The sequence below is a fragment of the Saccharibacillus sacchari DSM 19268 genome (assembly GCF_000585395.1).
GTDB lineage: Bacteria > Bacillota > Bacilli > Paenibacillales > Paenibacillaceae > Saccharibacillus > Saccharibacillus sacchari.
The window spans coordinates 5,667,190-5,887,530 of record NZ_KK073875.1; the positions used below are offsets into that span (position 1 = coordinate 5,667,190).

The 220,341-nt window shown below is 53.3% G+C and carries 187 protein-coding genes, 16 tRNA genes, 1 pseudogene, 1 riboswitch and 1 other annotated feature (1 of these 206 only partly in view); of the genes and pseudogenes, 53 read left to right on the forward strand and 151 right to left on the reverse strand.

The window, feature by feature from the left end; all coding sequences use genetic code 11:
- The 10 genes from SACSAC_RS24625 to SACSAC_RS24675 all read right to left on the reverse strand — a co-directional run.
- Positions 1-70, reverse strand: the beginning of a protein-coding gene (locus SACSAC_RS24625) for a carbohydrate ABC transporter permease (RefSeq protein ID WP_051507393.1). 770 nt of this gene lie to the left of the window's left edge; the window shows 70 of its 840 coding nt (coding positions 1-70); it begins with the start codon at positions 68-70; the stop codon falls past the left edge of the window.
- Between the two features lie 3 nt (positions 71-73).
- Positions 74-961 (reverse strand): carbohydrate ABC transporter permease, encoded by an 888-nt coding sequence (locus SACSAC_RS24630; protein ID WP_037291081.1) that lies wholly within the window; start codon positions 959-961, stop codon positions 74-76.
- Positions 962-1,031: 70 nt separating this feature from the next.
- Positions 1,032-2,294, reverse strand: a complete 1,263-nt coding sequence (locus tag SACSAC_RS24635) for an ABC transporter substrate-binding protein (RefSeq protein ID WP_051507394.1) — start codon at positions 2,292-2,294, stop codon at positions 1,032-1,034.
- Between the two features lie 648 nt (positions 2,295-2,942).
- A complete protein-coding gene (locus SACSAC_RS24640) occupies positions 2,943-3,980 on the reverse strand; it encodes a LacI family DNA-binding transcriptional regulator (protein WP_037291082.1) in 1,038 nt (345 codons plus the stop codon).
- A 117-nt stretch (positions 3,981-4,097) separates the two neighbouring features.
- Entirely contained in the window at positions 4,098-5,066 is a 969-nt protein-coding gene (locus SACSAC_RS24645) for an oxidoreductase (protein WP_037291084.1), read from the reverse strand.
- Between the two features lie 850 nt (positions 5,067-5,916).
- Positions 5,917-6,189, reverse strand: a complete 273-nt coding sequence (locus tag SACSAC_RS24655) for a hypothetical protein (protein WP_037291086.1) — start codon at positions 6,187-6,189, stop codon at positions 5,917-5,919.
- 16 nt (positions 6,190-6,205) lie between these two features.
- Positions 6,206-6,745 carry a hypothetical protein gene (locus SACSAC_RS24660; protein WP_037291087.1) on the reverse strand — a complete coding sequence of 180 codons (540 nt, stop codon included), beginning with the start codon at positions 6,743-6,745 and terminating at the stop codon, positions 6,206-6,208.
- 106 nt (positions 6,746-6,851) lie between these two features.
- Positions 6,852-7,130, reverse strand: a complete 279-nt coding sequence (locus tag SACSAC_RS24665; protein ID WP_156951094.1) for a hypothetical protein — start codon at positions 7,128-7,130, stop codon at positions 6,852-6,854.
- A gap of 132 nt (positions 7,131-7,262) precedes the next feature.
- Positions 7,263-11,720 carry a 2-hydroxyacyl-CoA dehydratase gene (locus tag SACSAC_RS24670; RefSeq protein WP_084778346.1) on the reverse strand — a complete coding sequence of 1,486 codons (4,458 nt, stop codon included), beginning with the start codon at positions 11,718-11,720 and terminating at the stop codon, positions 7,263-7,265.
- Between the two features lie 54 nt (positions 11,721-11,774).
- Positions 11,775-12,530 carry a TetR/AcrR family transcriptional regulator gene (locus tag SACSAC_RS24675; RefSeq protein ID WP_037291090.1) on the reverse strand — a complete coding sequence of 252 codons (756 nt, stop codon included), beginning with the start codon at positions 12,528-12,530 and terminating at the stop codon, positions 11,775-11,777.
- A 291-nt stretch (positions 12,531-12,821) separates the two neighbouring features.
- On the opposite strand from SACSAC_RS24675, the gene SACSAC_RS24680 reads away from it, so the two are divergent.
- The 4 genes from SACSAC_RS24680 (at position 12,822) to SACSAC_RS24695 (ending at position 18,645) form a co-directional block, all read left to right on the forward strand.
- Positions 12,822-14,441, forward strand: a complete 1,620-nt coding sequence (locus SACSAC_RS24680) for a serine hydrolase domain-containing protein (RefSeq protein WP_051507395.1) — start codon at positions 12,822-12,824, stop codon at positions 14,439-14,441.
- Positions 14,442-14,748: 307 nt separating this feature from the next.
- Positions 14,749-15,579, forward strand: a complete 831-nt coding sequence (gene licT, locus SACSAC_RS24685) for a BglG family transcription antiterminator LicT (RefSeq protein ID WP_037291091.1) — start codon at positions 14,749-14,751, stop codon at positions 15,577-15,579.
- 175 nt (positions 15,580-15,754) lie between these two features.
- Entirely contained in the window at positions 15,755-17,695 is a 1,941-nt protein-coding gene (locus SACSAC_RS24690) for a beta-glucoside-specific PTS transporter subunit IIABC (protein ID WP_037291092.1), read from the forward strand.
- Between the two features lie 473 nt (positions 17,696-18,168).
- Positions 18,169-18,645: a hypothetical protein gene (locus tag SACSAC_RS24695; protein ID WP_037291093.1), complete on the forward strand. Its 477-nt coding sequence runs from the start codon at positions 18,169-18,171 to the stop codon at positions 18,643-18,645.
- A 70-nt stretch (positions 18,646-18,715) separates the two neighbouring features.
- Here SACSAC_RS24695 and SACSAC_RS24700 read toward each other — a convergent pair whose 3' ends face one another.
- Together SACSAC_RS24700 and SACSAC_RS24705 are read right to left on the reverse strand one after the other, a co-directional pair.
- Entirely contained in the window at positions 18,716-19,189 is a 474-nt protein-coding gene (locus SACSAC_RS24700) for a copper amine oxidase N-terminal domain-containing protein (protein WP_037291094.1), read from the reverse strand.
- Positions 19,190-19,397: 208 nt separating this feature from the next.
- Positions 19,398-20,468: a LacI family DNA-binding transcriptional regulator gene (locus SACSAC_RS24705; protein ID WP_037291096.1), complete on the reverse strand. Its 1,071-nt coding sequence runs from the start codon at positions 20,466-20,468 to the stop codon at positions 19,398-19,400.
- A gap of 129 nt (positions 20,469-20,597) precedes the next feature.
- Here SACSAC_RS24705 and SACSAC_RS24710 point away from each other — a divergent pair, with 129 nt between their 5' ends.
- The 4 genes from SACSAC_RS24710 (at position 20,598) to SACSAC_RS24725 (ending at position 27,039) form a co-directional block, all read left to right on the forward strand.
- Positions 20,598-21,500: an ROK family protein gene (locus SACSAC_RS24710; protein ID WP_037291097.1), complete on the forward strand. Its 903-nt coding sequence runs from the start codon at positions 20,598-20,600 to the stop codon at positions 21,498-21,500.
- Between the two features lie 119 nt (positions 21,501-21,619).
- Complete coding sequence (locus tag SACSAC_RS24715; RefSeq protein ID WP_037291099.1) at positions 21,620-23,239, forward strand: hypothetical protein; 1,620 nt, start codon at positions 21,620-21,622, stop codon at positions 23,237-23,239.
- Positions 23,240-23,319: 80 nt separating this feature from the next.
- Entirely contained in the window at positions 23,320-24,279 is a 960-nt protein-coding gene (gene manA / locus SACSAC_RS24720) for a mannose-6-phosphate isomerase, class I (RefSeq protein WP_037291100.1), read from the forward strand.
- Positions 24,280-24,684: 405 nt separating this feature from the next.
- Entirely contained in the window at positions 24,685-27,039 is a 2,355-nt protein-coding gene (locus SACSAC_RS24725; RefSeq protein ID WP_245608696.1) for a M13-type metalloendopeptidase, read from the forward strand.
- 325 nt (positions 27,040-27,364) lie between these two features.
- On the opposite strand, the gene SACSAC_RS24730 is transcribed toward SACSAC_RS24725, so the two are convergent.
- Positions 27,365-28,000 (reverse strand): nitroreductase family protein, encoded by a 636-nt coding sequence (locus SACSAC_RS24730; protein ID WP_037291101.1) that lies wholly within the window; start codon positions 27,998-28,000, stop codon positions 27,365-27,367.
- 517 nt (positions 28,001-28,517) lie between these two features.
- On the opposite strand from SACSAC_RS24730, the gene SACSAC_RS24735 reads away from it, so the two are divergent.
- A complete protein-coding gene (locus tag SACSAC_RS24735; RefSeq protein ID WP_037291102.1) occupies positions 28,518-28,886 on the forward strand; it encodes a MerR family transcriptional regulator in 369 nt (122 codons plus the stop codon).
- A 90-nt stretch (positions 28,887-28,976) separates the two neighbouring features.
- On the opposite strand, the gene SACSAC_RS24740 is transcribed toward SACSAC_RS24735, so the two are convergent.
- The 8 genes from SACSAC_RS24740 to SACSAC_RS24775 form a co-directional block, all read right to left on the reverse strand.
- Positions 28,977-30,902, reverse strand: coding sequence for a transglycosylase domain-containing protein (locus tag SACSAC_RS24740; protein WP_037293715.1), 1,926 nt, complete (start codon positions 30,900-30,902; stop codon positions 28,977-28,979).
- A gap of 11 nt (positions 30,903-30,913) precedes the next feature.
- Entirely contained in the window at positions 30,914-31,450 is a 537-nt protein-coding gene (locus SACSAC_RS24745) for a hypothetical protein (protein ID WP_037291103.1), read from the reverse strand.
- Between the two features lie 196 nt (positions 31,451-31,646).
- Positions 31,647-32,708 (reverse strand): sensor histidine kinase, encoded by a 1,062-nt coding sequence (locus tag SACSAC_RS24750; RefSeq protein ID WP_245608697.1) that lies wholly within the window; start codon positions 32,706-32,708, stop codon positions 31,647-31,649.
- A 72-nt stretch (positions 32,709-32,780) separates the two neighbouring features.
- Positions 32,781-33,482 carry a response regulator transcription factor gene (locus SACSAC_RS24755; RefSeq protein ID WP_037291104.1) on the reverse strand — a complete coding sequence of 234 codons (702 nt, stop codon included), beginning with the start codon at positions 33,480-33,482 and terminating at the stop codon, positions 32,781-32,783.
- 230 nt (positions 33,483-33,712) lie between these two features.
- A complete protein-coding gene (locus tag SACSAC_RS24760) occupies positions 33,713-34,465 on the reverse strand; it encodes an SDR family NAD(P)-dependent oxidoreductase (protein ID WP_037291105.1) in 753 nt (250 codons plus the stop codon).
- Between the two features lie 68 nt (positions 34,466-34,533).
- On the reverse strand, positions 34,534-35,523 hold the full coding sequence (locus SACSAC_RS24765) for a Rossmann-fold NAD(P)-binding domain-containing protein (RefSeq protein WP_037291106.1): 990 nt from the start codon (positions 35,521-35,523) through the stop codon (positions 34,534-34,536).
- A gap of 28 nt (positions 35,524-35,551) precedes the next feature.
- On the reverse strand, positions 35,552-36,205 hold the full coding sequence (locus SACSAC_RS24770; protein ID WP_037291107.1) for a ThuA domain-containing protein: 654 nt from the start codon (positions 36,203-36,205) through the stop codon (positions 35,552-35,554).
- A 163-nt stretch (positions 36,206-36,368) separates the two neighbouring features.
- Positions 36,369-37,202, reverse strand: a complete 834-nt coding sequence (locus SACSAC_RS24775; protein WP_037291109.1) for a helix-turn-helix domain-containing protein — start codon at positions 37,200-37,202, stop codon at positions 36,369-36,371.
- A 142-nt stretch (positions 37,203-37,344) separates the two neighbouring features.
- Here SACSAC_RS24775 and SACSAC_RS24780 point away from each other — a divergent pair, with 142 nt between their 5' ends.
- Together SACSAC_RS24780 and SACSAC_RS24785 are read left to right on the forward strand one after the other, a co-directional pair.
- Complete coding sequence (locus SACSAC_RS24780; RefSeq protein ID WP_037291110.1) at positions 37,345-38,802, forward strand: alpha-L-fucosidase; 1,458 nt, start codon at positions 37,345-37,347, stop codon at positions 38,800-38,802.
- Between the two features lie 92 nt (positions 38,803-38,894).
- Positions 38,895-39,383, forward strand: a complete 489-nt coding sequence (locus SACSAC_RS24785; protein WP_037291111.1) for a hypothetical protein — start codon at positions 38,895-38,897, stop codon at positions 39,381-39,383.
- A gap of 135 nt (positions 39,384-39,518) precedes the next feature.
- Here the strand turns inward: SACSAC_RS24785 and SACSAC_RS24790 are convergent, their stop codons facing one another.
- The 12 genes from SACSAC_RS24790 to SACSAC_RS24845 all read right to left on the reverse strand — a co-directional run bounded on the left by SACSAC_RS24790 (position 39,519) and on the right by SACSAC_RS24845 (position 55,947).
- Positions 39,519-40,940: an MATE family efflux transporter gene (locus SACSAC_RS24790; protein WP_037291112.1), complete on the reverse strand. Its 1,422-nt coding sequence runs from the start codon at positions 40,938-40,940 to the stop codon at positions 39,519-39,521.
- Between the two features lie 152 nt (positions 40,941-41,092).
- Positions 41,093-42,112 carry a GGDEF domain-containing protein gene (locus SACSAC_RS24795; protein WP_051507397.1) on the reverse strand — a complete coding sequence of 340 codons (1,020 nt, stop codon included), beginning with the start codon at positions 42,110-42,112 and terminating at the stop codon, positions 41,093-41,095.
- Positions 42,113-42,295: 183 nt separating this feature from the next.
- Entirely contained in the window at positions 42,296-42,817 is a 522-nt protein-coding gene (locus SACSAC_RS24800) for a GNAT family N-acetyltransferase (protein WP_037291113.1), read from the reverse strand.
- Between the two features lie 657 nt (positions 42,818-43,474).
- A complete protein-coding gene (locus tag SACSAC_RS24805) occupies positions 43,475-45,916 on the reverse strand; it encodes a glycogen/starch/alpha-glucan phosphorylase (RefSeq protein WP_037291114.1) in 2,442 nt (813 codons plus the stop codon).
- 578 nt (positions 45,917-46,494) lie between these two features.
- On the reverse strand, positions 46,495-47,598 hold the full coding sequence (gene glgD / locus SACSAC_RS24810) for a glucose-1-phosphate adenylyltransferase subunit GlgD (RefSeq protein ID WP_037291115.1): 1,104 nt from the start codon (positions 47,596-47,598) through the stop codon (positions 46,495-46,497).
- Between the two features lie 301 nt (positions 47,599-47,899).
- Positions 47,900-49,042, reverse strand: a complete 1,143-nt coding sequence (locus SACSAC_RS24815) for a glucose-1-phosphate adenylyltransferase (protein ID WP_037291116.1) — start codon at positions 49,040-49,042, stop codon at positions 47,900-47,902.
- A 426-nt stretch (positions 49,043-49,468) separates the two neighbouring features.
- Positions 49,469-50,275 (reverse strand): energy-coupling factor transporter transmembrane component T family protein, encoded by an 807-nt coding sequence (locus SACSAC_RS24820; RefSeq protein WP_037291117.1) that lies wholly within the window; start codon positions 50,273-50,275, stop codon positions 49,469-49,471.
- A complete protein-coding gene (locus SACSAC_RS24825) occupies positions 50,259-51,944 on the reverse strand; it encodes an ABC transporter ATP-binding protein (protein ID WP_245608698.1) in 1,686 nt (561 codons plus the stop codon). Before SACSAC_RS24825 ends, SACSAC_RS24820 begins: the two co-directional genes overlap by 17 nt.
- The gene (locus SACSAC_RS24830; protein WP_037291118.1) at positions 51,925-52,536 is read right to left on the reverse strand and encodes an ECF transporter S component; all 612 of its coding nucleotides are present in this window, start codon (positions 52,534-52,536) and stop codon (positions 51,925-51,927) included. Before SACSAC_RS24830 ends, SACSAC_RS24825 begins: the two co-directional genes overlap by 20 nt.
- Before the next feature lie 357 nt (positions 52,537-52,893).
- Complete coding sequence (locus SACSAC_RS24835) at positions 52,894-53,871, reverse strand: SDR family NAD(P)-dependent oxidoreductase (RefSeq protein WP_051507399.1); 978 nt, start codon at positions 53,869-53,871, stop codon at positions 52,894-52,896.
- Between the two features lie 528 nt (positions 53,872-54,399).
- A complete protein-coding gene (locus tag SACSAC_RS24840) occupies positions 54,400-55,185 on the reverse strand; it encodes a helix-turn-helix domain-containing protein (RefSeq protein ID WP_037291119.1) in 786 nt (261 codons plus the stop codon).
- Between the two features lie 72 nt (positions 55,186-55,257).
- Positions 55,258-55,947, reverse strand: coding sequence for a MarR family winged helix-turn-helix transcriptional regulator (locus SACSAC_RS24845; RefSeq protein ID WP_156951096.1), 690 nt, complete (start codon positions 55,945-55,947; stop codon positions 55,258-55,260).
- 153 nt (positions 55,948-56,100) lie between these two features.
- On the opposite strand from SACSAC_RS24845, the gene SACSAC_RS24850 reads away from it, so the two are divergent.
- From SACSAC_RS24850 to SACSAC_RS24860, 3 genes are all read left to right on the forward strand, one after another.
- Complete coding sequence (locus tag SACSAC_RS24850) at positions 56,101-56,538, forward strand: GNAT family N-acetyltransferase (protein WP_037291120.1); 438 nt, start codon at positions 56,101-56,103, stop codon at positions 56,536-56,538.
- Positions 56,539-57,004: 466 nt separating this feature from the next.
- Positions 57,005-57,997 carry an N-acetylglucosamine kinase gene (locus tag SACSAC_RS24855; protein ID WP_051507400.1) on the forward strand — a complete coding sequence of 331 codons (993 nt, stop codon included), beginning with the start codon at positions 57,005-57,007 and terminating at the stop codon, positions 57,995-57,997.
- A gap of 214 nt (positions 57,998-58,211) precedes the next feature.
- Complete coding sequence (locus SACSAC_RS24860) at positions 58,212-60,587, forward strand: outer membrane protein assembly factor BamB family protein (protein WP_037291121.1); 2,376 nt, start codon at positions 58,212-58,214, stop codon at positions 60,585-60,587.
- 203 nt (positions 60,588-60,790) lie between these two features.
- Here the strand turns inward: SACSAC_RS24860 and SACSAC_RS24865 are convergent, their stop codons facing one another.
- Entirely contained in the window at positions 60,791-61,657 is an 867-nt protein-coding gene (locus SACSAC_RS24865) for an MBL fold metallo-hydrolase (protein WP_037291122.1), read from the reverse strand.
- Positions 61,658-61,867: 210 nt separating this feature from the next.
- Between SACSAC_RS24865 and SACSAC_RS24870 the strand changes: the two genes are divergently transcribed.
- From SACSAC_RS24870 to SACSAC_RS24880, 3 genes are all read left to right on the forward strand, one after another.
- Complete coding sequence (locus SACSAC_RS24870; protein ID WP_037291123.1) at positions 61,868-63,088, forward strand: PQQ-dependent sugar dehydrogenase; 1,221 nt, start codon at positions 61,868-61,870, stop codon at positions 63,086-63,088.
- A gap of 87 nt (positions 63,089-63,175) precedes the next feature.
- Positions 63,176-64,387, forward strand: coding sequence for a PQQ-dependent sugar dehydrogenase (locus SACSAC_RS24875; RefSeq protein ID WP_245608699.1), 1,212 nt, complete (start codon positions 63,176-63,178; stop codon positions 64,385-64,387).
- A gap of 575 nt (positions 64,388-64,962) precedes the next feature.
- Entirely contained in the window at positions 64,963-66,078 is a 1,116-nt protein-coding gene (locus SACSAC_RS24880; RefSeq protein WP_051507575.1) for an undecaprenyldiphospho-muramoylpentapeptide beta-N-acetylglucosaminyltransferase, read from the forward strand.
- Positions 66,079-66,594: 516 nt separating this feature from the next.
- Here SACSAC_RS24880 and SACSAC_RS24885 read toward each other — a convergent pair.
- Genes SACSAC_RS24885 through SACSAC_RS27430 form a run of 3 tightly spaced genes read right to left on the reverse strand, consistent with a single transcriptional unit; the run spans position 66,595 to position 68,584 of the window.
- Positions 66,595-67,563: an ADP-ribosylglycohydrolase family protein gene (locus tag SACSAC_RS24885; protein ID WP_156951098.1), complete on the reverse strand. Its 969-nt coding sequence runs from the start codon at positions 67,561-67,563 to the stop codon at positions 66,595-66,597.
- Between the two features lie 43 nt (positions 67,564-67,606).
- Positions 67,607-68,089, reverse strand: coding sequence for a YfbM family protein (locus tag SACSAC_RS24890; protein WP_037291125.1), 483 nt, complete (start codon positions 68,087-68,089; stop codon positions 67,607-67,609).
- Between the two features lie 21 nt (positions 68,090-68,110).
- The gene (locus tag SACSAC_RS27430) at positions 68,111-68,584 is read right to left on the reverse strand and encodes a YfbM family protein (RefSeq protein WP_169833799.1); all 474 of its coding nucleotides are present in this window, start codon (positions 68,582-68,584) and stop codon (positions 68,111-68,113) included.
- A gap of 443 nt (positions 68,585-69,027) precedes the next feature.
- Here SACSAC_RS27430 and SACSAC_RS24900 point away from each other — a divergent pair, with 443 nt between their 5' ends.
- The gene (locus tag SACSAC_RS24900) at positions 69,028-70,338 is read left to right on the forward strand and encodes an aminotransferase class I/II-fold pyridoxal phosphate-dependent enzyme (protein WP_037291126.1); all 1,311 of its coding nucleotides are present in this window, start codon (positions 69,028-69,030) and stop codon (positions 70,336-70,338) included.
- 139 nt (positions 70,339-70,477) lie between these two features.
- Here the strand turns inward: SACSAC_RS24900 and SACSAC_RS24905 are convergent, their stop codons facing one another.
- Entirely contained in the window at positions 70,478-71,089 is a 612-nt protein-coding gene (locus SACSAC_RS24905) for a TetR/AcrR family transcriptional regulator (RefSeq protein ID WP_037291127.1), read from the reverse strand.
- A gap of 140 nt (positions 71,090-71,229) precedes the next feature.
- On the opposite strand from SACSAC_RS24905, the gene SACSAC_RS24910 reads away from it, so the two are divergent.
- Positions 71,230-72,393, forward strand: coding sequence for an MFS transporter (locus SACSAC_RS24910; protein ID WP_051507402.1), 1,164 nt, complete (start codon positions 71,230-71,232; stop codon positions 72,391-72,393).
- Between the two features lie 132 nt (positions 72,394-72,525).
- On the opposite strand, the gene SACSAC_RS24915 is transcribed toward SACSAC_RS24910, so the two are convergent.
- The 7 genes from SACSAC_RS24915 to SACSAC_RS24945 form a co-directional block, all read right to left on the reverse strand.
- Positions 72,526-73,932 carry an ABC transporter permease gene (locus SACSAC_RS24915; protein ID WP_051507403.1) on the reverse strand — a complete coding sequence of 469 codons (1,407 nt, stop codon included), beginning with the start codon at positions 73,930-73,932 and terminating at the stop codon, positions 72,526-72,528.
- Positions 73,929-74,690, reverse strand: coding sequence for an ABC transporter ATP-binding protein (locus SACSAC_RS24920; protein ID WP_037291129.1), 762 nt, complete (start codon positions 74,688-74,690; stop codon positions 73,929-73,931). Before SACSAC_RS24920 ends, SACSAC_RS24915 begins: the two co-directional genes overlap by 4 nt.
- A 163-nt stretch (positions 74,691-74,853) precedes the next feature.
- Positions 74,854-76,296, reverse strand: coding sequence for a DEAD/DEAH box helicase (locus SACSAC_RS24925; RefSeq protein ID WP_037291130.1), 1,443 nt, complete (start codon positions 76,294-76,296; stop codon positions 74,854-74,856).
- A 537-nt stretch (positions 76,297-76,833) separates the two neighbouring features.
- Complete coding sequence (locus SACSAC_RS24930) at positions 76,834-77,253, reverse strand: universal stress protein (protein WP_037291131.1); 420 nt, start codon at positions 77,251-77,253, stop codon at positions 76,834-76,836.
- A gap of 33 nt (positions 77,254-77,286) precedes the next feature.
- Complete coding sequence (locus tag SACSAC_RS24935; protein ID WP_037291132.1) at positions 77,287-78,522, reverse strand: MFS transporter; 1,236 nt, start codon at positions 78,520-78,522, stop codon at positions 77,287-77,289.
- The gene (locus SACSAC_RS24940; RefSeq protein WP_245608700.1) at positions 78,519-78,983 is read right to left on the reverse strand and encodes a MerR family transcriptional regulator; all 465 of its coding nucleotides are present in this window, start codon (positions 78,981-78,983) and stop codon (positions 78,519-78,521) included. Before SACSAC_RS24940 ends, SACSAC_RS24935 begins: the two co-directional genes overlap by 4 nt.
- Positions 78,984-79,165: 182 nt before the next feature.
- Entirely contained in the window at positions 79,166-79,462 is a 297-nt protein-coding gene (locus SACSAC_RS24945) for a hypothetical protein (RefSeq protein WP_037291133.1), read from the reverse strand.
- 270 nt (positions 79,463-79,732) lie between these two features.
- On the opposite strand from SACSAC_RS24945, the gene SACSAC_RS24950 reads away from it, so the two are divergent.
- Complete coding sequence (locus SACSAC_RS24950; protein WP_037291134.1) at positions 79,733-80,332, forward strand: DedA family protein; 600 nt, start codon at positions 79,733-79,735, stop codon at positions 80,330-80,332.
- A 375-nt stretch (positions 80,333-80,707) separates the two neighbouring features.
- On the opposite strand, the gene SACSAC_RS24955 is transcribed toward SACSAC_RS24950, so the two are convergent.
- A complete protein-coding gene (locus SACSAC_RS24955; RefSeq protein WP_037291135.1) occupies positions 80,708-81,484 on the reverse strand; it encodes an SDR family NAD(P)-dependent oxidoreductase in 777 nt (258 codons plus the stop codon).
- Between the two features lie 51 nt (positions 81,485-81,535).
- Positions 81,536-81,994, reverse strand: a complete 459-nt coding sequence (locus tag SACSAC_RS24960) for a chemotaxis protein CheX (RefSeq protein ID WP_037291136.1) — start codon at positions 81,992-81,994, stop codon at positions 81,536-81,538.
- Positions 81,995-82,529: 535 nt separating this feature from the next.
- Here SACSAC_RS24960 and SACSAC_RS24965 point away from each other — a divergent pair.
- The 7 genes from SACSAC_RS24965 to SACSAC_RS24995 all read left to right on the forward strand — a co-directional run bounded on the left by SACSAC_RS24965 (position 82,530) and on the right by SACSAC_RS24995 (position 91,605).
- Positions 82,530-83,432, forward strand: coding sequence for a LysR family transcriptional regulator (locus SACSAC_RS24965; RefSeq protein ID WP_037291137.1), 903 nt, complete (start codon positions 82,530-82,532; stop codon positions 83,430-83,432).
- A 38-nt stretch (positions 83,433-83,470) separates the two neighbouring features.
- Positions 83,471-84,280, forward strand: a complete 810-nt coding sequence (locus SACSAC_RS24970; protein ID WP_037291138.1) for a histidinol-phosphatase — start codon at positions 83,471-83,473, stop codon at positions 84,278-84,280.
- 205 nt (positions 84,281-84,485) lie between these two features.
- A complete protein-coding gene (locus SACSAC_RS24975) occupies positions 84,486-86,279 on the forward strand; it encodes a sensor histidine kinase (RefSeq protein WP_051507404.1) in 1,794 nt (597 codons plus the stop codon).
- Positions 86,254-87,702: a response regulator gene (locus SACSAC_RS24980; RefSeq protein ID WP_037291139.1), complete on the forward strand. Its 1,449-nt coding sequence runs from the start codon at positions 86,254-86,256 to the stop codon at positions 87,700-87,702. Before SACSAC_RS24975 ends, SACSAC_RS24980 begins: the two co-directional genes overlap by 26 nt.
- A 153-nt stretch (positions 87,703-87,855) precedes the next feature.
- Complete coding sequence (locus SACSAC_RS24985) at positions 87,856-89,568, forward strand: extracellular solute-binding protein (protein ID WP_037291140.1); 1,713 nt, start codon at positions 87,856-87,858, stop codon at positions 89,566-89,568.
- 228 nt (positions 89,569-89,796) lie between these two features.
- Complete coding sequence (locus SACSAC_RS24990) at positions 89,797-90,687, forward strand: ABC transporter permease (protein ID WP_037291141.1); 891 nt, start codon at positions 89,797-89,799, stop codon at positions 90,685-90,687.
- Positions 90,688-90,714: 27 nt separating this feature from the next.
- Positions 90,715-91,605 carry a carbohydrate ABC transporter permease gene (locus tag SACSAC_RS24995; protein ID WP_037291142.1) on the forward strand — a complete coding sequence of 297 codons (891 nt, stop codon included), beginning with the start codon at positions 90,715-90,717 and terminating at the stop codon, positions 91,603-91,605.
- An 885-nt stretch (positions 91,606-92,490) separates the two neighbouring features.
- Here the strand turns inward: SACSAC_RS24995 and SACSAC_RS27435 are convergent.
- From SACSAC_RS27435 to SACSAC_RS25030, 7 genes are all read right to left on the reverse strand, one after another.
- Positions 92,491-93,084: a GNAT family N-acetyltransferase gene (locus SACSAC_RS27435; protein WP_051507405.1), complete on the reverse strand. Its 594-nt coding sequence runs from the start codon at positions 93,082-93,084 to the stop codon at positions 92,491-92,493.
- Between the two features lie 28 nt (positions 93,085-93,112).
- Positions 93,113-93,919 (reverse strand): AAC(3) family N-acetyltransferase, encoded by an 807-nt coding sequence (locus tag SACSAC_RS25005; RefSeq protein WP_037291143.1) that lies wholly within the window; start codon positions 93,917-93,919, stop codon positions 93,113-93,115.
- Between the two features lie 255 nt (positions 93,920-94,174).
- Positions 94,175-94,960 (reverse strand): succinate dehydrogenase iron-sulfur subunit, encoded by a 786-nt coding sequence (sdhB, locus tag SACSAC_RS25010; RefSeq protein ID WP_037291144.1) that lies wholly within the window; start codon positions 94,958-94,960, stop codon positions 94,175-94,177.
- A gap of 599 nt (positions 94,961-95,559) precedes the next feature.
- The gene (gene sdhA, locus SACSAC_RS25015) at positions 95,560-97,302 is read right to left on the reverse strand and encodes a succinate dehydrogenase flavoprotein subunit (protein WP_037291145.1); all 1,743 of its coding nucleotides are present in this window, start codon (positions 97,300-97,302) and stop codon (positions 95,560-95,562) included.
- A gap of 17 nt (positions 97,303-97,319) precedes the next feature.
- Positions 97,320-97,991 carry a succinate dehydrogenase cytochrome b558 subunit gene (locus SACSAC_RS25020; RefSeq protein ID WP_037291146.1) on the reverse strand — a complete coding sequence of 224 codons (672 nt, stop codon included), beginning with the start codon at positions 97,989-97,991 and terminating at the stop codon, positions 97,320-97,322.
- A gap of 640 nt (positions 97,992-98,631) precedes the next feature.
- Positions 98,632-99,303 (reverse strand): potassium channel family protein, encoded by a 672-nt coding sequence (locus tag SACSAC_RS25025; protein WP_037291147.1) that lies wholly within the window; start codon positions 99,301-99,303, stop codon positions 98,632-98,634.
- Between the two features lie 15 nt (positions 99,304-99,318).
- Positions 99,319-100,659 carry a TrkH family potassium uptake protein gene (locus SACSAC_RS25030; RefSeq protein ID WP_037291148.1) on the reverse strand — a complete coding sequence of 447 codons (1,341 nt, stop codon included), beginning with the start codon at positions 100,657-100,659 and terminating at the stop codon, positions 99,319-99,321.
- 294 nt (positions 100,660-100,953) lie between these two features.
- Between SACSAC_RS25030 and SACSAC_RS25035 the strand changes: the two genes are divergently transcribed.
- Positions 100,954-103,032 carry a CPBP family intramembrane glutamic endopeptidase gene (locus tag SACSAC_RS25035; protein WP_051507406.1) on the forward strand — a complete coding sequence of 693 codons (2,079 nt, stop codon included), beginning with the start codon at positions 100,954-100,956 and terminating at the stop codon, positions 103,030-103,032.
- Positions 103,033-103,195: 163 nt separating this feature from the next.
- Here the strand turns inward: SACSAC_RS25035 and SACSAC_RS25040 are convergent, their stop codons facing one another.
- The 12 genes from SACSAC_RS25040 to SACSAC_RS25095 all read right to left on the reverse strand — a co-directional run bounded on the left by SACSAC_RS25040 (position 103,196) and on the right by SACSAC_RS25095 (position 116,218).
- Positions 103,196-103,651, reverse strand: coding sequence for a hypothetical protein (locus SACSAC_RS25040; RefSeq protein WP_037291149.1), 456 nt, complete (start codon positions 103,649-103,651; stop codon positions 103,196-103,198).
- Positions 103,652-103,766: 115 nt separating this feature from the next.
- Positions 103,767-104,165 (reverse strand): monovalent cation/H(+) antiporter subunit G, encoded by a 399-nt coding sequence (gene mnhG, locus SACSAC_RS25045; RefSeq protein ID WP_037291150.1) that lies wholly within the window; start codon positions 104,163-104,165, stop codon positions 103,767-103,769.
- Positions 104,149-104,433 carry a Na(+)/H(+) antiporter subunit F1 gene (locus tag SACSAC_RS25050; protein WP_037291151.1) on the reverse strand — a complete coding sequence of 95 codons (285 nt, stop codon included), beginning with the start codon at positions 104,431-104,433 and terminating at the stop codon, positions 104,149-104,151. The genes mnhG and SACSAC_RS25050 overlap by 17 nt, the downstream gene beginning before the upstream one ends.
- Positions 104,430-104,909: a Na+/H+ antiporter subunit E gene (locus tag SACSAC_RS25055; protein WP_037291152.1), complete on the reverse strand. Its 480-nt coding sequence runs from the start codon at positions 104,907-104,909 to the stop codon at positions 104,430-104,432. The genes SACSAC_RS25050 and SACSAC_RS25055 overlap by 4 nt, the downstream gene beginning before the upstream one ends.
- A 6-nt stretch (positions 104,910-104,915) precedes the next feature.
- Positions 104,916-106,454 carry a Na+/H+ antiporter subunit D gene (locus tag SACSAC_RS25060; protein WP_037291153.1) on the reverse strand — a complete coding sequence of 513 codons (1,539 nt, stop codon included), beginning with the start codon at positions 106,452-106,454 and terminating at the stop codon, positions 104,916-104,918.
- A complete protein-coding gene (locus SACSAC_RS25065; protein WP_037291154.1) occupies positions 106,451-106,798 on the reverse strand; it encodes a Na(+)/H(+) antiporter subunit C in 348 nt (115 codons plus the stop codon). The genes SACSAC_RS25060 and SACSAC_RS25065 overlap by 4 nt, the downstream gene beginning before the upstream one ends.
- Position 106,799: 1 nt before the next feature.
- Positions 106,800-109,664 carry a Na+/H+ antiporter subunit A gene (locus SACSAC_RS25070; RefSeq protein WP_084778359.1) on the reverse strand — a complete coding sequence of 955 codons (2,865 nt, stop codon included), beginning with the start codon at positions 109,662-109,664 and terminating at the stop codon, positions 106,800-106,802.
- A 34-nt stretch (positions 109,665-109,698) separates the two neighbouring features.
- Entirely contained in the window at positions 109,699-110,352 is a 654-nt protein-coding gene (locus SACSAC_RS25075; RefSeq protein ID WP_037291156.1) for an adenine nucleotide alpha hydrolase family protein, read from the reverse strand.
- A gap of 291 nt (positions 110,353-110,643) precedes the next feature.
- Positions 110,644-112,740: an excinuclease ABC subunit UvrC gene (gene uvrC, locus SACSAC_RS25080; protein ID WP_037291157.1), complete on the reverse strand. Its 2,097-nt coding sequence runs from the start codon at positions 112,738-112,740 to the stop codon at positions 110,644-110,646.
- A gap of 432 nt (positions 112,741-113,172) precedes the next feature.
- Positions 113,173-113,493, reverse strand: a complete 321-nt coding sequence (gene trxA / locus SACSAC_RS25085; RefSeq protein ID WP_037291158.1) for a thioredoxin — start codon at positions 113,491-113,493, stop codon at positions 113,173-113,175.
- Positions 113,494-113,706: 213 nt separating this feature from the next.
- Positions 113,707-114,654 (reverse strand): primosomal protein DnaI, encoded by a 948-nt coding sequence (dnaI, locus tag SACSAC_RS25090; RefSeq protein WP_037291160.1) that lies wholly within the window; start codon positions 114,652-114,654, stop codon positions 113,707-113,709.
- Between the two features lie 55 nt (positions 114,655-114,709).
- The gene (locus SACSAC_RS25095) at positions 114,710-116,218 is read right to left on the reverse strand and encodes a replication initiation and membrane attachment family protein (RefSeq protein WP_037291161.1); all 1,509 of its coding nucleotides are present in this window, start codon (positions 116,216-116,218) and stop codon (positions 114,710-114,712) included.
- Between the two features lie 407 nt (positions 116,219-116,625).
- On the opposite strand from SACSAC_RS25095, the gene hemQ reads away from it, so the two are divergent.
- Positions 116,626-117,372: a hydrogen peroxide-dependent heme synthase gene (hemQ, locus tag SACSAC_RS25100; protein WP_037291162.1), complete on the forward strand. Its 747-nt coding sequence runs from the start codon at positions 116,626-116,628 to the stop codon at positions 117,370-117,372.
- A gap of 669 nt (positions 117,373-118,041) precedes the next feature.
- Here hemQ and SACSAC_RS25110 read toward each other — a convergent pair.
- The 3 genes from SACSAC_RS25110 to SACSAC_RS25120 form a co-directional block, all read right to left on the reverse strand.
- Entirely contained in the window at positions 118,042-119,295 is a 1,254-nt protein-coding gene (locus tag SACSAC_RS25110) for a HAMP domain-containing sensor histidine kinase (protein ID WP_051507407.1), read from the reverse strand.
- Positions 119,283-119,957 carry a response regulator transcription factor gene (locus SACSAC_RS25115; RefSeq protein ID WP_037291165.1) on the reverse strand — a complete coding sequence of 225 codons (675 nt, stop codon included), beginning with the start codon at positions 119,955-119,957 and terminating at the stop codon, positions 119,283-119,285. The genes SACSAC_RS25110 and SACSAC_RS25115 overlap by 13 nt, the downstream gene beginning before the upstream one ends.
- Before the next feature lie 221 nt (positions 119,958-120,178).
- Positions 120,179-121,369 (reverse strand): NAD(P)/FAD-dependent oxidoreductase, encoded by a 1,191-nt coding sequence (locus tag SACSAC_RS25120; protein ID WP_037291166.1) that lies wholly within the window; start codon positions 121,367-121,369, stop codon positions 120,179-120,181.
- Between the two features lie 429 nt (positions 121,370-121,798).
- On the opposite strand from SACSAC_RS25120, the gene SACSAC_RS25125 reads away from it, so the two are divergent.
- The 8 genes from SACSAC_RS25125 (at position 121,799) to SACSAC_RS25160 (ending at position 128,722) form a co-directional block, all read left to right on the forward strand.
- Positions 121,799-122,830 carry an NAD(P)/FAD-dependent oxidoreductase gene (locus tag SACSAC_RS25125; RefSeq protein ID WP_051507408.1) on the forward strand — a complete coding sequence of 344 codons (1,032 nt, stop codon included), beginning with the start codon at positions 121,799-121,801 and terminating at the stop codon, positions 122,828-122,830.
- Positions 122,831-123,304: 474 nt separating this feature from the next.
- A complete protein-coding gene (locus SACSAC_RS25130; RefSeq protein WP_037291168.1) occupies positions 123,305-123,505 on the forward strand; it encodes a hypothetical protein in 201 nt (66 codons plus the stop codon).
- Between the two features lie 24 nt (positions 123,506-123,529).
- A complete protein-coding gene (locus SACSAC_RS25135) occupies positions 123,530-124,231 on the forward strand; it encodes a TraX family protein (RefSeq protein WP_051507409.1) in 702 nt (233 codons plus the stop codon).
- A gap of 90 nt (positions 124,232-124,321) precedes the next feature.
- Complete coding sequence (locus tag SACSAC_RS25140) at positions 124,322-124,642, forward strand: hypothetical protein (protein ID WP_051507410.1); 321 nt, start codon at positions 124,322-124,324, stop codon at positions 124,640-124,642.
- 356 nt (positions 124,643-124,998) lie between these two features.
- Positions 124,999-126,036, forward strand: a complete 1,038-nt coding sequence (locus SACSAC_RS25145) for an ABC transporter substrate-binding protein (RefSeq protein ID WP_037291170.1) — start codon at positions 124,999-125,001, stop codon at positions 126,034-126,036.
- Between the two features lie 274 nt (positions 126,037-126,310).
- Positions 126,311-127,234, forward strand: coding sequence for an ABC transporter permease (locus tag SACSAC_RS25150; protein WP_037291173.1), 924 nt, complete (start codon positions 126,311-126,313; stop codon positions 127,232-127,234).
- Entirely contained in the window at positions 127,234-128,028 is a 795-nt protein-coding gene (locus SACSAC_RS25155; RefSeq protein ID WP_037291176.1) for an ABC transporter ATP-binding protein, read from the forward strand. The genes SACSAC_RS25150 and SACSAC_RS25155 overlap by 1 nt, the downstream gene beginning before the upstream one ends.
- A gap of 187 nt (positions 128,029-128,215) precedes the next feature.
- Complete coding sequence (locus SACSAC_RS25160) at positions 128,216-128,722, forward strand: type III toxin-antitoxin system ToxN/AbiQ family toxin (protein ID WP_037291179.1); 507 nt, start codon at positions 128,216-128,218, stop codon at positions 128,720-128,722.
- Between the two features lie 380 nt (positions 128,723-129,102).
- Here the strand turns inward: SACSAC_RS25160 and hprK are convergent, their stop codons facing one another.
- Both hprK and SACSAC_RS25170 read right to left on the reverse strand, forming a co-directional pair.
- Positions 129,103-130,020, reverse strand: a complete 918-nt coding sequence (gene hprK / locus SACSAC_RS25165) for an HPr(Ser) kinase/phosphatase (protein ID WP_037291180.1) — start codon at positions 130,018-130,020, stop codon at positions 129,103-129,105.
- Between the two features lie 235 nt (positions 130,021-130,255).
- Positions 130,256-130,618, reverse strand: a complete 363-nt coding sequence (locus tag SACSAC_RS25170; protein ID WP_037291182.1) for a HesB/IscA family protein — start codon at positions 130,616-130,618, stop codon at positions 130,256-130,258.
- 423 nt (positions 130,619-131,041) lie between these two features.
- Here SACSAC_RS25170 and mqnE point away from each other — a divergent pair, with 423 nt between their 5' ends.
- The gene (gene mqnE, locus SACSAC_RS25175; protein WP_037291184.1) at positions 131,042-132,148 is read left to right on the forward strand and encodes an aminofutalosine synthase MqnE; all 1,107 of its coding nucleotides are present in this window, start codon (positions 131,042-131,044) and stop codon (positions 132,146-132,148) included.
- 161 nt (positions 132,149-132,309) lie between these two features.
- On the forward strand, positions 132,310-133,374 hold the full coding sequence (locus SACSAC_RS25180; protein WP_037291187.1) for an NAD(P)/FAD-dependent oxidoreductase: 1,065 nt from the start codon (positions 132,310-132,312) through the stop codon (positions 133,372-133,374).
- Positions 133,375-133,786: 412 nt separating this feature from the next.
- Here SACSAC_RS25180 and SACSAC_RS25185 read toward each other — a convergent pair whose 3' ends face one another.
- The 6 genes from SACSAC_RS25185 to SACSAC_RS25210 form a co-directional block, all read right to left on the reverse strand.
- Positions 133,787-134,635, reverse strand: coding sequence for a PRD domain-containing protein (locus SACSAC_RS25185; RefSeq protein WP_084778362.1), 849 nt, complete (start codon positions 134,633-134,635; stop codon positions 133,787-133,789).
- Between the two features lie 42 nt (positions 134,636-134,677).
- Complete coding sequence (locus SACSAC_RS25190; protein ID WP_037291189.1) at positions 134,678-136,141, reverse strand: glycoside hydrolase family 1 protein; 1,464 nt, start codon at positions 136,139-136,141, stop codon at positions 134,678-134,680.
- A 24-nt stretch (positions 136,142-136,165) separates the two neighbouring features.
- A complete protein-coding gene (locus tag SACSAC_RS25195; protein ID WP_037291191.1) occupies positions 136,166-138,091 on the reverse strand; it encodes a beta-glucoside-specific PTS transporter subunit IIABC in 1,926 nt (641 codons plus the stop codon).
- A gap of 196 nt (positions 138,092-138,287) precedes the next feature.
- On the reverse strand, positions 138,288-139,013 hold the full coding sequence (locus SACSAC_RS25200; protein WP_037291192.1) for a phosphatase PAP2 family protein: 726 nt from the start codon (positions 139,011-139,013) through the stop codon (positions 138,288-138,290).
- Complete coding sequence (locus SACSAC_RS25205; RefSeq protein ID WP_037291194.1) at positions 139,010-139,612, reverse strand: sigma-70 family RNA polymerase sigma factor; 603 nt, start codon at positions 139,610-139,612, stop codon at positions 139,010-139,012. Before SACSAC_RS25205 ends, SACSAC_RS25200 begins: the two co-directional genes overlap by 4 nt.
- A gap of 182 nt (positions 139,613-139,794) precedes the next feature.
- Positions 139,795-140,052, reverse strand: coding sequence for a YuzB family protein (locus SACSAC_RS25210; RefSeq protein ID WP_037291195.1), 258 nt, complete (start codon positions 140,050-140,052; stop codon positions 139,795-139,797).
- A 204-nt stretch (positions 140,053-140,256) separates the two neighbouring features.
- Between SACSAC_RS25210 and SACSAC_RS25215 the strand changes: the two genes are divergently transcribed.
- The 4 genes from SACSAC_RS25215 (at position 140,257) to SACSAC_RS25230 (ending at position 142,427) form a co-directional block, all read left to right on the forward strand.
- Complete coding sequence (locus tag SACSAC_RS25215) at positions 140,257-140,502, forward strand: NifU family protein (RefSeq protein WP_037291198.1); 246 nt, start codon at positions 140,257-140,259, stop codon at positions 140,500-140,502.
- A 110-nt stretch (positions 140,503-140,612) separates the two neighbouring features.
- The gene (locus SACSAC_RS25220; protein WP_245608701.1) at positions 140,613-141,248 is read left to right on the forward strand and encodes a TetR/AcrR family transcriptional regulator; all 636 of its coding nucleotides are present in this window, start codon (positions 140,613-140,615) and stop codon (positions 141,246-141,248) included.
- Positions 141,229-141,735 (forward strand): flavoprotein, encoded by a 507-nt coding sequence (locus tag SACSAC_RS25225; protein ID WP_037291202.1) that lies wholly within the window; start codon positions 141,229-141,231, stop codon positions 141,733-141,735. Before SACSAC_RS25220 ends, SACSAC_RS25225 begins: the two co-directional genes overlap by 20 nt.
- Positions 141,732-142,427, forward strand: a complete 696-nt coding sequence (locus SACSAC_RS25230) for an NADPH-dependent FMN reductase family protein (RefSeq protein WP_037291203.1) — start codon at positions 141,732-141,734, stop codon at positions 142,425-142,427. The genes SACSAC_RS25225 and SACSAC_RS25230 overlap by 4 nt, the downstream gene beginning before the upstream one ends.
- 99 nt (positions 142,428-142,526) lie before the next feature.
- On the opposite strand, the gene SACSAC_RS25235 is transcribed toward SACSAC_RS25230, so the two are convergent.
- From SACSAC_RS25235 to SACSAC_RS25320, 18 genes are all read right to left on the reverse strand, one after another.
- Complete coding sequence (locus SACSAC_RS25235; protein WP_037291205.1) at positions 142,527-143,390, reverse strand: MetQ/NlpA family ABC transporter substrate-binding protein; 864 nt, start codon at positions 143,388-143,390, stop codon at positions 142,527-142,529.
- Positions 143,391-143,511: 121 nt separating this feature from the next.
- The gene (locus SACSAC_RS25240) at positions 143,512-144,183 is read right to left on the reverse strand and encodes a methionine ABC transporter permease (RefSeq protein ID WP_037291206.1); all 672 of its coding nucleotides are present in this window, start codon (positions 144,181-144,183) and stop codon (positions 143,512-143,514) included.
- A complete protein-coding gene (locus tag SACSAC_RS25245) occupies positions 144,180-145,199 on the reverse strand; it encodes a methionine ABC transporter ATP-binding protein (protein ID WP_037291208.1) in 1,020 nt (339 codons plus the stop codon). The genes SACSAC_RS25240 and SACSAC_RS25245 overlap by 4 nt, the downstream gene beginning before the upstream one ends.
- A gap of 217 nt (positions 145,200-145,416) precedes the next feature.
- Positions 145,417-145,557, reverse strand: a riboswitch (SAM riboswitch).
- A 340-nt stretch (positions 145,558-145,897) separates the two neighbouring features.
- The gene (locus SACSAC_RS25250; RefSeq protein ID WP_037293757.1) at positions 145,898-146,803 is read right to left on the reverse strand and encodes a COX15/CtaA family protein; all 906 of its coding nucleotides are present in this window, start codon (positions 146,801-146,803) and stop codon (positions 145,898-145,900) included.
- Between the two features lie 355 nt (positions 146,804-147,158).
- Positions 147,159-147,509: a thioredoxin family protein gene (locus SACSAC_RS25255; protein ID WP_037291210.1), complete on the reverse strand. Its 351-nt coding sequence runs from the start codon at positions 147,507-147,509 to the stop codon at positions 147,159-147,161.
- 52 nt (positions 147,510-147,561) lie between these two features.
- Positions 147,562-149,598, reverse strand: coding sequence for a methyl-accepting chemotaxis protein (locus tag SACSAC_RS25260; RefSeq protein WP_037291211.1), 2,037 nt, complete (start codon positions 149,596-149,598; stop codon positions 147,562-147,564).
- A gap of 364 nt (positions 149,599-149,962) precedes the next feature.
- Positions 149,963-151,585, reverse strand: coding sequence for a putative polysaccharide biosynthesis protein (locus tag SACSAC_RS25265; RefSeq protein ID WP_037291213.1), 1,623 nt, complete (start codon positions 151,583-151,585; stop codon positions 149,963-149,965).
- A 45-nt stretch (positions 151,586-151,630) separates the two neighbouring features.
- Entirely contained in the window at positions 151,631-152,110 is a 480-nt protein-coding gene (locus SACSAC_RS25270; RefSeq protein ID WP_037293759.1) for a DUF456 domain-containing protein, read from the reverse strand.
- Positions 152,111-152,159: 49 nt separating this feature from the next.
- The gene (locus SACSAC_RS25275) at positions 152,160-152,990 is read right to left on the reverse strand and encodes a Cof-type HAD-IIB family hydrolase (RefSeq protein WP_037291214.1); all 831 of its coding nucleotides are present in this window, start codon (positions 152,988-152,990) and stop codon (positions 152,160-152,162) included.
- A gap of 165 nt (positions 152,991-153,155) precedes the next feature.
- The gene (locus SACSAC_RS25280) at positions 153,156-154,130 is read right to left on the reverse strand and encodes a Gfo/Idh/MocA family protein (protein WP_037293761.1); all 975 of its coding nucleotides are present in this window, start codon (positions 154,128-154,130) and stop codon (positions 153,156-153,158) included.
- Between the two features lie 682 nt (positions 154,131-154,812).
- On the reverse strand, positions 154,813-155,691 hold the full coding sequence (locus SACSAC_RS25285; RefSeq protein WP_037291215.1) for a metal ABC transporter permease: 879 nt from the start codon (positions 155,689-155,691) through the stop codon (positions 154,813-154,815).
- The gene (locus tag SACSAC_RS25290) at positions 155,688-156,632 is read right to left on the reverse strand and encodes a metal ABC transporter permease (RefSeq protein ID WP_037291219.1); all 945 of its coding nucleotides are present in this window, start codon (positions 156,630-156,632) and stop codon (positions 155,688-155,690) included. Before SACSAC_RS25290 ends, SACSAC_RS25285 begins: the two co-directional genes overlap by 4 nt.
- A gap of 64 nt (positions 156,633-156,696) precedes the next feature.
- Positions 156,697-157,470, reverse strand: a complete 774-nt coding sequence (locus SACSAC_RS25295) for a metal ABC transporter ATP-binding protein (RefSeq protein ID WP_037291221.1) — start codon at positions 157,468-157,470, stop codon at positions 156,697-156,699.
- Between the two features lie 33 nt (positions 157,471-157,503).
- On the reverse strand, positions 157,504-158,454 hold the full coding sequence (locus tag SACSAC_RS25300; RefSeq protein ID WP_037291223.1) for a metal ABC transporter solute-binding protein, Zn/Mn family: 951 nt from the start codon (positions 158,452-158,454) through the stop codon (positions 157,504-157,506).
- Positions 158,455-158,663: 209 nt separating this feature from the next.
- The gene (locus tag SACSAC_RS25305) at positions 158,664-160,709 is read right to left on the reverse strand and encodes a peptidoglycan D,D-transpeptidase FtsI family protein (RefSeq protein ID WP_037291225.1); all 2,046 of its coding nucleotides are present in this window, start codon (positions 160,707-160,709) and stop codon (positions 158,664-158,666) included.
- Between the two features lie 149 nt (positions 160,710-160,858).
- A complete protein-coding gene (locus tag SACSAC_RS25310; RefSeq protein WP_037291227.1) occupies positions 160,859-162,940 on the reverse strand; it encodes a peptidoglycan D,D-transpeptidase FtsI family protein in 2,082 nt (693 codons plus the stop codon).
- Positions 162,941-162,982: 42 nt separating this feature from the next.
- Positions 162,983-164,110, reverse strand: a complete 1,128-nt coding sequence (locus SACSAC_RS25315) for a transglutaminase domain-containing protein (protein WP_037291230.1) — start codon at positions 164,108-164,110, stop codon at positions 162,983-162,985.
- Positions 164,111-164,183: 73 nt separating this feature from the next.
- Positions 164,184-164,660 carry an ATPase gene (locus tag SACSAC_RS25320; protein ID WP_245608702.1) on the reverse strand — a complete coding sequence of 159 codons (477 nt, stop codon included), beginning with the start codon at positions 164,658-164,660 and terminating at the stop codon, positions 164,184-164,186.
- Positions 164,661-164,830: 170 nt separating this feature from the next.
- On the opposite strand from SACSAC_RS25320, the pseudogene SACSAC_RS25325 reads away from it, so the two are divergent.
- Positions 164,831-165,160, forward strand: a pseudogene (locus SACSAC_RS25325) (toprim domain-containing protein); the annotation flags it as partial.
- 193 nt (positions 165,161-165,353) lie between these two features.
- On the opposite strand, the gene cyoE reads toward SACSAC_RS25325, so the two are convergent.
- Positions 165,354-166,289, reverse strand: coding sequence for a heme o synthase (gene cyoE / locus SACSAC_RS25330; protein WP_425414840.1), 936 nt, complete (start codon positions 166,287-166,289; stop codon positions 165,354-165,356).
- A 310-nt stretch (positions 166,290-166,599) separates the two neighbouring features.
- On the opposite strand from cyoE, the gene SACSAC_RS25335 reads away from it, so the two are divergent.
- Entirely contained in the window at positions 166,600-166,797 is a 198-nt protein-coding gene (locus SACSAC_RS25335; protein ID WP_037291238.1) for a hypothetical protein, read from the forward strand.
- Positions 166,798-166,928: 131 nt separating this feature from the next.
- Here SACSAC_RS25335 and trpS read toward each other — a convergent pair whose 3' ends face one another.
- The 3 genes from trpS to SACSAC_RS25350 form a co-directional block, all read right to left on the reverse strand.
- Positions 166,929-167,915 (reverse strand): tryptophan--tRNA ligase, encoded by a 987-nt coding sequence (gene trpS / locus SACSAC_RS25340; RefSeq protein ID WP_037293765.1) that lies wholly within the window; start codon positions 167,913-167,915, stop codon positions 166,929-166,931.
- A gap of 70 nt (positions 167,916-167,985) precedes the next feature.
- Positions 167,986-168,225 (reverse strand) — a binding site (T-box leader).
- Positions 168,226-168,404: 179 nt separating this feature from the next.
- Complete coding sequence (locus tag SACSAC_RS25345) at positions 168,405-168,812, reverse strand: hypothetical protein (protein WP_037291241.1); 408 nt, start codon at positions 168,810-168,812, stop codon at positions 168,405-168,407.
- Positions 168,813-169,111: 299 nt separating this feature from the next.
- A complete protein-coding gene (locus SACSAC_RS25350) occupies positions 169,112-170,914 on the reverse strand; it encodes a M3 family oligoendopeptidase (RefSeq protein ID WP_037291243.1) in 1,803 nt (600 codons plus the stop codon).
- Between the two features lie 159 nt (positions 170,915-171,073).
- Here SACSAC_RS25350 and SACSAC_RS25355 point away from each other — a divergent pair, with 159 nt between their 5' ends.
- Together SACSAC_RS25355 and SACSAC_RS25360 are read left to right on the forward strand one after the other, a co-directional pair.
- Complete coding sequence (locus tag SACSAC_RS25355) at positions 171,074-171,259, forward strand: YycC family protein (RefSeq protein WP_037291248.1); 186 nt, start codon at positions 171,074-171,076, stop codon at positions 171,257-171,259.
- 3 nt (positions 171,260-171,262) lie between these two features.
- Positions 171,263-171,493 (forward strand): hypothetical protein, encoded by a 231-nt coding sequence (locus tag SACSAC_RS25360; RefSeq protein WP_037291250.1) that lies wholly within the window; start codon positions 171,263-171,265, stop codon positions 171,491-171,493.
- Positions 171,494-171,959: 466 nt separating this feature from the next.
- Here SACSAC_RS25360 and SACSAC_RS25365 read toward each other — a convergent pair whose 3' ends face one another.
- The 10 genes from SACSAC_RS25365 to SACSAC_RS25410 all read right to left on the reverse strand — a co-directional run bounded on the left by SACSAC_RS25365 (position 171,960) and on the right by SACSAC_RS25410 (position 182,761).
- Entirely contained in the window at positions 171,960-173,279 is a 1,320-nt protein-coding gene (locus tag SACSAC_RS25365) for a 6-phospho-beta-glucosidase (RefSeq protein ID WP_037291252.1), read from the reverse strand.
- A complete protein-coding gene (locus SACSAC_RS25370; protein ID WP_037291255.1) occupies positions 173,276-174,253 on the reverse strand; it encodes an N-acetylglucosamine kinase in 978 nt (325 codons plus the stop codon). Before SACSAC_RS25370 ends, SACSAC_RS25365 begins: the two co-directional genes overlap by 4 nt.
- Before the next feature lie 135 nt (positions 174,254-174,388).
- Positions 174,389-176,053 (reverse strand): extracellular solute-binding protein, encoded by a 1,665-nt coding sequence (locus SACSAC_RS25375; protein WP_051507412.1) that lies wholly within the window; start codon positions 176,051-176,053, stop codon positions 174,389-174,391.
- Between the two features lie 22 nt (positions 176,054-176,075).
- Positions 176,076-176,969, reverse strand: a complete 894-nt coding sequence (locus SACSAC_RS25380; protein WP_037291261.1) for a carbohydrate ABC transporter permease — start codon at positions 176,967-176,969, stop codon at positions 176,076-176,078.
- Between the two features lie 49 nt (positions 176,970-177,018).
- Complete coding sequence (locus SACSAC_RS25385; RefSeq protein WP_037291263.1) at positions 177,019-177,975, reverse strand: ABC transporter permease; 957 nt, start codon at positions 177,973-177,975, stop codon at positions 177,019-177,021.
- 90 nt (positions 177,976-178,065) lie between these two features.
- Positions 178,066-179,007 carry an AraC family transcriptional regulator gene (locus tag SACSAC_RS25390; protein ID WP_051507413.1) on the reverse strand — a complete coding sequence of 314 codons (942 nt, stop codon included), beginning with the start codon at positions 179,005-179,007 and terminating at the stop codon, positions 178,066-178,068.
- A gap of 759 nt (positions 179,008-179,766) precedes the next feature.
- A complete protein-coding gene (locus tag SACSAC_RS25395; RefSeq protein ID WP_211251379.1) occupies positions 179,767-180,639 on the reverse strand; it encodes an IS3 family transposase in 873 nt (290 codons plus the stop codon).
- The gene (locus SACSAC_RS28325; protein WP_037291266.1) at positions 180,636-180,938 is read right to left on the reverse strand and encodes a transposase; all 303 of its coding nucleotides are present in this window, start codon (positions 180,936-180,938) and stop codon (positions 180,636-180,638) included. Before SACSAC_RS28325 ends, SACSAC_RS25395 begins: the two co-directional genes overlap by 4 nt.
- A 619-nt stretch (positions 180,939-181,557) precedes the next feature.
- Positions 181,558-182,259 carry a DUF2225 domain-containing protein gene (locus SACSAC_RS25405; protein ID WP_037291268.1) on the reverse strand — a complete coding sequence of 234 codons (702 nt, stop codon included), beginning with the start codon at positions 182,257-182,259 and terminating at the stop codon, positions 181,558-181,560.
- A gap of 124 nt (positions 182,260-182,383) precedes the next feature.
- A complete protein-coding gene (locus SACSAC_RS25410; protein ID WP_037293768.1) occupies positions 182,384-182,761 on the reverse strand; it encodes a globin domain-containing protein in 378 nt (125 codons plus the stop codon).
- Positions 182,762-183,343: 582 nt separating this feature from the next.
- On the opposite strand from SACSAC_RS25410, the gene SACSAC_RS25415 reads away from it, so the two are divergent.
- Entirely contained in the window at positions 183,344-184,144 is an 801-nt protein-coding gene (locus SACSAC_RS25415) for an NAD kinase (protein ID WP_037291271.1), read from the forward strand.
- Between the two features lie 331 nt (positions 184,145-184,475).
- Here SACSAC_RS25415 and SACSAC_RS27440 read toward each other — a convergent pair whose 3' ends face one another.
- Both SACSAC_RS27440 and SACSAC_RS25430 read right to left on the reverse strand, forming a co-directional pair.
- A complete protein-coding gene (locus tag SACSAC_RS27440) occupies positions 184,476-185,363 on the reverse strand; it encodes a YutD family protein (protein WP_245608703.1) in 888 nt (295 codons plus the stop codon).
- A 176-nt stretch (positions 185,364-185,539) separates the two neighbouring features.
- Positions 185,540-186,400: a helix-turn-helix transcriptional regulator gene (locus tag SACSAC_RS25430; RefSeq protein ID WP_037291275.1), complete on the reverse strand. Its 861-nt coding sequence runs from the start codon at positions 186,398-186,400 to the stop codon at positions 185,540-185,542.
- A 313-nt stretch (positions 186,401-186,713) separates the two neighbouring features.
- On the opposite strand from SACSAC_RS25430, the gene SACSAC_RS25435 reads away from it, so the two are divergent.
- The 3 genes from SACSAC_RS25435 to SACSAC_RS25445 are packed head-to-tail and all read left to right on the forward strand — an operon-like array spanning position 186,714 to position 189,614.
- Positions 186,714-187,775, forward strand: coding sequence for a Gfo/Idh/MocA family protein (locus SACSAC_RS25435; RefSeq protein WP_037293773.1), 1,062 nt, complete (start codon positions 186,714-186,716; stop codon positions 187,773-187,775).
- Between the two features lie 23 nt (positions 187,776-187,798).
- The gene (locus tag SACSAC_RS25440; protein ID WP_037291276.1) at positions 187,799-188,695 is read left to right on the forward strand and encodes a sugar phosphate isomerase/epimerase family protein; all 897 of its coding nucleotides are present in this window, start codon (positions 187,799-187,801) and stop codon (positions 188,693-188,695) included.
- A 52-nt stretch (positions 188,696-188,747) separates the two neighbouring features.
- Positions 188,748-189,614, forward strand: coding sequence for a sugar phosphate isomerase/epimerase family protein (locus SACSAC_RS25445; protein WP_037291277.1), 867 nt, complete (start codon positions 188,748-188,750; stop codon positions 189,612-189,614).
- An 81-nt stretch (positions 189,615-189,695) separates the two neighbouring features.
- On the opposite strand, the gene SACSAC_RS25450 is transcribed toward SACSAC_RS25445, so the two are convergent.
- From SACSAC_RS25450 to SACSAC_RS25515, 14 genes are all read right to left on the reverse strand, one after another.
- Positions 189,696-190,496, reverse strand: a complete 801-nt coding sequence (locus SACSAC_RS25450; RefSeq protein ID WP_037291281.1) for a TrmH family RNA methyltransferase — start codon at positions 190,494-190,496, stop codon at positions 189,696-189,698.
- 360 nt (positions 190,497-190,856) lie between these two features.
- On the reverse strand, positions 190,857-191,531 hold the full coding sequence (locus SACSAC_RS25455) for a potassium channel family protein (protein WP_037291283.1): 675 nt from the start codon (positions 191,529-191,531) through the stop codon (positions 190,857-190,859).
- Between the two features lie 23 nt (positions 191,532-191,554).
- Positions 191,555-193,138 (reverse strand): peptide chain release factor 3, encoded by a 1,584-nt coding sequence (locus tag SACSAC_RS25460; RefSeq protein ID WP_037291285.1) that lies wholly within the window; start codon positions 193,136-193,138, stop codon positions 191,555-191,557.
- Positions 193,139-193,265: 127 nt separating this feature from the next.
- Positions 193,266-193,673: a MerR family transcriptional regulator gene (locus tag SACSAC_RS25465; protein WP_037291287.1), complete on the reverse strand. Its 408-nt coding sequence runs from the start codon at positions 193,671-193,673 to the stop codon at positions 193,266-193,268.
- A 33-nt stretch (positions 193,674-193,706) separates the two neighbouring features.
- Entirely contained in the window at positions 193,707-195,017 is a 1,311-nt protein-coding gene (locus tag SACSAC_RS25470; protein WP_051507415.1) for an alpha/beta hydrolase family protein, read from the reverse strand.
- Between the two features lie 174 nt (positions 195,018-195,191).
- On the reverse strand, positions 195,192-196,748 hold the full coding sequence (gene zwf / locus SACSAC_RS25475; RefSeq protein ID WP_037291289.1) for a glucose-6-phosphate dehydrogenase: 1,557 nt from the start codon (positions 196,746-196,748) through the stop codon (positions 195,192-195,194).
- Positions 196,749-196,996: 248 nt separating this feature from the next.
- Positions 196,997-198,772 (reverse strand): sugar-binding protein, encoded by a 1,776-nt coding sequence (locus tag SACSAC_RS25480; protein ID WP_037291291.1) that lies wholly within the window; start codon positions 198,770-198,772, stop codon positions 196,997-196,999.
- 212 nt (positions 198,773-198,984) lie between these two features.
- Positions 198,985-199,635 carry a response regulator gene (locus tag SACSAC_RS25485; protein WP_037291293.1) on the reverse strand — a complete coding sequence of 217 codons (651 nt, stop codon included), beginning with the start codon at positions 199,633-199,635 and terminating at the stop codon, positions 198,985-198,987.
- Between the two features lie 2 nt (positions 199,636-199,637).
- Positions 199,638-200,705, reverse strand: a complete 1,068-nt coding sequence (locus SACSAC_RS25490; RefSeq protein ID WP_037291296.1) for a histidine kinase — start codon at positions 200,703-200,705, stop codon at positions 199,638-199,640.
- 140 nt (positions 200,706-200,845) lie between these two features.
- The gene (liaF, locus tag SACSAC_RS25495; protein ID WP_037291297.1) at positions 200,846-201,493 is read right to left on the reverse strand and encodes a cell wall-active antibiotics response protein LiaF; all 648 of its coding nucleotides are present in this window, start codon (positions 201,491-201,493) and stop codon (positions 200,846-200,848) included.
- 165 nt (positions 201,494-201,658) lie between these two features.
- A complete protein-coding gene (locus SACSAC_RS25500) occupies positions 201,659-202,381 on the reverse strand; it encodes a PspA/IM30 family protein (RefSeq protein ID WP_037291299.1) in 723 nt (240 codons plus the stop codon).
- Position 202,382: 1 nt separating this feature from the next.
- Positions 202,383-202,913, reverse strand: a complete 531-nt coding sequence (locus SACSAC_RS25505) for a PspC domain-containing protein (RefSeq protein WP_037291302.1) — start codon at positions 202,911-202,913, stop codon at positions 202,383-202,385.
- A gap of 6 nt (positions 202,914-202,919) precedes the next feature.
- Positions 202,920-203,591 carry a PspA/IM30 family protein gene (locus SACSAC_RS25510; protein WP_037291305.1) on the reverse strand — a complete coding sequence of 224 codons (672 nt, stop codon included), beginning with the start codon at positions 203,589-203,591 and terminating at the stop codon, positions 202,920-202,922.
- Positions 203,592-203,668: 77 nt separating this feature from the next.
- The gene (locus tag SACSAC_RS25515; protein ID WP_037291307.1) at positions 203,669-203,983 is read right to left on the reverse strand and encodes a hypothetical protein; all 315 of its coding nucleotides are present in this window, start codon (positions 203,981-203,983) and stop codon (positions 203,669-203,671) included.
- A gap of 633 nt (positions 203,984-204,616) precedes the next feature.
- Between SACSAC_RS25515 and mprF the strand changes: the two genes are divergently transcribed.
- Positions 204,617-207,448, forward strand: a complete 2,832-nt coding sequence (mprF, locus tag SACSAC_RS25520) for a bifunctional lysylphosphatidylglycerol flippase/synthetase MprF (protein ID WP_051507416.1) — start codon at positions 204,617-204,619, stop codon at positions 207,446-207,448.
- Between the two features lie 280 nt (positions 207,449-207,728).
- Here mprF and SACSAC_RS25530 read toward each other — a convergent pair whose 3' ends face one another.
- The 4 genes from SACSAC_RS25530 to SACSAC_RS25545 form a co-directional block, all read right to left on the reverse strand.
- Positions 207,729-208,775: a Gfo/Idh/MocA family protein gene (locus SACSAC_RS25530; protein WP_037293779.1), complete on the reverse strand. Its 1,047-nt coding sequence runs from the start codon at positions 208,773-208,775 to the stop codon at positions 207,729-207,731.
- A gap of 125 nt (positions 208,776-208,900) precedes the next feature.
- Positions 208,901-210,016: a Gfo/Idh/MocA family protein gene (locus SACSAC_RS25535; RefSeq protein ID WP_037291312.1), complete on the reverse strand. Its 1,116-nt coding sequence runs from the start codon at positions 210,014-210,016 to the stop codon at positions 208,901-208,903.
- A gap of 79 nt (positions 210,017-210,095) precedes the next feature.
- Positions 210,096-210,875: a sugar phosphate isomerase/epimerase family protein gene (locus tag SACSAC_RS25540; protein ID WP_037291314.1), complete on the reverse strand. Its 780-nt coding sequence runs from the start codon at positions 210,873-210,875 to the stop codon at positions 210,096-210,098.
- Positions 210,876-210,946: 71 nt separating this feature from the next.
- Positions 210,947-212,134 (reverse strand): Gfo/Idh/MocA family protein, encoded by a 1,188-nt coding sequence (locus tag SACSAC_RS25545; protein ID WP_037291316.1) that lies wholly within the window; start codon positions 212,132-212,134, stop codon positions 210,947-210,949.
- Positions 212,135-212,309: 175 nt separating this feature from the next.
- On the opposite strand from SACSAC_RS25545, the gene SACSAC_RS25550 reads away from it, so the two are divergent.
- Positions 212,310-213,212, forward strand: coding sequence for a helix-turn-helix domain-containing protein (locus SACSAC_RS25550; protein ID WP_084778364.1), 903 nt, complete (start codon positions 212,310-212,312; stop codon positions 213,210-213,212).
- Positions 213,213-213,370: 158 nt separating this feature from the next.
- Here the strand turns inward: SACSAC_RS25550 and SACSAC_RS25555 are convergent, their stop codons facing one another.
- The 22 genes from SACSAC_RS25555 to SACSAC_RS25660 form a co-directional block, all read right to left on the reverse strand.
- Complete coding sequence (locus tag SACSAC_RS25555) at positions 213,371-214,234, reverse strand: SDR family oxidoreductase (RefSeq protein ID WP_037291317.1); 864 nt, start codon at positions 214,232-214,234, stop codon at positions 213,371-213,373.
- A gap of 21 nt (positions 214,235-214,255) precedes the next feature.
- Positions 214,256-215,317 (reverse strand): mannonate dehydratase, encoded by a 1,062-nt coding sequence (locus SACSAC_RS25560; RefSeq protein WP_037291319.1) that lies wholly within the window; start codon positions 215,315-215,317, stop codon positions 214,256-214,258.
- A 76-nt stretch (positions 215,318-215,393) separates the two neighbouring features.
- Complete coding sequence (locus tag SACSAC_RS25565) at positions 215,394-216,704, reverse strand: alpha/beta hydrolase family protein (protein WP_037291322.1); 1,311 nt, start codon at positions 216,702-216,704, stop codon at positions 215,394-215,396.
- Positions 216,705-216,841: 137 nt separating this feature from the next.
- Entirely contained in the window at positions 216,842-217,270 is a 429-nt protein-coding gene (locus tag SACSAC_RS25570) for a DUF3021 family protein (RefSeq protein WP_037291324.1), read from the reverse strand.
- Positions 217,271-217,284: 14 nt separating this feature from the next.
- Entirely contained in the window at positions 217,285-217,731 is a 447-nt protein-coding gene (locus tag SACSAC_RS25575; protein ID WP_245608704.1) for a LytTR family DNA-binding domain-containing protein, read from the reverse strand.
- A 22-nt stretch (positions 217,732-217,753) separates the two neighbouring features.
- The gene (locus SACSAC_RS25580) at positions 217,754-218,416 is read right to left on the reverse strand and encodes a GntR family transcriptional regulator (protein WP_037291327.1); all 663 of its coding nucleotides are present in this window, start codon (positions 218,414-218,416) and stop codon (positions 217,754-217,756) included.
- Positions 218,417-218,529: 113 nt separating this feature from the next.
- Positions 218,530-218,610, reverse strand: a tRNA-Leu gene (locus SACSAC_RS25585).
- 16 nt (positions 218,611-218,626) lie between these two features.
- Positions 218,627-218,703, reverse strand: a tRNA-Arg gene (locus SACSAC_RS25590).
- Positions 218,704-218,733: 30 nt separating this feature from the next.
- Positions 218,734-218,807: transfer RNA gene (locus SACSAC_RS25595), tRNA-Cys, on the reverse strand.
- Between the two features lie 10 nt (positions 218,808-218,817).
- Positions 218,818-218,892, reverse strand: a tRNA-Gly gene (locus SACSAC_RS25600).
- A gap of 19 nt (positions 218,893-218,911) precedes the next feature.
- A tRNA-Gln gene (locus SACSAC_RS25605) sits at positions 218,912-218,986 on the reverse strand.
- 10 nt (positions 218,987-218,996) lie between these two features.
- Positions 218,997-219,069: transfer RNA gene (locus tag SACSAC_RS25610), tRNA-His, on the reverse strand.
- A gap of 41 nt (positions 219,070-219,110) precedes the next feature.
- Positions 219,111-219,184, reverse strand: a tRNA-Trp gene (locus SACSAC_RS25615).
- A 5-nt stretch (positions 219,185-219,189) separates the two neighbouring features.
- A tRNA-Tyr gene (locus tag SACSAC_RS25620) sits at positions 219,190-219,274 on the reverse strand.
- Between the two features lie 12 nt (positions 219,275-219,286).
- Positions 219,287-219,362, reverse strand: a tRNA-Thr gene (locus SACSAC_RS25625).
- A gap of 36 nt (positions 219,363-219,398) precedes the next feature.
- Positions 219,399-219,474, reverse strand: a tRNA-Phe gene (locus SACSAC_RS25630).
- A 52-nt stretch (positions 219,475-219,526) separates the two neighbouring features.
- Positions 219,527-219,602 (reverse strand) — tRNA-Asp (locus tag SACSAC_RS25635).
- 19 nt (positions 219,603-219,621) lie between these two features.
- Positions 219,622-219,695, reverse strand: a tRNA-Met gene (locus SACSAC_RS25640).
- Positions 219,696-219,713: 18 nt separating this feature from the next.
- Positions 219,714-219,789, reverse strand: a tRNA-Val gene (locus SACSAC_RS25645).
- A gap of 84 nt (positions 219,790-219,873) precedes the next feature.
- Positions 219,874-219,945 (reverse strand) — tRNA-Glu (locus tag SACSAC_RS25650).
- Between the two features lie 16 nt (positions 219,946-219,961).
- Positions 219,962-220,052: transfer RNA gene (locus SACSAC_RS25655), tRNA-Ser, on the reverse strand.
- Positions 220,053-220,056: 4 nt separating this feature from the next.
- Positions 220,057-220,132, reverse strand: a tRNA-Asn gene (locus SACSAC_RS25660).
- Positions 220,133-220,341 lie beyond the last annotated feature (209 nt).

The window sequence follows — 220,341 nt, forward strand, 5'->3', positions numbered from 1 at the left end:
ACGCGGCGACAAGCAGCACGTATTTGACCGCTTGGATCGGATCGATCTTCTTTTTGGCGGCGGCATTCATCGGTCAATCCCTCCCTTTGCGTCCCAGCGCGGCGTTTTGCCCCAGCAGGATCAGTACGGTCAAAAGCAGCAGCACGACGCTCATCGCGGAAGCCAGTCCGTAGTTGTTGAATTGGAACGCGGTCTCCGTCGTTTTGAGCAGGAAGGTCTCGCTCGCGCCTGCCGGTCCGCCTTTGGTCAGAACGAAAGGCAGGTCGAATACCGCAAGCGCCCCGCTCAGCGTCAGGAACATATTGAGTTGGATGATGCGCGACAGGCTCGGCAGCGTCAAATGCCAAAGCGACTGGAAGCGGTTCGCGCCGTCGATCCGCGCCGCTTCGTACATGTCGGACGGCAGCGATTGGAGCGCGCCCAGGTAGATGATCATCGTATAGCCGAGATACCGCCATACGCTAACCCCGGCCAATGCCCAGTTGACGATGGCGGCATTGCCGAGCCAGCTTTGCTGAAGGCTTTCCAGTCCGATTGCGCCGAGCAGCGCGTTAAGCGATCCGCCCGTCGTGTCGAATACGTACTGGAACATGAATGCCACGGCGACGCCGTTCATGATATACGGGATAAAAAGCAGCACGCGGAACGCGTTGCGGCCTTTGAGTGTCGAGTTCAAAATAACGGCAAACCCGATCGCGACGATATTTTGCAAAATGCCGCCGACCGCGTAAGGAATCTGATGCAGGAATACGCCGAACAGATCGGGGTTGGTGAACACTTCCCTGTAATTGTCCAAGCCGAGAAAAGACATCCCCGAACCGAGACCGTCCCAGTCGGTAAAGCTCAAGTACACCAGCCTGGCGGCCGGATAATAGGTGAACATGCCGAGCAGCGTTAGCGGAACCAACAAGAACAAGGCCAGCACTATTTTTTTCTGAGCCGGATAAGACAGGCCGCCCATCGTTTTCACTCCTTATTTTTCGCATGCGTCATGCGGCTTGGCCGGGTTCGGACAAGCCGCGCGCCGCCGTTTATTTCGCGACTTCGGCTTTCGCTTTGGCCCACATCTTGTTGTACTTGTCGAACGTCTCCTGCGGATTGTCCGCCAGCACGAACTCCTGAACGATCGCTTCTTTCACGATCTGCGCTTTGTTCACGATCGCCAATGCTTCGGCCGTATCGACTTTGCCTTCCAGATAGGTCGGCTTGTAGCTGTCGAACTCTTCCATCTGGACGATCCGCGCTTTGCCGTCTTTGAGGATCGGCAGCATGTCGGCATCGGCGCCGGATTCTTCGATCATCCATTTGACGAATGCTTTGGCGGTCGCGAGATGCTCGCTGTTTTTGTTGACGCCGTAAGCGCCCGACGCCGGACTCAGCACGACGTTGCGGCTGCCCGCTTCGTTGTCGTAAGGGAACGGGAAAAAGCCAATGTCTTCGGAAGCCATGCCGCCGCCGATCAGCTGCGGGATGATCCATTCGCCCAGATAAAACATGGCGAATTTGCCCGAAGCGACGTCTTTTTTGGACTGTTCCCAATTCGTCGAGTTGATGTCCGCTTCCAGGTATCCTTTTTCGTGCATCGTCCGCAAAATGTTCATCGATTGCCCGTAAGGACCGTCCAGCGTATACGGAGCATCCGTATTTACGCGTTCGTTGGACAGGTCGACGTTGCCGGACATGGCGACCGGCGTCTCGGCCGCAAACGGGTATACCGGCCATTGGTCTTTGAAGTTGGAGGCCAGAGGAACGATGCCGGCTGCTTTCAGCTTTTCGCTCGCCGCATAAAATTCGTCCAGCGTGGTCGGCACCTTGTCGATGCCTGCTTTTTCGAACGCCTGCTTGTTGTAGACAACGCCGACCACGTCGACGCCCGAAGGCATGCCGTACAAGACGCCGCCGTCCGATTTGTAGTCCGGGAAGCGGATGCTGTCGGTCAAGCCGAGATCGTCGAGCGGCGCGTAATAATTCGGCAGTTCGGTGTTGGCAATCGTCGGGATATTCATGACGTCGGGGAAATCGCCCGAGGACAGCCGCATTTTCGCCGTTTTGTCATAATCGATCGTCGCTTCGAATTCCACGTGGGCGTCCGGGTATTTTTCGTTGAACCGCTTGGCATAATCGTCGTAAACGTTACCGATCAGATCGGTACGGTTAGTCAAATACGTGATCGTTCCGCTGATCGAGTCTTCGCCGCCTCCGTCGGAAGCCGCCGGTTGATTTTGACCGCCGCATCCGGCCGTCGAAACAGCCAGTACCCCCGCTATCGCTCCGAGCATCCACTTTCTGTTCATTTCTGTTCCTCCCGTGTATGAGATCGCTTTCAACAAAACATTAACATACACTTAAACTTATTTCAACTATTTTAAATAAGTTTAAGAAACAAAGAATTTATTGGGAGAAGGGAGTGCGAGTTGGCTGCGGAAGAAATTCGTTCAAGACGCTGTCTCACCCGGAAAGTTGAATTGGATTTGAATAAGGAATCTTTCCGGGTTCAAAGGCGTCAACATAAAACTTAATGTTACCTCAGGTTTTGTTCAAGACGCTGTCTCACCCGGAAAGTTGAATTGGATTTGAATAAGGAATCTTTCCGGGTTCAAAGGCGTCTGGAACTGAATTTCTCCCTCCGCTGTGCTCTTTTTACGATGTGAGTTCTTTTTTTAACAACAAAAAGAAGCTCTCTATGTAAGAGAGCTTCAAAGTGTCGAGAAAGTCCAACGTAACTGGAAGCGAGAAGGCGTAGAGAAAAATTCAGTGCAGAAACGGCAGTGATCGCCTTTGAAATCGGAAAAATTCCACTAAAATTTAATCCTTTTTCCGATTTCAACACGCGACCTGAAGCATTTCGAAGAAATGCACTTCGGAAGCATATGCTGGCAATTTCTCTCGGAGTCTTCTCGTTTCCTGCGCCTACGTTTCCTTCTCGGCAACTTGTACGAACGCTAAATCGTTTTGACCGAAGAACGTTCGATCAACGTCGTGGCGAGAAGAACCTGCTCGGCGGCGCCCGAAGGTTGGCGAAGGCGGCGAATCAGCAGTTCGGCGGCGCGGATGCCGATACGTTCTTTCGGAACGCGTACCGTCGTAAGGGCCGGCTGCATGTAACCGGACAACGACAGGTCGTCAAAACCGATGACCGAGATATCGTCCGGACAGTTCAGGCCGTATTCCCTAAGCTGACGGATGGCTTCCAGCGCCAGCATGTCGTTAGCGCAGAACAGGGCGTCGACGGCTTCGCTTTGCAGCGCAAGCTTCAATCGGTCCGCAAATTCGGGAGACGTGTAATTGCCTTTGCCGCTTACGCCGATGCCGCGAATTTCCGATAACGCCGCGTTTTCTCCGGTGCGCGCATTGAAATCGGCCACGCCCTCGGCGAAGCCTCGCGCTCTTTCGCGAAAGCTCCAGGCCGTTTCCGGATCGCCGACGAAAGCCAGCTTGCGATGGCCTGCGGCAAGCAGCGCTTCGGCCGCGGAGTAAGCGCCGGCGTAATTGTTGGCGAGCACATGATCGAACGGCGGGTTCGGCAGGCTGGAATCGACCAGCACTGTGGGGAAAGACCTCGCGGACAACGCCGATACGTATGCTTCCGGCATGTGTCCCATGAGCAGCGCGCCGTCGGCTTTCCCGTCGACGATGCTGGAAGGAAGCGATTCCTCGGGTGCCAGTCCGATATCGATGCCCGACAAAATCATGCTGTAGCCGTGGTCCGATAACGCTTTGTCGATGCCGCGAATGACTTTGCCCCAATATTCGATGTCGCTCAAATAAGCTTGCGGCATCAATACGGCGATGTTGCCCGTTTTGGAGAACGCGGTCGCTTTTTTCAACTTTTCGATCCGGTAGCCCATCTCGCCCGCTGTTCGCCAGATCGTTTCGCGGGTCTGGTCGTTAACGGCAGGATCGTTGGAGAGCGCTTTGGAGACGAGCGCTTTGGAGACGCCTACCTGATCCGCGATCATTTGCAACGTGATTTTTTTCAAAGGTCTTAACTCCTCGTGATTTCGTCGTATGTCTATCATACCGAGGATTTCAACTTTTTTCAACAAAAACAAAAACCGGTTTCGAATAGAGAAAATCTTTAGGTGATCAAGAAGTTTTTACATCCGAATACCCAATTTCGACCAGTCTTCCTGTTCGTCCCGTTGGACATGGAAGTTATACGTCACGCCCGTCAATTCCTCCGATACGCGCCACAGCTTCGCCATCGTCTCTTCGTTCATCTTATGATCGACGGACAGATCAAAGCCCGGATAACCTTTGCGGCCGCCTTTGCCCGTCGGTCCGATATATTCGCCGCCGTATAGACCCGGATCGGTTGCCGCGTACAAGGTCGGCAGTGCGCCCATTGCGGCGGATTGGCTCATGAGTCCCCATAGGAAGGATACGGCGCGTCCCGCCTGTTTGCCGGAGCCGCGCGAGATCAGGTTCGTATTCGATACGCCGGGATGGCAAGCTACGCTGATTGTGCTCGCTCCGATCGCGGATAAGTGCTTTTGAAGCTCGCGGGCAAACAACAGGTTGGCTAGCTTGCTTTGACCGTAGAATTTCATGGCGCTGTAGCCGAGCCGGCCGTCCAGATTGTTGAAATAGATATATCCGCTCTTGGCCGCGATGCTGCTCAACGTCACAATACGGGATTGCGGCGTTTTGAGCAGCAGAGGCAGCAATCGTCCCGTCAGCGCGAAGTGTCCCAAGTGGTTGCTGCCGAACTGAAGCTCGAAACCGTCTTTGGTTTTGCCGAAAGGAGGAATCATCACGCCCGCGTTGTTCACCAAAATATGCAGCGCATCGTACTTGGCGATAAAGCGCGCGGCGAATCCTTCGATGCTGGACAGGTCGGCCAGATCGAGACGCATGACTTCGACGCTCGCCTGCGGGAACTTTTTGAGCAAACCGCCTGCCGCCTGATGCCCTTTTTCCAGATTGCGCACGGCCAGGATGATCTCCGCGCCTTTCTCGGCGAATCCGTAGGCCGTCTCCAGCCCCAGTCCGCCGCTTCCTCCTGTAATCACAACCCGTTTACCGTTCATGTCGGGCATATCATTGATCGTCCATTGTCCGTTCATCTATATTTCCTCCCTAATCGAGCGATTTCGTCTATGTACTCAGTGTGCCTGAATCCGAGACGTTTTTCAAATTTGCTGTCTTTCTTCCAGTCATTGAAAAGAGGCGCCACCGCGGAGGGCCCCAATGCTGGCCTCGAAAGTCACTTTGACGTGGGAAACGAGAAGACTGCGAGAAAAATTCGTTCAAGACACTGTTTCACTCGGAAAGTAGTACCTTGACCGCTTAAGATGTTAGGTTACGCCCTTCGAAAACCCGCTTGAAGCATGCGGGTTTCCGATGAACGTAAACCTTAGATTTGATGCGGTCAAGGTAGTAGATTGGATTTAAATTAAGGAATCTTTCCGAGTTTAAAGGCATCTCTCACTGAATTTCTCTCTCCGTCTTCTCGCTTCCAGCTACGTCTGACTTTCTCGATGCATTGAGGCACTTCCGCTGAGGAACGCCTCTATTAACGACTGTCTCACTTTAATATGGGTTTAGGAAAGAAGTAATAAAATCCCTAGCGACAATGATATAAACAAAAGGAAAAATCCGAGTGCGCGAAAAGCTTGGGATTGAAATCTGGCCGGTTCGGACAGTTCGCCGCCGGCCGGATCTCTCAGCGGATGAAGCAATCGGTCGGGACGTGCAATCACCAGTGGACACAGCAGCAAAAAAACTCCGATCAGCCAAAACACTTGTGTCGCCTCCTCGGGTACCGGATTCGGACGGCGCGTCCGCATTGCGTACCCATCATATACCCGGAAAAGAGAGTGCAGTAACGACTTGTCCATATCACGAACAGAGTCGGAGCCGAAAGCAAGGCTGCGCCCGCCCGATTGAAGTCTGACAAGCGGCTCGCTTCGGTTTTCACGAATTGCTCTTCTGCGGAGATTCTTCTGCCGAGGCTTCCAACCTTTTCAATCGTTCCTCTTGCTTGCGCATCAAACCGTTCAATTCCTGAAGCTGGCGGTCAAGAAGTTCAAAGCGGTCGTTTTGCTTGCGGTCCATATGGTTGAGCTGCGTGAGCACCAACCGGTCAAGCCGGCTTTCCACGATCGAAGAAACGATCGCGTACACGATACCGGCCAAGATCGCCAACATAAGCAAAATAAATCCGAGCGCCCAAATCCAATCGATCATAAGACTTCCTCCTTTTTCAATAGAATCCTTCCAGATCGGTTTTGACGGCGCGCCGAATAGGATCATCGCGATCCGTTTCGATGCTTTGTCCGGTACGCGCGTCGCTTACTCTCAAGCAGATTGCGCATTCTTTGACGAGAATTTCGATATCGGAATCGGCTTTTTTCCATACCCAATAAATCAACTCCCCCTGACAAAAGTCGCAAGATTCCTCGTAATCCCGACTGAAAAAGAGCAAGTTGTTAAATATTGCGGATAATCCGCCGAAAAAAGAACCGCATCCTTTTTTATCGTAACGCTCCTCTTTTAATCGTGCCCAAGAGCTTACGGCGTCCTTGTACATGCTTTCCGAAATCACGAGCTCTTCGTCGCTGTAGATATAAGGCTCCAGCCATTCCCAGCCTTGCGGATTGATGTTTTTGCCGTAACGCCAAATCTCGGGCATGACCTCGCGCATGGACCGCACGATTTTTGACGGGTCCGGCACTTGGTCGGACGCGAACATCGAATGATCCAATTTTTCGATTAACCGATTCATGGACGTATAAATGCTCATCCGGACAGCCTCCGTCTCTTTGATCAACCTACCTCTAATTTACCCTGTATATAACAAAATCCCGCATACCCAACCGGTATACGGGATTTGATCGATACGGCGGGCATTAAGAACGATCCCGCTCCGCGCGAAGCATCATTTCGTTCTGCTCGCGAAGCAGCTGGTTTTGCTGTTGAAAATGGGCATCCAGCGCGCTGAAACGATCGGCTTGCCGGTTCTCCAACTCATTCAGATCCCGACGCAGCGCATAAATTTCGTCGGTAATATTGGATTTGTTGATAGCGCCTTTAATGATGAAATAATAGATGACATAGGGAACAACGATCGCAGCAATCGATAAGATTACGCCGATCAAGCCCGCTCCGTACATAAAATCGATATTCAATGCTTTCCCTCCCCTGCTCGCTTCGTCGATCCCCGACATGCGGGATGCGAGTCTCTTCCTAAATAACAACGTTCAGAACGAACAAAAAGTTGGCTTTTCGGGATAAATTCGATCTTTTTGTACCGTACCGGGTCAATCGCTGCCCGCCGCCTCAACCGTCGAAGGCGCAGCTTCCGGGTTTCGCCGCAGTTCGACCGCAGCGAAACGTTCCGGCACGTCGGCCGTTATCGCAGGCAACGCGACTTTCTCGCCCTCCTGCTGCTGGCGCAGCGTCCGCATGGCGGTTGACAGCATCAGCTTGATTCGGTTGAGTTGATTGACTTCGGTCGCACTCGGATCATAATCCACCGCTGCCAGATTGGCCGACGGATGGAGTTTTTTGACAGACTTGAACACGCCGCGTCCCGTGATATGGTTCGGCAGGCAGGCGAAGGGTTGCAGGCAGACGACGTTGTTCACGCCGCTCTCCAGCAGTTCCAACATCTCGGCCGCGAGCAGCCAACCTTCTCCGCATTGGCTGCCGAGCGAAACGATGCTGCCGGCTTTCTCGGCCAATTCGTCGATCCGCAGCGGCTCGGAGAATCGCTCGCTCGCGCTCAGCGCGGCGCGCATCGGGCGACGGTACCATTCGATCACGCCGGTAAATGCCATACCCGTGAATCGTTTGCCGAGCGGCGCGCCCAAATTCCGCAAATTGAAGCCGCTGTCGTTGAAGCAGTACAGGAAAAAGTCCATAAAGTCGGGCAGAACGGCTTCAGCGCCTTCTTTTTCCAATAACCCAACCAGATCTCCGTTGGCTCCCGGATGGAACTTCAGCAGAATCTCGCCGACTACGCCGACCCGGGGTTTGCGCAGATCCAACAGCGGCAAACGATCAAAATCTTGCACGATGGCATGCGTGTTCGTGCGAAAAGTTCGCAGCGAGCCGCTTCGGATCGAAGCTTTGCACGGGGATATCCACGATTCGTATAAGCGATTAGCCGCTCCGACGTCAGCTTCATACGGGCGCGTACGATATAGAAGACGCATAAGCAGATCACCATACAGAATGGCAATCAATGCTTTGTTCAGCAGCCCCGGCGTTATTTTAAAACCCGGCTGTTCGGCTGTCGGCGATGTGCCGAGCGCAATGACAGGCACGTTCGGGAAACCGGCATCTCGCAATGCTTTACGGATAAAGCCGATATAGTTCGTCGCCCGGCATCCGCCGCCCGTCTGCGTGATCAACACGGACGTCTGCTCGGGGTCGTAGCGTCCGGATTTTAACGCGGCGACCAACTGCCCCGTCACGATGATCGACGGGAAGCAGGCGTCGTTGTTGACATGGCGCAGTCCCGTGCCGATCTCTTCTCCGCCCGCTTCGCGCAGTATTTCGAGCTTGTACCCCGAAGCGTTGAACGCTTCTTCCAACAAATCGAAGTGCATCGGCGACATTTGCGGCGCAAGAATCGTATGCTTGTGTCGCATAGCCGCCGTGAAAGCCGGAGGCTGCGAAGCGGCATTGACATTGCGGTTGCCGGAGCGCGCTGCGGGTATGGAGGGATTCGATGAAGCATCGGCACCGGCAGCCGCAATTGGACGTTGCCCGCCCGCGCTTTCCAGCGATGCCCACGGAGCCGGAATTGCGGCGCTGCGTTCGCGCTGCTCCAGCACCGCCGCCTTCAACGAACGCAAGCGGATACGCGCCGCGCCCAGATTCGAGCCTTCGTCAATTTTCAACTGCGTATACAACCTTCCGTTGTTTTGCAGCAACTCGCTAACCTGGTCGCCCGTCACCGAATCCAGTCCGCAGCCAAATGAATTAAGCTGCACCAACTCCAGGCAATCATATTTGGCTACGGCGTCGGCAGCTTTGTACAGCCGCGAATGATACATCCATTGATCGACGAACGTAAGCGGCCGATCCGGTTCGCCCAGATGGGCGACCGAATCTTCGGTCAGCACCGCCATGCCGAGACTGGCGATCAGATCCGGGATACCGTGATGAATCTCGGGGTCGAGATGATAAGGACGCCCGGCCAGCACGACGCCTACTCCGCCCTCGGCCTGAAGACGGGCAATCGTCTGCTCGCCTTTGGCCCGAATATCGGCCTGTACGCGGCGCTCCTCCAATCTTGCTTCGGCTACCGCATCCTTGATCTCTGCAAGCGAAAGACCGAATTCTTTCAATTCCTCGTATAATCGTTGCGCCAACTTCTTGGTATCGTCAAACGGCAGGTACGGCGCCATATAGCGAACACCGGACAATGAATCGACATTGCTGCCTAGCACCTGCGGATAACCGGACACCACCGGACAGTTGAAGCAATCGTCTGCCTTCTTCGTTTCGCTGCGTTCGCGCGGAAGCGAAGGATAGAAAATAAAGTTCACGCCGCGCCGGACCAAACTTTCCGCGTGACCATGTGCCAGCTTTGCCGGATAGCAGGCGGTATCGGACGGAATGCTTTCCAGGCCGCGTTGGTATATTTTTTTGGACGAACGCGGAGACAGCTCTACCCGGAATTGAAGCCGCGTGAAGAACGTGAACCAAAACGGATAATTTTCGTATAAATTCAGCACGCGCGGAATGCCGACCCGACCTCGCGGCGCCTGCTCCATCGGCAGCGGCTTGTAGCCGAACAATCGCTCCAGCTTATAGTCGAACAGATTCGGGATGCCTTCCGGGTTCTTCTCTCCGCCCGCGCCGCGTTCGCAGCGGTTGCCCGTAATGTATTCGCGGCCGTCGCCGAATCGGTTGACGGTCAGCATGCAGTTGTTCCCGCATAATCCGCAGCGGCGCATGGAAGACTCCGACTGGAAGACATCCAGCGCTGCCAGATCGGCGATTCCGCTGCGCATCAGCTCCGCCCCGCGTTCTCGCGCGATCAAAGCCGAGCCGAACGCGCCCATCAGACCCGCAATATCCGGTCGCACGACCTCCCGGCCCACTTCGCGTTCAAAAGCACGCAATACCGCATCATTATGGAAGGTCCCGCCCTGAACGACGATATGCTCGCCCAAATCCTGCGGCCCCCGAATTTTGATCACTTTATACAACGCGTTTTTGACGACCGAACCGGACAACCCTGCCGAGATTTCGCCCAGTGTCGCGCCTTCTTTTTGCGCTTGTTTCACCCGCGAGTTCATAAATACCGTGCAGCGCGAACCGAGATCCAGCGGCCGTTTGGCTAGCAATGCCGCTTCCGCAAAATCCCGCACGTTCATTTTCAAGGATTCCGCAAAGGTCTCGATAAACGAACCGCATCCCGACGAACAAGCTTCATTCAGCAAAATGCTATCGATCGCCCCGTCCTTGACGCGCAAGCATTTCATATCCTGCCCGCCGATGTCCAGAATAAAGTCTGCGCCCGGCAGGAAATGATCCGCCGCCTTATAATGCGCTACCGTCTCGATCTCGCCAAAGTCCGCTCCCAACGCCGACTTGATCAAGCCTTCGCCGTACCCGGTCGCTCCCGTTCCGGCAATGACCGCTCCTGCCGGCATTTTCCCGTATAACGTCCGCAGCGCTTCAATCACCGATTGCAAAGGACGACCGCCGTTCGCTCCGTAATGCTCATGCAACAACCGTCCTTCTTCGTCGATCAAAGCCAGCTTCGTCGTCGTCGAACCGGCATCAATTCCCAAATAACAGCGGCCGCGCGCTTCCGACAACGCCGCCCGCTTGATCCGATTGCTTGCATGACGGGCGCGAAAAGCTTCCAACTGCTCCGCGTCTGCAAACAACGGGTCTAACCGCTCGGTATTTTCTTCGGCAGCGGTCGCAAGAGCAGGCAAACGCTGCGCCAATGCATCGAACGCAATCGCAGCTTCCCGCTTCGCCGCGACCGCCGCACCTTTTGCCACGAACAATTCCGGCCGTTCCGGCAGCACGATCTCATCGGGCGTTACGCCGAGCGTCTTCACGAAGCGCGTCCGCAGCTCATCCAGATAATGCAGCGGCCCACCCAGAAACGCGATATGTCCGGTAATCTTTTTGCCGCAAGCCAGTCCGCCGATCGTCTGGTTGACGACCGCCTGCAACACGGACGCCGCGATGTCTTCGAGCGCCGCCCCTTCGTTCAGCAGCGGCTGCACGTCCGTTTTCGCGAATACGCCGCAGCGGGACGCGATTTCGTACATCGTGCGGCTGCCTTTGGCAAGCTCGTTCAATCCCGCGGCATCCGTCTGCATCAATGCCGCGATCTGGTCGATGAACGCTCCCGTACCGCCCGCGCACGAACCGTTCATGCGTTGATCGACCGTATTTTCGAAAAAGGTGATTTTGGAGTCCTCGCCGCCCAGCTCGATCGCCACGTCCGTATGCGGAATAAAACGTTCCACCGCTTCCGCCCCGGCCGCGACTTCCTGAATAAAAGGCAGCTCCAACCATTTCGAGATCGCGATCCCGCCCGATCCGGTGACGCTGATTCGGCATTTCGCCACAAGCGATCCGCTGCCGCCGTATAACGAACACGCCTCCTCCAGCACCCGGCGCACCGTTCCGCGAATATCCGAATAATGACGCTCATACCGGCCATGCAGCAGTTCGAATTGTTCATCAAGTACCGCCAGCTTAACCGTCGTGGAACCGACATCCAGTCCGATCAACATGTCGCGTTCATCCTTTCCCCTCTGTCTGTTAGTGTGGAGACGTTACTATGGGTATTACTGCGCATCCGTAGGATTGCCTTCTCTCGGAATCAGGCCGTTAAACAAGATGTCCAGCATCAGATCCACTTCCCGCTCGTCGTTCCAGTCTCCCTCGGGTGCCAGCAAGGAACGAATTGTGGCATAAGCGCTCAACACCGGAACTATAACGCGCATGACGGTCGGAATCGGCAGATCGCGAATCTCTCCGCTATCGACGCCCGACTCGATGGAAGCGGAGATGATCGGAGCCAACTGATCCATCCACAGCCCCGTCACCGCATCCCGGTATTCGTCGCGAATCAGCAGTTCTTGCAGCGTCAGCTTGAGCATATCCGGGTTCTCCCTGGCAAAATGAACCCGTTCCAGCGCTGCGGCATGCATACGCGCCTTCAACGTGCTCGGCATGTGCTGCAAGGAAATGGCCTTTTCGTTAGCGGCGCCTATCCGGTGATCCGCACGCGGCCACTCATCTGGAATTGCTTGTTCGTGACTTTCTTCACAAGAAATTTTAACAAGAGGGTCCAAAATATCGAGCAGCGTCGGATGGATCGCCTCGACGAAGAGCTGTTCTTTATTTTTGAAACGCTGAAATAGAGTCTTCTCCGATACCCCAGCCGTACGGGCAATCTCCAGCGTTTTCGCTCCCTGAAAGCCATGTCTGGCAAATACCTCTTTCGCCGCATCCAAAATCCTTCGATCGGTTCCTGTCGGTTTTCTAGTCTCCTGCTGCTCCAAAGGCGCATTCAATCGTTCTTTTAGCGGATAGGTCATCATAGATCCCCTTTCGCTTTTTGTTTGCTCGTAAACAACGCCTTACTCGTGTTTATTTTAGCGCGCTCGGGGAGGTTCGAGTAAGTAAGTGGTTACTTTACTTCTTGACAATTTAGTGTCTTTTGGAAAATGAAGGATGCGCAAAGCGAGCACGAACCTATCCGCAGGTCCAGGTCAGGGGTTGGCGCAAGACCGATCTGAATTTCAGGCCATCGGCCGATTTGAAGTTTGTAGGCGTTCGTTACAATGGGGACAGCCTTTATAAAACCGTGATTGAAAGGATGTTTAACCATGAATATTGCCAAAAGGATGAAAGCCGCGTTGGCTGGAATATTGCTGGGTTCGTTTATCGGCGTGCCCGTTGCTTCTGCTGCTTCGGTCACTCCTAAAGCGGAGGACTCTGCGGTTATTGCGGCCTGGACCCCCGAGCAAATCGATACGTATGCCGAAGCCGCGATGGAACGCCTGCATATTCCAGGCCTCGCTGTCGGTATCGTGCATGACGGAGAGATTGCTTATATGCAAGGCTACGGCAGCGCGGGTCCAGGTGCTGGTCCCATGACGCCCCAGACGCCGCTGGTGATCGGATCGCTCACGAAATCTTTTACGGCGCTTGCGATCATGCAATTGGTCGAAGCGGGCAAAGTCCAACTTGATGCACCCGTTACCGATTACCTTCCCGACTTCACTCTTGCGGACGGCAATGCCTCCAACAAGATCACCGTAGCCGACCTGTTGCACCAAACGAGCGGCCTATCCACGTATGACGGCATTGCCTTTTTAGCACAGGGAGATACGACGTTGATGCAGCATATCCGCAATCTGAAAAATGTCTCCCCCACAGAATCTGCCGGTGCGGTTTATCAGTATTCCAACTTGAACTACAATATCCTCGGCGCGATTGTCCAGCAAGTCTCGGGAGAAGCTTACGGGAACTATATGGATGAACAAATTTTGCAGCCGCTTGGCATGAGCAACAGCTTCGGATCGCCCGAACGGGCTAATGTCGCCTTATCCGAAAATTCCGATCTGCGTCCCCCTTCCGGCCATCAGCTGCTGTTCGGGCTCTCCGTGCCTACGCGATTGATGCAGCATTCGGCCACGACGCCGTCAGGCTATCTGGTCTCGAACGCCGAAGACATGTCCAAGTATCTGATGATGCAAATGAACGACGGCACGGCCGATAACGTGCGGCTGCTGTCTGCGGAAGGCATCCGGCGCATGCACGAACAAGGAGCGGACATGAGAGACGGCTCTTTTTACGGGATGGGCTGGATCAATAACGGCGACTATCTCTGGCATAACGGATCGACGGAAAATACGTATACCGAAATGCGCATTCACGACGACTACGGCATGTTCGTTCTGGCCAACAGCTCCGATCCGTTGATCGTCAGCTACGCCGGAATTTTGCCCGGCATCGACGATATCGTGCACGGCCGGACCCCTTCGTTGGAAAGCCTGCCCGATTTTTTCAAGCTGTACGCGATCGCGGACGGCATCGTTGTCGCGGTGATTTTGCTGTTCTTGTTCTCGGTGCGCAGCTTGTTCCGTTGGCGCAAAGCATTCCGTCCCGTTGCCTGGAAAACCACGCTGAATATCGTTCTGCTGCTCGTTTGCAACGTCGCGTTCCCGCTGGCGATCCTGCATTTCGTTTCCGGACTCGCGCCGTGGAACATGGTCGTCACCTGGGCTCCCGGCATCGGTTGGGGACTGACGGTTCTGCCGTGGCTGCTTTTTGTTACCGGAGGCCTGAAGTTGATTCTGATGATTGCAGCCGCAATTGCGGCAAAAAGAACCGAGCAAGCATCGAATACCTCCAAGCCAGCATTTGCGGAGACGAATACACAAGCGAGAAGTGCCTTTGTTTCCGGGAAGGAAAATTCGTTTAGCGGAGAAAATGCACATTAAAGGCGAACGACGCTTCATCCGCTGGATGATCTGCACCGCTGTTACGAAAAGCCCCCGCCTCATACAAAAGCGATCGAAATCCGATCGCTTTTGTTCGTTTTCCAGACCTGTCATCTTTTTTTGAAAGCGTACGCTTTTCCCCTTGCCAACTATTGAAAACGGTGTTATTGTGGTTGTGGGATTGTTACTGAAAAGGCAAAACCCAAAACATGTGCCTAACGTGTTTTGGGTTTTGCCTTTTTATATACATTGTGCACAATGGTGTAATCCTTTACGAAGCAGCTTCGATAAACAAGAGGTGAACGCAATGCAAATTCTGAGGGTGCTCAACAACAACGTCATCACGTCGCTGGACGAGAACGGAACGGAAATCGTCGTGATGGGCCGAGGACTCGCCTTTCAAAAAAAGCCGGGAGATGAAGTCGAGACGGACAAGATCGAGAAGATCTTCCGTCCGGAAAGCAACGATTCATCCCGGAAGCTCAAGGAACTCTTGGAACAGATTCCGATGGAATACGTTCAGCTAACCGAGGATATCCGCAAGCTGGCAGCCCTTATGCTGGATAAGGAATTCGGGGACACGATCTATCTCTCCCTGACGGACCATATTCACTTTGCGGTAGAGCGCCATCAGCGCGGACTCGATATCAAGAACGGTTTGCTTCTTGAGGTCAAGAGCCTGTACAAAGCCGAATATCAGGTCGGACGCTCCGCTCTTAATCTGATCAAAGACCGTCTGGGCGTCGAACTGCCGGACGACGAAGCCGGATTCATCGCGCTTCATCTGGTCAACGCGCAGCTCGGCGAAGAAATGCCCGTCCTGATGGACATCACCAAGATCATCCAGGATATTCTCGATCTTGTGCGCAAATATTTCGGGCTGAAGTATAACGAAGATTCGATCAGCTACTATCGCTTCGTGACCCATCTGAAATTCTTCGCGCAGCGGCTGATCAGCGGCGACCATTCCGGCAATAACTACGACAGCCTATACGAAATCGTGAAGGAAAATTGTCCGGAAGCCTACCCTTGCACGGAGTTGATCGAGGCGTATATCGCCGAACATTACGATTACCGATTGAACAAGGAAGAAATGCTGTATCTCACGATTCATATCGACCGTATCGCCAAATCTTAAACCAACCGGGATTGTTACTGCAAAGGCAAAACCCGGGTCGTCACCGATCGTCAGCCGGCTTTTTGCCGTACCTGCGTTGGGGCGCCCGGGTTTTTCGTTTTGTCCGGGGTAACGCTGGCAGCGTCTACCCCGCCCCTGTACCATTCATTTTCCACATCAGAAAGGAAGGCTGAACATGAGCAAGCACGAGCAAACAGCCAAATCCGTCCTCGAAAAAATCGGCGGAGAATCCAACGTCAAAACAATGACCCACTGCATGACGCGCCTGCGTTTCGAACTGCGCGACAACGACAAAGCCGACCGCGCGGCACTGGAAAATACGCCGGGCGTTATGGGTACCAACATCGCAGGCACGCAGTTCCAGGTCATCATCGGCAACGATGTACCGAAAGTATACGAGCAAATCAACAAAATCGGCGCATTCGGCGGCGGCGGAGCCGCTCAAGACGACGACGTGCCTAAAAAGAAAAGCAATCCGTTCTCGGCCTTGCTGGACATCATCTCCGGAATCTTCACGCCGCTGCTGCCCGCTCTTGCCGGCGCAGGTATGATCAAAGCGCTGTTGTCCGTATCCGACGCGTTCGGATGGATGGCAGCCGACGGCAGCACGTACCAAATCCTGAAAGTAATCGGTGACGGTACATTCTTCTTCTTGCCGATCCTGATCGCGTTCAGCGCGGCGAAGAAGTTCGGCAGCAGTATGTTCTTAGCGGCTGCGATAGCCGGCGCCGTCCTTCACCCGGAACTGACGGCCCTGTTCGGCAGCGGCGGAGATCTGAACTTCCTCGGATTACCCGTTACCGTCGTGACGTATTCATCGTCCGTTATTCCGATTCTGCTCGCAATCTGGGCATCTTCTTATGTCGAGAAATTCTTGGATAAAGTCATTCCGAGCGCACTGAAGTTACTGTTCGTTCCGATGCTTACCCTGCTGGTTATCGTACCGGCAACCTTGATCGCTTTCGGTCCTGTCGGCAGCATCATCGGCGAAGGTCTGGCTGGCGGCATCACTTGGTTGCTTGATAACACGGGCATCTTCGGCGGTCTGGTTCTCGGTGGTACCATGTCGCTGATCATCATGACAGGTATGCACTGGGCACTCGTTCCAATCGCGATTCTCTCGCTGGCCGAACAAAATTTCGACTACATCTTGCCTATCATGTTCGCGGCCAACCTGGGTCAAGCAGGCGCTACATTCGGCGTATTCCTGCGCTCCCGCAACCCGCAATTCAAGGCTCTGTCGCTGTCGACCAGCTTCTCGGCCATGATGGGTATCACGGAACCTGCGATGTACGGCGTTAACATGCGCCTGAAAAAACCTTTCGTTTCCGGCCTGATCGGCGGCGCGGCAGGCGGCGCGATCTACGGACTGTTCCACGTTAAGATTTATGTAATGGCAGGCGGCGCAGGTCTTCCGGGTATTCCGGCCATGATCGGTCCAACCTTCGTTTACGGCATGATCGGTATGGCTGTAGCCTTCGCCGTTGGTGCTGCCGTTACTTTCGTAATGGGCTTCAAAGATATAGCGGTCCCTGCATCCGAAACAGCCGCAGCAGCGGATGCTGTCGCTCCAGCTGCATCCGCAGAAGCTGCTCCTGTAGCAGCCGTAACGCCTGCAATCGTTGAAATTCGTAACACTGAACTGTCCAGCCCACTGACAGGTACGGTTAAAGCTCTGGCTGACGTGGACGACGCTACATTCGCCGGCGAATACATGGGCAAAGGTATTGCCGTTGTTCCTAGCGCAGGCGTCGTTACAGCTCCGGCTGACGGCATCGTGAACTCCCTGGCCGTAACCAAGCACGCCGTAGGCATGCAAACGGCAGACGGTACGGAACTTCTGATCCACATCGGTCTGAACACCGTTCGTCTGAAAGGCCAACATTTCAACGTCCTCGTTGAAGAAGGACAAGCCGTAACCGCAGGTCAACCGCTGATTACCTTCAACATGAACGCCATTCGCGCGGCAGGTTACGACCTGACCACGCCGATGATCGTGACCAACACGAAGGAATTCGAAGGCTTCACGGCACTGCACAGCAGCTCGATCGAAGCGGGTCAACCGCTTCTGAAGCTTGATGTCGCGACTCCGAAGCTTGAAGCGCTGGGCGACTGATCTTGCACGGTAAGATGATTTGATTTTATTCATACTCCTGATTTTTCTCCCGAATCGCCGGGGAACAATCAGGAGTTTTTATTTGTGCGGCTTTTTCCGATGCGGTTCGGACCGCATTGGACTGCATTAGGATTCCGTCCAGCCTGACTTTTGCGTCTAACGGATCGCATATCCTTTACAAGCCCGAATGAACGGCTTTTACGACTTTAACGGATTGTATATCCTTTAGCCGTTTTTTAGGGCTTTTTTTCCGTGCAAAACCCGCCTATTTTCATTCTAAGCGCTACCTGGTTCCGTTAGAATTTTCAAATCGCTTAAATTATGCGCTAAGCGTCGTCTCGATCCGTTAAAATTTTTCCGACGTGCTATCGGTTTCGCAAACCGAAATCCGTTTATCCAAAACTCCTTTCGTTCTGCATGCGTCTATTCAGGTGAAATGCAGCATACGGATCAACGGGAAGGAGTCCTCTGTCATGAACGGAAATCTCGATCGTGTACGTCGCAAGGAAATAGCCGATCTGGATCGCACGGCCTTCAAACGAATCCTGCTCGCCGCAGCTTCTTACATCGGCGGAGTGTTGGCTGTTGGCTGGGTCTCAAGCGGGCAAGAGGAATTCGATTGGGCATTCGCATGGATGAGCGGCTTGATTCCTTTCGGATTTTTAGCACTGCCTTTATACCACGTCGTTTGGGCGATCTGTTCCAGAGTCATCTCCCGTCTGTTGAAAAGTATCGCGCTTGCCGCGGCATGCATGCTTATCGGCCTGCTTCCCGCATTCGCGTCTCTGAAGATTTGGGGAGATCCTTTTTCTTTGATTCCGGATGCAGTGATGGGACGGACTTACTTGATGCAATTCGCCGTCTCCGGCATGATTTTCGGAATCGGGGCCGCTCTATGGAACGACAACCATAACAAGAAGACGAAAAAAGACCGCTCTCCGCGCCCCTAAGGGCAGCGGAAAGCGGTCTTTTCGGTTCGCGTTCACGATTTTCGTTCGCGCTGCCCGATCTTTTCTCGCCTTACTTGATCGAATCGCCGACCCACAGCGTTTCGTTGGCTTTATCCCATTTGATGGATTCGCCTACGCCGCGGACGATGATGCCGACCGGAACGCGCAGCACGCCGCGTTTGAACGTCGGCGAGCCTTGCAGCTTCACTTCTTTGCCGTTCACCCACGCGATGTTGCTGTCGGCCATCACTTTGACTACGTTGTCGCCGCGCGTGTACGTGTACGTCTTGGTCTTTTGATCCCACGAGATCATCAAACCGTCGATGTCGAGCTGCTTGATGACGTCAGCCGTCGCATACAGCGTGCTCTTGATAAAGAACGGGTACGCGCTTGGCGTTACCAGACCGTCGTTGCCGTAGATCATCGCGGCAGGTTCGGATGCCGGAGTCATCGTCGCTGCGGGAGTCGTGGCCGGAGCGGCTTGAGCGGCGGATGCGCCCAGAACGGCGGAGCCGAGCAGCGAAGCAATCAGGATTTTTTTCATGGGAAAAGTCCTCCTCTATAAATGCGATTATTAAGATGCGGTGGAAAAACACCCTACCCTTATATATAAACCTTTCCTCGCATGATTTAGTTGCAGTTCTGACACTACACGGGAAAATTTTTGTAAGCAGAGGGCTGAGCGGCTCGGCATGAAGCGCCTTTTTTGGATCGCGACCGCAAATTATCCTTGATTTTGCGGCTCAAGTCGGTCAAACCGTAAAATTGCGCACGTCGATGCCGGCTTCATTCGATACAGGGATCAGCTGCCCTGCCGTCGTCCATCTCACCGCGTGCCGCTTCTCGCCGTAACCGTCCAGCAGCAGCCGAACCGCCGACCTGCACATTCGTTTTTTGTCCGCGCGAATCGTGACGTACAGGCCGGAATCCGGGGCGCAGGCCTGCTCCAATCCGTCGAATCCGGCCACCTTAATCTGCTCCGGTACCGATATGCCGATCGCGCGCAGTCTTCGGATCAGCAGCAGAGCGATCCGATCGTTGCCGCAGAAAAAGGCGGTCGGCAGCGCATCCGTCGCGACGAGCCTTGCCAAAAAGGCACCGATTTGCTGTTCGTTTTTCACCTCGTCAAAATCATCGGCCTCCAACAGAGTGATTCGCTCCTCGATCGGCAGCCCCGCTTCACGCATCGCCCGCCAATACCCGAACCACCGCTCTTCATGGCTCGTCGTCAGATTGGCCGGACCGATAAACCCGATCTTCCGATGCCCGCGTTCGATCAACAGCCGCACCACCGATTCGGCGCCCTCCGTGTTGGCCGAAACGGCAGCGGCGCAGTTCATGTCCCGATAATACGAATCCAGCATGACCAGCGGCACGCCCGTTTCCCAAACCATATGCGCATACGGCTTGGCGATGATCCCGAACAAAATGATTCCGATATGCTCCAGCTCTCCGTATAAGCTCGGAAGTTCCAGGCGTTCTTCCATTCGGCGGTCAATCCGAACGATTACCGCGCTGCAGCCGTGCGCACGAACCGTTTCCTCCAGAATCCACAGCATATCATGGAAAAAACGAAAATGTTCGCTATCCTCATGGCTGACGACCCGTTCCGGCACGAGCAGTAAAATGTTCCGGCTCGACGCTTCCGGCTTGGCCGCGGCACCCGGAGGAACGTACCCCATCTCCTCCGCTTTATGTCGGACGATCAACCGCACTTGCTCGCTGACGCCGCTTTTTCCCGACAAAGCCAACGATACCGCATTTTTCGAAATCCCCAGCTGATCCGCGATATCCTGCATGGACACTTTTTTCGGTCTGGCCATCCTTTTCCTCCTTGAATGAAAACGCTATTCGCCCGCGCTGAATTATGCTATGCTGGTTCCATGTTACTTTACAGAAATTAATTTCGTCAAGTTTTGTCAAGTTAAAGCGTATAATCGAGGAGGACTATCATGATCGCTATCGGAATCGACATCGGCGGTACCAAGATCGCTATCGGACTCGTAGACGAGACCGGAACCGTTCTGGCGCAGCAATCGTTGAAAACAGACCCTGCCAAAACCCCTTCGCAGCTGATCGAGGAAACCGCTCAGGCCGTTAACGGCCTGTTGGAGCAGCAGAACATTGCTCCGGCAGACGTCAAAGGCATCGGCGTCGGTGCACCGGGACCGCTCGACGCCAAAAACGGACGTCTGGACAGCCCGCCCAACCTGCCTTCCTGGCACGGCTTCGGCGTCGTCGACGAGCTTCGCAAACACTTCGGCGCATGGCCGATCCATTTTCAGAATGATGCGACGGCAGCGACTTTGGCCGAAAAATGGCTGGGCGCGGCGCAAGAAGCGGACAACTTTATTTTCATCACCGTGAGCACGGGAATCGGCGCCGGCATCTACATGCACGGGCGACTGATTACGGGCGCATCCGGCAACGCGGGCGACGTCGGCTTCATCATGGTCGAGCCGGGCGCGGCGGGAACCGAAGGGTATTGGGAGCAGATCGCTTCCGGCACGGCAATCGCGCGCCAGGCTTCCGAGCTGCTGGGACGTCCGGTCGGCACGAAAGAAGCGTTCGACCTGGCCGCGGACGGCGATGCCCAAATGCGCGAACTGATCGATGTCACCTACAAGCGTCTCGGCATGGGCTGCGTTTCGCTGATCAACACGCTCGATCCCGAGCTGCTCGTGATCGGCGGCGGCGTATCGCAGATCGGCGAGCCGTTGTTCGACGCGATTCGCGGCTACGTCTCGCAGCACGCGCTCAGCCCGTCAGGCCGCCGCACGGCGATCGTTCCGGCAGCGTTGAGCCAAAATGCCGGATTGATCGGCGCGGCGTCGTTGGTGCATCAGGCGTACTGATTTTCAACTTTTTTAAAAAACTTCAGCTCGTTTCTGCATTTACTTTTTTACTATGATTCCAAACGAAAATCGAAATCAATCAAACGGAATAGTGTAATATGATAGAGGAGGTGAATCAAATGCTTGAATACAATCGAATTTCCTTCCCCAATAGGGCAGAAGACATGAGATACAATGAAAAGTACCAGCATTCTTATCGTATTTATTTAGATCATTGGGATTCATTTTTAGCTTTTTTGTCTGATTCCTTACAAAAGGTCGTTTCGAGAGATTCTTCTCACGCATTAGCTATATACGGGCCGCAAGGTGCAGGTAAAACTCTATTTAGCGACAAATTAGAGAATGATTTTTTGAAAGTAAGAAAAGCAATTCAAAGAAACGAATTAGAATATAGAAACGACAATATTTGGCAGAAAATCGTAATGAGAAATCCTAAAGACTTAGGCATTTTAGAAAGAATAACTAGAACTTGTGAATTTATCAATATTACTGACAAACAAAATTGGCTAGAGGAACTGAATAGTTATAGTAGCGACGCGGTTAAAATCGTTATCGCTGATAATGCTGAAAGAGCATACTTCGGAGCTGCGTTAGCAGGTGTTTCACAAACAGACTTCCTTGCTAATCGCGCAGGAATGGGCGAACATGTAGCTCAACAATTTGTAAGACTGGCTAGAACAGATTTGAGAAAAACCTTGTTCATTATTTTAGGAAACGTTCCAGAATACTTAAAATCTTTTTACGACGAATGCGAACGTCAACATTCAAAAATGGCTAGTTACTATGAATTGGATTTGCCTACTCCTTCCGAAAAAGAAAGTATTATTAGAAGAAACATCAACCGTTTGAATAGTTCTTCTTATTGGAAGTATATTGACTCTATTGATGCAAGTAAAAAAACCAGCTTATATACCGAGCTTCAAGAGGAAGAAACGACTATTCCAAAAGTATTTGATGCAATTGATGAAGCATTTAGTACTTCCACAAGGCGAGGAGGCCGTCCAGCCAATAAATGCACATTATCATTCGTGTTAGTGACGGAAGAATTAAATCAAGCAAACGAAATTGCAAGCTCGCTGGCAGGAAGATATATAGACCACGCGGATTATGAATACTCTAATTTGGTCCGCACTTACAATATTCCAGAAAACTATGCTATTAACATCATGGATAAAGACATAGACAAATATAAAATGTTAGAATCTGAATTTAATTTTCAATTTATTATATTTAGTAATGAATGGATAAAAAGGTTATTAAGTATAGATGTTCTTGTTCAACAACTCGCAGTAAAATGTTTAAAACAAATGTTAGAAGAACCCAAAATAGGAATTCCGATAAAAGCTAAGCAAAAGCGTAAATTAGAAAGAGATATTTCATGCGATACTCTTATAGAAAAAGGAGGAGTTCAGCAGTCTTTTTTATCTTCTTTTTGGAATTTAGGAGCAAGAAGAGGATCACAATATGAAGATATTTTGAGAGGTCATTTTGAAGGATACAATACTACCAACAGCACAGGAAGCACCAGCAAAAAGAGACCTGATATTGTTTTGAAAAGTTACAACCCTTGTTCTATATTGGAAGCTGAAGACGAAACATCAAAGCAAATCGTTCAGGCTATTGTAAGAGAGTATCATGCAGTGGAAATCACCACGATAAAAAATGCAACTACAAAAAAAGTAATGGATTACTTGGACGATAAAATCCCTAACTATGTGGAATTATTACAAAATCATTGATTTTAAAAGTTATATGACCTAAATATATTATTTCCTTCTGTTGGTTATCTTACACAAGTATTAAAAAGGAGCGAAAACCCATGCCAGAAACCGTACGCGAACCGCTTTTCCTCACTCCCGTTTTCCAGGAACGCATCTGGGGCGGCACCAAGCTGAACACCCTGTTCGGCTACGATATTCCCAATGACAAGACCGGCGAATGCTGGGCGGTATCGGGACATCCGAACGGACAAAGCATCGTACATAACGGACCTTACGCAGGAACCAAGCTGGGCGATCTGTGGACCGATCATCCCGAGCTGTTCGGCGATTCGGAGTCCGACGTCTTCCCGCTGTTGACCAAAATTCTCGACGCTTCCGACGACCTATCGGTGCAAGTACACCCGGACGACGCTTACGCGCGCGAATTCGAGAACGGCGAGCTGGGCAAAACGGAATGCTGGTACATCGTCGATGCCGAGCCGGGTGCTTCCATCGTCTACGGCCACAACGCCCAGTCCCATGAGGAGCTGCGTTCGATGATCGAAGCCGGGCAATGGGATACGCTGCTGACGAAGATCGAAGTGAAGCCGGGCGATTTCTTCTACGTGCCGAGCGGAACGATCCACGCTTTGGGCGCGGGCATCGTGGTTCTGGAAACCCAGCAAAGCTCCGATACCACCTACCGCGTCTATGATTACGACCGCAAAGATGCCAACGGCCAAGGCCGCGAGCTGCATCTGGAAAAAGCGATCGAAGTCACGACCGTGCCGCAATCCTACACGGGCGGCGCGTACGAGACGGACCACGTGGACGGCGCGACGATTACCAAGTTCGTATCGAACTCCTTTTTCACCGTGGAAAAATGGGAAGTGGACGGCACGGCGAAATTCGAAGGCCGCGAACGTTACACGATCGTGAGTATTCTGGACGGCGAAGGCACGCTGAAAGGCGGAGACGGCGAATATGCGCTGAAAAAAGGCGATCACTTCATCCTCCCTGCCGGATTCGGGGCTTATAAGATTGAAGGCACGTTGACGACGATCTCTTCGTGGGAGTAATGTTCGCGTGAGATAGTAAAACCGCTTTTCGGCATGGGATGCCGGAGAGCGGTTTTTGTTTCGGATAAAAACAGACAACAACTATCGTTTCCCAAAATATCCTTCAAAACCATAATCGCCTTCTTGAAACCTTTTATCTCCAAATCCCGTAATAGTGCAGGAAAGCAGGTAAGTTAGCACTTTGACCGCATTCTATTTAAGATTTGCGTCCCTTGGAAACACGCACGCTTCAAGCGGGTTTTCGAAAGTCGTAACTTAACGTCATTACCGGTCAACGTAATAAGTTTTTATCTTTTTCCTGACTTCTTGCCGTTCCGTTGTTTATTCCGTTGCCGTATTTTATCAAATACGCAAGCGCGATTCTCGACAACACGACCTATTCATTCATTTCTAGGAGGGTTTCAAGTGAAAAAAGCTGCAAAACTGATCTTAGCTTCATCCTTGCTGCTCGCAGCAATGCCGACAACAGGCCTGACGCATGCGGAAGAAGCGACGCTCACCCGGGCTCAGGTCGTCGATTATCTGCTTAGCATTACGGACGATTATTCGCCTGACTTGAGTAAATCGGATATTTTAAAAGGAGATGCCCAAGGCAATATCGCGGAAAGTCGCTCCGTTTCCCGCATCGAAGCATTGGTCATGCTCGGCCGCGCGTTTCCTAATCTCCCAACACCGACAGGCAACGACCTGCGCCAGATCGGCACGGCTCCTACTTTCAGCGATGTTCCGACTTGGGCACAGAACGAGCTGGCCCGGCTTGCCGATGCGGGCATCGTGGCAGGCACTGCGGACGGCGAGTTAGGTTCCTCCGATCCGGTCACTCTGGAGCAGCTCGAGACTTTTACGCATCGGGCCATGGCTTTGGAGGGTACCAATCCGCGTGACGACTACTACGAATACATAAATAAAGACTGGCTGAACAAGTCGACGATCGATGCCGGCGAAGCGACGAACGGCGTATTTAACGAATTGTCCGTCGCCAACGAAAAACGTCTCAACGAAATGATCACCCGGATCGCCGCCGGTCCACAAACGTCCGGCTCCGTCGAACAAAAAATCGCGGATTTTTACAGCAACGCGCTCGACGTCGAGCATCGCAATCAACAAGGCATTCAGCCGATCGAAAAGTATTTGAAATCGATCGATCAGGCGACCAGCGTGCAGCAGTTGTTCGATGCGACATTGGAAATCGAAAGCAAGATCGGAACCGGATCGCTGCTTGGCTTCGGCGTCATGAGCGATGCCAAGGACAGCAACACGAACGCGCTCTATTTCAGTGCACTCGGAGTAAGTCTGGATAAGAACAGCTACACTTCCGAGGACACGAGAGTCAAAGAAGCCTTTATCGGTTATCTGGCCAATCTGCTCAAACTGTCCGGCGTCGAGGAAAACAGCGCTCAAGCACAAGCCGAATCGATGTTCGAACTGGAGAAACAACTGTCGGCGGCCTCCATGGATGCGCAGGATCAGGCTGACGTAAGCAAATACTACAACCCGTACACCAAAGCGCAATTCAAAGCTCTTTTCCCAAGCATCGATACCGATAACCTATTAAAAGAGCTGGGTCTGGACAAAGCGGATAAAATCATTGTCACAGACGTAGGCTTAGCCAAAAAATCGGCAGAGCTGCTAACCGACGAAAATCTGAGCGCATTGAAAACTTACGCCAAAACGTCGCTGCTGAGCAGTATGGGCGGCGTGTTATCCGAAGACTTGGAGAAGCTGGCCCAAGATTACCAAGCTCAACTGTATGGCGTGGTCGGCGAGAAAACCCGGCAGCAAAAAGCGATCGCGCTGACCCAAAGCGTCATGAGCGACTATCTGGGACAAACGTTCGCGGAGCGCTACTTCAGCCCTGAAGCCAAGCAGGACGTCGAAAAAATGGCGGAACAGTTTATCGGCGTGTACAAACAGCGGATTCAGGATCTCGATTGGATGTCCGAAGCCACCAAGGCTAAAGCGCTCAAAAAGCTCGATACGATGAAAATCAAAGTCGGTTACCCGGACAAAGCCAAAGACAACCTGAAGAACGTGCAGATCGTATCCGTCCAAAACGACGGTTCGTTATTCGAGAATGCGATCGCGATTACCAAAGCTTCCAACAAAGAAGTCGTCGAGTCTTTGGGCAAGCCCGTCGACAAAGATGCTTGGTCAACCAGCGTTTATACGGTCAACGCCTTCTACAGTCCGCTGAACAATGAAATTGTTTTCCCGGCCGGCATTCTGCAGGCACCGTTCTATGATATCGACGCGAAGCATGAAACGAATATGGGCGCGATCGGTATGGTTATTGCGCACGAAATCAGTCACGCCTTCGATAACCTGGGCTCCGCTTATGACGAAAACGGCAACGCCGTGAATTGGTGGACCGAAGAGGATTACGCACAATTCCAGCAAAAGCTTCAGCGCGTGGTGGAGTATTATGACGGCGTGGAAATTTTGCCGGGTGTTGAAAATAACGGCGCATTGACCGTCAGCGAAAACGTCGCCGATCTCGGCGGCATGGCTACGTCTCTTCAGGTCCTGTCGCAGACGGAAAACCCGGATTACAAAGCCTACTTCGAAGGATATGCTACCATTTGGCGTTCCACGATGAATCGCGAATACGCGGCTTACGTCTCTTCCGTCGATACCCACTCGGCCAACAAAGTCCGCGTGAACCGCACCATCGGCAACTTCCCGCAGTTCTACGAAGCTTACGGCGTCACGGAGAAAGACGCGATGTACGTCGCTCCGGAGGAGCGGGTTAGCATCTGGTAACCCGTTCCTCTGGGCCAAAGTCTCAGTGTGTCGAGAAAGTTACGTATGCGCGGGGAAGCGAAAAGACTGCGAGAGAAATTCGTTCCGGTCGCGTGTTGAAATCTGAAAAAAGGATTGAAGTTTTATTTGTATTTTCCCGATTTCAAAGGCGAGCGCTAACGCTCCTGCACTGAATTTCTCTCTCCGTCTTCTCGCTTCCAGCTACGTTGGGCTTTCTAGACACGTCGACTTCGATCCTTCGGATCGAAGTCTTTTTTTGTATGGGATAATTTTAAGTGCGACGAGGTACAATCACTTACGATCCGCGGTTGTACCTCGCCGCGATTTAACGCCAGAACGTAATTTGCTCGGGCGTGAGGCGTACGGACTCATAGCCCGTTTCGTCTGCTTGGCCAAGAGATAAGATGACGACCGGGCTGTATCGTTCAGGGTCGAGATCGAAAGCTTCCGCCAGTCGATCGGCTTCGAATCCGCCGATCGGGTTGGTATCGTAGCCGTAAGCTTTGGCTGTCAACATCAACTGCATCGCGAAAAAGGCGCTGTCGATCTTCAAGACTTCGTTCAGCTTGTCTGCCGGGAGCTGCGGATAGTGCGCGTTAATCGCTCCCAATTGCTGGTCGCGCACCTCTGCCGGCATTTTGCCTTCTTCGACCGCTTTGTTAAAAATATAATCCGACTGCTTATAATGCTGAGTGTCCGCAAAAATGAGAAGCATCGCGGAAGACGTATCGTTTTGCAGAGTGTTGAACATCACGAGCGGACGCAGCTTGGCTTTGCCTTCTTCGCTTTCGACGACCACGACGCGCCACGGTTGCAGATTGGCCGAAGAAGGCGCCGACGAAGCCTCTTCGATCATACGCGTTAATTCTTCTTTTGAAATTTTATGGTCCGTACGGTATTTTCGGATTGAGCGGCGTCCTTTCATCAGGTCGCGCAGGTAGTTTTGTTGAGTGGTTTCCATGTTTCAGACTCCTTTGAATTGAATTTATGGTAAGGTGTGAGGGTCGATTACCGTCTCACAAATAGGAGTCTAAACTATAAACCATGGTTTATAGCAAGCGCGGCATGTCGACCGAATTGATTTTATAGTTTGCGTTCGATTCGAACGAAAATTCGGCAGCATCCACATCCGTCGAGGTTTGAAGAAACGCCCTAACGGATCGCATATCCGCTGGGACACTCATTTTCGCGATCTAAAATTTGTAACGGATCGTAGGGACGCTTAAACTGAAAAAGCGGGTGAAATGAGTACGAAAATCGGCCTTTTTCACCGCTAAGCGTCGCCTCGTTCCGTTACAAATCTCAATTCCCCAATTTGGAGCGCTAAGCGTCATGTCGATCCGCTACACGTCGTCTGCTCCGGATTACGCTCGCCCGATCAGGTTGAATGCATCGATGCGGAGCGGATCTTGATAGATGGACGGACCACGCTGAACCTAAAATGGAATGCGTTCAACGTATTAGAAACGGAGGGTTTCATGAAAATTAGCGAAGTCTCGAAAGCCGCCGAATTGCCAATCTCTACGATTCGTTATTATGAAAGAATGGGCATTATCCCTGATGAGTATATGCTGCGCGATCCGAATAATTACCGGGTCTATGACGCAGATATTTTGCGCCATCTGGATGTCGTGAAGACCAGCCTGGACATCGGATTCTCTATTGGAGAGATCCGCTCGATGATTACCGGAATGGGCTGCTCGATAGAAGAACAGCATCATTTGCTAGAAGAAAAAATCACCGAAATCAAGCATGCCCAGCAAAAGCTGGAAGAAGCCAAACAATATCTTCAAAGCCTGATACAAACGGGGATCGTGTGTGCGGAAGGATTCGGAAAATCTTCCTGAGCCCGTATCGAAAACAGGACGGAATTCTGCGGAAACAGCCAATCCTTCACCCGCCGCTTCCTGTTATGACGATTAGGCCAAACACTGCGCTTATCGCCCGGCCAACATCCTCCCCATCGCTGTCGAAAATAATCCGGCGGCGGCCGAACCCGATACCGTCAGATAATGCCCGGAGTCCGTTCGATCGAATCCCATCCATACCGCCGCCGTCCACTCCGGCGTGAAGCCTGCAAACCAGACGTCCCGATTGGCGGCTTGCGGGACTCCTTTCACTGCCAGAGCGACCGTTCCGGTCTTCCCGCCGACAATGCGATTCGGAAGTCGGGCCGCTCGGCCCGTTCCTTCGGCAACAGCGTTACGCAACATGGAGGCAAGTGCTGCCGAAGTCCAAGCAGACATCGCGGGTCTGCTCTCCGCTTCCGGATCAAAGCGGTAAATCTCTTGCCCTTGCGCGTCCGTGACGGAGCGAACGAAGTGCGCGGAACGAAACGTGCCTCCGTTTGCAATAGCGCTGTACGCCTGGGCAAGCTGAAGGGGCGAGACCCCTTCGTGCAGACCGCCAAGGGCAATCGCCAAATGTTCGTCCTCCGGCCCAAGTTCGATGCCCAGACGAGCAGCAAACTCGATCGCTTGCGAAATTCCGGTCTGATTCAGCAGCCAGACCGCCGGGCCGTTGATCGAACGCGTTAGCGCTTCGGTCATGGTCAAACTGCCGCGATACACCCCGCCGACGTTACGCGGCGAATACCCGCCGTACGTCTGCGGCACGTCCGGCAAGACCGAATCCGGCGAGAATCCGCCGGATTCCAGCGCGGGCCCGTAAGCGATGACCGGCTTGAAAGCCGATCCGGGCTGGCGCTGCATACCGACGGCGCGGTTCAGCCCCGCGCCGTCCCCGTTTCGGCCGCCTGCAAGCGCCCGAACCTCCCCGTCGCGATGGTCGACTACTACCATCGCCGCTTCCGCTTGCTGCCCGCCCATATCCGGCGGGAAATAGGCGTCTTCCGCGAAGACGCCCGTCAACGCTGCCTGCGCAGCAGCGTCCAGACCGGTCTCGATGCGGTAGCCGCCGCTGCGCAGCCGCTCCTCCGGCAGACCGGTCTTCCGCGCGGCTTCGCGCAGCGCGGCAACGGCATACGCGGCCGTGCCCGCCGCGTCTCCCGCACTCTGACGCGGCGCTTCGTACGCCGCCGCCCGGGCAACCGCCGAGTCCGCTTCCGCGGCGGTAATCACGCCCTGCTCAGCCATCAGGCCAAGCACGACTTCCGCTCTTGCGGCCGCCCGCTCGGGATCGTCGACCGGATTATAAGCAGAAGGCGCCTTCGGAATTCCGGCCAGGATCGCGATCTGCCACAACTCCAACCGGTTAAGCTCCGCCGTGCCGAAGTAACGGCGGGACGCCGCCTTGATCCCGTATTGTCCCCGGCCCATATAGATTTCGTTCAGATACATCGTCAGGATCTCGTCCTTGGCGTAATGGCGTTCCAATGCCAGCGCAATCGAAGCCTCGTTCAGCTTGCGTATCCAGGTCTGATTCAGCGTCAGGTAGACGTTGCGCGCAAGCTGCTGGGTGATGCTGCTGCCGCCTTCAGCCATGCCCGCACTTCGAATATTGACCGCCGCCGCTCTGACGATTCCCGTATAATCGATCCCTTCATGCAAGGCATAGCGCCGATCTTCTGTCGCGATAAAAGCTTGCTTAATCAACAAAGGAATCTCCGCGGCGGATGCAACTTCCCGATAGCCGCCTTCGGGCAGGGAAGCACGCCATACCGCCGTTCCTGTCCGGTCCTGGATCACGGCAGAAGAAGCCGCCTGAAGCGCATCGGCCCGATGATCCACTACCCATTCCCCGTAGAAACGCATGTACATCAGTACCCCTAATGCCAACACGGCCGTTACTACCGTCAAGTCAAATAACCCATACAGGCCCCAGCGTACTCTCCGAGAAAAGTGTCCCGTCCTCCCTTGCCGTATCGCCCTGGTGGATTCGGCTACCTGCTCAATCTTCGCCATGCGCTCCACCCTTACAATCTCCTGCCGAAGCGCGGACGATTGGGCGTATACGCATGCTCTTGAGCAGAATCATAGACTTTAACTTCCTCGACAGGACCCGCCAGCTCGAATCCTTCCAACTCACGCATTCGTCGATCGGCCCGCTGCAACTGTTGCGCAAGTTCATGCAGTTCCCCGCTGGACAGCACTTGAGCCGGACGCACCGGCACGCCGTCCGCCAACTCTCGCGCCGCACGCGACAACTCGCGCAGGTCGCCGTCCAATTTCCCTGCACGCAGCCAAAATAACAAGGCGCCTATTCCCAGAAAACCCAGCACCGACATCGGTCTCATCCCGACATGGTTCACGCCCCATCGCAAGGCGCGTGCCGCAAAATGCGCGGAATGGGGCATCGTCCGAATCACCCAACTTGCCGCTTGTTGAGCCGTAATCGTCAGCATCCCGGCCAATAATAAACAACTCGCGGCAATCGCCGCATATCGGGCTCGGACCGTTGCGGTACCGCTCCTGTATTCTCCACCTTTGCGCATCATCCGTTCGATCCCCATTCGACTCGCCGCCTTTTCCGTTGATCTTTGTTCAAAGCTGGATCATCGCGATCAGCTGTTTCTCGTATAGGCTACCAACGGATTCTTAACGAATAGTGCGCGGATTCCTTAAGATTTCCTGATGTTCTTCTTCATGACAAAAACCGCCCTTTTTATAAAAAGACGGTTCTGCATATATTCCGACATTCGATTCCCGCTAAGCCAACGGTAGCCTTAATACGAAATCAGTGCGATCCGAGTCGCTGAACACCTCAATCGTACCGCCGTGCAGTTCCACAATCGTCCGGGTAATCGCCAGCCCCAAGCCGCTGCCGCCCGTATGCTGCGAACGCGAAGCGTCAACCCGGTAAAAACGATCGAACACATGCGGCAAATCCCGTTCCGGGATCGGTTCGCCGAAATTGCTGACCGTCACCCGAGCCAGGGTTCCTTCGCGCGCTACGTCCAGCTCGACAAGTTCTCCGTCGCTGCCGTACCTTGCGGCATTGCTGAGCAAATTCTCAAACACCCGGACAAGCTCGATCGGCGACGCGTTCACTCGAAGCTCGTCTTCCGTTCCGGTCACCTCGTAGCTCATCCCCGCAGCTTCAAGCATCGGCATCGCTTCCTCCGCAGCCTGGTGTACCAAGCGGCCCAGATTCAACGGCACGAATTCAACCGGCAGGCCTCCGCTTAGACGGGTATACTCGAACAGATCGTCGATCAGCTTTTTGAGCATCAGCGCTTTTTCATAAGCAATGTTCACATAATAACGCATCTCCGTCTCGTCCTGATACCGATCCTTTTCCACGTACTCCAAAAAGCCCAAAATCGACGTCAGCGGTGTCCGCAAATCGTGCGAAACGCCCGTGATCAGCTCGTTTTTGGCTTTGGCCGCTGCCCGTTCCTCCGCGATCGACTGCTCCAGACGCTCCGCCATCGTATTCAGCCCTTTGGCGACCTGACCGAATTCGTCCGACGAGGTGACCTCCAGCCGATGCGACAAATCCCCTTCCGCCATTCGCTCGATGCCCTGCGCGATCTCCTCCAATCCGCTGATGATTCTTCTGGAAAAAAAGAAAAATAACAGCACGAATGCCGCTACGCCCACCACGGCCATAATCGGACCCGAGCCTACGCTTTCGATTGCCCAGTTCAGCAGACGTTTGTCCGGCGAATTGACCGGGGAGTAGTCCAGGCGCACGATCAGATTGACCGATTGATAGCCGACGAGCAGCAGCGCGGCCGTGCCCAAGGCGCTGAGCAAGAAAGCGTACATGAATCGCCATCTCACGCTATGTATGATTTTTGAAGGCATAAACGTTTGTCCTTTCCGCATTCCGCTAACCCTTTAGTCCGTCGGGATGAACTTGTACCCCACGCCCCATACTGTCTGGATATACTGCGGCTTTTTGGAATCGCGTTCGATCTTTTCCCGGATTTTGCGTACATGCACCATCACCGTGTTGGCCGACTCCATAAAAGGCTCGTTCCACACTTTCGCGTAAATCTGCTCGGTGCTGAATACCTGTCCCGGACTGCGCGCCAGCATCTCCAGAATAGCGAACTCGCGCGGCGTCAAATGAATTTCGGTTCCCTCCACAGTTACGCGATGGCTCGCCGTATCGACCGTCAGCTCATCCGCTACGATCTCGTGCTCGCCGGTTGGTTTTTTCGCGCCCAAGCGGTTGTATCGGCGCAGCTGGGACTTGGCACGTGCAAGCACCTCCAGCGGATTGAACGGCTTGGCGACATAATCGTCCGCGCCGATGCTGAGTCCCGTAATCTTGTCCATGTCCTGACCTTTCGCAGACAGCATAATCACGGGCATATTGTAGCGCTCGCGGATTTTGATGCAGGTCTGAATGCCGTCGAGGATCGGCATCATGACGTCGAGCACGACCAGATCCACGTTTTCCCGATCCAGCGTCTCCAATGCCTGTTTGCCATCGGACGCGGTCAACAGCCGATAGCCTTCGTTGCCGAAATAAATACTGAGCAGCTGCAAAATCTCTTTCTCGTCGTCGACGAGCAGCACCGTTTCCGTAGCCATTGTCTTTCGCCTCGCTTTCTCTCTTCTTCATACTACCAGATTACGGGAGAAAAACGGCGGGACGCGGAAAAAGCGTGCGGGAAGCGGCGCTGCGGGAAAAATTCGGTTAAAACGCTGTTTCACTCGGAAAGTTGTAAGGGAATTCAGGGTGTAGCTTTCCGAGTTCAAAGGCGTTTTAACCTGAATTTCTCCCTCCGCTACGCTTGCCGACGCTTGGGATTTAAAAGCTTTTAAAAGGGCCATTCCCTGCCCTGATAGTCGCGCATCACCAGCTGATCTTCGTCGATCGCATGCGGTTTTCCGTCCCAGGGCAGCGTGCTGCCGAGAAAATAGTTTAAAGCGGGCTCCGCCGATTCGGACGGCTCAAGCTCGGCTTCTTCGTTAAGAGTGCCGGACATGTAGGTGCGCAGCCAGCCCGGGTGATACAGGCGGAAGCTGTAGCCATCCGGGCGCAGGCGGTCGAATAGCTGGTGAACGCCGCGGTTAAGCGCGGCTTTGGACATGCAGTAGCCGAACCAGGCGGTGCGTTCGGCTTTGGCGATGCTGCCGGCTTCGGAAGAGACGTAGCATAACCGTTTGAGTTCGCCCTGTTCAAGCAGCGGCAGGAAAGCTTCGCTGACTTGGATCGGGCCGAGCGCATTGACTTGGTACAAGCGGATCATTTCATCATAATCCTGAGTCATACGAATCGAATCGTCATTTCGGTCGGTGATGACGCCTGCGTTATTGATGAGCAGATCGATGCGTCGCGTCCGCTCTTCCACCGCCGCGGCGGCGGACAGGATCGAAGAATCGGAAGAGACGTCGAGCGGCAGGTTGACCAGCAGATCCGGATATCGCGATTGCAGTTCGGCCAGTTGGGGCCAGTCCGGAAGATAGCTGCCCGCGAATACGTGCCAGCCGCGTTCAAGCAATCCTTCGGTCAGCGCGAAGCCGAGTCCGCGGTCGGCACCGGTCACGACAGCATAACGGGTTGTATTCATGAGATGTGCCTCCTTATGGATAAGCGATCAGTACCTTGACCAAGTTAAATATAAGGTTGGTCAGGGTATTAGAACGGCCATTCTTCGCCGCGGCTGCCGGTCAGCACCAGACGCTCTTCGTCGGCATGCGGGTTGGTGAAAAAGCCTGCGGCAAAACGGGCTGATTCTGCCACTTTTCCCGGTATGGATCCCATCAGCTCATCGGACGACGGAACGGAAGATCGCGACAGGCCGGGGTCGTACAAACGGAACGTATAACCGCTTCTCCGAAGATCGTTAAACAACAGCTTCGCCTGCATATGCAGGGCGGTCCGCGCCATTGCTTGCCCGATCGGAGCAGAAGCTCCGCCCGCCGAGATGCTGCCTTCATGCGATGAAATGAAGCAGATTCGTTTCAAGCGGTCCTCTGCCTCCATAAGCGGAAGCAGCTTTTCAACGATGCGAAGCGGCGTCAAAGCATAAGTCTCGTAATCATATAGACGGCTTTCCACGGTCTCAGGCATCGAGAAGCCTGTTTCTTTTTCGCGGAATGCCGCCGCGTCGGTCGGGAAGATCGGGCGCCCTCCCGTCTCCGACGATTCGTCCGTATTCAATATTAGCAAATCGATATGCGTCGCAAGTTCGGCCGTAGCTTGTACAGCCTGTTCCAGTTCTCCCGGTTGATCGGGATTTAGCGGAAAGGCTTTCAATTTCCCGTGTTCCGGCAGCGGATTGTCGGCAGAAAGCGGATCACCGCGATCCGTTAACGCATCACCCTTCGAATGTTCAGATTGCGCTTCGCTTTTTTTCACGACCGACCGTCCGTTTGTTTCAGGTCCGAATGCCATCGAACCTTCAAAATCCTCGAATCCCGAAGACCCGCTTCCTGTGGGAACGTCGGGATTTTCTCCGATCTTTTCGCCTTCTGCGGGGCCGCTTCCGCGCTGCGCTTCGCTATTCGGCTGTTCTTGTTCGCCGGGATCGCCGCCGAGTACTTTCCAACCTCGCGAAACCAGCTCGCGTCCCAACGCTGCTCCGAACGGTTCACGCAAATTCAGAATCCATGCTGTTCGATCCATGGTCTGCGCCTCCTTCGCTTATTTTTGATCATTGCGCGTGATTTTCCGCTGCACCCTTCTGCGTACACCAGTACAACGCGTTGCGCAGCAGCTTCTGATACGTCGGGTGCGTCCACACTTCTGCCTCATGTCCCGGAGTCAGCACGCAAACGCGCCCTCGTCCGTAGGTTCGCGTCCAGCCGCCCGGCTGCGCGCCGTGCTCCGATACCGTGGTCATAATCAAGTCCGCGACCGGATCTTCCCATTCCATGAAATAATGCTCGTCGTGCACCGAAAATTCCTCGACGCCTTCGGCGATCGGATGCTGCTTGTCCGGATGGATCGTGACCGTGCATGCTTCCGGGTGATGCACGAACGCGCCGCCGATCAGACGCCGAAATACTCCCGGTTCTTTATACCCTGCCGTTCCGGCATGCACTGCAAGCAGCGAACCGCCGCGCTCGACGTAATGTTCGAACGCTTGTTGAACCGCCTCGTTCATCCAGAATTCTTTTTCCTCATCCGATTGGCTGTTCGCCCTGCATACCATGACAATCGGATAATCTTTCAATCGTTCGGCGTCGAACTCTTCAAGTCGCTCGGTGATCGCAAATTGAAATTCGCCGTTCTCCAGCCGATCCAATCCTTGCCGAACCGTATCCGTCGGATGCCAGCGATCTCCGCAGATTGCCCATACCTTCATTGCTTCGTCCTCCTTTTTTGCATCATCGTTCGACCGTTACTTCAACCATTAAACGTAAACAAGCCCGTTGTCTACGCAGAGCGCCAAAGATTCGCAACAAAAAAAGCCATCTTCGACATACAGACAGCTTTTAAAGCATCGATTTTCGGCTTGCAGGCATGCGCTACGGAAGACGAACCTGCCTTCTGTAATCGGTCGGCGTTGCGCCTGCGTGCTTTTTGAACTGTTTGGAAAAATAAAACATATCATTAAATCCAAGCTGCTCCGAAATTTCCGTGACGGAAAGCGCGGTGAGCGCGAGCGACTGCTTGGCTTTTTCGATCTTTTTATGCGTGATGTACTGAATCGGAGGCATGCCCGCATATTGTTTGAACAGGCGGATAAACGAATTGGGATGCATATAGACGATTCCGGCGAGTTCTTCGACCGTCATGTTTTGCGCGATATGCTCATCGATGTAATCCAGCACTTCGGCCAGCTTGTTTACCGTAGGCGTTTGTTGAAAAGACACGCTGTCCGCATCGAGCTTCAAATTCATCAGATAACAGGCGATAAGCTCCATCAGTTTGCTTTTGGCGAGCAGTTTGGCATACACCGCGTCGGAACCGGAATGATTCACGATTTCGCTGAACACCTTCGTCAAAAGCTCGGGCTGCTGCGGCGCGCATCGCGGATTCAAATCCAGCAGCTTGAACAAATTAATGCCCCCCACCTGAGCCGTGAAATGACACCAGTATTTGCGAAAAGGACGCTCGCTGATAAACGAATACGATTGCTCGACCCCTTCCGGCATCAAAAAAAGTTCTCCGGGCCGCGGATAATACTCTTTTCCTCCGATTCGCAGCCAGCCTTCGCCTTCGCAGATCCAATAAAACTTGCTGTAATCGGGGGTGTAATTCAAATCTCTCCAATCGGGCGCGCACAGATTATGATCCGCGGTAATCAGGTCGACTTCCAGATTGGCGAGAACATTCGAAAGCAACGTGCGGTTGTCCATCTCTTTTCCACTGCCTCTCCTGCTATTTTTGTACAGGTCAGAGTTACTAATCTACATTCTAACGCATGATCCGCTTCCGTATACTGGGACGTGCATAGAGTCACCGAAGTCAATTCGAAAACGGGAAGGACATGTGGGCAAAATGGATAGAAGTTCTTACTTGAAACAAATCCGGCAAACGATCGAACGCGGCAGATTCAAAGACGATTGGGAATCGTTGAGCCAATTTGAAGTCCCTCAGTGGTACAAGCAGGCCAAATTCGGGATTTTCATTCACTGGGGCTTGTATTCCGTGCCGGCTTACGACAGCGAATGGTATTCCCGCAATATGTATATTCAAGATTCCAAAGCTTACGAACATCACGTCAAAACATATGGAAAGCATGCAGAATTCGGCTACAAAGACTTTATTCCGATGTTCACGGCCGACAAATTCGATGCTTCCGAGTGGGCGAATTTGTTCAAGCAGGCCGGCGCGCGATATATCATGCCGGTCGCGGAACACCATGACGGATTTCAAATGTACAAAAGCGAGGTATCGACGTATAACGCTTTTGATATGGGTCCCAAACGCGATCTGCTCGGCGAAATGAAGCAGGCGTTCGACGAAAAAGAATTGGTGCTGTGCGCTTCTTCCCATCGGGCGGAGCATTGGTTCTTCATGTCTCACGGCAAACACTTCGAATCGGATATCCGGGAACCTTTGGAAATCGGAGACTTTTACTGGCCTGCCGCTCCCGAACCGGACCATCACGACCTGTTCAGCCCTGCTCCGAGCGAAGAATTTTTGGAAGACTGGCTGATCCGCACCTGCGAAATCGTGGACGCGTACCGACCGAAGGTCATGTATTTCGATTGGTGGATTCAACACTCCGCGTTCAAGCCTTATCTCAAAACGTTCGCAGCCTACTATTACAACAAAGGCGAAGAATGGGGTACTCCGGTCGCGATCAATTACAAGCACGACGCGTATATGTTCGGCTCGGCCGTTCCCGACGTGGAGCGCGGGCAATTTGCCGAACTCAAGCCCTACTACTGGCAGACCGACACCGCCGTCGCCAAAAACTCCTGGTGCTACACGGAAGGCAACGACTACAAAGCATCCGTCGAAATCATTCGCGACCTGGTTGATATCGTAAGCAAAAACGGCAATCTGCTGCTGAACGTCGGCCCCAAAGCAGACGGCAGCATCCCGGAAGAAGACCGTCAAATTTTGCTCGATATCGGCGCTTGGCTGCATGCCAACGGCGAAGCGATCTACGATACCACCTATTGGCGAATCTCCGGCGAAGGCCCTACGCAGATCGTCGAAGGCCAATTCACGGACGGCGAAACCAAACTCTATACGCCGGAAGATATTCGCTTTACGTTAAAAGGTTCGACGCTGTATGCGACAGTCCTGGTTTATCCGGAAAACGGCCGCGTCGCGATTCGCTCTTTGAAGTCGGATTCGCATCATTTTGCCGGCTTGATTCGGGAGATCAGCATTCTTGGATTTGACGAAAAAGTCGCTTGGGAACGTACATCCGAAGCCTTGATTCTCCAAACGTCTTCAGTGACAAGCTCTGTTCCGGTCGTCTTTAAAATCCAACTGGATTAACGAATAACGAATCGCCAATACCGGAAATCGGCATTGAATGCTCGGCTTGTTTTACGGATAATGGAGAAAAGCTTTTCTGCGGAGGTTTGAATATGCCGAATTCGACGGTTTATACCGTAATGACAGCCGTTAATTTCTGGTGGGGCGCATACGGGTTGGACGAGCCCCCGGACAGCGAATACGTATGGATTTACGATAACCCGGACGAATCCGGCGAAGCTTTGGCCCGGATCGAAGTCGGTTCGAAGCAGCGGCTGCGGGATATTGACGAACGCGGCATTCTGCCGGCCATGATTCAAATCATTCCTCCGTCGCCGTATTTGGAACGGGAAGCGCTTGAACGGTCGGTACTGTTTTTTTGCGAAAAATTTCTGGGTATCCGCGCGCAAAAAGTCGTGCATCTGCGCTTCCTGAGCGTCGAAGAAGCGATCGGCAGTTATGTGGATTTCACGTCCGACATGTACGGACAGCCCAAATTTTCCGACGAACGGATCCGGGAGATCGCCGAAAAATCGGACAAAAGCGAGAACGACATCCTCAAGTTCGTGACCAGAGCGCTGCAAAAAAAGGCTGACGAATAAACGAAAAAGCCCGTTTGCCGCCGGAGAAAACCGGACGGACAAACGGGCTTTTTTCTATGCGCATCAAGCATGGACCGGCAGCTTTTTCGACCGATCATTGAACGATACCGTGTCCGGTTCGAAGCGAATTGCGATTTACACCGAGGGAGCAGGCGGAGGCACCAGGCTCTCACTTGGTTCAGTCTCGTTATGCTGGACCAGCGAATGCTTTTTCCATACCCGGCTTTTCCAGCGCACATACATCACGCCGACGCGAATCCATTCGTCCACGGCGATCGCCAGCCAGATTCCCGGCAGTCCCATGTTCCATTGGAACACGAAGAGGTAACCGAGCGGCAAGCTGATTCCCACCATCGTAACAAGACCGACGTACACGGGGAATTTGGCATCGCCCGCCGCGCGCAGCGATCCGATCACGATCATGTTGAACGTACGCGCCGTCTCCAGCACGATACTGAGCACGAGAACCTGCGTCGCCATGCGGATAATCTCCGCATCGTCGGTGAAAAGACCCACGAGCGGATGACGCAGCGCGATGACGACGAGATCGACGATTACCGTGATGACGATCGCGCGCTTCACGCTGCTCCATACTTGGTGATACGCGTCTTCCTTGCGGTTCGCGCCGACCAATCGGCCGACGATAATCCCCGTGCCGATCGCCACAGCGACCGCGAACAGGTAGATGAACATCGAGATGTTCGTCGCGTATTGACGGGCAGCCAGCGCTTGGGCGCCGAGGAACGTCGCGTAGAAGAAGAAAATCATCTGACAAGACTGATACGTAATCTGCTCAAGCGCGGACGGCACGCCGATGCGCAGAATTTTCATAATATATTCGCGCGTCAGATTCAGGTAGAACTTGAATTGAATCCGCACTTCCATGACCTGATACAGCATCCAGAACAGTACAACGGCTGCAACGGCGCGGCTGATGACCGTTGAAATTGCCGCACCCTCGACGCCCATCGCCGGAAAGCCCAGATGGCCGAAGATCATGACATACCCGCCCGCCACGCTCAAAATGTTCATGCCGAGCGCGACGAACATCGTCAGTTTCGTTTGTCCGTACGTGCGAATCGTCGCCGACAGCATGTTGATCAGAGCTTGCAAGAAGATCGCTCCGCCGACGATGTGCATGTAAGACTTCGCATAGACGAGAATATCGCCGTGCAGGTTGAGCGCCACCATCAGATGATGTCCGAAGGCGAGGAAGATCGCGCTCATCGTGACGCCCAGCATCAGATTCAGCGTCAGGGACAAACCGGAGATTTTGGCGGCTTCGTAATGGTTGCGAGCCCCCAGATATTGCGCGATAACGATAGCGGCACCGTTACCGACGACCTCAAGTATGAGGATGGCGATCGAGATGACCTGGTTGGCCGCGCCTACCGCCGCCACCGCGTCATCCGACACGCCGCTGAGCATCATCGTATCGGTGATCCCCATTAACATAAATAAAAAGACTTCCAGGAATATCGGCCAGGTTAAACGGAACAGATTGAACTCGCGCTCCAGCGGAAGCTTGGCAGCAGCGGTCCCGTTCTTCGTTTTCATCTCTTCACCCTCCTTCAATACGTTTGTTTATTTCAAAACAAAACGTATCTTAGCACGGCGAAGTTGAAAAAGCATCATTTTTCTTGAAATTTCCTGAAAATTATATGGCTCGTTCTCAAAGTTTCCTTTTTTGCATATTCAGCTTGCGATATTCAAATCCGAACATAGTCGTATTCCCGCGTTTCCGGTGCTTCGAAATGCTGTTCGGCACGTTGAATGCGATTACGTCCCGCGCGCTTGGCTTCATACAAAGCCATGTCGCAGCACTTGTAAATGCGGTCCAGATCCGAACGATGCTCGGGTACGAATGTCAGTGCGCCGATGCTCAACGTATAAGAACCTTCGGCAGCCACCCGAATACGTTCCGCCAACAACGTCGACTCGGCGCGCGAAGCACCCGGCAGCAGAATCGCGAATTCGTCGCCGCCGTAGCGTCCGAATAAATCGTGCGGCCCAAGCTGCTTGGATACGACGGCACTCATCTCGCGCAGCACGCGGTCGCCGATATCATGCCCGTATGTATCGTTGATGCTTTTGAACCCGTCGATATCGAACAGTAAAAAAGACACCGGAAGACGGCGCTTGGCATACTGATCGAGAACCGCCTCCGCTTTATAAATAAAAGTACGTCGATTCCAGATCTGAGTCAGATCGTCGACGCTGGCCAGACGAAACAGCTCGTCATCCGACTTTTGCTTGGCAAGCAGCACGAAGCCTGTATTCGCGAGCATCATGGTCATATAAGCCGAGATCGAGAACAGATTCTGACTGACGGTCGCAGCGAGCAGCGCCGCCGGTCCTTCAGCCAATAAAGCAGCACTCGCCCGAATCGCTAAAGCGGCAGCCAAAAAAGTATATAACCCTCCCATTAATCTGCGCAATGCCGGAGCTTTTCGCTGCAGGAGGAGCCGAAGCGCCGGCGGAGCAATTAACAGAGCGCAGAAGGTCGAAGCAATCGCGATGCGAAGTCCTTCGCCATTATAGAAAAAGAGAACCAAGTTAAATAATAGAATAGCCGTCAACATGACGATAATGCCCATCTTGCGCGTGCGCGGCGTCAATACGCCTTGCAGCCGAAGCAATGCCGCCGACTCGAAAGCCGTTCCCAGAAACAAAAAGGTATTGCTCAGCGAAATAACGGCCAGATCCCCGAGACTTCCTTTTAACAGCATCAGCGACCAAGCTCCTGCCTGAAGTAACTTTGCCGTAAAAAAGATAGAAATCGACGCGTCCCTACTCTCGCTTCGCCGGTAAGCACTCAAAAGTATAATCGTTAACACATGCCCGCAGATCAAAGAAACGTAAACGGTTTGCGGGTCCAGATGAAAGCTCATGATGGGTTCTCACTCTTCCCTTCAAATCGTTAACCCGGCAATATCCCGCCAATACAAAGCAATCTCGGTGAAACTCTCTTCCCCGATTCGAATCTCTTTGCGTTCCGCTTCTTCGCCGCCAAGGCGTTTATAAAAATGCACGGCCGGATTTTGTTCCAGCACCCAGACCATCAATGAACGGTATTCGCGCGTCTTCAACTCATTCAACAAGCTTTGAAACATTTTGCGGCCGATCCCTTTGCGTTGTTCGCTTTGCAGCAGATAGACGGCGTATAGCTCCGCTTCGTACACGCGTCCGGTTTCGCGGTCCACGCCGTAATCCAGAAATCCGCAAATTTGCCCTCGTTCATTTTCGGCTACCATTACCCCTTCGCCATGCTCCGGATCTTTCAGACGTTTCTCCCAATGCGTCCAACGCTGCTCGACGGACAGGCTATCCAGATAAGCGTCCGCAATGATGCCTTTATACGTAGTCTTCCAACTGTCGACATGAACCTGCGCAATGCCCGCGGCATCTTCAGGTCTGGCGAATCTGATCTTCATTGGGGTCGCTCCTCTACAAAAAGTTTCAAGCAACGGGGACGTTCCCATGCCGCCCCTTGCGGCCGGGATTATGCAATCAAGATTTACAGTTATCGTATGAAATTAAAAAACGTTAAGCATATAGGATTCGGCGGACTTTCGCAAATCCCTGCTGGAAAAAGCAAGTTATTTCCAAAGTGAGGAGGAGGGGGAAGGGTAGATATTAAAGAGAACATTAGAGAAAGGCTTGCAATGAATAGATTTCATTGGGGCAACTGCGATTGTTGCGGATAAGCAAAAATCAGAAGGCCATAGAGTCTAATTCGTGATCATTGTTGCTAAAAGGCAAGAATTTGGGAGTATTTGAGCTTTTATACGCTTTTTAGAGAGAAATTGTTGCTTATATGCAGGAAGCTGGCATTTTAAGCTGCTTAGCAAGTGAAATTCTTGCGTATACGCAAGAATAATAAATAGCAAAAAGCCGCTCCTGAGAGCGGCTCGATGTTAAGCAAAGTTGATTCCAAATGAAGCCTCAGCGAAGGGGAAAATTCAGTGAATGACGCCTTTGAACTTGGAAAACCTCCATCATAAATTTCATTCCAGTTTTCCAAGTGAGACAGCGTCTTGAACGAATTTTTCCCGCAGCGCCCGAGCTTCTTAACCGAATAGGATTTTAAATTAACGGCTGCCGATGTTCACCGGCTTGATGTCCCAGATTTCCGTGGCATATTCGTTAATCGTGCGATCTCCGGCGAATCGGCCGGACTTCGCAATATTCAAGATCGATTTTTCCGTCCATAGCTTCGTATCGCGATAATCGAGGCCGATTTGCTGTTGAGCGTCGGCATAACTTGCGAAATCTCGCAGCACGAAGTATTCGTCATTGTGGCTGAGCAGGGAATGGTAGATCGAATCGAAGCTTTGACCGTTTTGGCAGAACGGACCCGGGTGAATCAGCTGATCCAGCACTCTTTTCAAGCGATCGTCACTATGATAGATTGCCGGTGCCGAGTACCCGCCTTCGCGGTAATACTTCTCGACTTCTTCTATGCGCAGGCCGAACAGATACATGCCTTCGTCGCCAAGCGATTCGTACATTTCGACGTTCGCGCCATCCAGCGTACCGACAGTCAGCGCGCCGTTCATCATCAATTTCATATTGCCCGTGCCGGATGCTTCCTTGCCCGCCGTCGAGATCTGCTCGCTGACATCGGCTGCCGGAATGATCTTTTCCGCCAGCGATACCGAATAGTTCTCCAGGAAGAAGACGTTCAGCAGATCTTTCGTTTGCGGGTCATTATTGACGGTAGCCGCGATATTATTAATCAGCTTGATGATTTGTTTCGCCATATAGTAACCCGGAGCGGCCTTGGCGCCAAAAATGAACGTACGCGGCGTAAATTCAAGCGTAGGCTGTTCTTTGATCCGGTTGTACATGTCCATGATATGGAGCGCGTTCAGCAATTGGCGCTTGTAGGCATGGAGACGCTTGACCTGCACGTCGAAAATGGAGCTGGTGTCTACAGCCACGCCATGCTTTTTGTAGATGTAGGCAGCCAAACGTTCCTTGTTCTTATGCTTCACTCCGCGAATCTTTTCTTGGAACGCGGCATCTCCGGCATGTCCCAACAGATCCGTCAAACGGCTCGGATGCGTCTTCCACTCGGAACCGATCGCGCCTTCGATCAGCCCGGCCAAGTCCGGATTGGCATGCATCAGCCAGCGGCGGTGCGTGATGCCGTTCGTTTTATTATTAAAACGATCCGGGTACAATTCATAAAATTCTTTCATCTCGCGGTTCTTAAGAATGTCGGTATGCAGCGCGGCTACGCCGTTGATGCTATGGCTGCCGTGAATCGCCAGATGCGCCATCTTGATCTGTCCGTCCGCGATGATCGCCATGCGGGAAACGCGCTTCTGATCTTTCGGATTTTCTTCAAGCAACGAAGCACAGAAGCGTCTGTTTACCTCTTCGATAATCATGTAAAGGCGAGGCAGCAAATCGCGAACCATTTGTTCCGGCCACGTTTCGAGCGCTTCGCTCAGAATCGTGTGGTTCGTATAGGATACGACGCGGGATACGATGTCCCAAGCCTCTTTCCATCCGAAACTTTTTTCGTCCAGCAGAATGCGCATCAACTCCGGAATGACCAAAGTCGGATGCGTATCATTGATATGAATCGCGACTTTCTCCGGCAGGCGGTCATACGGTAAGCCAAGCTTCTCGAATGTACGAAGCACGCTTTGCACGCCAGCCGAACAGAGGAAGTATTCTTGTTTCAAACGCAGCAGCTTGCCTTCATATTGAGAATCATCGGGGTAAAGGAATTCGGACACCGTCTCGACCGAACGTTTGTAATCGAGGAAGTTATAGTAGTTGCCATTCGGACCGCCGAAGCCGCGAGCGGGATCGGCCGTCGATTCCGCACTCCATAAGCGTAACGTATTTACGGTCTCGTTTTCGTAGCCTACGATCGGAACGTCGTAAGGGATAGCCAATACATCCTCGCCGTTTTTCGTTTCGTACGTATAGTTGCCGTCCGCTGTTTCGACGACTTCGACATTCCCCCAGAAGCGAACATTTACTTTGTTATCGTCGCGGCGAACTTCCCAGACATTTCCTTTTTGCAGCCAATAATCAGGCAGTTCCACTTGGTGGCCGTCAATGATCTTCTGTTCGAACAGCCCGTATTTGTAACGAATCCCGTTGCCATGCCCAGCGTAGCCAAGCGAAGCCAAAGAGTCGAGGAAGCAGGCAGCCAGACGTCCGAGACCTCCGTTGCCCAAGCCTGCATCGGCTTCATATTCTTCGATATCTTCCAAATCCCAACCCAGTTCGCTGAGTGCTTCCCGTACCATTTCCAATACGCTTAGGTTCAGCAGATTATTGCCGAGTAAGCGTCCCATCAGAAACTCCATGGAGAAGTAGTAGACCTGGCGTTCTCCTTGTTCCATGTATGCGCGGTTAGTAGCAGCCCAGTCTTGACCGATTCGCTCGCGAATCATGCTGCCGAGAGCGGCATAGACGTCATCTTCCGTAATCTTCTGAATCTGACGGCCGCTTGTACCGATCAAGCGCTGTTCGAATTCTTTTTTGAAATTTTCTTTATTAGTGAACACGGGTAAGCCCCTTTCCCATTTCGCCGGAAGCGGTGTCCGACGGCGGACGAATTAAAGTATAGTTTCTCTAAAATGATTCGTTCATAAGGATTTCGATACGATTATAGCAGGAACTAAAAAAGCCTTCCACAACCAGGTTCTCTCTTAAGGAACCTGGTATAGAAGACCTGTGGGTTGGATTATATATCGGTGAGAAACCGCTTTTTTTAAACCCTTTATATGGCGAAGCATGTCGAACTTTTACAGAAGGCTATGCCTTTCGATCTAGGGCGTATCTTCAAACCGGCCAACGTGCATCTTTTACCGCCTTTTCGCCCTGCCCCGAATTCGTACCTAAAGCGTGTACGATTCCGGCAACGCAGCGTCACTTTCCCTTGACGTGCCCCGGCACGCCTGCGGAAAAGTTCCTTGTTCAGCACGAAAATTCGGCAAAATCTGCTTCCGTCGAGGTTTGAAGACACGCCCTAGTACTCTGTATCACCTCAAATAGTAGGTTTACGTTTGGCCGAAACGCACATGGGTCTAGTGCGTTTCGGACGAGCGTAACCGTACATTCATCTGATACAGAGTACTAGTTTTTACAACAAGCTGCGTTTGGCGATAACGAAAGGTCTGCGCGAATCGCCGACCAGCGTGCGATTCGCGGTCAATTGGACATCCTTGTCCAAAATAACGTTCTCGACGATGGCGCCCGCTTCGATCACGCATTTCTGCATGATGATCGAATTGATAACTTTGGCGCCTTTTTCGACTTTGACGCCGCGGAAGAGCACGCTGCCTTCGACCTCGCCCGCGATCCGGCATCCGTTAGCCACCAAAGAGTTGCGTACGTCCGCGCCTTCGAGATATTTGGTCGGCGCTTCGTATTTGATTTTCGTGTGCACCGGCATGTCCGGCGAAAATAGCTGCTTGTACTTCTCGGGGTCAAGCAGTTCCAGGCTGTTCTTGTAATAGCTCGCGACCGAGTTGATTACGGCGTGATAGCCTTTATACTCGTAGCCCGCGATCTTCAAGCCGCTCGGATTGCGCAAAACGGCATCGCGGAAAAAGTAGCTGTCGCCGTGCGCGATGCAATATTCCATCTGCTGCATGAACAGGTTTTTCTCCATGATGAACAGGTCGATGTACACGTTGTGATGGCCTTTTTCGTTATGAATGCCTTTGACCGAACCGTCTTCCGCTATCTCCACCCGGAAGCAAGGATCATGCTCGGGTTCGAGCAGGTCGACATGTTTGTACACGACTGTCACGTCCGCGCCCGAAGCTTTATGCTTCGCCGCCAGATCGCAAAAGTCCACTTTGGACAAGTGCTGGCTGCCCGAGTGAACCACGTATTCGCCGCTGCTGCGGGCGAAGAAGTCTCGGTTATTGTGCATATGCTGGAGGTCGCCCGCCGAGATGTCGGTCGGGTCGTTCCAGTCCGGAGGCAGAATGAACAATCCGCCGCGTTTGCGATCCAGGTCCCACGGACGGCCTTCGCCCAGATGATCGAGCAGCGAACGATACTTGCGGCGCACGAACAAAGCGATGTCCTGCACGCCGGCGCTCATCATATTGGAAAGCGCGAAGTCGATCAGGCGGTAGCGTCCCGCGAAAGGAACGGCCGCGCCCGCGCGGAAGTACGTCAGCTCGTTTAATTGGTCCAATTCGTGGTCCAAATTGATTACACCCATGAGTTTCATGGTTCCACCGTCCCTTGTATGCTGTGTTGGGCGGTTAAGGAGTTTCGGCCGCGGAAGGCGCTGCGGGAGAAATTCGTTCAAGACGCTGTTTCGCGCAGAAAGCCTACGGCTTTCCGCGCTCAAAGGCGTCTTTCACTGAATTTCTCCCTCCGCTGCTCCGACGCGAACGCAAACTTCTCAACCTGGTTTTTTATGTTTTGAATCGATGCGTTCGAAATGGATAGTTGCCGCTGACTCGTTTCTCGTCAGAATGGCGAATCGCCGTTTCGGCGATGAGTTCGCGCTTTTGATCCTGTTGGGATCAGAACGGCGAATCGCCGTTAATCAACAAGATTTCGTTCGGGTCTTCGCGGTCTTCGCCGATGACGGTGTTGTCGGGAATGACTTTGCCCTGATCGACGATGGCGCGGTGAATGCGAACGTTTTTGCCGATTTTGACTTCAGGCATGATAACCGATTCGGAGATGATGCTGCCTTCGCCGACTTCGACGCCGTAGAACAGAACGGAACGGTCGACTTCGCCGTAAACGGAGCAGCCTTCGTTAACCATGCAGTTTTTCAGCTTGGCATCGGGCGAGATGTATTGGGCAGGCTCGTTCGGATTGCGGGTATAAATCCGCCAGTCCGGATCGTTCAGGTTCAACTCCGGATCGTCCTTGAGCAGATCCATGTTGGCTTCCCACAGGCTCGGGATCGTGCCCACGTCGCGCCAATATCCTTCGAACGGATACGCGTACAGCGCCAGTTCGTCGGCCAGCATTTTCGGTACGATGTCTTTGCCGAAGTCGTGCGAAGATTCGGAATCCGGTTTATCGATGTCTTCCGTGAGGTATTTGCGCAGCACGTCCCATTTGAAAATGTAGACGCCCATCGAAGCCAGCGTGCTTTTCGGCTGCTTCGGCTTTTCGTCGAACTCGTAAATTTTCAAGTCTTCGTGCGTATTGATCATGCCGAAGCTTGGCGCTTCTTCCAGCGTGACGTTGATGACGGAAATGGTGCAATCCGCGCCTTTTTCCTTATGGTAATCAAGCAACTTCGTATAATCCATTTTATAGACATGATCGCCCGACAGTACCAGAAGATGCTCCGGGTCGTATTGGTCGATAAATTTGAGGTTCCGCGAGATGGCGTCCGCCGTCCCCCGATACCAGCTGCTTCCGTCCTCGCGTTCGTGCGGAGGCAGGACGAATACGCCGCCGTTCTTGCGATCCATGTCCCAATCGCTTCCGACGCCTATGTAAGAGTGGAGCACGAGCGGTTCGTACTGAGTCAGTACGCCTACGGTGTCAATGCCGGAATTCGTGCAGTTACTAAGCGGAAAATCGATAATTCGATAGGTTCCTCCAAAGTAGACGGCAGGCTTGGCCAAAGACTTCGTCAGCCCTTTCAATCTCTTCCCCTGTCCGCCGGCAAGCAGCATGGCGATCATTTCTTTTTTCTTCATTCAGACGAACCTCCTCGGCAATATATAAAGCTGTGCTCGTGGCGGAAGCGATCTCCGCAGATGTGTGGATGCCCCTTGGCGGGACCCTTACGACTTGCCAGGATTGAAAACAGGACGGGCAACCGAGTTAGACAGGATAAAACCACATACACTTCTTTAACCCCTACCGGAGGTTTGGAATCGTCGGTTGCTGGGATTTTTAGAAGAAAAACGTGATCTTGGAGATGAAAAAGCGGTGAAACGATTGGAATCGGTGAAACAGGCAGAAATTGAGTAATCGGTTTGTTTCATAATACCATATCTTGTAAAAAGTAAAAGGGCATGTAAGCTATTGTATAGAAAAAGACGGTTCCCCAATGTGTTCGAAAAATTCGAATCGTCGGTGGAGCCGTCTTTTTCCATCTGCCTACCCCTCAGTATCTCGTTTCAAGGATTCATTCGCATATCTCCCAATTCGAAGATCGGCAAGTTCTGGGCCAGCAGCGCAGCAGCAAGAACGGCCGCAAGCATGACCAGAAACGCTCCCGCATCATACTTCGTCACCGGCGAATCATAATAGTACGTGCGCCGCCTTCCGGCATCGAAACGCTTGACCTCCATAGCCGCCGCCGTACGTTGAGCGCGGCGTATACTCTGGGCAAGCAACGGCAGCGCGTATAATTCAGGCATTTGCAGCAGTCGGCTTGCTCCCTTTTTCCCTCCTGCTCCCCGCACGGCGAGCGCATCCCGCCGAATACGCAGTTCTTCCAACGCCATTGGCAGCAACCGAATCGACGCCATGAAACTGTAGGCGTATTTCGGACTTAATCGAACACGCTGCATCAAGGCATAAAATAACCCGGTCGATGTAGTCGTCAATACGAACAGCAAGCCTTGGCAGCCGAAAGCAATAGAACGAAAGCCCAGGTGCAAGCCGCGATAAAAGCTTTCTTTCGAAATCGAGACCGGCCCCCACGACCACCAGATCTCGCTCCCTTTACCGAATAAAATCATCGTCACCGATGCCGAAGCAAAAGCCAACGCAAAACCGGACGCAAGTAGCGCCGTTTTCCACAGCGGATATCCGGATGCGAAGAAAAGCAGCAGCAAAAATAGACAGGCCAAGTAGAATGAAGCGTCGATTCGGTGCGTAAGCACGGTCCAGACAAACAGTCCGACAAACACAGCCAGTTTCAGCGCAGGATTCGAACGATGCAACCAAGTCTTTCTATCCGGTTCAAAAAAACGTTTCATCAGCGTCCCCCATGACTAACCGCGTACCGTCCGTGCAGGAACGCGCGGTAGATCGATCGTCGACAAGTTTTCCGTTCTCGACGCGCCACACTCGTGTAGCCAACCGCTGGGCGATTTCGGTCTCATGCGTAATCATCAGCACGGCATGGCCTGAAGCCCGCAGTTCCTCGCAAAGATTCAACATGGCAAAGGTATTTCGAGCGTCCTGTCCAAAAGTCGGTTCGTCGAGCAGCAGCAGCGGCTTGGCCGATACGACTGCGGAAGCAACGCTAAGGCGACGTTTCTGCCCCAGCGACAAGAGATAAGGATGCCGCTCCGCATAGTCTGCCAGCCCGAACCTGTGCAGAAACTCCAATGCGCGGCGTTCGATCTTTCCCTCGTCTTCGGCAGTCAATCGGCCCCGGCGTACAAACGGCCAACCGATTCGTGCCGACCCGCCTCTCCGCTCTTGTTGAAGGTTGTGCTCAGCTTCACTGCGCAGTGTGAACGATACTTCATCCAGCACACGATTCGTGACGAACTGAAACTCGGGATTTTGGAACACGAACGCCATGTGCTTGGCCGCCGCCTCTCGTTCTGCCCGACGGCCTTCAGGAAGATATTCGCCATATCGACATAGCCCCCGACGAGGCAGCAAGCCCATCAGCCCGAGCAAAAGCGAGCTTTTCCCGGCACCGTTGGGCCCGGTCACCGCGATCAGATCTCCAGGCAAAACGATAGCCGAATCCACCCTGCACGCCTCTTTTCCGCCGCGAAGCACGGAAAATTGTTCGAGCCGCAGCAAAGGTTGAAGCTCGGATTCAAGCCGGGGGGCGCTCGAATTCGGACAATCCGCTTGATCCTCGATAGGATCCGCGAGTGCCGGCGATTTGCTTTCGGTGATCGGAGCATAAGCGTCCGACCAAGCCTCCGGGTACCAAATTCCGTATTCGCGCAACTGATTTCGGTGGCGACGGAATATCGACTCTGCCGGGCCGTCCGCGACCAGACTGCCGTCAGCCTGAAAAACGATGACTCGGTCGACCCAATCGATCACTTCTTCAATGCGATGCTCGACGATCACAATCGTGCGCCGGTCCGAGACGTTGCGTACCGCTTCCCAAATCGTTCGCCGGCCTTCCGGGTCTAGCAGGGCCGAAGGCTCATCGAGCAGCAGCGTCTCCGGTTCCAGAAGAAGAGCCGAAGCCAATGCCAACCGCTGTTTCATCCCCTGCGACAGATTGCCGATCGGGATATGGGCATCAGGCAGATTCAACCCGACCTGTCGCAGCGCAGCCTCGATTCGAGGTCGCATTTCCTGCACCGGAACCGCCAAGTTTTCCAAGACAAAGGCTAGTTCTTCATCCACATGCGGCATGCAAAACTGCGTCTCCGGGTCTTGAAATACAAAGCCTACGGACTCCGGAACTTCCAGCCTGGCCGCTTTCATCGGAACTTCCGTCACGCGCGGAATCATTCCGCCCAACACTTGAAGCAGCGTTGATTTACCGCATCCGCTCGGCCCGAGCAGCAGAACCTTTTCCCCCCGAAGGATCTTGACCGACAAGTCGCGAAACAACAAGTCGGCTGCCCCCGGAAACTTTAAGCGAAGCCCTTGAATGTCCGCAGCCGTCTCTTCTTTCTGTTCGACAAGAGGCATGCGTGCCTCGCTATCCGTCCAGTGCATCATATTCTTTCCGGTCCACGGGACGCAGCGATTGGGTCACGCCCGCACGCTCCAGCAGTTTGGCCAATCCATACATCAACCAGCCTGCGATGACAAAAGAACTGATCGCGCGCAGCGAATATTTGAGCACGATTACCCAGGTTGCGTATTCCGTGACATAGCCGTAATAAATGTCGGCAAGCAGAGACCCTGCCGCAGCAGCCACGCCCGCCAGACCCGCCACGACCGCGCTTGTGTTCCGATAACGAAAAGCCGCGAATATCAATTCGGCGGCAAGACCTTGCAAGACGCTGTAGAGCAGCAGTTGAATCCCGTAGGCGCTGCCGAACGCGATCTCCAGATGCGCGGCCGCGATCTCCGCGATCAAAGCGACGCCAGGCTTGCGAATCAGCAAAAACGCTAATGTCGAGGCGGCGAACCACATGCCGTATACCAATTCGTCGGACTGAATGAACAATAATCCGGCGATGCTCGATACCGAAGCCCATACGTGATAAACAACGCCCAGCACCAGCGATACGACCACCGTTACCAACACGTCGGTCAGCGTCAATCCTTTGCGGCGCGAAGCCGCAGGCGAACCTTTTGCACTCATCTTCATCGTTCTCCCCGCTGTTTGAAATGCAGCCTTCGCGGTCCGGTCAGTTGGGGCTGGCGGACCGGCAAAAGCCGTTTGGTTCCCTGCGCTAACGAACGATGGTTCGACCGATATGATCGGCAGCCATGAACGGCAAAAAACGGCTTTCCGGCATAAAAAATGCGCAGAAAGCCGTTAGTTTCACGGACGGTTACGAATTCTCTACGCTGGCATGACCCAGATCAGATTAACGGTCAGAAGCGGATGGTTCGGCTTCAGTCTCAGCCCGGCTACCCCGGACCCCCGTATCGTTATGCAGTTGCTTTTTACCCTACACCGTTTTGTTCCGGGACGCAACCACGAATTTTCAGCCGTTCATTTCTTCATGCCGCGATGCAAAATTCGCAGCATGATCGCCTGTACCAGTCGAAACGGGGCTCTTTTTTTCAATGCGACAAGCAAAGCCGCGCCGCGCGGAAGCACGTAACGGAAGCGTCCGCGCCCTTTTTTCCCGAGAGCCAAATCCGCCGCCAGCTTCGCCACGGTTCTCGGATCGCCGCCGCCTTCCGCACTGGCGCGCGACATGTCCAGCATTCGATTCAGCGCGGCTTCATTCGGCGATCCGTCTGCCTTGTGAATGCCTGCAAAGCCTTTTTCCCAGATGTCCGTCTTGTACGAGGCCGGCTCCAACACGTAGGTGCGAATCCCGTAAGGCGCCGTCTCCAACGCCAACGATTCGCTGAATCCTTCAATCGCAAACTTTGAGGATACGTAAGGGCCGTATCCCGGCAGTCCGATCGCCCCGCTCACGCTGCTGATCTGAATAATGCAGCCGCTCCGGGCTTCTCGCATATGCGGAACGACCGCCCCCGTCATGGCGATCAGGCCGAACACGTTGACCGCAAACTGTTCGCGCCAGCCTTCCATCGGCACTTCGCCGACAAATCCGCCCATCGCCATGCCCGCATTATTGACCAAAATATCGATCCGTCCGAACGTACCGATCACCGCTTCCACCGCTTCCCGCACCCGGTCGTCGTCACATACGTCGAGCGTGATCGGACGGATCAGACTCGACACCGGACCGTTCCCCAATGCTTCTAACTCTCCCGTAAAAAGAAGCTCTGCCGCCTCGCCGGTTCCGCCTTGTTCCCGATCCGCCGCCGCAGCCGCTTCGACCAGTTTCCCTGCGGCTTCGGGACGCCTCATGCCTGCCGCGACAAGTACGCCGGCCTTCGCCAATTCAATACCGATATGCAATCCGAAGCCGCTCGACGTCCCCGTCACGATCGCGACTTTCAACGCCTGATTGTTCGGTTCTATTTTCTGCGGCTGCCCTTCGGCTCCTGCCATCCGAGATTCCTCCGTTCTTCCGTTTCCTACGCTCCCATTGTAGCAGGTGAGTCGCGACTTTTCGAAGACGCTTTTCTCCGTGAAACGTCAAACAGCCTTTCAGCAAAATTCCCCGCTGAAAGGCTGTTCCAAAGTCCGTTGAACGCGGCTCGCATTCATTCGCAAACCGCTGCTTGTTATGTACACTCCCGGCGCGCTCCATATCCAAATCGGGGCGCGGTGTGCGTACCTTGCTTATCAGGCATCTATGGTCGAATCATTATAGGCATCCGTTGGGGTTCTTAGAACCAAAGCTCGCTTTGCTCGGCGGCTTTTACGCGGCGCAGACGATTGCGGAAGATGGCACTGCCCCCGGTGCGTCCTGCTCCGCTGCGAATCCGTCTTTTGTTAAACATTTCGGCTCCTCCTTCCTCATCCCGGCGCTCTGGCGTCTCGGGAATGAAAGCTAACGAGTGTTTACCCGACTGCGTCAATTCTCAAACAGGCGGGCAGGCGAAATGAAAAATTCCGAACGAATTTGCAAGGGTTTCAACGAATTTCCGAAGGACTTTTGCCGGTGTATTGCTTGAATTGGCGGCTGAAGAAAAAGATATCGCGATACCCTAGCGCTTCGGCAACCTCCGTCACGTTCATGCCCGCATGGCCGAGCAGATGCTGCGCCCGCTCGATACGCATGCGAATAATATACGACTGCACCGAAGCGCCGACCAGCTCTTTGAACTTGGCGGAAAAGTATCTCGGCGACAAGCCCGCACGCGCCGCGAGATCCTCCACCCGGTGAGCCAGGCTCGGATGCTGCCGAACGTAATTGGCCGCCTCCTGCACCACCTCGTACAGATGATTGCTGCCCCGGCGTTCCGACGGTTCTTCGCGGTCGCCGCGCAGCAATTGGATCATCATTTGCTTCAGCAGCAGCTTGGCTTCCTCGTCCGCGCCGTACGTCTCGCTCAAGAACAAACGCACATAACGGGACAGCAAATATTCGAAGTCAACGGTCTCTCCGAGCACGCGATAAGCATGCGGAATCTCGGATGTCTCGCCTTCGATGTTAAAGTGAATATAAGTCAGCACAAGCGGCTTCTGCGGATTATGCGTCGCGCTGGTATGGTCGCCCGGCCGGAACAGGAAACAGCTTCCTTTCCCGATCTCGTGCGGTTCGTCGTTCAGCAGCAAACGGCCTTCCCCGCTCCATACGTAGAACAGGTCGTAGTTCTGAAGCGGCTGCTCACGTTTTTGCCATTTCCAGCCCGGCTCGCAAGCGATTTTCGCCACATAGGGCGTTAGGATAAAAGAGGACGGCGGCACGTTCAACAACGGCACCCGCTCCTTTCTGTATATAAAATAGGGGAATCTATATCCGCGATAGGCGTACATGCAGGGACAGGGTTAATCAGGCTTTCGATCCTCGGATTGCTTGCCTTCCAAGTTACGCTTCGCGTCCTGCTCGGCACTCTCCTCATAGGTCCAAAGCGAGACTTGACGGGCAGGCTCCGCACTCTCTTTTTGCTCGGAAAAGGGTTCGTTCACTTGTGCGTTTTCCTGCGACGATTCTGCGTCTTGACGCTTGTCGTCCAAGTCTTGCTCTTGAGATTCGGCAGCGATCAAGCGGTTGTAGTACTCATGAATATAGGGGCGCCGACCGCCTTTTTGCACGAAACGCCAATCCTTTTCCACGTTAAGCCGAACCCGATACAGCATATCCAGAAGTTGAGCCGTCTCGTCCGGGGATAGTCCGCGCAGCGAAGACTCGTCCGAATATTCGCCCTCGTCTTGAATAAACAAGTACGCGGATTTGCCCGTCTCCGTCGGGTAGACTCTCTTGTCTTTGCGCAGATTCGGAGCTTCACGCAATACGACCAACCCTTCGTCTTCCAGCTTTTGCAGCGCGCGCGAAGCCGCGGCGCGCTTGACTTTCAATCGGTCAGGCACCGTTCCGGCAGGTTCGCCGGGATTCTCGCAAATGAACGTCAAATACAAATGCAGCCCGCGCGACAGCTTGAGATGCTTGAATTCGATGCTGCTGATCGCTTCCGAACAGCGCGCAATCGCCTCGACTTCGCGAAGCACTTCCTTCACGACGCAGACCTCCTTCATCAACCAAATATGACTTTGCCCGCATAGACGAGACTAAGATATAATCATAGCTTCATTTCGAACTCCAGCAAATCTATAACAGTTCGATGATCATCCAAACATTCATTCCCATTATATCAGAAAGAAGGTCCTATCATGCAATTTCAACTACTCGACGTTATAACGGAGCAACAACTTCAATCCTGCCGCGATATTCGCGTTACTGTTTTTGTCGAGGAACAAGGCGTGCCGCTTGACGACGAATTCGATCAGTGGGACGCGCTGCGTCCTGAAGCCAAACATATTGTTGCGCTAAACGAAGAGCTGCCTGTCGCCACTTCGCGGTTGCGATTCGTGGACGGTCATGCCAAGTTCGAGCGGATCTGCATTTTGCCGGCTTATCGCAAATACGGGTTGGGGCGGCGGCTGCTTGCCCGGCTGGAAGAATCGGCTCGGGAAGAAGGCGCGGGAAAAGCGGTTCTGCACGGACAGGTGCAAGCGGAAGGATTTTATAAAAAACTGGGCTATTCGCGGGAAGGCGAGGTTTTTGACGAAGACGGGATTTTGCATGTGAAAATGGTGAAGTTTTTATAAGGATTTTAAGCTGAACGCGAAAGTTACTTTGGCGGGGGGGAAGCGAGAAGACTGCGAGAAAAATTCGTTCAAGACGCTGTCTCACTCGGAAAACGGGATTGGAATTTAAGTTGCGGTTTTCCGAGTTCAAAGGCGTCTTTCACTGAATTTTTCTCTCCGTCTGCTCGCTTCCAGTTACGTTGGGGTTTCGCGTTAAGTTGAAATCCTTATCAAAAGTTTCTTTGGGTGGGGGAATAGATATATTCAGAAGTTCTGCGTAATCTCGTTCCAATAGCGCAATCGTCTCCTGCGCGAAGCTTGAGCACAGGGGTGGTTTTCGCGCATATAGGACGAATCGGCTTATGCAGTTCAAGTTCAGGTTCTTCGGCAGAACGGGATTGACGGTTGAAGTTTGATGAATCCAAGGCGAGCGGTTACAATTCGAATCATTGAAGCATATATTCATCCATCTTTGAGGAGGCTTTTCATGCTGGAGAAAATCAATGCCGACTCCGTCGTCGCGGGTGTCGATATGGGCGGAACGAATGTACGGATCATGATCGCCGATCTTGCCGGGCAGGTGCGGGCATTCATCAAAAAAGAAACGGACGAGCTTCCCCGCAGGCGTACGGATATGGCTCCGCTTGCGGCTCTAATGCGCGAAGCGGTCCGAGAAGCCGAATGCGAAGCGGGCGATATCGCTTTTCTGGCTGTAGGGATTGCAGGTCTCGATAACGAATCGGACAAATCTTGGGCAGAGCGCCTGGCCGAAGGCTTCGGGCTTTCCTGTCCGAGCCGAGTCGTGAACGACGCCGTGATCGCGCATCGCGGCGCTTTGGCCGGAGGGCCCGGCATCTTGGTCGCTTCGGGCACGGGGTCGATTCTGTTGGCCCATACCGAGCACGGGAAATGGCTGCGAAATTACGATTTCGGCCATTACGCGGCCAGCGCCGCACGCTTTCTGGCTTATCAGGCCGTCTACGACGTTCTGGCAGGACGGGAAACTCCGGGCGACGGCGTGCTTGTCCGCGACATGCTGCGCTTTTTCCGTACGCCCAGCCTGCGCGACTTGACTGAAGCCGCCGGCCGGAGCTTCAGCCTGGACAGCGAACGGCGGGATAGACTGTTCGGATTGTTTGCGCCTATCGTGACCCGGGAAGCCGAGGCCGGTTCACCGATCGCGGTGCGCGTCTGCGAGGACGCCCTGCGGCAGATCGGCGTCGGAGCCGATCTGCTCGCCTCCTTTTTCGCGGGACCCGATATTCCGATCTCGCAAACCGGCAGCGTAGCCGGCAGCGATTATTTCCTGAACGGCCTGCAAGAGTTGGTGTGCGCGCAGCCCGGCCGGCGTTTTGTCTGGACGGAGCCTCGTCTGACGCCGGCCGCAGGCGCGGTACTGATTGCTTACGAATCGCTGGGATTGTCTTTCGGAGACAGCATGGCCGAAGCGCTGGAAAACAGTCCGCACGCGCGTCTTTGATTTCGATAGGAGCCTGTTCAGCTTTGGAGTCGATCAGCAAACGTCTTGGGAAAAGGCAACTATTTACTTTCTTGAAGCGTCTATGAAGCAGTTCGTTCTCGTCAAACTCTTTTCGGCTGCGAGCTGATCATTCCGGATAGAATGCGCAAACTCGTCAACTTTCGCTGTGTTCGCGGTTTGCGCATACATTCCTATTCGATGCGGAGGTTGCCTCATGCACATCATACATACCGAAAAAAAGTTCCGGCGCTTTACGGTCACCCTGCTCATCGCCGGATTGCTGATCGTCTCGCCGATTCCGGGCGGCCGAAACTCGGGCCATTTCGCCCAAGCCGCCGCTCCCGATTCCGCAACAACAGAAGCCGCAACTTCCCGAGCACCTGCCGTGATCGAGACAGTCGATCTACAAGCATCTGCCCCTATTCTTCGTTATCGCCCGACCGCCGCCGCAAACTGGCGCAATCTGATCGCTCATGATTACTGGGCGGAAGACAGCGAGGTAAAGGTGTTGGACCGAGAAGGCGATTGGCTGCGCGTCAAACAAAACGGAGACAACGGCTGGATTCCGACTTGGTACGCAGAAGCAAAATCCGACCGAATCGAAACCCTGCCTGCCGTGCGATTGACCCCTTCTTCGACGGCCAAACTTCATGCATCGCCCGACAGCGAAGCGGCCTGGGTTTACGACGGCGCTCCGTCGATCTCGATGCTGCGTTTCGGCGATTGGTACGGCGTCTCGCCTTATTCCGGCCGAACCGCAGGCAAAACCGATTCCCATGCGATGCTGCTGTGGTTACATGCGGACGACGTCACCGAATCCGTTGCTCTTGAAAGAGGCTTGCTCGCCGCCGACTCCGACTTGTCGATGAATACCCTTCGTGCCGCGCTGGACGGACAACTGCGGGCGGGGGTTGACGCGGAAACGGTGCGCAGCCTGCTGGGCGAGCCTTTTTCCGCCATGGACGCACCCATGTTGTACCCTAATGACCTGGGCGAAGACGGTCGGTATCACTGGAAAAACGACGGCACGGAGTGGCGGTACGAGCTTCCCGGCGCGCATCTGCTGGTACATATCTCCGAGCAAGACCGCTTAATCGGCCTAAACTGGGTTCTGCCGTTGACCGCTTACGACCAACAGCTTCTCCAAAGCGCTTGGCTGGAGGAAGCCGACTTTGATGCGTTGTATCAAAAACTGCCGATTCTGCCTTCTTTGTCCGTCGATTTCGATTGGCGCACCCGGGTGGATACGAACTACGCGTATTCGGTTTACGCCAACGACGATACCTTGCTTGTGTACAGCGATGACGAAGGGTTCAGCGGCTTTCACTACAGTTCCCTGCTTTATGCCATGGATCGGAAAGACGGCAGCGTTCGCTGGAAATACGACGCCGGCTATTCAGGGTTCCGTTTTTTCCCGAATTCCACAGGCGAAAGCGTAACGATTGACAACTATGGCGCAACAGGCGACGGGCAAAACAAAGGAACGTTGGCTCATTTGCGCCTGAGCGACGGCAAAGTGCTGTGGACATACGATTGGCCGGGCCTGGTTAGGCCGTCCGCGTATGCCGCAGGCGATTCGATTCTGCTGCTGAGCGATGCGGCCAAACGCGGTGACGACGGCGTACTGATCGCCCTCGATGAAAAAACAGGCAAAAAAAGATGGAAAAAGCAGGTCAGCCCTCCTTACGATCTGGTCAATCGCGGCTCGGACGATCCTTATGTGCTGCTGTCCCAAGGCGGGACATTACAAGCTCTTGACCCGCTTACCGGAGAAAAAGTCTGGAGCGTCGCTTCGGATAAAGGTCGGATCGATTCCGGCGAGTCGCTGGTTTATGATCCGAACACTTCGCCGGCGTTAACCGAAACCGACGGAACGCGCTGGATCAAATTCGACGGCGAAGACTGGCGGAAGATCGATACGATCAGCGGTCAAACGTTAGCCCGTTACGCTGCGGAAGAAAACGACGCAGTGGAAGAGTTAGGCGGCGGCTACCTGCTGGTTCAACACGAAACCGATACGCGAAATCTTCGCAATCCGTACGTTCGCGATTATGAGACTTCGTTGATCGAGGCTTCTTCCGGCGACGTGCTGTGGACCCGTTCGGATCTGATGCAAAGCGGCATGGTAGACGGCGATACCTTGTACGCCGTCATTAACCGGATTCCCGCCGCGGTTGATTTGAAGACCGGCGTCACTCTCTGGGAAGCCCGGACCAACGGGATGTATCCCAACTCGGAATTCCGATTCGGCGTCGGTCCTTTCGCCCGGCTCGGCGATTACCTGCTGCTTCCTTACGATAGGGATCTGCTGGCATTCGACAAAAAGACGGGACGGCAGCTCGGTCGGATCGACGGACTGCGTTTCGGCTATCCCGAAACGCAAGAGCGCCTTTCCCTTCAATCGCTGCTGAACGAAAAGGACGGCAAGCTGTATATCGGATCGGCGTCGCGCGCTTTGGCCGTATTGGATGTCGGGAAGTTGACGGAGGTACTGGACGAAGCTGTCGCTTCCGGTCGAGGCATAGCGGCGGTTACGCCTGCTATGCGTGCAGCGGAAAATTCAGCCTGGTATCCCGCGCAGACGCAATAAGCAGGTTTGACGAAATGCTGCGTCCAAGCGTGCAGAATCGGGAATCGAAAGCTTGCTCTCCCGCGCTCCCGGTTCGCTCACGCGGAGCCCGGCGCCTTACGGCGCGCCGGGTTCCCGCGTACGCCTGCACGCAGCAAAAAGGCCGTGCCCGGCGTCGCTGCAACGCGACCCGGCACGGCCTTTTCCCATACCCTTATCCGATTTTATTTCTCCAACCCGTTCATGAAATACTCCACCGCTTCGACCAAATCTTCCGGCAGCGCCTCGTTCTCGGCCAATTCAAGCTCCACGCGCAGATCGCGCTCGACCGCTTCCGGATTCAGCCCGTGCCGCAGCACCTGACGGGCCAGCAGTTCGTACCGACGCACGTCGCCGTAAAACTCCTCGCGCGACATCGGACGTCCATGCGATTCGATCAGCACGTTCGCGCCGTACGCAAACACGGTATCGAGCAGCGCAAGGAATTTGCCCGTCGTATATTTCATCGGACCGTCGTAGACGGACTGCGCAAGCGCGTCGCCGAGGAACAACGTCCCTTCTTCCTTCACGTACACGACGCACGAATCTTCCGCATGATCGCCGCCCACGTACCGAATTTCGCACGTCAGCCCGCCCAAATGCACGTCGATAAAGCGTTCGAACACGATGTTCGGTTCTTCGACGCGGATACGGGTCAAATCCCCTCCGTATTCGGCCAGCATATCCTTTTTCGTACGCTCGCTGATCACGCCTTCGGCAACCAACCGGTCTACCGTATCTGCGTTCCATTTCAATTCCGCGAACCCGCGCAAAATTTCGGCCGTTTTCTTCTGGGCGATCGTCGGCAGGCTCCACTCGGCCAGGCCGAAAGAGTGGTCCCAGTGATGATGCGTGAGCACCATCACGTCGGGAGGACGCACGCCTTCTTTTTCCAAGTAGTCACGAAAAGCAGCCGCGTGCGCCGAAGAGTTGCCTCCGTCGATCAACAGCGTCCGGCTATGTCCGACCACTGCGGCCAACATCGGACGATCCGTATCGTGCTCAGCATGCATCATATAAATATGTTCACTGATACGTTCAAATTCAGGCATTACGCTCAACCTCCAACATACGATTTGAAAAATAACGGGAATCTTGCTATCACGTCACTCTGCTTTATTTTACCATCGCCACCCCTTAACGACCAAGGCTCGAACCGAAAATATGCAGAAATGATCCCTCGTACAAAAAAACGATCGGTTGGCGTTGCTATTGTCGGGTAAAAAACATCTATATCCGAATAAACAAAAGGAGGAACCCCTTTGCTTACAAAATGGAACGGAAAAGCATTGGCCGCACCGCTGCTCGTATTGTCGCTTGCCGCCTGCTCCGGTCAAACCGGCGCTCCCGTCGGAGCCGTGCCGGATGCCCAGTCTCCTGTACAAACGCCGAATGCCGGAAATGAAGCCGTTGACGATGCGCTCAACGAAACGCCTGCCGAAGAATCAACGGACGCGTCTCCTGAAGAAAATGCCGCGACAAGCGACGAATCCGGCATCACGGACGGACTGACGGGAGAAGTCGAAACGGTGACGAACAATCTGGATACGCCATGGGAAATTCAGTTCGACGGCGATCTTATTTATATGACGCTGCGCGGCGGTTCGATCGTCAAGCTTGAAAACGGCGAACGGATCGAGCAGCCGATTGCCATGAATCCGGAAGTGTTGGAGGAAGGCGAAGGCGGATTGCTGGGTTTCGCTTTGGATCGGGATTTTGAACAGTCGCGCACTGCTTATGTATATCACACGTACGGAGAAGGCGACGGCATTCGCAATCGGGTGATTCGGATCGAAGAAGCCGCAGACGGCGCAAGCTGGAGCGAAACGGCCGTCCTGCTGGACGATATACCGGGCGCGCGCGTGCACGACGGCGGACGGATCGCAATAGGACCGGACGGCATGCTGTACGTCACGACCGGAGACGCGCAGGATGAGAGTTCGTCGCAGAATGTCGATAGCGTAGCCGGGAAAATTTTACGGATGACGACGGAAGGCGAAGTTCCCGAGGATAATCCGATCGAAGGTTCTTTCGTGTATTCGTACGGCCACCGCAACTCGCAGGGCATCGCTTGGCTCGAAGACGGCACAATGTACGCTTCCGAGCACGGTCCGAGCGGCAATCCGGGCGGTCATGACGAGATGAACGAAATTCGGGCGGGTGCCAATTACGGCTGGCCGGATGTCATGGGCGACGAGACGGGCGACGGATTCACTCCTCCTCTGTATCACACCGGGGAAACGGCGATCGCTCCTTCGGGAATCGCGGCGACGCCGGACGGCAAACTGCTGGTTGCGAATTTGCGGGGAGAAAGCCTGACGGCGTTCGATCCGGCTTCCGGCGAAATGACGGAAATTCTGAGCGGCGTCGGACGTATTCGGGACGTGGCCGTGAAAGAAGGCGAAATCTATATTCTGACCAACAATACGGACGGGCGCGGTTCGCCTGCCGAAGACGATGATAAATTGCTTATTTTACGATAGGGTATAAAAAAACCTCCTTTCTGCTCCGAAACCGATTAAGGTTGGACTGACCGGGTAAAAATGGAAAAAGAAGGAGGGGGAATGACCATGCCAACCTCGAAAGGAAAAGCGATAACCGTCGCGTTACTTTTGGCCGTACCGATCTCAATCTATGCGTCCGAGCAGCGCGAAGACGAACAAACCGCCGTTCAACAGACCGAATCGTCTTGGGAAGGACCCAAACTGCTGGCTGCCGGATCGGGAGGATCAACGGCATCCGCTGCCGAAGCCGTTCCGGTACGTATCGCCGCGGCTTCGCTGACCGACCCGTTGCAGGGCGGATACGATGTCGCGGCCACGAAGCTGAAAGTGCCGTGGTCGATGCAGTTTGCCGGAGACGCGGTCTACATCACGCAGCGCGGCGGCGGCATCGTCGAAGTGAAGAACGGCAAGCAGACGGTTCAGGAGCTTCGCACCAAAAAGACGCTGCGCGTCGTCGGCGAAGCCGGACTGACCGGATTCGTGCTCGACGACAATTTTGCGAAAAATAAATACGCCTATGTCTATCATGCTTACGAGGAAAAAGGAAAAGCGCTGAATCGGATCGTCAAAGTCAAGTTGGTCAACGGCGTCTGGCGCGAGCAAAAAGAACTGTTGTCCGGCATTCCGGGCGGACGGATTCACGAAGGCGGACGTCTCGCGATCGGACCCGACGGCATGCTCTACAGCACCTCCGGAGATGCCAATCAACGCGAGCTTTCTCAGGACCTCTCCAGCTACGGCGGCAAGGTGCTGCGCATGACGACGAGCGGCATGGTTCCGAAAGACAATCCGTTTAAAAATTCCTATGTATACGCCTATGGTCTGCGCAATTCCCAAGGGTTAGCCTGGACATCCAGCGGTACGCTGTATGCCTCCGATCACGGTCCGAGCGGCGCTCCGATCCCGGGCGGCGGCACGGACACGACGGGATTGGACGAAATCAACGTCATCACGCCGGGCGGCAACTACGGCTGGCCGACTATTCAGGGAACCCAGACCGCACCAGGGCTGATCTCTCCTTATTACGTCGCCGGCCCGCAGGCTATCGCGCCTTCCGGAATCGCCGCAACGCCGGATAATAAAATTCTGGTCGCGACCTTGGCCGGCCAAAGCCTGAAACAATTCGACCCGATCACCAAAACGATGACCGATGTATTGACGGGCGAAGGTCGTATCCGCGATGTCGCGGTGCATGACGGCAAAATCTACGTCCTGACCAACAATACGTCGGGCGGTACGCCGGGCGCGGACGACGATCGGCTGCTGATTTTGAAATAAAACGCGAACGGCAGTCTGCAATCGCGGAGACGTTGGCCAAAGGCGATAAACAAGTAAATCACACAGCAAACGATTCGGCAAAAAGCGTCGATTGATCGCAGCGGAAAGAAAATGTTGCGTGCTTCCCGCATTTTTCGTTAGATGAGCAGATTCAAACTGAAATGTTGCAGACATCCATCAATTTTTCGCTTTTCCGACGATTAGTAGGAAACTGGCGCAAAATGATGGACGTTCGCAACATTTTTTGGTGTAAACCGCTGCTTTGGCCGAAAATGATGGATAGCCGCAACATTTTGCGCAAACGGTCGCGGCTTTTGGCGGCCTTTTACATCTGTTCCCCGCGAATCTATGCGCCGAATGCGTTCGGCGGAAGCTTTCTTTCCAATCCGACCGTATCTTTATTCGAACGCTCCCCGTTGCAAGCACGTGCATGCAGCGCGTTTTCGCGCAGTTCGTTTTCTGTTCGGCCTCTTGGTTTTTCCGTCTTCCGGTCGTACAATAGAGCTTGCGTGCGGTGGCAGCTGTTTGCCTTGTCCGCCGAATTCACCGTTTCCATCAAAGGAGATTTTCAAATTATGATTTCTCATTCACAACCCTATACATCTGCTCAAACTACCGAAGATTCCAAACGAATCGTGCTGACCGGAGGCGGTTCGGCCGGACACGTCGCGGTCAATCTGGCGCTTATTCCCGAACTGCGCGAACAGGGCTGGGCAATCGATTATATCGGCTCGGAGACGGGCATCGAAAAAGAATTGGTCGAAGGACTGCCCGGCGTCTCCTACCATGCGATCGCTACAGGCAAGCTGCGGCGTTATTTTTCGTTGCAAAATTTCTCCGATCCGTTCCGCATTTTAAAAGGAGTCGGTCAATCCGGACGTCTGATCCGTCGATTGAAGCCGTCCGTCGTCTTTTCCAAAGGCGGGTTCGTCTCGGTTCCCGTCGTGCTGGGCGCATGGATGAACCGCGTACCTGCGCTGATTCACGAATCCGATTATTCTCCCGGCTTGGCGAACAAACTTGCCCTTCCGTTCGCAGCCGCCCTGTGCACCACTTTCCCGGAAACGGCTTCCGCGGTCAAAACGGGCAAAGCGGTGCAAATCGGCTCTGTCGTGCGCCCCGAATTGAAAGAAGGCGAAGCCTCCCGCGGTCTGGAACTGCTAGGATTTGACGGGGAAAAGCCTGTGCTGCTGGCCGCCGGCGGCAGTCTGGGCTCGCGTGCGCTGAACGCAAATTTGCGCCGGAATCTGGATACGCTGCTGGAGCGCTTCGATATCGTGCATCTTTGCGGGAAAAAGGGGCTCGACGATTCGCTGTCGGATCGGAAGGGATATCGGCAGTTTGAATACGTGAACGAAGGCATGGCCGATATTCTGGCGGCGGCCGATATCGTGTTCAGCCGGGCCGGGTCCAACGCGATCTTCGAATACCTGGCGCTCGGAAAGCCAATGCTGCTATGTCCGCTCGGACGGAAGCAAAGCCGCGGCGATCAGATTTTGAACGCCGACTCTTTTGTCCGTGCGGGTTATGCGGAGATGATCGATGAAGAGCATTGGGATGATGAGCGTTTCGTGATCAAGCTTGAGGAATTGTACAGTAAGCGGAATCGGTATATTGCGCGGATGCGGACGGCAGAGGAAGGAGATCCGTTGAAGCTGTTGCTCCGGGAGATCGCGAAGGTGGCGGGGTAACGACGCTGCGGGAGAAATTCGTTCAATACGCTGTCTCACGAAGAAAGCTTTCAGCTTTCCTCGTTCAAAGGCGTCTTTCACTGAATTTCTCCCTCCGCTGGTGCGCACGTTCGCGATCAGTTTAGGGAAGAGAAAAAGATTTAAAAAAAGGCTGTCCCAAAGGTAAGTTTTGGGACAGCTTTTTTAACGTTTTTTCAAGATTGATAAAGCGCTTTGGGTGCATGTTGTTTCATTGTTGCGAAAAAGCAAGAATGATTAGGGATTGAGCTTGGAATTGAGATCATTGTTGCTAAAAAGCAACAATTCTCGACTGAAAAAGGCGTTTTAGGCTTTTAAGGGCAGCATTATTGCTTGTTCGCAACAATGACGTTCTCTTGCCCGGTTTATCGCCTAAATTGTTGCTTATACGCAGGAATGACTATGACGTGGCTGGATGTGCCGCAATCTATTAAGTCTGTTTAGAAGCAAATCTGCCTATTGGGCGATTTTCGTTCTTCCCTATGCGCAAATCCTGTTCTACGTTTGCTTGCGCAATACCGCCTCAAACTTGGACACCAGTTCGCGCAATTCGTCCAGCTTGGCGATCTGGGATAGCCATTCGGGCGGGATGGAAGATTCGCCATACAGGATACCCGCCAAGCCGCCGACTACGGCTGCGGTAGTGTCGGTGTCTTCGCCCAGATTGACGGCTTTCAAAGCGGTCTCGCGGTAGCTGTCGGCAGTGAGCAGGCACCATGCGGCGGCTTCCAGCGTATCGACGACGTAGCCGCTTGAGCGGATTTCGTCTCTTTTTAACGAGGCTAATTCGCCGTTCAGCACGCGCTCGAATGCTGCCAGCTCTGCATGTCCGGCGTGACGTTCGTTGATTGCCGCGACGGTTGCTTGATACGCTTGTTCCGCAGACTGTCCTTCCAACAATTTCAGCGCCATTTCCACATAGATCTGGCAGGCCAGCAGGGAGCGGGGGTGTCTGTGCGTGACGGACGAGACTTCGTTCACGAGGCGTTCGCGTTCTGTAGGTTCCAGATTCTGCGTGTAAAAAGCCATCGGCAAGATGCGCATCAGCGAGCCGTTGCCGTTGGAACGTTCATGCGTAAGTCCTGCGAATTTGGCCCAGACGGCTTCGGTCCGGTAGCGTTCCAGCGCTTCGCGCGTCGCGTTGCCGATATCGAACAGCTCGTTGTATGGCGTCATATACCCGTGCGTCAGCCAACGGACAAAGCGGCCTGCCATGTCTTCGGTATCGCACTCGCCTTGCAAAGCCAGACTTTCCACCGTGCACCAGGTCATCGTGCTGTCGTCCGACCATGTGCCCGGCGGCTGGTTATACGTGCCGTAGCCGAACATGTCCGTGACGGGGTCGCGATCCAAAGCGCTTCTGGATCGAAACTCGACCGGAACGCCCAGCGCATCGGCTACGGTTAGTCCCAGCAGCGCGCCGTGCAATCGATCGGGCGTCAAGTGTCCTTTATACGAATTGCTCATTTCTCCTCCTGTTCCCGAAACTTCCTTGTTCGGCTCAAGTTGCTTACGAGACGTAGATTAACATGCCTTCGCCGTTTTCTGCCGCTTGATGGTAGTAGGCCTTCATCGGCCCGTAATAGCTCAGCAGATAATCCAACTCTCCCGCATCGTTCCAATCCGGCGCCGGATAGACGCCCGCTTCGTTCATGTCGTCGGGCGCAAAGCCTTTTTTCAACGCATCGTCGTCGAGGACTTCCAGCGCTCCGGAAACTTCGCGCACTTGATCGGGCGTCAGATAACGAACGATAATGTCTTCCGTTTCTTCTTCGTTAATCGGCTGGCCGCCCATAAGCGCGTTGTAGAGCGGTCCTTTTCCTCCGAAAGCATCTCCGCACAGCAGATAATGCAGGCCGTGCCAAGCCTTGTCGAGATCCAGCTCGTCTTCGGCTTCGTCGCCAAAAACGTACTCGTCCAACGTTGCCGTTTTGTCGATCAAGGCAGCTAACAGCTCCGCCGGTACCCTTTTCAAATAACCGATCATTCCCATCTCGAATAACCTCCTTGTGGTCTAAAATGAATACAGCAGCATTCCTTCGCCGTTCTCGGCCGCCGCTCGGTAATACGCCGTCAATGCCCGATAACGTTCCAGCAAATGATCCAGCTCGCCGGGAGCGCTCCAATCCGCCGACGGATACACGCCCTCTTCGTTCATTCGCTGAGGGTTGAATCCCGCCGTCAGCTCCGCTTCCGACTTGGCCTGCAGCGCCTGCGCGACTTCGCGGGTCTGTTCCGCGCTAAGCGAACGCACCAACTCTTCCGCATGTTCCAGAGGACGTCCGCCCATTAGCGCATTGAACAAAGGTCCCTTCCCCGTCAGCGCCCCGTCACAGATCAAATCGTGCAACCCGTACCAGGAGCGACTCAGATCAAGGGCTTCCTTGCCTCCTTCAAACAAATACCCGTCCGGGTCCCCGGCCCCCTCAATCATCTCCAGCAGCTTGCTTTCGGATACGGCTTTCAGTTGCATCGTCACGCCCATCATCCACTCTCCCTTCTTTACCTGCTCCTGATCATTTTTTAAAACGCTCTTTTGCCCGCATGCCCTATGCACATCGTGCGCTTTATGTAAGTTTGAACTTCTATCCTTATTGTACATGTTTTTGTACACGTTAAGCGATTCGCTTGAACCGTGTCCATCCATCGCAGACTTTACCAAAGGGCACAATCGGAACTCAGGCGGCTGCTCCTTTTCCGATTAAACCCTCATTCTCATGTTCTACTCCTTTCCGCACAAATAGTTGACATGGAATCAAAATCATTCGGAAATGTCAACCGTTCACAGGAGAAGGACAAGATGAGACGATTTCGGCAAAAAAAGTAGCAACATGAATGAAAACCCTTAAAAAATCCGGGTATTTTCCGTGACGCGCCCATGTGAGGATGCTATAATTGACGCAATTCTGTTTGGAAGGATGAAGACGCGCAATGAACCCAATGGCTGAACAATGGAACGAGAAGATCAAAGCGGGAAACGCGCATGTCCACGACATGTTGTCGGGACTCGGCCGAGAGATCTATTTCCCGAAGGAAGGCATTTTGAGCCAGTCCGCCGAGGCGACGGCGCACGCCAAGAAATATAACGCCACGATCGGCATCGCGACCGAGAACGGCGGACCGATGCACTTGAAAGTGATTCAGGATAAACTGTCGGCTTACAATCCAAAGGATCTGTACGGCTATGCGCCTCCCGCGGGCAAGCCGGAACTTCGATCCGCATGGCGCGAGAAGATGATTCGCGAGAACCCTTCGCTTGAAGGCAAATCGTTCGGCAATCCGATCGCGACCAATGCGCTGACGCACGGCCTGAGCATCGTGGCCGACTTGTTTGCCGATGCGGGCGACGCGGTCGTGTATCCGGACAAAAACTGGGAGAACTACGAGTTGACCTTCGGCATCCGCCGCGGCGCGAAGATCGTCAACTACGAACTGTTTACTACGGACATGAAATTCAATGCCGAAGCGTTCCGCAAAGCATTGCTGGAGCAAAAAGAAGCGGGCAAAGCGATCGTGCCGCTCAACTTCCCGAACAACCCGACCGGCTATACGCCGAGTGTCGAAGAAGGCGACCAGATTATCAAGGTTCTGCTGGAAGCGGCAGACGCGGGTATCGATCTCGTTGTCGTGAGCGACGATGCTTATTTCGGTCTGTTCTTCGAGGATTCGCTGCATGAGTCGTTGTTCGGCAAACTTGCCGGCCTGCATCCACGCATTCTGCCAGTTAAAATCGATGGAGCAACGAAAGAAGAGTTTGTCTGGGGCTTCCGCGTAGGCTTCATCACCTTCGCTTCGGATAACGCCGATATACTGGCAGGACTGGAGCAAAAGACGATGGGCATCATCCGCGCGACGATCTCCAGCGGTCCTCACCCGTCGCAGACTTTCGTGCTGGACGCGCTGAAAGCCTCGGAATTCGAAGCACAGAAGCATGAGAAATTCCTGATCATGAAAGGCCGCGCCAACAAGGTCAAAGACCTGCTCGACAGCGGCAAATACGAAGGCGTCTGGACCTATTACCCGTTCAACTCCGGTTACTTCATGTGCCTGAAGCTGAACGAAGGCATTCCGGCCGAACAGCTTCGCCAGCATCTGCTGCGCGAATACGGCGTCGGCACGATCGCGCTCGGCGAGACCGACCTGCGCGTTGCTTTCTCCTGTATCGCGGAAGAGAACCTGGAAGATCTGTTCGATCTCGTGTATAAAGGCGCGAAAGAATTGCAAGCGGCTAAAAGCGAATAAGAATCTTTGACGGCACGCGTTCAAATTGAATATTCCGATTTATGCTCAAAAAGGCTGTTGAGAATTTCTCAACAGCCTTTTTTTGCTTTATGGACTTGCGAAGAAAATAAAGTACGCCCTAGAACGCTCCCAAATCAAGTCAGGCCGAATGTCGAACAAGATTCCAGATCTCCATGAATTTCGTGATGGCCTGATCGATCGTTTCAAAAGGAACGCCGTCCCGAGCCTGTGTAGAGATGCCTTGCATAAAGGTATCAAATACGGTGGTCAACATGTGTATATCCGTGGAAGCAGGGAGTTCGCCGGTATCCACCGCACGCCGGATGCAATCTTGAAGGCGATTGCGAGTCAGCTTTCTTTTCTCGGCGGCAATATCGCGGATATGATTATTTTTGGACGAACACGTAGTAGCCGACAGCACGATTAAACAACCGGATGGATGCGCGCTGTCCGTTTGCATTTTTGCGGTACTTCTTAACGTGGTTTCAATCGCCTCTTTCGGCGAAAGCGCAAGATCCGAAAAACTTTTCGTCACGCGTCCAAACGTATTCATATATCGTTCTACGGCTTCTTTATACAACGCTTCTTTGGATTCAAAAGCTGCGTAAAAGCTGGCTGCCGAAATATCCCCCATGACTGCTCGAAGCTGAAGCAATGAAGTCGCCTCGAACCCTTGCTCCCAAAAAAGCAGCATCGCCTGCACTACAGCTTCATCCCGATCAAAAATGCGCGGACGCCCCGTTCTTGCCATTAGAGATTCCCTCCCTTTTCTTAATTATATACTAATCGATCCATAAATCATTGACAAGTACAGCTGCTCTGAATAATATAAGGAATGATCGATCCATAAGTCGATTGATTACTTCATTTCATCTTAAAGGAGCTGTACGAATGTCCGATCTATCTGCTCGTCGTTTTCCGCGGCTCGGTTTGCTTGCCCTCGCTATGGCAGGGTTTATAGCCATCATGACCGAAACGCTTCCTGCGGGATTGCTGCCGCAAATCAAAGAAGGGCTGCAAATTTCCGAGTCGAGTGCCGGACAACTGGTTACTTTTTATGCAGTCGGGTCGCTGGTTGCCGCCATACCGGTGGCCGTACTGACCAAAAGCTGGCGCCGGCGTCCGCTTTTGCTTCTGTCTATTTTCGGGTTTCTGGTCTTCAACACCATTACTGCCCTTTCGTCAAACTATGCGCTGACGCTTTTTGCCCGTTTCTTCGCCGGCGTTGCCGCGGGCGTTTCCTGGGGTCAGATCGGCGGTTACGCCTTACGCATGGTACCTGAGCATCTGAAAGGAAGAGGCATGGCCGTGGCGATGATCGGAACGCCGCTTGCCTTATCGTTCGGCGTTCCGGCAGGTACGTTGCTGGGTTCGTTCATGGGCTGGCGCTCGGTGTTCTGGCTGATGTCGTTGCTGGCGTTTATACTGATCTTCTGGATACTCTGGAAAGTGCCGGATTATCCGGGGCAGTCAGCGGATAAGCGGACCTCCGTCAAGCAAGTCTTGTTCACCCCCGGCATCCTTCCCGTTTTGACCGTCGTCTTGGCATGGATGTTGGCTCATAACATTTTGTATACGTACATCGCTCCTTTTCTCGCCGATGTCGGGTTGGAATCCAAAGTCGGACTCATCTTGCTCGTATTCGGTCTGATGGCATTGGTGGGCATTTGGATTACGGGCCTGTTCATCGATCGGTGGTTACGCATGCTGGTTCTCGTGAGCCTCGCGGGATTTTCCTTGATTGCTCTTATATTGGGTTTGTGGAGCGAGCATGCTATGGTCGTCTTCGGTTCGGTTGCCTTGTGGGGTCTTACATTCGGCGGTGCCGCTACCCTGCTCCAGACCGCGCTTGCTCAAGCTACGGACGAACAAGGCGTGGATCTCGTCATGCCGATCAATACAACCGTTTGGAATTTGGCTATTGCCCTTGGGGGAATCATAGGAGGCGTTCTTCTGACCCAATGGGGAGCTGCATCGTTTAGCTGGGTCATATTAGCCTTATCGCTGGTCGCTTTGTTTGTGGCAGGGAGTGCCAAAAGGTACGGCTTCCGATAATCGGGTATGTTGATCCGCTACTTCTCCGACTACGGACGCGGCTTCATTCGACCGTGAATTCGCGGTTGTTAATATCGTGGTTTTCTTTACGCATAAAAAAATCCGGACAGTTATTTGTCCGGATTTTTTAGATTACTCGTCTTCCCCTTCCAGCTTGCGCCATTTCCGTCCGGCGGAATTGTACAGCAGGAAACACAGCACCCAAGCAGCAACAAGTGCTCCGACCGCAAGCAGCGGATCGGAAGGCAACGTGAGCAGGAACGGCAGCCACATGAACGCCGAAGCAATCAGCAGGACGCGAATCATGAGATGCAGCCCGGCGCGTACGCGCGAATCCTCAGGAATCGGATACAATCCCAGCCAGAGCGAATCGGCATGGGTACGGCGCAATCCGTTAAGCTGCATCCCGATCATGAAGGTGAACAACAGCAGCAAAGCCAAGCCCAACCACGATTCGCGGGCAAGCAGTTGGAGAACGAACCCGACGACTGCCAGACGCGCCGCCATTCCGAGCATGTCGCCGCGAATAAACGAACGCGTCAGAAGGAAGCGATACGCCTCCTCCGGCTTCCACGGGATCGAGCGTCCTATACCGGACAGCAAACGTCGACGATATACGCGCGGGTCCTGCGTCGGCACGTCCACGAACCAGCCGAGCATGCGCATGGAGCGACCTGCTTGCGCTTTTTCGACCGCGATCAGACGCTCCCAAGGTACGCGGTGCTTAGGCGGGAAACGCAGCGCCAGCGCGTACAGCGCCGCGAGGGCGACGATCGCGATAACGGACCAAAACAACGGCAGCCAGAACCAAGCGAATACGCTCGCCGCCGCCAGCACCCAACGCAGCAACCGATAGATATCGGCCTGACGGGCGGATACCATCCGGTGTTCCTGCCAAGCGCCGTAAGCGAACAACAGTTTCAGGCCGAGTACCAACAGCAAACTCGCCCATAGATTCGCGTGATCGTTCGGCAGCACGCGAATATAGATCGGCCAAGCAACGAGCAGGACAACCCAAATCAACAGCAGTTTGCCGATGACGCCTGCGCGCCAAGCCGGGGAAAAGTACGCCTTCATCTGCGTTTCGAGCGGCAGCAGGAAGACCGTATCCGCCGATTGCAGATACGTGCGGAAGCTGCTCCAGGCCGCCATCGGGAAGATCAGAATCGACAGAATCCATTGAATCGGAAGCCCCGGCGGCATATCTTGGAGGATCGATGTGTACCATGCCGAGAACAAAATCAGCAGCAGCAACACCGATACGGCAAGTCCGCTTTGGATAATGTACGGCAGGTAAGGCAGGATTCGACCCAAGAAGATCGAACGCCGTTTGCCGCGCATCGCCATCATGCCTTCTGCCGTCATCGGAGCGATCGTTCCGGGCGCCCAAGGCAGGCCGGAAACGATCGGGCGTCCGTTCTCTCCGTCGGCCGTGCGGCCCGCGGGTTGCTTGGAAGCAGAAGCGGACGTTCCGTTTCCCTGCAACGGCGTCGGATCGTTTCCTTTTCCCGAACCTCCGTCGTGCTGCGGCCCGGTCATTGAATGCCTCCCGCGCCCTCGGCCCGAACCAATCGGTCGAACATGTCTTCCAGGGAAGCGCCGGGCATACGGGCCGCTTTTCGAATGTCCTCCAACGTCCCTTGCACGATAATGCGCCCTTTATGCAAAATCACGAAGCGGTTACAGTAGTTCTCGATCGTGGACAAAATATGCGAACTGAGCAGAATCGAAGCCCCTTCGCGGTTGACCTCGACCATGTACTCCAGCAGATCGCGGATGCCGAGCGGATCAAGGCCGAGGAACGGCTCGTCGATCACGTACAACGGCGGACGCGCGATGAAGGCGCACATGATCATAACCTTCTGCTTCATCCCTTTGGACAAATGCGAGGACAGGCTGTGTTCTTTGTCCTTCATGTAAAAAAGCTTCAGCAGCCGCTCCGCCCGTTCTTCGAATACGGCATGATCGACGCCGTAAGCGCGAGCCGTGAATTCCAAATGCTCGCGCACCGTCAATTCCTCGTACAACACCGGGGACTCGGGAACGAAAGCGAGCGAAGCGCGATAACTCCCCGGGTCGTCTTTGAGCAGCGAGCCGCCGATCCGAACTTCGCCTTCCCGCGGAGACATCAGGCCCAGAATATGCTTCATCGTCGTACTTTTGCCTGCGCCGTTCAGACCGATCAAGCCGACCATTTCGCCCGGAGCGACTTCAAAATCGACATCGTGCAGAACCGGCTTGTTCACGCTGTAACCGCCGGTCAGCCTTCCTACCTTCAGGATGGCTTGTTCACTCATACTCCTTCACCTCTTCTGCGTCTGATGCTTGAAATTTAATGATGCTCAAACTTCGCATTCAAGCGAATTCTCGCTTCAAGTGAGACAAGCTGCTCCTACCTTGCCCACGCTAAAAGCAAGGTTATGCCCGGCCGGACATAACCTCTGATTAAGAGTTGACAAGTTATTCGGTGGACCGTTTGTCTTTCAGCCATTTCGGTGCGCCTTTGTCTTTGTTCGGCTGCTTTTTGCCGCCTTTGGGTCCGCGGCCTGCGGGAGCCGAAGGCTTGCCTGCATTTGCGCCGCTAGGAGCAGCCGCGCGCTGCGGAGCTTCACTGCGAACAGGGTCTGCCGCGCCGAAGCTCGATGCATGACTGCGAGCGGCCGAAGAAGATGCCGTTGTTTCATTCCGTTTATTCGACGAAGGGTCAGCCGGCTTTTTCGGAGTCCGGCGGGATGCGCCCGAACGACGCTCGTCCGCTTCTTCCGGCGAAAGCACCGCGCCTTCGTACAGCGCGCGCTCCACGATCGGCGTATCCAGTTCGCGCGAGAATTTGCGCATGATGAACGCTTGGCGATCGGTCACGATCGATACGGACAACCCTTTGCGTCCCATCCGGCCCGTGCGGCCCGCGCGGTGAACGTAATGCTCCGAATCCGCTGCCGGATCGAGATGCACGACCAGCTCCAGTCCCGGAATGTCCAAGCCGCGCGCGGCAACGTCGGTCGCGACCAGCAGACGGAACTTGCCGGAGCGGAACTGCGACAGCACGGTTGCGCGGGTTACTTTGTCCGAATCGCCGTATAATGTGCGCGCTTCAAGCCCCAGATGGTTCAGCTTCGCTTCCACCTCGGCGATCGTTTCCGTCTGGTTGACGAAAACGATGACGCGCTGCGGGTTGTAATGCCGCACGACGCGGCGCAGCGTATCGATCCGATCCCGCTCTTGGCAAACGAAGTACAGATGCTGCGTGGATTTTGCCAGCTTTTGTTCCGGCTCGATTCCGACATCGACCGGATCGCGCATTTCGCGACTGGCCAATCCGCGAACGTCTTGCCCGAGCGTGGCGGACAAGAAGATCAACTGACGGTCGCGCAGCGCGCCCTTGAGCAGTCCGCGCACATCGTCGGCTCCGCCCATTTGGAAAATCTGATCCGCTTCGTCGAGTACGATCGTGCGCACTTCATGCAGCTTCAGCTTGCGCGTGGACAACAGCTCGCGCAGGCGTCCCGGCGTGCCCACGACCAAATGCGGGCGTTGGCGCAGCTTTTCGACCTGCCGCGCCGCCGAAGCGCCGCCGATCAGGCCGATCGTGCCGATGCCGATCGGAGCGCCGTACTTTTCGCCTTCGCGCACGATCTGCATCGCCAATTCCTGCGTAGGTGCAATTACGAGCACTTGGCTTTCCTTTTTCTCCGCATCGATCTTTTGAAGCAGCGGCAGCAGATAACTGAGGGTCTTCCCTGTTCCCGTCTGCGATTGGGCCAGCACGTCGCGTCCTTCCAGGATAGGCGGAATGGCTTCCGCCTGGATCGGACTCGGCTTATCGATTCCGTATTCAAGCAATGCAGCCGTCAGCGCTTCGCCGATCCCGAGCTGCGTGAATTGTTCGATTTCTTTTGTCATTTCGTTGTTCCACCTTTAGATGTAATCGCTCGCGGCGTGAATGCCTGAGATTGAGATAACTTCTTCCTATTATAGGGGCTCCCAAATGCAAATAGAAATACAAGATTCTCATACTGCTCTAAGCATACCAGACTGCAACGCCAAAAAGCACCCTTTCGCCTGCTAACGGGAAAGGATGCTTGCTTGATCGATCAATGATTCAACGTGCCTCTATTTGCGGTCTTGCAGTTTGGGCAACATTCTTATGCGAAAAACAAAGCTCGACATACTCAAGTTGTATTTTTTGCAACAAAATCAGCAAAAACGCATCCTTTCAAGCCTCATTTTTCGAAAAATGATGCATATTCTGCAACTTAAGCTTGATAATTGGCCTTTTTGCAGACATAATCTTGTACTTTTTACAACTTACCGCACTGTCCTGAACGACTTGCCCTGCCACTCCGCTGTCCTGCTGAATGACTCCTTACGATTCCAATAAACGACTCCTTGCGGCCCTGCTCACTTCTCCCCTACTGAGTTACGCCCGGCTCTCCCCGTTTACCGAACCGTCATCACCGGGCACGGCGCGTGCTGAATGACCTTGTGGCTCACGCTGCCCAGCAGCAGTTCGGCCGCCAGGCCATGCCCGCGCGTGCCTACTACAAGCAGATCGACGCTTTCGCTTCGAGCAAATTCGCAAATTTCGCGCGCCGCATCGCCTTTTCGCACCGCTGTCTCGTAAGCAAGCCCCGAAGCCGCAAGCTTCTCCTCGGCCGACTTCAACAGTGCCAATCCCTCTGCCTCGATCCGCTCGTCCGGGTCGACGCCGAACGGCGGCTCGTTCATCGACACGAACGAATCAATATGCAATGCCGTCACTTTCGGAGATTCAGCCAAAGACTGCCCCAGCTTAATCGCTTCTTCCAAAGCCCTTACTGAACCTGCCGAACCGTCTATGGCTGCTACGATATGCTTCATTTTTCCCGCTTCCTCTCTGTAAAAGGTTGAGTCTTAATGACTGATCGCCGCATCGATATGCGACAGATGGCGACGTCTCAGCAGCAACGCGATCACGCCGATCACGACCATTGCCGCACCGAAGTAAAACGGCATTTCCGCGCTGAACCATTCCGCCAGTTTGCCCGCCAGGAACGGAGACACCGCGCCGCCCATGAACCGAACGAAGCTGTAAGCCGCGGATGCGGTGGAACGTTCGACCGGAGCGGACTCCATAACAGCCGTGGTGATCAGCGTGTTGTTGATACCCAGGAACGCACCGGCAACGATGACGCAGACGATAACGGTAGTCGGACTGCCCATCACCGTACCGATCGCCATCGCCAGCAAATCGATCGCGAACAGCGTTAGCATGACCGCCATCGAACGCACCGTGCCGAAGCGGCTTTGGATACGCGGCGCGACAAACACGGAGGTGATCGCAAGCAGCAGCCCCCAACCGAAGAACACATAGCCAAGCCCGTGCTCGTCAAGCCCCATCACATAAGGCGAGTACGCCATGAGCGTGAAAAAGCCGAAGTTGTACAAGAAAGCCACGATGCCGAGCGTCATCAGCGACGGAAACGCCAGCGCTTTAAACGGATCGGATAATTTGCTGGTCGTTTTCGGTTTCGGAATCTTCGGCAGCAGCACAGTGACGGCCACAAAGGCAAGAGCCATCAACACGCTGACGCCGAAGAAAGGTCCTCTCCACGAAATTGAGCCAAGCTCTCCGCCCAGCAGCGGTCCGACCGCAATCCCCAAACCCAGTGCTGCTTCATATAAAATGATGGCTTTTGCTGTCCCCGACGTTGAAAGTCCCACAATCGCCGATAGTGCCGTTGCGATGAACAAGGCGTTCCCGAGTCCCCAACCGCCGCGGAAGCCGACGATTTGAGCAATCGTATCCGACGAACCGGCCAGCGCCGCAAACACGACGGTCAAGAAAATACCGCTCAACAAGGTCTTTTTGACCCCGATCCGGCTGGAAACGAACCCGGTGATCAGCATCGCGACGCCGGTGACGAAGTTATAACTGGTGAACAGCAGCGACACTTGGCTCGGCGATGCGTCCAATTGCGTGGCAATCGCCGGCAGGATCGGATCGACCAGTCCGATGCCCATAAACGAGATAATGCAGGCGAACATGACGGCCCAGACCGCTTTCGGCTGCGATAAAAAACCGCCTTCCTTCAGGGATTTTCCCTCGGGAGGCAGTGTGTTGGCGCGTATCGGCGTTTCGCTTTTCATGAGTTTTTCCCCTCCGTGATTTTGGCTTCAGATTGATCTTGTTCCTTCTCTATTCTGGCAATTCCGGCGGTTACCCGATCGCGGAACTGCTCCAACTCCTGCTTCATCGCCAGAATCTTGCTGACTTTCTCGTCCAGGGCGCGAAGCTGAGCTTCCAACGTACCGTCCATTTCGCGCAGCTTCTCCAGTTGGCGCTCGGGCTCGCGGATCTGCGGATACAGTTCGCGTTGTCCCGTCAATGCCTGCGCATAATCCATATATTCCTGAATCTCTTGCAGCGAAAAGCCCAGTACGTCGCGTGCCGAGATGACGCGCTGCAAATGCTCGATATGCGCTTGCGTATACTGACGGGTTCCGCCTTCGCTGCGTTGCGGAGCGGGCATTAAGCCGATTTCTTCGTAATAGCGAATCGTCCGTTTGGTAAGTCCCGTCTCCCGGGCGACTTCGTCGATTTTGAACACGATGTAACGCCCTCCTTTTATATATAACAACTTTTACATATGTATATTACATCATAATAACGTTGACGTCAACGTTAGATTTATCTTACTAATGATTCAGCGGGCAAAAAATAAAGGCTGCACCCACGCAAAACGCGCAGACACAGCCTTAAAGGAAAAGTCCAAACAGACATTGACTATTTTTATTCGGAAGGTTTCTCGCTCGGCATTGATTTGAAGCAAGTAATAAACGGCATCGGATCGGTATTGACCGTATACGGGAATACGCCAATACTTGTATGCAAATAAAGCATGCCGATCCCTCCGCCTATTCGGCGGTAAGAAATATCGAACACATGCGCCAACTGAAACTCCCGGCGATGCGTCGTGATGCGGTCGTGATACAGGTCGATCCGGCGGTCCGATACGCTGCAACGCTGCTGTCCTTCGCTGACTTCGCGCTGTACTCGATAATAAGCTTGCGAAGCGATCCAGGCCATCCCTCTCTCCCCCTTGCCTTAACACATATTCTTCCCTTACTTTTAACACAAAAAAAGCCCTGCGAAAACGTCCTTCTGCTTAAGCCGTGTCTTAAAGAGCTTTATTCAGCTTTTTGGATAGGTTTTTAAATGTAACTATTTTCATATAAATGATGCAAGTTTTGACAAGCTACCATTCCTATTGTTACTTTTATAGCAGAAGTAAGTGGCTCAATAAGTGATCGATAATGTGTAGCTTCAAAAATCAGATAGACTCTTGGAGGGCGTGACGTGACTCAATGGATTACGGAATTCATCCTTTTTTTCAAGGATTTGTCGTATGCAGGCGTGGTTATTGCTTTATCATTCGAATTTGTGCCTGCTGAACTTGTTCTTCCGCTTGCAGGTTACTGGGTTTATCTTGGAGATATGAACCTTATTCTTACGATCTTGGCAGGTACGGTCGGAGGCACATTCGGCCCACTGACGCTATATGCGATTGGTCGATTTGGCGGAAGGCCCCTGGTTGAGAAATTCGGCAAGTATTTTTTCATTCGCACACATCATTTAGAAGCCTCTGATCGTTTCTTTGAGAAATACGGCAGCGGGGTCGCTTTTTACGGGCGGTTCGTGCCAGGGATCAGAACTTTGATATCCATACCTTGCGGGGTTACCAAAATGAATGTGTTTAAATTCAGTCTGTATACTTTCTTAGCCATGCTGCCTATTACATCTATTTATGTGTATCTAGGCTTTAAGCTAGGCTCTCAGTGGGAGCATGTAGATGAGCTTATAAAACCTTACATACTGCCGGCGGCCGCGATCTTTATTATCGGTTTTGGACTTTACGTTCTGATCAAACGCTTTAGAAAAGGACGCCTGTCCCCGTAACCGCTAATCACTCATCCATACTAGGGCGTGTCTTCAAACCTGCCAACGTGCATCTTTTACCGCCTTTTCGCGCTGCCCCGGATTCGTACCTAAAGCGTGTACGATTCCGGCAACGTCGCGTCACTTTCCCTTGATGTGCCCCGGCACGACTGCGGAAAAGTTCCTTATTCAGCACGAAAATTCGGCAAAATCTGCTTCCGTCGAGGTTTGAAGACACGCCCTAGATCAGATATTTGAAAAAAATACTCCAATCATTCTCGATGCGCGTGAATGATTGGAGTATTTTTATGACCTCTGTTCAAGCCGGCTCGTCATTCGTCCCCCCGGATTCGTAACGATTGAGCAAGACGCTGCACGGGTGCATCGGATTTCGACTTACTTTAAATTGAGAAAACGACCCGCCAGCTTGTCCGCCGTCCGCGGCATCAGCCCGTACAATCGAACAGCCAAGCCGAAATATCGCGGAAGATCGATCTCGGCTTTGCGCGTTTCCATCATGCGCACAATCTCGCGAGCCACCTTTTCAGGCGGTAAAATAAAGCGATTAACGCTTTGGACATACGTGCCGTCCGGATCGGCCGTCTCGAAAAACGGCGTGTCGATCGGCCCCGGATTCATCGAAGATACGGCAATCCCGCTCCCGCGCAGCTCCTGGCGCAGCGAATTCATAAAGCCCAATACCGCATGCTTGGATGCTGCGTAACCGGCCGATTTCGCCGTAGCGAATTTGCCGGCCATGGAAGCCACCGTCAGAACCTGTCCGCTTCCGGCAAGACGCATATGCGGAAGCACGGCCTTCGTACAACGGACAACGCCGAAATAATTGACGTTCATAATGCCTTCGTAATCCTGCATGTCCATATCTTCGACGCTCCCGAACAGGCCGTAGCCCGCGTTGTTGACCAAAATATCGATTCGGCCGTACTCCGCGATGATGCTTTGCGCGGCAGCCTGCACCGATTCCTCGGCGCCGACGTCAAGAACCACAATGCCATGCTTCCCGGGCACGGCATTCGCGGCTTCGCGCAATTTATTTTCCGAACGCGCGGTCAGGATCGGAATCCCTCCGCGTTCCGAGACCAAACGCGCGATAAGCGCCCCGATCCCGCTCGAAGCGCCTGTGATCCATACAATTTTGTTCGTTAACGTCAAGGCGAATGCTCCTTCAGAGCTTCAGGACTTTCATAAGCTCGCCTGTTCAGTTTACGAGATCAGGACTTGAATATCCAGCTCGCCGATCCCGTCCATCAACAGCGGAATGGTCAGTGCCTTATCCGGCATGGTTCCCGTGAATTCTTGTCCGTGTACCACGTTCGGAGGCGTGATATCCACGGTTACGCCTTGGTTCGACAGCAAAATCCCCGCATTGCCGCTAATCATGTTGCCCAGCTCCGAAATCGCGCTTCGGCCCATCTCGTCCAGTTCCGTAATCGTGAAGCCGCCCATCATGGCGGATACGATCCGCATCGCGACCTGCTCGTGCAGACCGAAAATAATATTGCCTGTCAGTTGTCCGGTCATGCCGATTTGGATCCAGATATGGTCGTCGATCGGTTTTACGCTTTTGACCGCGAGCGTTCCCGTCGACGGGGAAATCTGAATGACCTGCTGGAGCACCAGCTTGGCCGATTCCAAAAACGGGTTGATTACCTCCGCTTTCATAACTTGTTCTCTCCCTACTGCTTAGGTTTTTGGAATCACGTATATCGGGTATTTGGGACTTCCAACTCATTAACCTTTAGTCCCATTCTAGGTTATCCCAATTATACGCGAGACCGAAAAATAAAGCATCTCATTTTAAATGAATATTTTAAGATCAACATCCGACGAAACATGTGACATATCGACTTTTTTCGACAATGGAGCGACACGTGAACGGTTCGAAAACGAACCTTACAGCCCATAACCGTCTGGTCAGCCCGCGTCGAATTCTGAAAAAATCCGGCTTCTTCTTTTATCGCCAACGAAAGGCCTTTTTTTTACAGCTAAAGACCCATTTCCGAAAAAATCACGACTTAAGCAGGAGGTTTTTTCATTTTTCGCCTTCGGCCTGTTTGTTCGATCATTCGGCGATTGTGCAGGGCGTACAAAAATCCCGATTTTTTTCTTCCTTAATATTATTCGTTTTCACATTGCTTTTCTTTTCATTTTGCACCTATAATTTAAGGAATCAATACGCGGTGGGAGGAGAAGTTTCATGAATATGAGTCAGTTGGAGACGCTCGTCACAATCTCGAAGACGATGAGTTTCCGCAAAGCCGGGGAACTGCTCAACCTTACACAACCCGCCGTTTCCGCGCAGATCAAAAGCCTTGAAGACGAATTTAAAGCCGTTCTGGTCGATCGCAGCCAGCCCGTCACGCTGACCGATCGCGGATTGGTCTTTCTCGAGCATGCCGAACGCATTCTCGCCGTCGTCGAGGAACTGAAACAAAAGATTACCGATCTCGAAGAAACGCCGCAGGGCCACATCATGCTCGGCACGACGACCTCGATCGCCATTCAGATTTTGCCGCGCGTGCTGTCTTATTTCCAGAACCAGTTCCCGCTGATCCAGACCAGTATCCAGTCGATGCCTTCTTCGCAAATCTACAGTCTGGTCGAAAACGGCTCCGTCGATATCGGCATCGGCTACCTGATCGAACGCAATCCCGATCTGGAGACGTCCGTCCTTTACTACGATACGTTCGAACTTGTCGTCTCTCCCCAGAACGAATTGGCCCGCAAGGATAAAATTCGCCTGGAAGACCTCAAAGAAGTTCCGATTATCATGCTGTCCCCGGATACGGTCGGACGGCGCTTCGTCGAGCAGGTGTTCAAGGAGCACGGCATCACGCCGCAGATCGCCATGGAGCTGTCCAGCAGCGAAGAAGTAAAGCGCATGGTTGAGCTCAATCTCGGCGCCGCCGTAATCTCCAAGCTATCGACCTCCCGGGAGGTGCGCCAAGGCTCACTGATCCGATTGCCCGTCAAAGAGTTCGAGACCAGCCATCCGGTCGGCGTTATCTATCGTTCGGGCAAATACATCAACTCGGCCATGCGCCAATTCCTCGCCGATCTCAAAGGCATGCCGGAAACGCAATTTATCGGCTCCGAGTGAGGAGATAATCGGTTTGCATGAAAAAGGAGGTTCCGTCCATGAAGTTCGATCTTCATACCCATCACTATCGCTGCGGACATGCGGACGGCGATATTCGCGACTATATCGAGGCCGCCATCAAGGAAGGCCTTTCCGTTATCGGGATATCCGACCATATGCCGCATCTGTTCAGCCCGCTCGACCACCCGGCTCCGTCGATCACCATGTCGCGGCTGGAGCTTGGGGCTTACGTCGATGAAGTGCTGCAATTGAAAAAAGAGTACGCAGGCAAAATCGACGTGCTGCTCGGCATCGAATCGGACTATTTTATCGACCACGAACGCCCTTATCGCGAAGCGATCGAGCGTTATCCGTTCGACTACGTGATCGGTTCGGTTCATATCAGCAGCGGCAAAAGCATCTTCGACCGCAATCGCTGGGCAGGCGTTCCGGCGGAGCAAATGATCGAAGCGAAAAAAGAATACTACCGCCTGATCGAAGCTTCGGCGCGCAGCGGCATGTTCCAGATTCTCGGCCATATCGACGCGATGAAAGGCTACTATCCGGCGTTCGTCGATATTCCGGCCGATGACGCGATCGACTCGGCGCTCCGAACGATCGGCGAGCTGGGGCTTGCCATCGAAGTCAATACCTCCGGCGGGACCAAATTATGCGGCGGCTGGTATCCGTCCGATGCCATTTTGGAACGCGCGCTGCATTACGGCGCGTCCATCTCGTTCGGCTCGGATGCGCACAAGCCTTCCCGCGTCGGCGAAGATTTCGATGCCGTGGCGAACAAGCTGCGGGACATCGGGTTCAAGGAATGGGTTTACGTCAAAGAACGCAAACCGGTGTCGGTTCCGCTGTAAAAGATCTCGGCAGTGCGCGGCGCGGCATGCCGTCGATCCGTTATTCATGAACAGACTTATTTTCGCTCCGCGAATACCGAAAGACCGGTTGTTGCCTTTGCGCGACAACGCGGTCTTTTTTTGATTTTTGCCTGCTTTTTCAAATTGCGCGTCACTATGGTATCGGTTACAATTTGAGTGATTCTACGGCAAGGAAGGTGAAGGCATGAAAAACTGGCTCCGCCGCATGCGCCTGCCGCGGCCGGAACGCCTTACGTTGAAGAAGCGCATCCTGCTCATTTTCGCATCGGGCATCATCATTCCTTTTGCCATTACGACATTCGTGTCCAACCGCACCATTTCCGTCATTCTAAGCGACAATCTGAACTCGGGCGTCCAAAGCAATCTGCATCAAATGCAGCTCTCGCTCGAAAATACGATCAGCAACCTGAATCATGTCTCGCAGCAGCTCGCCTATCCGGGCAGCGTCGGCAAATTGCTGGAGCAGTATCTGTCGGCAGAACGCGCATACGACCGGGCCTCGCTGATCGAAGAGATTCAAAGCGAGCTTAACCTGATCACGTTTACCAACCCGTCCACCGGTTTCGTCGCTTACTATTTTGCCGACGAAGACCGGATGCGTTTTGCCAATGCCGGACCGCGGGATCAATTCGATCCGGACAAACTGCCGCTGCTTGCCGCCTATTACGGGATTTCCTACTACGGGCCGCATATCAGCAACGACCGTTTTAACGATCAATACGTGCTGTCTGCGTTACGGGAGGTCAGTCTGCCGGGGCGCGGCCAAGTCTACGTGTATATTGAATCCGGTTTCAAACTGACCCAGAACATTCTCGACAGCGATAATATCGTCAAGACCTCCTCCCACCTGATTCTCGACAATGACCAGCGTATCGCGTATACCGAGCTGCCTGATGTTTTCGCCGAGAATCGTCTTTTTCGTCCTACTAGCACTTCTACAGGGGAAAGCGGTCAAGCAATGCCGAGTTCGGGGTTGGAAGGTAATTATTATTGGTTCAAAGGGACAAGCAATCAAGGATGGAGCATTGTTTCCCTGATTCCGAAAAGCGATTACGAAGCGGAGAAAAGACGCTGGCTCCAGATCATGACGACGCTATTGCTCCTTTTTCTCGCAGTGGGATTATCGACGGCCGGATTGCTGTGGAAAATGGTGTACAAACCGCTGAATCAGTTTAACCGCGATATGCACAACGTAGCGCGAAGCCGATTCGATACACCCTCGCCGCCGACGCATATTCCCGAATTTCAGGATTTGCAGCAGCAGTTTCATCATATGAAGCATCAGATCGCCGCGCTCATCCACGAGGTGGAACAAAAAGAAAAACGGCGCGCGGATCTGGAAGTGGAAAAACTGCTGTATCAAATCAACCCGCACTTTCTGATGAACACGCTGGATACGGCGCATTGGCTGGCTGTCATTCACGGGCAAAAAGAAATCGACAAACTGCTCGTTTCGCTCAACCGGCTGCTCTACTACAACCTTGGCAAGCTCGGTCAGGTGTCGACGATCCGGGAAGAAGTGGACTCGCTGCGCCAGTATTTGATTCTTCAGCAGATTCGCTACGACTTCGATTTCGACGTGCGCATCCGGGTGGAAGACGAAGTGCTGGACGTTCCGGTGCCCCGCTTCATTTTGCAGCCGCTTGTGGAAAATGCCTTGTACCACGGACTCGACGACGAAGGGCATATCGGGGTCGATGTCCGGCACGAAAACGATTTTATCGAGTTGGCGATTACCGACAACGGCGGCGGAATCTCCGAAGAGGAAATCCAACGCCTGCTGCATGAACAGACCTCCGCTCACGAAAAAGTCGGGATGGGGATCGGCATGAATTACGTGAAACGCATGATCGGATCGCATTACGAAGGCCGAGCCAAGCTGCTATTGGAAAGCACGCCGGGCCAAGGAACAACAGTACGTCTATTACTACCCTACGAGGAGGGATCGACAGATGTTGAACGTGCTGATCGTGGATGACGACAAACTGGTACGACGCGGGTTGATTTCGGCTATGCCTTGGGCGGAATTCGGACTTCAAGTAGCAGGCGAAGCCCGTAACGGGGAAAAGGCGTTGGAGTTTCTGGAGACGCAGGAAGTGGATCTGCTGCTGACCGATCTGGCGATGCCCGTGATGTCGGGACTGGAACTGATGCGCGAAGCACGGGTTCGCTATCCGCGCATGTTTATTGTCGTGCTCACGCTGCATCAGGACTTTTCGTATATTCAAGAAGCGCTTCGCCTGGGAGCGATCGATTATATCGCCAAAGTCCAATTGGAAGAAGAACGTTTCGAAGAAGTGCTGGAACGCATTTGTTCGCGGATCGCAAGCGAGCGTCGCAAAGAAAGCTCCTCCGTCGTTCATTCCTGTTCCGCGGATCAAGGTTATGCGTGGATCGCTCCTGCTTCATCCGACGCAGAGGTTCGAGCCCTGTTAGAGCGTCTTTCCCCTGCTCTGCGCGAACCCGATGTTTGGGCAGCTCCGAAATTGCCGGCGTGGTTCGCGGAAGATGCGGCAGAAGCCCGGAAACTGGAGGCTCTGCTGAACGGTGCGCCAGGTTGCCCGAAAAATAGCGCCTTTCTTCGCCTGCATGGACTTCAAGGAAAAAATAAAGCCGAAATCAGCGCACAGCTGGCGGACTACGCGACGGATGAATGGTTTTATGCCAGACAGCCGGATTTGTATCTGTACGACCTCGACCTATCCGATCGCGCGCAGCAAGAAGAATCCGAGACCCCAGCAGGAAATGCCGAGGGAGAACTTGCGCAACGGACATTGGCGGAGCTGCGCAGACGCGGCTTCAAGCCCGATTGGGTACATGAACTGGGCGAATTCGAAACTTTGTTGAGCGACTTGGCGGAACTCCGATTGTCTCCGCAACGGCTGCACGGTGAGATACTCGGCTGGACGTATGCCTGGAATGCGATCTATGAAGCGGCAATGGGCAAACGTTTGGACATGCCTCAAGCCGCCGACTCCTGGGTCGAGACTGTACAAGAGCTGCATCGCATGCGGAATCAGCTTCGGTTCGCTCTCGGCGTGCAGCCTTATTCGAGCGAGGTGCAAGCCAGCGTAACCCGAGCCGCGGCCCTCGTCCGGGAACGTCTGTCCGAGTCGCTGCAAGCCGGGCGAATCGCGCACGAGGTCAATATGAGCCGCAGCTATTTCAGCCAATGCTTCCGCGATATCATGGGCGTTACGTTCAATGAGTACGTACGGCAGCAGCGAATAAATCGGGCCTGTTCGCTGCTGGTCGAGACGCGCAAAACCGTGCAATGGGTAGCCGAGCGCACCGGATATGCCGACGAAAAGTATTTCAGCCGTATTTTCCGCGAGCAAACCGGCCTGCTTCCGAGCGAATATCGGCAGCAGCATGCGTTCAAGGAGACAAATGTCCGCTAATCAGGGGGTGATTTGTCCGAAACTGCGGATCGCGCCGAAAACTTCGCACATTTACCTTACCGTTTCGCAGACCGCTTTCTATCCATGAAAGCGGTTTCTTCATGTTAGATTATAGCTGACTCATCTATCTTCTACAGAAAAGAGGGGAATGTCATGAAAAGAAAGGTCAAAGCAGCTTGCGTGGTCGCACTCTCGGCAGTATTGGCACTTGGGGCTTGCAGCAGCGGTTCAGAGACGGCTACGGAGCCGACAACCGAGGAAGAACAAACCCAAAGCACCGAACCCGCCGATCCCTACGGAAGTTACGAAGAACCGATGACGATCAGCATCGGCATGCAGGTGGACCCGACGGACAAAGATCTGCCGACAGGCGACACCCCGCTCGACAATCAGTATACGAGACAGATCGAAGAAGCGCTGAATATCAAAGTGGAGCATGCGTTCACCGCTTCGGCAGCCAATATGCGGCAAAAGATCAGTTTGGCGATCGCCAGCAACGATCTGCCGGACGCGATGGTCGTCAATGCCGTGGAACTGCGTCAAATGGTCGCCGCCGGACAATTGGCCGATCTGACGCAAGTGTATGAACGGTATGCGTCTCCGGAAATCAAAGACATTATCGATAAAACGGACGGCGCCGCCCTCAAGTCGGTCACTTTCGACGGCAAGATGTATGCGATCCCCGGCGTGCAAGCCGATGCCGACGGCATCCATATCATGTGGATTCGCCAAGATTGGCTGGACAAGCTGGGACTTGAGCCGCCGAAAAGCATGGAAGAGCTGGCGACGGTCGCGCGCGCTTTCGTCGAAGAAGACCCGGACGGCAACGGAAGCGCCGATACGATCGGGATCTCCGGCCCGCAAAGCGGCGACGGCAAAATGTACGCCAACTTCCTGGAGTCCAAAAACAATCTCTACGGCTTCGACGCCATTTTCTCGGCCTATGGGGCTTTCCCGGGCTATTGGCTCGACGACGGCAGCGGCAAGCCCGTATACGGCTCTACCCTGCCGGAGACCAAAGAAGCGTTATCCGGCCTGCGCGACCTGTATGCGCAAGGATTGATCGATCCGGAAATGGCGGTGCGCGAAGCGTCCGACGAGCCGATCATCAACGGCAAGTCCGGTATCTTTTTCGCTCCGTGGTGGATGGGTTACGGTCCGCTGACCAACGCGGTCAAAAACGATCCCGAAGCCAACTGGCAAGCCTATGCGCTTCCGCTGGATGCCGACGGCGCTTTCCGTCCTCATGCCGCGACGCCTTCCACCGAATTCGTGGTCGTGCGCAAAGACTACGCCAATCCGGAAGTCCCGATGAAAATGCTGAACAATCTGTTTAAAAACGAGATGGAAAACACGTTCGACCCGAGCAAAGGCGGCCCCGGCTTCTATCCGCTGCGCGTCGTGTTCGCCCCTTCGGACGAAATCGAGTTCACGAACAAAGCGATCAAAGAAGTACTGGCCGGAACCAAAACGAAAGAAGATTACGTCAACGACCGTCCGTACAAGCTGCTCCCGTCCGATCTGGAGAACATCACCAAGATCAAGCAGGAGCCGTATGACGATTGGAGCATCGGAACCTGGACGCCGGACGCCGATTGGGGCGCCTGGACGCGCGCCTACTCGATCATGGTCGGCGGCAACCCCATCGTCGATACGGAGATGGAGCGAATCAACAGCCTGATCTACGAGCAGACGCCGCTGATGGAAAGCCGTTGGGTCAACCTCAAAAAGATGGAAGACGAAATGTTCCTGAAGATCGTCATGGGCGTCGCTCCGGTGGACAGCTTCGACCAGTTCGTCGAAGACTGGAAGCGCCAAGGCGGCGAGCAGATTACGAATGAAGTGGCGGAAGCGATTCAACAATAGCTTGACAATAGCTTAATGCGAACCGGACATGCGGCGCGGCTTATCGGGCACGCGGAATCGACCAGATCCGAAATAGCCGCTGTCCGCGTTCATACTGTGCCGAATACGCTCTCCTTTTCAGGCTGTTCATCTCTGCTCGGCCGTTCCACTCGACATGCATGATCGTTCCACCCTGTCCTACACCCTCATCGGGTCAGGCGTTTCCGCTTTAGAAAGGAGATCAAGTCCATGCGGATCAAAAGCTTCGACAAGCACTACTACCTGATGCTGCTCCCCGGTTACTTATGGCTGATCGTGTTCAGTATCGTGCCGATGTTCGGGATCGCGATCGCTTTTCAATACTTCAATCCGGGCAAAGGCATTTTCCATTCCGAATGGGCGGGCCTGGAGCATTTCCGCTACATGTTCGTGCTCAAAGATACGCGGGACGTCTTTTTCAATACGCTGATTATCGCCGTTCTGAAAATTATTGCACATCTGGTCGTGCCGTTGGTATTCGCGCTCATGCTCAACGAACTGCGCAAGCTCGTAGTTAAGCGCTGGATTCAGACCGTCGTCTATCTGCCGCACTTTCTGTCCTGGGTTATTCTCGGCGGGATTATTCTCGACCTCTTCTCCTACAACGGCCCGGTGAATCAACTGGGTGCGATGTTCGGCTTCAAGCCCACCTTATTCTTCGCTCAAGCGGAGCTGTTCCCGTGGCTCGTAGTCGGCAGCGACGTGTGGAAAGAGTTCGGCTTCAACACGATCATCTATCTGGCGGCGCTCACGGGCATCAATCCGGCGCTGTACGAAGCGGCGGGCATGGACGGAGCCGGACGTTGGAAAAGCCTGTGGCACATCACCCTGCCCGGTATCCGCACGACCGCCGTGCTGCTCGCCGTACTCAGCCTCGGCAACGTGCTGAACGCGGGCTTCGATCAGATTTTCAACTTGTACAATCCGCTCGTCTACTCCACCGGAGACATTATCGATACATGGGTATATCGCACGGGTCTGTTGAACTTGCAGTATGAACTTGCGACGGCCGTCGGATTGCTCAAATCGGTTATCGGTTTTATTTTGATCAGCGTCTCTTATTTCCTGGCCTATCGACTGATCAACTATCGGATATTCTAACACCATCCCAGAGCAGGAGGTACGTCTATGATCCGGGATCGAACATGGGGTTCGCGCCTGACGGATATCGTGATTCTGGTCGTGTTGATCAGCATCACGCTGACCTGTATTTTGCCGATCTGGTATACCCTCGCCCTGTCGCTCAGCTCCAACTCCGCTGCGGCGGCGGGTCAGGTGTGGCTGTGGCCGGTCGGATTCAATTTCAACGCGTACACGCAAATTTTAAAAGACACGCAATTTTTCGGCTCGTTCTGGATCTCGATTCAGCGGGTAGCGCTCGGCGCAGCGTTGAATTTCGTCGTCGTGCTACTGATGGCTTACCCGCTCTCGCGCACCGATCGGCAGTTCAAAGCCCGCGGCGTGCTGATGTGGATTCTGGTCTTCTGCATGCTGTTCAACGGCGGCCTGATCCCTCTGTATCTGACGGTAAAAGGTCTCGGCATGCTGAACAGCGTCTGGGCGCTGGTGCTGGTAGGAGGCGCGCAGACGCTGGTGTTCAACGTGATTTTGACCGTTAACTTTTTCCGCAATCTGCCGAAAGAACTGGATGAAGCGGCATTGGTCGACGGAGCGGGGCCGTGGTATTCGTTATTCCGCATCTATCTGCCGCTTGCCGTGCCGGTGCTGGCGACGATCACGCTGTTCAGTATCGTGTATCACTGGAACGAGTTCCTGTACGGCCTGATCTTTATGACGCGGGAGCAGTATTATCCGCTGCAAACGTATATTCAGCAGCTGGTCGTCTCGGTCGATCCGGCGACGATGAGCGAAGACCAGTATCGGCGGTTATCGGAGCTGTCCAACCGGACGCTCGACGCGGCGAAGATCTTTATCGCGATGCTGCCGATCATGGTGGTGTATCCGTTTTTGCAGCGGTATTTCATTCATGGGATCACGTTAGGGTCGGTTAAGGAATAACCAGAAATCCTGTTCGGGGAAGAAGCTGGAGGGCTGCGGGAGAAATTCGGTCAAGTCGCTGTCTCACTTGGAAAGCCTCCGGCTTTCCGCGTTCAAAGGCGTCTTGACCTGAATTTCTCCCTCCGCCGCGTAGCTTCTGTCGCGAAGGACTTTTTCTATTCCTGGGTATGGGAATAGGAAAAACAAAATTAAAGGCAAGGCGGATGGGGATATTGTCACATAGATGTTGACTGACTTGGCATTTTGAACGCATTCAGTAGTTGGTTTGCGTGCGAATCGAATTTTTCGCTCGTCGCCTCCAACTTTAGATTCAAGACCGTCATGGCATGGAGGGACATTAGTTATTGCACGTAACTTTAGGCTTCATCAGCTGGGTTGGCGGTTTAAGTACCGATTGTTGCGGAAAAGCAACAATTTTAACGGATTTCCTTAGGTAGGCGTGAATTGTTGCTAAAAAGCAATAATTTTTGACGGTTTGGCGTATTTAGTGGGAGTCGGTGGGGAATTGTTGCTTATTCGCAGGAATGGCGACTTTTTATTGATGATGAGCTTAAATTTATGCTTATATGCAACAATGGATATCTAGATGCTTTTATAAAAAAGGCTGCCCCAGTCGTAAGAGTGACTTCGGGGCAGCTTTTTTGTATGTGAAGGATTGATTAGAAGGGCAGCAAAATGATGGCTTCGAGGCGGCCCAGAACAAAAAAAGTGACCCGGACGGGTGTCCGGGTCCAATCACTTCTATTTCAAAAGGGGGTCATGTCTTATTTATACCCCATGCATGTTAGAGAACAATGTCGCTTATATTTCATTTGTGTAACAAATCCAGTTTTTTGGTAAAAAAGCGTTTCTGCCGTTTCAAAAAGCTTTAAGCTAATCGGGAAATCAGGCTTGGCCTTCTTTGAGCTTTTCGGGCGTTAGGGTGAATACGACAACACCCAGTTCGTCGTCGCGGCGTTTGACGCCGAAGCCGAATTCGGGGCGGTGTTGGCGTTCCATGCCGATCTTCGCCAAGACGCGCAGCGAAGCTGCATTTTTGACGAAACAGCGGGCTTGAATGCGCTCCAGTTCCAGATGCTCAAAGCCGAAGTCAGCCAGGGCGGCTGCGGCTTCGGTGGCGTAGCCCTTGCCCCAATATTCGTGCGACAGGGCGAAGCCCAGTTCTGCTTTGCCGCCTCGGGCGTCCCAGCGTTGGAACGAACATAAGCCGATGATTTCTTCGCCGCCATGCAAAAAGATACCCAGATGAAGCGCGCTCAAGCTGCGGTAGGATTCTTCGATTTGTCGGTACACGCGATCCGGGTTGCCGATACCGAAAGTCCGTCCGGCTGACGCCAGATAACGGTTCACCTCGGTATCGTCAGCCGTGCGGCTCCATTTCCGAATGTCTTCATGGGTCAAGATCCGCAATTCCAGACGCTCCGTTCGAATCGGCAACCAGCTCGGCAGGTTACCGGAAATTCTCTCTTTGTCCGCCATGTCTTTGTTCTCCCCTCATCATTATGCGTTAACGATACAACTCCAGCCAGCGTACGGCGTAATCCACCAGCACGCGCTGGCGAATCAGACGGCATTCCGCTTGGCCGATTTTTCCTCGCGAAACGGAAGCACTCCGTTCGGTCTCGAAGTCGGCTCCCATCCGTTCAAAATCATCCGAATCGAAATTGATATCGCCGAACGATACCCATTCCTGCCCGTTTTCGCCCATCACTTTCGCCTTGGGACGCAGCTCTTTTTTCCCCCGATAGTTCGCACGATACTCTGCCAGATGGAAAGACGTATTCGTGCCGTATCCGGTCCCCAGCATCAGAACCCAAGCATCCCGCTCATATAGACGCGCGAGCGGCGAGCCCTCTCCCAGCCCGTAGCCCAGCGAATGATTATCTGTCACTCCGGCAGCTTGAGGTCCGCGTGCGGCAAAAGACAGATGCGGGTGACTGCTGCGAATCGTCCCGCGCTGTTTGCGAAACGTCTCGGGAATCGCTCCCATACCCGTAGTCAGCGTCATGTCCGGATCGTAGACAGGCATCTCGTCCCTCACCAAATCCCACCAACGCGGATCAAGCGGCGGATTCATCCAAATCGCCGGATCGGTCAATTCGGACGATTGCGTCGGCATCACGAGCGTCCCTTCTTCGCCGATCGCATCCTCCAGACCCAACACCACGGCCTCCGCTCCGCCTGCGATCCATCCGCCTATAGCTTTGAGGGATGAATGCACCAACAGCACGGAGCCGGACTGCACGCCGCTCGCTCGGACTTGTTCGGCAATCGAACTCCTTGTATGGGGTCTTTCCGTAATAGGTTGTTTCATTGTAGTTTCTCTGCTCCTTCGGATTGTAAAAATCGTTGGGCTCGAGCAGCCGCATCGAATCGAACACGTTCTCAATCATGCGGACTGCACGTTGAATTCCATCCCGGCCGCGCATGAAAGTGTTCTTTCAGTGTAACACGAAATGTTCACGCAAAAAGCTTTTGACGCAAACGAACGTACGCAAAAATCCGAGCAGCTCGTTGCCGGGCTGCTCGGATCGATATGCAAGTCGAAAAGCTTCTTTCGCTCAAAAGCTTACTGTGCGAACCAACGCTTGAACATGCGCTTGGTCGTCTGCTTGTTCAGCTCCGCGATGGATGTCGTAAGCGGAATGCCTTTCGGGCACGCGCGTACGCAGTTCTGCGAGTTGCCGCAGCCTTCGATTCCGTCCGAGCCTTCCATCAGCATGTCCAGACGATCGTCGGCGTTCATCTCGCCCGTCGGGTGAGCATTGAACAGACGAACCTGCGACAAAGCAGCCGGACCGATGAAATCGGTCTTGTCATTGACGTTCGGGCAGGCTTGCAGGCAGACGCCGCAAGTCATGCACTTGGACAATTCATACGCCCACTGACGCTTTTTCTCCGGCATGCGAGGGCCTGCGCCCAGATCGTACGTGCCGTCGATCGGAATCCATGCTTTGACTTTTTTCAACGCGTTAAACATCCGGCTGCGGTCAATAACCAGGTCGCGCACGACCGGGAACGTCGACATCGGTGCAATCCGAACCGGCTGCTCCAACTGATCCACCAGCGCCGAGCAGGCTTGACGCGGCTTGCCGTTAATAACCATCGAACAAGCGCCGCATACTTCTTCGAGACAGTTCGACTCCCAGCATACAGGCGCCGTCGCTCCGCCGCCCGCATTGACCGGGTTGCGCTGAATCTCCATCAGGGCGCTGATTACGTTCATCCCCGGACGGTAAGGGAGATCGAATTCTTCGGTGTAAGGCTTGGTTTCTGGCGTATCCTGACGGGTGATGATAAATTTGACTCGTCTGGCTGTATTCTGAGCTGCGTTCGGTGCAGTTGTTTCCGCCATCGTCTGTTCTCCCCCATTCATTTTACGGCGAGGTCCTATGCGTTTAAAAGAAGGGAAGAAAGGCCGGGAAAAAGATGTTCGTTTCGATCGCTTGTTGACCCCGGGAATGTGGATTGGATTTTAATATAGAATATTCCCGAGGTCAAAGGCGAACTATAGCCTCTGCTTCCGAAGTGACTTTCTCCGAAAGTCTTTAGCTTCTCCACTGAACATCTTCTTCCCTTTTCTTCTTCCTTTAAAAGCATGACCTTTCCGTTCAATCTTTTTATCGGGTTAAAAGAGGTTCCGCGTCATAGATCGATGACGCGATCACTGTGATTTTTTTAAAAAAAGTTTGAGAAGAACATACTTCTCAATGGTACGCCCTACAATTCTATTAGACCTTAACGCTTCTTGTGAAGCGCTTTATAATTAACCATCCCCAGAAAGCCCTTGAAGGAGCGAAGCGACTGTGCGGAGGGAGAAATTCAGTGAAAGACGCCTTTGAACTCGGAAAACTTCCTCTATTAAATTAAATCAGTTTTCCGAGTGAGACAGCGCCTTGAACGAATTTCTCCCGCAGCACAGTTCTTAAGCTTCCCCTCCCGAACAGGACTTTCTCAATCTTTCGAATAGTCCCGAACGCGAGGCGGGATCAGCGAGACGTCGACAGGATCATAAGTGATCTTCGGACCATCGGCCGTCCATTCGGCTTTCGTCGTCTTCAGGAAATCCTCGTCGTTCCGCATCGGGAAGTCCGGCTTGTAGTGCGCGCCGCGGCTTTCGTCGCGGAGCAGGGCGCCTTTGGTCATGGCTTCGGCCAGCTCGAGCATATTCCAAAGCTGGCGCGTGAACGCGGCACTGGAGTTGTTCCACTTGGCCGTGTCGATCATGTTGATCTTTTTGTAGCGCTGCTTGAGTTCCTTGATCTTGCCGATAGTCTGCTCCAGCTTGTCGTTGTAACGAACGACCGTCATGTTGTCGGTCATCCACTCGCCGAGTTCGCGGTGCAGGACATAGGCGTTTTCAGTGCCGTCCATGCCGAGCAGCTCGTTGTAGCGCGCTTCATGTTTCGACGTTTCGCGCTCGAACAAGGTACTGGATAGATCGGCGGCCGATTTTTTGAGGCCCTTGATATACTCGACCGCTTTCGGACCGGCCACCATGCCGCCGTAGATCGCGGAGACGAGCGAATTCGCACCCAGACGGTTCGCGCCGTGGTACTGATACTCGCATTCGCCGGCTGCAAACAAACCGGGGATATTCGTCATTTGGTTATAGTCGACCCACATGCCGCCCATCGAATAATGGACTGCCGGGAAGATTTTCATCGGAATCTTGCGCGGATCGTCACCCATGAACTTTTCGTAAATTTCGATGATGCCGCCGAGTTTGACGTCGAGTTCTTTCGGGTCCTTATGCGAGAGATCCAGGTAGACCATGTTCTCGCCGTTGATGCCGAGCTTCTGATCGACGCAGACGTTGAAGATTTCCCGGGTCGCGATATCGCGAGGCACCAGGTTGCCGTACGACGGATATTTCTCTTCGAGGAAATACCACGGCTTACCGTCTTTGTACGTCCAGATCCGCCCGCCTTCGCCGCGTGCCGATTCGGACATCAGCCGCAGCTTGTCGTCGCCCGGAATCGCCGTCGGGTGAATCTGAATGAACTCGCCGTTCGCATAATGAACGCCCTGCTGGTAGACGGCGCTGGCCGCGGTACCCGTGTTGATGACCGAGTTGGTCGTTTTGCCGAAGATGATGCCGGGTCCGCCCGTTGCCAGAATCACGGCGTCGGCCACGAACGTCTTGATTTCCATCGTCTTCAGATTCTGCGAGCTGACGCCGCGGCAGACGCCTTCGTCGTCCAGTACCGCGCCGAGGAATTCCCAGTTCTCGTACTTGGTCACGAGTCCTGCGGCTTCGTAGCGGCGAACCTGCTCGTCCAGCGCGTACAGCAGCTGCTGGCCTGTGGTCGCGCCCGCGAATGCCGTGCGGTGGAACTTGGTGCCGCCGAAGCGGCGGAAATCGAGCAGGCCCTCGGGCGTACGGTTGAACATGACGCCCATCCGGTCCATCAGGTGGATGATGCCGGGAGCCGCCTCGCACATCGCTTTGACCGGAGGCTGGTTGGCGAGAAAGTCTCCGCCGTAAACCGTGTCGTCGAAGTGAATCCAAGGCGAATCGCCTTCGCCTTTTGTATTAACCGCTCCGTTGATGCCGCCTTGCGCGCACACGGAGTGCGAACGTTTGACGGGAACCACGGAGAATAATTGTACAGGAACGCCGGCTTCGGCTGCTTTGACGGTCGCCATAAGGCCCGCGAGCCCGCCGCCGACGATAATAAGTCCGGATTTTGCCATGTCTGCTTAAGTCCCCCTTAACCGATCAATGTTTGGAGTGTCGTGGTAATGACGCTGGCCGTGTCCGCGAATTCTTCGCTGCGGAAAGCAAACAGCGACATCATGAACAGCGCGGTCACGATCGCGAACAAGCCCAGGCAGATGTAAGAAGAGATACGCTGCGCGCGCGGGCCGACCGTGATGCCCCAACTAACAAAGAATGCCCACACGCCGTTGGCGAAGTGGAACGTTGTCGCAATAACGCCGACGAGGAAGAAAATAAAGAAACCGGGCTGAGTGACGATATCGTGCATCCAGCCGCCAAGCTCGTCATGCGTGACGTTGCCGAGCGTGATCTGGAAGCGTGTCGTGTAAACGTGCCAGATGATGAAGACAAAAGCAATTACGCCCGTGATGCGCTGCATCACGAAACGCCAGTTGCGCTCCGTCTTGAAATGCCCCAGGTTGGGCTGCGCCTGATAAGCGATATAAAGCCCGTATACGCCGTGAAAGAGCAGCGGAAGCCAGATCGCGAACAGTTCAAGGAAAAAAACGAGTGGTAGATCGTTGAGTGTGCGCACCGCGTCGCGGAAGCCTTCCGGACCGCCGTCGTAAGCCGCGAAGTTGGTGATCGCGTGCTCGATAAGGAATAAACTGATCGGAATCAGCCCCAGTAACGAGTGCACCTTTCTGGCGTAGTAACCTTTCATCTGCCGAACCGTCCCCTTTCATCATTCGACATTCCGCTGCCCGTCGGAATCAAATCCTTCATGCCGCAAAATGTCCGTTTTAGAACGTTTTCATAAATCCCATAACGAAATTTTCCGCTTTGCCGACCCGCCTGCCTCAGCCTGCAAAAAGCCGGGAGCTAGTACTCTTAACGTTGACAAGATACTATACCCTTTACAATTTTGTGAACAAAGCAGCTTCTCTTTTATGTTACTCCAAAATTTCAGAGAATGGAACCAATATGGCGACTTTTTGAAAACAAAAAATTCCTGCATAGTATATGTAAGCGTGCATAAAGGTTAACTTATCAACAACCATTTAAACGGGCTTGACTGCTTTGAATCGAGTACTGAAGCGCATTGCAGCGGTGTTCGTGCCTTTATCCATAAGGAAACGCTTCCAAAATTAGGGCGTTCACTAAATCGTCACTTTTGCAGAAAACATTTCTCTCTTGCCTGCTTATCAACGGTCGCTTCTGCTTGCTGGGATTTCAACCTTTTGAGTCATATTCATTCCTTTTCAAAACGATAAAAAAAGCAGACGGAAAGGTTGGAACAGGTCTGCAAACCCACTTCTTTTCGAAGGTTGCGCATGCCTGCCTATTCCCCTGCCGTCCGCCTATTATTCTTCCACGTTCACCACTTCGCGTTCAAACTGTTCGATCCGGTCATTCGGACCGGCGATCACCATGATATCCCCTTCGTGCATCTGGTCCAGCGCCGTCGGCGCAATCGTCACGCCCGCTTCCGTCCGCAAGGCGACGATGGTGCAGCCGAAACGCGTGCGCGAATTCAGGTCGGCAATCGTGCGCGAGTTGAGACAGCTCGGCACAAGCATCTCAACGATCGAATAATCATCCGACAGCTTGATATAGTCCAACAGGTTCGGAGTAACAAGCTGATGCGCCACCCGGATGCCCATGTCGCGCTCGGGGAAAATCACCTGGTCGACGCCGATCTTTTCCAACGCCCGACCGTGCAGCACCGTAATCGCTTTGGCAACCACTTTTTTCACACCCAGCTCTTTAAGCAGGATCGCGGCCAGGATGCTGGTCTGCATATTTTCCCCGATCGCCACGATGCCGCAGTCGAAGTTCCGGATGCCGAGCGAACGCAGCATTTCCTCGTCCGTAGCGTCGGCGACCGACGCGTACGTGAAACGGTCTCCCACCTCTTCCACGACCTCCTCGCTGCGGTCGACGCCCATGACCTCGTAACCGAGCTCGATCAGTTCCATGCCCAGGCTCATGCCGAAACGCCCTAAACCGACTACCACGAATTGTTGTGTACCCAATGTACTTGCACCGCCTTAACCAATAATGATCTTGCCTTCGGGATACCGGAATTTCTCCGTGCTTTTCTTCGGTTTAAGCGCGTAAACGAGCGTCAGCAGACCGACCCGTCCGGCGAACATGGTCAGCGCGATCATCACTTTGCCGAACGTCGACAGCTCCGGCGTAAGTCCGAGCGACAACCCCACCGTGCCGAATGCGGAAGCCGTTTCGAACAGAATCACGATAAAATCGTGATCTTCGGTAGCCGACAGGATCATCGACACCACAATAACCAAAGCAAGCGCCAGCAAAATGATCGTCAGCGCTTTAAGAATACGTTCGCGCGCCAATCTTTGACGGAAAAAGACGACATCTTCGCGACCTCGCATCATCGCGATCATCGCGCCGATCGTGACCGCGAACGTCGTCGTTTTGATGCCGCCGCCCGTCGAGCCCGGCGAAGCGCCGATAAACATCAAAATCAACAGCATGAACTGCGTCGAATGATGCAAAGCGGTCAGATCGACCGAGTTGATGCCCGCGGTTCGCGGCGTGACGGATTGAAGCATCGCGCTCCAAAACTTTCCGCCCCAACCGAAGCGCCCCAACGTGCCGGTGTTGCTCCACTCGAAGATCAAAATAACGACGAATCCGAGCAAAATCAGAAATCCGGTCGTGGCCAGCACCACTTTCGAATGAAGCGACAGCTTTTTCTTGCTTCGAAAATCAGCCAGATCGGATAGCACGATAAAACCCAAACCGCCGAGTACGATCAGCGCGATAGCCGTCAGATTCATGATCGGGTCATCCGCATAATCCGTCAAACTGCGAAAATCCCCGAAAATATCGAAGCCTGCATTGTTGAAAAAAGAAACAGAATGAAAAACCCCGTAATACAGCGCCCGGCCGAACGGCATATCAAAGGCCAAGCGCGCAGCGAACAATAACGCTCCGGCTGCTTCAATCGCTAACGAGTAATACAACACGCGGCGGATCAGCCTGACAATCCCTTCAACCGACCCTTGGTTCATTGCTTCTTGCAGCAGCAGACGGTCGCGCAGCGAAATCCGCCGTTGAAAAACAAGCGCAAACAAGGTCGCCATCGTCATGAACCCGAGTCCGCCGATCTGAATCAAAACCAGAATGACCATTTGACCGAATGTGCTAAAAAACGTGCCTGTGTCCACAACCACAAGTCCCGTCACGCATACTGCTGAAGTTGCCGTAAAAAAAGCATCGATCAACGGTAACGGCTGCCCCGTCGTATTGGAAATCGGCAGCATCAGTAACAGCGTGCCGATCAACACCATAACCGCATAACCCATAGCCAAAATCTGCGGCGGAGCGAATCTCATTTTGGGAACCGCCATGGCCATATTGTGCGCGTCTCCCCTTTCTCTCGCAAGTACCATGTCAGCACTAAAGGTAAGGTTACGCCCATCTGAGATTTCGTACCTAACCCGTGTACGAAGTCTCAGTCGAACGTAAACCTATGATTAAGAGTTGGCAAAGTACTATTTCATATCGTTCTATTATATCCGCACCCCCTCGGCAACCACAATAACGATTTGAGCAGGAAAACGCCTGCAATTCATGCGCTTTGTGGTATGTGACTTTCGGAATATGGTATTTTAGAAAGAGGAATACCAAATCCGGCAAGGAGGAAAATCATGACTGACCCGCAACAACGCATTTTGAACGTCAATTACAAGAAACTCGGCCTGGTCGCAGCGATCGCCTTGGTTATCTATTTCCTATTCAATTTCACGACGCTGTTCCAAAGCAATATGACGCAGCAGGAGCCTTATTCTTTGATCAGCGAGGAACAAGCCCAAACCATCGCGGCCGACTTTGCTTCCTCGAAGCTGGCGATCGACGATCCGCTCGGCGACGCTTCCGTCAGCTACCACAGCGATTCGGATCTTTACGGTTATTTGTCCCGCGAGGGCCTGGTAGCCGAGTACGACGATACATACGCAGACAACTTCCCTTATGAAATGTTCCGCGTCGTCTATCATTATGAAGCAAACGGCGAACCGCGAACGCTATCCGTCGACGTAGGCGGGCAAAGCGGCAAGGTCGTCGCGTTCAACAGCCTGCCTTCCTCCTACGCCGTGCAGCTGACCGAAGCCGACATTCCGCCGGATTCGCTGGAAGATCTGGAACTGCTGCAAGCGGACAAAGAACAGATCGCCCAGCCTCTCATGCAGGAACTCGGACTGGATACGGTCGGGCTGGAACGTATATCCACGGACAACGAGAACGGTCTGCGCTACACGTCTTCTTCCTCGAAGATCGGCGAGAGCGCATTGAACGTCAACGTCACTTTCGAAGGCGACGAGGTCGCTTCGATCCGTTCGAACTTCAGCCCCCCGTCTTCGTACACCGGCTATATCGCCGAACAAACGGGTTGGGCGAACATCATGACCTACGGCGGCTATATGCTGCTGACGTTCGTGCTCGGCGTACTGGCGATTATTTATGCCTTCGTGCTGAGAAAATATGCTTCGTTCACGCGCGGTATTTTCCTGTCTCTCTTCTATTATGTCGTTTCCGTCTTCTCGGTTTGGAACATGCGTCCATTCTTTGAAGGCAGCAGTTATTCCGATATTATCTTCATGGTCACGATCGTGCTGCAGGTCATCATGGGCTTCTTCATGGCGGCGTCGCTGTACTTCTGCTTCGTGGCCGGCGACGCCATGTGGCGCAGCCAGGGCAAGAACATGTGGGCGAGACGCGGCGAACCGCAATACGGACGCCATGTGTGGGAATCGCTCAAAACCGGTTATCTGTGGGCGATCATTTTGCTTGCGGTACAGGCCGTCATCTTCTTTATCCTGGAGCATACGCTCGGCGTCTTCTCGACCACCGACGATTCGCAGTCCACGTACAACATGATGTACCCGTGGCTGTTCCCGATTCTCGCCTGGATGGCCGGGATTTCCGAGGAAGCCATCTATCGCCTGTTCGGTATCCCGATGGTCAAAAAAATCGTACGCAGCACGATCGCGGCCAGCGTGATCACTTCCCTGATCTGGGCGCTCGGCCATACGCTGTATCCGATCTACCCGGTCATCACGCGGCCGATCGAGCTGCTGTTCCTGGGCTTGCTGTTCAGCTTTATCTTCCTGCGTTACGGCTACATTACGGCGATGTTCGCGCACGTCGTGTTCGACAGCATCCTGATGGGACTCAGCCTGATATTCATGGGCACGCCTACGTATATCGCGGTCGGAATCGTGTCGATCGTGATGCCGGCGATCGTCGCGTTTGTCATTTATCTGATGTACGGAAAAGACAAACCGCGGCCAAACGACGGGGGAAGCGGTACGCGCAGCGGGAAGATTACGCCAACCGCGTCTCCGGGCTTTTTGGATAAGCCCCAACCGGCAGCAGAAACCCGTCCGATTGAAGAAACTCGCCCTTTTGACGGCGACGACTCGCGCAGCGACACTCTGCCGCAAGATCGGCGTCCCGCTTCGCAAGAAACCTATACCGAGAAGCAACGGATCGAGAAAGAGCAAGCGGAGCGGGAAAATTCCGTCGCGCAACCCCCGCCTCCGGCACCCGTCGCTCCCGAGCCCAAGTCGGAGTCGACTCCCGCACCGCCCGTGCAGGATCAGTCCCCGGTCGAGGAACGAACCTCCGATCCCGACCGTCTTCCGGGAAGCGGCTTGTTCCGCGAATCGAACAATTCGAATCCTCCCGTCTCGGGAGATCGACGCGAAGACGATAAGCCTCGCCAATAGACGATTACGGCGAACAAACATCGGAATCGACTCACGACACGTTAGACTTGAATAAAGAAACACGTAAAAAGGATGAAGCCTTGTGTGAACAGGGCTTCATCCTTTTTGTTATTGATTTGGCTAATCTATCGCGCACCCGTATACCGGACCCAATATTTGTTATCTACTCTCCGATCGCTCGGCGCGTTCGCGCTCCGATCAGTGTCAGCCAAAACGCGTACACCAGCACATTCCCCGCAAAAGGCAACGTTGCAAGCAAGGGAAGATGCGTCCAAAAACCTACGGCAGCAGCACCGATTAGTCCTGCCGCTGTGCAGATCAACGCGTATCCCCTGCGATGCGACACCAATTCTTTAGGCGACGGAAGCCGATATTTTTTTGATGCGATAAACGGCAGCAGCAGCCCATGCAGAACCAAATGAATAACGATCGCAAGACCGCCGAGAAGCACGACCGCCACGAAAGCCCCAAAACCCGTTTCAAGCGACTCTGTATGATACTCAGGCTCTAACCACCGCCAAAAATCCAACACCAGTCCAAACCAACTGAGTATGATGCTGACCGCGACGGAAGCCAGCAGCAGCGGTGTATACGATCGAGCCGTACCTTCTTTTCGCAATTCGATTCCCCCTGTCCCTTATCCAATAAACGCTAGAAAAGGATGAAGGTTAGGGTCAATCTCAAACAAAAATCTCGACGGTCTGCTGCTCGCTTGTCGTGATTTGAGGCTTGCTCTAAGGCTGTTTGGGCGGTTCCGGCTGCTGTACGGATTCCGGCGCTGTTGCTCCTTTTTTCTCCAATACCTCTTTAAAATCGTCCCGAACGCTGCCTTTCCACAGCTTTACTCCCGAACGATAAGCCGCACGGCCGTTCAGATGTCCCGCTACCGGAGAAGTCAGGAACACGAATACGATCGCGAGCAGAAGCTTGACATTGATGTCCCCGTCAACGACCCAAAAGTAAAGAAAGGCGCCGACGAGAACGAAAAGCACGCCTAACGCCGCGCTTTTGGTGGCGGCATGCGAGCGCAAGTACACGTCCGGCAGGCGGATCAATCCGAAAGCGCTGATCGCGCAAAATACCGCACCGGCCAAAGCCAATACGATCGCGACCCATTCAACGATCGTCGCCATCTTCGATCACGCTCCCTCTCTCAATGTATCTCGCCATCACCGTCGTACCGATAAACGTCAGAATCCCAATGACGAGAATGATCTCCGTCAGCGCCTGCGTGTCGAGCAGCATGCAAAATACCGCGATCATGGCGAGCAGATTGATCCCGATCGTATCCAGCGCCGCAATCCGGTCGGAGCGGCTCGGTCCAACGATCAGCCGATACGCGCAGCCGAGAACCGCGAGAGCCAAAACGGCGAGCGCGATGCTTAAAAATACGGTGGTCATGAACGGGTCACCTCCATAATCGCTTTTTCGAACGTTGCGCGAATCTTATCGGACATTTCGCCGACATCGGAAATATCGAGCGCATGGATGTACAATGTCCGATTATCGTCCGATACTTCGAGCGTCAATGTTCCCGGCGTCAGACAGATCAGACAAGACAAAATGGTCACTTCCCAATCCGAGCTTAACTCCGTCCGGTATTCGAAGATGCCCGGATGCATATCCAGCTTAGGCCGCAAAATATGACCCATGACCTCAAAGCTGGAAACCAACAGTTCGCGAAGCAGCAGTATGACCAGTTTAAGCACAGCCCATACCTTCGTCATGTAAAAAGGTTCCGGACGGAACTTGCGCACGACATACAGCACCCCGATTCCCAACACATAGCCGACAATAAAACCGGAGGCCGACCAATTGCCGTTCAGCGCCATCCACACCAATGCGATCATGAGGTTCAGCAAAATTTGAAAAGGCATCTTGATCTACTCTCCTTTCAGCACGGCTTCAATGTAAAAAATCGGATTCGCCAACGTTTCGCCCGCTTGAGAAGCGAAGCCGTAGACGCTGTTGCTTGCCAGGCCGATGCCGATCACGAATGCCAGCAGCAATACAGCCGAGACGTTCGCCAACCCGGCATCGAAAGTCCTTTTCTTCTTGATCTCTTTGCTTATTTTTTTACTTTTTCGCCCCTGAATCGCTTCGGCTTCCTGCTGAACTTCCGGTTCCGTTCCCCAGAAGGCTTCCCGGAAAATCTTCACTAACGAGTACAGCGTCAGCAAACTGGAAGCCAGAGCGACCAGAGACAGCGCCAGCATTCCTTCTTCGAGGCCGCCGCGCACGATCAACACCTTGCCTGCAAAGCCGCTCAGCGGCGGAATGCCAGTCAGGGCCAGCGCCAAAATAAAGAACATCCAGCCGAGACCGGGACGGCGACGCATCAATCCGCCCATGCCGTCGAGCCGATCCGTTTTGGCGGCCGCGATCAGCATGCCACCCAAGACGAACATCAAGCCTTTGGATAAAATATCGTGCAGCATATAAAATACAACGCCGTCCAGCGCATCTCGGGTCGACACGGATAAGCCGAAAGCCACAAAGCCTACGCCGATCAGCACATTGTAGTTCAAAATACGAGGAATATCGCGATAGGCAACCGCACCGATTCCGCCCAAAATCATCGTCGCCGCAGCCATGCCCGCGATCCAGCCGTGCGTGAACGAAGGATCACCGGAGAAAATCAGCGTAAACGTGCGGACGATCGCGTATAAACCGACTTTGGTCAGCAGCGCCCCGAACAAGGCGCGTACCGCGAACGGCGGCGCTCCGTAAGCCCCCGGCAGCCAGAAGAACAGAAACAGGCCGGCCTTGAGCGAAAAGACGATCAGGAACAGGACGGCGATCACATTCAATACGCCGCCTTGTCCCGCTTCCGTGATCCGCTGCGACAAATGCGCCATGTTTAGCGTACCGACGGCGGCGTACAGATACGCGACCGAAGCGACGAACAGCGTGGACGACAAAATATTGACGAGCAAGTACTTCGGCGCTTCGCGAAGCTGTTTTTTGTCTCCGCCCAAAGTAATCAGCGCATAAGACGAAATCAGCATGACTTCGAAAAATACGAACAGGTTAAAGATATCTCCGGTCATGAACGAACCGTACACCCCGACGAGCAGGAAATGGAAGAACGTATAGTAATAATGCTCCTCCCTTTCGCGTCCGATGCTCGCAAACGAATAGATCAGCACCGCGAGCCCCGTGATCGAAACTGCCAGAACAAGCAGAGCCGCAAACATATCGGCCACGAATACGATGCCGTAAGGCGGCGACCAGCCGCCGAATTGCAGCGTCTGAATGCCTTCCGACCGGACCCGAAGCACGATCATGCCCGCAATCAGAACGTTGGCGATTCCCCCGATCAAGCCAATAACACGCTGCAGCTCGACTTTTTTACGGAAAAACATTAAAAATACCGCGATGACCATAGGCAAAAGAACCGGCAGCACAAGCAAATTATTCAAGAGTCCGCCTCCTTGCCTTCAGCGTCCACACCGTCGATGTCATCCGTTCCTCTTGTCTGGTAAGCCCGGTAAGCGAGAACGAAAAACAACGCGGTCACGCCGAAACTAATCACGATCGACGTCAAAATCAAGGCTTGCGGCAGGGGATCGACATACGACTCGCTTCCGCTGCCGAGAATTGGCGCCGCACCGCGCTTCAGACCGGCCATTGTCAGCAAGAGCAGATGGACACCGTGCGTCAAGAGCGAGGTGCCCAAGATAACGCGCAGTAAGCTTTTGGTCAAAATCAGGTAGACGCCGATCATGAATAAAGCACCGATGGCTACCGCCATGATCCATTCCATCTCAGTCCTCCCCCTTTATCGTGAAAATAATATTCATGACGACGCCGACGACAGCCAAGTATACGCCGAGGTCGAACAGCACCGCCGTAGCCAGCTCCGTATCGCCCAGAATCGGCAGTTCGAAATGGCCGAAAGCATGGCTGAGAAACGGAGCGCCGAACACGAACGAACCGGCTGCCGTTAAAATCGCGATACTCAAACCGACGGCCGTCAGGATTCGATAATCGATGCGAATGACGCGGCGAACCGTATCCATGCCGAACGAGACTGCCAGCAAAATCAATGCCGCCGCCGTCATGAGCGCCGCGATGAATCCTCCGCCCGGATTGTTGTGCCCGGCGAAGAACAGATAGAGCGAAAATGAAATGATGATCAGCACGATTACCCGCGACATGGTGCGCAAAATAACATCGTTGGAACGAAGCGGGAAGCTTGCGTGCAGCTGTGAAGCTGTCTTTGTCGACTTTGCGCGTTGTTCCGGAGTCGTGCGAACGCCTAGCTTGATCAATCCGTAAATACCGAGCGAAGCGATGCCCAGCACCATGATCTCGAACAATGTATCAAAGCCCCGGAAATCCACAAGAATGACGTTAACGACGTTTTTGCCGCCTGCCGATTCGTAGCTTTCGTTCAAGAAGTAATTCGAGATCGGTTCGAACGGGCTGCTGCCCATCGAGGCCAATGCGACAAGCGTCACGGTAATCCCGACGCCTGCGGCCACGAGCAGATTGGTCCATTTGAAAACCGGCTTCTCCTTTTCGCGTTTCAGCTTCGGCAGGAACTTGAAGCAGAGCAGGAACAAAATAACGGATACCGTCTCCACGATCATCTGCGTCAATGCAAGATCCGGCGCACGGAAGATCAGGAACAAGGCCGTCACCATGTATCCGGCCGCGCCGGTGAACAAAATAGCGTTGACGCGCGATTTCGCAAACGGAACGGCCGCAGACGCGCCCAACATGACAACTACCAGCGCAACTTCATAGAACGTAATCGGCGCGTAGTTTTCCATCCCCAGCGAAATATCCGGCGAGAAAACCAATGTTCCGCCGACCGCTAAGATCAAGAACAAGAAAATGTAAATCAGATAACGGCGTACCGAGCCTGTCATGTATAGATCGGTGAAACGTCGACCGCCGTTTTCCAGCAAGTTCAGCAGACCGTTATACAGCCGATTCAGCGTGTCCCGACCGCTCCATTCGCGATCCAGCATCTTCAATCGGCCATACGTCATATACAGTGCCGAACCGAGCAGGACAACTCCGATCGTCATCCATAATTCCGTCGTCCAACCATGCCAGAAATGAATAGATACATGCGTATCCGCCGGGCTCAAGACACCTCCGCGAACAGCCGCGACAGCCGGATCGATCAAAGTACGGCCCAGCGCGTTCGGAATGAAGGCGAATGCGACAGCCAAAGAAACGAGCAGTACGGGCGAAGCCAGCAATCCCGCCGAAGCTTCGTGCGGAAGCTTGTCGAGCTTGTTGTTCGGGGCTTTGCCCCCGAACGTCTTGAACACTAAAATCATGCTGTAGACGAACGTGAATACGCTGGCGATCCAGGCCATAATCGGAAGCGCCAGCATCCATGACCCGATATTCGCCGCGTCGAATTCCCGAATATTCACCATCGCGGTAAAGAACATTTCTTTGCTCAAAAATCCGCTGAACGGAGGCAGACCGGCCATTGAGAACGAACCGATCAATGCGATCGCGAACGTGACGGGCATCAGCTTGATCAAGCCGCCCAATCTGCGAAGATCGCGAGTGCCCGTTTCATGGTCGACGATGCCGACGACCATGAACAACGAGCCTTTGAATACGGCGTGGTTGATCAAATGGAATACCGCCGCCGTTGTTGCGAGTCCGAATAATGCGGTCCGTGCCGGATCGTCGAAGAATGCGGCGGCCGAACCGACGCCGAGCAAGCTCATGATCAGACCGAGCTGGCTGATCGTGGAATAAGCGAGCAGTGCTTTGAGATCCGTTTGACGGATCGCTTTGAACGACCCGTACAGCAGCGTAACCAATCCGACGAGCGATACGGTCCAGAACCACGCGGAGTCGCCGGCGAACACCGGGCTCATCCGAGCAACCAGGTACAATCCGGCCTTGACCATCGTAGCCGAATGCAGATAGGCGCTGACGGGCGTCGGCGCTTCCATCGCGTCGGGCAGCCAGATATGGAACGGGAACTGGGCCGATTTGGTGAACGCGCCGAGCAGAACCAAGATCATCGCCGGCAGGAACAGCGAATGCTCGGGCAGCGAAGCGGCCTGCGCCGCGATTTCCCGGATGCTGTACGTGCCGGTCATCAGATACAGCAGATTGAAACCCGCGAACATCGCAAGGCCGCCGAACACCGTAATGAGCATCGATTTCAAAGCGCCGTAGCGGGAACGCTCCCGGCGGTACCAGAACGCGATCAACAGGAACGACGCGATACTCGTCAGTTCCCAGAACGCATACAGCACCATCAGGTTGTCGGAAAGCACGACGCCCAGCATCGAACCCATGAACATCAATAGATAGACATAGAAATGACGGATGGATTCCGAATTTTTGCCCATGTAAAACATCGAATACCACACGACGAGCGTACCGATCCCCGTGATCAGCAGGGCGAACAGCAAACTCCAGCCATCCAGCACGAGCGAAAGATCAATGCCGAGATTCGGCATCCACGGCATAGTCACAAATAGACGTTCTCCAGCCGCGGATTGCGGAATGCGACTCAAGAAGTAAACGAACAAAGCCGCAGGCACGGGCAGTACTGCCCAACCGGGGTGAATACGTGGCAGTACGCGCATAAGCGGAATCAACGCCGCCCACAGAAACGGAATCAGAATAGCGATATGCAGCACGTGTAAGCGTTCCTCCTTTCCAATCCAGAACCCATCATTTTTTGATCCATTCTCCTTGTACGATTTTCAAATATTCGGCCTGTCCGTTTTTGACGATCTTGAACAGGCCGCTATCGAAGTCGGTGTCCAACTCCCGGAAAAATACGCCTTTGATCGCATCGTCGTCATGAATGTCGTCTTCCTCATAGCCTCCGGCAAGCACGTACCGCCCGTTTTCACGCACAAGCGAAGCCGCAAAGCCTTTTTCATGCGTTTCTTCAAGCAGTTCCGGATAGCGCTGAACCGCCACGATATGCAAATCGATCGCGCCTATTCGGTCCAGCAGATCATCCACGAAATCGCCGTGCGTAATCTCATGCCAGAACGACTGGCTTGCACGACCGATAATGATCTGGGTTACGCCTGCTTCTTTTGCCGCATCGGCGATGACGTCAGCCGTTTTTTGCCCGCTGCCGCATTTTCGAACGAGAAAGTCGCCGCCGGATTCTTCGGTTTGCTTGCGCCAACCCGATAAGTATTTTTCTTTTTCGGAACTGTACGTTTCCTGGCGCGCAGGTTCGACTGTCATGACTCTCAGCGGCGCGCCGAGCAGCGACGCCAATCGACTTCCCCGCTGAATCAGCCGCTGGCCGTGCGGGCCGTAATGCACGCAGACCAAAATGCTTTCCTGATGTCTCTCTTTTTCCAATCCCGATCCCTCCGTTTATCTAAAAGTAAGCATGAAAAATGCGGAATTCACGTTCAGCATCAAGCCGAACACGATTTGAACTCCGCAGTCAAACCCTTAAAAAAACACAGAAAGAGCCCGCTGTTGGCAGGCTCCTCCGGGTAAATCGTATACAGTTATGCCCTATTATATCGGGAGCATTCAAGAAAGTAAAGGCCACAATATACCGAAAAACTGCGTTCAATCCGCTTCTTTTCAGTGCGCATGAACGGTAAATAATGAGTCTTGCTCGATTTTCCGAAAATCAATTTGTTAAGCTTCGTCTTTCAACGCATCGAGAATCTGGCGCGCCAACTTGTCTCCGATCGACAGGGGACGGAAATCCTCGACCGAAGCTTCGCGGATTTTCTTGAGCGATCCGAAATGCTTGAGCAGCGTTTGGCGTCGCTTCTCGCCGATGCCCGGAATCGAATCGAGCTTCGACGTCACCATCGACTTGGCGCGTTGTTCGCGGTGGAAGGAAATCGCGAAGCGGTGAACTTCGTCCTGGATGCGTTGAAGCAGATAGAATTCTTCGCTGTCCCGCGCCAATGGCACGACCTCAGGCGGATCTCCGCTCATCAGCTGTGCCGTCCGGTGCTTGGAGTCTTTGACCAGGCCGGCAACCGGAACGCTGAGGCCCAATTCGTTTTCCAACACGTCGATCGCGACGGAAATTTGGCCTTTGCCTCCGTCGACGAGGACCAAATCCGGCATCGGCAGATTTTCTTTGAGCACGCGCTCGTAGCGGCGGCGAATGACCTCGCGCATCGTGGCGTAATCGTCCGCGCCTTTAACCGTACGGACTTTGTATTTGCGGTACTCCTGCTTGGCCGGCTTGCCGTCGAGGAAGACGACCATGGCGGATACCGGGTTCGTGCCTTGGATATTCGAGTTGTCGAACGCTTCGACGCGATGCAGGCTGTCAAAACCCAATGCGTAGCCCAGACGATCGGCCGCGCCGCTGGTGCGTTCTTCGTTCCGCTCGATCAAGCGGAACTTTTCTTCCAGCGAGACGCGCGCATTTTCGCTGGCCATCTCGACCATTTTGCGTTTGGAGCCGCGTTTCGGTACAAGAGCCTTCACGTTCAGCCATTGTTGAAGCGCAGCGGCGCCGTTCAGATCGCCTAATCCGGAAGCGCCGGATTCGGACGCGTTTCCCGCTCCATTATTCGAATCTGCCGCGTATTCCGTCGCAGATTCCGCAACCAGCGGCATTTCCGCGGCCGCTTCGCCGTAGCGGGTTTCTTGCTGCGAATTCGCCCCCTGCTCGCTTTGCGCTTCATCATCGCCGTCGTCTCCGTCCGCGTCGGCGGCTTCGTTCGCAGCCATGATATCGGCGCGCGAAGCGGCTTGCTGCGATCGCGCTTCGCCTTCAATTGCGATCGCTACGCCTTCTTCATTTGCCGGAAGCAGAATTTCTTGCGGCAATGCCGGATTATCGCTGTAGTACTGCGTCACGTAAGACAGGAAATCCGCGTAGGCTTCGCCGTAAAACGGAAAGCTCGACGCATGGCGCTCGATCATTTTGCCTTGGCGGATGTACAGGATCTGCACGCACATCCAGCCTTTGTCGACCGAATAGCCGAATACGTCGCGGTCTTTCTTGTCCGTGGCGTTGATCTTCTGCTTTTCCATGACCGCTTCGATATTCAGAATCTGGTCGCGCAATTCTTTGGCGCGCTCGAAGTACAGGTCTTCGGCGGCCTCTTCCATTTTCCGGCGCAGTTCTTTCTTGATCTCTTCGTGGCTGCCTCCCAGAAAACGGGCGATCTCGTCGCGAATGCCGTCATACTGCTCTTTTTCGATGTCTTTGACGCACGGCGCCAGGCATTGGCCCATATGGTAATACAAGCAGACTTCTTTCGGCATCACGCCGCATTTTCGCAGCGGGTACATGCGGTCGAGCAGCTTTTTGGTCTGCTGCGCGGCGTAAGCGTTCGGATAAGGACCGAAGTAGCGCGCTTTGTCTTTCAGCACCCGCCGCGTAACTTCCAGCTTCGGATGCTTCTCGTTCGTAATTTTAATGTAAGGAAACGTCTTGTCGTCTTTGAGCAGCACGTTGTAACGCGGCTGGTGCAGCTTGATCAGGTTGCACTCCAGGATCAGAGCTTCCATGTTGCTCGACGTGACGATGTATTCGAAGTCTCGGATATCGATAACGAGCCGCTGCGTTTTGCCTTCGTGGCTGCCCGTGAAGTAGGAGCGCACGCGGTTTTTCAAAATCTTGGCCTTGCCGACGTAAATGATGGTGCCTTCTCTATTTTTCATCAGGTAACAGCCCGGAAGTTCCGGCAGCAGCGCCAGCTTATCCCGAATATGCGCCAATGCTTTTTCTTGTTCCTGAATAGTTTCGAGGTGCGTATCCAATCTGTGTTCGACCTCCCTGTTTGCGTCCGATGTCTGACTTTCTCTGGGTGAGTGATTGTCGATGAAGTTACGTGGAGCGGGAAGCGAGAAGACTGCGAGAGAAATTCGTTCAATTCGCTGTCTCACTTGGAAAAGTCGATTGAAATTTTTAATTGAAGTTTTCCAAGTTCAAAGGCGTCTTGAACTGAATTTCTCTCTCCGTCTTCTCGCTTCCAGTCACGTTTAACTTTCTCGACGGTTTGGAATGACTTTATTTTATTATACGCCAAAAATGTCTGTATGACACGAAAAGACGAACATGCGCTCTCCCTGCTCGCTCTCTTCGGTATGAACGCGAAAACGACAACAAAAACCCCCGGCGGGTTGCCGGGGGTTCTGTTTAGTCATGTCCGATTCGCTCTGTATGGAGCAGCATCGAGCATGACGTTGAAATTACTCGTGTTTGGACAGTACGCCTTTCAGCGCTTCTTTGGAGTTTACGCCGATCAGTTTGTCGACCGGTTGTCCGTCCTTGAAGAAGATCATTGTAGGGATACTCATAACGCCGAAACGGGAAGCCGTTTCAGGGTTTTCGTCGACGTTGACTTTCGCGATTTTCACGTTCGCGCCAACTTCGCCGTCCAGCTCGTCAAGGATCGGAGCGAGCATTTTACAAGGTCCGCACCATGGTGCCCAGAAGTCAACCAGAACGGTTCCTTCGCCAGCTTCCACTTCGGTTCCGAATGTTTGATCGGATACATTTACAATAGCCACGGAAAATTCCTCCTTAAGGTATGCTGCAAAATTTATATATGGTGTATGTGTATACACCGCAAATCGCCTAGTTAAAGATAACTTGCGCTTGTCTACCTGTCAATTATAACACGGATTTCCCGTTCCCGAAACAAATAATTGTATGTTTTTATAAACATCTAACCTTTTGTAAGTGAAGATTGGATGAAGAAATCACTATGCCGAAGCCATGCCTCATCCCCGCTTATTTTCGCCCAGTACATGAATGGTTTCCACGAAAGGCGAGATTCGGTTCATCAAACGTTCTCCCTTGTACGCTTCTTCTCCGTCCTTGTTGGTAAAACTCAGGTGTTTGCCCAGATCGGACAGCGAATAGTTGGAGGTGTAGAACGTCGGCTTTCGATTCATGCGATGATTCAATATGGATCCGAGCACATGGTCGCGAACCCAGGGTCCCATATTTTCCGCGCCGATGTCGTCAAAGATTAACAGATCGGTGTTTTTCATCAACTCGATCGTATCGCGCAGCTTTTCTCCGTCCTGAATCATCGATTTGACGTCTTCCACGAAGTCGGGCATGTAGACGATCACGCCGGAATGGCCTTCCTTGGCCAGCTCATGCAGCAGATAACACATCAGGAATGTCTTGCCCGTACCGAACGGCCCTTGCAGATACAGCCCTTTTTTCTGAAGTCCGGAAGCTTTTGCTTGATCGATATAATCGAAAACCTGCATGACCGCCGACGAACGCACCGGATCTTTGCGCATGATCTCGACATCGTCATAGCCTTCCTGTAAAGCGCGCTCGTCCACGTAAAAGCTCCGGATGCGGCTGCTGATTTGCTTATCGCGTTCATGAGCCAGCTGCAAGTTGCACGGAGCTTTGTAATCCCGGATACGCCGCTGACCGTTCACATCGTCGACGCTCAATTTCGTATAATGACCTTGAAAATCATTCGGACAATTTTCTAGCCCCGGGCAATTGTCGCAATGTTTCTTTTCCTTCACGAATTCGTATAACCGACTGAGATTCCGAGTCAATTCCTGTTCGGCCAGATCCGGGTAACGCAGCCTCAGTTGGCGAACTTCCGGTTCGTTCAAAATCTTCGTTTTCAAATCTTCGGTCCGCTGACGAATACGCGAGCCGCCCATTTGCTTGAGCACGTCTCCGATCGAATCCATTTCGTTTGACCTCCTTTCCAAAAAAGTAACGGCAATCCGTATCTCGAACAAACGATTAACTCCGCGGCGTATTTTTGCTTGCTTTTCTTTGCTCAGCCAATCGCACGTATTCAGCAAACTCTTCATCGCTGACGGCGGTTTGCACCGGCGTGTTTTGCACGATCGGCAATTCCGGTTTGCCTCGGGCGGCTTTGCCTTGCGCGCGAGCACGGGAACCGTTTTGCGGTGCGGCTTGGCGCTTCGGATTGTTTTGATCGCGAATATACCGGACGGCTTTCTCGTAGGTGTCGATCTGCCGCAGCAGCATGTTGGAGGCGATCGAATCGACGAAGTTGCGGCTGATGCGTTGATCGCCGTCTTTACCGAGCAACGTGACGAGGTAGTGGATCAGCACGTTGATGACTTCGCCGGGCAATTTGTAGCTCAGATCTATCTTGCTGAACATGTCGAGCCACGGTCCCGGAACGGTTCCGGGGAAAAAGTTGCGCAGCAGGCCGGTGTACGGCTCGTTGCGAAGCAACATATTATATTGGTGAATATCGCATTTCGACTGGAACTGCGCCGGGACTTCGAGGTAATACTCCATTTCCACGGCGTGTTCGACCGGCATGTCGTTCGCTGTTTCCGGTTCTTCCGGGCGAATGACCCGAGCGGCGCGAACCTGACGTTCTTCGGTACGTTTTGCCGTTTGCCGGAAAGTCAGATTGGCACGATTCTGGAGGTTGTCGAGCATCAACTCCCCATCGTTCGAGAAGATCCCCTCCTCGTCCAACAGGCGCACGATGTCCTCGACGTTCAGATCAAATTTGCGTGCGACGTGGTTGATCATGCCCATCTGTTCCCGATTATGCCGCAGTGCTTCGACGAATTGACGGTTGCGCGCGCCGCGCGGGAAATGCAGAATGACATCGGAATAATCGAACAACGGATCTTCGACCGGCATGTTTTTGCTTTGACGGCGGGCAGGCGAAGCTTCGGATAATGCCTGCTCCAACTCGTAGTCGATGACATGCGTATTCAGTTCGAAAATCTCGTAAAAAGGCTGCGAGATGTTTTCTTTGGCGGCACGCCCAAGCTCTCTAAACTCTTCCGGCTCCCCGCTCCAAAAACGCTCCTGCAACGCCAATACCGCGAACTTGCCGATCCGGTCGCGCAGAAGCAAAGTCAGATGCTGCGTCGCGAAAAAGTCGGACGGCGGAAGCGGCTGCTGAAGCTCGTATTCGTACATATACTGGTCCTGTTCAGGCACGTACAGACGATGCGTCTGAAGCAGCCCGACAGCCTCCAGTTTCGATGCGTTCTCGACCATCACCGTACGTCCCCGATCGTTCGGTTCGATGCCGAGTGTCAAAAACAATCCGCGCTGCGGCTCCGGTTTGGAGTACCCGGTCTGCTCCGCTGGCAGGTGCTGGGTCAGCAGGCGGTATAAAGCAATGGCGGACGTCCCAACCATCGGCTGGTAAACCAAGCTCAACATACGTTCGTCCAGATTGCTAAGGCTGAAATCGCGATACGTATAATAACGGTGATGTTCCGTGTAGTGTAACAAACTCTTCATGCGCATCGGCGGATGTCCCCCTCTTGTCCTTGCAAAATTGCGCGTAAAAATAGATGTGCTCCTCGGAACGCGCCCTTGGCTGTGGACAGGTTCTTTGGAGCCCCTTCATTTTACCACAATTCCTTCGGCATGAAAGGGCGGAAAGCACCCAAATTTCGAGGAATACAAACCAGCCGCTCATTCAGATGCGTTCGGGCTTCGGAATGCTTGTTTTCTTATGAAGCGCGATTACAACGAGAGCTATTTTTAGGGAGGGGATTTTTTTGCAGAGTGAATTGCCCTTCTCTTCTCAATTGCGATACAATGGAAAATGGGAGTTACCGGAAGTGTTTTTGCATCTGTACAGACGGATTTTTGCAGCAAGGTTTGTGAAAATCTCCACCATACAATTTGATTTGGGAGTGATACGATTCATGAATGAAGCTACGCTTACGCTTGAAGGTTGGTACTGTTTACACGATTTCCGCTCGATCGACTGGACGCTGTGGAAAGCGGCTGACCAGGAAGAACGTGCCGGAGCAATGGAAGACTTGGAAGAGTTCATGAAAGAGTTCTCCGTAACGGCCGAAGCCGGAACGGGCAGCACGGCGGTCTATTCGATCGTGGGACAAAAAGCCGATTTCGTGTTCATGTACCTGCGCGAAACGCTGGACGACTTGAACAAGCTGGAGACGGAATTCAACAAAACCGACTTCGCCAAGTTCACGAAAAAGGAATATTCCTACGTGAGCGTCGTGGAGCTTAGCAACTATCTGAGCAAAGAAGGCGAAGACCCGATGCAAAATCCGCAGATCATCGCTCGCCTGAAGCCGGAATTGCCGAAGTCCGCGCATATCTGCTTCTACCCGATGAACAAAAAGCGCGATCTGAACGACAACTGGTACATGCTGTCGATGGACGACCGCAAATCGATGATGCGCAGCCACGGCATGATCGGACGCGGCTACGCGGGCAAAGTAAAGCAAATCATCTCCGGCTCGGTCGGCTTTGACGATTGGGAATGGGGCGTTACGCTGTTCTCGGACGACGCGCTGCAGTTCAAGAAGCTGATTTATGAAATGAGATTCGACGAAGTCAGCGCCCGGTACGGAGAATTCGGGGCGTTTTACGTCGGGAATTTATTGGATTGGGAAAAGGCCGTGGAGATGTTGAAGGTTTAACCGCAGCAGGCGGGAAAAAGGTTCGGGAAAGCGCTTGGGACGACTAGGTTGTCGTCTTAGGCGCTTTTTTTGCGTGCGTGGTGGGGAGTTTTGGAGCGTGCGTCCGGCGAAGTGTTCGGTTTCGTCGCTTCCTGTAATCGGGAAATTTCATTGGAAGGAAAACTCGCATCGGAAGCATAAGCAGGCTCTCCACTCGAACACTTCGCCTCCCGCAGGAACGCTGGGCACGTACGCATACTTAACGATAGAGCCGAAGCGCCCCGGATTTCAATCGTCCAGGGCGCTTCGCTTTTTCCCGCCTGCTGCCGGGGTGGGAATGAAAAGGTAGAGCAAGCGATGGCTGCGCAATCGCTTTAAGCTCGGGGCGCGCTGTGCACGGGATTCGATGCGCCGCTGGCGGCGGCTGTCGAATCGGAAAAGGCGCGTAGCGAAAATGTGTACGAATCGTCAACATTTTGCGGCGCTAACTTCCTTTTTTGCTTTAAATGCTGACGTTTGGTCAACAATTTTTCCGAAATCACGCCATAATGAGCTTTACTATATAAATATGTTGATATTTCATCAACATTTTCAAAAAATTAGCGCTTATTCTCGTAAAATGTGTGCGAATCGTCAACTTTCACGAGGGCAGGTGCTATTCGACGTTGATTTACCTTATATAGAAACAAATTACGCATAACTTCCGAACCTGGCTGTTACTTCGGCTCCGCCGGAAGGTACATTGCCCACGCTTAAGACTCCGCCGTGTTTTTCGCATAGCAGCCGGCAGAGGTACAGGCCCAGGCCGAAGTGGGTGTCGGCTTCTTTGTCGCTGCCGCGATAGTACGGATCGGTTGCGCGCTTGAGCGCTTCCGGGGTGAAGCCGAGGCCGTCGTCGGTTATGGTGAAGGCAAAAGAATCGGGTGTTGTATGAAACGTGATTTGAATCGATTCGGTTGCGAAGCGTTCGGCGTTGGCGATTAGATTTTCGAATACGCGGAATACGATGCTGGAATCCAAGTTGAGGACGCCGGGCAGGATTTCGTTGGTTGTGATTGTTTTAGCGCCCGACAAGGACTTGGCGATGTCTTGCAGTTCCTCGGCCAGTTCCGTCAGCTCGATTTCGCGTGGCTGAGGTTGTAGATCGTCAAGTTTTTGCACAGAAGTCATGGAGGTGACGTAGCGCTCAAGTCGGTCGGCGTTTCGGCGGAGAGCCGAGATGGCGGACACGGTCTCTTCACGATCCAGATTGCCGGAGGGGTAAAAGTCGGCGAGCAGGTCGATACGGCCTTTTAACACGGATAGCGGAGTACGCAGGTCGTGTGAAAAGGCGGCGTTCAGGCGCTTGCGTTCCTCGGCGATTCGCCAGCTTTCGCGATTGCTTTGTTCGAGGGCGGCGCGCATTTGTTCAAATGCTTCGCTGATGCGGCCAAATTCGTCACGACTGCGAATGCCGACGCGGAAGTCGAGGTCTCCATTCGCTACACGATTGGCTGCTTCGATCATCGCTTGAAGCGGTTGACGAATGCGGCGGCGGTAGAACAGAAATAATCCGCCGCCGCATAACAAGATGGTGTAGAGATAAGGAGAAGCATATTGGACGAACAGGTAGAAAACGCCTTTCAGCTTATGAACGAACGTGAAATCAGCGAAACCTGGCGAAGATCGGTCATTTTCATAAACCAGTCTTCGATCGCCGCTCCAATCGTCCGCGCCGACTTTGGTTGGTTGACCCTCTGCATTGATCGGTAGCATCTCGTAAGGAATCGAATCCCAATAAGAAGCCTTTAAAATTCCGTATCGGCTCGATGCTTCATGCGTAGTCATTTGCGATAGCCAAACGACCCCGGACACCAATACCACGGTCAGCAACATAAACTCGGTAAGTATGGAACGTGCCCCGAACTTTCTTGCCCGAATCGGTCTTGCATTCAAGATTTCCATTTGTACCCCAACCCCCACATCGTTTCGATTGGAGAATCGACGTCGGCTGCACTCAGTTTGCCTCTTAAGTTACGCACATGTTCAGCCACGACAGCACTGCTGCCTTCTCCGTCGATGCCCCAGATTCGCTCATACATCTCCTCTTTATCGAAAACTCGTCCTACATGCAGAGACAGCAGTTCCGCAATTCGGTACTCCTGTCTCGTTAAAGGAATGCTGACCCCGCGATACGTAACTTCTGCCGCCGAGTAATTGATGACCAGCCCACCCGTAAACTTCACTTCCGCCCTGCTTATCTGACGTTCCTCTCTTCGCAAATGGGCAGCGACGCGAGCCGCCAATTCGGCCATACCGAAAGGTTTAACCACGTAATCGTCTCCGCCTACGGCGAACCCGTTGACCTTGTCGACTTCCTCGACCCGAGCGGTCAGGAATAAAATCGGACAGGCCACCGTATCCCGCAGACTGCGACAAACCTCCAGTCCGTCCATACCGGGCATTCCGATATCGAGCAGAATCAGATCCGGGTGACGACCCGCCAAACGAACCGCCTCCTCTCCTTCTGACGCCAAAAGCACTTCATATCCACATTTTCGAAAATAGCTGCTCAACATATCGCGGATATCCGGTTCGTCGTCGACGATCAGCAATTTGTAACTCATGAACGTCCCTCCTTCCTATTCAGCATAACGGGCATTTTCCAAGATTCATCCAAACATGAAATCAAACAAGACGTTCAGATCGCGACGATGCAAAAAAGGCCGTCGACGCACCCGTTTGCACGGAGCGAAGACAGCCTTTTTATTGATCTTGCTTAAAAAGTGGATTCGGAACATTTCACTCGGTTGCCCGACGCGAAATAGATTCTCATCAAAACCTCAGTTTACAGGAAACGGCCTTTTTTCAGCACGAGACCCATGCCGCCGATGATGAACAGGTAACGAGCATCAACTACTTTTTTCAGTTGAGCTGCCGGCCAGCCTTTGATTTTCTTGCCCGCGACAACGGCTACGGCTTCGCCTTTACCCAGGGAAGCGACAGTACCTTTGTTGCTGAATGCGAATTTCTCGGTTTGTTGACCGCGGATAGTCGCGATCAGGTTTTTCGCTACGCGCTCGCCTTGTTGCATCGCGATTTGCGCAGTCGGAGGGTACGGACGGCCTTCTGGTCCGATCATAAGCGAACCGTCGCCGATGATGAAGACATTTTCATGACCCGGAGCTTTGAGGAACTCGTCAACTTTGACGCGTCCGCGCATCGCTTCGAATCCGGCGTCTTCGATCAGGTGGTTACCGCGGATACCGCCGGTCCATACTACGGTTTTCGCTTCGATACGCTCGCCTTCGCCAACGGTTACGCCGTTTTCGTCGCAAGCTTTAACCGGTACGCCGATGCGGAACGTTACGCCTTTTTTCGTCAGCGTATCCATCGCATAGGTTACCAGCTCAGGATCGAAACCTGGCAGAGCGGAAGGAGCCGCTTCGACGTTGAACAGACCGACCTTCGAAGGATCTACGCCGTATTGTTTCGCCAGTTCAGGCAAACGGTTCGCCAATTCGCCGACGAATTCGATACCCGTGAAGCCGGCGCCGCCGACTACGAAGTTCAGGCGGGTTTCGTCGCCGTCTTTTTTGAATTCTTTGAATTGCGTCTCGATATGCTCGCGGATTGCGCGCACGGAGTTGATGCTGCGGATCGAGAAGGCGTGTTCTTTCATGCCCGGGATGCCGAATGTTTCCGGGTCGCCGCCCAGAGCGATAACCAGGTAGTCGTACGAAAGCGTGCCGTCTTCCAGCACGACTTGACGCTCTTCCGGCTTGATTGCCGTTACGTTCGATTTCACCAGATCGATCTTGAACTCGTCGATCAGGTTCGAGATTTTCTCGTAAGTCTTCGTGTCCGGCTGCGTGCCAGCTGCTGGCATGTGCAGTTCCGTCGTGAAGTAGTGGTAGTCGTGACGGTTAACCAGTGTAACGTCGGCTTCGTTGTTTTTGAGTTTCTTTTGCAGGTTTTGAGCTGTGAGGATACCGCCGTATCCCGCACCCAGAATTACGATTTTGGGAATGCTGTTCATTGTTTTCCTTACCCCTTTTCGATTCAATAGTCATTTATGGGATAACCTCTAAAAGGTTGGAGCCTCATGTGAAATCTTACACAAAAACGGAGAGAACTCTCCCTATTGGTTGCTTATCCCGTCCGCATCTTGACTGCGACTTTTATCACATACATTGTACGCTTTTCCCGACCATATTACAAAACAAAATTTGAAATTTGGACGCAGAACAGACAAAAAATATTCATAGTTGCCAAAGAGCCAGCCATACCGCGCCTTTTATCCCCCCTATTACGGAACTCACACGGCACGTAAGCCAAAACCGCGAGCCTCCAAGGTATGGACAAAGAAAAAAGCCGGGAATTCGCTTTGCAATCCGGTAAAAAACGAGTTTATAATAGATGGGAATTGAGAAATAAAATCATTGCGATAGATTCATAGTGATTCATAATGATCGATACCTTCGGAGGTGCTTATCAAGTGACAGAGATCCACAACGGCGAAAACATCGCTGATATTCTTATCATCGGCGGCGGTCCGGCCGGACTATTTGCTGCTTTTTACGGGGGAATGCGTCAAGCATCCGTAAAGCTGATCGAAAGCATGCCTCAGCTTGGCGGACAATTGGCTGCCCTTTATCCCGAAAAATATATCTACGACGTAGCCGGTTTCCCGAAAATAACCGCACAGGAATTGGTTAACCAGCTTATCGAACAAATGAATCATTTCGAACAGGAAATCTGCCTCGAAGAAAAAGTAATCGCGGTCGACAAAGAAGACGAACAGCGCTTCAAAGTCACGACCGACAAAGCCGTGCATTACGCCAAGTCCGTGATTATCACGGCGGGCGTAGGCGCCTTCGAGCCGCGCCGTCTGGGTCTGGAAGGCGCTGAACGCTTCGAAGGCGTCAACTTGCATTACTTTATTAGCGACCTGAGCAAGTTTGCGGGCCGCAAAGTATTGCTGAGCGGCGGCGGCGACTCCGCAGTCGACTGGGCGCTCATGTTGGAGCCGATCGCGGAAGAGGTTACGCTGATTCACCGTCGCGACAAGTTCCGCGCCCACGAGCACAGCGTCGAGAACCTGATGGCCTCCAAAGTGAATGTCGTGACGCCGACGGAAATCACGGAACTGGTCGGCGAAGAACGCATTGAGCGCGTAGTTCTCTCTCACGTGAAGACGGGCGAGACGCAGGAAATTGAAGTCGACGACGTAATCGTTAACTTCGGCTTCGTATCCTCGCTCGGTCCGATCTCCGAATGGGGCATCGAGATCCAAAGCAATTCCATCGTGGTCGATACGCGCATGGAAACCAACATTCCGGGAATCTTCGCTGCCGGCGATGTCACGACTTATCCAGGCAAGCTGAAACTGATCGCGGTCGGATTCGGCGAAGCGCCGACGGCCGTCAACAACGCTAAAGTCTACTTTGATCCGGAAGCCAAATTGTCCCCGGGTCACAGCAGCAATATGAAACGTTAATCCGTTAGCTTTGTCTGATCTCAGGATTCAATAAATTATCCACAAAATCGACATAAAGTGCCTGTATATAAGCCCGTTATGCACTCCAGCGCGTCAGCGCCCGGTATAACGGGCTTTTTGCTGGGCTGAAAAGACGCGCTTATCCCCCATTTTCTGTGTGCAACTTGTGTATAATGTGGGTATAAAACGCCCGTATGCTTGTTGCGACGCTGTGGATTTGGGGATAACTTTATGCACAACGTTATTGCTTGTACCGACGCATGCGCAACATGGTATGATGGGAAGGAAACGTGACAAATCTCATTTCTTCTAGTACTTTGACTGCGTTCGATATGAGGGCTGCGTGCGAATCGAACCCTTCATGCTTTAGGAAGGGTTCGCCGCTTCAACCACTGCTTCAATACGGTCATGGTACTAGATACGCTTTTTGGCGGATCATGATCCGTTTCTATTTATGGACAAGGAGGAACCTCCGTGGAAAAATTCGCGAGCGGTTTATACTGGGTCATCTCGATTGCGGAAGTCATCATCCTATTGATGATCGCCGCGTTCATGGTGATGCTCGGCATTAAATTTTGGAAAGAAAAACGCTTCGGTCCCGTGATTGCGTTCACCGTCTTCCTCATCGTTTGCCTGACGTTGACCTGGTGGAGCGTGCAGGACAAATTCCTATAACGGAAGAAGGAGCGTGAAGCCGGCATGCAGTTGATTGCCATGATTACGATGCTGATCGATCATTTGGGAGCTGTTTTTTTCTTTGAAGAACGGTGGATGCGTATCGTCGGGCGGATCGCTTTCCCTATTTACTGCTATCTATTGGTAGTGGGATACCGCCGTACGCGCAGCCAAAAGCGTTATGCCTTTCGATTGTTCATACTCGCCTTGGTATCGCAGATTCCGTTCATGTTTACGTTCTTTACGAGCGGCGTCAACGTGATCGGTACTTTGTTCGTCTCGCTGTTGATCTTGATGGCGGTCGATTACTTCAAAGGTCAAGCCTGGCTCCAGGTTTTTGTGGCTTTCGTGCTCACGGCCGTTACGTATTTGCCGATGGAAGCGCTCAAATTCGATTACGGCACTTACGGCGTGCTTCTCGTGCTGGCTTACCGGTACCTGCCGAATGCCTGGTCGATGGTCGCCGCTCATTTCGCGATCAACGCGATTTGGATTCTCGGGTTCCGAGCGACTTCCGATATTCAATTTTTCAGCATGATCACCACCTTTTTCATTGCCGGCATTCAGTCCGCTTCTCCGAAGGCGAAAACGGAAGTACGCGTGCCCCGCTGGTTGTGGCGCTCTTTCTATCCCGGCCATTTGGCGATCATCGCGCTGGTGCAATGGCAAATGTACGGCGTAACATGGAATGATTTCATCATGCGGATTACCGATTATTCGATGTAAACTCCTTACCGGATGATTCGCCGCCCGAAAAAATGGGTAGTATACGGTGTCTTGTCTTTTAAACACATAAGGAATCTGGGGGAGTATCATATGGTGCTCGCACGTACGTTCAAAGGAATCAGCGGCCTGTTCGAGCTTATGCTCGGTCTTCCACTGTTGGGCGGTATGGTAGTCATGGGAAGCGGTTGGGGCATTTCCGTGGTCATGTTCGCTTTGCACGCTGTCACCCTCTTGTTGTCGTTGCAGCACCGTCAATCGTTTTACGGATCGGCAGCAGGTATCGTCACCTGTCTGCTCGTATCCGTCCCGGTTGTAGGTATGTTCGGTCATTGGGTAGCGGCCGTCCTGCTGCTCGTCAGCATGGTCGACCGTTATGGAGCCGGAATGTCGGGCGGCTTCCGTCGCATCTGACCAACATGGCCGAAAAAAGGTTCGTTCCGTTGAAATCGAAGTCGATTTCGGGAACGAACCTTTTTTATTTGAGAAAAGATGCGATTGTGGATTGACTGCCGGTAAAAACTCAACGTAAGATAGGGGAAAACATCCGCCAGATTGTTTATTTGCCCTCACATGCTTTGTCACTTTCTCGCACGAAAGCTACAATGCGGTTTCGCGGTTTCTTATTAAACAATCCAGGTTCAGCACAATGTTTGGTATCGCACGCTTCTATTTCAAGTTCTGCTGCGCGCTGCATCATTCAGAGAGTTAGCACCTTGTCTGATTTTATCGAAGTTAGGCAAGCTATCAGAGAGAGGGGTTCTAAGATTATGTTAAAAAAGAAATGGCTTCCGCTTGTTCTGACACTATCGCTCGCCGCTCTGGCCGGTTGCAGCCAAAACAGCTCGCCTACAGGGGCTGACGGCGGCGACACGGCAAGCAACACTGATGCTAAAACGTACAAAATCGCGATTTCGCAAATCGTGGAGCATCCGTCGCTTGACGCGACGCGCGCAGGCTTTATTGCAGCGCTCAAAGATGCCGGCATCGTCGAAGGCGAGAACCTGACGCTTGATTACAACAACGCCCAAGGCGATTCGACGAACAATCTGTCGATCGCGCAAAAGCTGGCAGGTTCAAATAACGATCTCGTTTTCGCGATTGCAACGCCTTCCGCTCAAGCCGTTGCCGCACAGGTCAAAGAAACTCCGGTCGTGTTCGCGGCCGTAACCGACCCGGTCAGTGCCAAGATCGTAGCCAGCATGGAACAGCCGGGCGCTAACGTAACGGGTGCATCCGATACCAACCCTGAAGCGATCAAGCAGTTGGCCGATTTCATCGCCGAAGAACTGCCGAACGTGAAAACGGTGGGACTCGTCTTGAATGAAGGCGAACCGAATGCCGTCGTCATGGCAGATCGTGCAGAAGAAGAACTCGGCGCGCACGGCATCACTTTGGTAAAAGCAGCCGTGACCAACACGTCCGAAGTGCAACAGGCGGCCCAGTCGCTCGTAGGCAAAGTCGATGCCCTCTACATCACGCTCGACAACACGGTGGTCAGCGCTGTCGATACGATCATCAAGATCGCGAACGACAACAAGCTTCCGTTCTTCTCCAGCGATCGCGACACGGTAGAAAAAGGCGCGTTCGCAACAGTCGGCTTCAAATACTACGATCACGGCTACCAAGCAGGCGAGATGGCGGTTCAAATTTTGAAAGACGGCAAAAAACCGGCTGACCTCCCCGTCGCCATGCAGGAAAAACTGGACTTGATCCTGAATCTCAAAGCCGCCGAGGCTCAAGGCATCGAAGTGACCGACGAGATGAAAGGCAAAGTACAGGACCAGGAAAACAATATCATTCAATAAACCGCATCGCAGCCGTCATTGCTTCACCGGTCAGGTTCCGACGGTAAAGCAATGTCACGGCGCACGCTTCATGATCAACGAACGCAGCACGCATGAAGCGAAAAGAAACGGGATGAGCGTGTGCTTCATCCCGTTTTGTTTTCCCTCAATATCTGTTAACCCGTTACGTTGCCTCGCCTGAAGATCACGTTCATGCCTGTACATTCAATCGGGCGCGAAGCGTAGATCCGGTCGAGACCATGTGCGATCCCTTTTGACACAGGAGGCGTCACTTATGTTCGAAAATTTCGTCGGCTCTCTGCCCGGCGCCGTCTATCTGGGTCTGCTCTACGCCCTGATGGCGCTTGGCGTCTATATCACCTTCCGCATTCTCGACTTCCCCGATCTCACGGTTGACGGAAGCTTCACGACAGGCGCAGCTACCGCAGCCGTTATGATCTCGCATGGCGTGTCACCGTGGCTGGCCTCGCTGACCGCGATTCTGGCAGGTATGCTCGCGGGTGCTTGTACCGGACTGCTGCATACGAAAGGAAAAATCAACGGCCTTTTATCCGGGATTCTGATGATGATTGCGCTCTATTCGATCAATCTGCGTATCCTCGGCATGCCGAACGTGTCGATCATGGGCGAAAACACCGTGCTCGGCGTATTCCCGCCGATTCCGTTCATGATCGTGGTCGTGCTGATCTTCAAGTTCGCTTTGGATGCTTTTATGAAAACGGATCTGGGCTTGTCGCTGCGCGCGACCGGCGATAACAAACGCATGATTCGCAGCTTCGGCGCAAATACGGACAACACGACGATTCTGGGCATCAGCCTGTCCAACGGCCTTGTCGCTCTGTCCGGCGCGCTGATCGCGCAGCAATCGTCGTTCGCGGACGCGACGTCCGGGATCGGCATGATCGTGATCGGACTAGCCTCCGTGATCATCGGCGAAGCGCTATTCGGTGCCAAAACCGTCTTCCGCGCTACGCTGGCTGTCGTGCTCGGCTCTATCGTATACCGGATCGTTATCTCGTTGGCCCTGCAAATCAAAGGCTTCGAGACGTCCGACCTGAAACTGATTACCGCTATTATCGTGATTATTGCGCTGGTCTTCCCGACAGTACGCAGTGCGCTCAAACAACGCGGAGCTGCCAAAAAGCGTTCGGCCGAGCTGCTCAAGTCACTCGAAACCACTCCGGGAGGCGAACGCTGATGCTGCATGTTTCGAACGTTTCCAAACTGTTCAACTCCGGCACGATCGATGAAAAAATCGCTTTGATCGGCATCGAGCTGCAGCTGAATCCCGGCGACTTCGTCACCGTGATCGGCAGCAACGGCGCAGGCAAATCAACGCTGATGAACATGATCTCCGGCGTAATGAAGCCCGATACGGGCGATATCGTCATCGGCGACCGTTCCGTCACCGCCCTGCCCGAACACCGCCGCAGCCGCTGGATCGGCCGCGTGTTCCAAGATCCGATGGCCGGCACCGCGCCGCGCATGACCATCGAAGAAAATCTGGCGATGGCTTATCTGCGCGGCAAACGCCGCGGCTTCTCCTTCGGCGTCAGCAGCGCCCGGCGCAAAATCTTCCAAGCCGAACTGAGCCGCCTCGGCATCGGCCTGGAAAACCGCCTGAACGCCAAAGTCGGCCTGCTGTCCGGCGGCGAACGCCAAGCGCTCAGCCTGCTGATGGCAACATTTACCCGCCCTCAGATCCTGCTGCTCGACGAGCACACCGCCGCACTCGACCCGTCCCGCGCCGAACTGATCACGTCGCTGACCGACGAGATCGTTCGCGACATGAATTTGACGACCTTGATGGTCACGCACAATATGGAACAAGCTATCCGCCTGGGCAACCGCCTCGTCATGATGGACAAAGGCCGCATCATCCTCGACATCGGCGAAGCCGACAAACAGCACCTGACCGTCGAACGCCTGATGACCGAATTCGAACGGATCAGCGGCAAAAAGATGGCGGACGATCGGACTTTGTTGGGTTGAACTGTTTGAAGAAACAAGGTATAATTTGGATATAACGATTTGGTGTCTCGCCACCATAAAGGGCGAACGAAAAAATTGGGGTCTCGCTCCCATCAAAGGCGAACGAAAAAATCGGTGTTCGCTACCAACTTAAGTGCGAAGAAAAGACGGCTTAAATGCCGTCTTTTCTTATTAGAGGAGAGGACATATGAAATTTTACAGATTGAAAAACGAGTACGTAAACTACTTAAAAACCTTTGATAACAAAGTACAAGATAACTATAACGGAACGAGAGCGTATATAGGTATTGTTGTTCATATCGGATTATATAATTACTTTGCGCCCTTATCGTCTTATAAAAAATCTCAAGATAAATATAAAAAGAATGATACAATTTTCAAACTACATAGTCGAACAAATGAGAATGACAAACTGGGTCTTATACATATAAATAATATGATTCCCGTATTACCTACTGAACTAGAAGAAATAATCTTTGCAAACGAAGAAGAAAAGTACTCGATTCTTTTACAAAAACAATACCAATTTATTTTATCCAATGAAGCAAAAATCAATGAACAAGCAGAACGCTTATATCGAAGAGTAGTAGAGAAAAAAGAAATTTTCTTTGTTAATCTTTCTTGCAATTTTCAGCTTCTTGAAGAGAAATGTCTACTTTTTAATAAAAAAGATGAAAACAAACTACATAACTAAACTATACATGTACATGCTCATTTTCAAAAAAGCTGCCCACATCGCATCCGCGAAGGGCAGCCTTTTTAAATTCATTTCAATCTGTTGACTTTAAATGTCTTGATTCAGCTCTTCGTCCTTTCTTTTCCTTCCCCACACACGAGGACGTGCCGCCAGTACCTTGTCAACGCTAAAGTAAAGGTAAGGTTACGCCCGACTGAAACGCACCTAGAGCGTGTGCATTTCAGTCGAACGTAATCCTATGATTAAGAGTTGACAAGGTACTAGGCGAGGCGATTCTGCATGGGAGCGACTTTCGGCTTTCCGTCAGGAAAACGAGCATAAGCGACCAGGCAGAATCGCCTCGCCTCGCCGCAGCCCCCACATCCGCAGTGTCACGCTCACCCCGGCATCTCGTCCGACAACCGCCCCATAAACTCCTCCGCCGCACTATACCCCAGCTGCTTCAGATACCAATTATTCGCCGCAGCCTCGATCAGTCCCGACGTATCGCGCCCCGGCTGAAGCTGAATCTCGATATGCGGAATTTTAACGCCCAAATATTCCGTGAACTGGTCCGCCACCTCCAGATCATTGTTGAGCGCTTTATCTTCCCACGGCGTCAACTCGATGTCCAGGACGATACGCGTCTCGTCCTGGAACGCCGTTCGCCCGTACTGCCGCACCACGTTGATCAACCCGATGCTCCGCAGTGCCAAAAACTCGCGCGTGATCGTATTATGCGTCCCCAGCAGCGTGGCCGGACCGAGCTTTTTGAGCACCACAACGTCATCCGCCACGAAACGATGCCCGCGACCGATCAGCGTATGCGCCGTCTCGCTTTTCCCGATTCCCGAACGCCCGCGCAAAAGAACCCCGATGCCCGAGACGTTGATGCACACGCCGTGAATGGACATCTCCGGCGCCAGTGCTTTTAACAAATAACCGTCCAGCTTGGTGATAAATTCCGTCGTCTTATCCTGCGTACGCAGCAGCGGAATACCTTCCTGGTCGCAGTACATTTCGAGAAAAGGAATCTCCTGCTGCCCCGTCGTCACGATAAAGCACGGCGGATGGTACTTGACGATATTACCAATATGCAGCCTGCGTTCCTCTACCGTTTGCTGGAGCAAATATGTAATCTCTTTGCGTCCCAACACCTGAACCCGATTCATCGGAAAATAATCGAAGTAGCCGACGAATTCCAATCCGGGGCGGTGGGCTTTAGAACGGGTGATTTCGCGATCCAGACGCTCTGCTCCCGACAAAACCTCCAGTTTGAACGCTTTGACAATGCTTTCTACGGAAACCGACTTCATGCGGTACTCCTCCTTAAATCGTAAAATAAAATCCGGCAGACCCGGTAATTTTGTTTCCAAACACCTTGTACGGAATGCTCAAGAAATCCGCCAAGCGGTCCCCGACGAAGATTGCGCCGCAATTCACAAAACGCCGCGCAACCAAATAAACGACCGGCAATCCGGCCTATAAAAAAAGCTTCCAGCCCGGAAATGGCATCCAAGCTGAAAACTTTGTCTAATCAACTGCAATCGATCAATCGCAAGGCTGTGCCAGCACTTCGTCTTCTTCCCGCGTACGGAACGAAGATCCGCAACCGCAAGTCGCAACCGCGTTCGGATTGAAGATCGTAAAGCCCCCGCTCATGCCGGATTCTTCGAAGTCCACTTGCAAACCGTTCAGATATTTCAGATCGTCTTTGGACACGACTACTTTGATATCCGCTACACTCATATATACGTCGTTCGCATCGGACTCTTCATTATCAAAGCCCATTGCATACGAAAAACCGCTGCAACCGCCGCTAGCTACGCCCAGTCGAAGAAACATGCCCGGCGTCTCCTGCTGCTCCAGCATGTCTTTAATGCGCGAAGCGGCCGCTTCCGTGATTTCGATCATGGTTTTTCCTCCTTTGCGCTTTCTCTTTGCATTATACGCCTCTATACCCCATGACTCAAGCATTTAGGCGGCCTTCTTCCTGATAATCCTTTTGGCGGCCCGATTTTCAATATGGTTATTTTTACATATTAAACTCGTATTGCCCCGTTTCGCGACTAGGTTTATAATGGGAAAGGAATGACCTTTTAAATTTTCGGAATTTCGACAAAAAGAGCGGGCCAAAAATGCCGATATTAGACGAAGACAGGCCGCTCGATGTAACTTTTTTCACACCTTTTTCAAAACGCAAGCGCGTTTTGGCCAGATAGCTGCCGCATAAAGCGGCTTTGCTTTTGTCGGTAGTCCAATTTTTCCGGTTACACCCGGACCCGCCCGTTCGGCGCAATCCGCGCCGCCTCGGGATCAACGAGGAGGTTCACACTAATGTCTACAATCATCAATCCGACAACGGATAAGCGCATGGCTGAAATCGCGGAAAAGGTCCATAACGGACAGCGTTTGAGCTTGGAAGACGGCGTTTATTTATATCAGAGCGAGGATATTTTGACGATCGGCCAGTTGGCGAACGAAGCCAATCTGCGCAAGAACGGCAAAAAAGTCTATTTTATCGAAAACATGAGCCTGTATTTCACCAACGTCTGCGAAGCCCACTGCGCATTCTGCAACTTCCGCAAAGACCAGGGCGAAGAAGGTTCGTACACCCTGAGCGGCGACGAAATGGTTCGTTACGTCGAGGAAAACATCACGCCGGGCGTACGCGAATTCCATATCGTAGGCGGCCACAACAACCATGTACCGTTCCAGTATTACGTGGATTCGTTAGCCGCGCTGAACAAGCATTTCCCGGAAGTCACGATCAAAGCTTATACCGCGGCGGAAATCGACTTCTTCACGCGCATCAGCGGCATGTCTATTGAAGACGTACTCAAAGCGCTTCAAGCAGCAGGACTTCAATCCTTGACAGGGGGCGGCGCGGAAATTCTGTCTGACGAGTATCGCAAAAAAATGCGCGTAAACAAAGCCAACGTGGATCGCTACCTCGAAGTGCACCGCACGGCCCACAAATTGGGTATGCGCACGCACACGACGATGCTGTACGGTTCGATCGAAAGTTACGAAGACCGTATCAACCATATGATCCAAATCCGCGAGCTTCAAGACGAGACTAACGGATTCATGGTATTCATTCCGCTGTCCATGCAGCCGAAAAACCGCAACGCCAGCATCATGCGCCGCAACTCGGCCTACGAGGATTTGAAGACGATCGCGATCAGCCGCCTGATGCTCGACAACATCGACCACGTCAAAGCGTACTTCATCAACATCGGCACGCAGCTTACGCAGATGGCGCTCACGTTCGGCGCGTCGGATGCTCACGGCACGATTGTCAAAGAACGGATCAGCCACGCGGCGGGCGCCGTCACTCCGGAAGGATTGACGCGCAAAGAACTGATCTGGCTCATCAAAGGAGCCGGCCGCATTCCGGTAGAGCGCGACACGTTCTACAACGAAATCGAAGTTTACGAGTAATCGCACAGACTATAGACCGGTAAGCGTCCGAGTTCAAGCTGGAGTTTGGAGAGACGTTCGCTCAAGATTCCGGATCAAATTCGAAGTCGGCCGCCCTCATTCGTCGAAGACCGCTGCCGGCTCCGTTCTTTCCACCATTTCACTCACAAGGAGACCTGCACATGAAAAATCTCGTTATTCTCGGCGGAGGCTATGGCGGCCTGACCATCTTGGACGGACTTCTCGAAAAGCTTCCTTCCGACGTGAATGTGACTTTGATTGACCGTCTGCCTTTCATGGGACTGAAAACGGAATATTACGCGCTGGCGGCCGGAACGGTATCGGACCACCATCTGCGTATTTCGTTCCCCGACCATCCGCGCATGACCAAGCATTTCGGCACGGTGGAACAGATCGATATTCAAAACAAACAGGTTCTGCTGCAAAACGACGAACCGGTTCCGTACGACCAGCTTGTTATTGCGCTGGGCTGCACGGACAACTACCACGGCGTTCCGGGCGCGGAAGAATTTTCGTACAGCATTCAGTCTTTGCATGCTTCGCGTCGAACCAACGACAAGCTGAGCAGCATGAAGCCGTCTTCGCATGTTCATATCGTCGGCGGCGGCCTGAGCGGCATCGAGTTGGCTGCGGAGCTGCGCGAAAGTCGGCATGATCTTCAGATCACGCTGCTTGACCGCGGCGACCGCCTCCTGTCTTCCTACCAGCCTCGGATTTCGCGTTACGTGCAGGAATGGTTCAAAAAACATGACGTCGAAGTCTGCCACAAAGTCTCGATCAGCCGCGTAGAACAGGATGCGCTGTATAACGGCGACGAACTGATGCATTCCGATGCCGTGGTCTGGACCGCAGGGATTCAACCCGTCGAAGTGGTACAAAAGCTGAACGTGACCAAGGACCGTTCGGGACGCGTCATCGTCAACGATTATTCGCAGATCGAAGATCATCCGGAGATTTTCGTTTGCGGCGACTGCGCCAGTCTCCAGTTTGCGCCGAGCGCCCAAGCGGCCGAAGCGCAGGGCGAACAGATCGCGCATGTGCTGTTGGCATTCTGGAAAAACGAGACGCCGAAGCTTAAGCCGATCAAGCTGAAAGGCATGCTGGGTTCGCTTGGTCAAAAAGCGGGGTTCGGCTTGAACGTGATCGGCGATACGTCGATTACGGGGCGCGTGCCGCGGATGTTGAAAAGCGGCGTATTGTGGATGTCGAAGCACAACCTCGGTTAGAGGGGATCGGCTTCTCGCAGCCGGTAAAATCTGATTTGCTCGAAGTTCGGGAGGAGCCGAAGGCTCCGGGGAACTTTCATTTCGATCGCGTGTTGCTTTCAGGAAATTGGATTAGATTCTATAATGGGGATTTCCTGAAAACAAAGGCGAACGCTGGCGCTTCTACATGAAATTCCCCTGCGCCAGGGCATCTCTCAAACATCGAACGAATTTCACCACCTCAAGAAGCCGTACTCCGACCGAGTACGGCTTCTTTTTTGTTTATGGGCTAACAGCTTGCCTTTCACTTTGTAGAAAGGCAAAAAAGCACTCCCCAAAAAGAGGAGTGCGAGTACCGCGCAGCGGAAAGTCGTGTTCTTGAATAGGCGCAGCCGGCCCCCGCCCTTGAACGAATAGGTCTTTCTCCGAGCGATTATTCAAGCTCGTTGTAAGACATCAAACGATGGATATGCACGGCCAGATAAGTCAGCTCGTCGTTCGTGATAACTTTGCCGTGCACCTGCTTCACGTAATCTTTGATTTTGAACGCCCCGTCCATCGCCTGCGGGTAAAGCGTCGCGATCTGCTCGAACAGCAGATCGTCTTTGGCCTCCAGCATTTGATCGGCGTAGAAACGTTCGACGAAAAATTTGACGTGCGTGATAAAGCGGGTGTAATGGATGTTCTCCGCATCGAGATCGATATGCAGCGAATAGCGGACCAGATTAACGATCGCGCCGATCAGTTTGGCGTAGCGCATGCCGTCTTTCGATTCTGCTTGCCGGCCCTGCGCGTTGATCAGGTGGAATGCGATATTCGCCGCTTCTTCCTTCGGCATCTCGACGTTCAGGCGCTCGTTCGCCAAGCGGAGCGCGAACACGCCGATCTCGAATTCTTCCGGATAATAATTTTTGATTTCCCAGAATACTTTATTGGTGATATTGATGTCTTTTTTGTAGCGCTCCACGGCGAAACTCAAATGGTCCATCAGCATGAAATACGTGCCGGGATTCAGATTGCTTTGAAGCTTGTGTTCGGCGTAGGTCATGATTTCGCGCGTAAGCTCGACAAAAACGGGTTCGATCGCGCCCAGCATGCCCAAATATTCTTTGACCTTCACATCGTCGACCGGAACGAAAGTCTGATCGACCTGGTTCTCGTCGATCAGGCTGCCCGTTTTTTGCCCGTAGCCGATTCCTTTTCCGAACACGATATATTCTTTGTGCTGCTTGTCTTCCACCAATACGACGCTGGAATTTAGCACTTTTTTGATTTTGATCACGATGATCACCTTCCTGCCGGAAAGATGGGAGAGTACGAACCGTTACATCTCTTCTCCGTTTGTCTCGATGACTTTTTGGTACCAATAGAACGAATCTTTGCGGCTGCGGGCCAACGTTCCGTTGCCCAGATCGTCCTGATCGACGTAAATGAAGCCGTAGCGCTTGGACATCTGCGACGTGGACGCGCTGATCAAGTCGATCGGCGCCCAGCTCGTATAGCCGAACAGGTCGACGCCGGCTTCCACCGCTTCTTTCATCTGCCGGAAATGATCCCGGAAATATTGAATGCGGTACTCGTCGCGGATCGAGCCGTCTTCGGCGACTTCGTCCACTGCGCCCATGCCGTTTTCGACGATGATGAGCGGCTTTTTGTAACGGTCGTACAGCTCGATCAACGAGATTTTCAGCCCGACCGGATCGATCTGCCAGCCCCAATCGGTCGAAGGCAGATACGGGTTTTTGACGCCCATGATCGTGTTCCCCGCCGTACGCTCTTTGCCTTCCTGCGCCGACTCGGTAAGCGACATGTAATAGCTGAACGACACGAAGTCGACCGTATGCGCTTTGAGCGTTTCGAGATCGCCCGGCTCCATATGGATCGACACGCCTTTTTTCTCCAAAATGCGCAATGTCAGAATCGGATACTCGCCGAACACCTGCACGTCGGAGTAGAAATAATTGTTCAAATTGCGCTGAAGCGTGATTTCGACGTCTTCCGGGTTGCAGGTGTTCGGATACGTCGTCAGCTTGGTCAGCATGCAGCCCATTTGGCTCCCCGGAATAATCTCGTGGCAATCTTTCGTCACCATCGCCGAAGCGACGAGCTGATGGTGCAGCGCCTGATAGACCACTTGATCCTCCTGTCCTTCGGGGCAGCGGTCGGGGATGATGCCGGCCGTGGTGAACGGGTGGCGGTTGATGCTGTCCACTTCGTTGAAGGTCAGCCAGTATTTGACGAGATTCCGGTACCGCTCGAAACAAACCTTGCTGAACTTCGCGAAATAATCGACCACTTTGCGCTCGGCCCAGCCGTTGTATTTGACGCTGAGCGCAAGAGGCATCTCGTAGTGCGACAGCGTAACGATCGGTTCGATGTTCAGGCGCCGCATTTCGGTAAACAGGTTTTCGTAAAATTGCAGCCCTTTTTCGTTCGGCGTCTCTTCTTCTCCGGTTGGAAAAATGCGGCTCCACGCGATCGATACCCGCAGCGTTTTAAAGCCCATTTCCGCGAACAACGCTAAATCCTCCTTGTAACGATGGTAAAAGTCGATGCCGCGGCGCTTCGGATAATCTTTGTCGCTCGGATCGGCCATCGCTTCTTCGATCATCTTGGTGGAAATGCCTACATGCCCGGCATAATCCTCCACGCTCAAATGCGGCTTGTAACTGGCGACGTCGGCGACCGACGGCCCTTTGCCGTCCACGTTCCATGCCCCTTCGGCCTGATTGGCGGCGATAGCGCCGCCCCACATGAAGTTCTTCGGAAATCCTCTATGCGTATTCATCGTTTGTTTCCTCCCGAAATTGGATTAGGTGGTCAGCGCGGTCACGGTCATCAGCGTATCCTGACGACCGACTTTTTTCAAATTTTTCACGTCTACCGCGTATTTGTCTTTGCTTGTCACAATCGTCAGCACGACCGGATCGTAACCTTCCGCGGCGATTTGTTCGTGATCGAATTTCATCAGCAGGTCACCCGCTTTGATCATATCGCCGGCTTGGACCTGCGGATCGAAATGTTTGCCTTTTAGCCGGACGGTATCGATGCCGACATGGAACAGCAGCTCGATGCCGCCCGGCGTGCTCATCGCGATTGCGTGCTTTTTGCCGAAGACCATCTCGATCTTGCCGTCCACCGGAGCGTACAGTTCGCCGACCGACGGAACGATCGCGATGCCTTCGCCCATCGCTTTAGTCGAAAAGACCTCGTCGTTGACTTCCGACAGCGGGATTTGCTCCCCGACCGCCGGGCTTTTGAATGTTTCGGAGGCTTGAAGCGCGCCGGCGAACGTTTGCTGTTCTTGCTGCGCGGCCGAGCGGCCCGAAGCCGGTTCGGCGGAAGCTTGGCCGGACGCTTCGACCTTGTTTTCTTTGAACAAGAACAAGGCGACTACGAACGATACGGCCAGCGAAATCAACAGGCCGAGCACGGCGTTGACGATATTGCCGGGAAGATCTTCGGCGATGAACATGGACAAGCTGGCCAGACCCGGACCGACGGCTACGAAAGCTTGCAAGCCGACGATGCCCACGAAAGCGCCGCCGACGAGCGAGCCCGCCATGACGCTCCACAGCACTTTTTTGTTTTGCAGCGTCACGCCGTACAATGCAGGTTCCGTGATGCCGAACAGCGCGGAGATCGCGGCCGAGATCGCCGTTGCCCGCAGGCGCCGATCTTTGGTACGCAGCGCGACGGCGAAACAGGCTCCGCTCTCCGCGAGATTATGGGCAAGCGACGCCGGCATGTACAGCAGCTCGCGGCCGCCTGTGCTCAGCGCGTTGATGGCGTAAGGCAGCATCGCTTTGTGCATGCCGACCGACACCAGGAACGGCAGCACCGCGGCGAGCAGCGCGACGGCGACCCAGCCTACCGTGCCGAATACGGCCAGGATGAGCTTGGTAAAACCTTCGCCCAGCGTATAGCCGAGCGGCCCGAGCAGCAGCAGCGAGATCGGTACCGTCACGAGCAGCGACATCATCGGAACGAAGAAGACGCGGATGACTTTCGGCGAATATCGGGAAAAGAACTTTTCCGTTTGCGCGTACAAAAGCACGGTCAAGATCGCCGGGAACACTTGGTAGGCGTAAGCGATGCTGCGAACGTCGAAGCCGAACAGCTGCGCGCCTTCCGTCAGCATCGCGTTCATGTTCGGCAGCAGCAGCGCTCCGACCGCCGACAGTGCCACGAGCGGATTGACCTTCAGCTTGTTGGCCGTCGTCACGGCGACGAGCAGCGGCAGGAAGTACAGCGGCGCATCGCCGATTTGGAACAGGATTTTATACGTTTGCCCGTCCGAATCCATCCACCCCATCACGCTGAACAAAAGCAGCATCGACTTGAGCACGCCGCCGCCGGCAATTGCCGGAACGAGCGGCCCGAACACGCCGGTCAGGAAATCGAGGAACACGGCGCCCCACTTTTTCTTGTCTTTCGGTTTGCCGTTTTCCGATCCCGCCGAAGCGCCTTCCTCCGACGAGTCTCCCGCGAAACGCGGGCCGAGCAGATCGACGACCTTGTCGTACACTTCGATGACGTCGTTGCCGATCACGACCTGGCATTGGCCGGTCATTTTGACCGCCATGACGCCTTCGATGCTTTCCAGCTTCGGCACGTCAGCCTTCTTGTCGTCTTTGAGCGAAAAGCGCAGTCGCGTCGAGCAATGTTCGAAATGCGCCACGTTTTCTTTGCCGCCCACGTGTTTGAGGACTTCGGATGCGGTGCGTTTATAGTCCATATCTATGCTCCTTTTTTAGGCATTCATGAAAGGTTTCAGCAATTTTTCATACAAAAAAGGACCTAAAACGACAAATCGCGCGATTCGTCATTTTAGGTCCTGCCTGCTTTACCAGTCACATGCCTACGGTTTTATTGAATTGGTGCCATTGTAGCGCATAATTTTGTAAGCGTCAACATCAAAGCTGATTTTGTTTTCAGTTCGATTGCTCCACCTTATAACCCAGTGGCAAGAGATACGAATTAAGCCGCTCCACCGTCGTTTTATCCGCCGCTTCCACATCACTCTTCACTGTTTCGACCAACGCCCGGAATTTCGCATAGTCCGTCGAGTCGAATTGCTGCTCCGCTTTCGCAAGCACTTCCGCCCAGAAGTTCTCCACGGTAAAGTTTTCATCGAACTGTGTACTGGCTGCTTTGCTTGTATCCAGACCTGCGGTTTTCTTTTTGATTTCTTGCTCCAATGTATCCAAACGCGCTAACTCTTCGACGCTCATTTCGCTTTTTTTCAATTGTCCGTCTTCCCTGGCATATTGACTGTATAAACTCGCTGCTTCCCGCAGCAGTCGCGTCAATTGTTCGTATTCCGAATCCGACATTTGCGACTTCACCGTCTGCAGTTTGGCTTCCAATTGTTCATAGGCGTTTGCATCGCCTCCGAAGTTTGCTTTAGAACCGTAAACGGAATCGGACAAGTAATGATATCCGGCGTAAGCTCCTGTCGGCAAGATCAGAACCGCTGAAAGGATCCCGACCAGTACCCGCTTGCGAACCGGCCGATGGCGGCGAACGGCATGGCCCGATCCGCCTGCCGCTTGCTCCGCTTCGATCTGCTCCGTCACGTTGCGCAGTACTTGTGTCGGAGCTTCCCAATCGGACGTTCTTTTTTGCAGGGCGGAACGAAGTTCTTGTTCGATTTTCATGAATATCTTCCCCCAGTTTTAAGATGGGCATTCTCCGCAGAGTCTGATCTTTCTTGTTCAAACGGCTTCGGCCCGCTTTTGCGCAGTCGTTCCAGTGCCGCATGAACTCTGGACTTGACCGTCCCCAGCGGGATGCCCAGGATCTCCGCGATCTCTTCTTGCGCGTAGTCATTCAAGTATTTCAGTATTACGATTTGGCGAAGCTTGTATGGCAGCCGCTCGATGCGTTCGATCCATTCTCCGCGATCCAACCGTTCCGCGGATTCGTTCGCGAAGTCCGCTTCTTCCGTTCGCCGGTTATATTGCGCTGCCCGACCGATCCGCCTTGCCTGCAGCCAACTTTTTCTGCGACAGGCTTTGACTTGACGCAGCGCTATTCCCGTAACCCATGGCCGAAAAGCTCGATCGCGATCAAACCGATGCAAATTCCGATGGGCCTGCAAATACGTTTCCTGCATCACGTCCTGCGCATCTTCGGTATTTCCGACCAACAAACGAATAAGCTTGTAGAGATCCCCTGCCGTTTGTTCGTACAGTTCGGCATAAGCGGCGGAACTGCCGGCAACAGTCCGTTCGATCAAGTCTTTTTCTTGCTCCATTCCCTCTCTCCTTTCCTCGTTCTTTATGTATTAGCAAGTTTGTCCTTTTTCGTTCGCTTTTTCAGGCTTTCGAATTGTGAAATTTTCAAACAAAAAAAGCTTTACCGGAAAGAACGCCCTTGCCGATAAAGCTTGTCGGTCGATTATGAAATTACAGCCTTCCGGCTGCTTGAATTCTGTGCTTAATCCAAATCAAGCGACGCCCACGGATCTTCCTCGTTCATCTTCGCATCGATCGCTTTTTCCAACGCTTCGATCGTGTCGGCTTCGACGACGTCGCCGTTGACCATCGCGTAGGGGCCGTAGTCGCATTCCGTGCAGTTGCCGAGACAGCCGTATTCGATCACGTCGTACTCGGGATTGGTTTCAAGCTTATTGAAAAGTTCCTGCGTGCCGTGGTGCATGTTGCTGGCGCAGAACTCGATAATGGGTCTGATCATGTTTTCTCACCTATTCTTATTTATTCTCAGCCGCATGACGGTAAACGTGTAATGGTTCTTTAAATTTAGATCCATTTATATTATAATACAAGGGAGACTTTTGCAAAATTTGATTTATGCTTTCATCGTTTTGCAAAAATGATCTCCGAAGTGGTTAAGCCGTTCTGACTGTACGCTTCAAACATTTGAGAGGAGCTGACTATAATGAGTGAAAATACACAACTCGACATGTATGATGAAGTATCCGACGTGCTGGACAAGCTGCGTCCTTTCCTGCAACGCGACGGCGGAGACGTTGAATTGGTAGACGTTGAAGACGGAATCGTGAAGCTGAAGCTGGTTGGCGCTTGCGGCAGCTGCCCAAGTTCCACAATTACGCTGAAAGCCGGTATCGAGCGCGCGCTGTTCGAAGAAGTCGAAGGCGTTAACGAAGTTATTCAAGTCTTCTAAGATTTTTTAAGTCAAACGGTGTCCCGCTTCGGCGGGCGCCGTTTTTTCATATATCCTCTTATTCCCATTTTCGAATGTTGACAGTGTAAAGTTACGGTGTTATCTTTACGGTGTCAAGATCAAAGAAAGGAGCATTTATTCTGAAGGAAACCAACTACCACCATGGCGATCTACGCAATACGTTAATCGAGAACGGCATCGAATTGATTAACGCGGAAGGCATCGGCGGATTTTCGTTACGCAAAGTGGCGGCGCGCTGCGGAGTCAGCCATGCCGCGCCTTACAGCCACTTCAAGGACGTCCAGGAACTGCTTGCGGCAATGGCCGACCACGTCACGACTCGTTTTACGGATTCGTTGGAACGCTCGATCGAAGGCGATTACGTTCCGCAAGAAGCCATGAACCGTCTAGGCACCGCCTACATTGCCTTTTTCCAACACCACCCTGCCTATTTCCCGTTTCTGTTTTTCCAGTCGGGCATTACGATTCGGATCGACGGCGACACTGAAGGTGAGCCTCCTTATCCTCCGTTCGCCGTATTTCGCAAGACCGGAATACGTTTATTTCGAAGTCAGGGACTGCCGGAATCGATGGATGACAAAATGCTGCTCGCCTTCTGGTCCTTGGTCCACGGCGTCGCTTCATTGTTGAGCAGCAGCGGGATTCGGTACTCCGGCGATTGGCAAGAAGTCTGGCAAACCATTCTTCAATCGGGAGGAAATACGCATGAAAATGATCGTGCATGACTTGGAAAACGCCGGGGAATTGCCCTGGCTGACGGCATTCGGTTCGGGTCAGGATGTGATCGGAATCGATAATGCCGTCATTCGCCACTGCACAGGCTGCTTCGGCTGCTGGACGCGCACTCCGGGAACCTGCGTGTTGAAAGACGAATACCGTCACCTGGGTGCACGTCTGGCAGCCTGCGACGAGATGGTGCTGATCAGCCGCTGCACCTACGGAGGCTATAGTCCTTTCGTTTGCAATGTCCTGAACCGGATGCTGCCTTACGTGCTGCCTTATTTCAGGATGCTGAAAGGCCAAATGCACCATCAGCTTCGATATGAACAGACGGTCAAATTTAACGTTTATTTTTACGGAGAAGATCTGACCGCAAATGAACGTCAAACAGCGCAAGAGCTCGTGCAAGCCAACTCGTTGAACCTGGGCGCCAAAGGATTCGAAGTGTCTTTTTACGATAATATCCGGCAGTTGAAGGAGGTATTGTCTTGAACATCGCATTGATAAACGGCAGTCCCAAAGGAGGCGCCACCAATTCCGGATTTTTGCTGGAAAAGCTCCGCCCGCTGCTGCCGCAAGAAGCCGCGATTTCGACTTATCGGATCGGACCCAAAGCTTTAAAAAACGAGCAATATCTCGAACTGTTAGCGATGGATATGCTCGTTCTCGCTTTTCCGCTTTATTTCGACGCGATCCCCTCGCATCTGTTGCGAATGCTGACCGAAATGGAACGCAGCACGCAGAGCAGCAATCAAAGACCGCAAACCGTCCGTGTATATGCGATGATCAATAACGGTTTTTTCGAGGGAGATCAATGCAAGCTGGCTGTTGAACTGATCCGGAACTGGTGCGAGCGCTGCGGGTTCATGTTCGGTACGGCTTTCGGACACGGCGCCGGAGAGATGTTCGGTTCGGTCGGCCATGTTCCAGTAGGCTCCGGTCCTTTGAAAAATTTGGGGCTCGCGCTGGAACATCTGGTCGGCTCGATCCGCAGCGGTGAAAGCACGGAACCCTTTTTCACTCAACCGAATTTTCCTCGCGGTCTTTGGAAATTGTCTTCGACCCAGCTTTTTTGGAATGCCACAGCGAAAAAGAACAGTTTGAAACCCAAAGACCTGAGAAGACGTCCAGGCATGCCGCCGATCCGTTTGCCGCAATCCGGAGGCAAGCGGCAAGACGTGTAGCCCTCTTACGTATACTTTTTCGGACAAGCAAAAAGCCCTGTTCCCGCAAGCGGGATACAGGGCTTCGTTATGCAAGCTGTCGATCATATTCGCGGGTTCTTAGAAGGCGGGAACGATCGAACCTTTGTATTCGTCTTCGATGAACTTTTTCGTGTCGTCGGAAGTCAGAGCCGCAACCAGTTTTTTGATCGCGTCGGAATCTTTGTTGTCTTGACGAGTAACGAGCAGGTTCGCATACGGGGAATCCGCGTCTTCGATGAACAGAGCGTCTTCAGTCGGCACCAGTCCGGCTTCGAGTGCATAGTTCGTATTGATCAGTGCCAAGTCAACTTCGTCCAGTTGGCGAGGAAGAGCCGCAGCTTCGATCTCGATGAATTCCAGGTTTTTCGAATTTTCTTCGATATCGCCTACGGTTGCCGTGATTCCAGCGTCTGCTTTGAGCTTGATCAGACCTTGTTTTTCAAGCAACAGCAGCGCGCGGCCGCCGTTAGTCGGGTCATTCGGAATCGCGACTGTTGCACCGTCTTGCAATTCGTCGATCGAAGTGATCTTTTTGGAATAAGCGCCGAACGGTTCAACGTGTACTTTCGCTACCCCTACCAGGTCCGTGCCTTGTTTGGAGTTTTGGTCATCCAGGTACGGTTGGTGTTGGAAGAAGTTCGCGTCCAGTTCTTTTTCGTTCAGCTGCGTGTTCGGCAGGATGTAGTCCGTGAATTCGATAATGTCCAAGTTTACGCCTTCGGCTTCCAGTGCAGGCTTCACGTGCTCAAGGATTTGCGCGTGCGGGTTGATAGTAGCGCCGATTTTGAGCGTTACCGGCTCGGCTGCCGTTTCCGTTGTTTCCGTCGTGCCTGTATCTGTCGATCCGGTCGTAGCCGTGTTCGACGTCGAGCTGCTGTTGCCGCATGCGGCAAGCAGAAGTACGAGTGCCATTGTGAGTACTGCGAAAGTCCATTTTTTCATGTTGTTCGCCCCTTTGTTTGTGTATGGCTGGATCAGCCTATATTGTATGTGGAGCCGCTCGGTTGCCTGTGGCGATCCGCACGGCCGGATACCGATAAACGGTGATGATGCTTTTTCAAGACTACTTACGGGTAAAATGCTTGACCAGTCGATCGCCGACCATCTGAATGATCTGGACCATAATGACGATAATGACCAACGCCACCAGCATGACCGCCGTCTCGTAACGATTATAGCCGTAGCTGACCGCCAGTTGGCCGAGACCGCCGCCGCCGACCAGACCGGACATGGCCGTGTAGGAAATCAGCGTAATGATGGTAATCGTAAAGCCCGCGATCAGACCCGGCAAGGATTCAGGCAAAATGACCCGGAATACGATCTGCCTCGTCGAAGCCCCCATCGCTTGAGCGGCTTCGATCACGCCCCGATCCACCTCGCGCAGCGAGGTTTCCACCAGACGGGCGAAGAACGGCGCGGCGCCGATTACGAGCGGCGGGATCATCCCGCGCACCCCGATTTGCGTGTCCACGATGAACTTGGTGAACGGCAGCAGCGCGATAATCAGGATGATAAACGGTACGGAACGCAGCAGGTTGACGACGAAAGCCAAGACCGCGTAAACGCTGCGCGCTCCTACCGACGATGAACGTGCGGTCAGGAACAATATAATTCCAATGGGAAGACCCAGAATTAATGTGAACAAGCTGGAGTAGCCCAGCATTTGCAGCGTCGCATTGGTTGCTTTACCAAACTCCGCCCAATTTACCTGTGAAAAATCAAGTTCCCTGTTCATGCTCCGAGTTCCTCCACTTCAAGCCGCTGCTCAGTCAATCGTTCCAGCGTCCGGTGAATATCGGCCGAATCACCTTCGAACCGGACAACCAATTGGCCGTAAGGCGTCTCCTTGATTCGCGAAATCGTGCCTTGCAGAATCGCGAAGTCTACGCCCGTCTCCTTAACCGTCTGCGACAGAATCGACTGATAGGTCAGCTCTCCGATGAACGTTACTTTGACCGTACGCGACGATGCGGCGTTCGTCGCACGGATTGCCTCGTCGAGCGCTTCCGCGTTCTCCGACTCCCGATTGATGAAGTCGCGCGTGACCGGCTGCTTCGGCTTCAGGAACACGTCGATGACGGGTCCTTCTTCCACGATCACGCCGCCCTGAATGACTGCCACTTTGTCGCAGATACTCTGGATAACGTGCATTTCGTGCGTGATCAGCACAATGGTCAGCCCCAGCTTGCGGTTAATGTCGAGCAGCAACCGCAGGATGGAATCCGTCGTTTGCGGGTCCAGCGCCGATGTCGCTTCGTCGCAGAGCAGCACTTCGGGGTCGGTAGCGAGCGCGCGGGCGATGCCTACGCGCTGCTTCTGTCCGCCGGATAACTGCGCAGGATGCTTTTTCGCATGTTCGGTCAGACCGACCAGCTCCAGCATTTCCTTAACCTTGCGATCGACTTCCGCTTTCGGCGTTCGAACGAGCCGCAGCGGAAAAGCGATATTTTCGTATACCGTGGCCGAAGACAGCAGATTGAAGTGTTGAAAAATCATCCCGATGCGGCGACGCTGCTGCTGAAGCTGGTTTTTTCCGAGCCGCGTCATGTCGGTCTTGCCGATCAGAATCTCGCCGCTCGTCGGCCGCTCCAGCATATTGATGCATCGGATCAGCGTACTTTTGCCTGCGCCGGAATGACCGATGATGCCGAAGATTTCGCCTTTGGCAATCTCCAGATCGATGCCTTTCAGCGCGGTCATCGCTTTGGCGCCCGTTCCGTATGTTTTAACCAGGTTTTTGATGGTAATCACTGCGTTGTTCCTCCTACTCGGCCACCGAAGCGTTTTTTCGACACACCTCTTCCATGCCCCGCGTTGATGCTTTAAAGCCATCGGTTAATCGCGTACGCGTCGAAAGCTCTTTTCCCCGCCCCGGTTCGTCCGGTCTTTCCGTTCATCTTCAATTGAAATCAAAAAGAGCCCTTTTTGGTTTGACAAAAAGGGCTCGCATCGTATGCGTAAAGTCACCTTCTCATCTGCCAGAACCGTCTGTTGATTCTGTAGGAATTAGCACCATGACACCCTGACGCGACGTCTGCTTGCGACGTTCGTGTACAGGATCGGTTGCCGGGCTTCATCGGGCCTGTCCCTCCGCCTCTCTCGATAAGAAAAATCTGAGATATCTAATTGGAAAGCTTGGTATTACGAAAATTGGAAAGAGTTAAACCTAAATCCTTCACTCAGTATATTCAGTTTGACACGGTTTGTAAAGGTTTAGCCTGAAAATTTTCACAACCTTTTTTCTGCTTTTCTCTGATCGCCGTTAACGGATGCTTGTCTGCCTATTGAGGACAAGGTCGCAATGCCTCCGCATGAAGCAGAAAAGGAGCCTTTCGCAAGGCCCCTCAACTTCTGTCGATTCTGATGGACGTTCGAATGGAGAGATCAAACGAAGCCCTCGAGCCTCTGCTCATCCACCCTGAATAGACGCTCGAACCTCTTTTCAAACCTTACGCTTGCGCTGTCTTTTTCACGGATGCGGATGCTTCTTCGCCTGCCGGAATCCGGCTGAGTTCCCATGTGCGAATGCTCAGGAAGCACAAGAACGCGAACAGGAAATCCGTAATCAGCGTATGCAGCATCGGAGCGAACATGTAATACTCGCTGCCGAGCGCGACCAGGTTGAGCACGCCGCTAAGCGGCAGCGCGATCATCAACACGACGACGATGATGCCCAGCTTGCGGATATCGCGGATATGGCCGTAATTGCGGATCGCCATATGCCCGACCATCAAAACGAACAGCAGCAGCACGGCCGAAGCGATATGAAGGACCACCGACATTTTCGCGAGCTCCGTATGACTGACCAACGCTCCCGTGTAGACAACGGCATACGTGAACGCGGCCGAGAAAATCGTCAGGTTGCGCGTACGTTTGCTTACCCGATGCTCGGCCGGAGGCGCTTGATACCGTTCGAGGCTGCCGGCCCTTCGGACGGACAATGCCAGCACCAATGCGCTCGCGAACGCGATCAACGCGAAGCCGAAGTGCAGCGCCATGATCGGAGGCGATTGGGAGAATACGACCGCCAGCGCGCCCATGATCGCTTGCACGATAACGAAGAAAGCCATGATAGCCGCGTAGATTTGGAAGTCGCGGCGTTTGCGCGCCCAGACCAGGAACGCGATCAGCGTAATCAACGCCAGCAATCCCGCGATTCCCGCCGTCAAGCGGTGCGTGTACTCGATCAACGAACCGATGGTCGTGCCCGGAACGAATTTGCCGTGACAGAGCGGGAATTCGCGTCCGCACTCCAAGCCCGAGCCTGTTCTCGTTACGACTACGCCGTTGAACGAGACGAGCAGCATGATCATGCAAGACGCGTAGCTCAGCCATTTCAACACTTTATATTGCAAAAGTCTCACCGCCGATTTCAAAAGTAGTGGACGGCATCCTTGCCGACGCTCGCGCGGCGGACTTCGAAATGCCTTTTCCTCTCATTATACCGGAAATGCGTCGGGGTTAAGAATCTCGTTTGTGACAAAAAATGTTCAAATCAAAAACATATTTATCGGCGAATATGCGCCTTTTATATGATTTTATTCACTGTTCCATGCAAAAATCCCGCTGCGGCACACGGCCGAAGCGGGATTCCTGGCTATAGAACGGGCTACCGACTTGCCTCAAGCCGACGAAGGTTGACGATGGTCTCGAACGCAACCCCCGGATCGGGAAGTCGGCAAGACCTTGCAAGAACCGTTCTGTCGGCGCTTATTGACGAGCGGCGAGTTGACTATGCACCTCGGCTGCGCGATCCAGAAAATTCTCGATCTCGGCGCGCGATTTGCGCGCCTTATTCACGAAGCGAACCAGTTCTTTCCCTTCGGAAAAAGCGACGAAGCTCGGAATGCCGAGAATGTTCAGCTCGCGGCTGACTTCTTCCACTTCCTCCACGTCGATCTGAATCAACTTCACTTGGTCTTTGCGCTGTTCTTCGACCTCCGGCATGAAAGGATCGATGAAGTGGCAGTCGCCGCACCAATCGGCGCGGAATACGGCTACAGTCAGGCCCGGGCCTGCGATTTCCCGATCAAAATCGGCTTTCGTGCGAATTTGTTCCATATTCGATCTCTCCTTCGGTTTCAAGTTCGGATATCGTTACCGATACTCTATTTTACATCAATCCGGCCGCAGAATCATCCGATTCCGCAGGCAGAGCCTTTTCGGCATTTTTTTCGGTATGGAAACGGCTGATTTCCAGCAGCAAGCGGTCCGCATGACGCATCAACTCTTCGGAAGCGACGGAAATCCCGCTGATCGTCTCGGATTGTTCAGTCGTCGAAGCCGCTGCTTCTTCAGTCGAGGCCGCGCTTTGCTCGGCTACCGCCGCAAGTCCCGACATCACGTCCGATACTTGATTCGCCCCGGATTGGAGCGTCTGCATGGAGTCGCCGATCGAAGCGATGCCGCGCACAATGACATCCACCGAACCTCGAATGCGATCGAAGGAATCGGATGTTTCGCGCATGGACTCGGACTGTGAATCGCTGTTATTGCGGAACAAATCCAACTCTTCCGTACTTTGACGTCCGGCCTGATTCAACTCGCCCAACAGATCTTTGATCTCGACCGCCGAAGCCGAAGCCTGTTCGGCCAAGCGCCGAACTTCCGACGCGACGACCGCGAATCCTTTGCCGTGATCGCCTGCCCGCGCGGCTTCGATCGAAGCATTCAGCGCCAACAGGTTGGTCTGCGCCGAGATGGTCTGGATGCTTTCGGTAATAATCGAAATTTCTTCGATTTTGCCCAGCAGCAAGCGGTTAGCCGCTTCCACGCGATCCGTCGATTCCCGTCCCGATTCGGACAATTCGGTCTGGCGGGCAAAGGCTTTCTCGCCGCTGCTCATGGCTTCGCTTGCCTCGTCCGCGGCCGAGCGCGCCTGATCCGTCTGCGCGTAGATTTGCTGAATCGTATTATTGATGTCCGATACGCGTTCTGCCCCCGCCTGAATGGATTCCGCCTGATCGGCCGCTCCCCGGGCGATTTCGCCGATCACGAGCGACACCTGACGCGCGATATCGTTACTGCCGGACGCATCGCGGGACATCGCCTGCGAGGACGCCTGAACTTCGCGGGCCGACTGATCGACCTGCATGATCAGGCCGTTCAGGGAAGAAGACATTTCGTTGAACGAATTGCCAAGTTGGGCAATTTCGTCGTTTCCTTTGACCGGCACGCGCACCGTCACGTCGCCGGAAGCCAGCTTCGAAGCGCTGTCTTTCATGCCGATCAGCGGCTTGATCGTCCGGTAAGCCAGCAGATAAGCCAATACGGCCAGAATCAAAAGCAGGCCTACGGTGAAGATCAGGAAGAAGTTTTGCAGCTTGTTATATTCGGCGAAAGCTGCGGCTTTGGAGACGGATGTGGCGACGATCCAGCCCGTGTCCGGCAGCTTTTCGAAATAAAGAAGTTGGGTGTCGCCTTTGTACGTATATTCGGTCAGTCCGCTGTCACTGCCTGTCATTGTCGCAAAAACGGACTTGTAATCATCTTGGTCAACCAACGGTGTATTGAGCAGCGTTTCATCGGGATGGGCCAATACGGCTCCGCTCCCATCCATCAGGAAGGTGAAGGAATCTTCCGTTTTTAAGGCGTCAACCTTGTTTTTGATCGAAGTCAAAGCAATGTTTTCGGAAATGGCGCCTTGGAAAGCGCCTGCGGAATTTTGCAGCGGCACGGCGATATAGATCGACTGCACGCCGGCTTGGGTGACGTAAGCATCGCTTACGGTCAGCGCATTAGCGGCTTTGGCCGCTTCGTACCACGGGCGTTTGCGCGCATCGAATGAAGCGTCGGGAATAAATCCGGCCCCGTCCATATAAGTGCCGTCCTCAAGCCCGAAATAAATCGTGGCGATATCCGCTTGGTTACTCGGAAGCTGGTAGGCTTGAATATGTTCCAACGTAATATTTTGCAGCGGCGTTACGGTATCCTGTAGGACTTTGCCCAGCGTCTCCACGACTTTGGACTGCGTAGCGATCCATCCGTCGACTTCGGAAGCCGCTTCGCGAACCGTGCCTCTCAGCTCCGCATGCACGCCCTCCGTCGCTTCTTTGTTGAGATGAAACAAGGCCACCGATGCAAGCGGCGCGGAGATCAGGATGCAGACCGCCACGACGACCAGAAGCACTTTCGTTTTCAATGTGAACATAATTTCTCTCCATTCTTCGGTGCTTCGGGACCCCCGTTGTCCGTTGACCGCAAGTTAGTAACTTGCCAACGCTAAAAGTAAGGTTACGCTCTCCTGAGATTTCGAACCTAAAGCGTGTACGAAGTCTCAGTGGGAGCGCAGTCCTCTGATTAAGAGTTGACAAGCCCTTAGTTAAAACGTTTTCCTCCAGACATGCACGAAGCTGACTTTTCTATTCCTTAGGCCGTTCGTACCTGTCCCCCGACTCCCTATATCGGAAACCTTTATGCAAAAATGAATAAGCGCATCGGCCTGTTTCGATTGTAAGCGCAACAAAAGAGCCTTCCCGTCAAGGAAAGGCTCTTTGTTTCTTCTTATCGGAAAATCAAGCACGTTGCAGACGCATCAACGGACGAAGAACCTTTTGCAGCGGACGCGGATACGTACCCAACTCGTCGCGGCGGATAACCCGGAGGATAACCAGCAGCAGCAGATAAATGGCAGGGACGATCACGCCGACGGCAGCACAAGCAATAAAGAACGCTACGCGCGGATGCATGAACGCCGTCATCCAGCTGCCCATTTCGCTCAGACCGAAACTTGCCGCCGAGATCATAATGCAGGTCACGATAAACGCAGGCCAACGCTTGCCGAGTACCGAGAACGAAACGATGCCTCGCAGCGTGCGCAAGTTCAGCATCGTAATGACCAGGAAACAGACGCCGGTCATGCCGACGATTCCGTAGATGCCGTACTGCCCGAGCAACGGCGCCAGCGCCAAGCTGCCGGCCAGTTTGACAATGATCCCGATGCCGACGTGGACCATCGAGCGGCGGGCCAAATTCATGCCGAGCAGCATCGAGTTGCTGACCATCATCGTAATTTGGAAAATGGTGCCGAGCGTCAGCACGGCAATGATGCCTGCGCCGTCCAGCGTACTGAACAACAGGCCGTTGACGGAATAGGCTGCGAAGCCCAGCGCCAATACCATCGGCATCCCGGTCAGCGTCGCGATTCGCAGCGCCAGCGTGACTTGCTGCTGCAAATGCGTTTCGTCCTTGCGGGCGAAAGCTGCGGAAATGATCGGAATAAGCGACGTGCTCAGCGCGATCGCGAGAATCGGCGGAATACCGGCTACGCTCTGCGCGCGGCTGCCGAGGATACCGAGCTGCATCGTCGATAACGCGTCGCCGATCTGTCCGACCAACAGCGGCTTGACGATGGTCGTATCGATAAAGTTGATTGCCGGGACAGCCATCGCAGACAACACGATCGGAATCGATAATTTGAAAATATCGGCGTAGATCCGGGTGAGCGGAATCGTTTGATCATGCCGATTAATGAGCGTGCGACCTTTTTTATGCTCGTTTTTGGACAGTTTGACCGAAGCCATCAGCATGATCGCGAACGCGCCGAGACTGCCCAGCACGCCGCCGAACGAAGCGCCGGCCGCGATCGTCTCCCCGGGCTTGCCCATTTGCAGCAAAATGTAAGCCAGCAGGATCGCCGTAAATACGCGCGCGATCTGTTCGACGATCTGCGACACGCCGCCGACCGCCATCATATTGCGACCTTGGAAGTAGCCGCGCATCATGGCGATGGTCGGGAACAGAATCAACGCCGGCGCAAGCGCCCGAATCGCGGGAGCGGCTTCCGGCAGTTGAATCATCCGGGTATACCAAGGCGCAAAGATGTACAAGGCAAGCGTGATCGCGACGCCCATCATCCCGGAGAACAGCAGCGCCGCATAGTAGATGCGTCCCGCTTCCTCCGGCCGATCCAGCGCGTACCGTTCCGAGATCATTTTGCTCAGCGTGCTCGGAATACCCGCCGTGGCCACGGTCAACAACATTAAATAAACGGTGTTGGCAGCGGTGAACGACGCGTTACCGACGCTGCCGAGCATATGCTCCAGCGGAACGCGCTGAACGAGACCCAGCACCCTGGCAACAAGCGCCGCTGCCGCCAGGATAAGCGTCCCTTTAACAAACGATTCCTTTTTCGACAAAACCTATTCCCTTCTTTCCCCCGTAAAAAGCCGCGAACGGCTTTCCTATACGATCCATATAATGAAGACGACAATCATGATGATCTGTAAAATGCCTTTCACGAGCGTGCTGCTGAGCAGACCGACCAACGCGCCCCAGCCTGCTTTCAAGGCTTGCTTGAAGTCCGATCCGTGAATCAGCTCCCCGATCACCGCGCCGATGAACGGACCGAGGATCAAACCGAACGCCGGAATCGCGAAAGGTCCGATAATCAGGCCTACGGTACTGAGTTGAATCGACAGCTTCGAGCCGCCGAACTTTTTGGTCCCCCAGGCGCTTACCACGTAATCCGCCACGATCAACGCGACGAAGATGACGGTCTGAATGATCCAGAACCAGACGGTAAGCTCGCTGAACGAGAAGAACCAGCCATACACGAAAAAGGCGAAATAAATCGCGACCGCGCCCGGCAAGATCGGAAAAATCAATCCCGCCATACCTACGATGAACAGCGCGACGACCAGCACCCAACCCAAAATGTCCAATGCGACCATTCGCAGGCCCTCCTATTTTATGTTCGGTTTACTAGGGCGTTTACGCCGAAGGATTATCCTCCGGACGCGCGGACGATGCGGCCGCTTTTGCTCCCGTTACTTGCTCCTCGGCGTCATCGAACTCAATTCCGTCCAACATGTATTCCCGAATCACCTGCACGATGCCGTCTTCGTTGTTGCCGGCTACCGTAATGTCCGCAAGCTCCTTGACCGCTTCCTGGGCATTGCCCATCGCGACGCCGAGCCCTGCCGCTTCAATTGCGGCAATGTCGTTCAGACTGTCGCCGACCGCAATAACCTGTTCCATCGTAATGCCCAGCAAATCGCACACCTGCTGAATCCCGCTGGCTTTGGAGATGCCGCCCGGGTTGATTTCCAGATTGTCCATCGACGAATTGGTAATCTGAAGGCCGCCCATATCTTGAAGCCGCAGCAGAATATGGTGCAGCACGTCATGGTCTTTCGTGTTATAACCGAACTTCAGCCACTCCTGCTCTTCCAGATTTTCCGGCCAGTGATCCCGATTGTACAACCGCTCCGTCGTGTAGGCCCAGAACCAGACGCCGTACTCTTCCGCCAGCGCGTGCATCTTGCGGATCAATTCCACATCCATCAGTGCGCGAAAATGCAATTCATGCGGCGCTTTCCATACTTCGCTTCCGTTGACCGTCACCATAGGCGTCTCAAGCCCGAGTTCGACCGCGTACGGCAGCGCGTGCATCGCCGCCCGGCCGGTCGACAAGCAAACGTGGAAGCCTTCCTTGATCGCGCGACGAATCCATTTGGCCGTTTCCTCCGATACCTGATGGTCGTCATTCAGCAGCGTCCCGTCCATATCGAGCGCAAGCAGCTTGTAATCGTAACGTGTCATTTTTTACCCCTTTCCAAACGTGTTCACTCTCGCCATTCTATCATATTACCCCGTCTGCTCCAATGTATGCGAGGCAGCTTGCCCAGGTCATGATCGGCATACAAAAAAGCCCTCTCTCGGGCTTACCGAAAGAAGGCTCGGAACGATTGCGGGACGGCATTTTTGTTACAGCTTGATGCTGCGGCCGGATAGCGCGGATTGCAGAGCCGCGAACGTCACTTCCTGCGTTTTGCAGGCGTCCGCGTAATCCGACAGAATACCGGACGTATCGCCGGTGCGAAGCGCGTGCAGGAAAGCTTTGGTCTGCTTCTCGTAAGGATCGCTTTCTTCCGCGAACACGCTTTCTTCATTTACCTTCGTCACCTTCAAATGGCCGGACGTCCACTCCCATAACCCTTCGCGCGTGTAAAAGGACAGCCCGGCTTTGCCGACGCCCGGAGGCAGCACGCAGGTGTTGGAAATATTCGCGACGGCGCCCGTTTTCAGCTTCAACGTGACGGTTCCGATGTCGTGCACGTTGGTCTGCTCCCATTCTTCTTCCGGGAAACGGCTCGCGTATACGGCATGGACTTCTTCGACTTCTCCCGCCAGATGGCGCAGCAGATCCACGATATGCGTCGTCTGCTCGATAAACTGGCCGCCGGACTTCTCTTGTCTGCGCCACCATTCGGCCTGCGGCATATCGCCCATCCACATGCCCGTCGCGATGCCGACCCGACCCGGATGCAGCGCTTCGCGCAGACGCTCCACATTATCCTGATAACGGAAATGGTAGCCGACGGACGTGATCAGATCCGGTGATTTCAAGCGCATGAAGCCGAGAATGTCCTGCGGCAGCTCGGCATCCGTGCCCAGAGGCTTTTCAACGAGGAAAGGAATGCCCCGACCGATCAATTCGCGTTCGATCTCCCCGTGCGCCATGGGAGGCACGCAAATATAAACCGCATCCAGCACCTGCGCGTCCGCCATGTCGGATACGCTTTCATATCCGGGCGCGTCGTAGCGGATACCGAATACGTCTCCCTTGTTTTTGCTGCTGCCGACGATGCCTGCAATTTCCACGTCTTCCGTCGCCGCAAGCAGATCCGCATGTTTCCCCGCAAACCAACCCGTGCCGACGATTCCGATTCTCAGCGTCATGTCTTTCATCCCCTCTTCTGTCCGCCGTCCGATCCGGCGCTTCTCCTTACTAGATTACCATGAGGTTTCCTTAAAAATCCACTCGTTGAAGGTCAGGAACTCTATTCTTTGGGGGAAGCTTGGAGGCGGAGGGAGAAATTACCAGCATAGGCTTCCGAAGTGCATTTCTTCGAAATGCTTCACAGGACGCTGTCTCACTCGGAAAAGTCGATTAAAATTTTAGTGGAATCTTTCCGAGTTCAAAGGCGTCAACATAGCGCTGAATGTTACCGCAGGTTTTCTTCGAAATCCTGTATTTCACTGAATTTCTCCCTCCGCCTGGGCTTCCGGTACAAGAATAGTTAGGGGTGTAGTAATGAATAAAGAGTATTCAAAAATCGAGGCTCACAAACAAAGTACCGAATTGAAATTTTCCCAATGCATTTTGGATACGCAAAAGCGCTCTTTCAAAAGAAAAAGCGCCAAAGTGTCGAGAAAGTCTAACGTAGCTGGAAGCGAGAAGACGGAGAGAGAAATTCAGTGAAAGACGCCTTTGAACTTGGAAAACAACCACTTAAATTTAAATCCAGTTTTCCAAGTGAAACAGCGAATTGAACGAATTTCTCTCGCAGTCTTCTCGCTTCCACCCGCCGAAGTAACTTTCGAGAGCAACTTCGATTCATATACAATCGAACCTTTTCGCTTACACGACTTGAGCGGTGCTGCGTCTGCGCGCGAAGCGGGCGATCAAGCCGTTTTTCGGGGCCAGGATCAGAGCCAGGATGAACAGGATGCCGGCTACGGAAACGATGCAGCCTGCGATGGACGCATCGAGGGCGTAGGAGATCAGATATCCGGCTACGGCGGAAACGATGCCTACGGCTACGCTGAGTCCGATCATGACGCCAAGGCGGTTGGTCAGCAGGTAGGCGGTTGCGGCCGGGATGATCAGCATGCCGACGACGAGGATCGCGCCTACGCTTTCGAACGAAGAGACGGCGGTCATCGATACCATGCCCATCAGCAGGTAATGGAACAGCAGGACCGGAATTCCGCAGGCGACGGCCATGGCCGGATCGAACGCGCAGATTTTGAATTGTTTATAAAAGAGTCCGAGCAGCATCAAAATGACCGTTAGCGTAATGCCCAGCATCCAGACTGCCCTCGGGCCCATATCGGTGCCGCCGAACGTCCAGGTATCCCAAGGTACATAAGCAATTTCGCCGAACAGCACGCAGTCCAGATCAAGGTCGATATGCTGGGCGTTCAGGCTGATCAGCAGCACGCCGACCGCGAACAATGCGGTGAACACGATACCGATCGAAGCGTCGGATTGCAGGCCGGACGTTTGCAGCGTTTGGATCAAGAACACGGTCAACAGACCGAACGCCGTTGCGCCGAGCAGCATCCACATGGAATCTCGCGTGCCGCTCATCAGGAAAGCGATCGCGATTCCCGGCAGCACGGCATGGCTGATCGCGTCGCCGACCAGTGCCATGCGGCGCAGAATCAGGAAACAGCCGAGGATCGAGCAGGCGCTCGCAACCAGTACGGCGGTCAGTATAATCCAAAAGTCCATCATTTTTGCGAGCCTCCTTCGGCAGCGTTCAGTGCGCTTCGCTCGGCAGAGCGGGCATAATCGGCTTTGAGATTACGATGTCGCAGGCTTTTGGACAAAAGTCCTCGCCTCGGAGCGAGCAGTAAGGACAGCACGAAAAATAGCGTAGCGGCCAATACGGTTACAGGTCCGGTCGGAATCCCCTCGCCGAGCGTGCTAATGGCGGCGCCGGAAGCGCCGCTAAGCGCACCGAATACTCCGGCATACGCCAGCATGACCGGAAGGCGATCCGTCCAATAGCGTGCCGCGGCCGCAGGCGTGATCAGCAGTGCCGCCACGAGCACGACGCCGACCGCCTGAATACCCGCCGCAACGGCGACCGTGGTCAGAATCAGCATCGCATGCTCCAGTACTCCGACCGGCAGGCCGATGCCGCGCGCGAAGCCCGGATCGAAGCTGATCAGCTTGAACTCTTTGAACAACAGCATGGCGGCTATCACCAGCAACACGGACACGCCCATCAGGATATAAACGTCGCTTGTCACCATCGCGGCGGCTTGACCGAACAGATACTTGTCCAGACCGCTTTGGCTGCCGCTGCCGCTATGTTGGATATGGGTCAGCATGACCGTGCCGACGCCGAAAAAGAACGTCAGCACGATGCCCATCGCGGCGTCGGATTTGATCTTCGTCCAGCGCGTGATCGCGCTGACGCAGAAGACGGCGGCGATGCCCGCGACCAGCGCGCCGATGAGGAAAAGCGACGCCGATTTTACTTCATGCAGCATAAAGGCGATGCAGACGCCCGGCAGCGCCGCGTGCGCCAACGTATCGCCGAGCAAACTTTCCCGGCGCAAAAAAGTAAAGCTGCCAATGACTCCGCTGCCCAATCCCAGCAGCGTACAGCCCATCAAAATCCAGCGCGTGTTCGGATCGCTCCACAGCGAAATCAGCCAATCGAGCATCGTTGTCTCCTCCTCACTCGTCGAAGTTTACCTGTTTCGGATATCGCTTTCTTTTGCTGCGCCGTCATTGTTTGACCAACGCTTCCCGGCCGTTAGAGCTGACGATCGCCAATTTGCCGCCGTAGGTTTCATGCAGTAGCTCCGGCGTGAACGTCGTCTCAACCGGGCCTGCTGCAATCAGTTTTTTATTCAACAACAGCACATGGTCAAAATATTCCTCGACGGTAGACAGATCATGGTGAACGACAAGTACCGTCTTGCCTGCCCGCTTCAGTTCACCGAGCAGCGCAATGATCGCCTTCTCCGTCGCGGCATCGACGCCAGCGAACGGCTCGTCCATGAAATACAGATCCGCTTCCTGCACCAGCGCGCGAGCCAGAAATACCCGCTGCTGCTGGCCGCCGGACAACTGGCTGATCTGCCGTCTGGCGAAATCCGCCATTCCGACTTTATCGAGCGTGCTCATCGCCAAGTCTTTTTCTTTGCGCCCGGGACGCTTGATCCAGCCCAGATGACCATAGCGCCCCATCATGACCACATCGAGCGCATCCGTCGGAAAATCCCAATCGACCGATTCGCGCTGCGGGACGTAACCCACGCGGCTGCGCATTTTTTTATACGTATCCCCGTAGATCGACACTGAACCGGAGATTGAAGGCACCAGACCCAGTATGGCTTTGAGGAGCGTGGATTTGCCTGCTCCGTTGGGTCCGATAAGCGCAACCAAGTTGCCCTCCGGAAGCGCGAAGCTCACGTCTTCGACCACCGCTTTTCGTTGATAAGCGACGGTAATTCCCGACACCGTAAGGGGAGCAACCGCCGTAGATTCCTTTTTCATCTTCTTTCCTCCTCGTCTCGATCCGCTCAAGTGTTATTTTAATGCTTCTGCAATCGTATCGGCGTTATGTCGAATCATTCCAATGTACGTGCCTTCCGTCGTTCCCGGCTCGCCCATCGCGTCGGAGAACAGTTCTCCGCCGATGGTCACGTCGTGTCCTTGCTGCGCCGCTCCGGCGACGATCGCCTGCATCGAACGTGCGGGCAGACTGGATTCGACGAAGACCGCTTTGATATTGCGTTCGACCAGATAATCGCGCAGCGCGCTGACGTCTCGGGCACCGAACTCGGCTGCCGTGCTGATGCCCTGCAATCCGACGACTTCGACTTCATAGGCCCGACCGAAGTAGCCGAACGCATCGTGAGCCGTCACGAGTACCCGACCTTCCGCCGGAATCTCCAGCATGCGTTCGCGTACATAAGTGTCCAGTTCTTTCAGTTCGCTTAAGTAACGTTCTCCCTGCTCCCGATAAGCCTCGGCGTTGGCCGGGTCTTTCTCGATCAGGGTATCCCGAACCGTCTCCGCCGCAACGGTCCACAGATCGACGTCGAACCAGACGTGCGGATCGAACTCGCCTGTGTCTGCCGAGCCGATCAGACGATCTCTCGGCATATCGTCCGTAACCGCAACGACGGTCTTCTGCGCGGCCATTTTGACGAGAACCCGTTCCATATTCCCTTCCAGATGCAGCCCCCCATAAAAGACGACTGCCGCCCGGTCCAGCTTGCGGATATCGCCTTGCGACGCTTTGAACAAGTGCGGGTCTACGCCGGGTCCCATCAACGTCGTCACCTGAACATGTTCACCGCCGATTTCTCTCGCTGCATCGCCGATCATTCCCGTCGTGGCCGTAACCAACAGCTTACCGTCTTCGCTTATGCCTTGAGCGTTTCCGTTGCCGGAACAGCCGGCCAGCAACATAATTCCCAGAAGCAGAGCCAACATTGTCCAGAATCCACTAATTTTCTTTCTGTTCTCGTTCATGCTCTCCTCCGTCCGAACATTGATTTTTCTGTGTAAACTTTTCCATACGCTAAATTGTTTTATTTATGACTTTTTATTTGTCTTTGCTAACAATGTTTCCTTAGGGCAAATTTTAAAATAAAAAAAGGCAAAACGCAAGTTTTCTCTTTTTTAAATGACCGGAATATAAAAAAGCCTGCTTTCCGCAGAAAGCAGGCTTCACTTTTCAGTTATTCCGCTGCCGTGTCACCTTCGGCATTTTCGTCTTGAATGTCTTTTTTCGGAATGCCGTCAAGTCCGTATTCCTCATCGTAAGCGTCAAAGATCGCGCGTGCGATCGGTGCTGCGCTCTCGGAACCGAATCCGCCTTCCGGCACCATGACCGCAACGGCAAGTTTCGGATTTTCGCGCGGAGCGTAAGCGATGAATACGCCGTTATCGACTTTTTTGCCGTTTAAATCCTGCGTGGATGTACCTGTTTTACGGGCAAAATCGTCTTTGTAAGCGAAATCGCCGAAAGAGCCGCTTACGTCCGTTTTCATGCCTTGTTGGATGACATCCCAGTACGCATCGGGGAAGTCCACCTTATTCAGAACAGTACGGCCGAACTCTTCGACAGTCTCGCCTTTGCTGTCGGTGATTTTGCTTACCAAATGAGGCTGGATACGTTCGCCGCGGTTCGCCAACATCGCGGTATACTGCGCAAGTTGAATCGCCGTGTATTTCCCTTTTTGACCAAAAGAAGCATATACCATTCGAGAAAGGGAACTGCCGTCCTTGTCGCTCAAATAGTCGATTCCGCCTTCCCATTCACCGGGCAGGTCAACGCCTGTTTTCACGCCGAGTCCGAACTCTTTCATGTGCTTGTCCCAGATGTTCAAAGACTCGGCTCCGTCGCGGTTAAACAAACGTTCGCCGATCATTTCTACCATGAATGTGTTAGAAGACTTTTCAATCGCTCTGCGCGGATCGAGTATGCCGTAAGCATGGCTGCCCGAGTTGCGAATCGAGTCGGAGTCGTTGCGGCCGTATTTGGCAATGCCCGTATCGTTGTAAGTCGTGCCTGTCGAGAACAATCCTTCCTCCAAACCGACAAGTACGCTAAGCGGCTTGATCGTCGAACCCAAATATACGACAGACTCCGCGTTCTTGCCCGTATCGCTTACGGGTTTGGAACGGATCGCTCCATTCAGGTACAGATATTCGACCGCGTCGTAATTCGAATTGCTGATCGATCCTGTACGGTACACATTCGCATCGAAGTCAGGCATGCTCGCCATCGTTACGACATTTCCGGTATCGATCTCCATCGCTACGGCCGAAGCCGAGATTGCTTTGGGAAGCTTCGCCAATTGCTTGGTCATGGCATCTTCGGTTTTGAGCTGAATCGTTTTGTTGATTGTGCTCCAGATATCGTTGCCTTTGACGGGAGGAACCACTTCTTCCACGCCGGTGGCTGTATTTTGCGCGGTTACGCCGATCTTGCGGTAACCGTTTTTCCCGCGAAGCTGATCCTGGTATTGTTGTTCCAATCCGAAATAACCGACATTTTCCGTACGGCTGTAGATCAAGCCTTTATCGATTTGATCCTTGAGCCCGGCCGCGATCTTTTTATACATCTCCATGCCGCTGTCCGGATTGCTGACCGATTCGAATTTCTTCACATAGCCGACCGTTTGAACAGCTACGGTATCCGAATCGTAACGGCGAAGCGTTTCTTCTACGACTTCAAAAGAAAGAATACCTTCATACTTATTTTTATTTTCTTTAAAGTAAGCGACTTCTCCATCGCTTAGTCCCGTTTTGGCCGGTCTTGCCGAATAACCGTAACTGTGCACGTTGTTCAAATCCAGCAGTTCCTTTCCGATGAAATCCTCCATGGTCGGATTTTCGATGGTCGGATCGCCTTTTTCCTTGAAAACTTCCAATACTTCTGCCAACACGGCATCAAGCTGCGGGCGGTTTTTTTTGCCTTCGCCCTCAATGAAGTTCTGTTCAAACGTGACATACAAAGTTTGAGTAGGCTCGGAATACGCAAGCTTCACATTGTCCGCCGAAAAAATCGTCCCCCGTACAGGCTTCATCGGAATATCCTGGCTGGCACGTTCTTCGGCTTCTGCCTGAATCTTCGGCGCTTCCACGAACTGCAAAGCCGCAGTTCTTATAATGATGACCGCAAAGACGACAAACACTACGAAAAAGAACAGGCTCATCCGCACGCCGAAACTTTTGCGCTTGCGATGATCGTCCCGTTCTTCTTTGGATAAAATCTTCATCTTGGCCTCCTTGATGAACCGTTAACGGAAAAAGACGCTCTTTCGACAGAGCGTCTTTCCGTCGGTACCGAATTTGTTTCCCTTGCATAGACGGGTAATGACTACTAACACTTGAACGTTTTGACCGTGGTTTTCGTCACGGAATTGAACTAAGGATTTTGCACGGCTGCGCCGTCCGTTCCTTCGATCGGCGTTCCGTCTTCGTTCAACTGCTGCTGCGTCTTTTTCGGCACGCCGTCCAGACCGAATTCGTAATCGTACGCGTCGAAAATCTTGCGCGCGATCGGCGCCGCGCTTTGCGATCCGAACCCGCCTTCCGGCACGACGACCGCTACGGCAAGTTTAGGATTCTGGCGCGGAGCATAGGCGATGAATACGCCGTTATCGATTTGTTGGTTACGAATTTGCTGAGTGGAGGTACCCGTTTTACGAGCAAAATCGTAAGGGAAGTCATCAAAGGTTCCTTTCAACTCCGTATTCATGCCCTTTTGAATCAAATCCCAATATTCCGACTTAAAATCAACTTTGTCGAGGACATTGCGCTCAAATTTCTTGACGACTTCTCCTTTCGAATCCGTGATCTTGTTGACCAGGTGCGGTTCCAATCTTTCGCCGCGATTAGCCAGCATAACCGTAAATTGGGCGAGCTGCATCGTTGTGTATTTCCCTTGTTGACCGAAAGAGGCATAAGCCATCCGCGTTAATGCACTTTCGTCTTTATTTGTATAATCGGTCAAACCCGATTGCTCTCCAGGCAAATCGACTTTCGTTTCAACGCCCAGACCAAATTCTTTCATATGCTTGTCCCAGACGTCTATAGCTGCCGCGCCTCCGTATTTGTTTAAAAGTCTTTTGCCTACCATATCGATCATGAACGTATTGGACGATTTTTCAATCGCTTCCCGAGGTCCGATCCAGCCAAGATAGTGCCTTCCGGCATTGGATATACCTTTTTTGTCAAAGTCCCCGAGCTTTGTATTACCGACGTCCGTATACCCGTCAGAAGGCGAAAACAATCCTTCCTGCAAGCCGATCAATACAGACAACGGTTTGATTGTCGATCCCATATAAACGACGGATTCTGCCTTATTGCGCTGATCGTCAGGCGCTTTAGCTCGAATCGTTCCGTTGATGTACAAGTTTTGAATCTGCTGGAAGTCTTGAGCCGATACACTGCCCGTTTTATATACATTGGCATCGAAGTCCGGCATGCTCGCCATCGCGACTACGTTACCCGTGTCGACTTCCATCGCTACGGCAAAGCCTGTAGAAACGTAAGGATGTTCGCGTTGCAACACTTGAATTTGGTCGGCGATCGCTTTTTCCGTGGCGGTCTGCACGGATTTATTGATATTCATCCAGACGTCGTTGCCTTTTTTCGGAGCAACGATTTCTTCGGTTCCGCCTTCTTTGGCCATGCTTTGCGGCGTAATCTCGATCCGTTTGTATCCGTTTTTTCCGCGCAGATACTCCTGGTATTGCTGTTCGAGTCCGTAATAACCGACGATTTCGTCTTCCTGGTATTGAAGCGAAGGATTGGCGGATGCCTGATTTTTATAAATATCCTGATAGAAACTGAAATTTTTGTTTTCGCGCACGCTTTTGAACTTGGACAAATAACCGACCGTTTGGACGGCCACCGAATCTTGATCATATTCCCGAGTCGTTTCTTCGACGACGTCAAGCGTCAAAACGCCTTTGAATTCGTTTTTGTGCTCTTTGAAATAAGCGATTTCCGCTTCGTTCAAATCGGTTTTGATCTTGCGCGGCGTATAGCCGTAGTGCTTGATGTTCTCCAAGTCCAGGCGATCCCGGCTCAACATTTCTTCAAGCGTGGGCTGCTCGCCGGAAGGATTGAGTTCCTGGAATTTGGCCAAAATCTGATTGACCGCTTTTTTGAGCTCCGGACGGTTTTCCAGGCCCTTCTCGTTATTATTCGCGTAATTTTTAAGCGGCGTCGCGTACAACGTCTGCGTCGGCTTGGAATACGCGATCGGAATGCCTTCCTGGGATATAATATTCCCTCGAATCGGCTGCATCGGAATATCCCGCGTCACGCGGCTGACCGCTTCTTCTTTCAATTCCGGTCCTTCGACAAACTGAAGCATGGCAGTTCGTACAATGATGACGGAGAAAATAGCAAATACGCTGAAGAAAAATAAATTAAGCCGGATTCCGAAGCTTCGCTGACGGCGCATTTCATTTTCTTTTTCTTTATCCTGGACTTTCATGGGCGCCTCCTCTTGATGTTCCTAAAGCTGATAAGAGCATGTTCACAACACGCTCTGCTTGATATGGGTATCGGAAAAATCCTCGCGGTCAAACCAGTCTCCTCCGGACGCCCAGGTCGGATCGAGTTCGATCCAGCGCTTTTCTCCGGCGTCGTATACTTCGTTCCATGCGTGAGACCCGTAGCCTCCCTGCCCGTCTGCGCCAAGCCCCGTCACCACGCGGACTTGCAGTCCGACCGATCGGGCCATGACGGCGTATAAACGTGCATAGTCGATGCAGACCCCCAACCGCGTATCGTAGGTGTCGCGCGGCGTTTGTTCGTTCCAAATACCTTTATTTTCATAATTATCGACTTTATCGTAATCGTATTGAATCCGGCTTCCGACCCAATCGTACAGCCGCTCCGCCTTTTCCCTATCACTGCCCGATCCTGCGGCCTTCTTGGCTTTCTGAGCGATGTCCGCCGGAATATTCCGGTCGATCGCATCATACTTTTGCCGAAGAATACCGTCCAACTCCGCCGTTGCGGATGCCGTGAGCACGGGCAGCTTCTGGGTGATCCATTCACCAGCGGCCGGTTGAAATACCGTTTGCGCGGTATAGCGATAAGCCGGAGACGTTTCTGCGTATCGGCTGAGCGGACTGCCCGGCCAGATCGAGGAAACGACGAATAATAACGCGAGCAGCAGCGCACTTCTCCAGACTCCGGCAATCAGACCCAATCCGGCTCCGCCGAGTCGATCCGCGAAGCCCCCGCTTTTGCGTCGTTTGCCTTTTTTCTTGGGAGCTTCCCCAATTGGCATCCGCCATCTCGCAAGCAGCGACAACACCAACACACAGACCGGGTAGATCAGCAGGAACAAAAGCGCGATGCGCAGCAAGGCAAAGTCGGTCACGAATCCAAGCAGCGCGTATCCGGCCGACTTCCATTGCGGAAGTTCGCCGGAAGGCATGGCGAGCAATGTTTGGTCCGCCCAATTTTGCGCGTAAGGAGAGAGCCAACCCGCCAACAGCAGAGCGGCCAGGATGCCCAGCACGCGCAGCAGCAAACGACTGAACATGGAACCAAGTCCAGCTGCTGTCCGGCGCGTTCCCAGAAAGGCGCCGCGAAGCACGGACAAAATCAATACCGCCAGCAACACCAGACTTATCACGTCCATGCTCGGCATTTTTCCACCTCCCGAATATTGGACGCTTCCATTAGCGAACTGCCCTGCTTTTCAGTCAATATGCTCATACTTTTTACTTGCTTCGGGCCTGCGCGGCGCGAATGAGCGCATTCACTTGCTCCCCGCGTTCCCATTCGCCAAGCGATACGCCTCGGTATGTCACTTCGACGCTCGTGGCATTCGGTTTGCCTTCCAGCTTCAGACTTGTCGTCTGTACGACGAAAGAACCGCTTTCTCCCCGCTTGAACGTTGCTTCAGCCGCTTCGTCTTTCAACATTTTCAGTGCTTCGCCTTGAAGCTTTGCCACCGCTTCGTCTTTCACACTGGTTACCGTATTCTGAATTTGATCAAGCGATACGCCGCTGTACACGATCAGCGCTACGACAATGACGATCGCGATCGCCCATTTTATCATCGTTTTGACTAAGTTTATCACCAGCAGCACGGCTACCAGCGCAATCAGAAGAATCAGCCAGTTTTGCCTGACGAATTCGATCCACACTTCCGTATTCAACAAGGCAGCTCCTCCGTTCTTCACGTTCATTTGCATGCAGGCTGCCCCCCTCGTTTCCGGCATTCTGCGTGCTTTTCAATTATACAGGAACAAAAGGCCCTCTGTCAGCTTTCGAGGCATTGTTGCGACCTCTTTTGCAATCTAGGCCCCGCCCAAGTACACTTAGTAAAAAAATCCCGTTACGGATCTCAGGAGGCGAATCGCACATGTCGATTACCGTGATCGTGGAAGGCAAAAATGATCGAAGCAAGCTACGTCGGCTTTTGGACGATGAGGTTCAAATTCTTTGCACGTTCGGCACGCCGAATTCGGCAAGGCTGGAGTCTCTATATAAAGAAGCCAAAAACGACGAGGTCTATCTCTTTTTGGACAACGACTCGTCGGGCAGAAAAATTCGCGCCTTATTGTCCGATCTTTTCCCGGACGCGGATCATCTCTACACAAGACGGGGTTACGCGGGCGTCGAAGGTACGCCGGACGAGTACGTGGTACAGCAGTTGGAAAAGACGGACTTGGACGCGTTTATTTTATATCCCGAAGAAATGCTGCGTGCCCAGTCCGAATCCGAAAAAGAGAGCCGACGCGCCGCCTTGGACGGACGTATGAAACGATCACAGTGAATCGGTGTCGACATCTTTCGTTTATTGCCCGGCGCTGCCGCATCGACAACAATAAAGCCGTCGCCCGTCCCGAAAAGGAGACGAACGACGGCTTGCCCGATACCGCAAATCAATGTGCCGTATCGATAATCATCAACAAGAAGGTAACCATCATATAATAGATCGAATACATGAAGACTTTTTTGCCCCAGGCATCCGGATCTTGGCCTTTCGCCAGTCCTTTGACCGCGAAGAACAACCACAGTACCGTGATCGCGATCGAAGCTACGGTGAAGATCATGCCCACGTATCCGTAGGCGTACATCAGAATCGGCACGGGCAGCAGCAGCACGATGTAAGGCAGCATTTGCCATTGCGTGCGGCGAATGCCTTTGACGACCGGAAGAATCGGGAAGCCCGCAGCGCGATATTCTTCGACGCGGCGAATGCCGAGTGCCCAGAAATGCGGCGGCTGCCACAAGAACATCCAGAGGAACAGCAGAACGGCGCCCATGTCGATCGTATTCGTGACGGCCACATAACCGATAACCGGCGGCATCGCGCCGGAGATTCCGCCGAGCGACGTGCTCCACGTGGAGGTCCGTTTCAACCACATCGTGTAGAGCACGACGTAAGCGAACATGCCGATGGCTCCGCAAATTCCGGTCAGCACTCCGCAGAATGCAAACAGAATAGTCAGGCCCAGCACGCCCAGCACGATTCCGTACGTCAGAACGACGCTTGGGGCGATCTTCCCTGTCGGCAGCGCACGGTTCTTCGTACGCTCCATTTTGGTATCCATCTCACGGTCGAGATAGTTGTTGAATACGCCCGATGCGCCGACGATCAGCATTGTTCCTGCCAGTGTGAAAAGCAGATTCAACCAATCGATGTTCCACCGCGAAGCCAGCCAGAAGCCGGCCAGCGTCACGAACAAGTTCGAGCGTAAAATGCCCGGCTTTGCAAGCGTCAAAAAATCTCTCCAGGTCACCCGCGTCTCTGCGGATTCCGATACGGGAGAGGCTTCCGAGGCTGCATAATTCAATGGTTTGCTCACTCGCTTAATGCCTCCTTTTACGTTCCGATCCGCATTTTTCCATTCATGCGGCATATTAGGGTAGTGACGATAATGACTAGAATCGACTTCAAATAAGCCGAGAAAAGGTATCGCTATGAAATTTATCATATCAAAGGCCTTTCCGATTGCCAACGATTCCATAAACAAGTTCGATAATTTGACAATTTCATGAGTTTTTCAGGGCTTCCACAAAAAAAGATGTGGAATTTTTTCGGGAAACGGGTACAACTTTAGGAAGAAATTTTGGATTTTTGTTAACCGAATGAGGTATACTGAAAAGAAAAACGGAGGTTATCCGATGAATAAAGGTCTGGCCCTATGGTTTGCGGTATCTTCGATGGCCCTGGTTACGCTGAGCGCGATCTTGATTAACGAGAGTGCATGGTTGGCACTGGGAGTCTTTGTTGTCGCGACATTGAATATCGGATGGGGCTTTGCCACCAAAGTTCGCATCCAGCGCAAAGCAGGCAACGTCCCCCCGAAATCCGTGCATTAAGTTGAAAGCGATCCCAATCTTATAACAGGCATATGTGAAAAAGCAGCTTCGCCATTACTATCGGCAAAGCTGCTTTTTATCGTGATGTCTAATTTCAAACTCTACATCTTATATAGAGCCTATCTCCGGCATTACGACTTAGGCAAAAAGCCCATCCGATCGCGAACGCCTTTCATCGTTTCTTCCGCTACGGCCTCCGCCCGCTCTGCGCCCTTGGCCAGAATGCGCGTGATTTCGCCGGATTCGCGGATTTGGTGATAACGCTGCTGCAAAGGTTCGAGAACGGAAACGACGGCTTCGCCCAGTTCTTTTTTGAACGCGCCGTACATTTTGCCTTCGAAATGCGCTTGAACTTGATCCAGCGTCATTCCCGTACACTCCGCATAGATGCCCATCAGGTTGCTGACTTCCGGTTTTTCGGCCGGATCGTAACGAACTTCGCCGCCCGAATCGGTCGTTGCGCGGTTCAGCTTCTTGCGGATGACGTCCGGCGGATCAAGCAGAGCGATGTAGCTGCCTGCATTTGCATTGCTCTTGCTCATTTTTTTCGAAGCATCGTCAAGACCCATCACGCGTGCGCCGACCTTCGGAATATACGGCTCCGGTACGGTAAAGAAATCGCCATAACGAGCATTAAAACGTCCGGCCAGATCGCGAGTCAGCTCCAAATGCTGCTTCTGGTCTTCGCCGACCGGAACAAGATCCGCCTGATACAGCAAAATATCGGCCGCCATCAGCGACGGATAAACGAACAAGCCCGCTCCGACCGAGCTTTTGCCGTCCGATTTGTCTTTGAACTGGGTCATGCGTTCCAATTCGCCCATTCCGGTCAGCGTCGTCATCAACCAGCCCAGCTCGGCATGCTGACGCACATGGGACTGCATGAAGATATTCGACTTTTCCGGATCGATGCCTGCCGCCGCATAAAGCGTCGCGACCGATTCCGATTGCTCGCGCAGTGCCGCAGGATCTTGGGGAACCGTAACGGCATGCAGGTCAACGACCGAAAAGAAACACTCATAATCATGCTGAAGCGCCACGAAATTTTTGATGGCGCCGATGTAGTTGCCGATGGTCAGTTGACCGCTTGGCTGAATGCCGGATAATACCTTTTTCATAAGATTGAATGCCTCCGTTTCTTCATGTAAAGCTTGAATCAAAGCCGAAAAACGCAAAAAGGCCCAGTCCGCAAGGGACGTGAGCCGTGGTGCCACCCTTATTCATCGGTCGAGAAAAGCTGCTGCAACCGATCTTAACCGCTCCGATAACGGGAAGCGAGGTCCGGCCTGCCTATTTCGGAACGTAAACGTCCGGTTCAGCATGGCACTCCGGGGTCCATTCGCCAAGGCGGTCTTCACTGGCTTGCATCGACCGCCAGCTTTCTGCAAAATCCCGCTCCTGTTTACTTGTCCCCATCATTGCGTTGTTCGACTTATTTGTTCCCCATCATACAAGTCGCGGAAAGCCCTTGTCAATCTATTAGGACATGGACGCAAACCTGCCGAAGCGCACATTCATTCCCTTCGGCGTTCGCGTTCATGCCCGGATTGCCGATGCGCATCCGGCTCCCTTTCCGGAAGTGCGCATCTTTCCCAAATCTGTTCAGGTTAAGAAAGCTCGGAACGGGCTTCCTTGTAAGCAGGCTTTGGATAGCGGATCATGCTGCTGGCCATGTTGTAGTTCGACTCGAACTGGGCATCGACCACGATTGCGGCTTTGCGGATCGCAAAATCATAATTGATCTCGCCGTGCGTCCAGTTTTTCTTGTAGTTGAGCGACTCGATAGCCATATTGCGAAAGGTACGGATCTGTTGTTCGTTCAATCCATGCTCCGGACCTTCCACGTGACCGTCACGTCCCGCAAGCGGCGTATGGCGAATGCCGAATTTACCAACGACATTATTGCGGATCTGGATGAACAACGTACCTGCTTCAAGTCCGGACAATTCTTCGCTTAATTCCTTAAATACGATATCAAGCTGTCTGGGAAGCGAATATTCATTAACGACAAACATGCTAGTCCCCCTCATAAGTAACACCTAAATACGTGTAATGCTTAGCCTTTTATACCGGTATGTAGCGCTTAAGTCTCATTATAAATGGATGAATTCCCGCCTTCAATACAGACCGAAAGAATTAGGCAAATATGACTATTTAAATGCAAATAACCACCAATTTTAAGTCATAAACGAACAAAAAACGAGCAGATTCGACTTCTGCTCGTCTTTTTTCGAGTTTTGCTTTTTAACTATCAAAAGTATACTTCAGGATTTTCAAATTAATTTCGTTAACTTTTCAGTATCTTATTCTTGGATTATCCAACTTTCGATGCGGTCATATCCAAGAAAGATCGGACGTCCGCCACGCTCATATCCACCGCTGCCTGCCAAAAGTCCGGTTTTGTCAGATCGACGCCTAAATGCTTTGATGCCAGTTCCTCTACAGTCATACGGCCGGTATCGAGCAGCAGCGCATCGTATTTGTCGGCGAAGCTCTGTCCTTCACGCTGTGCTTGCGCATAGATCCCCGCACTGAACAGGTAGCCGAACGTATACGGGAAGTTGTAGAACGGCACGCCCGTATTGTAAAAATGCAGCTTGGACGCCCAGAAATGAGGATGGTAGTCGTCCAGCGCGCCGCAAAATGCTTCTTCCTGCGCTTCGACCATCAGCGCGCTCAAGTCTTGAGGCGTCAGCAGGCCGGAACGGCGTTTCTCGTAAAAGCGGGTCTCGAACAGGAAGCGCGCATGGATGTTCATGAAAAAAGCGACGCTGCGCTGAATTTTGTCTTCAAGCAATACGATGCGTTCTTCCTCCGTCGCCGCCTTTTTGACCAACGAATCGGCTACGATCATCTCCGCAAAAGTCGAAGCCGTCTCGGCCACGTTCATCGCGTAACGCTGACTAAAAGTCGGAAGCTCATCCATGACGTGCTGGTGATATCCGTGTCCCAGCTCGTGCGCCAAAGTGGAGACATTGGACGCCGTGCCGCTATAGGTCATGAAAATGCGCGTCTGCTTGGTCAGCGGAAGGGCTGTGCAGAATCCGCCCGGACGCTTGCCCGCGCGGTCTTCCGCTTCGATCCAATGGTTGTCGAACGCGCGCTGGGCAAAATCGGCCATGCGCGGGCTGAAGCTGCGGAATTGCTCCACGATCAGATCGGCGGCATCGTCGTAATCGATCTTCGATTCCGACTCCCCGATCGGCGCATCGACGTCGTGCCAGCCCAGCTTTTCCGTGCCGAGCAAGCGGGCTTTGCGGTTCAGGTATTCGACGAAGATCGCTTTGTTGTCCGTGATCGCCTGCCACATCGCGGACAGCGTTTTGCCGGACATGCGATTGATCTCCAAGGGTTCGCGCAGCACGTCGTCCCAGCCGCGTTTTTCATACAAGGACAACCGGAATCCGGCCAAGTGGTTCAGCGTATCCGCGCAGTAATCTTCTACATCCGTCCAGGCCTGTTCCCAGTTGCGTCCCATCTCTTCGCGCTGTTTCGGATCGGAAGAGCCCAGCTTGTTCGCCGCCTGCGCCGCCGACAGAAGTTGGGTCTCGCCGTTTTCTTCGTATTTCACTCGCACATGGCGAATGATCGTGTTATAGAAGCTGCTCCAGCCCTGGTATCCGTCGACCGACAACGAAAGCGCCAGACTTTCCAGCTCCGGCGTCATTTTGTCGCGCGCTTGGGCACGGCTTTCGCTGAGGTTGAACGAAATCGGAGCCACGGATTCGCGTGTCGTCCAAGCTTCCCAAACCTCATCTTCCGTGTTTTGCAGGATGCTGTCGAACGTCGCGACCACGCTTTGCCAACGAGCACGGATCGAACCTACGCGTGCCGACAGTTGGCCTGCTTTCTGATCATTCTGATCCTGCGCGCTCAAACAGGATACAAACGCTCCGGCTTGCCGAAAACGCGCCGAAACACTTTGAACGTTTTCGAAAATAGGGTCAAAAACGTCGGTCTGCTCCACGCTCGCAGGCGGGTTCAAACTTCCGATTTGCGCAGCAAGCGCATCGACGTCCGCCGCCAGTTTTTTCAGAAAATCGTCAAACTCGCCCGAAGCTGATCCTCCCGGAAAAACAGTTTCCAAATCCCATGTTTGTCTCAAGCGATTGCTCATGTTCATTCGCACCTTTCGTCTTGAAAATCGATCATCTTATATATTCCGACACGGTCCGTTCATGTGCGCTGTATGGTGTTTGACAGTGCCTCATGGTACAGTATTAACTATAGCGAAAACGTCTCATGAAGCCAAATCTAACACGGGAGGGAACAAGCAATGAGACCTCTGCAAATCTCGCCGGACACGGCGATTAAACTTTCCAAACAATTAAATGTTCCGATCGAACATTTGATGCATATGCCGCAAAATATCCTGATGCAACGAATGGCCGAGCTAGCGAAAAAGGAAGCGGCCGAAGCGGCAAATGCCAAGCCCGAAGACGATACCGAAGGGAATAAGTAATCGATGATTCCTTTTGAAAAGGCACTGCCGTATGACCGCATGATGGGTGATTTAACGGTTCCGAAGTGCCCGTTTTGCGGCGCGGAGAATGTTCTGCTGCCGATCAAGCCGTCGGAGATTCCGGATATTCAAACGGGGAAAAAACGGCTGACGGTGTTTCCTTGCTGTCACGGGCGGTTGACGGTGCTGGACTGCGATGACGATTATTTGATGACGGACACGGTTGTGAAGTGACTGTTTTGCTTTCGCCCGGGTTGAAAGTCTGGAGCGGGGGAGGGAGAAGGCTCCGAGAGAAATTGTCAGCATAAGCTTCCGAAGTGCATTTCTTCGAAATGCTTTAAAACGCTGTCTCACCCGGAAAATGGTTTGAATATAGAGTGGGATTTTTCCGGGTTCAAAGGCGTTTTTCACTGAATTTCTCTCTCCACCTTCTCCCTCCCAGCTACGTTGGACTTTCAGGGGCGAACAAACACGAGGCTTAACACCCGTGTTTTTGGGTTTAAGAGAAAAAAGCAAAGACCTTCGAAGCCGTTTCCTCTTCGAAGGTCTTTTTGGTTCTTTAATAATTGGGAAATCGGGATAGAGCGGGAAGCGTAAATTAAAGCAAGTTGGTAAGTTGTTAGGTGTAAGCATTGTTACGTTGACGAAAAGACGATGCAGCAAACGGAAAGCCTTTTGCTCGTTTCGGCTTCTTTTCTTGTTAGCGTAAAGCTACCTCGTTCGGGAAAAACCGTGCCAAGTAATCCTTGTTCCGCTCCAGCATCTCGTCCAGCATCTTTTCCGCGTCGTTTACCGAAGGCACCAACGGATGATGTGCCAACGCGGTCAGCGCAAGCTCCCGGCTTCCGGTTACGGCTGCCTGAATCGCGAGCTGCTCGTACGTTTTTACCGCATGGATCAAGCCTTTGGCGGCTTCCGGAACGATCTGTACCGGAATCGGCACGGGGCCGGTCTTCAATACTTTGCAATTCACTTCGATGCAGGCGTCGTCGGGCAGGAAATCGAGGTTGCCGTTGTTGGCGACGTTCAGCGTCTGGATGTCGCCTTTGTCGTTGTAGAGGGAGTTCATCAGCTTCACGGCGGCTTCGGAATAATAAGCGCCGCCGCGCTGTTCAAGCTGCTTCGGCTTTTCGGCCAGGTTGACGTCTTCGTACAGCTCGAACAGTTCGTCTTCCAGACGCTGCACCGTTTCCGCCCGGGTCTCGCCTTTCGCCGCGGCTTCCTGCTGTTCGGCCAGAAGCTCGCGGTGCAGGTAAAAATATTTCAGGTAATACGACGGGACGGACTTCAACGTACGCAGCAGCGCGCCGTTCCACTCGTACTGCGGGACGTTTTTCGCGGAGTAACCGTCTCGGTTATCCAGCAATTCTTCCAGCTTCGATTGCCCGTCGATCTCGATCCGGCTGATGTAATGCAGATGGTTGAGTCCGGCGAATTCGCAATAGATGCGTTCCGCAGGGACATCATACAGTTTCGACAACCATTTGTACGCGGCGATCGGGGAGTTGCACAAACCGATCGTTTTGATGCGCGAATGCTTGTTGATCGCCTCCGTTACCATGCCCGCGGGATTCGTAAAGTTGAGCAGCCAAGCGTCGGGGCATAGTTCCTCCATGTCGCGTGCCACGTCCAGCAGCACCGGAATGGTACGGAGCGCTTTCATCATGCCACCCGGCCCGGTCGTTTCCTGCCCGATCATGCCGTACTTGAGCGGAATAGTCTCGTCCCATCCACGCGCTTCGAGCATCCCGACTCGCATTTGCGTGGAAACGAAATCGGCATCAGCCAAGGCCGAGCGTCGGTCCAGCGTCAGCTTGACCTCGATCGGCAAGCCGGATTTCGCGACCATGCGCTGGGCCAGTTTGCCGACCGTGTTGAGCTTGCGAAGTCCCGGCTCGATATCGACCAGCACGATCTCCGTCACGGGGAAGGTCGCATAGTTTAAAATAAATCCTTCGATCAGTTCGGGCGTATACGAGGAACCGCCTCCGATGACTGCGATTTTCAACTTTTTGCTCATGATACGCTCGCCGCCTTTACGCTTAATTGATGATGAATCCGGTCGTACACCTCTTTGTCCACACTTTCTTCCTGACCGATCGCCATGAACAAAGCGCCTGCGACCGGTTCCAATGTCAAGACCGTCGGTTCGCACCCCGGCGCCAACTCCCGAATCTGCGCATCCAAATGAGGCAGAATGTATCGGCTGTCGCCGCGCGTCAAAATGCTCCCGGCCATCACAAGATCAAACTGATCATCTTCCATCCGTAGTTTGCGAATCACAGCTCCGGCGGCTTTGCCGAGTTCCCGACCTTGTTTCGCTAAAATGCTTTGCGCCGTCTCGTCCTGCTCGGCGACCTCGAACAATAACTTCGCGAGATCTCTCGGAATACGCCGCTCGTGATCCAAATAATGATGGAACATTTCTTCTTCCGAAGCCATCGCCAGCATCCGCAGCGCAGGTTCCGACAGCAGCGTGGATCGTTCCCGCCCCTCCCAAGCACGAATGACCGAACGGAACACTTCGACCGCCAAATCCGAACCGCCGCCGAAATCCCCGAACGCGTAACCGAATCCGCCCACCTGAAGTTCTTCCCCCTGCCGATTGATCCCATAACAGTTCGTTCCCGATCCGCAGATCACGACGACGCCGTGAGCCTGCTTCGTTCCGGCCCGAAGACCGATGACGGTGTCGCAAACGATCTCATGGTCGCCCATATCCAGCTCCGCGATCATCGGCCTCAAAATCCGAAAATCCGCTTCGCGATCCGCTCCCGCCAATCCGAACACTGAACGAACCACCTGCTCTTTGCCGATCCCGGCTTGCTGCAAAGCTTCGCCTACGGCTGCTCGAATATTGCGCTGCGCAAGCTCGACGCCCAACTGATGATTGCCGCAGCCGCTCACTGCCCGTCCCGCGATGCGGCCCGACTCATCGCAGACCACGGCCAGTGTTTTGCTGCCTCCTCCGTCAACGCCCAAATAATAGTCCAAAAGCTCGCTCCTCTCCGATTCGCAGCGGTGAATTGTCAAAGCAATAATGCCGGATAGGGCCGATCGGGAACCGATTGCTCCCAACCGGCCCCGCGATGATTCCCGGTATGTCGCGCTTCTCATTCGTTTACCGCTTTACCGTCCCAACTTTTCAAGATTCTCTTTCCACTTCTGCGTTTTATACTCCAGCAGCTGCGCGTAACCCACCTGCTGGGCATCCTTTTCCGCCTGATCCAGAATCGCCAGCACTTCCTCTTCGCTGCCCGCGTTCAAAATGGCTTGCGCTTTGGCTTTCTCGTAGATTTCTCCGACACTTTGCTCGATAATCCCTTCGTTCGTGTCGCCGGCAGGGTTCAAATTGACGAATTCCGTCGTATCGTACTGCGTTTTCCACGTGATTTCGGACTGCCATTTGGTTTCCCAGCTTTTTTTATCCTCCGGAAGCGTCGATTCAAACTTCATCTTGGAATTGTCCACGTACACGGTATTGCCGACCCATTGCAGATTGACCGTGGAATTCATCAGTTCGTCGCGCCCTTTGGTATCACTGGTAAAAGCATCCGTGAACTTCGGCGCTTCTTCTTCGTCCACGCCATCCCAATACAACCCTTCCGGTCCCCACATGCTGATGCGCTGACCTTCCGGCCCGGTGAGCCAATCGAGGAACGCGAATACCGCTTCCGGGTCTTTTGCCGATTTGGTGATCACGCTGACGTTCCAGCCGAGCTGGTTGTACGTGCCCGGGAAAATCTTGTTTTTGTCCAAGCCTTCTTTATGCACCGGCCAGACCATGATATAGCCTGCTTCCGGATCTTCTTCGCTCAAAATGGAGTTGCCGATCGCGCCGAATTCGGTCGGGCTCGATGCCACGTAGACCGCCGCTTTGCCGGTAATGATCTTCTGCTCCACCTGCTCCAGCGGCTGGGTGAACGCATCCTGGCTGATCAACTTCTCGCGGTACAGTCGGTTGGCGTACACCAGCGTTTCGCGGAAGACCTCATCCGTGAACACGGAGGTCAGCGCATCGCCCGACGGGATGGCCTTCATGCTGAGCGAGCTGTACTGATAGGGACGATTTTCCGCAAAAGCCGACGTCATGATATCCACGCCGCCCGCGGATTGTCCGACTTCGAGCGGCACGACATCCGGGTACTTGGCTTTGACCTGCACCAGGTAGTCATACAGTTCGTCGGTCGTCTCAAGAGACGGCGCGCCGAGGTCGTTGTAGATTTTTTTGTTCACCAGATAGCCCGCGTTGCCGTTCGGCTGCGTCGTGTACCAGTTCGGGAACTGATACAGCTTGCCGTCCTCGGAACGCAGCATGTCGATCGTCTCCTGGCCGGCCCACTTTTTCAAATTCGGATATTTGTCCAGATAATCGTCGAACGGCACGAGCGCCCCGGCTTTTCGCAGCGATTCCACGTCGGCTCCGCGCTCCGTCCAGATCACGTCCGGCAGCTCGCCCGACACGATCATCGTGCTCAGCTTTTGCTTGGCGTTGCCGCCTGAGCTGATTGGCACGACGTTGACCTTTTTGTTGGCTTTGATCCACTCCGACGCCTTGTCCTCGCCCCAGTTCGGCATCGTGTACCAGTCATAGTGGCCGTAGAAGGAAAACTCCAACGGCTGCTCGCCCAGCACGTAAGCATTGCCCGCCGCTTCCGCCGTGCTTCCTTCTCCTCCTTTGGCCTCGCCGGACACGGTTGACGAACCGCCTCCGCCCGTGCATCCCGTCATTGCCAACGTCAACGCCAGCAGCGCCGACCCGAATCCGAACACTTTTTTCCCGTTTTTCATCATTTTGCCCCCTTCGTCGCTTTGTCTATTCCTTGAGTGAACCGACCAGCACGCCTTTAACAAAATATTTTTGCAGGAAAGGATACACGCATAAAATGGGAATCGTCGCGACCATCATGGTAGCCATCGAGAGCGACTTGGTGGTGACGGCCTTCATCCGCCCCATTCGACCTTGAGCCGCCGAATCCATCTGGGCCATCTGCTCGCTCATGATATTGGAATTCAGGATCTGCTGAAGCTTGGTCTGAATCGGGAGCAGATCGGCGTTACTGATATAGATGCTCGGCGTAAACCAATCATTCCAGTGATACACCGCGGTAAAAAGGGACAGCGTCGCGATAACCGGACCCGACAGCGGAAGCACGATCCGGAACAACACCCCCCAGTTCGAGCAGCCGTCGATTTTAGCCGATTCTTCGAGTCCCGCCGGTATGCCTTTGAAAAAGGTTCGGAAAATGATCATGTTCCACACGCTGATCAGCCCCGGAATGACCATGACCCAGAAGCTGTTGAACAGGTCGAGCGAACGGATGAGCAGGAACGTCGGAATCAATCCGCCGCTGAAATACATCGTGATGATGCAAAAGACCATATAGCCTTTTCGCCCGATCAGCTCGGACTTGCTCATGCCGTAGGCGAAAATCGCGGTAGCGCCGATCGACAGCAGCGTGCCGATGACCGTGCGCAGTACCGAAATGACGAACCCGTTGATCAGTCTGCTGTCCTCGAACACCACGGCGTAATTTTCCAGCGTGAACGACCGGGGCCAAAACGTGATGCCGCCGCGCATGGTGTCTGTTCCGTTATTGAACGAGATCACTGCCGCGTTCCAGAACGGGTAAAATGAGAAGAAAGCCATGAGCGCGAGCAGCGCGTAAATGATGAAGAGCAGCGTGCGGTCACCTGCGGATTGTTTCATGGGTTTGGGCCTCCTTTCGGGTTGAGCGTAGGCTGCACGGGCTTATGATCTACCAAAGGCTGTTCCCGGACTTGCGGGCCGCATAGTTCGCGCCCACCAGCAGCAGCACGCCGAGCAAGGATTTGAACAATCCGGCCGCCGTCGCGTACGAGTAACGGTTGTTTTGAATACCGGTTCGGTACACATATGTATCGAGTACGTCGCCTACGTCGCGCAGCACCGGGTTGGAGCCGAGCAAGAGAATGTCTTCGAATCCGGCGCTGAGCAGGTTGCCGATCGCCAGGATCAGGAACACGATGATGACAGGCAGGATCGCAGGCAGCGTAATGGAAAAAATCTGCCGCAGCTTGCCCGCCCCGTCCATCGCCGCGGCTTCGTGCATATGCGGGTCGACGCCCGCGATCGCCGCGAGGTATACGATGGAAGCGAAGCCGATTTCTTTCCAAACGCCCGTCGTAACCAGGATCGTCCAGAAATATTCCGGCAGAGAAAGGAAATTGATCGGTTCTTTGATCAGATTCAAGTTTTGCAGCAGCATGTTGACGCTCCCGTTTTCCGTGGACAGCATCGACATCACGAAGCCCGACACGATGACCCAAGACAGGAAGTGCGGCAGGTAGCTGATCGTTTGCACGACCTTTTTGAACACCCGATTCCTGACTTCGTTCAGCAGCAGCGCCAGAATGATCGGAGCCGGGAAACCGATAAGCAGCTTCAGCAAACTGATGACGACCGTGTTGCGAATGACCGTCCAGAACTCCGGCGCGCCGAAGAACATCTCGAAGTGCTTGAAGCCGACCCACGGACTGCCTGCGAATCCTTCGAACAAACTGTAGTCCTGAAACGCCATCAATACCCCGTACATCGGGATGTAGCTGAAAACGAAGATGAACAGCAGCGGCGGTAGCACCATCAGTTGAAGATCCCATTGCCTACCGAAACGCTTGAACAGCGACGGCTTGACTTTGGACTTTTCGATCGTTACGCGGTGGGTAGTATTCTGCATACGAACCTCCTTTCTGATACGCTTTTTGTACGCTTTCCATGCAAGGTGTAAGTAGGAGTCACCCTTCAAGTTACTTTTCCTGACTCAATCTTACTCAGGCGAACGTCCTTCTACTCCGCTAAAACGATCATAAACCGGCACTATCTTACTGCCGCAGACATTAGCCTTACTGCGAATATGTCTAGGCTCGGTTCCGATGTGCCTTTTGAACAGGCGATTGAAGTTCGACAACGTGCGGAATCCGCACTCCATGGCGATGTCCACGATCTTCAAATCCGACGTCTCCAGCAGGTGGTAAGCATGCTCCAAACGAATCTGAATCAGATACATCAGCGGCGAGACGCCGACCGTGCGCCGGAAAATATCACTGAAGCGCGAAGGACTTAAATATGCCAAAGAAGCCAACTCCTCCAATGTCCAGGAATGCGCGTAGCGATTCTCCATCTCCCGGATCACCAGACGCATTTTCTCAAGTTGGGCATGGGATACGCTCCCCGTATGCTGCTGAACGTTCTCTTGACGGAAGTAGCGATTGACCTGTACGAAAAATTGCAGCATATACGCGTAGACGACTGAAATATAAGAAGGGCGCGCCGCCACATGCTCTTCTTGAATATTCAAAAGCAGCTCTCGCAGCGCGGGAAGATGAGGATTATTGCGATCGAGAATATGCGTAAAATAAACGCCCATTTCTTTGAATGCACTTAAAACATCCGGATCGGAGCGCTGATTGCCGATAAACCAAGCCGCGTCAAACGTGATGACCTGCATGACCAAGCCTTCGCGCTCATAGGCACAATGCAAAGCAGCGGAGTCGATCAAAACGATATCCCCCGGCTGAAAATCATAGGTGACGCCATTGATGATGTAATAGCCCGTCCCTGCTTTAATCATGTTAATCTCCAGCGCATCATGCGAATGCAGCCTCTGATACTGCGTCGTCACTCCGATCGTGTCCGAAAGATGAATCGGATACTCCCGCGAGAACACCACTTTTTCCTTGGCTTTATCTTCGATTCCGAGCCCTGTCATTGAAATCCCCCGTTTCGTCATTTGCTAATTTTACTGTATTTTCAACGAAACTTGCTGTATCTTACTGATTTATTCTGAAAAAGCTTCTTTTGATGATGTACAGCACTATCTTAGAGCGGCGAAGGTTATGCGTCAACATAAGTCACATGCTGGAAAAGGCTGAGGCGGGCTCCGGGGGAGTTCTTTAGCCTATGCTTACGATGTGCCTTTCTTCGAAAGGCTTCACTTTACGAACTCCCCCTGCGCCCTAGGCCTTTTCCTGCAAGTCCTTATGGACTTGGGGGAAGAGAGAAGAAGAGACTCTTTGGAAAGTTGATGGCTTTTCAGGCGAGTTATTTTATTGGCAGTGCTTTTCGAAAAAGAAAAAAAAGACGCGCGCCTAGATAAAAGGCGCGCGTCTCGAAGGACGAAACAAGCAAGTCGGAGAACACATGGAAGCAAAGAAAGCAAATAAACAAGAAGGATGAGCAAAACAAGCACTCGTAAAAGACCAACGAATTAAAAGAAATAAATGAAAGCTGAAAGCTCAATCTAGAAACCGCTAACGGATCGCATATCCTTTAAAAGCAAAAATACGGCCCATTATGATTTTTAACGGATCGTATATTCGTTAACCGCTCGATTTGCCATTTTTCCGCTCAAAAACGGCCCTAAACACTGTCTAAGCGCCGCCTCGCTCCGTTAGAGTTTTAATCTGCGGCAAAATCCCTCCTAAGTGTACCTATGTCAAGAAAATAGACAACTTTTTAAGTGACCGGTTCAAGCCGAATGTTGACGCCAGCGTGCGGCAAATTGAGCAGGAGAAAGATAGCCTAGCGCACTGTGCATCCGTTTGCGGTTGTAGAAAAATTCGAGATACCTGTATAACTCGTCGTAAGCTTGGGCATGCGTTTGGAACCGAGTCACGTACACCAATTCTTTCTTTAGCACACTGTGAAAGGCCTCAATAACGGCGTTGTCATAACAATTTCCTTTTCGACTCATACTGGCGGTCATCTGGTAGCATTCAAGCTGCTTGCAGTAGGTTTTGGAGGCGTATTGCGACCCACGGTCCGAGTGGTGGAGAAGTCCGGGCTTCGGTTTCTTCGCCTGGTAAGCGATTTTTAACGCCTCCACAACGAGATCTTCGGTCATACGGTCACGCAAACACCAGCCTACGATTTCGCGCGTGTACAAATCCATGACACTCGCCAAATATAACCGGCCTTGTCGACAAGGAATAGACGTCACGTCGGCCACCCATTTTTCGTTAGGCGCGGTCGCCACAAAATTCTGGTTTAACACATTCGGCGCAACGGGCGAAGGGTGGGCAGAATCGGTCGTTTGGACTCGAAACTTGCGACTGACGCACGAACGAAGTCCGAGCTCGCGCATGTAGAGACTCACGGTTCGGCTCGAAATTCGAACGCCACGACGATGAAGCAGCTTCGTCATTTTGGGACTGCCGTAACGCTGGTGGTGGTCGTGAAAAAGAAGCGAGATCTGCTGTTGCACCTGACCTTTACGTTCCTTCTGCGTACTTTGTCGGCGAGAACGCCACGCGTAAAAACCGCTCCGAGCGACTTGAAGGACTGTGCACATCTTCTCGATTCGAAACTCGGAGCGATGAGCTTCGATGAACGCAAATCTCAGTTCTTTTCTTTGCTGAAGATGTGAAGCGCCTTTTTTAGGATGGCGAGTTCCTCTTCCAAATCTTTCTTTTCTCGCTCGGAGGCTTTAAGCTTGGCTTCCATTTCCCGGAGCTTTTCGGCATTGGCAGTGATGACCGGCTCATTCTCGAATGACCGATATTTCGTCATCCAGTTCTTGAGTGTGCCAGCTGGAATCTGCATCTCCTCGGCGATCTCCGGCAGCGTTTTGGTTTGCTCCTGCACATACTGGACGGCTTTTTTCTTGAACTCTTCGTTGTAGTGTTGACGTTGCTTGGTCACGGACCCCACCTCTTTCTTTGTCCTTATTATCTGAGGTCACTTAAGGGTGTGTCCACTTTTTATTCTAGATGCAAAGCGTCTCTACGATCCGTTAAAGTTCAAACCCGCTCAAAACGAGTCGCCCAAAGACCGCACCTGTACTTGCTTTTCACTTCCCTAGCCCTTGCACCTGCACTCGCCCCATTGCCTTCGACTTCCCTATCCCTATCCCTATCCCTATCCCTATCCCCTTATTGTTCCCCCGGACGCAGCCGCCCAACAAGACGGCGCCCGTCCCGTCCGCCACAAACAACAAAAAAGCCGGCAAAATCATGCCGGCCTTGCCCTCCCGCCCTTCTCCCCACAAGGAGGAGAGGCAGCAGTCTTGCTCTTAAGTTCTGAAGCCCCGTTCGCGATGCCCAACAGAGCGGGGGGTGGCGGTGAGAGCCGAAGACCGTGGAGCGGAAGCGGAACATCGCCTTTGTCCCCCGGCTTCCCACCTTCCTACTCCAATCAAAGGAAGCAGGGGGACAACAGCTAAACGCAAGAAGAATTCTTGCGACTACGGAAGCATATGCTAGGAGGCCTCACCGCCCCGCAGCGCCTCCCCATCACCCAACGCCCCGCCAAACTCCAACCCCTAAGACTGCTGCATCTCCGACGGCAGCTCCATTTTACGCGCCAACATATCCTCGCGCAGCGTCGCCCACTGCTCGCGCGACGCCCGGATCATGCCCGCGTCCATAATCCGCTGATCATGAATGACGCGCGAGAACCAGCGTACGGCCTCATTGAATTCTTCCAACCTGCGGCACAACTCGCCGATCAGGAACATCAATCGCGCATCGTTCGGACCCGCAGCTTCCGTCTCGTATACGCGCACGTACGAATCGCGCGCGAATCCGATAAAGCGAATTTCCTGCTCCTGGTTGCCGGCATAGCGGTACAGCCAGGCGATATGATGCAGCAGGCTCGCGATGATCCGCTCTTTGTCCTTGATAACCTGCGCGCAGATCAATGCCAACTTATACGTCTCCAAAGCCGCTTCCAGCGTGCGCTTGCCTTCGTAATTTTTCTTTTTGGCCGTCGCTCCGACTTTTTCCTCGAATAGCTTCCGTTGATCGGGTGTTAGCTTGGCCGCGGAATTTTCAGTAAAAGCAAAACCGCAATGCGGGCAGACGCGAACGACGTAGAAATCCGGATTTTCATTTTTATAATGCGCGCAAAAGTCCGAATCGCGCCGGATCGTCTGTTTGAAACTCGGCCGCACGCGGCTCGTTTGAAACGTTAGTTCGCAGCACACGCAAGCGGTCGTAATTTGAAACAGCGGATCGATTTCCATAATCGTAAGCCCTTCTTTCTAAATTCATGAATGAGACGGGGCGGCAGAAACAGTAGGTGTCGTGCACCCTTTTTCACTTAGAATGATTCGACATGCTGATGCAGACAACGCTTCACTTTTCCCGTTAAGGGGTATTGACGAAATGATAAGCCGGACCTTTCAATCTGGCAATAACGAATTCGCGAAGCTCGTCTTCCACGCCGTTTTCCTGCAGTGACGCGTTCATACAAGCCAACCAGGCATCCGCGCGTTCATTCGTCACCGGAAAACGCATATGCCGAGCCCGCATCATCGGATGCCCGTGCTGCTCGGAAAAAAGCGGCGGGCCGCCGAAAAATTGGGTCAGAAACTGTTGTTGTTTTTCCATGACGGGTCCCATATCTTCAGGGAACAACGGAGCCAAGAGCGGCTCGCGCACGACGTTCCCGTAAAAAGTCTCAATGATGTTGCGCAGTCCGTCCGATTCGCCGAGCTGCTGATAGATGGTCAGTCCGGAATCCATGCTCATTACCGCTTCCCCTTTTCCTTCGTGGTGGCAATCTGTATACCTTTGTATTATAGCAAACCAACAGCCGTTTCAGACCCGTCTTTATACACAGTTTGAATGGAAAAACAAAAAAGCGTCAGGTCCGCGCCCAACGCTTGAATTGTAACTGTGCATCCGTCCCCCGGAATCCACAGTTGCTTTGACTACCTGAGACTTTAATACCCGCTCCATTCCTCTTCCCCCGGATGGTCGAGAGAAATGCGGATCACGTAGACAAAAGCACATACCATAATAGCCGTTACGATACTCATGTGACCACTCCGTCCGTATGAAATGTAAGGACAAATGTCGATATCGAAAACATGTCATCCGTCAAAAGACCGAGATAAGCATTAAAAGTTTGGTTTTTTTATTCTATCACAGATCATCAAAAAATAAAGCCATTTTGCAACCGCTTTCTCTAAGATTAAGGATAAAATTTACAAAAAAAAGTTTTGTGCGCCCTGTTCCCCACAGCATGTTAAAATGAACGGGAACAGGCATCGGTACGATATGCCGACCGTAAGGTAAAACTCCGAGCAAAGGAGCGTTTAAGCGTTGAAATATTATGTATTGGACCGCGGCGACCAACTGTCGATCGACCTCAGCCAACAATTTCATAAACTCGCAGCCGAAAAAGGGTTTGAGATGGATTCCGAGTCGCCGGAGATCGTCATTTCCATTGGCGGCGACGGAACCATGCTGCATGCGTTCCACTCGTTTATCGACCGGATTCCGGAGATCGCGTTCGTCGGCGTCCATACCGGACACCTCGGATTTTACGCCGACTGGAAAGCTGAAGATTTGCCAAAGCTCATCGAATTCATGTCGGGCGCCGGCGAAGGCGGACTGGGTCCGAAGATCGTCAAGTATCCACTATTGGAACTTGAGATCGAACGTAAATCCGGGACTTCCATCCATACTGTGTTAAACGAATTTGCCATCAAAGGCGCCGAAGCGACGATGGTCGTGCAAATCGATATCAATGACGAAGTGTTTGAAATGTTCCGGGGCGACGGCATCTGCGTTTCCACTCCCTCGGGCAGCACGGCTTACAACCGCGGCCTCGGCGGCGCGATCATGCACCCTACGCTCGAAGCTCTGCAAATTGCCGAGATCGCTTCGATCAACAATCGGGTCTTCCGTACGCTGGGTTCGCCTCTCGTGCTCCCGAAGCATCATCATTGCGACATTTATTCGCGCAAGGAACAGCGTCTGATTCTCACGATGGACCACCGTTATTTGACGATCGATGATTTGGTGTCGGTTCGCTGCCGCGTGTCGAGCCAGAAGATCAGCTTTGCCCGCTACCGTCCGTTTCCGTTCTGGAATCGGGTGCGTGAAGCTTTCTTGGGGTAGGGGGGTGCGTGGGAAGTGAGAAGACTCCGAGAAAAATTCGTTCAATTCGCTGTCTCACTTGGAAAAGTCGATTGGAATTTTTAGTTGAAGTTTTCCAAGTTCAAAGGCGTATTTCACTGAATTTTTCTCTCCGTCTTCTCGCTTCCAGTTATGTTGGAGTTTTTTGAAAAGTAAAGAAGCGGCCCCTTTTGGGAGCCGCTTCTTTACTTTTTTTTTAATGACGTTTTGGCACAGCCGCGCGCGCGAGCATGCCTGCCGTCTATCCAAAACGGCTTCTTTTGCCGGCTCGACAGCTGGCGATTTGTATCATCCGTTATTCAACTACTCCATATTACTCCGTACGCTGATTCGCTGCCGGATCGGCCGTTGCCGGTTGAACCCGTTGCGGTTGAGCGGAAGCGGATTGTTCGCGATTCGAACGCTCCCCGCCGCCCTGACGCTGTCCCGAACGGCTTTCTCCGTTCGGACGATTTTCCGCATTCGGGCGACCTTCCCCGTTCGAGCTTTTTTCCGCGCCGGAACGGTTCTCCGCGGCTGATTGTTGTTCCCCGCCGCGATCTTCGCGCTTGCGGTTACGGGGATGTTGTTCGCTGCCGGAACCTTTTGGCTTACCTTTATCGTGCTCGCGATTTTGATGGTCGCGGTTCGGACGCTCTCCCCGATTGGAGTGTTTCTTGCCCGGGTGGCCCTGAGACTTTTCTTTCGTGTCGTTATCGTTTGCATCGGACGCACGTTCGCCGCGCGGATGTTTGGAATCCCGGTCGCCGCCCCGTCCCCGATGCTCCTTGCGGTCTTTTGCTGCCGGATGATCGCCTTTTTCTTTGGCCGCATCCTTGTCTTTATCCTTGTTCTTATGCGTTACGCGATATTCGCGAACCGGCTCTTTGATCTCGCCGAGGTCTTGATACTGCGCCGCTTCCTCCGGGTCTTTGACGTCCTTCATGTCTTTCACCTTGCGAAGAACGAAGTAGGCGCAGCCGAAGTTGCAATGCTCTGTAATATAGTCGGTCGTAAAAGAAAATTGGGATTCCTTCGCGATCTTGGACTGCCCGTCGTGGTACATGCCCTTGAGCCGCAGCTGATTATAGCCCCAATCTCCGATGATATAATCGTAACGCTCCAGAATCTCGCTGTAGCGGCCGCGGAACGCTTCCGCATTCCAGCCGTTTTTGTGATTAATCATGACTTCGTAGACTTTACCGCCAATTTGAAACAACAAATTCCCCTCCCTGCCGAAACACGCGCTGTTCAAATTCTCTATATGGTTCTGGCTCTGTGCAATAAAAAAAGTTCAGCAAAGCGCAATACATGAAGCGAAGCTACACTCATTATAACGGTGCATGGAAAAAAAACCAATAAAGACTTGTAGATAAACGCCTATACAGCGCACTTTGCTCAGGGCCCAACCCGGATGCGATAGTCTCTCGGAGACACGCCGGTAATCCTCTTGAACACACGGGAAAAATAAAACATGTCTTTATACCCCAGTCGTTCTCCGATTTCCTTGACGCTCATATCGGTATTCAGCAAAATATTGCGCGCTTCCGCCGTCCGCAACCGATGCACGAATTCATTAAAAGGATATCCCGTATACTCCTGCACGATTCGCCGCAATGTGGATACCGAAATATGATGTCGAGCCGCCATTTCCTCAACCGTTGGCGGAAGATGCAGCAGCGTCTGAATATCCTCAATGATATCCTGCGCCAACCTCTCTCTTCGCCCAGCTTCCGCGCGATCCTCCCCCGAAATCAATTCATATAAAAAGCTTTCCAAGCCCAGCGCCGCACGGTCCAGATTATCCGACGTGCCGCTGTCGATCAGCCTGAGCATATTTTCCATCCGTTGCAGCAGCATTTCATTCATCCGCCATTGATGCACCCGCCTCTCGTCAGGCAGCCAATGACTGCGCCACTCCTTGATCCGCGTACCGGAAGCCGTAAAATAATATTCGTCCCATTGCTCGCCGGCATTCGGTCCGTAATCGAACACAGCACCGGGATACAAGAAAAACCATGATCCGGCGCGTACCGTTTGAATTTCTCCGCCGTCGACCCGGTATTGTCCGCTTCCGCCCGTAATCAGCACAATCGCCCAATAACGGAATGTGGCCTGCTCTCTAAACATCGTTCTTCCCGGCAAATGTCCCGCGTTCATGATCGTCGCCGATTTGATGCGCAGACGAGCGGGATCGACCGAAGGAGTTAGTACGCGAATCGGACTTCGGCTGATCGTATAGTCCATATACTGTGACATCCTGAACATTCTCTCCTTTTATCCGCTGTGCTAAATTAGACGTATTGTTAGAGTTGCTTATGAACAAATATAACATATCGTCTTCGGACGCTAGGGCGTGTCTTCAAATCTCGATGAACATAGATTTTTCCGAATTTTCGTTCTCAACAAGGAACTTTTTCGCAGTCGTGCCGGGGCACGTCAAGAGAAAGTGACGATGCATTGCCGAAATCGTACGCGCTTCAGGTACGATTCCGGTTGAGGACGAAAAGGCGGTGAAAGATATACATCAGCAGATTTGAAGACACGCCCTAAGGAAAGGATGAATCTGATTATGGAAAAAGTACACATTGGATTAATCGGCTGCGGCTCCATCTCCGACTCTCATCTTCAAGCTTACGCCGCCAATCCGCAGGTCAAGCTGGTTGCGGTCTGCGATCTGAATCCGGAACGCGCCCGTCAAACCGCCTCCAAGTATGAAATTCCCGGCATCTATGACGATTATAAGGAACTGCTCGCAGATCCCAACGTCCATGCCGTCAGCATCTGCACCTGGAATAACTCGCACGCCGAGATCAGCATCGCCGCCCTGCACGCCGGTAAGCATGTGCTGTGCGAAAAGCCTTTATGCAAAACGGTCGACGAAGCCCTTGCCGTGCAGCAAGCCGTCGAAGAAACGGGCCGCATCCTGCAAGTCGGTTACGTGCGTCGCCATGCTGCCAACATCGAAGTGCTGAAGCGTTTTATCGACGCGGGCGATCTGGGCGAGTTGTATTATGCCAAAGCCAGCCTAATCCGCCGTCTCGGCAATCCGGGCGGCTGGTTTGCCGATAGCGAACGTTCGGGCGGCGGTCCGTTGATCGATATCGGCGTCCATGTGATCGATTTATGCTGGTACCTGATGGGCAAGCCGAAAGTCGTCTCTGTCAGCGGAAATACCTACCACAAGCTGGGCAACCGCTCTAATGTCGAGAACTACGCTTACTACCAGGCTGCCGATTTCGATCCTTCCGTCAATACGGTCGAAGATATGGCGAACGCGCTGATCCGGTTTGAAAATGGCGCTTCGCTCGCGGTTGACGTCAGTTTCTCCCTGCACGCCCGCAAAGAATCGGCTCAAGTCGCGGTGTTCGGCGAACGCGGCGGCGCGGAGATCGAACCGGCGCTCGCGATCGCGACCGAACGTCACAATACCATCTTGAACGTCGATCCGCAGCTCACTACGCCGGGGTTCGACTTCGTCGACAGCTTCAAACGCGAGATCAACCATTTCGTGCAGCTCTGCCAAGGCGAAGCCGAGAATCTGTGTCCGGTGGAAGACGGCGTGGAGATGATTCGGATCTTGAACGCGATCTACCAATCCGCAGCCGAAGGCCGCGAGATTCGACTGGATTAACTTTTATAAAAGGAGGAACTACCATGACAACCCACCTGCACCTGACCAATAAAATCGGCGTGATCGTCGACAGCTTCGGCATCGGAGTGACGGAAGGACTCAAAAAAGCAAAAGAAGTCGGCGCGGACGGCGTCCAAATCTATGCGGTATCCGGCGAAATGGACCCCGACGTGCTGATCGGCGCCAAACGCCGCGAGCTGCGCAGCCTGATCGACGGCCTCGGCCTGGAAATCTCCGCGCTGTGCGGCGATCTGGCGGGTCACGGCTTCCAAGATGCTTCGGTCAACCCGGAAAAAATCGAGAAGTCCAAGCGCATTTTGGATTTGGCGCTCGAACTCGGTACCAACGTCGTCACAACGCATATCGGCATCGTGCCGGAAGACCGCAACGGTCCGATCTACGCCGCCATGCACCAAGCTTGCGAAGAATTAAGCCGTTACGCGAGCAGCCTGAATGCTTACTTTGCCATCGAGACGGGTCCCGAACCTGCCGCCCATTTGAAGAGCTTCCTCGACACGCTCGGCACCAACGGCGTCTCCGTCAACTTCGATCCGGCTAACATGGTCATGGTTACGGGCGACGATCCGGTACAAGGCGTGCATCTGCTCAAAGATTATATCGTGCACACGCACGTGAAAGACGGACGCCGCCTGCGCATCGTTGACCCCAAACAGGTCTACGGCTATCTGGGTTATGAAAAAATGGACCACTCCGCGATTGCCGATATGGCCGCGGGCGGAGCGGAAGCGGACTTTATCGAGCTGCCTCCCGGCGAAGGCGATGTAGACTTCGACGCTTACTTTAAAGCCCTGCAAGACATCGGATACCAAGGTTATCTGACGATCGAACGCGAGGTCGGACACGATCCGGCTGCGGACATCGCGGGAGCGGTTCGTTTTATTCAAAGGTATCGCGGTTAGTACCTTCCAAACAAACGTATCTTTTTCACAGTAGAAAGGAGCACGTTGATTCATGAAACTCGGCATCAGTTCATATAGTTTGTATCAGGCCATGCACCAGGGAAGAATGACGATCGAAGAAGCGCTCGACTGGGTCGCCGAACTCGGCGCCGCGCATATCGAGATCGTACCGGGGCTGGGGTTCGATTTTGAGAAAGATCCGGATCTGGAAAAACGTCTCGTTGAGCGTGCGGCGAAACTTTCGCTTACGCTGTCCAACTACGCGATCGGCGCAAATTTCATTACCGACAATGAGGAAAGTTACGAAGCGGAGATCCATCGCGTCATTTCCGAAGTCGACCGCGCGGCACGCCTTGGCATAAGATTGATGCGGCATGACGTAGCGTCGCGCGAAGACACGTCCATTTTGCGTTTTAACGAAGATTTGGAAAAAGTCGCTGCGGCCTGCCGCCGGATCGCCGATCATGCAGCGGGTTACGGGATCACGACAAGCGTCGAAAATCACGGGTATTACGTCCAAGCCAGCGACCGGGTGCAAACGTTGGTTCATGCCGTGGGCCGTCCGAATTTCAAAACAACGCTGGATGTCGGCAATTTTGTCTGCGTGGACGAAAATCCGCTCACCGCCGTCGCCAACAATCTGCCGTACGCCTCCATGGTGCATATCAAAGACTTCTACATCCGTCCGGCTCGCCGCAATCCCGGTGAAGGCTGGTTCCGCAGCGCCGGAGGCAATTATTTACGCGGTGCAATTGCCGGACAAGGCGATTTGGATCTGGCGGAGATCATCGGACTGGTCAAATCTTCCGGTTACGACGGCTTTCTTTCGATCGAATATGAAGGCATGGAAGACTGTCTGACGGGGACGCGGATTGCTTTTGAAAATGTACGGCGGATATGGGACGAAGCCCAACAATGAATGGTAACCAGCACACGTCAAAAAGGATTCGGAGCTTTCGTCCGAATCCTTTTTTCTATCCGGCCAGCAAAAGCATGAAGATCAAGGAACCAACCGCTGCCGTACCGCCTCGAACAACAACACCGAAGCCGCCATCGCCACGTTAAGCGACTCCGCCTGCCCCGGCATCGGAATAATAATCGACTCGTCCACAAAGGCCTCTACCTCCGGCGACACGCCGCTGCCTTCGCTGCCGAACACGAACCAGGTCGAGCCGCGGTAATCCGCCTCATAGCAGTTCTGCTTCGCTTGAAGGCTCGTGCTGACGATCTTCGCCGATGCTTCTCGCGCCTGCGGCAGCAACTCCGTCAGATCCCCTTCCACGATCGGCAGATGAAACAGCGACCCCATCGTCGAACGTACCGTCTTCGGGTTATAAATATCCGCGCTCCCGCGCCCGATCAACACGCCTGCCGCTCCGGCCGCGTCCGCCGCCCGGATAATCGTTCCGACATTTCCCGGGTCCTGCACGCCGTCCAGCACCGCGACAAGCGCATTCTCTATTCGCAAAATGTCCCCGATCTTCGCCGCCGACTTCCGCACCACCGCAAACACCGGCTGCGGCGTCCGCGCTTCCGTACACTTCGCCACAATCGCCGCCGACACCGCGACCCAGTCTCCCTGCCCTGCCGCCTGCGCATCTTCCTTCAACTCCGCAGGCACGCCCAACGCCGCATCGTAAGCCACACACTCCACGTCAGCCCCCGACCTCAGCGCCTCCTGCACCAGATGCACGCCTTCGACGATATACTTCCCCTGCCGATCCCGATGCTTTTTCTCCAGCAAACTCGCCCATTCCTTCACCCGAGCATTCGCCGTCGATTCGATCTGCGCATGTCCCATTCTTCCACCCTCCGCTTCTTTAAAATGATATCTTCCAAAAGATAAAGGCACCGCCGAAGCGATACCTTTATCTGCTTGATGCTTTTATATGTTCTAAGCCTTATCTTGTGGATATTTGCAATTTTCTATGTGCACGGGTTAGTTTTTGACCTTTTATTTCTTATTTTTTTACTTCTAACCCCTACATGGTGAAGAAAGCCCTTTTCCCGAGAAGCCCCAGCGGAGGGAGAAATTCAGTGAAAGATGCCTTTGAACTCGGAAAACTTCCATTGAAATTTCATTCCAGTTTTCCGAGTGAGACAGCATCTTGAACGAATTTCTCCCGCAGCGCCCCAGCTTCTCTAGCGAACAGGTTTTATCTCATCCGTGCTTATCGAATGCGATCTCAAGGCGGACCAGATCATCCCGCTCGCCCACGATCACCAGCACGTCGCCTTCCCAGAGCCGCCCATGCGGATCGGGAGAAATGTTCATCTTGCTGCCCCGGCGCACCGCTATTACGTTACAGCCGTACTTTTGCCGCAGATTCAGCTCGATCAGATTCCGCCCGACCATTTTCGCGGGAACCAGCATTTCAAAAATACTGTAATCGCCCGACAGCTCGATATAATCGAGAATGTTCGGCGACGTCAGATTGTGCGCGACGCGCGTCCCCATATCCCGCTCCGGGAACACGACCTTATCCGCGCCGATCTTGCTCAGTACCTTGCCGTGCAGCTCGTTCTGCGCCTTGGCGATAATCGTAGGCACGTTCATTTCTTTTAAAATCAACGTGGTCAGGATGCTCGCTTGAATATCCTGCCCGATCGCCACGACCACGACGTCGAAGTTGCGAATGCCGAGCGCTTGCAGCGCTTCGTCATCCGTCGTATCCGCCGATACCGCGTGCGTCACAATATTCGAAATCTCCTGCGTCCGCTCCTCGCTCGCGTCGATCGCCAGCACGTCAAAACCCATTTGGCTAAGCGTCTTGGCGATACTCGAACCGAAGCGGCCCATTCCGATGATCGCGTACTGCTTTTTCCCCTTACCCATTCTTGGTCAGGCCTCCTTGAAAATCAGGGTGCCATCTCCAGGAATTGAGCGTCCGGGTTTTTGTCGATGGCCGTGCGCATCGCGTATTCGTTCTCGAACAGCGCGACGTAGTTGCCCTTCTTGTCCTTCACCAGCGTCGAGTTGATCCGGAATTTCGAAGGGTCGATCTCCGGCGCAACGATCCAACGGGCGAACTGGAACGTTTGGCGCTGAAGCTGAACATCCACGCCGTACTCGTTTTTCATCCGGTATTCAAAGACCTCGAATTGCAGCTGTCCGACCACGCCGAGAATCGTATCGTCGAAGCTGACCGTACGGAATACCTGAATGGTGCCTTCCTCCGTCAACTGGTCGATCCCTTTTTGATATTGCTTGTGCTTGAGCGCGTTTTTGGCCGTGACTTTGGCGAAAATTTCCGGGGAGAACGTCGGCAGTTCTTCGAACTCGAAGTTCTGACCTTCTACGAGCGAGTCGCCGATCCGGAAAATGCCCGGGTCGAACAAACCGATAATGTCGCCCGCGTAAGCCGTTTCGACGATATCGCGGTCTTGAGCCAAGAACTGCTGCGGCTGTGCCAGCTTGATGTCTTTGCCTACGCGCACATGTTTGACGCTCATGCCGCGCTCGAACTTGCCGGACACGATGCGCAGGAACGCGATACGGTCGCGATGCGCCGGGTTCATGTTCGCTTGAATCTTGAACACGTAGCCGCTGAATTTCTCGCGTGTCGGTTCGATCTCGCCTTCCGTACTTTTGCGCGGTGCCGGTTTCGGCGCAAGCTCCAGGAAGTTTTCCAGGAACGTTTGCAGGCCGAAGTTGTTGATTGCGCTGCCGAAGAACAGAGGGGTCAGCTCGCCGCGTTTGACCTTTTCGTAATCGAATTGGTCGCCCGCCACGTCCAACAGCTCCAGCTCTTCCGCCAGTTGGTTCGCATGATACTCGCCTGCCATCTCGGAGATAATCGGATCGCGATAGTCTTCGACTTTTTGGACTTTGATTTGCGAATGGTCGTCGCCTTGGAACAGCTCGACCTGGTTTTTCATCCGGTCGTAAATGCCGTTCAGCTCACGTCCCATGCCGATCGGCCAGTTCATCGGAACGGCGCGGATGCCCAGTACCTGTTCGAGTTCTTCCATCAGGTCGAACGGGCTGCGGCCTTCGCGGTCGAGTTTGTTGATAAACGTAAAGATCGGAATGCCGCGCTGCGCGCAGACTTGGAACAGCTTGATCGTCTGGGCTTCGACACCCTTCGCGACGTCGATCAGCATGACCGCGCTATCGGCTGCCGTCAGCGTCCGGTAGGTGTCTTCACTGAAGTCTTGGTGACCCGGCGTATCCAAAATGTTGATGCGGTGGCCGTTGTAATCGAATTGCATCACCGACGAAGTAACCGAGATGCCCCGCTGCTTCTCGATCTCCATCCAGTCGCTCGTTGCGTGTTTGCTGGCTTTACGGGCCTTGACCGTTCCGGCCAGACGAATAGCGCCGCCGAAGAGCAGCAGCTTCTCCGTCAGCGTCGTTTTCCCGGCATCCGGGTGAGATATAATGGCAAAAGTTCTGCGTTTCTCGACTTCCTCGCGCAAAACTTTATCTTGGGTTTGGCTCATGTTCACGTTCCCTTCTGTATCGTGCGTATTCATCCCTATATTGTACCATAATTAACGCTTCGGCAAGGGGAGAATCTGCATCGATGCTTAGAGAAACGCAATTCTTTTCAGACAGGCTTCCCTCGATCTACTCTTCTTCCGGCTCCCGCCGAAACGAACGCATATACTCCCGTACCGCTTCGTCGTCATATTCGGTTAACAGGCGGCCCAAGTGCAGCTTGACCTCGGCCAAATGACGCTCCTGTTGCTCGATCCCGGCAATCTGTTCGCGCACCAGCTCCCGGATCGCCTCCACATCCATCTCCGGCCCCTCGCCCAGCTTGCGCAGCGTATCGCCGATTCGGGATAACGGGTACCCGAGCGCTTTCGTATCCTGAATAAATTGGATCATCGTCAGATATTCATCGCCGTAAAGCCGGTACCCGCTCTCGCTTCGCTCCGGCTGCGGCAGCAGACCCTCGTCTTCGTAAAAGCGAATCGCCGCCGTTGTCAGTCCCGTCTGCTTCGCCAGTTGACCCCGGGTCATTTTCTTCATCGATCGCTCTCCCTCACTTTTCCGCTACTATCATTATCTTGCCGCCGCACCCGGCGTAACTTTTCCGTCCAGATCTCCACCTGTTAGTGCTGCATCGCCCATACGCGTATACTCGGGCTGATAACGAACTTCCGGAAATGCCGCAACGTCTTGCCCGAGCAGTTCCGACTCGATCCCGTTCAGATAACGATCGAAAAAAGCCGTCGTATACGTACGCGTAATCTCGATCGTCCGCTCCGCCGAGACTTTCTTGGCGAACAGCTTTGGAGATACCAACGAAATATCGGTAAAGCTCTGATGGTAAAAAGGCTCAACCGTTGCAAACAGCGCATCGCTTCGGCTCGCCCGCATCACCCGATCCGCATCTTCTTGCCACTCCTCGAAAAAGACCGCTTCTTTCTTAGGCGTGTCCGGGTTCAAGCTCTGCGCCGTTCCGCCCGTGAACAAATACATAAACGGACGCTCCAGCGGCTTATGCGACACCTCGCCCCAGAATCCTCCTTCCAGACTGAGCGCGGCAGCAAATCGTTCATCCGTCGCCAACGCTTCCGCAGCCGTCGCTCCGCCGTAAGAATGGCCTAGAATCCCGACTCGACTCAAATCCAGCAGGCCTGACAAGACATGACCCGAAGACGGATGATTCCACTCTTCCAATGTATCTCGTACAAAACGAGCGTCCAGCGCGCGTACCGCAACCTCTTTGACATTATAATCATACAATTCGCGCGACTGCGCAAACTCCGGCTCATGCAAATATGCCGCGTAGCTTCCGTCCGTCAATTTTACCCGTGCAGACGTATAGGGATGGTCCATACCGATGACGATGTAGCCTTGGCTAGCTAGCTCTTCAACAAGGGTCAGACTCTGGTAACGCGTCGAGCGAATCCCCGGAGAGAACAACAATACAGGATACCTCGAACACTCCTTTGCGACCGGAACATTTTTAAACATATGCGTTTTCACTCGTGACACATGTCGGAACAATCCTTTAGGCAGGCCGAACACCAGCGAAATACACTCCCCTAGCGAATCCGGGTAATTTTCCACCTCAGTGTCCTGTTGACTTGACAGTTCCGCCGGATACCAGACCGTAATCGGGATTTCGCGTTCCCCCACACCTTCCGGGACCGTACCACGCTTCGTTTCTTTACGTTTGCTGTCGGTTAAATGCGCCTCAAATGTGCCAATGGCATAAGTCCCCGTCGGCTCCGGCATCGTGAAGACAGGGAACAAACGTCTCATCGGATTTGAACTGAGACCTTCCTTTTTCGACCGATAGATATGGGCGGCTGCCGCAATTCCCGCTACCCCGCCGAGTACTCCCCATTTCGTGCTAGTTTTCATGACCAACCACTCTCCTTCGTTTTGACTATTCTAATCTCAGCATAAAGGTTGAAGTATACTTCAAGGTCAAGCTTGAACTGCCCCGTCTCCGTAAAAAAACAAAAAAGCCGCTGCGTCGTCGGAAAGTTCGACGATACAGCGGCTTTACAGTCTATGGCTATAGTTGTTTTTGGATTAGTTGCTCGAAGCCGCTACCCAAATGACATTGTCTTCTTCTTGTCCGTTAACCGGCCACCAGTGGAATCCGTCGCGCGCAAGCAGTTCGTGCGCCGCGTCCGGTCCCCAGCTTCCTGCCGGATACGTGCTGACGTCAGCCGGATTTTCTTTCCAAGCCGCATCGATCTTGTCCACGAAAGCCCAAGCCGAAGCCACTTCGTCCCAACGCGTGAAGTACGTGGAATCGCCTTTCGCCGCATCGTGGATCAGGCGCTCGTAAGCTTCCGGAGAGTTGATGCCCACCAGGCAGCTTTGGCAGAACTCCATTGCCACTTGCGCGATTTCCGATTCCGAACCCGGCTTCTTCGCATTGATCTTGAAGTAGATGCCTTCCATCGGATTGACGCGGATCACCAGCAGGTTAGGCTTGAGATCATGCTTTTGCCCGAGGTAAATGTTGCCCGGCATCTTTTTGAATTCGATCACGACTTCGGTCGTCTTCACCGGCAGGCGCTTGCCTGTCCGAATATAGAACGGCACGCCGGCCCAACGGAAGTTATCCACGGTTACGCGAGCCGCAAAGAACGTCTCGGTGTTCGAGTTCGGATCGACTTTGTCTTCTTCGCGGTAGCCCGGAAGGTCTTTGCCGTTGCTTTGTCCGGCGGTATATTGGCCGCGCACGACATTGGCTCTGACTTCGTCGGAGTCGGCGAAATGGTGCAGCGAACGCAGCACTTTGACCTTCTCGTCGCGGATGTCTTCGGCCAGCAGACGGCTAGGCGGTTCCATGGCGATCATGGTGAGCAGCTGGAGAATATGGTTTTGACCCATATCGCGCAGCGCGCCCGCATGATCATAGTAGCCGCCGCGCTCTTCGACGCCGACCGTTTCGCCCAACGTGATTTGCACGTTCGCGATGTATTTGTTGTTCCAGAGCGACTCGAAGAACATGTTCGAGAAACGGATCGTCTCGATGTTCTGCACCATCTCTTTGCCGAGATAGTGGTCGATCCGGTAGATCTCGTCTTCCTGGAACACATGGCCCAGTTCTTCGTTCAGCTTCTCGGCCGACTTGAGGTCGTAGCCGAACGGCTTCTCGATCACGAGACGGTGCCAGCCTTCGCTGTCCAGCATGCCGCCTTCGCGCAGATTGAGCGAAACGCTGCCGAACAGTTCCGGCGCAAGCGCCAGATAGAAGAGGCGGTTGCCGGGAATCGAGAATTTGGACTCGATCGCTTCCGTCTGTTCTTTGAGTTCTTGGAATCCCGCCACGTTGTTGATGTCGAGGGATTTATATTCGAAGTGTTCCGCAAACGTGTTCCACTTCTCCTGGTCGGAAGATTTGTACCGTCCGAATTCCTGAATCGAGCGGAATACGTCGTCGCGGAATTCATCATTCGTGCGAGGGCGTCTAGCCACTCCGACTACTGCAAAGTCCTCCGCCAATTTGCCTTCCCGGTACAAGCTGAAAATGGCCGGGAACAACTTACGACGGGCCAGGTCTCCGGTAGCCCCGAAGATGAAAAAGACCGCGCCCGGTGCTTTCAATGCTTCAAGATTTTGATTGTCCGTCATAGCTCCCCATTCTTCCTGTATTAGTATAGTAACGAATTGTTATGCCTGACTCTTAATTCTCCGCGTTAGTGCGGAAAAAGAAAGATGTGATGTCATTCTATCATATCTCTCAAATTGATGCTATCGTATTGATTATCATTTATGTTGATCTAAGATGAAGGTTTCATTAATATTTCCGTACACCAAAAAGGTACACAAAAAGGCCGGCTAAATCAAGCCGACCTGGCGAAAAATTAAGGATAGCGTTTTCAATTTTCCAGGGTCACTTCGCCGTATACCCGCGTATCCGCCCAGTACGGAAGGTTTTTGTCCACCCAGCTTAAATACGTATCGCGTCGCCCGTCCCCGTTGGAATCGTCGTTCGCGCTGGCGTTGAACCCGATCACGTCGCCTGCCTGCGGAGCAAGCGCCGTATAAGGAACCGCAAACTCTACTGTATAGCCGCCCTCGCGCTGAATCACGGCCTTGGTTACCTTCGAAAGATTAAATCCTCGCATAGCCGAAGAAAGCACTCCGTCGTAGCCCACGCGCAGCTGGTAATCGCCTACCGTTCGAGTCCCATTTTTCGTATTCAATTCATCTACCCAGACCTCAACCGAATCATTATGCTCGTCCGCGGCCAGCGCATTCGGCGTCGCATCCGTCATTTCGAACAAATAATACAGCGCATTGTCGTCCCAAGCAATTCGTACCGTTCCCGTCGTACCGTTCGCATCCGTATTGAGTGCAAGCGGCGTCGCGTTGCTCCACAGATCATCGACCAACCCGTCGATACGCGGCGTCCCTCTTGCTGCTGCGTAATCGTCCTCTTCCCCGCCTCCGGGCGGCGCCGAATTCGGCACATCGCTAAATACCTGCGCCTGAGACTGGTTATAGAATGGGAAGCCTCCTTCTCCCTGAACCGCGTTGCCCGAGAAATTCAACTGTCCGATCACCGTTTTCAAAATATGCACGCCGTGATTAGCCGGATTAACGATCTCGTTACGGGCAAAGAAAGCCTGAATGCTCGCCGAACCGAGAATCAGAATCCCGCTGTCCGCCGAGTCCGTAATCGTATTTTGCTCAAACGTCGCGTTCACGATACTCGGTTCTTTATAGGTCGCCTGCAGACGAATTCCGCCTTTTTCCGGAATGGCCGGGTTACGGCTGTCACGCAAGATCGTGTTCCGCACGACTTGAAGATTGCGCACCTCATACGTCTGATAACTGCCCTCCGACGCGATGAATACGCCCGCTCCTCCAGTATCGGCGATTGCGTTTTTCTCAATGGATATGTTCGTGCCGCCCGATACCGTGATGCCGCGCGCATGACCGCCGGCTACGTCGTTATTCGCAATCTTCACGTTGTTGACCCAAGTGCCGTTTTTCTCATAGGATACGACGGCGATCATGTCATCTCCCGTATAGCGTACCGTATTCTCCTCGATCCGAATGTTCGCCGAACCGCCCGTCATATGAATGCCGTCAGCCAGCGTATCCCGAATATCGTTGCGAACGATCGCCCCGTTTATGCCGTATCCGATAATCCCCGCCGACGAACCGCCCACGATGAACGTATCCGAAACTGTGAAATCTGCCGCTCCGGGCATAATATGCACCCGAGCCGACACGGAGGTGGATAAACGCGCAGTCACCGGAACGCTCGTCAGCTTCACCCGGCTCAACCCGCTTCCGTTGCCGGTCAACTGAACAGCTTGTCGCTGCGGGTTCGTGCTGTGCAGCACAGATGCTTCGCCTTCGCCAACCATATCCACTCCATCCAGAACAACCACATCGTCATAGAGAAAAGTTCCCGGCGGCACGTACACATTTTTGTTCGAAGCTTTGGCGGCGGCTACAGCTTGGCGAATCGCGTTCAGATCGTCGATTCCATCATCGGGTACAGCTCCGTAATCGGCAATCGATACGACTTGTCCCGACGCTTGAACGACGGAAGACGGGAACGATACGACAGCAGGCAGAGCAAGAATGGAAGACATCAGCAAACAGGTTAGGACGTGCCCTCGCTTTTTCGTGATGAACATGACACAATCTCCCCTTTCGGACCTTTGAATTTAAGCGCTTACAAAGTATAATCCGCAAAGCTTGCCGTTCGATCAGAATGACATAATGTGTTATTTAGTAAAAATTCGAAACACCGACATTTCGATCCGACATCGATACATCCACAAAAAAGACCGCATCGGAGTCTTACTCCGTGCGGCCTGCGTTTGACTTGCGCAAGTATCCGATTTTGTTATTGGGCCAATCCGTTTTTATAAGCGTAAATGGCAGCTTGCGTCCGGTCTTCCACTTCCAATTTGGACAACAGGTTCGTTACATGGAATTTGACCGTCTTGATCCCGATCACCAGTTCGTCCGCGATCTCCTGATTCGACTTGCCTTGAGCCACGTAACGAAGCACTTCCATTTCCCGATCCGTAAGATCGTCGTGCAGAGCCCTGGCAGGCGGCGGGGTGCGGAAACGATCCATCATTTTGGCGGCGACTTGCGATTCAAGCACGGACTGTCCGCGCACTGCCGCACGAATCGCGTCAGCCACCTCATTGGCCCGCGATGTTTTCAGCAGATAACTGAAAGCTCCGGCTTCGATCACCGGATACATTTTCTCGTCATCCAAATAACTCGTCAGCACGATGACCTTGCAGTCCGGACAATTTTTCAATACCTCGCGCGTCGCTTCGATTCCGTCCATGCCGTCCATCACGAGGTCCATAAGAACGACATCCGGATTGTACTGCTGCGCCATCCGTACGCCTTCTTCGCCGCCGCTCGCTTCGCCGACAACCTCGATCCCGTCTTCGGTATCGAGGACGGCAGCCAACCCGATGCGTACCATCTCATGATCGTCGACGAGCAGCACGCTAATCAGTTCTTCCGTCTCCATGATTATTCCTCGCTCCCTCTTTGTCCTCCGTCTACCAATGGCACGTTCAGTTCGATACGCGTTCCTTTACCGGGGGCGGTTATGTAACGAATGGAGCCGCCGATTTCGCTGACCCGTTCCTGCATCAGCGACAAGCCGTAAGAAGCCTGCTTCTTCTCGTCCAGCTCGAAACCTACGCCGTTATCCTTCAGCGACATTCGCAATGCATCGCTTCGACGGACGATCATAATCTCCATCTTGTCGGCTTTCGAGTGGCGCAGCGTGTTCGACAGCGCTTCTTGGACGATACGGAACAGATGATTTTCGATCCCTTTGACCAGTTCAAGCCCGGCGTCCATATCGAGCGTGATTTCCATCGGGACTTTGGCTTGGATTTCGCGTACCAGCTCGCTCAGCCCTTGATACAGCGGTTTGCCTTCCAGATAAACGGGACGAAGATGCAGCAACAGTGCCCGCATTTCCGACTGCGCGACCGATGCCATTTCCTCGATCAGTTCTACTTGGCGCCTGGCTCGGGACAGATCTTTTTCAAACGTACGCCCGACCGCCGTAGCCGTCATCGAGATCGCGAACAACTGCTGCGACACCGCATCGTGCAGTTCGCGGGCGAGACGCTGACGTTCTTCGACGATCGCCGATACCCGAGCCTGCTCCGCCAACTGCGCGTTGTGCGTCGACAACCGCTGAAGCGAGCTGACCTGCTCTTCCCACTTTTTGCCGACTCGATCAAGCTGCTCCGCCAAGCCGTCCAACTCGCCGCCGGCCGGCCAGGCTGTGCGCACGGGGTTTCCTTTTTCCCACAGCAGCAGCGTATCTTGAATCCGGTCGAACTGAATCTTGCTCTGCATGGCGCGATACAATCCGTATAACGCACCGACGGCGATACATACAGCCAGGACGGTTAGGCCAGCACGGATCTTGAGCGGCCAAGTATCCGGTACGTTCAACAGCCCATACGAGTACAACACATACATCGCCGATAGCAGCACGATCAGCGACAGCAGCATCCCCGAACCGATTCCCTGCATGATCGTATTCGATTTTCGGACTTTCTTCGGTTCATTCGCCATGTTTGTTCACCGTCTCCCCGTTCGCCCCAAGCTACTGGCAGCTTATCAACGCTAAAGGTAAGGTTACGCTCGTCTAAAACGCACCTAAGGCGCGTGAGTTTTAGACGAACGAAAACTTCTGATTAAGAGTTGATAAGCTATTAATTAATCCGAATATTCACATCGCCCGCAGCATAAGCCATAACCACTCTGACTTTCTGCTCGCTATACGCATAGCCCGGCGAACGCCAGACAAATTTATTCAACATCCCGCTATGGGGCTTTCCTTCAAAACTCACCTTGCCGTAACCCACGAAAATATCCAGCTCGACTCCGTATTCCTCCGGGAAAGTCAGGTCGGCATCGCAGATTACCCCTTGCAAATGGATCACGGTATCCGGTTCGGTCGGCAGCGCCAGCGAGAAATCGCAATTCACGTCGCCGAACAAATTCCACAGACTGAGCGGTTCCGGTACCCAGGGCTCGCGTTTCCGATTCAACTGCGAGACAAATTCCTGACGCCGTACATATTCGCGGCCTTTATGCAGTTCTCCGGATCGTGCGTAAAAGACGCCGACCGAGATCAGAATGCCGCCGAGCACGAGAATGATATGGTCGAGCAGCAGCAATCCGGCTCCTACGGCGAGACACTTATAGCCGAATGACACCCGATTGGCTCTCATGGTATAAATCCCGTAACACAGCACGAGGAGAGCGACCATCGAGAGCGGGGTAACCCACTTGCCAAGCAACATGATTGCGCCTACGCCGATCAATACGATCGCCCATGTTTTTTTCCGAGTTCCCATGTCGCTCCTCCTCCTGCCGTGTTGTTATTCAAATCCGTTCCCGAGCGTAGCAAAAGCCATAACGGTACGCATTCGTACCGCATGGCTTCGCTTTTGCTTATCATTCGCTCTATTCTATCACAACTCCGGCCGGCTGTGTGGCTATTCCGGCCGCCGTTGCCGTTCTTACTGCTCGTCGCCTTTTGTCAGGGAAGGAGCACTTTGGCCGCCGTTCAGCTTGTTCTTCAACGCGTTCAGCTGCTCGTCAACCTGAAGCTGCTTTTGCGCATCGACCGGGCTGATATAAGCGGAGGTGCGGTTCAAGCCGCCACCGCCGTAAGGCGTGCGCAGAACATCGGCTTCAGCTTCCATCTGCATGATTTTCTCTTCCATCCGGCGGAAGCCCGACGAAGAACTGCCTTTGTCGATCGCGTAGACCGGATTAACCTGTGCCATTTGCTTTTTGGCTTTTGCCATTTGAGCGCGGGCAACCAGTTCGTTGCGCTTGTTGCGCATTTGGTAGAACTCGTCTTTCATCTCATGCAGCTGACGCATCAGATCGGAGACTTGAACTTCGGCTTGGCCGTGCAGGTCTTGGTACTCCGTGATTCTTTGATCGAAGTAAATCTTTTCTTCCAGCAGTTTGCGAGCCGCTTCTTCCTGGTTGTTCGTCAGCGCAGCCGTCGCTTGCGATTCGCGTTGATCGGACATGCGGAACGCTTCTTCCAGACGCTGCTTCATGCGGCGCTCGTTCGCCATTTGCTTCGCTACCGTCACTTCGGCCTGGTGAATCTCCTCTTCCATGTCACGCAGGTATTGGTTGAGCATGACTACCGGATCTTCAACCTTATCCAACATTTCATTTACCGATGCCTTCGTCATATCACGCAGTCTTTTGAATACTCCCATTTTATAAATCCCCTTTCTCATTCTCGTTTTCGTATTTGGAAAGCTTGCTTTTCAGTTCTTCCACTTCTTTTTTGAGTGCTTTCTTTTCGATGTCTTCCATCATGGCGTCGATCCCGGAATCCGGCATATCGCGCTTTTGCAGATTGGCGCGGGCCGGCTGCGGACGATTCGGAGGAAACGGACGTTCAAACTCCCGTTCCTGGCCCAGCGGTCTCGGCGAACGCGGGTCATGAGGTCCATTGAAGCGCGAACCGTGAGGCTCGCGGTCATAGGCGTTATCCGGACGATACGGATCGCGATAAGCATCGCGGCCGTACGCGTCGGGTCCGTACGGGTAGTACGGCGGCGTCGGTTCCTTCGGAATCACTAGCGAAGCGATAAAGTAAATCGGCAGCATCGCTCCGCTGGTCAGCGGGATGGCGACAAGGAACAGAATACGGAGCAGCGTGGGATTCACGCCGAATTCGTGCGCGATTCCGCCGCAGAGTCCGGTAAGCATTCGGTCCTGGGTCGAGCGGTACAATCTTTGCATCCTCGCTTACTCCTTTCCTTCGCCCCGTTTCAATTTTTCCTTAAGACGGGCCATTTCCTCTTCAAGCAGATTGCCGACTTCGCCGATCTGTCTCGAGGCCTCCTGACCCAGCTTCCGGATATCGCGCAGGCTGTAAGTTTCGTATTCGATCGAGGACATTTGGTCGTCCAGTCGATCGAACATTTTCGGTACGTCCGAGTTATAACCGCCGGTGCGACGATTCAAGCGCTGTTGCAAACGAAGCGTCTCCATCCGGGCGTAGTAGTATTGGCGTTTGTTGTAAACGGTCTGATATTCGTTTCTAAGTACATTGAGCTGCTCGCCCAGTTCTTTGAGCGTGTCTTGGCTTTGCTCCCACAGTTCCAGGTACTGACGTTCCTTTTCCTCGTAAAGCATCTTTTCCTGCAAGGCCAGCTTCGCGATCGATTCCTCGTCCGCCTTGAGCGCCAGCACCGCCTGTTCTTCGCGCTTCTCGCGCATGGATGTGGCATGGTCGACCTGTTGACGGAGCTGCTTGCTGTGGTGCGCGCATTGATCGTACAAGCGCTGTACCTCGCCGATCTCCTGCCGGGTCTCCACCAGGAACTGATCGATGATCCGTACCGGGTCTTGGCTTTCTTCAAGCTTATCGTTAAGAGTGGCCAGCGTAATGTCTCTCATTCTTTTGAACATGCTCATTCGGCGTTTCTCCCTCCTCCGCATGGTTTGCGTTGATACAAGATGTTTCCGGGAACTTCCGATCCGGCTTTCGGAGGTTAGCCTCCGAAGCCGCGTCGGCTGTTCATGCGTTCATTGCGCTTGCTGACGATCCAGAAGATGCCTGCCGCGATCAACGCGATCCCGAGCAGCGGGCCGATCAGCCACGACAACTTCGACAGCAACATCAATCCTCCGACGATCAACAGCGACCAGCCCAGAAATGTTTTGCCTGTTTTAACTCCGTAATAACCGAGCGCGAAGATCGCGGCTGCGAACAAGAGTCCCACAAAGCTTCCGAACTTTCCGAACAGAATCAGCGCTCCCAGTACCAAAAGTACGATAGCCGGGATATTAAGTTTCATGCTTCTCATTAACTTTTCACCGCCTTCCCTGAATCAATTTCCTTATGCCTTTATTCTAGAGGTTCCCGCCTTTTCGCAACACGGCCTGCAGGCGGTTTTTGAACCTAGACCTGAGGCGGGGAACCATCTGGACCACAGGACTTTGACCGCGTTCGATAGAAGATTTGCGTGCGAATCGAATCCTTCACCCTTTAAGAAGGGTTCGCACGCCCGACTCGAAAACCGTCTCCGGCCACGGTACTGGAGCGTATCGAATATGGGAACGGGGTAAAAGGCAGGGAAGCCTTCTACGCGAAGCGTCGTTGTATAGTCGGCGTACAGTCGATATATTAAGGAAGAGCTTTATTGCGTCCGAGCTTTTGAAAAGGTTACAAAGATGTTCGGTTCGAAAAAAGGGGTTTTCATGTTACTATTTATTGAACGTATACCGATGGAAATAACTGTATGAGTTTAGGTCATGTCTTAAAACTCAACGCAGTGCATCTTTCACCGCCTTTTCGTGCTCTACTGCGTCACTGTTTCTCGACGTGCCCCGGCACGACTTCAAAAAAGTTCCTTGTTGAACACGAAAATTCGGCAAAATCTGCTTCCTTCGGAGTTTTCAGACATGCCCTAATTCCTTCTAAAATTGTAGGTGAATTCATGAATCGTACGAAAGCTATATTGGAAAAGCTGCAAATTTTGCGATTGTTCGCATTCCTGTATCGGATGAAGATCGTTCGGCTGCTCATTCCGGTTGCCGTGATCGCCTTCGTCTATTTTCAAAGCGAAGGCGAACTCCGCAAGCTGAATTTCTCCCGGATCCTGTTCGATATTCGGTCCATGCCATCCTGGGACATTGTACAAATCTTGGCGCTGTCGCTGGTGGCGGTATCCGTCATGAGCACTTACGACTTCCTGATTTGTCGGCATTTTCGGCTGAACGTAACCAAGTGGGCGGCGTTCCGCTACGGTTGGATCTCCAATACGTTCAATAACTTCCTGGGCTTTGCCGGCTTTACGGGTGCAGGCGTCCGCGCCTTGCTGTACCGCAATAGCGGCATTACGCTTGGGCAGATTACGCCGGCTATCGTGTTCTTGTCTCCGACGATGGTGACGGGACTTTCCGTGCTGGGATGGGCAGGCATTGTCGGGATCCTGCCGATCGGCTCCATGCTGACGGAGCATCGCTGGTTGATCTATGCCGTATGGGGCATGGCTCTCTATCTGCCGATCTTCCTGGTGATGCAACGCTCCAAGCTGTTCGCCAAGTACTTCCATAAGGAAGGTCAAGGGACCCGCCTCCCCTGGACCATTATCAGCAGCTCGGTCATGGCTTCCATATTGGAATGGTTTTTCGCCGGTCTGACCTTTTGGTTAATCTGTTCGAAATTCCTGCACGGGATGCCGCTCGGTCAGGCGCTCGCCATCTATAGCGTAGCGGCCATCGCCGGCATCGTCAGCTTTGCGCCGGGCGGAATCGGAGCTTTCGACATCACGGCGCTGCTCGGATTGCAATTGGCCGGGGTTAAACCGGAGACTGCACTGGCAACCATCGTGCTGTTCCGCGTGTTTTACTTCATTATTCCGTGGTTGATGGCGCTGGTCATGACGGCCTTCGAACTTCTTCCGGGCCGCCGCAAAGCCATTCGAAAAGAAACGGCGGCCGGCGAGTCCGGATCGGATGCTGTGCCGGGCTCTCATTCCAAGGCAGATCCCGAAGACTTCGACCGTCAAAACGCGGGCGTGGCGGCTTACTGGCAGCGTTTCTGGAATTGGCCCGGACAGTTCGGATTCCTGAGCGATATGGGCATATGGGCACTCGGCAAGCTGGTGCTCGTCTGCGGTCTGATCCTGCTGTTGTCCGCGGCGACGCCCGGGCTGCTGGATCGCGTACATTTCATGGCCCGGTTCTTGTCGACGCCGATCATGAAGCTGTCGCAGCAAATCTCGGTCGTGATCGGATTTATGCTGATTATCCTGTCGAGCGGCATCTCGCTCCGGCTGCGCCGCGCGCATCGGCTGACGTCGCTTCTGCTCGTCGCCGGCGCGATCTTCACCTTCTTCAAGGCTTTCGACTACGAAGAAGCGCTGGTCCTGTTGACGGTAGCGCTGTTGCTGTGGATCTCGCGCGCCCGATTCTATCGTTCCGGCGCTACGTTGTCTCGTAAAAGAATCTGGATCTGGTTCGGGTTTACTTTGGTGTTAGCCGGACTGTATTATCTGATCGGCACTTCGTCCCGTCCGCGCTTCCTGCATAATCTGCCTGCCGGATTCCGTCCGGAGTGGATCATGCAGCCGAGCGAATACGGCGCGATGGCCATCAGCGGAATCATTGGCGCCTGGATTTTGTTCTCGATTCTTGTGCTGCTTCGTCCGAAGCGCCAAGAAACGGATCTTCCTTGCGGAGATGAGTTGAAGCGTCTGGATGAATTTTTGCAAAAAGAAGAAGGCAATCTGCTCACCCATATGCTGTACCTTGGCGATAAACAGTTCTACTGGGCTCAAGACGGAAAAGTATTGATCCCTTACTCCCGTTCGCGAGACAAACTCGTCGTGCTCGGCGATCCGCTCGGGCCCAAAAAGCTGATCGGCGATGCGATTGAGGAGTTCCAGGCCTTTTCGGATCGATACGCCTTGGCCGTCGTATTCTATCAAGCTTCGCCGGACTATCTGTCGATCTACCATGAGAAAGGCTACCGCTTCTTCAAGCTCGGCGAGGAAGCTTTGATCAATCTGGAAACTTTCACGTTCTCGGGCAAAAAGATGACGGCATTCCGCACGGCCAAGAATCGCTTCGAGCGGGACGGCTACGTCTTCTCGGTGGAGTCGTCTCCTTATGATTCCGCATTAATTGAAGAATTACGCGGAATCTCAGCAACTTGGTTAGGTGACCGCAAAGAAAAAGGGTTCTCGCTCGGTTGGTTCGACGAGTCTTACATCCAACGTTCGCCGCTTGCGCTGCTGCGCGATCCGGAAGGCCGAATCGTCGCCTTTGCAACGCTGGCACCGGCTTATGACGGAGAACGTACCATTTCCGTCGATCTGATGCGTCATTTGCCGGATACGCCGAACGGAACGATGGACTTGCTCTTCGCACGATTGATCGAATGGGCGCAGGAACAAGGCTATAAAACGTTCAATCTCGGGATGGCCCCGCTCTCCAGCGTAGGCAAAAGCCGCAGCTCGCTGCGCGAAGAGAAGCTGGCGAACCTGGTCTTCCGTTATGGAGGCCATTTCTACGGATTCGAAGGACTGCGCCGTTATAAGGAGAAGTTTTTCCCGGAATGGCAGTCCCGCTACCTGGCTTATCCGGCCTCCGTCTCGCTTCCGGTTCTGCTCGTCGATCTGGTCGTGCTGGTATCCCGTAAACCGAAAAGCCGCGACCACAACCTGGGCACTTTGGAAATTGGCGAATCGCTGCCCGTAGGCGGAAACAGCAACTTGCTCGAAAAAAAACCGGCGTCTTCCGTTGATCGCGAAGGTACGGATTAACCGAGTTTACGTGCTCCCCGGGAGCACAAATGAGCAGGATTGGATCACAACGACTTCGAACCTATATAGGTCCGAAGTCGTTTTTTCATGCAGATTTGCAGAATGGAAACCGCGACATAGAGGATTAAGTAAAAACAGCACTTCACGGGATCATCCCTCGTAAAGTGCTGCTTTTGGCCGCTCGATTCAATCGCTGATCCGCCTGTTTTTGTTAGGGCGTGTACGCAAACTCGGACGACGTGCATCTTTTGCCGCCTTTTCATCCTCCGTTTCGTTACTTTCATTCGAACGTAATCCTCGGATTAAGAGTTGACAAGCTATTATTCCCCTTATTGCGCGATGCCTCGTAAATGCCATGAACGAGACTCAGCGCACGGCTGCCTTCTTCGGCATCAATCCAGAAGCGTCGTCTTTCCTGAATATGCCGGTAAAAGTCGCGGATCAAGAGTCCATGACTCACTCCCCAATACGACTTTGCACCGGTAGCCGTCTGCGAAGGCCGACATAATTCAGTCTCTTCGCCGTCTTGCAGCAAGAACACGCAATCGCGTCGTTGAAGCAGCGTCCCCTGTTCGAAGATCAATTCCAATTCGACCGGGCTGTTCGTCAGATAGGCATTGGTTCCATAAAATAAAGCTCGCACGCCGCTCGAAAAATCGATACACGCATGAGCCGTATCTTCAACTTCGATAACGTCACCCAGTACATCCGTCGTTACGCTGCCCGTAATGCGCTGCGCGTCTCCGCCCGCGAACCATTGCAGCAAATCCAGCGTGTGAATAGTCTGATTGATAAGCAGTCCTCCGCCTTCCGTTTCCCAACGGCCGCGCCATTCACTTTGCGTATAATATTCAGGCGGTCTGGACCAGGTCACCATGCCTTTCAGACAGAGCAAGCGTCCCAATTGGCCCGATTGAATTTGTTCATGAATGAGTCTGGAACTTTCGTTGTATCGATTTTGAAAAACGACGCCCAACTGCGCGCTGCTTTTGGCCGCAGCGGCCCGAACCGATGCTGCCGCCTCCGGCGTATGCGCCACCGGTTTCTCGGTCAGCACATGCTTGCCCGCCGCCAATAACTCTTCGATCATCGGCGCATGCAGATGATGCGGCGTGCAGACATGAACGACCTCAATGTCCGCTCGCCGCAAAACGGCCCGGTAGTCGCTGCCGGCTTCACAGCCGTAAATTTCGGCTTCCCGGCGAGCCTTCGCCAAGTCGATGTCCACGACAAGACGCAACTCTGCTTCCTCCATCTTGTTCAGAACCTGAGCATGCTGAGCGAAGATCGTTCCGCAGCCGATAACGGCTGCCCCTATTTTCTTCATAAGTCGCACCTTCCGTTTTGAACTTCCCGTTGCCGCATGCGCTGCACCGAATCGAATCGAACCGTTCGCGGTATCGACGCTACGCCCCGCTTCGGCCAACACACCGACCGGACCGATCGATTTCCCTATAAGCCCCGTCTTTCCGCCGCTGGCTTACGCAATGTATCCGGCGTCGTATTGAGCGCCTGATCCTGCGCCTCCAGACAAAGCCGCGCCGCCGTAAACGCATGCTCCTGCGTCATCGCGTTTTCCGTGCGATTCAGGCAGTCCAGAATCAACTGCCCGAAGAACGGGCAGCCGACCTTGCCGGATACCTGCTCGTAATGCTCGCCTTCCCGGTCGACCCAAAACACGTGGTCGCCGGAATCGGATCTCGCCACGTCCGTATACTTGCGCAGCTCGATATATCCTTCCGTGCCGAGGATCACGGTACGGCCGTCTCCCCAGGTCCCGAGTCCGGCGGGCGTCAGCCAATCGACGCGGAAATACTGCGTCGCTCCGTTATCCCCGACCAGCGTCGCGTCGCCGAAGTCTTCCAGTTCGGGATACTCCGGGCTGTGGTAATTGCCCACTTTGCTGTGCAGCACCTTCGCGCTTTTGCAGCCTGCATAATGCAGGAACTGCTCAATCTGGTGGCTGCCGATATCGCACAGGATGCCGCCGTAATCGTCACGCCGGAAAAACCAGTCCGGCCGCCCCGCCGCATTCAGACGATGCGGCCCCGTGCCCATGACCTGCACGACCCGGCCGATCGCGCCCTGGCGGATTAACTGATCCGCGTACACCGCGCTCTCCACATGCAGCCGCTCGCTGTAATACACCATGTATTTGCGGCCCGTGCGCGCCGCGCACGCTTCCGCTTCGTCGAGCTGCGCCAGCGTGGTGAACGGCGCCTTATCCGTGAAATAGTCTTTGCCGCTCTCCATCACTTTCACGCCGAGAGGTCCCCGTTTGGCCGGAATCGCGGCCGAAGCGACCAGCCGGACTTCCGGATCGGCCAAGATCTCTTCCAGCGAACCGGCCGCTTTTGCGCCCGGGAACATCGAGATAAACGTCTCTACCTTGGCTTCGTCGGGATCATACACCCATTTGACCGTACCGCCCACTTCCGTCAGTCCGTTGCACATCCCGTGAATATGTCCGTGATCGAGCGCCGCCGCCGCAAAAATGAACTCTCCCGCTTCTACAACAGGCTTCGCTTCGTGCTTCGGCGCGTAATTCATACCATCGCTTCGTACCATCCGCTATCCATCCTTCCGTTTTCCTTTTCACGATTGCTCGTTCCTGCTCCATGCTTCAGCCTTATCGCTTTGAAGCGCCCTACAGCGTCCTCTCCCGTTGAAGCAGTCCGTGCAGGTAATCCAGACTCATTTTGGCACTTTCGAACGGATCGCGACGGCACACGTCCTGCTCCACCACATACCATTCCACGTCAGTCGCCCGGCATGCTTCGATAATCGCCGGAATGTTCATGTTGCCGTGCCCCACTTCCGCGAAAACGGCTTGTCCGTCCACGATCTCCATATCTTTCAAATGAACGACTTGCATCCGCCCTTGGACTTTGTGCGCCCACTGCGCCGGATCGCCGCCGCCCGCCTGCACCCAGTACATATCCAATTCAAAGCCGAAGGCTTCAGGATCGCTTTCCTCCAGCAGAATATCCATCGCCGTGCGCCCGTCGTATTTTTCGAACTCCAACTGGTGGTTATGGTAGATGAATTGAAGACCCTGCTGCTTCAGCTTGCGCCCGATCTCCGAAGCTTCCTGCGCGAATGTCCGATAACTGTCGGCGCTTTTGCGAAATTTATCCGGCGCCATGCCCAGTCCCACGTACTTGCAATCCCATAGCTTATGCTGCTCGATCACCGCGTCCAGGTCGCCCGTCAGCCGATCGTAAGGAATATGCGTCGCGCAGATCGTCAGGTCGTTTTGAATCGCCAGTTCTTTCACCTTGCGCGGTTCGATCGGCCCGATCCCCGATACCTGAACCGCGTCATAACCCATCTTCTTCAGCTTGGAAAAAGTGTCCGCCAATCCCTGCTCGGTCTGCGCCTGCTCGCGAAACGTATACATCTGCGCCGCGATCGTCGATCTTTTCATCTTTTTTCCGCCTCTCCGTTTTCGTTGTCAGCTTACAATATCCGCCCGGTGCGTCAGTCGTACGTCAGCGCTCAATGCGTTCCGGATACGTTGAGCGTCGCTTCCGTGCCCGTCTTTTTCACGAACGTCGACTGCTTGATCCGCTCGTTCAGCTTTTCCAAATACGCGTCTTCGTCGATCGGAAGCTCAACCCAGCCGTCCGTCCAACTCGACAGATGCATCGCGTTCGACAGCGTCAGTCCGTGAATCCCTTCTTCGCCCGGCGCGATCAGCGGCTCCCTATGCAGGATCGCATTCGTAAAGTTGCGCAAAATGCCTTCGTGCTGCCCGCCGCTTCCGCTTTCGACCGGGATCTCGCACTTCCAGCATTCCGGCTGTCCGAATCCGCCTTTGTACGTCGCATTGAATTCCGGTTCCGGCGTGCGCAATCTCCAAAAAGTCAGCGTGTCGTCTTCGACCACGATTTTCCCGTTGTCGCCCGAAATCTCGAACCGATTGGTGCCCGGCGCTTCGCCGACCGTCGTCACGAACAATCCCGTCGCTCCGTTCTCGTACTCCACGTAAGCGGTGACATCGTCTTCCACCTCGATATTGCGCGTTTTCCCGAAACTGCAAAATGCGCGTACCCGCTTCGGCATCATCCCCGTCGTCCACTGCCACAGATCAAGCTGGTGCGGATCTTGATTCAACAACACGCCGCCTCCTTCGCCTTCCCAGGTTGCGCGCCAGCCGCCGGAATCGTAATAGCTTTGCGAACGGTACCAGTTGGTGATAATCCAATTCGTCCGCCGGATCTCGCCCAGTTCGCCGGATTGGATCAAATCCCGCAGCTTGCGGTACAGCGGATTCGTGCGTTGATTGTACATAATCCCAAATACCAGACCTGATTCCGCCGCTTTGGCTGCCGCTTCGTTCATCTGCCGCACGGCTTTCGTATACACGCCCGCCGGCTTTTCGATCAACACGTGCAGGCCGTATTGAAACGCTTCCATAGCCAAAGTCGGATGATCGTAGTGCGGCGTCGCGATCAGCACCGCATCCACTTCTCCCGACCGCATCAGCTCTTTGGGATCGGCGTAACGCTTGACGGATTCGGGCAACGCCCCCGCCGCCCAGTCCAGACGTTCTTGACGCACATCGCTGACCGCCGTCAAAGTCGCGCCCGCGATGTTGCCGATCAGGCTTTCGGCGTGCGAGCTTCCCATATTGCCGATTCCGATGATACCGAAACGCACTTTTTTTCCTATACTCGTCTCCATTGTATCCCTCCGTCGCTTGCGGGCTTTCGCCCGGGCTTCATACATGTAGAGAATACCGCACCCGCCGGTCAAAGGACATGAATAGGATTAAGAACTTTTTGTCTAAAACTAAGGTGTTTTCGCCAAATGGTGTATACTGCGGATAAAGAACGTTTACGAAAAGCGAGGGCCAAACATGCAAAAAAAACGCACGAACCTTCACCTTTCCGACACAATCGAAGCAGAGTCCGACTCTCCGCGTAATGCTCAACCTTCTTTTCATATCGATACGGCCGACCGTTTGATGGAAAACTTGACCGTTCACGTTTCCCATGCTTTTTATCGTGCAGGATATTACGGTTGGAACGCTCCCGATGAAAAGCCGTCGTTCAACCGCTTATATTACGTGACCGAAGGCGAAGGCGCAGTGACGCTGGACGGCGTTCGTTACGAACCGCGCGCAGGTCAACTGTTCATCATGCCGGCCGGAGCGGTGCAGACGCGTTTTACGCCGCCCGAGCATCCGTATTCCCGTTATTTCTGCCACTTTGACGCTCGGATCGGCGACTGGCCGTTGTTCCAAGCAGGTTCTGCCTTCCAGATCACGGACGTGACCGAACCCGCAAAGATCGAAGCCTTATTTGTTGAAATGATCGAACAGTCCGAGCGTCCCGGTCCTTTTGCCGCATTGCGGGTCAAAGCCTGCCTGCTTCAACTTCTGGCCTACTGTCTGGAAAAAGGGGAACATACCGGTTTCATGGACCGATTCATGCAGGGCAGCGAACGGGAAAAACTGGCCCGCGTGCTGCATTACGTCGATGAACGGCTTGCCGAAACGCTGGAGGTCGAAACGCTTGCCGAGCTGGTTCACCTGCATCCGAACTATTTTATTCCTTATTTTAAAAAACAAATGGGTATTACCCCGATGAATTATGTCCAGCAAAAACGAATCCAGTTGGCCCGCAGGCTGTTAACGTCGACCGATACCGGCATTTCGTTTATCGCCGAACGTGTCGGAATGGACGCGGCCCACTTTTCCCGTACCTTCAAAAAGGCGACCGGGGTCTCTCCCAGCGCTTATCGCAATAGTACGAGATAGAGCAGCAGTCAGCGGGTACCTTGTCAACGCTAAAGATACGAGTAGGATTCGTTTGCGCGCCCTCCCAAGCACTTTTTGCCGTGACGCCAAGAACCCGCGATACCGATAAAGGTCGCGGGTTTTTTTTGCAGCTTCGATCTCATTCTTGTCGCGCTATTTCATACTCCCGAATACGCGGAAAAAGCTCCGTCTACCGGGATAACCACGCCGTTCACGAATCCCGACGCTTCCTCGCTCACCAAGTACAGCAGCGTCCCGACCAGCTCCTTGGCTTCGCCAAAGCGCCCCATAGGCGTGCTGTTCAAGATTTTCGCCGAACGCTCCGTCAGGGTACCGTCTTCGTTTTTAAGCAGCTTCTCGTTTTGCGCAGTCAGGAAAAAGCCGGGCGCGATCGCGTTGACCCGTATACCCGCTTTGGAAAAATAGACGGCCAACCACTGGGTGAAGTTGCTGACCGCCGCTTTGGCACCGCTGTAAGCCGGAATCTTGGTTAGCGGCGTGTACGCGTTCATCGAAGAAATATTGACGATCGTCGAGCCCTCGCGCCCGACCATATCGGTCGCAAACTCCTGACTAGGCAGCAGCGTACCGAGGAAATTCACGTCCATGACGAACTTTAAGCCTTCCGTATCCAAGTCGAAAAAGCTTCGCCCAGCACCGTCGCTTTTTTCCTCAGACTGCGAAGGCGTCCAATACTCCTCGGTCGTCGTCGCCTGCGGATGGTTGCCGCCGGCTCCGTTGATCAGAATATCGCAGGGACCCAACTCGCTTCGTATGCGCTCGTGTGCCTGTTTCAGCGCCGCTTTGTCAAGAACGTCCGCTGCCACGCCGATTGCTTTTCCGCCGCGCGCAATGACTTCGGCTGCCTTGGCCTCCGCTTCGCCTTGGTTACGGCTCAACACGGCCACGGATGCTCCGCACTCGGCCAACGCATCCACGAAGCCTGAACACAGCACGCCGGTTCCTCCGGTGACGACCGCTACTTTTCCGTTCAAATCGATGTTAAAAGGCAGCTTTGCCATGCTTCCTCCTCCTTTGTCGGATCAAAGATCCGCGGACGCTTTGGCTTTTTTCGTCGCTTCCGCAAGTCCGTTGATATACACCGCGCCCAACGCCCGGTCGTACAATCCATACCCCGCGCGACCGGTCTCGCCCCAAATCATGCGCCCGTGGTCGGAACGGAACGGGCCGTCGAAGCCGTAATCGGTATACGCTTTGACGATCTCGTAAAAGTCCAGGGAGCCCCAGTCCGACAAATGCCCCGATTCGCGGAACGATTTTTCCCCGGTAATCTTCACGTTGCGCAGATGCGCGAAATGTACCCGATCCCGCACGCCGCCGAAGTACCGGACCATATCGACGAAATCGTTGTTCGGGTCGCAGCCGAGCGAGCCCGAGCATAACGTCAATCCGTGATACGGCGAATCGTTCAGGTTCAGGAAGCGTTCCAGATTTTCTTTGTTGGTGATAATGCGCGGCAGACCGAAGATCGGCCAAGGCGGATCATCCGGATGAATCCCCATTTTGATCTCGTTCTCGGCCGCAACCGGAATGACGCGCTCGATAAAGTAAGCCAGATGCTCCCAGAGCTGCTCTTCGCCGACCTGTTCATACTGCTCCAACAGATGACCCAGCCCGCCTTCTCCATAAGACGTGTCCCAACCGGGCAAAGCCAGCTCGCCGAGCTTCGGGTCCATCCGGCGGATAATCTCTTCTTCATAGATCAGCGTGGTCGAACCGTCCGGCAGCTCGAATTCCAGATCGGACCGCGTCCAGTCGAATACCGGCATAAAGTTATAGCAGACGACCGGAATTCCGGCTTGCCCCAGATTCCGCAGCGTCTGTGCATAGTTCTCGATATACCGATCGCGCGTCGGAAGACCCAGTTTAATATCTTCATGCACGGGAACGCTTTCAATTACGGATAGCTTAAGCCCTACGCCTTCTACTCGTTCCTTCAAAGCCTGAATCTTGTCCAGCGGCCAAACCTCTCCGACAGGCACGTCGTAAATAGCACTGACAATCCCTTTCATGCCCGGAATCTGCGCGATATACTCCAGCTTGACCGGATCATCTTCGCCGTACCAACGAAACGTCATTTCCATTCGGCTTCACTCCTTTATTTTAACATTCATATTGGCATACTAGCATGCCAGTATGAATGATGCAAGATTTGCATGTTCAATAAGTCGTTCGAGGATCGAATGATCCCTGTTCTTTTAATGCGTAATCGAAAAACTGAAGGATCAACTCGTTTTGCGTCTCGATCGCTGTATATTTATCGATATCCGCCCGGCCGCCCTGCAATAAGTTGGCGAGAAAAGGCGAATACAACGGCAGATCCGTCAGGCTTAAATGCTTGGCTCCTTCAAAATGAACGGTATATGCATCTGCGAAAGCAGGGTTCGAAATCCGATTCGCGATATACGCCGAGCTGCTGTCAAGCTGTACCCACACATCATCCGAATACACGTTCAGAAGAGGAATCGTATACGGTTCGGACTTGGCAACTAGATCATCGGCAGCCGGATCATAACGAATCTCGCTGAAAAACGGCGCGTCTATATTCACTACCGCATCGATATCCTGACGTTGGCGACTTAACCCTATACTTGCTGCGCCTCCCATCGAATGACCGAAAGCCCCTATTTTCTTCGTATCGATCCGCGCATAGATTGAATCTGATTTTTGCTCGGCATGCTCCAAAACGGTATCGATCACAAAACTCATATCGTCGGTTCGCAATTCCGTCCATTTTTGCGTAAGTTCGAAAAATTCTTCGAGCGAATACGCGCCTTCTCGGTTAGCCTCATTAACTTCCCGCATGTATTCTTGGTTGATCGTCACGACTTCTCCGCTGTCGGAGACGGTATAAAACGAATGGTAGGGATGATCGATCGAAACTACCATATAACCGTGACTTGCGAGCTCCGTGAAAGTGGAATCATTGCTTGTTTTAATACCGAAGGCTCCGTGCGAGAACACCAGTAACGGGTATGTACCGTTCGCGCTTACAGAGTCGGGATACCAGAATTCCGCGTTAACCGACCGCTGCTTTTCTTCATCGGTAAATTCTTCCGTACGATCAAAATCGGTGTACGTATAAGTCGCTGTATTTACGGGGTAAGGTCCGGTCACTTGAGGCAATCTGTGCTGCGGAAAAAGCAAAACAGGAATAAGCGTAACAAACACGGCAAAGGCTAATAGAACGGATTTTAGCAGTGCAGAAAAAACGCTGCGAGGGTAAGCGGATATACGTTTACGCAGCAGAATAACGATTTCTTTTACAGCCAAGATTAACAGCAAGCCTGCAAACAATCCCCAAGCGGCATGCCATACGATCACCTTGCTCATAATCAGTACAACAAATCCCAAAAACACGGAAATTCTTGTCCAACTTTTGATCCTGCTGCGGTTATTTCGAGTGATCAGGGCATAAACGGCAAGGGTCAGCTCAATCGTTAGCGCAACTCCAAGTATGACTAGTTCCATAACATTTCTCAGCTCCTCCGGCTTTTATGCATTCATCATAAAAAACCAAGGAAGCGATGTATACGGATAAGCAATAAGCTGTAGCTGAGAGAGGATAAGTTGCAAAAAAACATCCAAAATCTTTGCTTCAATCAATGTCAAAGTTTGTTTTTAAATGTTTGGAGTCTCTCGTTGATCTGTTGAGCTTCCTTTTGATCATTCCGATAAGATAACAAACGAACGATGAGGTATACAACTGCAATTTGTACAGCCAGTAACGAGATTGCGAACATGCTTTGAACCAAATTAAACAGGAGCGCCAAAGAAACCAGAAGCGCTTCAAGCACGAAAAAATGGACAATAACCCGGATGCGCATTTTTCTTTCACTTATGGCATACGGCGTATATAGAATAACTCCAGTCAACGCCCCTATAAAAGAAAAAGCCATAATCGTGAAAACTGCCTTTAACTCAAAGCTTGCTTCAGGTGCGTAGATTTGCCGCAACACGGTGATGATGATCATAATTGAGGCAAATATCATCAAGAAACTTCTTAGAATCTCTTTGAACAATTCAAAAATCTTCATGGATGTCCTCCTTTTCATAATCCCAGTCTGTGCTTGAGCACAGGCACATATTGCCTCGATATAACCACCTTTTCTCCGTTCTCCAGCAATGCCTGAAAACGACCGCTGATCGAAGGATGAACGCTGACAATCTTGGCGATATTTAAAAGGGTAGACTTTGAAGCACGAAAATAAGGGCTATCTTCGCAAAGCTCTTCTAGCTCGTACAGCTTTTGCTTCACCTCATGAACGCTATTTTCACCGTATGCAAACACTTTTCCATCGACCGCTTCGAAATAATAAAGATCGTTTACTTTAATTCGGCTGATCTGATCTTCGTGATGACCTAATATGATGAGTGGCTTGGCCTTCAATTGATCAACAAGCTCGTGAATCTCATCGTCAACCTGGTGGCATCGGATCAGGATCTCTTCTTCTTGCGCAGGGCTAATCACTTCGATCGAAATTTTAATAGAAACCACCTTCGTAAACTGACATAAAAACTTATTCCGCCAGTAATTTTGTCCAGCGACTCATAGGTTCGATAATATGGCGATGTATCGCTGATTCTACGTCATCTACTCGCCGCTCGGCTATGATTTCGATCAGGCTTCGATGCTGCTCTATAGCCTGAGTAAAGTCGTATTCGATTTCAAACATCAGTCTCATGCGGTTATAATGCGTGCTTAAACGAGTGATCGAACCCCAGACATGTTCTTTGCCGCAGCCTCGGAATAACAAAGAATGAAATTCGTTATCCAGTTCGTGAAACTGCGAAGCTTCACTTTGGCTCTGCCGTAAGCTTTCTTGCTTCTCTACATTATGTCGAAGCGCCAGTAAATTTTCTCCCGGGAATCGATTACAGGCGAGCAGCAGCACTTCTTTTTCCAAAGAAAAACGCATAAATACAGCCTGGTCGATCAATTGAGGATCAATCTTAGATATGTAGGTACCGACCTGCGGAATTACGTCAACCAAGTATTCTTCTTTCAGTCTGGACATGACTTCACGCACAGGTGTGCGCGAGAGCTGAAGCGCCGCGGCCAAATCAATCTCGCTGACTGCTTTTCCAGGCTCTAGCGTCAAATTCATAATATTTTGCCGAATCACTCGATACGCATAATCTTTCCCATTCTCGCCCGGCAGTCTGTTCGTGCTGCTCAACATTCCGCACCCACCTTCCTGTTCTTGTGTTTCGTATCATTCGCTTATTTTTGCACAAACAAAAACGGCTTTGCAAGATCACTGTTAAAGTAATCTTACAAAGCCGCTTTCTCTTATACCGGTGAAAGGACTCGAACCTTCACGGGTCTCCCCACTCGATTTTGAGTCGAGCGCGTCTGCCATTCCGCCACACCGGCACATCCAAAGTAAATATGGCGCGCCCTAAGAGATTCGAACTCCTGGCCTTTTGATTCGTAGTCAAACGCTCTATCCAGCTGAGCTAAGGGCGCAAGGTTTTTCATTGAACCAAGAAAATAAACTGGAGGCGCCACCCAGATTCGAACTGGGGGTAGAGCTTTTGCAGAGCTGTGCCTTACCACTTGGCTATGGCGCCGAAATGAAAATGGAGCGGACGACGGGAATCGAACCCGCGACCCTCGCCTTGGCAAGGCGATGCTCTACCGCTGAGCCACGTCCGCTTAAAACATTAAAGTTATATGGCTGGGGGTATAGGATTTGAACCTATGCGTGACGGAGTCAAAGTCCGTTGCCTTACCGCTTGGCTAACCCCCAAAAAATAAAGGGCGATCGACGGGAATTGAACCCGCGAATGTCGGAGTCACAGTCCGATGCGTTAACCCCTTCGCCACGACCGCCATGTTGCAAAATGAAACTTTGGGTTAAATATGAATTTCTATGGCAGGGGCAGCAGGAATTGAACCCACACTAACGGTTTTGGAGACCGCTGTTCTACCTTTAAACTATGCCCCTATAACTGGTGGAGGCTGATGGATTCGAACCACCGAACTCAGAGAGAACAGATTTACAGTCTGCTGCGTTTGGCCACTTCGCTAAGCCTCCACAGTCAAAAAATGGTGCCGGCGAGAGGACTTGAACCCCCAACCTACTGATTACAAGTCAGTTGCTCTACCAATTGAGCTACACCGGCTTATTAATTGATTGTGAAAAGATATGAAGTTTTTGATGGTGGCTCGGGACGGAATCGAACCGCCGACACAAGGATTTTCAGTCCTTTGCTCTACCGACTGAGCTACCGAGCCTAGCAGTTTTTCCTCAGAGCCCCAATCAAGAGCACTTGCAGAAGAATAAAAATGGCGGAACCGACGGGATTTGAACCCGCGATCTCCTGCGTGACAGGCAGGCATGTTAACCCCTACACCACGGTTCCAAGCCATAAGGTGAAGCAATTGCGGGGGCAGGATTTGAACCTGCGACCTTCGGGTTATGAGCCCGACGAGCTACCGAGCTGCTCCACCCCGCGTCAGAGTGTAAAACAATATGGTGGAGGCTGAGGGGATCGAACCCCCGACCCTCTGCTTGTAAGGCAGATGCTCTCCCAGCTGAGCTAAGCCTCCATTTCACATACGCTTACTATTATATCAGGTTAGCAGCCTTATGTCAAATGTTTTTTCATGCTTTTTTCTTCTGTAGAAGAAGAATGACCCGTAGGGGATTCGAACCCCTGTTACCTCCGTGAAAGGGAGGTGTCTTAACCCCTTGACCAACGGGCCTTACTGTAAAATTTTATGGCGGAGAGAGAGGGATTCGAACCCTCGAGACGCTTTAGACGCCTACACGATTTCCAATCGTGCTCCTTCGGCCACTCGGACACCTCTCCATAATGGCTCCCCGAACAGGACTCGAACCTGTGACAACTCGATTAACAGTCGAGTGCTCTACCAACTGAGCTATCAGGGAACAAAACGCTCCATATTTGTCTCTTCGCTCCGCTTGGTTCCTCCTTTCGGACAAAATATCCTCAAGTTGGGTAATCCAAAAGTCGCTCAGATTCAAATATTTCGCTAAGCAGCTTAAAACACTAAGCTACGCACAAGGCTTGCACCTTGAAAACCGGATCCGAAACGATCTCTTCGCGTCTGTTCGAAGTTGTTTTCTTACGAAAACGT

Excerpts from the sequence above, each read along its gene's own strand:
- SACSAC_RS24630 (WP_037291081.1), bottom strand. The coding sequence starts at position 961 with ATGGGCGGCCTGTCTTATCCGGCTCAGAAAAAAATAGTGCTGGCCTTG.
- SACSAC_RS24635 (WP_051507394.1), bottom strand. The coding sequence starts at position 2,294 with ATGAACAGAAAGTGGATGCTCGGAGCGATAGCGGGGGTACTGGCTGTT.
- SACSAC_RS24645 (WP_037291084.1), bottom strand. The coding sequence starts at position 5,066 with ATGAACGGACAATGGACGATCAATGATATGCCCGACATGAACGGTAAA.
- SACSAC_RS24655 (WP_037291086.1), bottom strand. The coding sequence starts at position 6,189 with ATGATCGATTGGATTTGGGCGCTCGGATTTATTTTGCTTATGTTGGCG.
- SACSAC_RS24660 (WP_037291087.1), bottom strand. The coding sequence starts at position 6,745 with ATGAGCATTTATACGTCCATGAATCGGTTAATCGAAAAATTGGATCAT.
- SACSAC_RS24670 (WP_084778346.1), bottom strand. The coding sequence starts at position 11,720 with ATGTTGATCGGACTGGATGTCGGTTCCACGACGGTTAAGCTGGCGGTA.
- SACSAC_RS24675 (WP_037291090.1), bottom strand. The coding sequence starts at position 12,530 with ATGACCTATCCGCTAAAAGAACGATTGAATGCGCCTTTGGAGCAGCAG.
- SACSAC_RS24680 (WP_051507395.1), top strand. The coding sequence starts at position 12,822 with ATGAATATTGCCAAAAGGATGAAAGCCGCGTTGGCTGGAATATTGCTG.
- licT (WP_037291091.1), top strand. The coding sequence starts at position 14,749 with ATGCAAATTCTGAGGGTGCTCAACAACAACGTCATCACGTCGCTGGAC.
- SACSAC_RS24690 (WP_037291092.1), top strand. The coding sequence starts at position 15,755 with ATGAGCAAGCACGAGCAAACAGCCAAATCCGTCCTCGAAAAAATCGGC.
- SACSAC_RS24695 (WP_037291093.1), top strand. The coding sequence starts at position 18,169 with ATGAACGGAAATCTCGATCGTGTACGTCGCAAGGAAATAGCCGATCTG.
- SACSAC_RS24700 (WP_037291094.1), bottom strand. The coding sequence starts at position 19,189 with ATGAAAAAAATCCTGATTGCTTCGCTGCTCGGCTCCGCCGTTCTGGGC.
- SACSAC_RS24705 (WP_037291096.1), bottom strand. The coding sequence starts at position 20,468 with ATGGCCAGACCGAAAAAAGTGTCCATGCAGGATATCGCGGATCAGCTG.
- SACSAC_RS24710 (WP_037291097.1), top strand. The coding sequence starts at position 20,598 with ATGATCGCTATCGGAATCGACATCGGCGGTACCAAGATCGCTATCGGA.
- SACSAC_RS24715 (WP_037291099.1), top strand. The coding sequence starts at position 21,620 with ATGCTTGAATACAATCGAATTTCCTTCCCCAATAGGGCAGAAGACATG.
- manA (WP_037291100.1), top strand. The coding sequence starts at position 23,320 with ATGCCAGAAACCGTACGCGAACCGCTTTTCCTCACTCCCGTTTTCCAG.
- SACSAC_RS24730 (WP_037291101.1), bottom strand. The coding sequence starts at position 28,000 with ATGGAAACCACTCAACAAAACTACCTGCGCGACCTGATGAAAGGACGC.
- SACSAC_RS24735 (WP_037291102.1), top strand. The coding sequence starts at position 28,518 with ATGAAAATTAGCGAAGTCTCGAAAGCCGCCGAATTGCCAATCTCTACG.
- SACSAC_RS24740 (WP_037293715.1), bottom strand. The coding sequence starts at position 30,902 with ATGGCGAAGATTGAGCAGGTAGCCGAATCCACCAGGGCGATACGGCAA.
- SACSAC_RS24745 (WP_037291103.1), bottom strand. The coding sequence starts at position 31,450 with ATGGGGATCGAACGGATGATGCGCAAAGGTGGAGAATACAGGAGCGGT.
- SACSAC_RS24750 (WP_245608697.1), bottom strand. The coding sequence starts at position 32,708 with ATGTACGCTTTCTTGCTCAGCGCCTTGGGCACGGCCGCGCTGCTGCTC.
- SACSAC_RS24755 (WP_037291104.1), bottom strand. The coding sequence starts at position 33,482 with ATGGCTACGGAAACGGTGCTGCTCGTCGACGACGAGAAAGAGATTTTG.
- SACSAC_RS24760 (WP_037291105.1), bottom strand. The coding sequence starts at position 34,465 with ATGAATACAACCCGTTATGCTGTCGTGACCGGTGCCGACCGCGGACTC.
- SACSAC_RS24765 (WP_037291106.1), bottom strand. The coding sequence starts at position 35,523 with ATGGATCGAACAGCATGGATTCTGAATTTGCGTGAACCGTTCGGAGCA.
- SACSAC_RS24770 (WP_037291107.1), bottom strand. The coding sequence starts at position 36,205 with ATGAAGGTATGGGCAATCTGCGGAGATCGCTGGCATCCGACGGATACG.
- SACSAC_RS24775 (WP_037291109.1), bottom strand. The coding sequence starts at position 37,202 with ATGGACAACCGCACGTTGCTTTCGAATGTTCTCGCCAATCTGGAAGTC.
- SACSAC_RS24780 (WP_037291110.1), top strand. The coding sequence starts at position 37,345 with ATGGATAGAAGTTCTTACTTGAAACAAATCCGGCAAACGATCGAACGC.
- SACSAC_RS24785 (WP_037291111.1), top strand. The coding sequence starts at position 38,895 with ATGCCGAATTCGACGGTTTATACCGTAATGACAGCCGTTAATTTCTGG.
- SACSAC_RS24790 (WP_037291112.1), bottom strand. The coding sequence starts at position 40,940 with ATGAAAACGAAGAACGGGACCGCTGCTGCCAAGCTTCCGCTGGAGCGC.
- SACSAC_RS24795 (WP_051507397.1), bottom strand. The coding sequence starts at position 42,112 with ATGCTGTTAAAAGGAAGTCTCGGGGATCTGGCCGTTATTTCGCTGAGC.
- SACSAC_RS24800 (WP_037291113.1), bottom strand. The coding sequence starts at position 42,817 with ATGAAGATCAGATTCGCCAGACCTGAAGATGCCGCGGGCATTGCGCAG.
- glgD (WP_037291115.1), bottom strand. The coding sequence starts at position 47,598 with ATGAAACTCATGGGTGTAATCAATTTGGACCACGAATTGGACCAATTA.
- SACSAC_RS24815 (WP_037291116.1), bottom strand. The coding sequence starts at position 49,042 with ATGAAGAAAAAAGAAATGATCGCCATGCTGCTTGCCGGCGGACAGGGG.
- SACSAC_RS24820 (WP_037291117.1), bottom strand. The coding sequence starts at position 50,275 with ATGAAACGTTTTTTTGAACCGGATAGAAAGACTTGGTTGCATCGTTCG.
- SACSAC_RS24825 (WP_245608698.1), bottom strand. The coding sequence starts at position 51,944 with ATGATGCACTGGACGGATAGCGAGGCACGCATGCCTCTTGTCGAACAG.
- SACSAC_RS24830 (WP_037291118.1), bottom strand. The coding sequence starts at position 52,536 with ATGAGTGCAAAAGGTTCGCCTGCGGCTTCGCGCCGCAAAGGATTGACG.
- SACSAC_RS24835 (WP_051507399.1), bottom strand. The coding sequence starts at position 53,871 with ATGGCAGGAGCCGAAGGGCAGCCGCAGAAAATAGAACCGAACAATCAG.
- SACSAC_RS24850 (WP_037291120.1), top strand. The coding sequence starts at position 56,101 with ATGCAATTTCAACTACTCGACGTTATAACGGAGCAACAACTTCAATCC.
- SACSAC_RS24855 (WP_051507400.1), top strand. The coding sequence starts at position 57,005 with ATGCTGGAGAAAATCAATGCCGACTCCGTCGTCGCGGGTGTCGATATG.
- SACSAC_RS24860 (WP_037291121.1), top strand. The coding sequence starts at position 58,212 with ATGCACATCATACATACCGAAAAAAAGTTCCGGCGCTTTACGGTCACC.
- SACSAC_RS24865 (WP_037291122.1), bottom strand. The coding sequence starts at position 61,657 with ATGCCTGAATTTGAACGTATCAGTGAACATATTTATATGATGCATGCT.
- SACSAC_RS24875 (WP_245608699.1), top strand. The coding sequence starts at position 63,176 with ATGCCAACCTCGAAAGGAAAAGCGATAACCGTCGCGTTACTTTTGGCC.
- SACSAC_RS24880 (WP_051507575.1), top strand. The coding sequence starts at position 64,963 with ATGATTTCTCATTCACAACCCTATACATCTGCTCAAACTACCGAAGAT.
- SACSAC_RS24885 (WP_156951098.1), bottom strand. The coding sequence starts at position 67,563 with ATGAGCAATTCGTATAAAGGACACTTGACGCCCGATCGATTGCACGGC.
- SACSAC_RS24890 (WP_037291125.1), bottom strand. The coding sequence starts at position 68,089 with ATGGGAATGATCGGTTATTTGAAAAGGGTACCGGCGGAGCTGTTAGCT.
- SACSAC_RS27430 (WP_169833799.1), bottom strand. The coding sequence starts at position 68,584 with ATGATGGGCGTGACGATGCAACTGAAAGCCGTATCCGAAAGCAAGCTG.
- SACSAC_RS24900 (WP_037291126.1), top strand. The coding sequence starts at position 69,028 with ATGAACCCAATGGCTGAACAATGGAACGAGAAGATCAAAGCGGGAAAC.
- SACSAC_RS24905 (WP_037291127.1), bottom strand. The coding sequence starts at position 71,089 with ATGGCAAGAACGGGGCGTCCGCGCATTTTTGATCGGGATGAAGCTGTA.
- SACSAC_RS24910 (WP_051507402.1), top strand. The coding sequence starts at position 71,230 with ATGTCCGATCTATCTGCTCGTCGTTTTCCGCGGCTCGGTTTGCTTGCC.
- SACSAC_RS24915 (WP_051507403.1), bottom strand. The coding sequence starts at position 73,932 with ATGACCGGGCCGCAGCACGACGGAGGTTCGGGAAAAGGAAACGATCCG.
- SACSAC_RS24920 (WP_037291129.1), bottom strand. The coding sequence starts at position 74,690 with ATGAGTGAACAAGCCATCCTGAAGGTAGGAAGGCTGACCGGCGGTTAC.
- SACSAC_RS24925 (WP_037291130.1), bottom strand. The coding sequence starts at position 76,296 with ATGACAAAAGAAATCGAACAATTCACGCAGCTCGGGATCGGCGAAGCG.
- SACSAC_RS24930 (WP_037291131.1), bottom strand. The coding sequence starts at position 77,253 with ATGAAGCATATCGTAGCAGCCATAGACGGTTCGGCAGGTTCAGTAAGG.
- SACSAC_RS24935 (WP_037291132.1), bottom strand. The coding sequence starts at position 78,522 with ATGAAAAGCGAAACGCCGATACGCGCCAACACACTGCCTCCCGAGGGA.
- SACSAC_RS24945 (WP_037291133.1), bottom strand. The coding sequence starts at position 79,462 with ATGGCCTGGATCGCTTCGCAAGCTTATTATCGAGTACAGCGCGAAGTC.
- SACSAC_RS24960 (WP_037291136.1), bottom strand. The coding sequence starts at position 81,994 with ATGAAAGCGGAGGTAATCAACCCGTTTTTGGAATCGGCCAAGCTGGTG.
- SACSAC_RS24965 (WP_037291137.1), top strand. The coding sequence starts at position 82,530 with ATGAATATGAGTCAGTTGGAGACGCTCGTCACAATCTCGAAGACGATG.
- SACSAC_RS24970 (WP_037291138.1), top strand. The coding sequence starts at position 83,471 with ATGAAGTTCGATCTTCATACCCATCACTATCGCTGCGGACATGCGGAC.
- SACSAC_RS24975 (WP_051507404.1), top strand. The coding sequence starts at position 84,486 with ATGAAAAACTGGCTCCGCCGCATGCGCCTGCCGCGGCCGGAACGCCTT.
- SACSAC_RS24980 (WP_037291139.1), top strand. The coding sequence starts at position 86,254 with ATGTTGAACGTGCTGATCGTGGATGACGACAAACTGGTACGACGCGGG.
- SACSAC_RS24985 (WP_037291140.1), top strand. The coding sequence starts at position 87,856 with ATGAAAAGAAAGGTCAAAGCAGCTTGCGTGGTCGCACTCTCGGCAGTA.
- SACSAC_RS24990 (WP_037291141.1), top strand. The coding sequence starts at position 89,797 with ATGCGGATCAAAAGCTTCGACAAGCACTACTACCTGATGCTGCTCCCC.
- SACSAC_RS24995 (WP_037291142.1), top strand. The coding sequence starts at position 90,715 with ATGATCCGGGATCGAACATGGGGTTCGCGCCTGACGGATATCGTGATT.
- SACSAC_RS27435 (WP_051507405.1), bottom strand. The coding sequence starts at position 93,084 with ATGGCGGACAAAGAGAGAATTTCCGGTAACCTGCCGAGCTGGTTGCCG.
- SACSAC_RS25005 (WP_037291143.1), bottom strand. The coding sequence starts at position 93,919 with ATGAAACAACCTATTACGGAAAGACCCCATACAAGGAGTTCGATTGCC.
- sdhB (WP_037291144.1), bottom strand. The coding sequence starts at position 94,960 with ATGGCGGAAACAACTGCACCGAACGCAGCTCAGAATACAGCCAGACGA.
- sdhA (WP_037291145.1), bottom strand. The coding sequence starts at position 97,302 with ATGGCAAAATCCGGACTTATTATCGTCGGCGGCGGGCTCGCGGGCCTT.
- SACSAC_RS25020 (WP_037291146.1), bottom strand. The coding sequence starts at position 97,991 with ATGAAAGGTTACTACGCCAGAAAGGTGCACTCGTTACTGGGGCTGATT.
- SACSAC_RS25030 (WP_037291148.1), bottom strand. The coding sequence starts at position 100,659 with ATGGCCATGGCGGTTCCCAAAATGAGATTCGCTCCGCCGCAGATTTTG.
- SACSAC_RS25035 (WP_051507406.1), top strand. The coding sequence starts at position 100,954 with ATGACTGACCCGCAACAACGCATTTTGAACGTCAATTACAAGAAACTC.
- mnhG (WP_037291150.1), bottom strand. The coding sequence starts at position 104,165 with ATGGCGACGATCGTTGAATGGGTCGCGATCGTATTGGCTTTGGCCGGT.
- SACSAC_RS25050 (WP_037291151.1), bottom strand. The coding sequence starts at position 104,433 with ATGACCACCGTATTTTTAAGCATCGCGCTCGCCGTTTTGGCTCTCGCG.
- SACSAC_RS25055 (WP_037291152.1), bottom strand. The coding sequence starts at position 104,909 with ATGCCTTTTCAAATTTTGCTGAACCTCATGATCGCATTGGTGTGGATG.
- SACSAC_RS25065 (WP_037291154.1), bottom strand. The coding sequence starts at position 106,798 with ATGGAATGGATCATGGCGGTAGCCATCGGTGCTTTATTCATGATCGGC.
- dnaI (WP_037291160.1), bottom strand. The coding sequence starts at position 114,654 with ATGGATTCGATCGGAGACGTGCTCAAGCAAATGGGCGGCTCGCGTATT.
- SACSAC_RS25095 (WP_037291161.1), bottom strand. The coding sequence starts at position 116,218 with ATGCGCATGAAGAGTTTGTTACACTACACGGAACATCACCGTTATTAT.
- hemQ (WP_037291162.1), top strand. The coding sequence starts at position 116,626 with ATGAATGAAGCTACGCTTACGCTTGAAGGTTGGTACTGTTTACACGAT.
- SACSAC_RS25110 (WP_051507407.1), bottom strand. The coding sequence starts at position 119,295 with ATGGAAATCTTGAATGCAAGACCGATTCGGGCAAGAAAGTTCGGGGCA.
- SACSAC_RS25115 (WP_037291165.1), bottom strand. The coding sequence starts at position 119,957 with ATGAGTTACAAATTGCTGATCGTCGACGACGAACCGGATATCCGCGAT.
- SACSAC_RS25120 (WP_037291166.1), bottom strand. The coding sequence starts at position 121,369 with ATGAACAGCATTCCCAAAATCGTAATTCTGGGTGCGGGATACGGCGGT.
- SACSAC_RS25125 (WP_051507408.1), top strand. The coding sequence starts at position 121,799 with ATGATCGATACCTTCGGAGGTGCTTATCAAGTGACAGAGATCCACAAC.
- SACSAC_RS25135 (WP_051507409.1), top strand. The coding sequence starts at position 123,530 with ATGCAGTTGATTGCCATGATTACGATGCTGATCGATCATTTGGGAGCT.
- SACSAC_RS25140 (WP_051507410.1), top strand. The coding sequence starts at position 124,322 with ATGGTGCTCGCACGTACGTTCAAAGGAATCAGCGGCCTGTTCGAGCTT.
- SACSAC_RS25145 (WP_037291170.1), top strand. The coding sequence starts at position 124,999 with ATGTTAAAAAAGAAATGGCTTCCGCTTGTTCTGACACTATCGCTCGCC.
- SACSAC_RS25150 (WP_037291173.1), top strand. The coding sequence starts at position 126,311 with ATGTTCGAAAATTTCGTCGGCTCTCTGCCCGGCGCCGTCTATCTGGGT.
- SACSAC_RS25155 (WP_037291176.1), top strand. The coding sequence starts at position 127,234 with ATGCTGCATGTTTCGAACGTTTCCAAACTGTTCAACTCCGGCACGATC.
- SACSAC_RS25160 (WP_037291179.1), top strand. The coding sequence starts at position 128,216 with ATGAAATTTTACAGATTGAAAAACGAGTACGTAAACTACTTAAAAACC.
- hprK (WP_037291180.1), bottom strand. The coding sequence starts at position 130,020 with ATGAAGTCGGTTTCCGTAGAAAGCATTGTCAAAGCGTTCAAACTGGAG.
- SACSAC_RS25170 (WP_037291182.1), bottom strand. The coding sequence starts at position 130,618 with ATGATCGAAATCACGGAAGCGGCCGCTTCGCGCATTAAAGACATGCTG.
- mqnE (WP_037291184.1), top strand. The coding sequence starts at position 131,042 with ATGTCTACAATCATCAATCCGACAACGGATAAGCGCATGGCTGAAATC.
- SACSAC_RS25180 (WP_037291187.1), top strand. The coding sequence starts at position 132,310 with ATGAAAAATCTCGTTATTCTCGGCGGAGGCTATGGCGGCCTGACCATC.
- SACSAC_RS25190 (WP_037291189.1), bottom strand. The coding sequence starts at position 136,141 with ATGAATACGCATAGAGGATTTCCGAAGAACTTCATGTGGGGCGGCGCT.
- SACSAC_RS25195 (WP_037291191.1), bottom strand. The coding sequence starts at position 138,091 with ATGGACTATAAACGCACCGCATCCGAAGTCCTCAAACACGTGGGCGGC.
- SACSAC_RS25200 (WP_037291192.1), bottom strand. The coding sequence starts at position 139,013 with ATGAAAATCGAACAAGAACTTCGTTCCGCCCTGCAAAAAAGAACGTCC.
- SACSAC_RS25205 (WP_037291194.1), bottom strand. The coding sequence starts at position 139,612 with ATGGAGCAAGAAAAAGACTTGATCGAACGGACTGTTGCCGGCAGTTCC.
- SACSAC_RS25210 (WP_037291195.1), bottom strand. The coding sequence starts at position 140,052 with ATGATCAGACCCATTATCGAGTTCTGCGCCAGCAACATGCACCACGGC.
- SACSAC_RS25215 (WP_037291198.1), top strand. The coding sequence starts at position 140,257 with ATGAGTGAAAATACACAACTCGACATGTATGATGAAGTATCCGACGTG.
- SACSAC_RS25225 (WP_037291202.1), top strand. The coding sequence starts at position 141,229 with ATGAAAATGATCGTGCATGACTTGGAAAACGCCGGGGAATTGCCCTGG.
- SACSAC_RS25235 (WP_037291205.1), bottom strand. The coding sequence starts at position 143,390 with ATGAAAAAATGGACTTTCGCAGTACTCACAATGGCACTCGTACTTCTG.
- SACSAC_RS25240 (WP_037291206.1), bottom strand. The coding sequence starts at position 144,183 with ATGAACAGGGAACTTGATTTTTCACAGGTAAATTGGGCGGAGTTTGGT.
- SACSAC_RS25255 (WP_037291210.1), bottom strand. The coding sequence starts at position 147,509 with ATGGAACAAATTCGCACGAAAGCCGATTTTGATCGGGAAATCGCAGGC.
- SACSAC_RS25260 (WP_037291211.1), bottom strand. The coding sequence starts at position 149,598 with ATGTTCACATTGAAAACGAAAGTGCTTCTGGTCGTCGTGGCGGTCTGC.
- SACSAC_RS25275 (WP_037291214.1), bottom strand. The coding sequence starts at position 152,990 with ATGACACGTTACGATTACAAGCTGCTTGCGCTCGATATGGACGGGACG.
- SACSAC_RS25280 (WP_037293761.1), bottom strand. The coding sequence starts at position 154,130 with ATGACGCTGAGAATCGGAATCGTCGGCACGGGTTGGTTTGCGGGGAAA.
- SACSAC_RS25285 (WP_037291215.1), bottom strand. The coding sequence starts at position 155,691 with ATGATGGACTTTTGGATTATACTGACCGCCGTACTGGTTGCGAGCGCC.
- SACSAC_RS25290 (WP_037291219.1), bottom strand. The coding sequence starts at position 156,632 with ATGCTCGATTGGCTGATTTCGCTGTGGAGCGATCCGAACACGCGCTGG.
- SACSAC_RS25295 (WP_037291221.1), bottom strand. The coding sequence starts at position 157,470 with ATGAAAAAGGAATCTACGGCGGTTGCTCCCCTTACGGTGTCGGGAATT.
- SACSAC_RS25300 (WP_037291223.1), bottom strand. The coding sequence starts at position 158,454 with ATGAACGAGAACAGAAAGAAAATTAGTGGATTCTGGACAATGTTGGCT.
- SACSAC_RS25305 (WP_037291225.1), bottom strand. The coding sequence starts at position 160,709 with ATGAAGATTTTATCCAAAGAAGAACGGGACGATCATCGCAAGCGCAAA.
- SACSAC_RS25310 (WP_037291227.1), bottom strand. The coding sequence starts at position 162,940 with ATGAAAGTCCAGGATAAAGAAAAAGAAAATGAAATGCGCCGTCAGCGA.
- SACSAC_RS25315 (WP_037291230.1), bottom strand. The coding sequence starts at position 164,110 with ATGCCGAGCATGGACGTGATAAGTCTGGTGTTGCTGGCGGTATTGATT.
- SACSAC_RS25320 (WP_245608702.1), bottom strand. The coding sequence starts at position 164,660 with ATGCAAATGAACGTGAAGAACGGAGGAGCTGCCTTGTTGAATACGGAA.
- SACSAC_RS25335 (WP_037291238.1), top strand. The coding sequence starts at position 166,600 with ATGAATAAAGGTCTGGCCCTATGGTTTGCGGTATCTTCGATGGCCCTG.
- trpS (WP_037293765.1), bottom strand. The coding sequence starts at position 167,915 with ATGAAAAAGGTATTATCCGGCATTCAGCCAAGCGGTCAACTGACCATC.
- SACSAC_RS25345 (WP_037291241.1), bottom strand. The coding sequence starts at position 168,812 with ATGTTTGTCGTTAATGAATATTCGCTTCCCAGACAGCTTGATATCGTA.
- SACSAC_RS25350 (WP_037291243.1), bottom strand. The coding sequence starts at position 170,914 with ATGAGCAATCGCTTGAGACAAACATGGGATTTGGAAACTGTTTTTCCG.
- SACSAC_RS25355 (WP_037291248.1), top strand. The coding sequence starts at position 171,074 with ATGAGACCTCTGCAAATCTCGCCGGACACGGCGATTAAACTTTCCAAA.
- SACSAC_RS25360 (WP_037291250.1), top strand. The coding sequence starts at position 171,263 with ATGATTCCTTTTGAAAAGGCACTGCCGTATGACCGCATGATGGGTGAT.
- SACSAC_RS25365 (WP_037291252.1), bottom strand. The coding sequence starts at position 173,279 with ATGAGCAAAAAGTTGAAAATCGCAGTCATCGGAGGCGGTTCCTCGTAT.
- SACSAC_RS25375 (WP_051507412.1), bottom strand. The coding sequence starts at position 176,053 with ATGATGAAAAACGGGAAAAAAGTGTTCGGATTCGGGTCGGCGCTGCTG.
- SACSAC_RS25380 (WP_037291261.1), bottom strand. The coding sequence starts at position 176,969 with ATGAAACAATCCGCAGGTGACCGCACGCTGCTCTTCATCATTTACGCG.
- SACSAC_RS25385 (WP_037291263.1), bottom strand. The coding sequence starts at position 177,975 with ATGCAGAATACTACCCACCGCGTAACGATCGAAAAGTCCAAAGTCAAG.
- SACSAC_RS25390 (WP_051507413.1), bottom strand. The coding sequence starts at position 179,007 with ATGACAGGGCTCGGAATCGAAGATAAAGCCAAGGAAAAAGTGGTGTTC.
- SACSAC_RS25405 (WP_037291268.1), bottom strand. The coding sequence starts at position 182,259 with ATGGAAATCGATCCGCTGTTTCAAATTACGACCGCTTGCGTGTGCTGC.
- SACSAC_RS25410 (WP_037293768.1), bottom strand. The coding sequence starts at position 182,761 with ATGGATTCCGGACTGACCATCTATCAGCAGCTCGGCGAATCGGACGGA.
- SACSAC_RS25430 (WP_037291275.1), bottom strand. The coding sequence starts at position 186,400 with ATGTCACAGTATATGGACTATACGATCAGCCGAAGTCCGATTCGCGTA.
- SACSAC_RS25435 (WP_037293773.1), top strand. The coding sequence starts at position 186,714 with ATGGAAAAAGTACACATTGGATTAATCGGCTGCGGCTCCATCTCCGAC.
- SACSAC_RS25440 (WP_037291276.1), top strand. The coding sequence starts at position 187,799 with ATGACAACCCACCTGCACCTGACCAATAAAATCGGCGTGATCGTCGAC.
- SACSAC_RS25445 (WP_037291277.1), top strand. The coding sequence starts at position 188,748 with ATGAAACTCGGCATCAGTTCATATAGTTTGTATCAGGCCATGCACCAG.
- SACSAC_RS25450 (WP_037291281.1), bottom strand. The coding sequence starts at position 190,496 with ATGGGACATGCGCAGATCGAATCGACGGCGAATGCTCGGGTGAAGGAA.
- SACSAC_RS25455 (WP_037291283.1), bottom strand. The coding sequence starts at position 191,531 with ATGGGTAAGGGGAAAAAGCAGTACGCGATCATCGGAATGGGCCGCTTC.
- SACSAC_RS25460 (WP_037291285.1), bottom strand. The coding sequence starts at position 193,138 with ATGAGCCAAACCCAAGATAAAGTTTTGCGCGAGGAAGTCGAGAAACGC.
- SACSAC_RS25465 (WP_037291287.1), bottom strand. The coding sequence starts at position 193,673 with ATGAAGAAAATGACCCGGGGTCAACTGGCGAAGCAGACGGGACTGACA.
- SACSAC_RS25470 (WP_051507415.1), bottom strand. The coding sequence starts at position 195,017 with ATGAAAACTAGCACGAAATGGGGAGTACTCGGCGGGGTAGCGGGAATT.
- zwf (WP_037291289.1), bottom strand. The coding sequence starts at position 196,748 with ATGACGGACAATCAAAATCTTGAAGCATTGAAAGCACCGGGCGCGGTC.
- SACSAC_RS25480 (WP_037291291.1), bottom strand. The coding sequence starts at position 198,772 with ATGTTCATCACGAAAAAGCGAGGGCACGTCCTAACCTGTTTGCTGATG.
- SACSAC_RS25485 (WP_037291293.1), bottom strand. The coding sequence starts at position 199,635 with ATGGAGACGGAAGAACTGATTAGCGTGCTGCTCGTCGACGATCATGAG.
- SACSAC_RS25490 (WP_037291296.1), bottom strand. The coding sequence starts at position 200,705 with ATGGCGAATGAACCGAAGAAAGTCCGAAAATCGAATACGATCATGCAG.
- liaF (WP_037291297.1), bottom strand. The coding sequence starts at position 201,493 with ATGGGAACTCGGAAAAAAACATGGGCGATCGTATTGATCGGCGTAGGC.
- SACSAC_RS25500 (WP_037291299.1), bottom strand. The coding sequence starts at position 202,381 with ATGGGAGTATTCAAAAGACTGCGTGATATGACGAAGGCATCGGTAAAT.
- SACSAC_RS25505 (WP_037291302.1), bottom strand. The coding sequence starts at position 202,913 with ATGCAAAGATTGTACCGCTCGACCCAGGACCGAATGCTTACCGGACTC.
- SACSAC_RS25510 (WP_037291305.1), bottom strand. The coding sequence starts at position 203,591 with ATGAGCATGTTCAAAAGAATGAGAGACATTACGCTGGCCACTCTTAAC.
- SACSAC_RS25515 (WP_037291307.1), bottom strand. The coding sequence starts at position 203,983 with ATGAGAAGCATGAAACTTAATATCCCGGCTATCGTACTTTTGGTACTG.
- mprF (WP_051507416.1), top strand. The coding sequence starts at position 204,617 with ATGAATCGTACGAAAGCTATATTGGAAAAGCTGCAAATTTTGCGATTG.
- SACSAC_RS25530 (WP_037293779.1), bottom strand. The coding sequence starts at position 208,775 with ATGAAGAAAATAGGGGCAGCCGTTATCGGCTGCGGAACGATCTTCGCT.
- SACSAC_RS25535 (WP_037291312.1), bottom strand. The coding sequence starts at position 210,016 with ATGGTACGAAGCGATGGTATGAATTACGCGCCGAAGCACGAAGCGAAG.
- SACSAC_RS25540 (WP_037291314.1), bottom strand. The coding sequence starts at position 210,875 with ATGAAAAGATCGACGATCGCGGCGCAGATGTATACGTTTCGCGAGCAG.
- SACSAC_RS25545 (WP_037291316.1), bottom strand. The coding sequence starts at position 212,134 with ATGGAGACGAGTATAGGAAAAAAAGTGCGTTTCGGTATCATCGGAATC.
- SACSAC_RS25550 (WP_084778364.1), top strand. The coding sequence starts at position 212,310 with ATGCAAAAAAAACGCACGAACCTTCACCTTTCCGACACAATCGAAGCA.
- SACSAC_RS25555 (WP_037291317.1), bottom strand. The coding sequence starts at position 214,234 with ATGGCAAAGCTGCCTTTTAACATCGATTTGAACGGAAAAGTAGCGGTC.
- SACSAC_RS25560 (WP_037291319.1), bottom strand. The coding sequence starts at position 215,317 with ATGGAAATGACGTTTCGTTGGTACGGCGAAGATGATCCGGTCAAGCTG.
- SACSAC_RS25565 (WP_037291322.1), bottom strand. The coding sequence starts at position 216,704 with ATGGAACTAGTCATACTTGGAGTTGCGCTAACGATTGAGCTGACCCTT.
- SACSAC_RS25570 (WP_037291324.1), bottom strand. The coding sequence starts at position 217,270 with ATGAAGATTTTTGAATTGTTCAAAGAGATTCTAAGAAGTTTCTTGATG.
- SACSAC_RS25580 (WP_037291327.1), bottom strand. The coding sequence starts at position 218,416 with ATGTTGAGCAGCACGAACAGACTGCCGGGCGAGAATGGGAAAGATTAT.